General features: G+C 46.5%; 188 protein-coding genes, 11 tRNA genes, 1 other RNA gene, 2 pseudogenes, 1 riboswitch and 1 other annotated feature (2 of these 204 only partly in view). Of the genes and pseudogenes, 120 read left to right on the top strand and 82 right to left on the bottom strand.

The features are described from left to right. The 8 genes from AOT11_RS02500 to AOT11_RS02465 all read right to left on the bottom strand — a co-directional run. On the bottom strand, positions 1-1,127 hold the 5' portion of the coding sequence (locus AOT11_RS02500; RefSeq protein WP_017420975.1) for a glycosyltransferase family 2 protein. The gene continues 583 nt to the left of window position 1, outside the view; 1,127 of the gene's 1,710 nt are visible here — the first part of the coding sequence; the start codon lies at positions 1,125-1,127; its stop codon lies off the left edge, out of view. Next, a complete protein-coding gene (locus AOT11_RS02495; RefSeq protein ID WP_017420974.1) occupies positions 1,120-1,491 on the bottom strand; it encodes an ApeI family dehydratase in 372 nt (123 codons plus the stop codon). The genes AOT11_RS02500 and AOT11_RS02495 overlap by 8 nt, the downstream gene beginning before the upstream one ends. A 12-nt stretch (positions 1,492-1,503) precedes the next feature. After that, on the bottom strand, positions 1,504-2,871 hold the full coding sequence (locus AOT11_RS02490; protein ID WP_017420973.1) for an AMP-binding protein: 1,368 nt from the start codon (positions 2,869-2,871) through the stop codon (positions 1,504-1,506). 7 nt (positions 2,872-2,878) lie between these two features. Continuing rightward, the gene (locus AOT11_RS02485) at positions 2,879-3,436 is read right to left on the bottom strand and encodes a COG4648 family protein (RefSeq protein WP_017420972.1); all 558 of its coding nucleotides are present in this window, start codon (positions 3,434-3,436) and stop codon (positions 2,879-2,881) included. Positions 3,437-3,439: 3 nt separating this feature from the next. Then, positions 3,440-3,694 carry an acyl carrier protein gene (locus AOT11_RS02480; protein ID WP_011078172.1) on the bottom strand — a complete coding sequence of 85 codons (255 nt, stop codon included), beginning with the start codon at positions 3,692-3,694 and terminating at the stop codon, positions 3,440-3,442. 16 nt (positions 3,695-3,710) lie between these two features. Further along, positions 3,711-3,971, bottom strand: a complete 261-nt coding sequence (locus AOT11_RS02475; RefSeq protein ID WP_011078171.1) for a phosphopantetheine-binding protein — start codon at positions 3,969-3,971, stop codon at positions 3,711-3,713. A gap of 94 nt (positions 3,972-4,065) precedes the next feature. Continuing rightward, positions 4,066-4,824, bottom strand: coding sequence for a lysophospholipid acyltransferase family protein (locus AOT11_RS02470; RefSeq protein ID WP_017420971.1), 759 nt, complete (start codon positions 4,822-4,824; stop codon positions 4,066-4,068). Beyond that, on the bottom strand, positions 4,821-5,552 hold the full coding sequence (locus tag AOT11_RS02465; RefSeq protein ID WP_026050449.1) for a beta-ketoacyl synthase chain length factor: 732 nt from the start codon (positions 5,550-5,552) through the stop codon (positions 4,821-4,823). The genes AOT11_RS02470 and AOT11_RS02465 overlap by 4 nt, the downstream gene beginning before the upstream one ends. 65 nt (positions 5,553-5,617) lie before the next feature. On the opposite strand from AOT11_RS02465, the gene AOT11_RS02460 reads away from it, so the two are divergent. The 16 genes from AOT11_RS02460 to AOT11_RS02375 all read left to right on the top strand — a co-directional run bounded on the left by AOT11_RS02460 (position 5,618) and on the right by AOT11_RS02375 (position 27,645). After that, complete coding sequence (locus tag AOT11_RS02460; RefSeq protein ID WP_017420969.1) at positions 5,618-6,007, top strand: hypothetical protein; 390 nt, start codon at positions 5,618-5,620, stop codon at positions 6,005-6,007. A 30-nt stretch (positions 6,008-6,037) separates the two neighbouring features. Next, positions 6,038-7,108 carry a methyltransferase gene (locus AOT11_RS02455; protein WP_017420968.1) on the top strand — a complete coding sequence of 357 codons (1,071 nt, stop codon included), beginning with the start codon at positions 6,038-6,040 and terminating at the stop codon, positions 7,106-7,108. A gap of 24 nt (positions 7,109-7,132) precedes the next feature. After that, positions 7,133-8,389, top strand: coding sequence for an NAD(P)/FAD-dependent oxidoreductase (locus AOT11_RS02450; RefSeq protein WP_017420967.1), 1,257 nt, complete (start codon positions 7,133-7,135; stop codon positions 8,387-8,389). 280 nt (positions 8,390-8,669) lie between these two features. Then, positions 8,670-11,687 carry a M6 family metalloprotease domain-containing protein gene (locus AOT11_RS02445; RefSeq protein WP_017420966.1) on the top strand — a complete coding sequence of 1,006 codons (3,018 nt, stop codon included), beginning with the start codon at positions 8,670-8,672 and terminating at the stop codon, positions 11,685-11,687. A 292-nt stretch (positions 11,688-11,979) separates the two neighbouring features. Then, positions 11,980-13,614 carry a methyl-accepting chemotaxis protein gene (locus tag AOT11_RS02435; RefSeq protein WP_017420965.1) on the top strand — a complete coding sequence of 545 codons (1,635 nt, stop codon included), beginning with the start codon at positions 11,980-11,982 and terminating at the stop codon, positions 13,612-13,614. A 77-nt stretch (positions 13,615-13,691) separates the two neighbouring features. Continuing rightward, entirely contained in the window at positions 13,692-15,164 is a 1,473-nt protein-coding gene (locus AOT11_RS02430; RefSeq protein WP_017420964.1) for a protein adenylyltransferase SelO, read from the top strand. 127 nt (positions 15,165-15,291) lie between these two features. After that, positions 15,292-16,020, top strand: coding sequence for a response regulator (locus AOT11_RS02425; RefSeq protein ID WP_017420963.1), 729 nt, complete (start codon positions 15,292-15,294; stop codon positions 16,018-16,020). An 11-nt stretch (positions 16,021-16,031) separates the two neighbouring features. After that, a complete protein-coding gene (locus tag AOT11_RS02420; RefSeq protein ID WP_026050448.1) occupies positions 16,032-17,468 on the top strand; it encodes an ATP-binding protein in 1,437 nt (478 codons plus the stop codon). Positions 17,469-17,587: 119 nt separating this feature from the next. After that, positions 17,588-18,835, top strand: coding sequence for an ABC transporter substrate-binding protein (locus AOT11_RS02415; RefSeq protein ID WP_017420961.1), 1,248 nt, complete (start codon positions 17,588-17,590; stop codon positions 18,833-18,835). A 105-nt stretch (positions 18,836-18,940) separates the two neighbouring features. Further along, the gene (locus AOT11_RS02410; protein ID WP_011078159.1) at positions 18,941-19,864 is read left to right on the top strand and encodes a carbohydrate ABC transporter permease; all 924 of its coding nucleotides are present in this window, start codon (positions 18,941-18,943) and stop codon (positions 19,862-19,864) included. Further along, positions 19,861-20,718: a carbohydrate ABC transporter permease gene (locus AOT11_RS02405; protein ID WP_017420960.1), complete on the top strand. Its 858-nt coding sequence runs from the start codon at positions 19,861-19,863 to the stop codon at positions 20,716-20,718. The genes AOT11_RS02410 and AOT11_RS02405 overlap by 4 nt, the downstream gene beginning before the upstream one ends. A gap of 5 nt (positions 20,719-20,723) precedes the next feature. After that, the gene (locus AOT11_RS02400; protein ID WP_017420959.1) at positions 20,724-21,839 is read left to right on the top strand and encodes an ABC transporter ATP-binding protein; all 1,116 of its coding nucleotides are present in this window, start codon (positions 20,724-20,726) and stop codon (positions 21,837-21,839) included. A gap of 558 nt (positions 21,840-22,397) precedes the next feature. Then, positions 22,398-23,396, top strand: coding sequence for a TRAP transporter substrate-binding protein (locus AOT11_RS02390; protein WP_017420957.1), 999 nt, complete (start codon positions 22,398-22,400; stop codon positions 23,394-23,396). Positions 23,397-23,461: 65 nt separating this feature from the next. Then, a complete protein-coding gene (locus tag AOT11_RS02385) occupies positions 23,462-24,127 on the top strand; it encodes a TRAP transporter small permease (RefSeq protein ID WP_026050447.1) in 666 nt (221 codons plus the stop codon). A 3-nt stretch (positions 24,128-24,130) separates the two neighbouring features. Continuing rightward, positions 24,131-25,492 (top strand): TRAP transporter large permease, encoded by a 1,362-nt coding sequence (locus AOT11_RS02380; RefSeq protein ID WP_017420955.1) that lies wholly within the window; start codon positions 24,131-24,133, stop codon positions 25,490-25,492. A gap of 194 nt (positions 25,493-25,686) precedes the next feature. After that, the gene (locus AOT11_RS02375) at positions 25,687-27,645 is read left to right on the top strand and encodes a DUF3857 domain-containing protein (RefSeq protein WP_017420954.1); all 1,959 of its coding nucleotides are present in this window, start codon (positions 25,687-25,689) and stop codon (positions 27,643-27,645) included. 93 nt (positions 27,646-27,738) lie between these two features. On the opposite strand, the gene AOT11_RS02370 is transcribed toward AOT11_RS02375, so the two are convergent. Further along, positions 27,739-29,079 carry a sigma-54-dependent transcriptional regulator gene (locus AOT11_RS02370; RefSeq protein ID WP_017420953.1) on the bottom strand — a complete coding sequence of 447 codons (1,341 nt, stop codon included), beginning with the start codon at positions 29,077-29,079 and terminating at the stop codon, positions 27,739-27,741. 1 nt (position 29,080) lies between these two features. After that, complete coding sequence (locus AOT11_RS02365; RefSeq protein ID WP_026050446.1) at positions 29,081-30,868, bottom strand: sensor histidine kinase; 1,788 nt, start codon at positions 30,866-30,868, stop codon at positions 29,081-29,083. A 560-nt stretch (positions 30,869-31,428) separates the two neighbouring features. On the opposite strand from AOT11_RS02365, the gene tig reads away from it, so the two are divergent. The 7 genes from tig (at position 31,429) to AOT11_RS02330 (ending at position 40,217) form a co-directional block, all read left to right on the top strand. Then, positions 31,429-32,727 carry a trigger factor gene (gene tig, locus AOT11_RS02360; protein ID WP_011149844.1) on the top strand — a complete coding sequence of 433 codons (1,299 nt, stop codon included), beginning with the start codon at positions 31,429-31,431 and terminating at the stop codon, positions 32,725-32,727. 105 nt (positions 32,728-32,832) lie between these two features. Further along, positions 32,833-33,459, top strand: coding sequence for an ATP-dependent Clp endopeptidase proteolytic subunit ClpP (clpP, locus tag AOT11_RS02355; RefSeq protein ID WP_011078149.1), 627 nt, complete (start codon positions 32,833-32,835; stop codon positions 33,457-33,459). Between the two features lie 70 nt (positions 33,460-33,529). Beyond that, positions 33,530-34,810: an ATP-dependent protease ATP-binding subunit ClpX gene (clpX, locus tag AOT11_RS02350; protein ID WP_017420950.1), complete on the top strand. Its 1,281-nt coding sequence runs from the start codon at positions 33,530-33,532 to the stop codon at positions 34,808-34,810. Between the two features lie 118 nt (positions 34,811-34,928). After that, positions 34,929-37,280, top strand: coding sequence for an endopeptidase La (lon, locus tag AOT11_RS02345; RefSeq protein ID WP_017420949.1), 2,352 nt, complete (start codon positions 34,929-34,931; stop codon positions 37,278-37,280). A gap of 193 nt (positions 37,281-37,473) precedes the next feature. Then, positions 37,474-37,746 (top strand): HU family DNA-binding protein, encoded by a 273-nt coding sequence (locus AOT11_RS02340; RefSeq protein ID WP_013572181.1) that lies wholly within the window; start codon positions 37,474-37,476, stop codon positions 37,744-37,746. A gap of 176 nt (positions 37,747-37,922) precedes the next feature. Beyond that, entirely contained in the window at positions 37,923-39,782 is a 1,860-nt protein-coding gene (gene ppiD, locus AOT11_RS02335) for a peptidylprolyl isomerase (RefSeq protein ID WP_026050445.1), read from the top strand. A gap of 132 nt (positions 39,783-39,914) precedes the next feature. Further along, positions 39,915-40,217 carry a ComEA family DNA-binding protein gene (locus tag AOT11_RS02330; protein WP_017420947.1) on the top strand — a complete coding sequence of 101 codons (303 nt, stop codon included), beginning with the start codon at positions 39,915-39,917 and terminating at the stop codon, positions 40,215-40,217. 46 nt (positions 40,218-40,263) lie between these two features. Here AOT11_RS02330 and rrtA read toward each other — a convergent pair whose 3' ends face one another. Further along, entirely contained in the window at positions 40,264-40,824 is a 561-nt protein-coding gene (rrtA, locus tag AOT11_RS02325; protein ID WP_277986152.1) for a rhombosortase, read from the bottom strand. 3 nt (positions 40,825-40,827) lie between these two features. Between rrtA and AOT11_RS02320 the strand changes: the two genes are divergently transcribed. Next, positions 40,828-41,436, top strand: coding sequence for a tRNA-uridine aminocarboxypropyltransferase (locus tag AOT11_RS02320; protein ID WP_017420945.1), 609 nt, complete (start codon positions 40,828-40,830; stop codon positions 41,434-41,436). A gap of 21 nt (positions 41,437-41,457) precedes the next feature. On the opposite strand, the gene AOT11_RS02315 is transcribed toward AOT11_RS02320, so the two are convergent. The 3 genes from AOT11_RS02315 to AOT11_RS02305 all read right to left on the bottom strand — a co-directional run bounded on the left by AOT11_RS02315 (position 41,458) and on the right by AOT11_RS02305 (position 44,674). After that, positions 41,458-42,789, bottom strand: coding sequence for an anti-phage deoxyguanosine triphosphatase (locus tag AOT11_RS02315; protein WP_017420944.1), 1,332 nt, complete (start codon positions 42,787-42,789; stop codon positions 41,458-41,460). Between the two features lie 5 nt (positions 42,790-42,794). Next, complete coding sequence (gene yfbR, locus AOT11_RS02310) at positions 42,795-43,379, bottom strand: 5'-deoxynucleotidase (protein WP_017420943.1); 585 nt, start codon at positions 43,377-43,379, stop codon at positions 42,795-42,797. Between the two features lie 80 nt (positions 43,380-43,459). Beyond that, a complete protein-coding gene (locus AOT11_RS02305) occupies positions 43,460-44,674 on the bottom strand; it encodes a pyridoxal phosphate-dependent aminotransferase (RefSeq protein ID WP_017420942.1) in 1,215 nt (404 codons plus the stop codon). 231 nt (positions 44,675-44,905) lie between these two features. Here AOT11_RS02305 and AOT11_RS02300 point away from each other — a divergent pair, with 231 nt between their 5' ends. The 7 genes from AOT11_RS02300 to AOT11_RS23260 all read left to right on the top strand — a co-directional run bounded on the left by AOT11_RS02300 (position 44,906) and on the right by AOT11_RS23260 (position 52,415). Then, positions 44,906-46,228, top strand: coding sequence for an isochorismate synthase (locus tag AOT11_RS02300; protein ID WP_017420941.1), 1,323 nt, complete (start codon positions 44,906-44,908; stop codon positions 46,226-46,228). Further along, positions 46,225-47,919 carry a 2-succinyl-5-enolpyruvyl-6-hydroxy-3-cyclohexene-1-carboxylic-acid synthase gene (gene menD, locus AOT11_RS02295; RefSeq protein ID WP_017420940.1) on the top strand — a complete coding sequence of 565 codons (1,695 nt, stop codon included), beginning with the start codon at positions 46,225-46,227 and terminating at the stop codon, positions 47,917-47,919. The genes AOT11_RS02300 and menD overlap by 4 nt, the downstream gene beginning before the upstream one ends. After that, positions 47,900-48,691, top strand: a complete 792-nt coding sequence (gene menH, locus AOT11_RS02290) for a 2-succinyl-6-hydroxy-2,4-cyclohexadiene-1-carboxylate synthase (protein WP_017420939.1) — start codon at positions 47,900-47,902, stop codon at positions 48,689-48,691. The genes menD and menH overlap by 20 nt, the downstream gene beginning before the upstream one ends. Before the next feature lie 25 nt (positions 48,692-48,716). Further along, the gene (menB, locus tag AOT11_RS02285) at positions 48,717-49,583 is read left to right on the top strand and encodes a 1,4-dihydroxy-2-naphthoyl-CoA synthase (protein ID WP_017420938.1); all 867 of its coding nucleotides are present in this window, start codon (positions 48,717-48,719) and stop codon (positions 49,581-49,583) included. A gap of 139 nt (positions 49,584-49,722) precedes the next feature. Next, a complete protein-coding gene (gene menC, locus AOT11_RS02280; RefSeq protein WP_017420937.1) occupies positions 49,723-50,712 on the top strand; it encodes an o-succinylbenzoate synthase in 990 nt (329 codons plus the stop codon). After that, on the top strand, positions 50,649-52,142 hold the full coding sequence (menE, locus tag AOT11_RS02275; RefSeq protein WP_017420936.1) for an o-succinylbenzoate--CoA ligase: 1,494 nt from the start codon (positions 50,649-50,651) through the stop codon (positions 52,140-52,142). Before menC ends, menE begins: the two co-directional genes overlap by 64 nt. A gap of 96 nt (positions 52,143-52,238) precedes the next feature. After that, positions 52,239-52,415, top strand: a complete 177-nt coding sequence (locus AOT11_RS23260) for a hypothetical protein (RefSeq protein ID WP_017420935.1) — start codon at positions 52,239-52,241, stop codon at positions 52,413-52,415. 10 nt (positions 52,416-52,425) lie between these two features. Here AOT11_RS23260 and AOT11_RS02270 read toward each other — a convergent pair whose 3' ends face one another. From AOT11_RS02270 to AOT11_RS02260, 3 genes are all read right to left on the bottom strand, one after another. Continuing rightward, the gene (locus AOT11_RS02270) at positions 52,426-53,361 is read right to left on the bottom strand and encodes a YeiH family protein (protein WP_017420934.1); all 936 of its coding nucleotides are present in this window, start codon (positions 53,359-53,361) and stop codon (positions 52,426-52,428) included. 98 nt (positions 53,362-53,459) lie between these two features. After that, positions 53,460-55,334 carry an MFS transporter gene (locus AOT11_RS02265; RefSeq protein ID WP_017420933.1) on the bottom strand — a complete coding sequence of 625 codons (1,875 nt, stop codon included), beginning with the start codon at positions 55,332-55,334 and terminating at the stop codon, positions 53,460-53,462. Between the two features lie 14 nt (positions 55,335-55,348). After that, the gene (locus AOT11_RS02260; RefSeq protein ID WP_017420932.1) at positions 55,349-55,939 is read right to left on the bottom strand and encodes a TetR/AcrR family transcriptional regulator; all 591 of its coding nucleotides are present in this window, start codon (positions 55,937-55,939) and stop codon (positions 55,349-55,351) included. 241 nt (positions 55,940-56,180) lie between these two features. Between AOT11_RS02260 and AOT11_RS02255 the strand changes: the two genes are divergently transcribed. Both AOT11_RS02255 and AOT11_RS02245 read left to right on the top strand, forming a co-directional pair. Continuing rightward, a complete protein-coding gene (locus AOT11_RS02255; RefSeq protein WP_011080956.1) occupies positions 56,181-57,050 on the top strand; it encodes a Tim44 domain-containing protein in 870 nt (289 codons plus the stop codon). A 377-nt stretch (positions 57,051-57,427) separates the two neighbouring features. Beyond that, positions 57,428-58,765, top strand: a complete 1,338-nt coding sequence (locus AOT11_RS02245) for an IS4-like element ISVvu3 family transposase (protein ID WP_061778578.1) — start codon at positions 57,428-57,430, stop codon at positions 58,763-58,765. Between the two features lie 46 nt (positions 58,766-58,811). Here AOT11_RS02245 and AOT11_RS02240 read toward each other — a convergent pair. The 5 genes from AOT11_RS02240 to AOT11_RS02220 form a co-directional block, all read right to left on the bottom strand. Beyond that, a tRNA-Tyr gene (locus AOT11_RS02240) sits at positions 58,812-58,896 on the bottom strand. Positions 58,897-58,986: 90 nt separating this feature from the next. Continuing rightward, positions 58,987-59,071, bottom strand: a tRNA-Tyr gene (locus AOT11_RS02235). 90 nt (positions 59,072-59,161) lie between these two features. After that, positions 59,162-59,246: transfer RNA gene (locus tag AOT11_RS02230), tRNA-Tyr, on the bottom strand. 90 nt (positions 59,247-59,336) lie between these two features. Continuing rightward, positions 59,337-59,421, bottom strand: a tRNA-Tyr gene (locus AOT11_RS02225). Between the two features lie 90 nt (positions 59,422-59,511). Next, positions 59,512-59,596, bottom strand: a tRNA-Tyr gene (locus AOT11_RS02220). A gap of 332 nt (positions 59,597-59,928) precedes the next feature. Between AOT11_RS02220 and AOT11_RS02215 the strand changes: the two genes are divergently transcribed. Beyond that, positions 59,929-60,954, top strand: a complete 1,026-nt coding sequence (locus AOT11_RS02215) for an efflux RND transporter periplasmic adaptor subunit (protein WP_399463556.1) — start codon at positions 59,929-59,931, stop codon at positions 60,952-60,954. Then, on the top strand, positions 60,954-64,067 hold the full coding sequence (gene vexH, locus AOT11_RS02210) for a vibriobactin export RND transporter permease subunit VexH (RefSeq protein ID WP_017420312.1): 3,114 nt from the start codon (positions 60,954-60,956) through the stop codon (positions 64,065-64,067). Before AOT11_RS02215 ends, vexH begins: the two co-directional genes overlap by 1 nt. A gap of 60 nt (positions 64,068-64,127) precedes the next feature. Here vexH and AOT11_RS02205 read toward each other — a convergent pair whose 3' ends face one another. After that, on the bottom strand, positions 64,128-64,709 hold the full coding sequence (locus AOT11_RS02205) for a porin family protein (protein ID WP_017420311.1): 582 nt from the start codon (positions 64,707-64,709) through the stop codon (positions 64,128-64,130). 164 nt (positions 64,710-64,873) lie between these two features. Here AOT11_RS02205 and AOT11_RS02200 point away from each other — a divergent pair, with 164 nt between their 5' ends. Further along, the gene (locus AOT11_RS02200) at positions 64,874-65,191 is read left to right on the top strand and encodes a DUF1244 domain-containing protein (protein WP_026050255.1); all 318 of its coding nucleotides are present in this window, start codon (positions 64,874-64,876) and stop codon (positions 65,189-65,191) included. 102 nt (positions 65,192-65,293) lie between these two features. On the opposite strand, the gene AOT11_RS02195 is transcribed toward AOT11_RS02200, so the two are convergent. Continuing rightward, complete coding sequence (locus AOT11_RS02195; protein ID WP_017420309.1) at positions 65,294-66,379, bottom strand: PLP-dependent cysteine synthase family protein; 1,086 nt, start codon at positions 66,377-66,379, stop codon at positions 65,294-65,296. 129 nt (positions 66,380-66,508) lie between these two features. Between AOT11_RS02195 and AOT11_RS02190 the strand changes: the two genes are divergently transcribed. Next, complete coding sequence (locus AOT11_RS02190; protein ID WP_011080950.1) at positions 66,509-66,970, top strand: Lrp/AsnC family transcriptional regulator; 462 nt, start codon at positions 66,509-66,511, stop codon at positions 66,968-66,970. 330 nt (positions 66,971-67,300) lie between these two features. Then, a complete protein-coding gene (locus AOT11_RS02185; protein ID WP_017420308.1) occupies positions 67,301-70,348 on the top strand; it encodes a hypothetical protein in 3,048 nt (1,015 codons plus the stop codon). Between the two features lie 56 nt (positions 70,349-70,404). Here AOT11_RS02185 and tesB read toward each other — a convergent pair whose 3' ends face one another. Continuing rightward, a complete protein-coding gene (tesB, locus tag AOT11_RS02180; protein ID WP_017420307.1) occupies positions 70,405-71,271 on the bottom strand; it encodes an acyl-CoA thioesterase II in 867 nt (288 codons plus the stop codon). 190 nt (positions 71,272-71,461) lie between these two features. Between tesB and AOT11_RS02175 the strand changes: the two genes are divergently transcribed. Further along, positions 71,462-71,887 (top strand): YbaY family lipoprotein, encoded by a 426-nt coding sequence (locus AOT11_RS02175; RefSeq protein ID WP_011080947.1) that lies wholly within the window; start codon positions 71,462-71,464, stop codon positions 71,885-71,887. 66 nt (positions 71,888-71,953) lie between these two features. Here the strand turns inward: AOT11_RS02175 and AOT11_RS02170 are convergent, their stop codons facing one another. Further along, positions 71,954-72,256: an MGMT family protein gene (locus AOT11_RS02170; protein WP_017420306.1), complete on the bottom strand. Its 303-nt coding sequence runs from the start codon at positions 72,254-72,256 to the stop codon at positions 71,954-71,956. Between the two features lie 150 nt (positions 72,257-72,406). Here AOT11_RS02170 and AOT11_RS02165 point away from each other — a divergent pair, with 150 nt between their 5' ends. From AOT11_RS02165 to AOT11_RS02140, 6 genes are all read left to right on the top strand, one after another. Further along, positions 72,407-73,150, top strand: coding sequence for a VP0952 family biofilm-associated protein (locus AOT11_RS02165; RefSeq protein ID WP_017420305.1), 744 nt, complete (start codon positions 72,407-72,409; stop codon positions 73,148-73,150). A gap of 124 nt (positions 73,151-73,274) precedes the next feature. Beyond that, positions 73,275-75,248, top strand: a complete 1,974-nt coding sequence (locus AOT11_RS02160; RefSeq protein ID WP_017420304.1) for a GGDEF domain-containing protein — start codon at positions 73,275-73,277, stop codon at positions 75,246-75,248. A 153-nt stretch (positions 75,249-75,401) separates the two neighbouring features. After that, an RNA gene (ffs, locus tag AOT11_RS02155) (signal recognition particle sRNA small type) lies at positions 75,402-75,498 on the top strand. 119 nt (positions 75,499-75,617) lie between these two features. Continuing rightward, on the top strand, positions 75,618-76,241 hold the full coding sequence (locus AOT11_RS02150) for a TnsA endonuclease N-terminal domain-containing protein (protein ID WP_017420303.1): 624 nt from the start codon (positions 75,618-75,620) through the stop codon (positions 76,239-76,241). A gap of 2 nt (positions 76,242-76,243) precedes the next feature. Next, positions 76,244-78,109, top strand: a complete 1,866-nt coding sequence (locus tag AOT11_RS02145; protein ID WP_017420302.1) for a Mu transposase C-terminal domain-containing protein — start codon at positions 76,244-76,246, stop codon at positions 78,107-78,109. Next, complete coding sequence (locus AOT11_RS02140; protein WP_017420301.1) at positions 78,075-79,172, top strand: TniB family NTP-binding protein; 1,098 nt, start codon at positions 78,075-78,077, stop codon at positions 79,170-79,172. Before AOT11_RS02145 ends, AOT11_RS02140 begins: the two co-directional genes overlap by 35 nt. 3 nt (positions 79,173-79,175) lie before the next feature. On the opposite strand, the gene AOT11_RS02135 is transcribed toward AOT11_RS02140, so the two are convergent. Further along, positions 79,176-79,484: a helix-turn-helix domain-containing protein gene (locus AOT11_RS02135; protein ID WP_017420300.1), complete on the bottom strand. Its 309-nt coding sequence runs from the start codon at positions 79,482-79,484 to the stop codon at positions 79,176-79,178. Positions 79,485-79,585: 101 nt separating this feature from the next. On the opposite strand from AOT11_RS02135, the gene AOT11_RS02130 reads away from it, so the two are divergent. The 13 genes from AOT11_RS02130 to AOT11_RS02070 all read left to right on the top strand — a co-directional run bounded on the left by AOT11_RS02130 (position 79,586) and on the right by AOT11_RS02070 (position 96,637). Continuing rightward, positions 79,586-80,122, top strand: coding sequence for a hypothetical protein (locus tag AOT11_RS02130; RefSeq protein ID WP_020480147.1), 537 nt, complete (start codon positions 79,586-79,588; stop codon positions 80,120-80,122). Between the two features lie 2 nt (positions 80,123-80,124). Then, a complete protein-coding gene (locus AOT11_RS02125; protein ID WP_017420298.1) occupies positions 80,125-81,510 on the top strand; it encodes a DEAD/DEAH box helicase in 1,386 nt (461 codons plus the stop codon). Between the two features lie 123 nt (positions 81,511-81,633). Continuing rightward, positions 81,634-84,090: an EcoAI/FtnUII family type I restriction enzme subunit R gene (gene hsdR, locus AOT11_RS02120; RefSeq protein ID WP_017420297.1), complete on the top strand. Its 2,457-nt coding sequence runs from the start codon at positions 81,634-81,636 to the stop codon at positions 84,088-84,090. A gap of 75 nt (positions 84,091-84,165) precedes the next feature. Then, on the top strand, positions 84,166-85,497 hold the full coding sequence (locus AOT11_RS02115; protein ID WP_017420296.1) for an MATE family Na+-driven efflux transporter: 1,332 nt from the start codon (positions 84,166-84,168) through the stop codon (positions 85,495-85,497). Positions 85,498-85,650: 153 nt separating this feature from the next. Continuing rightward, a complete protein-coding gene (locus tag AOT11_RS02110) occupies positions 85,651-87,141 on the top strand; it encodes an N-6 DNA methylase (protein ID WP_017420295.1) in 1,491 nt (496 codons plus the stop codon). Beyond that, the gene (locus AOT11_RS02105) at positions 87,141-88,886 is read left to right on the top strand and encodes a restriction endonuclease subunit S (RefSeq protein WP_017420294.1); all 1,746 of its coding nucleotides are present in this window, start codon (positions 87,141-87,143) and stop codon (positions 88,884-88,886) included. Before AOT11_RS02110 ends, AOT11_RS02105 begins: the two co-directional genes overlap by 1 nt. A gap of 167 nt (positions 88,887-89,053) precedes the next feature. Continuing rightward, on the top strand, positions 89,054-89,764 hold the full coding sequence (locus tag AOT11_RS02100) for a DUF3800 domain-containing protein (protein WP_001290352.1): 711 nt from the start codon (positions 89,054-89,056) through the stop codon (positions 89,762-89,764). Beyond that, complete coding sequence (locus AOT11_RS02095; RefSeq protein ID WP_000205487.1) at positions 89,761-90,240, top strand: hypothetical protein; 480 nt, start codon at positions 89,761-89,763, stop codon at positions 90,238-90,240. The genes AOT11_RS02100 and AOT11_RS02095 overlap by 4 nt, the downstream gene beginning before the upstream one ends. Before the next feature lie 165 nt (positions 90,241-90,405). Then, the gene (locus AOT11_RS02090) at positions 90,406-91,398 is read left to right on the top strand and encodes a PDDEXK family nuclease (protein ID WP_017420293.1); all 993 of its coding nucleotides are present in this window, start codon (positions 90,406-90,408) and stop codon (positions 91,396-91,398) included. Positions 91,399-91,523: 125 nt separating this feature from the next. Then, a complete protein-coding gene (locus tag AOT11_RS02085) occupies positions 91,524-93,380 on the top strand; it encodes a hypothetical protein (RefSeq protein WP_223848416.1) in 1,857 nt (618 codons plus the stop codon). 15 nt (positions 93,381-93,395) lie between these two features. Further along, a complete protein-coding gene (locus AOT11_RS02080) occupies positions 93,396-93,623 on the top strand; it encodes a hypothetical protein (protein WP_017420291.1) in 228 nt (75 codons plus the stop codon). Positions 93,624-93,707: 84 nt separating this feature from the next. Next, entirely contained in the window at positions 93,708-94,919 is a 1,212-nt protein-coding gene (locus AOT11_RS02075; RefSeq protein ID WP_017420290.1) for a TniQ family protein, read from the top strand. A 2-nt stretch (positions 94,920-94,921) separates the two neighbouring features. After that, positions 94,922-96,637 carry a type I-F CRISPR-associated protein Csy2 gene (locus tag AOT11_RS02070; RefSeq protein ID WP_017420289.1) on the top strand — a complete coding sequence of 572 codons (1,716 nt, stop codon included), beginning with the start codon at positions 94,922-94,924 and terminating at the stop codon, positions 96,635-96,637. Positions 96,638-96,640: 3 nt separating this feature from the next. On the opposite strand, the gene AOT11_RS02065 is transcribed toward AOT11_RS02070, so the two are convergent. The 3 genes from AOT11_RS02065 to AOT11_RS23660 all read right to left on the bottom strand — a co-directional run bounded on the left by AOT11_RS02065 (position 96,641) and on the right by AOT11_RS23660 (position 99,046). Continuing rightward, a protein-coding gene (locus AOT11_RS02065; RefSeq protein WP_086016732.1) for an IS3 family transposase occupies positions 96,641-97,818 on the bottom strand; the annotation gives its coding sequence in 2 pieces (ribosomal slippage) (positions 96,641-97,560 and positions 97,560-97,818; 1,179 coding nt in all). Positions 97,819-97,877: 59 nt separating this feature from the next. Then, positions 97,878-98,384, bottom strand: coding sequence for a DDE-type integrase/transposase/recombinase (locus AOT11_RS02060; RefSeq protein ID WP_017420286.1), 507 nt, complete (start codon positions 98,382-98,384; stop codon positions 97,878-97,880). A 149-nt stretch (positions 98,385-98,533) separates the two neighbouring features. Next, entirely contained in the window at positions 98,534-99,046 is a 513-nt protein-coding gene (locus tag AOT11_RS23660; RefSeq protein WP_017420285.1) for a helix-turn-helix domain-containing protein, read from the bottom strand. A gap of 273 nt (positions 99,047-99,319) precedes the next feature. Here AOT11_RS23660 and AOT11_RS02050 point away from each other — a divergent pair, with 273 nt between their 5' ends. The 11 genes and pseudogenes from AOT11_RS02050 to nhaA all read left to right on the top strand — a co-directional run bounded on the left by AOT11_RS02050 (position 99,320) and on the right by nhaA (position 122,174). After that, the gene (locus AOT11_RS02050; RefSeq protein WP_049797964.1) at positions 99,320-101,434 is read left to right on the top strand and encodes a peptidase domain-containing ABC transporter; all 2,115 of its coding nucleotides are present in this window, start codon (positions 99,320-99,322) and stop codon (positions 101,432-101,434) included. A 2-nt stretch (positions 101,435-101,436) separates the two neighbouring features. Beyond that, positions 101,437-102,801 carry an HlyD family type I secretion periplasmic adaptor subunit gene (locus tag AOT11_RS02045; protein WP_017420283.1) on the top strand — a complete coding sequence of 455 codons (1,365 nt, stop codon included), beginning with the start codon at positions 101,437-101,439 and terminating at the stop codon, positions 102,799-102,801. Between the two features lie 4 nt (positions 102,802-102,805). After that, positions 102,806-104,914 (top strand): type I secretion system permease/ATPase, encoded by a 2,109-nt coding sequence (locus AOT11_RS02040; RefSeq protein ID WP_017420282.1) that lies wholly within the window; start codon positions 102,806-102,808, stop codon positions 104,912-104,914. Positions 104,915-105,125: 211 nt separating this feature from the next. Further along, complete coding sequence (locus AOT11_RS02035) at positions 105,126-105,653, top strand: hypothetical protein (RefSeq protein WP_017420281.1); 528 nt, start codon at positions 105,126-105,128, stop codon at positions 105,651-105,653. An 11-nt stretch (positions 105,654-105,664) separates the two neighbouring features. Beyond that, a pseudogene (locus tag AOT11_RS02030) lies at positions 105,665-115,654 on the top strand (calcium-binding protein); the annotation flags it as partial. 62 nt (positions 115,655-115,716) lie between these two features. Continuing rightward, complete coding sequence (locus AOT11_RS23255; protein WP_172840593.1) at positions 115,717-116,022, top strand: hypothetical protein; 306 nt, start codon at positions 115,717-115,719, stop codon at positions 116,020-116,022. Then, complete coding sequence (locus AOT11_RS02025) at positions 115,959-116,330, top strand: calcium-binding protein (RefSeq protein WP_089529790.1); 372 nt, start codon at positions 115,959-115,961, stop codon at positions 116,328-116,330. The genes AOT11_RS23255 and AOT11_RS02025 overlap by 64 nt, the downstream gene beginning before the upstream one ends. An 836-nt stretch (positions 116,331-117,166) precedes the next feature. Further along, entirely contained in the window at positions 117,167-118,351 is a 1,185-nt protein-coding gene (locus AOT11_RS02015) for an N-acetyltransferase DgcN family protein (protein ID WP_017428825.1), read from the top strand. 439 nt (positions 118,352-118,790) lie between these two features. After that, a complete protein-coding gene (gene hflK / locus AOT11_RS02010; protein WP_223848418.1) occupies positions 118,791-119,849 on the top strand; it encodes an FtsH protease activity modulator HflK in 1,059 nt (352 codons plus the stop codon). Next, entirely contained in the window at positions 119,846-120,838 is a 993-nt protein-coding gene (hflC, locus tag AOT11_RS02005; RefSeq protein WP_017428827.1) for a protease modulator HflC, read from the top strand. The genes hflK and hflC overlap by 4 nt, the downstream gene beginning before the upstream one ends. Then, positions 120,831-122,174, top strand: coding sequence for a Na+/H+ antiporter NhaA (gene nhaA, locus AOT11_RS02000; protein ID WP_026050783.1), 1,344 nt, complete (start codon positions 120,831-120,833; stop codon positions 122,172-122,174). The genes hflC and nhaA overlap by 8 nt, the downstream gene beginning before the upstream one ends. A 272-nt stretch (positions 122,175-122,446) precedes the next feature. Here the strand turns inward: nhaA and AOT11_RS01995 are convergent, their stop codons facing one another. After that, the gene (locus AOT11_RS01995) at positions 122,447-124,198 is read right to left on the bottom strand and encodes an amidohydrolase (protein ID WP_017428829.1); all 1,752 of its coding nucleotides are present in this window, start codon (positions 124,196-124,198) and stop codon (positions 122,447-122,449) included. A 365-nt stretch (positions 124,199-124,563) separates the two neighbouring features. Between AOT11_RS01995 and AOT11_RS01990 the strand changes: the two genes are divergently transcribed. Both AOT11_RS01990 and AOT11_RS01985 read left to right on the top strand, forming a co-directional pair. Then, entirely contained in the window at positions 124,564-125,040 is a 477-nt protein-coding gene (locus tag AOT11_RS01990) for a hypothetical protein (protein ID WP_017428830.1), read from the top strand. Positions 125,041-125,050: 10 nt separating this feature from the next. Continuing rightward, positions 125,051-126,739, top strand: a complete 1,689-nt coding sequence (locus tag AOT11_RS01985) for an LruC domain-containing protein (RefSeq protein WP_017428831.1) — start codon at positions 125,051-125,053, stop codon at positions 126,737-126,739. A 62-nt stretch (positions 126,740-126,801) separates the two neighbouring features. Here AOT11_RS01985 and AOT11_RS01980 read toward each other — a convergent pair whose 3' ends face one another. The 3 genes from AOT11_RS01980 to gap all read right to left on the bottom strand — a co-directional run bounded on the left by AOT11_RS01980 (position 126,802) and on the right by gap (position 131,109). Continuing rightward, entirely contained in the window at positions 126,802-128,838 is a 2,037-nt protein-coding gene (locus AOT11_RS01980) for a methyl-accepting chemotaxis protein (protein WP_017428832.1), read from the bottom strand. Between the two features lie 208 nt (positions 128,839-129,046). Continuing rightward, a complete protein-coding gene (locus AOT11_RS01975) occupies positions 129,047-129,931 on the bottom strand; it encodes a D-hexose-6-phosphate mutarotase (RefSeq protein ID WP_026050784.1) in 885 nt (294 codons plus the stop codon). A 182-nt stretch (positions 129,932-130,113) separates the two neighbouring features. Then, on the bottom strand, positions 130,114-131,109 hold the full coding sequence (gap, locus tag AOT11_RS01970; RefSeq protein WP_011080938.1) for a type I glyceraldehyde-3-phosphate dehydrogenase: 996 nt from the start codon (positions 131,107-131,109) through the stop codon (positions 130,114-130,116). Positions 131,110-131,445: 336 nt separating this feature from the next. Here gap and msrB point away from each other — a divergent pair, with 336 nt between their 5' ends. Further along, positions 131,446-131,862, top strand: a complete 417-nt coding sequence (gene msrB, locus AOT11_RS01965; protein ID WP_026050785.1) for a peptide-methionine (R)-S-oxide reductase MsrB — start codon at positions 131,446-131,448, stop codon at positions 131,860-131,862. Between the two features lie 197 nt (positions 131,863-132,059). On the opposite strand, the gene AOT11_RS01960 is transcribed toward msrB, so the two are convergent. Next, the gene (locus AOT11_RS01960; RefSeq protein WP_026050786.1) at positions 132,060-132,878 is read right to left on the bottom strand and encodes a DUF2989 domain-containing protein; all 819 of its coding nucleotides are present in this window, start codon (positions 132,876-132,878) and stop codon (positions 132,060-132,062) included. Positions 132,879-132,982: 104 nt separating this feature from the next. On the opposite strand from AOT11_RS01960, the gene AOT11_RS01955 reads away from it, so the two are divergent. Beyond that, positions 132,983-133,267: a YeaC family protein gene (locus AOT11_RS01955; RefSeq protein ID WP_011080935.1), complete on the top strand. Its 285-nt coding sequence runs from the start codon at positions 132,983-132,985 to the stop codon at positions 133,265-133,267. 57 nt (positions 133,268-133,324) lie between these two features. On the opposite strand, the gene ansA is transcribed toward AOT11_RS01955, so the two are convergent. Together ansA and sppA are read right to left on the bottom strand one after the other, a co-directional pair. Next, positions 133,325-134,338: an asparaginase gene (ansA, locus tag AOT11_RS01950; RefSeq protein WP_017428836.1), complete on the bottom strand. Its 1,014-nt coding sequence runs from the start codon at positions 134,336-134,338 to the stop codon at positions 133,325-133,327. Between the two features lie 104 nt (positions 134,339-134,442). After that, entirely contained in the window at positions 134,443-136,293 is a 1,851-nt protein-coding gene (gene sppA, locus AOT11_RS01945; protein WP_026050787.1) for a signal peptide peptidase SppA, read from the bottom strand. A gap of 245 nt (positions 136,294-136,538) precedes the next feature. Between sppA and AOT11_RS01940 the strand changes: the two genes are divergently transcribed. The 6 genes from AOT11_RS01940 (at position 136,539) to AOT11_RS01915 (ending at position 145,628) form a co-directional block, all read left to right on the top strand. Further along, positions 136,539-138,551 carry an NADPH-dependent 2,4-dienoyl-CoA reductase gene (locus AOT11_RS01940; protein ID WP_017428838.1) on the top strand — a complete coding sequence of 671 codons (2,013 nt, stop codon included), beginning with the start codon at positions 136,539-136,541 and terminating at the stop codon, positions 138,549-138,551. 173 nt (positions 138,552-138,724) lie between these two features. After that, positions 138,725-139,273 (top strand): NAD(P)H nitroreductase, encoded by a 549-nt coding sequence (locus AOT11_RS01935; protein WP_017428839.1) that lies wholly within the window; start codon positions 138,725-138,727, stop codon positions 139,271-139,273. 85 nt (positions 139,274-139,358) lie between these two features. Further along, the gene (locus AOT11_RS01930; protein ID WP_026050788.1) at positions 139,359-141,329 is read left to right on the top strand and encodes a DNA topoisomerase III; all 1,971 of its coding nucleotides are present in this window, start codon (positions 139,359-139,361) and stop codon (positions 141,327-141,329) included. A gap of 5 nt (positions 141,330-141,334) precedes the next feature. Then, complete coding sequence (locus AOT11_RS01925; protein ID WP_017428841.1) at positions 141,335-142,273, top strand: histone deacetylase family protein; 939 nt, start codon at positions 141,335-141,337, stop codon at positions 142,271-142,273. Positions 142,274-142,524: 251 nt separating this feature from the next. Next, entirely contained in the window at positions 142,525-144,675 is a 2,151-nt protein-coding gene (locus tag AOT11_RS01920; RefSeq protein ID WP_223848419.1) for a hybrid sensor histidine kinase/response regulator, read from the top strand. A 38-nt stretch (positions 144,676-144,713) separates the two neighbouring features. Beyond that, on the top strand, positions 144,714-145,628 hold the full coding sequence (locus tag AOT11_RS01915) for a diguanylate cyclase (protein ID WP_017428843.1): 915 nt from the start codon (positions 144,714-144,716) through the stop codon (positions 145,626-145,628). 23 nt (positions 145,629-145,651) lie between these two features. Here AOT11_RS01915 and AOT11_RS01910 read toward each other — a convergent pair whose 3' ends face one another. The 7 genes from AOT11_RS01910 to AOT11_RS01880 all read right to left on the bottom strand — a co-directional run bounded on the left by AOT11_RS01910 (position 145,652) and on the right by AOT11_RS01880 (position 152,511). After that, a complete protein-coding gene (locus tag AOT11_RS01910) occupies positions 145,652-147,127 on the bottom strand; it encodes a phospholipase D family protein (protein ID WP_049798014.1) in 1,476 nt (491 codons plus the stop codon). 205 nt (positions 147,128-147,332) lie between these two features. Next, on the bottom strand, positions 147,333-147,800 hold the full coding sequence (locus tag AOT11_RS01905) for a NanQ anomerase/TabA/YiaL family protein (protein WP_026050790.1): 468 nt from the start codon (positions 147,798-147,800) through the stop codon (positions 147,333-147,335). Positions 147,801-147,936: 136 nt separating this feature from the next. Continuing rightward, positions 147,937-149,307, bottom strand: coding sequence for a TrkH family potassium uptake protein (locus AOT11_RS01900; RefSeq protein ID WP_017428845.1), 1,371 nt, complete (start codon positions 149,305-149,307; stop codon positions 147,937-147,939). Next, positions 149,304-149,966 carry a potassium channel family protein gene (locus AOT11_RS01895; RefSeq protein ID WP_017428846.1) on the bottom strand — a complete coding sequence of 221 codons (663 nt, stop codon included), beginning with the start codon at positions 149,964-149,966 and terminating at the stop codon, positions 149,304-149,306. The genes AOT11_RS01900 and AOT11_RS01895 overlap by 4 nt, the downstream gene beginning before the upstream one ends. A gap of 299 nt (positions 149,967-150,265) precedes the next feature. Further along, positions 150,266-150,356 (bottom strand) — tRNA-Ser (locus AOT11_RS01890). Positions 150,357-150,441: 85 nt separating this feature from the next. Then, on the bottom strand, positions 150,442-152,262 hold the full coding sequence (locus AOT11_RS01885) for a DUF3413 domain-containing protein (protein WP_017428847.1): 1,821 nt from the start codon (positions 152,260-152,262) through the stop codon (positions 150,442-150,444). Positions 152,263-152,283: 21 nt separating this feature from the next. Next, positions 152,284-152,511, bottom strand: coding sequence for a YejL family protein (locus tag AOT11_RS01880; protein WP_011149891.1), 228 nt, complete (start codon positions 152,509-152,511; stop codon positions 152,284-152,286). Positions 152,512-152,595: 84 nt separating this feature from the next. Here AOT11_RS01880 and yejK point away from each other — a divergent pair, with 84 nt between their 5' ends. From yejK to AOT11_RS01865, 3 genes are all read left to right on the top strand, one after another. Then, on the top strand, positions 152,596-153,597 hold the full coding sequence (gene yejK / locus AOT11_RS01875) for a nucleoid-associated protein YejK (RefSeq protein ID WP_017428848.1): 1,002 nt from the start codon (positions 152,596-152,598) through the stop codon (positions 153,595-153,597). Positions 153,598-153,711: 114 nt separating this feature from the next. Beyond that, entirely contained in the window at positions 153,712-155,046 is a 1,335-nt protein-coding gene (locus AOT11_RS01870) for an Hpt domain-containing protein (protein WP_017428849.1), read from the top strand. Positions 155,047-155,103: 57 nt separating this feature from the next. After that, positions 155,104-156,315, top strand: a complete 1,212-nt coding sequence (locus AOT11_RS01865) for a hypothetical protein (protein ID WP_017428850.1) — start codon at positions 155,104-155,106, stop codon at positions 156,313-156,315. Positions 156,316-156,404: 89 nt separating this feature from the next. On the opposite strand, the gene nhaC is transcribed toward AOT11_RS01865, so the two are convergent. After that, positions 156,405-157,841, bottom strand: a complete 1,437-nt coding sequence (gene nhaC / locus AOT11_RS01860) for a Na+/H+ antiporter NhaC (RefSeq protein ID WP_013572127.1) — start codon at positions 157,839-157,841, stop codon at positions 156,405-156,407. 411 nt (positions 157,842-158,252) lie between these two features. On the opposite strand from nhaC, the gene asd reads away from it, so the two are divergent. Both asd and AOT11_RS01850 read left to right on the top strand, forming a co-directional pair. Beyond that, positions 158,253-159,368: an aspartate-semialdehyde dehydrogenase gene (gene asd, locus AOT11_RS01855; RefSeq protein ID WP_026050792.1), complete on the top strand. Its 1,116-nt coding sequence runs from the start codon at positions 158,253-158,255 to the stop codon at positions 159,366-159,368. 118 nt (positions 159,369-159,486) lie between these two features. Then, complete coding sequence (locus AOT11_RS01850) at positions 159,487-160,008, top strand: prepilin-type N-terminal cleavage/methylation domain-containing protein (protein ID WP_026050793.1); 522 nt, start codon at positions 159,487-159,489, stop codon at positions 160,006-160,008. A gap of 48 nt (positions 160,009-160,056) precedes the next feature. Here the strand turns inward: AOT11_RS01850 and AOT11_RS01845 are convergent, their stop codons facing one another. Continuing rightward, the gene (locus AOT11_RS01845) at positions 160,057-160,917 is read right to left on the bottom strand and encodes an ion transporter (RefSeq protein ID WP_017428853.1); all 861 of its coding nucleotides are present in this window, start codon (positions 160,915-160,917) and stop codon (positions 160,057-160,059) included. 51 nt (positions 160,918-160,968) lie between these two features. Next, positions 160,969-161,607 carry a YchE family NAAT transporter gene (locus AOT11_RS01840; RefSeq protein ID WP_011080913.1) on the bottom strand — a complete coding sequence of 213 codons (639 nt, stop codon included), beginning with the start codon at positions 161,605-161,607 and terminating at the stop codon, positions 160,969-160,971. 647 nt (positions 161,608-162,254) lie between these two features. Between AOT11_RS01840 and adhE the strand changes: the two genes are divergently transcribed. After that, on the top strand, positions 162,255-164,930 hold the full coding sequence (adhE, locus tag AOT11_RS01835) for a bifunctional acetaldehyde-CoA/alcohol dehydrogenase (RefSeq protein WP_017428854.1): 2,676 nt from the start codon (positions 162,255-162,257) through the stop codon (positions 164,928-164,930). 226 nt (positions 164,931-165,156) lie between these two features. Further along, the gene (locus AOT11_RS01830) at positions 165,157-165,540 is read left to right on the top strand and encodes a glycine zipper family protein (RefSeq protein ID WP_017428855.1); all 384 of its coding nucleotides are present in this window, start codon (positions 165,157-165,159) and stop codon (positions 165,538-165,540) included. Positions 165,541-165,562: 22 nt separating this feature from the next. Here the strand turns inward: AOT11_RS01830 and AOT11_RS01825 are convergent, their stop codons facing one another. The 3 genes from AOT11_RS01825 to sodB form a co-directional block, all read right to left on the bottom strand. Beyond that, the gene (locus AOT11_RS01825) at positions 165,563-166,246 is read right to left on the bottom strand and encodes an SDR family oxidoreductase (RefSeq protein ID WP_026050794.1); all 684 of its coding nucleotides are present in this window, start codon (positions 166,244-166,246) and stop codon (positions 165,563-165,565) included. A 220-nt stretch (positions 166,247-166,466) separates the two neighbouring features. Further along, entirely contained in the window at positions 166,467-166,970 is a 504-nt protein-coding gene (locus tag AOT11_RS01820; RefSeq protein WP_026050795.1) for a VC2046/SO_2500 family protein, read from the bottom strand. A gap of 121 nt (positions 166,971-167,091) precedes the next feature. Beyond that, positions 167,092-167,676: a superoxide dismutase [Fe] gene (gene sodB / locus AOT11_RS01815; RefSeq protein ID WP_013572124.1), complete on the bottom strand. Its 585-nt coding sequence runs from the start codon at positions 167,674-167,676 to the stop codon at positions 167,092-167,094. A gap of 300 nt (positions 167,677-167,976) precedes the next feature. Between sodB and AOT11_RS01810 the strand changes: the two genes are divergently transcribed. Next, the gene (locus AOT11_RS01810; RefSeq protein WP_049798015.1) at positions 167,977-168,315 is read left to right on the top strand and encodes a Grx4 family monothiol glutaredoxin; all 339 of its coding nucleotides are present in this window, start codon (positions 167,977-167,979) and stop codon (positions 168,313-168,315) included. Between the two features lie 108 nt (positions 168,316-168,423). Then, positions 168,424-169,053 (top strand): DsbA family protein, encoded by a 630-nt coding sequence (locus tag AOT11_RS01805; protein ID WP_017428859.1) that lies wholly within the window; start codon positions 168,424-168,426, stop codon positions 169,051-169,053. Positions 169,054-169,182: 129 nt separating this feature from the next. Here the strand turns inward: AOT11_RS01805 and AOT11_RS01800 are convergent, their stop codons facing one another. Next, positions 169,183-170,508, bottom strand: a complete 1,326-nt coding sequence (locus tag AOT11_RS01800) for a Na+/H+ antiporter family protein (protein WP_017428860.1) — start codon at positions 170,506-170,508, stop codon at positions 169,183-169,185. A 28-nt stretch (positions 170,509-170,536) separates the two neighbouring features. Further along, positions 170,537-171,190 carry a ribonuclease T gene (rnt, locus tag AOT11_RS01795; protein WP_011149902.1) on the bottom strand — a complete coding sequence of 218 codons (654 nt, stop codon included), beginning with the start codon at positions 171,188-171,190 and terminating at the stop codon, positions 170,537-170,539. Positions 171,191-171,388: 198 nt separating this feature from the next. On the opposite strand from rnt, the gene motY reads away from it, so the two are divergent. After that, positions 171,389-172,270: a flagellar protein MotY gene (gene motY / locus AOT11_RS01790; RefSeq protein WP_026050796.1), complete on the top strand. Its 882-nt coding sequence runs from the start codon at positions 171,389-171,391 to the stop codon at positions 172,268-172,270. Here the strand turns inward: motY and AOT11_RS01785 are convergent. The 10 genes from AOT11_RS01785 to AOT11_RS01740 all read right to left on the bottom strand — a co-directional run bounded on the left by AOT11_RS01785 (position 172,267) and on the right by AOT11_RS01740 (position 180,373). After that, complete coding sequence (locus AOT11_RS01785; protein ID WP_011080903.1) at positions 172,267-172,701, bottom strand: DUF2753 domain-containing protein; 435 nt, start codon at positions 172,699-172,701, stop codon at positions 172,267-172,269. The genes motY and AOT11_RS01785 overlap by 4 nt on opposite strands. Before the next feature lie 129 nt (positions 172,702-172,830). Next, positions 172,831-173,247, bottom strand: coding sequence for a lactoylglutathione lyase (gloA, locus tag AOT11_RS01780; RefSeq protein ID WP_017428863.1), 417 nt, complete (start codon positions 173,245-173,247; stop codon positions 172,831-172,833). Positions 173,248-173,271: 24 nt separating this feature from the next. Then, positions 173,272-173,913: an endonuclease III gene (gene nth, locus AOT11_RS01775; protein ID WP_017428864.1), complete on the bottom strand. Its 642-nt coding sequence runs from the start codon at positions 173,911-173,913 to the stop codon at positions 173,272-173,274. Positions 173,914-173,984: 71 nt separating this feature from the next. Continuing rightward, the gene (locus AOT11_RS01770) at positions 173,985-174,677 is read right to left on the bottom strand and encodes an electron transport complex subunit E (RefSeq protein WP_011080900.1); all 693 of its coding nucleotides are present in this window, start codon (positions 174,675-174,677) and stop codon (positions 173,985-173,987) included. Further along, positions 174,670-175,305, bottom strand: a complete 636-nt coding sequence (gene rsxG, locus AOT11_RS01765) for an electron transport complex subunit RsxG (RefSeq protein ID WP_017428866.1) — start codon at positions 175,303-175,305, stop codon at positions 174,670-174,672. The genes AOT11_RS01770 and rsxG overlap by 8 nt, the downstream gene beginning before the upstream one ends. A gap of 15 nt (positions 175,306-175,320) precedes the next feature. Next, positions 175,321-176,388, bottom strand: coding sequence for an electron transport complex subunit RsxD (gene rsxD, locus AOT11_RS01760; protein WP_017428867.1), 1,068 nt, complete (start codon positions 176,386-176,388; stop codon positions 175,321-175,323). Next, complete coding sequence (gene rsxC / locus AOT11_RS01755) at positions 176,388-178,913, bottom strand: electron transport complex subunit RsxC (protein WP_017428868.1); 2,526 nt, start codon at positions 178,911-178,913, stop codon at positions 176,388-176,390. Before rsxC ends, rsxD begins: the two co-directional genes overlap by 1 nt. Before the next feature lie 12 nt (positions 178,914-178,925). Beyond that, positions 178,926-179,522, bottom strand: coding sequence for an electron transport complex subunit RsxB (gene rsxB, locus AOT11_RS01750; protein ID WP_011080896.1), 597 nt, complete (start codon positions 179,520-179,522; stop codon positions 178,926-178,928). A gap of 1 nt (position 179,523) precedes the next feature. Further along, complete coding sequence (rsxA, locus tag AOT11_RS01745) at positions 179,524-180,102, bottom strand: electron transport complex subunit RsxA (RefSeq protein WP_017428869.1); 579 nt, start codon at positions 180,100-180,102, stop codon at positions 179,524-179,526. Between the two features lie 195 nt (positions 180,103-180,297). After that, a tRNA-Asn gene (locus AOT11_RS01740) sits at positions 180,298-180,373 on the bottom strand. A gap of 326 nt (positions 180,374-180,699) precedes the next feature. Here AOT11_RS01740 and AOT11_RS01735 point away from each other — a divergent pair. From AOT11_RS01735 to luxU, 4 genes are all read left to right on the top strand, one after another. Continuing rightward, positions 180,700-180,888 (top strand): hypothetical protein, encoded by a 189-nt coding sequence (locus AOT11_RS01735; protein ID WP_017428870.1) that lies wholly within the window; start codon positions 180,700-180,702, stop codon positions 180,886-180,888. A gap of 94 nt (positions 180,889-180,982) precedes the next feature. Continuing rightward, positions 180,983-183,013 (top strand): excinuclease ABC subunit UvrB, encoded by a 2,031-nt coding sequence (gene uvrB / locus AOT11_RS01730; RefSeq protein WP_026050797.1) that lies wholly within the window; start codon positions 180,983-180,985, stop codon positions 183,011-183,013. Positions 183,014-183,320: 307 nt separating this feature from the next. Next, complete coding sequence (gene luxO, locus AOT11_RS01725) at positions 183,321-184,721, top strand: quorum-sensing sigma-54 dependent transcriptional regulator LuxO (protein WP_017428872.1); 1,401 nt, start codon at positions 183,321-183,323, stop codon at positions 184,719-184,721. Then, positions 184,721-185,068 (top strand): quorum-sensing phosphorelay protein LuxU, encoded by a 348-nt coding sequence (gene luxU, locus AOT11_RS01720; RefSeq protein ID WP_017428873.1) that lies wholly within the window; start codon positions 184,721-184,723, stop codon positions 185,066-185,068. Before luxO ends, luxU begins: the two co-directional genes overlap by 1 nt. Positions 185,069-185,154: 86 nt before the next feature. Here luxU and AOT11_RS01715 read toward each other — a convergent pair whose 3' ends face one another. Further along, positions 185,155-186,045, bottom strand: coding sequence for a YvcK family protein (locus tag AOT11_RS01715; RefSeq protein WP_017428874.1), 891 nt, complete (start codon positions 186,043-186,045; stop codon positions 185,155-185,157). Between the two features lie 175 nt (positions 186,046-186,220). Beyond that, a riboswitch (molybdenum cofactor riboswitch) is annotated at positions 186,221-186,371 on the top strand. Between AOT11_RS01715 and moaA the strand changes: the two genes are divergently transcribed. The 11 genes and pseudogenes from moaA to AOT11_RS01660 all read left to right on the top strand — a co-directional run bounded on the left by moaA (position 186,360) and on the right by AOT11_RS01660 (position 196,371). Further along, entirely contained in the window at positions 186,360-187,349 is a 990-nt protein-coding gene (gene moaA, locus AOT11_RS01710) for a GTP 3',8-cyclase MoaA (protein WP_017428875.1), read from the top strand. (Overlaps the previous riboswitch by 12 nt.) A gap of 78 nt (positions 187,350-187,427) precedes the next feature. Next, positions 187,428-187,923: pseudogene (moaB, locus tag AOT11_RS01705) on the top strand (molybdenum cofactor biosynthesis protein B). Between the two features lie 10 nt (positions 187,924-187,933). Continuing rightward, positions 187,934-188,413, top strand: coding sequence for a cyclic pyranopterin monophosphate synthase MoaC (moaC, locus tag AOT11_RS01700; protein ID WP_017428877.1), 480 nt, complete (start codon positions 187,934-187,936; stop codon positions 188,411-188,413). Further along, a complete protein-coding gene (gene moaD / locus AOT11_RS01695; protein WP_011080886.1) occupies positions 188,410-188,655 on the top strand; it encodes a molybdopterin synthase sulfur carrier subunit in 246 nt (81 codons plus the stop codon). Before moaC ends, moaD begins: the two co-directional genes overlap by 4 nt. A gap of 1 nt (position 188,656) precedes the next feature. After that, on the top strand, positions 188,657-189,112 hold the full coding sequence (moaE, locus tag AOT11_RS01690; protein ID WP_011080885.1) for a molybdopterin synthase catalytic subunit MoaE: 456 nt from the start codon (positions 188,657-188,659) through the stop codon (positions 189,110-189,112). A gap of 556 nt (positions 189,113-189,668) precedes the next feature. Further along, entirely contained in the window at positions 189,669-191,300 is a 1,632-nt protein-coding gene (locus AOT11_RS01685) for an ABC transporter substrate-binding protein (RefSeq protein WP_011080884.1), read from the top strand. Between the two features lie 102 nt (positions 191,301-191,402). Continuing rightward, positions 191,403-192,323, top strand: coding sequence for an oligopeptide ABC transporter permease OppB (oppB, locus tag AOT11_RS01680; protein WP_017428878.1), 921 nt, complete (start codon positions 191,403-191,405; stop codon positions 192,321-192,323). A gap of 17 nt (positions 192,324-192,340) precedes the next feature. Beyond that, entirely contained in the window at positions 192,341-193,243 is a 903-nt protein-coding gene (gene oppC, locus AOT11_RS01675) for an oligopeptide ABC transporter permease OppC (RefSeq protein ID WP_013572108.1), read from the top strand. A 28-nt stretch (positions 193,244-193,271) separates the two neighbouring features. Further along, positions 193,272-194,243 carry an ABC transporter ATP-binding protein gene (oppD, locus tag AOT11_RS01670; RefSeq protein WP_172840592.1) on the top strand — a complete coding sequence of 324 codons (972 nt, stop codon included), beginning with the start codon at positions 193,272-193,274 and terminating at the stop codon, positions 194,241-194,243. Then, on the top strand, positions 194,240-195,235 hold the full coding sequence (oppF, locus tag AOT11_RS01665) for a murein tripeptide/oligopeptide ABC transporter ATP binding protein OppF (RefSeq protein WP_011080880.1): 996 nt from the start codon (positions 194,240-194,242) through the stop codon (positions 195,233-195,235). Before oppD ends, oppF begins: the two co-directional genes overlap by 4 nt. A 185-nt stretch (positions 195,236-195,420) precedes the next feature. Continuing rightward, positions 195,421-196,371, top strand: a complete 951-nt coding sequence (locus AOT11_RS01660; RefSeq protein WP_026050799.1) for a glutathione S-transferase family protein — start codon at positions 195,421-195,423, stop codon at positions 196,369-196,371. A 97-nt stretch (positions 196,372-196,468) separates the two neighbouring features. Here AOT11_RS01660 and AOT11_RS01655 read toward each other — a convergent pair whose 3' ends face one another. From AOT11_RS01655 to trpL2, 13 genes are all read right to left on the bottom strand, one after another. Further along, entirely contained in the window at positions 196,469-196,861 is a 393-nt protein-coding gene (locus AOT11_RS01655; RefSeq protein WP_011080878.1) for a GspS/AspS pilotin family protein, read from the bottom strand. Continuing rightward, on the bottom strand, positions 196,861-197,157 hold the full coding sequence (locus tag AOT11_RS01650) for a YciI family protein (protein WP_017428879.1): 297 nt from the start codon (positions 197,155-197,157) through the stop codon (positions 196,861-196,863). The genes AOT11_RS01655 and AOT11_RS01650 overlap by 1 nt, the downstream gene beginning before the upstream one ends. A 101-nt stretch (positions 197,158-197,258) precedes the next feature. Further along, positions 197,259-197,657 (bottom strand): acyl-CoA thioester hydrolase YciA, encoded by a 399-nt coding sequence (yciA, locus tag AOT11_RS01645; RefSeq protein ID WP_011080876.1) that lies wholly within the window; start codon positions 197,655-197,657, stop codon positions 197,259-197,261. A gap of 80 nt (positions 197,658-197,737) precedes the next feature. Next, on the bottom strand, positions 197,738-198,301 hold the full coding sequence (locus AOT11_RS01640) for a septation protein A (RefSeq protein WP_011080875.1): 564 nt from the start codon (positions 198,299-198,301) through the stop codon (positions 197,738-197,740). Between the two features lie 131 nt (positions 198,302-198,432). Further along, positions 198,433-198,675, bottom strand: a complete 243-nt coding sequence (locus AOT11_RS23565) for a hypothetical protein (RefSeq protein ID WP_026050800.1) — start codon at positions 198,673-198,675, stop codon at positions 198,433-198,435. Between the two features lie 184 nt (positions 198,676-198,859). Beyond that, positions 198,860-200,122, bottom strand: coding sequence for a dicarboxylate/amino acid:cation symporter (locus tag AOT11_RS01630; RefSeq protein WP_026050801.1), 1,263 nt, complete (start codon positions 200,120-200,122; stop codon positions 198,860-198,862). Positions 200,123-200,461: 339 nt separating this feature from the next. After that, positions 200,462-201,268 (bottom strand): tryptophan synthase subunit alpha, encoded by an 807-nt coding sequence (trpA, locus tag AOT11_RS01625; RefSeq protein WP_017428880.1) that lies wholly within the window; start codon positions 201,266-201,268, stop codon positions 200,462-200,464. Next, positions 201,268-202,458 (bottom strand): tryptophan synthase subunit beta, encoded by a 1,191-nt coding sequence (gene trpB, locus AOT11_RS01620; RefSeq protein WP_011080871.1) that lies wholly within the window; start codon positions 202,456-202,458, stop codon positions 201,268-201,270. Before trpB ends, trpA begins: the two co-directional genes overlap by 1 nt. Before the next feature lie 75 nt (positions 202,459-202,533). Further along, positions 202,534-203,964, bottom strand: a complete 1,431-nt coding sequence (gene trpCF / locus AOT11_RS01615) for a bifunctional indole-3-glycerol-phosphate synthase TrpC/phosphoribosylanthranilate isomerase TrpF (RefSeq protein WP_017422351.1) — start codon at positions 203,962-203,964, stop codon at positions 202,534-202,536. A gap of 5 nt (positions 203,965-203,969) precedes the next feature. After that, positions 203,970-204,968: an anthranilate phosphoribosyltransferase gene (trpD, locus tag AOT11_RS01610; protein WP_017422350.1), complete on the bottom strand. Its 999-nt coding sequence runs from the start codon at positions 204,966-204,968 to the stop codon at positions 203,970-203,972. A gap of 18 nt (positions 204,969-204,986) precedes the next feature. Then, entirely contained in the window at positions 204,987-205,565 is a 579-nt protein-coding gene (locus tag AOT11_RS01605; protein ID WP_011080868.1) for an aminodeoxychorismate/anthranilate synthase component II, read from the bottom strand. A gap of 2 nt (positions 205,566-205,567) precedes the next feature. Further along, positions 205,568-207,133, bottom strand: coding sequence for an anthranilate synthase component 1 (locus tag AOT11_RS01600; RefSeq protein ID WP_017422349.1), 1,566 nt, complete (start codon positions 207,131-207,133; stop codon positions 205,568-205,570). Positions 207,134-207,261: 128 nt separating this feature from the next. Further along, positions 207,262-207,364, bottom strand: a sequence feature (Trp leader region). Then, a complete protein-coding gene (trpL2, locus tag AOT11_RS01595) occupies positions 207,311-207,436 on the bottom strand; it encodes a tryptophan operon leader peptide (RefSeq protein WP_017422348.1) in 126 nt (41 codons plus the stop codon). (Overlaps the previous feature by 54 nt.) Positions 207,437-207,521: 85 nt before the next feature. On the opposite strand from trpL2, the gene rnm reads away from it, so the two are divergent. Further along, positions 207,522-208,403, top strand: coding sequence for an RNase RNM (rnm, locus tag AOT11_RS01590; RefSeq protein WP_017422347.1), 882 nt, complete (start codon positions 207,522-207,524; stop codon positions 208,401-208,403). 30 nt (positions 208,404-208,433) lie between these two features. Next, positions 208,434-209,054, top strand: coding sequence for an L-threonylcarbamoyladenylate synthase (locus tag AOT11_RS01585; protein WP_011080865.1), 621 nt, complete (start codon positions 208,434-208,436; stop codon positions 209,052-209,054). Between the two features lie 74 nt (positions 209,055-209,128). On the opposite strand, the gene AOT11_RS01580 is transcribed toward AOT11_RS01585, so the two are convergent. Then, positions 209,129-209,839, bottom strand: a complete 711-nt coding sequence (locus AOT11_RS01580) for a calcium-binding protein (protein ID WP_017422346.1) — start codon at positions 209,837-209,839, stop codon at positions 209,129-209,131. Between the two features lie 335 nt (positions 209,840-210,174). Here AOT11_RS01580 and rluB point away from each other — a divergent pair, with 335 nt between their 5' ends. Beyond that, complete coding sequence (gene rluB / locus AOT11_RS01575; protein WP_011080863.1) at positions 210,175-211,137, top strand: 23S rRNA pseudouridine(2605) synthase RluB; 963 nt, start codon at positions 210,175-210,177, stop codon at positions 211,135-211,137. Positions 211,138-211,188: 51 nt separating this feature from the next. Here rluB and AOT11_RS01570 read toward each other — a convergent pair whose 3' ends face one another. Both AOT11_RS01570 and efpL read right to left on the bottom strand, forming a co-directional pair. After that, on the bottom strand, positions 211,189-211,509 hold the full coding sequence (locus AOT11_RS01570) for an HI1450 family dsDNA-mimic protein (protein WP_017422345.1): 321 nt from the start codon (positions 211,507-211,509) through the stop codon (positions 211,189-211,191). A 2-nt stretch (positions 211,510-211,511) separates the two neighbouring features. After that, a complete protein-coding gene (gene efpL, locus AOT11_RS01565) occupies positions 211,512-212,078 on the bottom strand; it encodes an elongation factor P-like protein EfpL (RefSeq protein WP_017422344.1) in 567 nt (188 codons plus the stop codon). Between the two features lie 232 nt (positions 212,079-212,310). Here efpL and AOT11_RS01560 point away from each other — a divergent pair, with 232 nt between their 5' ends. Both AOT11_RS01560 and AOT11_RS01555 read left to right on the top strand, forming a co-directional pair. Then, entirely contained in the window at positions 212,311-213,078 is a 768-nt protein-coding gene (locus tag AOT11_RS01560; RefSeq protein WP_017422343.1) for a nucleotidyltransferase domain-containing protein, read from the top strand. 98 nt (positions 213,079-213,176) lie between these two features. Continuing rightward, on the top strand, positions 213,177-215,279 hold the full coding sequence (locus AOT11_RS01555; RefSeq protein ID WP_017422342.1) for a PTS sugar transporter subunit IIC/EAL domain-containing protein: 2,103 nt from the start codon (positions 213,177-213,179) through the stop codon (positions 215,277-215,279). A gap of 24 nt (positions 215,280-215,303) precedes the next feature. Here the strand turns inward: AOT11_RS01555 and AOT11_RS01550 are convergent, their stop codons facing one another. Beyond that, entirely contained in the window at positions 215,304-217,673 is a 2,370-nt protein-coding gene (locus AOT11_RS01550; RefSeq protein WP_017422341.1) for a DNA polymerase II, read from the bottom strand. A gap of 356 nt (positions 217,674-218,029) precedes the next feature. On the opposite strand from AOT11_RS01550, the gene uvrY reads away from it, so the two are divergent. The 10 genes from uvrY (at position 218,030) to nspC (ending at position 227,719) form a co-directional block, all read left to right on the top strand. After that, a complete protein-coding gene (gene uvrY / locus AOT11_RS01545; RefSeq protein WP_011080857.1) occupies positions 218,030-218,674 on the top strand; it encodes a UvrY/SirA/GacA family response regulator transcription factor in 645 nt (214 codons plus the stop codon). A gap of 1 nt (position 218,675) precedes the next feature. After that, a complete protein-coding gene (gene uvrC / locus AOT11_RS01540) occupies positions 218,676-220,508 on the top strand; it encodes an excinuclease ABC subunit UvrC (protein WP_017422340.1) in 1,833 nt (610 codons plus the stop codon). Between the two features lie 46 nt (positions 220,509-220,554). Then, the gene (gene pgsA / locus AOT11_RS01535; RefSeq protein ID WP_017422339.1) at positions 220,555-221,112 is read left to right on the top strand and encodes a CDP-diacylglycerol--glycerol-3-phosphate 3-phosphatidyltransferase; all 558 of its coding nucleotides are present in this window, start codon (positions 220,555-220,557) and stop codon (positions 221,110-221,112) included. A gap of 266 nt (positions 221,113-221,378) precedes the next feature. Next, positions 221,379-221,452: transfer RNA gene (locus AOT11_RS01530), tRNA-Cys, on the top strand. 3 nt (positions 221,453-221,455) lie between these two features. Next, a tRNA-Gly gene (locus AOT11_RS01525) sits at positions 221,456-221,531 on the top strand. A 59-nt stretch (positions 221,532-221,590) separates the two neighbouring features. Further along, a tRNA-Leu gene (locus AOT11_RS01520) sits at positions 221,591-221,677 on the top strand. 25 nt (positions 221,678-221,702) lie between these two features. Then, positions 221,703-221,778: transfer RNA gene (locus AOT11_RS01515), tRNA-Gly, on the top strand. Between the two features lie 589 nt (positions 221,779-222,367). After that, positions 222,368-225,247, top strand: coding sequence for a pyridoxal phosphate-dependent class III aminotransferase (locus AOT11_RS01505; RefSeq protein ID WP_026060847.1), 2,880 nt, complete (start codon positions 222,368-222,370; stop codon positions 225,245-225,247). A 15-nt stretch (positions 225,248-225,262) separates the two neighbouring features. Beyond that, positions 225,263-226,507: a carboxynorspermidine synthase gene (locus tag AOT11_RS01500; RefSeq protein WP_017422337.1), complete on the top strand. Its 1,245-nt coding sequence runs from the start codon at positions 225,263-225,265 to the stop codon at positions 226,505-226,507. Positions 226,508-226,585: 78 nt separating this feature from the next. Further along, the gene (gene nspC, locus AOT11_RS01495) at positions 226,586-227,719 is read left to right on the top strand and encodes a carboxynorspermidine decarboxylase (protein WP_026060846.1); all 1,134 of its coding nucleotides are present in this window, start codon (positions 226,586-226,588) and stop codon (positions 227,717-227,719) included. A 62-nt stretch (positions 227,720-227,781) separates the two neighbouring features. On the opposite strand, the gene AOT11_RS01490 is transcribed toward nspC, so the two are convergent. Then, on the bottom strand, positions 227,782-228,294 hold the full coding sequence (locus AOT11_RS01490) for a glycine cleavage system transcriptional repressor (protein ID WP_026060845.1): 513 nt from the start codon (positions 228,292-228,294) through the stop codon (positions 227,782-227,784). A gap of 197 nt (positions 228,295-228,491) precedes the next feature. Beyond that, the gene (locus tag AOT11_RS01485) at positions 228,492-229,388 is read right to left on the bottom strand and encodes a DUF3943 domain-containing protein (RefSeq protein WP_170861605.1); all 897 of its coding nucleotides are present in this window, start codon (positions 229,386-229,388) and stop codon (positions 228,492-228,494) included. Positions 229,389-229,572: 184 nt separating this feature from the next. On the opposite strand from AOT11_RS01485, the gene AOT11_RS01480 reads away from it, so the two are divergent. Further along, on the top strand, positions 229,573-230,686 hold the 5' portion of the coding sequence (locus tag AOT11_RS01480) for a CinA family nicotinamide mononucleotide deamidase-related protein (protein ID WP_017422334.1). It continues 122 nt past the right edge of the window; the window shows 1,114 of its 1,236 coding nt (coding positions 1-1,114); it begins with the start codon at positions 229,573-229,575; its stop codon lies beyond the right edge, outside the window.

Genomic DNA, 230,686 nt, shown 5'->3' with positions numbered 1-230,686 from the left:
GAACCGAGAATAACCACACCTTGCTGGTTCTCAATCATTTTATCGAACTGATTTTGCCCGTGGATAGTCAAATTCTGCGCTGAAAAATCGCCTTTCCAAGCCGCCAGTTTATCCAGCATGGTATGACCAAAAGAGAGCAAATGGTTGTAACTGGTGAGATTGTCTGGGAGCTCAATACGCTTTTCTCTGGCGTATTGCTCCAGTTGGTCGAGATAGCGTTGCGACGCTTGCTTGGCTTGTTTGCCCGTCGCATGATAATAAGCCATCACAAGACGTAAGATCAGATTGAAGGTCGCTCGCCCTAGCAACGAGTAGACCGCTAGCAGCAGTTTAATGCCCAGTACCGTGCCTCGTTCTTGCTGTTTGGACCAATGCACATTGTTTTTCGCATCAGGATGTTTGCGCATTATCAGCTTAGGAGCTCTTGGCAGCATGCCAAAAAAGAGTTTAGTGTGCATCCAACTGATTTTAACGTTGTCCCAAAGCGCATCAAAATGCGAAATGCCGCCTTCAGGGTAGATCACGCGAGTTTCAATGAAATCAATATCCACCCCTTCCCAGTACATGCGAACGAGGATTTCGATGTCAAAATCCATGCGTGTACCAAGGCGATATTTGTCTAAAACCGCGACGGTTTTATCCACTGGGTAGGCGCGAAAGCCGCACATGCTGTCTCGGATGGTCATGGAGAGTGTCTCAATCCACACCCAAACATGAGTCACGTAACGGCCATACAAGCGAGATTTCGGGACGCTCTCGTCATAAATGGGCTGCCCTGATATCAATCGCTGAGGATGCATTTTTGAGGCGTTCAGCAATTTGGGAAGCGCTTGCAGATCATGTTGGCCATCCGAGTCGATTTGAATGGTGTGCGTAAAGCCAAGTTGTTGTGCATAGCGGATACCCGCCATGACAGCGCCGCCTTTGCCTTGGTTTTCTGCTAAGCGGATCAGGTACACCTTGTCGCGTGTTGCTTGCTGCTCGAGTTGCGTTTGCGTGGCGAAATTGCTGCCATCATCAACGATGATCACTGGCAGCGCAAACTCTTGCAGCGAGTCGATTACCTGACCAATGGTTTCACCATGGTTGTAACAAGGGATGAGAAAACAAGCTTGATAGTCAGTCACCGCTCGCCCCTAGTTTCATCTTGCCTGATGAGTGAGATACACGTTCGCCATCTCGGGAGGATGTATAGCTAAATTGCAGTTTCTCTTTGCTCTCATCCCAAACGAGCGAGAGCGTCACTTGTGCATCGGGCAGAATGGGTTCTTGGAACTTGATGACTTCCATTCCTTTAAATGCGGCTGGGCACTGCAACAGCGTGTGACCATAGAACATCGCCCAGTCGATTTGTGTGACACCCGGTAGCAAGGGAAAGTGAGTGAAATGACCAGAAAAATCCAGCAGGTCATGATCAACGCGCAGCTGTAATGTGGCACTGTGTCCGTCGACCTGACTGGCAAGAACGGTTGGCTTTCTTTTTGTACTCATAGTGTTTTCGTTCTAATGAAAAAGTTGTTCTATTTGGTTGGTCAGTCTTTTCCCTTGGCTGTTCAAAGGAATTTCACTGACAACTCGGTAGCGACGTGGAATGGCGATCGGCTCTAACCACTGTCGCAATTCGCCTCTCAGCAGAAGCCAAAACTTGCCTTTACCAAGCTCATTGAGTTTCGCTGTACCTGCTGAGGTTAATACTATCGCAGCCACCAAGGTTAATCTGTCAGATTCTGTCATGGGGATGACCACGCTTTCGTTAATCCAGTCGAGATGGTCAAGGCGCTTTTCTACTTCGACCAGAGAAATTCGCTTCTCTTCCAGTTTGATCACGCGATCGGTACGCCCTTTCAACAAGAACTGACGTTCGCTGACCATTTCACATTCGTCGGCAGTTTGATACCAATTCTCCCCATCAATGTGCGGAGAGCGCAGACGCAAACAGTTCTCTTGATTGAGCTCGACATCAATGCCAGGAAAGAGTTGCCATGGTGTGTTGGCTTGATGCTGCTGGCGGCAAGCAATGCCCCCCGTTTCTGTGCTGCCGAACACCTCCCAAGGTGTCTGTGAAAACAGCGTTTGAGCGTGCATCGTCGCTTTGTAACTTAATGGACCGCCAGATGAAAAAACACACGCAAATGGAGAAGAGTGATGCTCGGAGGTTAATCGTTTAAGCAGAGCAGGGCTGCTGATGAGCGCGGTTTGGTCACTGGCGTGTGCGACAAGCTGCTCGGGATACTCTAAGTTGGTTTGAGCGAAGGCACGGCCTGCACAAAGAGGCCAAAGTACACGGAAAAGCAAACCGTAAATATGTTGATGAGAGACGGTGCTTTCAATGCGGCAGTCTTGTAACTGCTGACCAAACAATTGCTCTAGCACAGCGATTTCACTATCTAGCTGTTGCAGAGTTTTACGAATCGCCTTTGGTGTTCCACTGGAGCCCGAGGTAAATAAGGTGAGCACCACTTGTTCAAGTAACAAGTGCGGAAACGAGGCGGGCTTGCAGGTGCTGAGCGTGCCCGATATTAATTGGTACGCTTGGCGTAAGTTGCTCCCCACTTCCTCATCACACAGTAAAAGATCAAACTCGCAGCTGAGCTCATCCAACGCCGCTGGTTGATAATTTCCAGGTAACACAATGGCTTTGCCACTAAAGCACAACGCAAAAAAACCAATGGCAAATTGGTAGCTGTTGGCGGCGCACAGGGCAACTCGTTGTGCTTCTGTTTGCTTCATTTGTTCGCAAAGTGAATGCACTTGGCACGAGAACGATGACCAATCATGGTGTTCATTTAGGGAAAACGCGACTTGGTGTCGTGGGGCTCTGCCGTGATGAAACAGCGTAGCGAGTGAATGAAATGGTAGAGGGTGACTCATCTAATGCTCAGTCCTTGCGAACAAACTGGCGAACGATCCATTCTCCAGCAAATAAACTTCCGGCGGCTAAATAGCTAATAAAGCCGTTATACAGTGTCCACACCTGTAGTGGTTGAAAACAGGTGTATAAAGCGATACTTGCATTGATGAGAAAAAACCAACACCACACTTTCGTGACTTTGCGAGTATAACGAACGCCACTTTCGGGTAACTCGGGCTCTTGCAGACGAGCCAATCGCTCTATAATCGTTTGAGGCTGAGTTAAACTCGAGGCAAAAAGCGTCAACATGGCGAGGTTAACGATCACGGGATAAAACGTCAGCCAACCTTGCTGTTTGAATATCGCGCCCAGCGTAACCAGCACCACACCGATCACTCCGCTTATCACCGCAAGTTGTTTGAATTCTTTAAGCTTGGCTTGATGGCCGGAAAGGATTCTGAGCAGAAACACAATGCCTAAAAGGAGTGCGACCACTTCTAAGCCAAGCTTATCGATACCGAAATAGACGGCAAAAGGGTAGGTAAGCAATACAATTGCAGACAAAACTGTCAGCAATGTGCGCATCTCTTATTCCTTTACAAGTTCAACGACAGCGTCAACGACGTCTTGAACCGTGCGTACCGCTTTAAACTCTTCGGGTTGGATTTTCTTGCCTGTCACTTTCTGCAGATGAACAACCAGATCAACGGCATCAATGCTATCCAGGTCTAGGTCCTGATAAAGATGAGCATCCGGTTGGATGTCGTCTTCTTCTAGTTCAAATAGTTCAATCAGAGCGGCTTTCACCTGCTCAAATACGGCTTGTTGATTAACTTCTGACATATCAGGGCCTGCTTAATTAATTTCCGGTTTGTGAAGAAATGTAGTTTGCCAAATTTGCCACAGAAGCAAAGTGCTGACGAGTATTATTGTCATCTGCATCAATAACAATGTTGTATTTCTTCTTAATAGCCAAACCAAGTTCTAATGCATCGATAGAATCGAGACCTAAGCCATCACCAAACAGTGGTGCTTCAGTGTCGATATCATCAATCGAGATGTCCTCTAGATTGAGTGCATCGATGATCAGTTGTTTAATTTCATTTTGTAGTACTTCCACTGGGACCTACTTATATTTACTGATTTTGGAAAATGAAACCTGAAATAAGCAAAAACAATATTGCTTGGGCAAAATCGGAGAGACATCTTTTGGCTTACTCAGGGAAGATTGCCTCAGCCAAATGTGTGTTCAGTCTTCTGGCTGCTGACGTTGGGTTATTAGTTTGCTCTATAAATGGTTTTACCTCAACCTTATGTTTCACCTCAACGTGAAAGAACGGTTTAGTTTCAGGCACTTGGTACCACATTTTTTCTTTGGTTAAGAAACTAGGGGTAACGGTGATATGCACGATACGTAAATCTCGTTCGGTCCTAATCGCGATTTGAGAAGCACCGCGTTGTAATGGTGACTTCACACCTGGGGTCGTTCGTGTCCCTTCGGGAAATACCAATAATACATTGCCGCGTTCAAATCGTTGTTCGCATTGGTTGAGAAGATCATCCGGTGATTTATTAGGTATGTAGCCTGCTCCTTGTACAACATATTTCATAAAAGGATTTTGCCAAATAGAGGCTTTAACTAAGCAATCGCATTGGCGTAACTGCGAGGCAATTAACACATAATCGATCAGGCTTGGGTGATTGGCGACGATGAGGCAATTTTTATCGGCGGCAAGAATCTCACCACCAGTAATTTTATAGTCGATTGCGCCAGTGTATTTCATCAGTTTGCAGAACAACGTAAACGTGAATTTAATTGTATGTTGTACTTTATATTCTCTTGCGGTCTGCTCACGTACGAACAAATGAATCAATGGAATAATGACCAAGCCGAGAATAAGGCCACCAATGCCAAAGGTCGCAAAGCAAAATCCTGTTGTAAACACCCGCCAATATTGATTCAGTTTTTTCACTTTTTATGCCATGTCCACGTTTGGCGAGAGCCAGTGATTGACCATTGTGTGACCGAGTCTTGGAGGAAGCCGCGGAAAAATTGCAGCGCTTGCGGTAACTCATGCTCTGGTGGCTGCTGAGCGGAATGAGCCTCGGCAGCAAATTGTTGTCCCGCGCTTACGAGCATGGCGAGTGCATAACCGCGATACGTTTGTGTTTCAAATTCCGCATAGTCTTGTGGCAATGGTTCGTCGAAGTCTACTAATAACACTTTGGCATCTGGGTGAATAGACAAAAATAGGTAAGCCTCTGTAAGCGCGCTCTGGAATGTATTTTTCCCCGCGGCAATCGACGTCAGTGGAACAGGCTTTTTGGTTGCAATGGTGGTTAATCCCGCCGCCGTGTTATGTACCGATTGAGAAAAAGCCATTGGTGAGGCTTCTTCACCCAGTAATATATCTTTGACTAAGGCGATGCTGCGGTGTAATTCACCGTGACGGCTTGAAAAAACCATATAGTCAACGTCGTTTTGGTTAAGCAACTCAATGGCAGCATGCACCGCCAGTTTGCTTAACGAACTCATTCGGCGTCGCATCATCGCCGGTATATTGCTTGCCGTAATATCGAAGGACTCAGGATAGCTTCCGGTATTTGCCCACTCTAGCCAATGCTCTTTATTATCCAATCCAGGAGAGTTCGCATACCATTTTTCAATATTTACACAAAGAGATAGTGATGAATTTGACATAGATTGTTGATTTGTTTCCATTGGCGTTCATACTAAAGCCCTTATCAAAAAATAGGGACAATCTAATGAAAACCTTTAAAATTTTTATTTCTATATGTTTGACGTTGTTATTAGTTGGCTGTGGTCGAGTACAACCAATTTTGGAGATACAGGATACTCCAGTCAGTTATGATCTTCAAAGTAAACAAGTGAAAAGCGCGATCGTCTTGGCAGCAACGAAAAGGGGTTGGGCGATTACAGAAGTGGAACCTGGCGTTTTAAGCGCAAAATTGAATCTTCGCTCGCATTTTGCAGAAATAATGATCCCTTACGACAACAAATATTACTCAATTCTTTACGTTAAATCAGAGAATCTGAATGCAAGTGATGGCAATATCCATCGTAATTACAATCGTTGGATCAACAACTTAAATGTTGATATTCAACGTCAATTTGCATTAGCCGCAGCGCAATAATTTCTTTTTAACAGTTAGTTAGGTTTTTTCGTGTTAAATCATAATTTTGATCCGTATAACGCTTTCGAAGCGAAAACAGAAGCTCAGAAGCTTTCATTTGCTCCTATTCTTTTTCATACCGCTCGCACTCTCAGAGATCTTGGAATCCTGGCAGCCTTAGATAAAGCCGGGGAAGAAGGACTTTCAGCAGAACAAATTGCTGAGCAAACTCAAGTCTCCGAATATGGAGTAAAAGTGTTGCTTGATATGGCACTGAGTGCTCATGTTGTGATGTGGAAAAAACCTAACTATATCTTGGCAAACTTGGGCCATTTCCTCCTTCATGATGGCATGACTCAAGCCAACATGGATTTCACCGCTGACGTATGTTACGCCGCGATGATGCATTTGACGGAAGCGATTCAAGAAGGCAAGCCGGCAGGCCTCAAAGAACTTGGTGACTGGGTCACCATTTACGAAGGTTTGTCTCGTCTGCCTGAAAAAGCAAAAGAGAGCTGGTTTAAGTTTGATCACTACTATTCTGATCGCTCATTCCCGATTTTGCTGGAGACGGTGTTTGCGGAAAAACCACAACACATCGTCGATATTGGTGGCAATACCGGAAAATGGGCACTGCAGTGCTGTAACTATGATCCTGATGTCAAAGTGACGATTGTGGACTTGCCTCGTCAGCTTGAATTAGCGATGGCCAATGCCGATAAACAAGGTTTCGCGGAGCGTATTGCACCTTTCCCTGCGAATATGCTTGATAAAAGCGAATCCCTCCCGCAAAACGCGGACGTGTGGTGGATGAGCCAGTTCTTAGACTGTTTTTCGCCGATGGAAATATTGAGCATACTCAAGCGTGTAAAGGAGAACCTTCAACAGAACTCTGTCGTGTATATTCTTGAACTGTTTTGCGATGCACAGAAATATGATGCGGCTTCATATAGCCTAAACGCGACCTCGCTTTACTTTACCTGTTTAGCGAATGGTAACAGTCGTTTCTATCGAAGCGAAGATTTCTTGCAAATCGTTGAAGAAGCCGGACTTGAGGTTGTGGAGCGTACCGACAATATCGGATTAGGCCACACTTTGCTCAAATTGGTTGCAAAACAATAAAGAAAATCAGGAATTACACTGAGTATGGAAAAGCAATCCACCCAGGTTGTCATTATTGGTGCGGGCCCATCGGGCTCGACTGCCTCTGCGCTGTTACACCAGCGTGGCATTAAAGTCATTGTGTTAGAAAAAGCGCAATTTCCCCGTTTTTCGATTGGGGAGAGTTTGCTGCCAGCTTGTATGGAAGTGGTTGAACAGGCTGGCATGTTAGACGCCGTCAATCAGCATGGCTTTCAATTTAAAAATGGTGCTGCGTTTCGCAAGCAAGGTGTCTATACCGAATTCGACTTTACCGATAAGTTTACGCCAGGCCCTGGCACGACCTTTCAAGTACAAAGAGCGACGTTCGACAAAGTGCTGGCAGATGATGCTCAGCGCCAAGGGGTAGAGATTCGTTACCAGCATGAAGTAACGGAAGTGACCTTTGAAGGCAGCAAGTCGCGGCTTGTGGTAACGGACGAACACGGTCAAGCCTATCAAATTGAAGCCGATTATTTACTCGATGCCAGTGGGTTTGGGCGAGTATTGCCAAAACTATTGGCCTTGGAAGAGCCGTCTTGCTTACCACCGAGGAAAGCCATTTTTACTCACATCGTCGATAATATCGATGGCGATGGCATCGCTTATACCCGCGATAAGATCTTGATTTCGGTTCATCCCGAAAATGCCGATGTTTGGTATTGGTTGATACCGTTTTCCAACGGTGTCTGCTCTTTTGGCGTGGTGGGTACTCCAGAATTTTTCCAACGTTATCCAGACGACAAGTTAGCTGCGCTCCAACAACTGGCGTCAGAAGAGCCGGGGCTTGCTCAACTGCTGAATAAGGCGCAATACCCGAATCCTGCTGGCGAATTAGGTGGCTACTCCGCCAACGTTAAGCATTTAGCAACACCACATTATGCGTTGCTCGGCAATGCGGGTGAGTTTCTTGATCCCGTATTCTCTTCCGGTGTCACGATTGCGATGAAATCGGCGCAGTTTGCCGTAGAGTGCGTTGAGAAACAGTTGGCCGGCGAAGTGGTCGATTGGCAAAAAGCGTATGCCGAACCTTTGATGGTCGGGGTGAATACCTTCCGTACCTATGTTGAAGGCTGGTATGACGGCACTTTGCAAGAGGTGATTTTCTTTGACGATCCTAACCCACGCATCAAGCAGATGATCTCTTCGATTCTTGCCGGCTACGCGTGGGATGAGAGTAACCCTTATGTCAAAGAATCGAGACGCCGACTGGCAAGCCTAGCGGAGTTTGTTCGCGAGCTGCGCACTGAAACAGCGCTTTGAGCGGAATGTTCTGCACGTCAAGAAGAAAGAGATCGTCTTTTAAGCCCAAATAGCGAGTAAATGGAAAAGGCCCGTCTTGGGCCTTTTTCTTTATCTTTCAAAGCGATTGTCATCAAGATTACACTTTATTACGTTTTTACTTATTCATGAGGGATTATTTTGCCAAACGATTCGCGTATTTTATAAAACCTCATTGATTTATCGGCTTGAGTTACTACATTGGTGTGTCTTGGATTGACCACAGAGCCGAGCGATATCTTAAAGGGAGTTAGGGTTAAGAATGAACAAATGGCTGATTTTTACGCTTGCTTTGGCATTGTCTGCCTCTGCAACGGCCACGGTGCCACCAGCACCGATTTGGCATGATGTCGAATTAAGTGACGGCTCTTCAACGAAAGTGCGCTTAACGGGTAATGCGGATTTCCATTGGTATGAAGACGAGCAAGGCAATGCGCTGATTGAGCAGCAAGATACATGGTTTTTCGCAGAAATAAAAAACGACGGTGCTAAGCCTTATCTGATTTCGAGTGGCGATGCAAAATTGGCCGACTCGCAGCCTCCTCTTTCAGCTCAAGATCGCTCGGCGTTACAAGTGACGCCATCTCACGCCAGTCTGCCGGAACGCCCCGTCATTCAACGCTCTCGTTCGCTGCAGCAAACTCCTTTTTCAACACGTTCCGCTTTCGCTTCCCGAGCGCAGCCGTTTGAGCAACCGTTGTTGGTTGTGCAGGTGTCGTTTAGCAACATTTCGATGGTTCATGATTTTACTGAGTTGGTGTTCAGTGACGTCAACCAAAGTGTGGTGGATTACTACGACAAAAACTCTTTTGGCCAGTATCGCGTTGTGCCAGCTCAAGAAACCTATGGTACGGCAAATGACGGTGTCATTAGCATACGGGTCTCACAGCAGCATCCAAATTGTCACGACAGTCAAATTTGTACCAATCGTTTGAACAGCATTTTTAGTGAAGCATACCGACTGATCGACCAATATGTGGATTTTTCGACCTACGATCTCAACCGCGACGGCTCTATCGACCCAACTGAGCTGTCGGTGATGTTTGTTTTTGCTGGTGGAGACCGCTCAACCGGTGTGCTCACGAAGCCTGCAATTTGGCCGCACATGTATTTCCACAACACGGTTTATGTCGATGGTAAGTACATTTCTGCCTACTGTTTATTTGCCGATTATCAAGTCAACCATCAATCCACCTTGGGGGTGATTGTGCATGAGCTTGGTCATCTCATGTTAGATCTGCCAGACCTTTATTCTTATAACCACAAAGGTTCAGTGGGATCTTGGGGGGTAATGGGTGCAGGTTCTTGGGCAATGAAAGAGGGCGATCTGTATGCAGGAGAGACTCCTGTGAATATGAGCGCTTGGAGCCGACATGCGGCTGGCTTCATCAATCCACAGATCCTGACCAGCTCAGACAACGACGTACAAATCGTCAATCAGCAAGCGGCCATCGTCAATCTTGACCCTTATCTGCAAGAATTTGGTCCGCGTTTGTATGTCGAGAACCGCCGCAAGCAGGATTACGATCGAGCGCTGACAGCGGAGGGGGTATTGGTCACCTCCGTTAACATCAATCATGCTTTTAACCATACAGGCCCGATGCAAGTTCAGATCATGCAAGCTGATGGCTTAGCTGAGCTTGAGAATGGTGGTTGGACTGACGGCGCGGATGTGTATCCTGGTGATAGCCAAAATAGCCTGATTAGTGATAACTCCCACCCCTCGTTAACGTCGATCACTGGCTTTGCCACTGGAGTGAGCCTAAACAATATTGCGAGTTCAGATGCGTTTGCTTCGTTTCTCTTTCGTCGCCCTGTTGAAGGGTATGATTTCGCTTGGATGACCAGCCTTCGTCGTAGCTATGTTGTCAGTGAAGCGGAGAAGAACAGTGCCGCATTTGCTGTCACGCTCAGTTCAGACTCGGTGTTGGAAGGGGTACAGCTTTATTACCAAGTACTCAATGCACTTCAGCCCGTTGAGTATGTGGTGGCACGTTACCCGGTATCAAATGCCAATTTTGGTTCTTTGGTGCTTAACCCAGCCGAGCGTATCGTGCTTGCCCAAGGTTCGACGTTTGGTAACGGTCGCCTCTTATTTGATACCCCCGCGAAACTGGCTTTGGGTTCGCATACATTAGTCATTGAGCTGACGAACGCGCAACTGGAGCAAAACTATCAGTTTAGTGAACTGCAAAATATGGAACCGGAAGGAAGTAAAACCATCTGGTTAGGAAATGCGCAAACCAGCAGCAGTGACGGCATGAGTAAATTACTGCCATATCATCTCATTCCTTTTGCCGCGCTGCTGGACAGAGACATCAGCGAACTATTGCTACCGGTGAATGATCGCGTTGAAGTCAGCAAAAATGGCTCACTGCAACTCATGCTGACCAGCAACGATCGCATTGACGCCACCCTGGCAGGGCAAGTGGAAGTACACGTTGTTACTCAGCCACAACATGGCCGTTTGAGTGGCTTAACGTACACGGCCCCCTCTTATTTTGTAGGTTCAGATCGCTTTACCTACCGATTGCAAACCGTGGATGGGCGAATGATCTCTGATGTCGCAAGTGTCGAGGTTGTCGTTGTCGGTAATAATGTTGCTCCAGTGGTGAACGTCGATGTGCAAGCAAGTCAGTTGGTTGCTGGTGAGCGTGTGCAGCTAAACGGAACGACGACGCAAGATCCGGATGGAGACCCTCTGAACTATCAATGGCGACAGACGTTTGGTCCTTCGGTTTCCCTGAGTGGAACCGAGAGTGACACCGCGCAGTTTACGATTCCAGCTTTGGCTCGTATGGGAGATGTGTTTGCGTTTACGTTAGAAGCGAGCGATCCAAGTGGGTTGAGTCACAGCGATCATGTGCAGATTGTTATCGTGAATACGCCACCAGTGGCGCAAGATGATCATGTGTCGGTTAAGGTCGGAGAGCGTATTGATATTACGCCACTGGCCAACGACAGCGATCACGATGGACAAACGTTGCAAATAACCCATGTTTCACCACCGACCTTCGGCAGTGTGTCGCTTATAGACAATCAGATTCGCTATCAAGCACCTGAAGAGAGTGCATCCACTAGTGAGGTGGCTTTGCATTACACCGTCTCGGATTCTGAAGGCGCTACAGCGCAAGGACGAGTTACGATCACCGTGTTATCAACAACGGCAGTGGTGGCAAGCGCCAGTTCCAGCGGCTCCTCTGGCGGCGGTATGGGGGGAGTAATGGTTGTTATTCTTGGGTTACTAGGTGTATGGCGAGCCCGTTATCAAGGCCACTAGCTATCACAGCCACTAAATGGTGGCGAACGACCTTGTTATCCAAAGCGCACATTGAGTGCGCTTTTTAGTCGCCATTCCACTATGTAGAGAATGTGGCTGAGAAGATCAGTGTCTGCCTAAGCAAGCTGAGGTGGGCAATGGGAGCGCTTTTTAGTCGTCGCCAAGCAACAGGCTGATTTTGCTCTATAGTTAATTCATACCCCAAACGTCAGCCTTGTTCTCACAACCTCCAGCCAAGGCGCTAGAGTGCTATTGAGAATGGGCGATCAATCAGCGAGGAATAAGGCCATTTATGTTCAATCGACTCTCAATTAAACAGAAGCTGATGCTGCCCATTGGCTTACTGACGTTGGTGATCGTTGCGACGACACTGATCAATGTGCTGCAAGCCAATAAACAAGCTGAACTGAACTCAATGCTCAATACTCAAGTGCAGCCGGTGATGGATAGCTTAGAAGATGGTTATCGAGACATTTACCAAGTGATCACTGCGGCTCAAGGAATATTACTGGCGCAGTCACAAAGTGAGGTGGATTATCACATCGGTGAGTTTAAAGATAATGCCTACAACGTCGAACCCAGAGTTGGCAAAGTTCGCGAGCTGTTTAATGCCGGTTTGTTGCCAGAATCGGAGCGTCAGCAACTGACGAATCTAACGAGTGCCGCAAAAGCGTGGTTAGCGCTTTATGAGCCGATGTTTGCCCAGCCCAATAATGCGAAAAGTTACGACCAAGATAACCGTCGCCAGTTTGAGCAGCAATTTTCCGTATTGCGCCAGCAACTGGTTTCTACTCGCAGCTTAATCGAGCAAGTGCAAGGGCAGCTAAAAGAAGAGGTTGAACGTTCGATTGATTACAGTGTGTATGTGATCGAAGCTGGGGCGGTTATCTCTATTGCATTGGTGCTGCTCTCTTTCGTTATGGCCAAGCAATTGATTCTTAAACCCATAGAAGGTATTAGTCACGCCATGGCGGAAATCGCTTCTGGGGATGGCGATCTCTCAAAACGCATGGCGGCGACCAGCGACGACGAACTCGGACAATTGGCAGGCGCATTTAATCAATTTGTTTCTCGGATTCACTCCACCGTTGAGCAGGTGATTATTTCCTCCAACGCGGTTCGAGCTGAGATGGAAAACATCAAAACGCTGACGCAAACCGTTGCAGAATTTTCAGGCCAGCAGCAACAGGAGAGTGAGATGGTAGCCACTGCAGTGAACGAAATGCAGATGACCAGTCAGTCGGTTGCCGAGAATGCCAATGAAGCGGCGTCGGCCAGTCATAAAGCCAACCGCGAAGCAGACAACACCAACGCCATTTTGAAGACCACCGTCAGCTCGATTCAAAGTCTCGCAGGGGAAGTGGATAATGCCAGCCAAGTCATTCACAACCTGGATCTCGATGTGGCGAACATTGCTTCTATTCTTGATGTGATTCGAGGCATCGCCGATCAAACCAATCTACTGGCGCTAAACGCAGCGATCGAAGCGGCTCGCGCCGGTGAGCAAGGCCGTGGCTTTGCCGTGGTGGCCGATGAAGTGCGTTCGCTAGCCAGCCGTACTCAAGAAAGCACGGGTGAAATTCAATCGATGATCGAAAAGCTGCAACACGGTGCGCGAGAAGCGGTTGCGGTGATGCAAGCGAGTAAAGAGCGTGGCCACGATACGATTGATAATGCAGGCAAAGCCAGTGATTCTCTGGCAGAAATCATCGCTTCGATTTCGTTGATGAGTCAAATGAACTCGCAAATTGCGACCGCCGCCAGCGAGCAAACCAGTGTCAGCGATGAGGTCAACAACAATGTAATGCACATTTTGGAAAACAGTCATCACATGGTGGAAATGGTCAGCAGTGCAGAAAATGCGTGTCTATCGTTGGCAGGGCAGTGCGAAACATTGGACGACTTGGTCGCGCAGTTCAAAGTTTAGAGCCCCTGATTTCTCTCGGTGTTTGTTGAGAGAAGTCTGTGGTAGCGTAGCGAAAAACTCATCAGGAAGGATGCGCTATGTCTCTTTGGTCGTCGGTGAAATTTGCTCAACGTTACGCTCAACTCCCCACGGTATTTTATCGTTTGGTGACCCCTCAACCGCTCGACAATAGCCGTTGGGTTATCTGGAATGGTGAGCTCGCCCAAGGGTTTGCCTTACCCGAACACGCTGACGATCCTCAACTGCTCGCTGTTTTCTCCGGTGCGGAGCCGTTTTCTGCCTTCAAGCCCTTAGCGATGAAATACGCTGGCCATCAGTTTGGGGTTTACAACCCAGACTTAGGCGATGGAAGAGGCTTACTGCTGGCAGAAATGCAAAACCAGCAGGGGCAGTGGTTCGATATTCATCTTAAAGGCGCAGGGCTGACGCCATTTTCTCGCATGGGAGATGGCCGAGCGGTGCTGCGCTCCACCCTTCGTGAATACCTCTGCAGCGAAGCGATGGCTGCTCTTGGCATTGAGACAACACGCGCGTTGGGAATGATGGTGAGCGACACGCCTGTGTACCGTGAACAAGTTGAGCAAGGGGCTTGTTTGATTCGGCTTGCCCAAACGCATATCCGCTTTGGTCATTTCGAGCATTTTTTCTATACCGAACAATATGATGAGTTGCGCCTTCTCGCTGACAATGTCATCGAATGGTATCTACCGGATTGTCTTCACCAACCTAAGCCTTACCTCGCGATGTTTGAGCAAGTAGTGGCGAAAACGGCGACCATGATTGCTCAGTGGCAGGCGGTGGGGTTTGCTCATGGAGTGATGAACACCGACAACATGTCGATTTTGGGTCAAACCTTCGATTACGGTCCGTTCGGTTTCCTCGATGATTACGAGCCAGGCTACATCTGTAACCACTCCGATTATCAAGGCCGTTACGCGTTTGACCAACAGCCTCGCGTGGCACTGTGGAATCTCTCTACACTGGCGCACGCCTTATCACCCTTAATTGAACGTGACGACTTGGAACTGGCCTTGGCTCAATACGAACCGATACTCGGTAAGGTGTTTAGTCAATTGATGAGGCAAAAACTCGGTTTGCTTAGCCAGCAAGAGGGCGACAGCGAGCTATTTAATGCCATGTTTACGTTGTTGGCAGAGAATCACACCGACTACACGCGCTTCTTTCGTACCCTCTCTCAACTCGATAGGGAGGATGAACAAACGGTGATCGATCTGTTTGTTGACCGAGACGCCGCGCATGGTTGGCTAAGCCGTTACCTTGAGCGGGTGGCGCTCGAGCAAACCGCCTCTGGAGAGGTGAAATCTGCCCCGCAACGTTGTGAACAAATGCGCGCCGTCAATCCTAAGTACATTTTGCGCAATTATCTGGCGCAACAGGCGATCGACAAAGCGCAGCAGGGCGATTTTTCGGAGGTGCATACCTTAGCCAAGCTACTGAAAAATCCTTATGACGATCAACCCGAAATGGAAGCGTATGCTCGCCTTCCTCCAGAGTGGGGGAAGAAGATGGTCATCAGTTGTTCTTCTTAAGTTATGCCTGCTAAGTTGTGAACTAGCTCCAGATCAGCTTCAAAAATTATTAAAACTTTCGTCAGTGGTTCGCGTTGAAATCGATACACTATGTAAATAAGTTGTAATTTTTTTTGGATGAGCTCAGATGCAGGATGTAACTCGAATTTTAGTGGTGGACGACGATAGCGAAATTCGCGAACTGCTGGATGAGTATTTGAGTCGCAACGGATACCACGTGGCCACGGTGGCAGATGGGCATCAGTTAAAGCACTACCTCGCAGAAAACGGCTATCCAGAATTAGTCCTGCTCGACATCATGCTTCCCGGTGAAGACGGTTTCAGCCTGTGCCAATTTATGCGCCGTGAATCGAGTGTGCCAATCATCATGCTCACCGCGGTCTCGGAAGAGACAGACCAAATCATCGGTTTGGAGATCGGTGCCGATGATTACATTGCCAAGCCCTTTAACCCACGCCATTTGGTGGCGCGTATCAAAGCGGTTTTACGCCGTGTGCACGTCACACAGGAGAAGCCAAGTGATACGCTGCCAAAGCAGATTGTTTTTGGTGATTGGCGCTTAGATACGTTAGCACACCGCATTGTTCATCAAGAAAACGGCCAGCAACACGAACTGTCAGGCAGTGATTTCGCTTTGCTGATGCTGTTTTTGACCCATCCCGATGAAATCCTCGATCGTGACACCATTTCTTATGCCACTAAGGGGCGTGAGTCGTTGCCTTTTGAGCGCGGTATTGATGTTCAACTGTCACGTTTGCGTCAACGCTTGGGCGACAGTGCACGCTACCCACACTACATCAAAACCATGCGCGGTAATGGCTATATTTTATCGGTGCCCGTTAGCTACGAACATTGAGGTGATTGGAGATGAAGTGGTTTCGCCCCAACTCCTTGGTTGCCAGAACGCTGTTGCTCACCTTGCTCGCAGTGGTGATTGCTCAAGGGATCGCTACCGCGATCTGGTATAGCGAGTCCAAACAGAAAGAGCTGCAAGGCATTCGCTCGGCGTCGGAAAGCATGGCGGGCATGTTTGCCTCGACGGTGACCTTTTTCCAATCCTTACCCGTGCGTTATCGCCATATCGTGCTGGATCAGATCCGCAATATGGGCGGCACACGCTTTTTCGTCTCTTTCAATAAACAGAAGCTGACCGTTGAGCCGATTGCCGACACTCCGTTGAAATTGGCTTCGGTGCTGGCCGTCGAAAGCGTGCTGCAGCAAAAACTCACCAAGGTTGCCTCAATCTCCGTTGACTTCTCGCATCCGCAAAATTTACGTTTGCTGAAAGACGATATCTATCTGCATGACTTACCTAAATCGTGGGCGCACCATACGCTCACTTTGGAGCCGATCAATCCCCCCGTGTTGGTGGTGCAGATTGAGTTAGAAAGTCACGAATGGGTCTACATTGCCGCGCTGCTTCCCGCGCCTTATTTGACCTTAGATGACACCATTTTAGGACGTGAACAGATCTTGTTCCTCTTCTTCTCAACCACGCTATTGTTAGTGTTGACTTACACCATGATCCGCCGTCAGGTGAAGCCGCTCAAGCGCTTAGCCAAAGCGGCCAATGAAATGAGCATCAATATCGAGCAGCCACCGCTGAAAGAGGAAGGGGCGAGTGAGCTGGTGACAGCCACGCGCGCGTTTAATCGCATGCAGCAGCGTATTCGCCGTTATGTGGCAGACCGAGAGCATCTTTTTTCCGCCATTTCTCACGATCTCAAAACGCCGATCACCCGTTTGCGCATCCGAGCCGAGTTGCTCGAAGATGACACCAAACGCAGCAAGTTCAATCGCGATCTCGATGATTTAGAGATGATGGTCAAAGGGGCGCTGCAGTGTGTGCGCGATACCGATTTGCATGAGAACAACGACTACATCGATCTCAATGCGATGATCGAGCATGTGATTGATACCTATAATCAGCACCACACTCAGGTCCATTTTCGTCCCATCATCATGGAGCCTATGGTGGCCAAGCCTCTAGCGATAAAGCGAGTGCTCACCAATTTGATCGACAACGCGGTGAAATATGGTGAACAAGCGGTGGTGACACTCGCGCACAGTGAGGAGTGGATTTACATCACCATTGATGACCAAGGCCCGGGAATTGCGGAAGCGCAATTAGAGGCCGTGTTTGAACCCTATTTCCGCTTAGCAAAGGACAGCGAGGGGCATGGATTAGGCTTAGGTATCTGCCGCAACATTTTGCACGGACATGGTGGAGATCTCATTATTAGCAATCTGCCGCAGGGTGGTTTACGTGCGCAAGTGCTGATTCCTAAAGGGCTGGAAGTGTAATGTAACAATGGTGTTACTTTATGGTTACGGTTTGTTGCAGTGCTTATTTCCAGTTATGGATAGACTGCTCAATATCAGGCATGACCTGATCTGTCTAATCCGATACATGGAAGATAACAATGAAAATGAAGAAAACCCTACTTACCCTCTCTCTTATTTCTGCTGCCTCTTTTGCACAAGCTGGCGAAGTAGAAGTGCTGCACTGGTGGACGGCTGGTGGCGAGGCGAAATCCGCTGCCGTGCTCAAACAAATGCTTGAACAGCAAGGTCACACTTGGAAGGATTTTGCGGTTGCCGGCGGTGGTGGCGAATCAGCCATGACGGTACTGAAAACCCGTGCGGTTTCAGGCAACCCTCCGTCTGCGGCTCAAATTAAAGGACACGATATTCAGGAATGGGGTGGGTTAGGTTTCCTCACTTCTCTCGATGCGACAGCGAAACAAGAAAACTGGGATGGCATCTTGCCTTCCGTTGTCACTAAGGTGATGAAATTTGATGGTGAATACGTGGCGGTGCCTGTCAACGTTCACCGTGTTAACTGGCTATGGGCAAACCCAGATGTATTGAAAAAATCGGGCGTGAGCTTACCAACCACCTTGGATGAGTTCTTTGTCGCAGCGGATAAAATCAAAGCGGCGGGCTTTGTTCCGCTTGCCCATGGTGGCCAACCTTGGCAAGACGCGACCGTGTTTGAAGCGGTCGCGCTGGATGTGTTAGGCAGCGATGACTACAACAAAGCGTTTGTCGATCTGGACATGAACGTCTTGTCTGGTGACAAGATGGTGGAAGTGTTCACTAAGTTCAAAAAAATGCGTGATTACATCGACAGCAATGCGCCGGGACGTGATTGGAACGTGGCGACCTCCATGGTCATCAATGGCGAAGCGGCGATGCAAATCATGGGTGACTGGGCAAAAGGTGAGTTTAGCGCTGCGGGCAAAGTACCGGGCAAAGACTACATCTGTGCGCCAGCGCCGGGGACAGCTGGCCAGTTTACCTTCAACATCGACAGCTTTGCTTTCTTTGAACTGAGTGACAAAGCCAATCAAAAAGCCCAACAAGATTTGGCTCGTACCATCTTGACCAAAGAGTTCCAAGAGGTATTCAACCTCAACAAAGGCTCGATTCCAGTTCGCTTGGACATGGATATGAGTAAGTTTGATCAATGTGCGCTTGACTCGATGGCGACCTTCAAAGCCAGCGCGAAGTCGGGTGATCTCGTGCCAAGTATGGCGCATGGCCTCTCTACCACCAGTTACGCACAAGGTGCGATCTACGATGTGGTGACCAACTTCTTTAACGACAGCAAGGCTGATCCAAAAGAAGCTGCACAGAAACTGGCGAAAGCCGTGAAAGCAGCGATCTAACCCCCTAGGCGGGCAGGTGCTCTTTGCCTGTCTGCCTATCTCAGCTGATCTTCTCAATCTGAGCGTTTGCTCGGTAGGAAGTGTTTTTCGCTACAAGGAATCGTTATGGAGCATATTTTGAGTGGGCCAACGAGCAAAATCGCACCGAAACCTTCGCTAGCTGATCGCTTGCAACACTGGTTACCGAAACTGGTGTTAGCGCCGACCATGCTAGTGACGGTGGTGTGTATCTACGGATTTATTTTTTGGACAGCGGCGCTTTCCATGACTAACTCCCGTTTTCTACCCAGTTTTAAGTTTGTTGGTTTCGACCAATATGCCAAATTGATGGAAAACGACCGCTGGGTAACGTCGATTACTAACCTAGGTATTTTTGGCGTTCTTTTCATTGCGATTGCCATCGTCTTGGGTGTCGGTCTGGCCATTTTGTTGGATCAAAACATCCGTCAGGAAGGGGCAATTCGCACCATTTACCTTTATCCCATGGCGCTGTCCTTCATTGTGACTGGTACGGCGTGGAAGTGGATTTTGAACCCAGGATTGGGGATAGAAAAACTGTTGAACGATTGGGGATGGACCACCTTTAAATTTGACTGGTTGGTGAACTCGGAGATGTCGGTTTACACCTTAGTGATTGCCGCGGTGTGGCAATCGTCCGGTTTTGTCATGGCGATGTTTCTCGCGGGTTTGCGTGGTATTGATTCCTCGATCATCAAAGCGGCGCAAATTGATGGCGCGAGCCTACCGACCATCTATTGGAAAATCATACTGCCGTGTTTGCGTCCGGTGTTCTTTAGCGCGGTGATCATCACCTCGCACATCGCGATTAAGAGCTTCGACTTGGTTACCGCTATGACTGCTGGTGGACCGGGCTATTCATCGGATTTACCTGCACTCTTTATGTACGCTCACTCGTTCACTCGCGGGCAAATCGGCTTAGGTGCCGCCAGTGCGATGATGATGTTGGGAGGCATTCTGGCCATCTTGGTGCCGTATCTTTATTCCGAGCTTAGGGAGAAGCGCGCATGAACTCTTCAGTGAACATGGCTCGATGGTTTATTTACAGCGCATTGGTCTTTTTCTGCCTAGTCTATTTGATGCCACTGTTTGTCATGGTGATCACCTCGTTTAAAACCTTGCCGGACATTAAGGCCGGTAACTTAATGAGCTTGCCACAAGAGTGGGTGTTTGATGCTTGGTACAAAGCGTGGAATGGCGCTTGTACTGGGGTGAAATGTGAGGGGGTAAAGGGCTACTTTTGGAACTCGTTTCAAATGGTGATCCCTGCCGTGGCCATTTCGACTCTGCTTGGGGCGTTTAACGGTTACGTGGTGACCAAATGGCAATTTCGTGGCTCTAATCTGTTTTTCAGCTTGTTGCTGTTTGGCTGCTTCATTCCTTTCCAAGTGATCTTGCTGCCGATGGCCGCGGTGCTTGGCAAGCTGGGTTTGGCCAATACCACCACCGGGTTGGTACTGGTGCATGTTATCTACGGCATGGCGTTTACCACACTGTTTTTCCGTAACTTTTACATCAGCGTACCGGATGAGCTAATCAAAGCCGCCAAGCTCGATGGCGCAGGATTTTTTACCATCTTCTTCAAAATCCTTCTGCCTATTTCAACGCCCATCATTATGGTCACGGTGATTTGGCAGTTTACTGCGATTTGGAATGACTTCCTGTTTGGTGTGGTGTATTCCGGCTCAGAAACCCAACCGATTACGGTGGCGCTGAATAACTTGGTCAACACCAGTACTGGAGTGAAAGAGTACAACGTGGACATGGCGGCGGCGATCATCGCGGCGCTACCCACGCTGCTGGTGTATGTGTTGGCGGGTAAATATTTTGTACGCGGGTTAACTGCGGGATCAGTAAAAGGATAAGTAACATGGCAACTCTAGAACTCAAACAGATCCGCAAAACCTACCCAAAAGCGGACCAAGAAACCTTAAAAGGCATTGATATCAGTATCGACTCTGGTGAGTTTCTCATCTTGGTTGGCCCGTCAGGGTGTGGTAAATCCACCTTGATGAACACCATAGCGGGGTTAGAAAACATTTCTTCCGGCGAAATTGTGATTGATGGTGTCGATGTGGCGCAAGTGGAACCGAAAGATCGCGACATCGCGATGGTGTTTCAGTCTTACGCGCTGTATCCCAATATGACGGTGCGCGGCAACATCGAATTTGGTTTGAAGATCCGCAAAATGGCGCAAAGCGAGATCGATGCGGAAGTGCAACGTGTGGCCGAAATGCTGCAAATTGACCACCTTTTGGATCGCAAACCGTCTCAGCTATCTGGCGGGCAGCGCCAGCGTGTGGCGATGGGGCGTGCGTTAGCGCGTCGTCCTAAGCTCTATCTGTTTGATGAGCCGCTTTCAAACCTGGATGCCAAACTGCGTGTGGAAATGCGCCACCAAATCAAACGGTTGCATCAAAAGCTCAATACCACCATCGTTTACGTGACCCACGATCAGATCGAGGCGATGACGCTGGCAGACCGCATCGCAGTGATGAAAGACGGCATCCTACAACAGCTCGGGACACCACAGGAGATCTACAACCAACCGGCGAATATGTTTGTGGCGGGCTTCATGGGTTCACCGTCGATGAACTTTATTTCCACCATGGTCGATCTCAACAATGAAGATCACCCAGTGATTAAAGTGACCGGAGAGTGTGGCCAGGAGCATCACATCAAATTGCCTGCTTCCATGCGTGAGCAAGATGGCAAACGCGTGGTGATTGGTTTGCGTCCTGAGCACATTTCCGACAAGCCGAGCGATGATCAGAGTGCGTCGACGTGCTTAGATCTGAAACTGGAAGTGTTGGAGCCGACAGGGCCAGATACGATTGCGATGATTAAAGTGAACCAGCAGGAAGTGGCGTGTCGTCTTTCGCCGGAGCTACAAGCAAAAGCCGGGGAGAGTGCCTCGCTCTATTTTGATCTCTCCAAAGCGGTCTATTTTGATGCCGAATCACAACAACGAATAGAGTTTCACTGATGAGGTTGGGTGAAACTCACAAGGGCGAAGCGTGTAGGGCGCGTTAGCCTATTATTTGCGTGTCCTCTATCGTGGCGATGCACATTATCACGGTGTCGCTATGGCATGATCGGGGGAGAATGATCAAACTAAGCTTGCGGTTTGATGTGAGGACACGCCTTCCTTTCTGCACTCATCGGTCTTGAAGCTCCTATCCTTCTGTCAGATACGCTTTCTTGTAATTGGTGTTTCTACTATCGGTTGTCCTACTATCAGCTTTCCAGTATTCCGTTTTTCGACAATCCATTTTTCGACAATCCGTTTATCTTGCCTGCCATTCGAGCTCTAAAGACAAGGAACATACCCATAGCGTTTAGTCCCCATGTGTCACTTTCCACCCTTTTGTTCTTGATTGATGTGTCATTTCCCACCCATTTTAAACGCTGCAACGGGGTGGTCTTCATGGGTTTTTATCTTATCTATCTGAATTTTAGTTGTTTTTATTTTTGGTCTGGTTATTGCTCTAACAGAAGTATCGCACCCAAAGATGGGGCGGTTCGATTAACAAGGAGAAGAATAATGTTAAAGCCTCTAACCCTACTTGCTGCTTCCGTACTTGCTGTCACCAGTTTCAATGCGGCGGCCAACTGTGACCCAGGCGAGATCGTCATCAAGTTCAGCCACGTTACCAATACCGATAAGCACCCGAAAGGGATCGCTGCATCACTACTGGAAAAACGCGTGAACGAAGAGATGAACGGCAAAGCGTGTATGCAGGTTTACCCAAACTCAACACTGTACGATGACGACAAAGTGTTAGAAGCCATGCTAAACGGCGATGTGCAATTGGCCGCCCCTTCTCTTTCCAAGTTTGAAAAATTCACCAAGAAATATCGCATCTTTGACCTGCCATTCCTGTTTGAAGACGTCGACGCTGTTGACCGTTTCCAAAACTCAGACGCGGGCGTGAAGTTGAAAAATGCCATGAATCGTCGTGGTGTACGCGGGCTAGAGTTCTGGCACAACGGCATGAAGCAAATTTCAGCCAGCAAGCCACTGATTTCGCCTGAGGACGCCAAAGGATTGAAATTCCGCGTGCAAGCCTCTGACGTGTTAGTAGCTCAGTTTGAACAACTGGGTGCGAACCCACAAAAAATGTCGTTTGCTGAAGTGTACGGCGGCCTGCAAACCAAGGTTATTGATGGTCAGGAAAACACTTGGTCTAACATCTACGGTAAGAAATTCTTTGAAGTGCAGGATGGTATTACTGAAACCAACCACGGCATTTTGGATTACTTAGTTGTGACCTCAAGCAAGTGGTGGGATGGCCTGCCTGCGGATGTACGTGATCAGTTCGCGACCATCCTAAAAGAAGTGACAGAGCAACGTAACGCTGAGTCCAACAAGGTTGAGTTAGCCAACAAGCAGTACGTGATTGAAGCAGGTGGTGTGGTGCGCACCTTGACGCCAGAGCAGCGTGAAGCGTGGGTAAGCGCGTTGAAACCTGTTTGGAAGAAATTTGAGAAAGACATCGGTTCAGATCTGATTGATGCGGCATTGGCGTCAAACAAGCAATAAATAAGAACGGGCTCTGACGGTCGAGTCAGAGCCCAGTTTTTAGCACAATAATGAGCGAATCGATTATGGAACAATCACTTTTGGCAAAAATTGGTCACTTCACCGATCGGGTAGAAGAAGGGCTGATTGCATTTTTCCTTGGTGCCATGACACTGCTGACTTTCGTCAATGTTGTGATGCGCTATCTCTTTAACGACAACATTCTCTGGGCCCTTGAACTGACGGTATTTATGTTTGCATGGATGGTGTTGGTCGGCGCGTCTTATGGTGTGAAGAAACACTTCCACATCGGTGTGGATGTGGTGATTGATAAAGCCCCACCACCGTTACGTAAAGTGCTGGCCTTGGTGGCCGTCAGTTGTTGCCTCACCTTTTCTATCTTACTTTTGATTGGCTCTTGGAATTACTGGTACCCCTTTGCGACTGAGCGTGCTTGGTATGAAACCGACGACATCCCGATGCCTGAGATGTTTCAGTTTATGTCGGATTGGTTCAATGAAGGCGAAGCGTACGAGAAGATCCCCCGCTTTATTCCCTATATGGCACTTCCCGTTGGAATGGCGTTGCTGACGTTTCGTTTTTTGCAGGTCGCATGGCGAATTCTGACCGATCAACAAGATCGCATGATCGCGGGCCATGAGGCAGAAGAAGATCTCGAAGCATTGAAAGCGGAGATGGGTGATGCCGCCGATTTGATGGGTGGTTCACGTCGCGATGGTAAGGAGCAGTAAGCGATGGATATTCTATTTTTATTTTTGTTCGTCATCGGCTTTATGCTGATTGGCGTGCCTATCGCGGTTTCTCTCGGCTTATCGAGCATTCTGTTTTTGATGTGGCACTCCGATGCGTCTTTGGCGTCGGTGGCGCAGACCTTATTTAACGCCTTTGAAGGTCACTACACCTTGTTGGCGATTCCGTTCTTTATCTTGGCATCCAGTTTTATGTCGACGGGTGGGGTGGCTAAGCGCATCATCCGCTTTGCGATTGCCATGGTGGGTTGGTTTCGCGGTGGCCTAGCCATGGCCTCGGTGGTGGCATGTATGATGTTTGCCGCGCTGTCCGGTTCTTCTCCGGCTACCGTGGTGGCGATTGGTAGCATCGTTATCGCTGGGATGATCAAAAACGGTTACTCGAAAGAGTTCGCCGCTGGGGTGATTTGTAATGCTGGGACACTGGGTATTTTGATCCCACCTTCGATCGTGATGGTCGTTTACTCTGCGGCAACCGATGTTTCGGTCGGTCGTATGTTCCTAGGCGGCGTGATCCCGGGGCTACTTGCAGGCTTGATGTTGATTGTGGCGATCTACATTGCGGCGCGCATAAAAAATCTGCCAAAACAGCCTTTTGTCGGCTGGTCAGAAGCCATCAACTCAGCCAAAGAAGCGAGTTGGGGTTTACTGCTGGTGGTGATCATCCTTGGTGGTATCTATGGGGGCATTTTTACCCCAACCGAAGCGGCGGCGGTAGCTGCAGTCTACTCGTTTTTGATTGCCAACTTCGTTTATAAAGACATGGGACCGTTTGCCGATAAGCAAAACCAACGTTCTGCGCTCGTGAAAGTGTTTGAAGCCTTCTTCCATAAAGATACCCAGCATACGCTTTTTGAAGCGGGTAAGCTGACCATCATGTTGTTGTTTATCATTGCCAACGCATTGATTCTTAAGCACGTATTGACGGAAGAACGCATTCCACAAATGATCACGGAATCAATGTTGTCAGCGGGTCTTGGCCCTATCACCTTCTTGATTGTGGTTAACGTATTGCTGCTGATTGGTGGTCAGTTTATGGAACCGTCAGGTCTATTGATCATCGTCGCTCCGTTAGTTTTTCCCATCGCCATTGCGTTAGGTATCGACCCAATTCATCTAGGCATCATCATGGTGGTGAACATGGAGATAGGCATGATCACTCCGCCTGTCGGGCTCAACTTGTTCGTCACCGCAGGGGTGGCAAAAATGTCGATGATGAACGTGGTCAAAGCCGCATTACCATGGGTGGCGGTGATGTTCCTCTTCCTCATTATTGTCACGTACGTTCCTTGGGTATCGACTTGGCTACCAACCACACTGATGGGGCCGGAGATCATTACCAAGTAACAGCGTCGCCTTACCGCAGATTCAATGCGATAAGCTCAAGTGGTAAGTCTCTGTAATAAGTACGAAATTCGTTAAACGTAACCCGCCAAAGCCCATTTGGCGGGTTTCTTTGTAAAGGGCTTACTATTTGCCTCTCAACTCGTTAGTATTCATTCGATTAATTAAATGAAATTAAAATATAGCGTTGGATGAATATGAAATTTGTATGGTCAGTGTGGCTTTTACTTACCGCGAGCTTTTCTCTGTTTGCGGGTGAATCGCTTGTGTTAACCCCCACACCAGAATGGGTTGTGAAGCAAACTTTTGACAAAGAGAATCGACGGGATCGAGTGGATGGCAGCATTTTCCTGTTAGTGGACAAACAGTACAACTTTACGTTGCCTAAGCCGACGATGTACACCCACTATGCAACCAAATCCGTTAATTCTAAAGGGGTTGAAGACAACTCTCAGATCTCCATTTCGTTTGATCCTCATTATGAAAAAGTGCTATTTCACCACGTTGATGTATGGCGCGATGGCCAGCGTATTGATAAGTCGCAAGAGGTGGAGTTAAAGCGTTTTAAGCAAGAATCCGACTTAGAAAAACTGTTGTATAACGGCACTGAAACGTATTACTTGGTTTTGAAGAATGTCCAAGTTGGCGACATTATTGACTACAGCTTTAGCATTGAAGGCGCTAACCCCGTTTTTGGTGATAAGTTTGATACATGGATTAGATTGGGTTGGTCAGTGCCAGTGGCTAAAGTGTACGCACGCAGCTTGGTTCCTGTAGACAAAGGTTTTACCATCACACGCGTTGGGAACTCAGAGTTTGGCTCATTGACGCATCGCCAAGTTGGCGCGATGGAAGAGTATGTTTTTGAAGATGGTAGAAGAACGTACGATTTTGATGAAAAGGATCAGCCAAGCTGGTTTATCCCGTACCCTTATATCAATGTGTCGAACTACGATAACTGGCAAGAGGTGGCTCAGTGGGCGCTTCCTCTTTACCCAAATTCTACCTCTGGCCGTTTGTTCGCTAAAGCGCTAGAGCAGTTGAAAGCTTTGCCTTCAAAAGAAGAGCAGATCATGGCGGCGATTAAACTTTCGCAGCAAAAAATCCGTTATTTGGGCATTGAGAATGGTATCGGCTCACACGCTCCTCGTTTGCCTGAGCAAATCTTGGAGCAAGGTTATGGTGATTGCAAAGACAAATCTTTGCTTCTGGCGACCTTGTTAAACCAACTTGGCGTTGAAGCTTATCCTGCATTAGTGAGTACCGTTCATCGCGAGAAACTCAACGAACAACTGCCGGGTCATAGTGCATTCGACCATGTTATTGTGAATTTCTTTCATCAAGGTCTTGAGTATTGGATTGATCCAACAGTAACAGAACAGGGTGATGCTTTAGATTCGATTGTACAGTCTGAGCTTGGTTACGCGCTGGTGATTAAGCCCGAATCTATTTGGTTGAGTGAGATGAATGCCAACAATACCAATCAGATCACCTCAAGTGTTGAATACCACTTCAAGCACCAAAAAGAGGGTGACAGCACGATGAAGATCACGACCCTTTACGAAGGGCACCAAGCTGAGCGTATGCGTCGCTACCTAACGGCAAACTCGATGGAAACGGTGATGGGTGAGTATGAAGACTACTATAGTCGCTTCTATCAAAGCGTTTATGCGGCGGAAGAGTTTGAGTATCAAGACGACCCTCAGAGCAATGTTGTGACCATGGTGGAAACTTACGTTCTCGAGAACCCGTGGACGGAAGGTGAAGAGAATACTGTGAGAGTGGAAGTGACGGCGGATATCATCAACAACTCGCTCTATGCGCCAGAAACTCAAAATCGTAAAACGCCGTACTACGTTGGTGCGCCTTTGACGATAGAGCAGAATATCGTGGTGAATTTGCCAGATAGACTGCAGCTCGAAGAGGAAGAGTTTTCAGTTGAGAGTGACACCTACTCGCTGGATGTTTCGATTAAGGGGGATGAAGAAGGGCTGTTACAGGTATTGGCGCAAGTTTATAAAAAAATCAACATGAACTACCGTTACCAAAGAAAAGCCTCCTCGGTCTCGGTGGATGAGCTACCGAAGTACATCAAAGAGACAAAACAAGCGAATGAGTACATGACCTACTACTTCAGCTATGCCAAAGGAAAATAAAAATAACTAAGCTCCCTCATGCTTGCCTGTTGAGTGCATGTGAGAGGAGAGCAAGGGACAAACGACATAAGGCCACCAATCATTTTGTGGCCTTTATTGTTTGTAGTTTTCTTTATCTAAACCATAGCGCTGCATTTTGTCATACAGGGTTTTTCTCGCCACTTGCAGTTTGTCCATGGTCTCTTTGATGCTGCCACCACATTCCATCAGCGTTTGCTCGATGACGCTTTTTTCAAACTCGGCCACTTGATCGGAGAGTGCATAATGCACGGTCGTGCTTGCAGGTGTCTCGCCGAGCTGCGCTAACTTGCCAAGCAAGATGTATCGCTCTGCCGCATTGCGCAGTTCTCGCACATTGCCTGGCCAATTGTGAGCTAACAGCTGCTGTAAATCGCTGGCAGAGAGCGCTGGGACGGTTTTTGCGTAACGAGCGGCAGCCACCAGTAAAAAGTGGTGAAAGAGGGCTGCAATGTCTTCTTTTCGTTCTCTTAGGGGCGGTAGGTTGAGAGTCACCACATTAAGACGATAGTAGAGATCCTGACGAAACTCGCTGCTGGCTGCCGCTTGTTTGAGGTCAACCTTAGTGGCGGCAATAATGCGCACATCCAAAGGCAGCAACTGGTTTGACCCGACGCGTTCAATCACGCGCTCTTGCAACACTCGCAACAAGCGGATTTGAGCTTGCATTGGCATCGATTCAATTTCATCGAGAAACAGCGTTCCCCCCTGAGCAAATTCGAATTTCCCAATGCGTTGACTGTCTGCGCCAGTGAACGCGCCTTTTTCGTGGCCATAGAGTTCACTTTCGATTAGGTTCTCAGGGATCGCCCCGCAATTGAGGGCGACAAAATTTTTCTCACGACGAGGACTTTGCTCATGAATAGAACGGGCAATCAACTCTTTGCCAGTGCCAGTTTCGCCAAACAGCAGAATATCGGCTTGGGTGTCAGCGATGTGACTGATGGTTTCTCTTAATTCTTGGATGGACGGCGTTTCACCAATGATTCTAGGCCCAAGGGTTTTGCTTGCTTTAAGCGATTGTCTCAGAAGCTGGTTTTCATTGGTTAACTGACGTTTTTCAATCGCTCGTTTAACGGTTTCCACCAGATGTTCAGAGGCAAAGGGCTTCTCGATAAAATCATAAGCACCGTTGTGAAGGGCTTTCACCGCCATTGAGATGTCCCCGTGACCGGTGATCATAATGACGGGCAGATCGGGGTCACGATGAATTAAGGTGTTGAGCAAGTCCATACCCGAGATGCCGGGTAGGCAAATATCGGTGATGACCACCGCAGGTTGTGTTTGCGCTTTCATGGCCAACAAGGCACTTTCTGCATCGGCGAAAAAGTTTGCTTCAATCTCGGCCAGCTCAAAACTCTGTTCCACGGCGAGTCTGAGATCGGATTCGTCATCAATAAAATAAACCAAGCTCATATTAAACCTCTGTATTGATAGTGGGGAGTGTAATGGTGAAGCGAGCTCCGCCGAGCGGGCTGTGTGACACTTGAAGCTTGCCGTTCATACCCGCCAATATCTGTTGTGAAATCGATAGGCCGAGGCCTAAGCCGTTTTTCTTTGTGGTATGGAAAGGTTCGCAAAGTTGAGCGAACTTCGCAGGATCGATGCCTGGGCCGTTATCATCGATATGGACACGGATTTGCTGCTCAAGCGCCCTGTCCACGGTGATACGCAGTTGCTTCTCCTCTGTGTTCTCCATCGCTTCAATCGCATTGGTAATAAGATTGATCAGAACTTGCTCCAGTTGAATGGTATTGATCACCAAGTGGATATCGTGTTCTGGGAAATCGGTTTCGAGTTGCACACGCGCGGATTTGAGGGAGGGTTTCATTAGCTCGTTAGCTGAGAGTAGTACGGGCATCAAGCGCGCTTCGACAAGCTCATCACCCGCGGATTTTCGTGCGAAAGAACGCAATTGTTGGCTGATTTTGGCCATCCGCTCCGTCAATGCGGAAATGCGACTGAGATTCTCATCGACACGAGGATACTTCTCTTTTTCTAAAAAGAGTCTGCCGTTATCGGCAAAACTGCGAATAGCGGCCAATGGGTTGTTGAGTTCGTGGCTAATACTGGCGGACATCTGTCCAATAACTGCGAGTTTGGCGGCTTGAATGAGTTCGTCTTGAGTAAGTCGCAAGGCTTGTTCGGTCTTAGTGCGCTGTGCGATTTCTGCTTGCAACTCGGCGGTGCGTTCCATCAAAAGGAACTCCAGCTTTTGTTTCGCTTCTTGTTGCACCCTTTCGATCTGGCGATGCTTCTGCTGTCGGTGGTAGTAGAGTTGACCAAGTAAGAAAAGAATCGCAAATACCAAGGTTTCGACCAAAAGCAAGCCAAAGGTGGTTATTACCAAGTTATGTTTTGAAGAGAGTACCCGAATCGTCAGTGCTAAGTCAGGTAAAGGCAGTGAAGAGACAATCATGGTGCCTGAACTGTAAGGCTCGCCTTGCTTGATTTCACTTTGCTTAGCGTTTAAATCACCGACGAAATCCAGTGATTCAATGCTTTTATCCAAATATTGTCGTGAATCACGAATACGTTGAAGTTCGCTCTCTGTCTTCGGTGTCAGGCTTTTAAATAACCAAGCAGGGTCACTGGACATAAACACGATCTGGTTTTCATCGTCTGCAACAAACACGCTGCGCTTTTCTCGCCAATTGTCCTCTATGGAAAGAAGTTCCATCTTCACCACCACAACCCCGATGATCGACCCTGCATAGGTGACAGGGTAGGAGTAATAGTAGCCCCGTTGGCCCGAGGTGGAACCGAGCGCGAAATATTGGCTTCGTTGACCTACGATAGCCTGTTTAAAATAAGGGCGGAATGCAAAGTTACGTCCCACAAAAGAGCGGTCAATATTCCAGTTACTTGCGGCAATAGTATTGCCGTATTCGTCAATTAAATAGGTATCCGCCGCTTGAATCACCGCGTTCACTTCTTCGAGATAGCGGTTGGTCAGATCAATCTGAGCACTGTTGTTTGGCTGTTGCAGAGCATCGATGAGAGGTTCATCTTTAGCGAGCAATTGTGGAATGTGTGCGAATTTGTCCAGTTTGTTTTGGATGTGTCCGGCGAATCGCTCTAATTGAGAATGATGCTGCTGCGTTAACGCTTGGTAGCTAGTTAGCCAAATGTAGCGGCCGCTGATCAACATGCAGAGCAGATAAATGACGAAGAACATAAGCACGATAGGTGTGCGTTGAGACATCCTGATTCTCCGAAAACAAAATCGCAGCAAGCAATGACAGCTAAGACAGGTAACGCATTCTGTTTAACTTGCCACAAAACAGTCCAATTGGGGTGGATAGTCAGATGTTATCGGTTTGTAGAAAATAGTGGCGAAAAAGATCTCAACTCTGTGGAGCAAAACAAGAGCAAGATCTCTTTTTACGCTTTTCGATAAAAAAAGCAGTCGATTCTCTTGAAAAACTCGTTATTGTCCCAATCTTAGTTGCTAACCGCCAAATTGCGACATGAATTCGAGATTTTAGGACAGACATTGCGCACATAGTGGCGATTGGCTCGACAGGGTTAGATCAGATCGTTAGAATGTCGCGTCTGAAATTTTGTCCTGAGACTAATGGGAGATACCTTTGGTGCAGCCGAAGATATCACTGATTAGTTTGGTTTCATGGCGAAACCGATACTCGATTTTAAAATAGGTGTTCGTAAAGAACACAGACAAGGATGCAGCCGTATTCGTTTGCTCTGGCATTCGTTAGGCTCATATGCTCAGTCAAACTGAGCCATTTTTGAGGTTTATATATAATGCAAGTTACTGTTGAAACGCTAGAGGGCCTAGAGCGCCGTCTGAATATTACTGTTCCTGCTGCTAACATCGAAGATGCAGTTACAGCTGAACTACGCAACATCGCTAAAAACCGTCGTTTCGATGGTTTCCGTAAAGGCAAAGTGCCAATGAAGATGGTTGCGAAAATGTACGGCAAAGCAGTACGTCAAGACATCCTAGGTGAAGTAATGCAACGCCACTTCATCGAAGCGATCATCAAAGAAAAGATCAACCCAGCGGGTGCACCAACTTTCGCTCCAGTTGAAAACAAAGAAGGCTCAGATCTCGTATTCAACGCAACTTTTGAAGTTTACCCAGAAGTTGAGCTTAAAGGTCTAGAAAACATCACTGTTGAAAAACCAGCAGTTGAAGTGAAAGACGCTGACGTTGAAGAGATGATCGAAACTCTACGTAAGCAACAAGCGACTTGGACTGAAGTTGAAGAAGCAGCTGAAGCGGGTAAGCGCGTAAGCATCGATTTCGTTGGCTCTATCGACGGTGAAGAGTTTGAAGGCGGTAAAGCTGAGAACTTCCCACTAGAAATGGGCGCAGGCCGTATGATCCCTGGCTTCGAAGATGGTATCGAAGGCAAAACTAAGGGCATGGAATTCGAAATCGACGTAACCTTCCCAGAAGATTACCACGCTGAAAACCTAAAAGGTAAAGCAGCGAAATTCGCTATCAAAGTGAACAAAGTTGAAGCACGTCAACTACCAGAACTAAACGACGAGTTCGTTGCTAAGTTTGGCGTAGCAGAAGGCGGCATCGACGCACTGAAAGCAGAAGTTCGCAAGAACATGGAGCGTGAGCTTAAGCAAGCGGTTAAAAACCGTATCAAAGAGCAAGCGATTGACGGTCTTGTAAAAGAGAACGAAATCGACGTGCCAGCTGCGCTTATCGACCAAGAAATCAATGTTCTACGCCAGCAAGCAGCACAACGCTTTGGCGGTAACGTTGAAGCAGCAATGCAGCTTCCTCGTGAACTGTTTGAAGAGCAAGCGAAACGTCGTGTTGTCGTGGGTCTACTTCTAGGTGAAGTGATCAAAGCTCACGAGCTAAAAGTTGATGAAGAGAAAGTGAAAGCTATCATCACTGAAATGGCGACTGCTTACGAAGATCCAACTGAAGTTGTGACTTACTACGAGCAAAACGAACAGATGATGAACAACATGCGTAACGTTGCTCTAGAAGAACAAGCTATCGACGCGATCATTGCTAAAGCTCAGGTTTCTGAAAAAGAAGTTAGCTTCAACGAGCTAATGAACCAACCAGCTTAATAAGCAATATCTTGCGTAGAAGGTTGACTAAACGTTAACTATTCTGCTAACAATGGTCCGTATGATAATTATCATCCGGGCCATTTATTTTAGGGACATAAGAATATGAGCTACCAAGAAAAAAATGCAATGTCGCCAATCATCGACGCACTAGTACCAATGGTGGTTGAACAAACTTCCCGTGGTGAACGTTCTTACGATATTTATTCGCGTTTGCTAAAAGAGCGAGTGATTTTCCTCACTGGACAAGTTGAAGACCACATGGCAAACCTTGTCGTGGCTCAGCTACTTTTCCTAGAGTCTGAGAACCCAGACAAAGATATCTTCCTTTACATTAACTCTCCAGGTGGCAGCGTGACAGCAGGTATGTCGATTTACGACACAATGCAGTTCATCAAGCCAAATGTGAGCACAGTATGTATGGGTCAAGCATGTTCAATGGGTGCATTTTTGCTTGCTGGTGGTGCACCAGGTAAGCGTTATGTGCTACCTAACTCACGTGTGATGATTCACCAGCCACTCGGTGGTTTCCAAGGTCAAGCGTCAGACATCCAAATTCATGCTCAGGAAATTCTTACAATTAAGACTAAACTGAACAAGCTGTTGGCAGAACACACTGGCCAACCTTTGGAAGTGATTGAGCGTGATACTGATCGAGATAATTTTATGTCGGCAGATCAGGCAGTAGAATACGGTTTGGTGGACGCAGTATTGACTCATCGTAGTGCATAATTTGCCTGCGCAAACTGATTCAAATTGTTATACACTCAAACATAAAGAGTAAAGGCTAAGAGGTTAGCGAATGACAGACAAAAGCAAAGAGAGTGGTAGTGGTAAGTTGCTTTACTGCTCTTTCTGCGGCAAAAGCCAGCACGAAGTTCGCAAGCTAATCGCTGGTCCATCCGTTTACATCTGTGACGAATGTGTCGATTTATGTAACGACATCATCCGTGAAGAGATCAAAGATGTGCTTCCAAAACGTGAATCTGAAGCGTTACCAACGCCTCGTGAAATCCGTGCACACCTTGATGACTATGTAATCGGTCAGGACCATGCGAAAAAAGTGCTCGCGGTTGCGGTATATAACCACTACAAGCGTTTACGTAATGGTGACACAACGAGTGATGGCGTGGAGCTAGGTAAGAGTAACATCTTGCTGATTGGCCCAACAGGTAGCGGTAAGACGTTGCTTGCTGAGACGCTTGCGCGTTTCCTCGATGTACCGTTCACTATGGCAGATGCCACGACGCTAACAGAAGCGGGTTACGTGGGCGAAGATGTTGAAAACATCATTCAAAAGTTGCTTCAGAAATGTGATTACGACGTAGCGAAAGCAGAGCGTGGTATTGTGTATATTGACGAGATCGACAAGATTTCTCGTAAAGCAGAAAACCCATCGATTACTCGTGACGTTTCTGGTGAAGGCGTTCAACAAGCGCTGCTTAAACTGGTTGAAGGTACGATTGCTTCTGTACCACCTCAAGGTGGTCGTAAGCATCCTCAGCAAGAGTTTTTGCAAGTGGATACGTCAAAGATCCTCTTTATCTGTGGTGGTGCATTTGCCGGTCTAGATAAAGTGATCGAACAACGAGTTGCAACAGGTACCGGCATTGGTTTTGGTGCGGAAGTCCGCTCTAAAGACGAAAGCAAAACAGTGGGCGAATTGTTCACTCAGGTAGAGCCAGAAGATCTTGTGAAATATGGTTTGATTCCTGAGTTTATTGGTCGTCTTCCAGTGACCGCTTCGTTGACCGAGTTGGACGAAGAAGCATTAATTCAGATTCTTTGCCAACCAAAAAATGCGCTAACAAAGCAATATGCAGCACTGTTTGAACTGGAAGGTGCGGATCTTGAGTTCAGAGAAGATGCGCTAAAAGCGATCGCGAAAAAAGCGATGGAGCGTAAAACAGGCGCTCGTGGTTTGCGTTCAATTTTGGAAGGCGTGTTGCTAGAAACCATGTATGAACTGCCATCGATGGACGACGTGAGCAAAGTTGTTATTGATGAATCGGTGATTAATGGTGAATCAGAGCCGCTTTTGATTTACACCAACAGTGAGAGCCAAGCCGCTGGCGCTGAGTAAATTTAATCGATGTAGAAAAAGGAGGTAAGGAATTACCTCCTTTTTTATTTTCTTTTATTGAATCCAAATAATTAGCCCCCATATACTGCTCATAATAGTAAGTGGAAGAGAGAATTATATGAACTTGGAACGTTCCGAGCGTATCGAGATCCCTGTACTACCTCTACGAGATGTGGTGGTTTATCCACACATGGTTATCCCTTTGTTTGTTGGCCGTGAAAAGTCGATCAGTTGCTTAGAATCGGCAATGGAAGCCAATAAACAAGTTTTGCTTGTCGCACAAAAGCAAGCAGACACAGATGAACCAACCGTTGATGACTTGTTCGAGGTGGGCACGGTAGCCACGATCCTGCAACTGCTTAAACTGCCAGACGGTACGGTAAAAGTACTGGTTGAAGGCCAGCAGCGCGCTAAAATCAATCAGTTCAAGGAAAGTGATTTCTTCTTAGCAGAAGCGGAATTTATCATCACTCCTGAATTGGATGAGCGTGAGCAAGAAGTGATTGTTCGCAGCGCCATTAGCCAATTTGAAGGCTTCATTAAACTGAATAAGAAGATTCCACCAGAAGTCCTGACTTCCCTTGGTGGCATTGATGAAGCTGCCCGCCTTGCAGATACCATTGCTGCCCATATGCCACTGAAATTAGCGGATAAGCAGCAAGTACTAGAAACCGTAGATATCACCGAGCGTCTTGAGTTCCTGATGGGGCAAATGGAATCGGAAATCGACATTCTGCAAGTTGAAAAGCGCATCCGTAACCGCGTCAAGAAACAGATGGAGAAATCCCAGCGCGAGTACTATCTGAATGAGCAAATGAAAGCCATTCAGAAAGAGCTTGGCGAATCTGAAGATGGCGTTGATGAGTTTGAAGCGCTCCAGCAAAAGATTGATTCGGCTAAAATGCCGAAAGAAGCACGCGAAAAGACCGAACAAGAACTGCAAAAGCTTAAGATGATGTCGCCGATGTCAGCGGAAGCGACGGTTGTGCGCAGCTACATTGATTGGATGGTCAACGTTCCTTGGAACAAACGTTCTAAAGTGAAGAAAGACTTGGCGAAAGCGGAAGAAGTGCTCAATGAGGACCATTACGGACTTGAGCGCGTAAAAGACCGCATTCTAGAGTATTTGGCGGTTCAAAACCGTATCAATAAGCTCAAAGGCCCGATTCTTTGCCTTGTGGGGCCTCCTGGTGTGGGTAAGACTTCGTTAGGTCGTTCAATTGCCGCAGCAACAGGTCGTCAATACGTTCGTATGGCGCTCGGTGGCGTTCGAGATGAAGCAGAGATCCGTGGCCATCGCCGTACGTATATTGGTTCGCTTCCGGGCAAACTGATTCAAAAAATGGCCAAAGTTGGCGTGAAGAATCCACTCTTCTTGTTGGATGAGATCGACAAAATGTCATCTGACATGCGTGGTGATCCTGCGTCTGCATTACTTGAAGTGCTGGACCCAGAACAGAACAACTCGTTCAACGATCACTACTTAGAAGTGGATTACGATCTGTCTGACGTGATGTTTGTTGCAACCTCGAACTCAATGAATATTCCAGGTCCTTTGCTTGACCGTATGGAAGTGATTCGCTTGTCTGGTTACACAGAAGATGAAAAACTCAACATTGCGAAGCGCCACTTGGTTGCGAAGCAGGTCGAGCGCAATGGCTTGAAGCCTCATGAAATCAATATCGAGGACTCTGCCATTATTGGTATTATCCGCTTCTATACGCGTGAAGCGGGTGTGCGTAGTTTAGAGCGTGAGATTTCGAAAATCTGTCGTAAAGCAGTGAAGAACATTCTGCTGAAGCCAGAGTTGAAGTCAGTAACGGTCAATATCGATAACTTGAAAGAGTACTTGGGTGTTCAACGCTTTGACTATGGTAAAGCGGATGACAGCAACAGAGTGGGTCAAGTGACAGGGCTTGCGTGGACGGAAGTCGGTGGCGATTTGCTGACGATTGAAACTGAGGCGATGCCGGGCAAAGGTAAACTGACCCAAACTGGCTCACTGGGTGATGTGATGCAGGAGTCGATTCAAGCGGCCATGACTGTTGTGCGCTCTCGTGCGGAGAAATTGGGTATTAACTCCGATTTTTACGAGAAGAAAGACATCCATGTGCACGTTCCAGAAGGCGCAACACCAAAAGATGGCCCAAGTGCCGGTATTGCGATGTGCACGGCGTTAGTCTCTAGCCTAACGGGTAACCCTGTTAAAGCAGAAGTCGCCATGACAGGGGAAATTACTCTGCGTGGTGAAGTGTTACCAATCGGTGGTCTAAAAGAGAAGTTGTTGGCTGCACATCGTGGTGGCATCACAACGGTACTTATTCCGAAGGACAATGAGCGTGATTTGGAAGAAATTCCAGACAACGTTATCGCTGATTTGAAAGTCATTCCAGTTCAATGGATTGATGAAGTTCTTAAAGTTGCACTTGAGCGAGACCCAACTGGGGTGGAGTTCGACGCTAAAAAATAGTGATGTGCAGCAAAAATAAGTAAAAGTTTACGCTGATAGGCTCGAAAAGGCTTGTCAGCGTTTTTTTTGGGAGCTAAGTTAGAGCTCGATGGCTGCCAGCCCTTTTAAGATAAGGCTTGGCGCTAATTTTTAGTATTAATGGAACGAAAGTCATCTAAAAAAATAATCACAGATGGCACAAAGGGGAATCACAGTGAACAAAACTCAACTAGTAGAATCAATCGCTGCAAACGCAGATATCTCTAAAGCGTCAGCAGGTCGTGCTCTAGATGCATTCATTGAAGCAGTAAGCGGTACTCTTCAGTCTGGTGATCAAGTAGCTCTAGTTGGTTTCGGTACTTTCAGCGTGCGTACTCGCGCAGCTCGTACAGGCCGTAACCCTAAGACTGGTGAAGAGATCCAAATCGCAGAAGCGAAAGTACCATCTTTCAAAGCAGGTAAAGCTCTTAAAGACGCTTGTAACTAATCGCGATAGTGTGAATTTTGTTCAATCAAACCCGTTTGAACACGATTTTGCGATGTGAAAGCCGAACTTTTTTAAATTATGCGCATCCTACTGATGCGCATTTCTTTTTTCTGGTATTATCGCGTGATTACATTTCAAGAGAAGCGTTGGCTTCGTGAGTGGAGAGCAGTTTAGTTATGATGGATCGATTGCGCGAAGGCGTGAATAGCATCGCGGTTAAAATTATCCTAGGATTGATCATCCTATCGTTTGTCTTTGCAGGTGTCGGTAGCTACCTTGTGAGTGGTAGTAGTAACTCTGCAGCAAAAGTTGGCAATGTCGAAATCGGTCGTGGTGAGTTTGAAATGGCTTACCAAAATGAGCGTAATCGTATGCAGTCGCAACTAGGAGATTACTTTTCTCAACTCCTTGCTGACCCTGCTTACGTAGAGTCTTTCCGTAAATCGGTATTAGACCGCATGATTAACGACGTTTTGCTTGATCAGCATGCAGAATCATTAGGTTTACGCATCAGTGATGCTCAAGTAAGAAGCATGATTCTAGCAATGCCAGAATTCCAGCAAGACGGTAAGTTCAACCAAGACGTCTACCAAGCGACTCTGCGTCGCGCGGGCTATTCAGCAGATTCTTTTGCAGAGTACATGCGTCGTGAGTTGATTCGTTCTCAATTGCTTGATGCACTACAAACCAGTGAATTTACCCTACCAGGTGAAGTGGATGCAGAAGGTAAATTGTTTACTCAAACACGTGATGTTCGCACGGTGACGCTAAATATTCGCGACTTTGCGGATAAAGTGACGCTGACAGAAGAAGATATCCAAAAGTACTACGATGAAAACAAATCACGCTTTACTCGCCCTGAGCAGGTGAAGGTGTCTTACATCGAGTTAGCGGCGGATTCACTCAAGCAGCAAATCACCATTTCTGATGACGAAGTGAAACAGTACTATCAAGAGCACCTTGATAAGTATTCCTCTGAGGAGCAGCGTCGAGTGGCTCATATCCTCATTGAGGGTGATGACCAAGCTAAAGCACAAGCAATTTTAGACGAATTGAACGCTGGCGCGGATTTTGCGGCACTAGCTCAAGAGAAATCAGACGATTTTGGCAGTGCTGATAATGGCGGTGAACTGGGTTGGATTGAACGTGATGTGATGGATCCAGCGTTTGAAGAAGCGGCGTTTGCGCTAAAAAATGTGGGTGATGTCACTGGCTTGGTGAAGTCTGACTTCGGCTACCACATCATCAAACTCGAAGAGCTAAAAGAACCTGTTGTGAAGCCATTTAGCGATGTAGCTGCGCAAATCAAACAAGAAATGATCGACCAGAAAGCCGTCGACCAATTCTATGAGTTGCAAAGTGAGCTAGAGAAAGTGGCATTCGAATACCCAGATTCTTTAGAAGAAGCATCAAAAGCGGTGGGTCAAGAAGTGAAACACACTGACTTTATCTCTCAAGTTGATGCACCTGAAATTCTTCGTACACCTGCGGTGACTCAAGCGATTACCAGTCCAGAAGTTAAGCTGGATGGTTTGAACTCAGAAGCGATTGAAATTGCTCCTGAACACATCATCGTTGTTCGTGTTGATGATGCTCGCGATGAGACGGTACTACCTTTGACTGAGGTGCAAGACCAAGTAGCAGCAGAGCTTTCTCAAGTGAAAGGTGAGCAACAAGCACTTGAGCTAGGAAGCGAAGTCGTGACGGCGCTGAAAGCAGGCAATACCGCTATTTTGCAAGAGAAAGACTTATCATTTGGTGAGTTAGAGAAGATTGATCGTCGTTCTCCTTTAGCACAGACCGTGTTTGCTATGACAAAACCAGCAGCAGGTAATGCGGTATACGGCCAAAGTAAAGATATGGAAGGCAATGTTGTCGTCGTGGCGCTTGAAAAAGTAGAAGAGAGCTTAGAGCCTGTACTAGCACAGCAAATTTCAGTGCAACTACAACGCGTCTCTGCACAGCGTGACTTGAGCTCTATCGTCGCGATTCTTCGTGCGAACACTGATATTGAATACTTTGTTGTGAGCAACTAATCGTTCGGTGTGCAACTGATATGTAACTAAAAACAGGTCGCTTTCGCGGCCTGTTTCATTTTTGTCTCTTGTCTGTTTTTTGCTCTCGCTGGGTTAGGTATAACACCTTTCACCCAATATGAGGACACGACAATGAAACAGGTATTTACCCTTTTAGCCATGCTAATGGCATTTTCTTTTCCTTCCGTTTCTTTTGCAGACTCTGCAACGAAAGCGGCCGATAAATATGAAGGCATTGAGATTTCCGTCAACATCAACACGGCGACAGCAGAAGAAATTGCCATGATGTTAAAAGGCGTTGGCATTAAAAAAGCTCAGCAAATTGTTGACTTTAGAGAAGCTCATGGACCGTTTAAAACGGTTGATGAGTTAGCTCAAGTGAAAGGAATCGGTAAATCAACGATTGAGAAAAATCAGTCACGGATTAAGTTGTAATTGGATGACAAAGCAAGTTGACGTTCTGTCAGCTTGCTTTGTCTCTTTATTGCGCTTTGGCGTTAAGGTAACGCTGGTAAAAGGGTTGTAGCGAGGCTAAGAGGAAACCGCTGCTCATACCAGCAAGATGCGCCTCAATGGCGACCCTAGCACCAATGAGCTCGCTTGTGCTTGCAGATGCGCCCATCCAATGCTCCCAAGCGACTTTCACCACGACACCAAGCACCAGCAGCCAACTGCTTTTTCTTCCCTCCAAGCTTTCTCTTAGCGCAAAATAGGCAAACAGGCCGTGCAACGTTCCAGAAAGACCAACGTATATTTGCATTGAGGTTAAGAGGTTAGCGAGTCCGACCATGACGCTGATCATCACTAGCAGCAAAGCCAACGTTTTCCAATTGGGTTTGAAAAGGTGAGCAATTACCCAAAGTCCAGCCAGATTCATCACAAGGTGAGGGTAGTTGGTGTGAGTGAAATTTCCTGATAGGATTCGCCACCATTCACCATGATTTATCGCTTGGCGATGCCACTCCGTCCAATCAGACAAGAGTGGCTGCTGCAGCAATAGACAAAGCACGCTGGTTATCGTCAGAAAAATAGTAAGGTTCACAGTATGTCTCGGTATTGTTCTCAATGTGGTAAAGCGAAAAAAGCGTGTATTTGCCAGTGGATAGAATCTCTTGCCTCAGATGTGGAACTTATCATTCTACAGCATCCGAGTGAAGAGCACCGCCCACTTGGCACGGCTCGAATTCTCGATTTGTCTTTGGCTAGCTGTCGTTTGTTCATTGGAGAAGACTTTTCACAACACGCTGAACTTAATCAGTTGCTAGGCGATGAATCCTATCTCCATTGGGTGTTGTTTCCGAATGAACAAGCCGTCACGGTGGAACAAGTCAGTCAATCTGATGGCAGTAAAATGCGTCGTCTGCGCTTTATTCTACTCGATGGTACGTGGAAGAAAGCGTTTAAAATCTGGCAGCTTTCAAGCAACTTGCAAGCGCTGCCGTGTGTACAATTACCCGACAATCTCACTGGAAACTACCGTATCCGAAAATCACCTAGTGATAATGCGCTTTCCACTGTCGAGGCCGGTTTTCACATTCTTAGTTATTTTCAGCCTGAAAACGATTTTACACCCTTAATAACGGCATTTGACAAAATGATTGAGTTTCAAATTGCGCAAATGCCGCCGGGTGTGTTTGAACGAAACTATCGTTAGCGACAGCCAGATAGAGCGTTGTTAATGATGTGATGAAAACAACTGCTGGTGCAGTCGCCGCGCATGGCCATCGGTCATCGAAGAAATGTAGTCCGCTATCACTCGCATTTTGCTGGTGTCTGTTTCTGCCAGCTCCCAACGATGTCGAGTGGGCAAAGGCAGCAAGCGTTGAGGATCGGCACTAAGCGCTTCAAATAAATCCATGATGATCTGTTGTCCTTTATACTCGACAATTTGAACCTGAGGAATTTGAATTACATACTGGCTGACAAAGTGCTTCAAAATCGACAGTGCTTTCTCCATGCCGATATCAAGATAGGCATTAAAGGCCAACAGTGGACTTTCAAATTCACCGTCGACGGGCTTCACCTCGATGCTGGTGAGCAGTGCGTTAACCATGCCGCCAATGGCATCTTTGCGTTGATGATGCTGGCCACTAAATAACATCTCGCCAATGGAACTAATGTGTTTTTCAAACCATGGGTCACCACAATCTGCCAACTGACTCGCCGCACCTTCTTGCCATTGGCTACGTGTGACGAGTCCAAGCACGATGGCATCTTCAAGGTCATGCACGCCATAAGCAATATCATCGGCCAGCTCCATAATCGAACAATCGATCGATTTATAACGCGTTTTCCGATGAGATAAGACGTCGTGGGAGCAATCCCGCATTGCGTTCAGCTGTTGTTTATCGGTTTCACTTAATGGAGCGAGTACCCAGTCAAACAGGGGTTTATCGCAATCATAAATGCCTTTTGCTGGACTCCACTGCTTGGCTTTGATTTGACGTTGGTGGTTCACAGGTGCAGGCTGTGAAGCCGCGCGAGTCTGGCTGATAAAAGCTGGGTATTTAATTAACCCGAGCAGTGTGCGCCGAGACAAATTCATGCCGAAGTGTTCGGTGTAGGGCTCGAGTTGGGTGACGATACGGAAAGTTTGCGCGTTACCTTCAAAGCCGCCATGATCTCGCATCATATAGTTCAGAGCCACCTCACCGCCGTGTCCATACGGTGGGTGTCCGATGTCGTGTGCTAAGCACAAGGCATCAATTAAGCTGTCTGTGGGCAGCAGATCTCGATACTCAGGTTGTTTCTTCTTAATTTGTGCGACAATTCCGGTACCCAATTGCGCCGCTTCGAGCGAATGAGTTAATCGGGTGCGATGAAAATCTTCGAGGCTGTTGCCATGCACTTGGGTTTTGGCCTGCAGGCGACGAAAAGCGGCCGAATGAAGAATTCGTGCTCGATCGCGTTGAAAAGGGCTGCGATGATCATCACGACGAATTTTATGTTCATCATCATGGCGTTCCAGCCATTGTGAGCGAATAGTCAATGACAAAGTGGACTCCATATTTGTTAACTGATTTCGTCTAGGGATAGCTCAAAGCTTGGCGCAAACGTATTGAGGAAATAATCCATTTCAGGTGTTTTTCTTTCCGCTAACGTGATGTCTAAGCGCTTTTTCGCCAAAGCAAACTCGTGATTACCTGCACTGAGTTCTTCTAGACATTTGAGATAGGCACAAATGGAATCAGCCTGTTTGACGATTTGAGCTTCTTCTTCTGAAGTTTGTTGTGAGATGACAAATGGACGAAAGTCTTCCTGAAATTCTTCTGGCAGCATGGAGAGCAGTTTTTGCTCTGCAGCCGCTTCGATTTTCTTATACTCCTTCGCGATGTCAGGATTGTAGTATTTTACGGGTGTGGGCAAATCCCCCGTCAAAACCTCACTACTATCGTGATACATGGCCAGCACGGCCACCCGCTCTGCATTGATGTGACCACCAAACTTTTTGTTTTTGATCAGCGCTAAAGCATGGGCAACAAAGGCGACCTGCAAACTGTGCTCAGAGACATTCTCACTGGAGACAGAGCGCATTAATGGCCAGCGTTGAATTAGCTTCATACGAGCCAAATGAGCGAAAAAATGGCTTTCTTGCACGATAGTTACCTCAAAACGCAGTTATAAAAAAGGTGTTCCTATGGAACACCTTTAAGCATATGAAAGTTTAACAATAAATACTACTGGCTATAGCCATGTAAGAAACGTTCAAAGCGGCCAATGGCGGTTTCGAGATCTTCGATGTGCGGTAGAGTGACAATGCGGAAGTGGTCTGGTTTTGGCCAGTTGAAACCAGAACCCTGCACTAACAACACTTTTTCTTGAACGAGAAAATCAAAAACCATCTTTTGGTCATCTTTGATGCTGTATTTTTTTGTATCAATCTTAGGGAATAGATACATTGCGCCTTTCGGTTTCACACATGAAACACCAGGGATTTGGTTGATTAACTCCCATGCGCGATCACGTTGCTCCAATAAACGACCGCCAGGTAAGATCAATTCATTGATGCTCTGATAGCCCCCCAACGCAGTTTGAATCGCGTGTTGCATTGGCACGTTGGCGCACAGGCGCATCGAGGCTAGCATGTCCAAACCGTTCACATAGCCTTGCGCTAAATGCTTTGGCCCGGTCATAAACATCCAACCACCACGGAAACCACATACACGATAGGCTTTTGATAGGCCGTTAAACGTCATCACCAGCACATCGTCAGTTAAGGTCGCGACTGAGGTGTGAACCGCGCCGTCATACAACACCTTGTCGTAGATTTCATCGGCGAAAATCATCAGCTTGTGTTGACGTGCGATTTCGATCACTTCCAGTAGAAAATCGCGACTGTAGACGGCACCCGTCGGGTTATTGGGGTTGATGAGTACAATACCACGAGTCTTAGGCGTGATTTTTTTGCGCATATCATCCAGATCAGGGTACCAGTCTGCTTGCTCATCACAGAGGTAATGCACCGCTTTACCGCCCGAAAGTGCCACGGCTGCGGTCCATAATGGGTAGTCAGGTGCAGGCACCAGCATTTCGTCCCCATTATTGAGTAGCGCTTGCATGGCCATTACGATCAGTTCGGAAACGCCGTTACCAATGTAAACATCTTCCACATCGAGAGAGCGAATGCCTTTGCGTTGATAATGCTGAACAACGGCCTTACGCGCTGAGTAAATGCCTTTTGAATCACAGTAACCTTGCGACGTAGGCAAGTTACGAATCACATCGACCAGAATTTCATCAGGGGCGTCAAAGCCAAATGGGGCGGGGTTTCCAATATTTAGCTTAAGGATTTTATGCCCTTCTTCTTCCATGCGCTTAGCATGTTTGAGCACAGGACCCCTGATGTCATAGCAGACATTGTCGAGTTTTGACGACATCCCGATATTTTGCATTGTGTAATTCCTGAAAATTCGTAAAATTCTTTATTAAAGGATACTAAACTGACATTTTTTAGAATAAAAATCTATAGAAAAGTCGAATTTTGATCAGTGTCGCTATCTCGATGAAGGACTCCTCTTCGTTGGGAGGCGTCAGTTATCACAGGATTCTGCAAAAGATCGCACACAACCTTGATTTGATCAGGGTCTATCAATAGAGTAGCGACAGTAATTCTTTATCCTCTAATGTACGAGGTTGTTTTGTCACATTTTCATCAAGCCATTACTAATCTCATTGAACGTGTCAAAAATGCCAAGGATGACGAGACTCGTCTGGTCGAGCTTTTAATAACAAAACCTACATTAACGTTCATTGACTGGCTTGAAGCCCAGCCGGTTTTTCCGAAATTTTATTGGCAGTCACGAGATACTCGTGAAGAGGTGGTTGCGTTAGGACAATTGCACACCTTTGTCGAACCAGGCCCGGCCTATACCATACTGTCTCCCGGACAACGTGTTTGGGGAGGACGATCATTCGATGGCAGCAGCGAGAAAAATCGTCGTTGCATGCCTTCTTTTTTCTTTCTACCTCAGATTGAACTGATCCGTTTGGACGACAAGTGGTCGTTGGCGGTCAATCTAAATGGTGATAAGAGCCGAATTCTGCACACGTTGAGCAAACTCACGACTGAGGCGAAACCGTTAGCACCTCTCACTGCGCACATCCAGAGCGTGGAACACTTACCTGAGCGCGAGGGGTGGTGTGACTTGGTGAGTAAAGTACTGAAAGGCATACAAGCTAAGGCGTTTAAGAAGGTAGTTCTGGCACGCAAAACCACGGTGCATTTAGATTCAGCATTGTGCGCTGCGCAGTTGCTTAAAGCGAGTTACCTGCAGAATCACCACAGTTTTCACTTTATGCTGAGTCTCGACAGTAAACACAGTTTCATCGGTTCAACACCAGAGAGACTTTACTTGCGCCAAAGGCAAGAGCTGTATACCGAAGCATTGGCGGGCACTATTGGTCGTGGCCACAACGCCACGCAAGATATGGAACTGGCCAGTTGGCTTTCTCAGGATGTCAAAAATCTGAATGAAAACCAGTATGTGGTTGACGATATCGTTGATCGCCTTACACCTCATGCTGAGAGTGTAGAGGTCGAGTCGGAAGCGCGTTTAGTGCGCCTGCGTAAAGTTCAGCATCTGAAGCGCAATATCCATGTGCAATTGAAGGCGGGAGTCAATGGAGTACAATTGCTCTCGGCTTTACAGCCAACTGCGGCGGTTGCAGGGTTGCCTCGTCAAGAGTCTATGCAGTTTATTGTTGAAAATGAACCTTTCGCCCGTGGCTGGTATGCGGGCTCTGTCGGCTACATTAGTCATGAACAAGCGGAGTTTTGTGTTGCAATACGCAGCGCGTTGATTGTGGATGATTCACTGCATTTGTTCGCAGGAGCCGGCATTGTTCCTGGTTCAATCGCAGAGCATGAATGGAGTGAACTGGATAAAAAAATGTCGACCTTATTGTCACTGATCTCTGAGCATCCACCGCTTGGAGTGGCATCATGAACCACGATCAAGCCGTATTGAATCGGATTTGGTGTGAAACGCTGTTTGAAGAATTGTACCGCTTTGGGGTTCGAGATGTTTGTGTTGCACCTGGCTCACGTTCAACCCCGCTCGCCCTCGAAGCGAATGCCCATACCCGTTTGAAGTTGCATACACACTTTGATGAGCGTGGGTTGGGTTTTCTCGCCCTTGGTTTAGCCAAAGCCAGCCAACGTCCGGTGGCGGTGGTGGTGACATCGGGCACTGCGGTGGCCAATCTTTTGCCTGCAGTGGCAGAGGCAGGCTTAACCGGAGAGAAACTGGTACTACTCACGGCAGATCGACCGATTGAGCTGGTGGGGTGCGGGGCCAATCAAGCGATCGCACAGCAAGGCATCTTCTCAAATCATGTTTGTGCTTCATTAAATTTGCCCAGTCCAAACACACAGACATCATTAAACTGGTTACTGACATCTGTGGATCAAGTGCTTCATCAACAGGCAGTCAGTGGCCATGCGGTGCACATCAACTGTCCCTTTCCTGAACCGCTGTATTCCAATACACCAAAGTCAATTTACCAGAGTTATTTAGACACGGTGGCTGTGTGGCGATCAGAGGGTGGCATCTACAGCAACAAGCAAATACCGCTCCCCATGCCGCCTTCTATTGCAGAAATGGAACAACGTAAAGGGGTGGTGGTGATCGGCAATATAACGCTGCAAGAAGCCAAACAGGCCCATCAATTTGCGGCGCAGATGGGATGGCCAGTGTTGTGTGACCCACAATCCGGAACCACTTCTGATTGGAGTGGCTATGATATCTGGTTGCAAAATCCCGCAGCTCGTGCGCAGTTGTCTCAATGTGATTTGATCATCCAGTTTGGCCGTCGTTTGGTCTCGAAGCGTTTACAACAATGGTTAGAGCAGCAAGTGCAAGTTGGTTGCGATTATTGGTACGTTTCACCGGATTTTGAGCGAGATAACCAAAGCCACCTGCCTCAACATCATTTTGTCTGCTCAATCGCAGCGTGGTTGAACGTGGTGACCAGCCGCGAAGTGCAGCCCGTCGCGTGGGCGAATGAACTGCCGCGTTATAGTGCGGAGGTGAACAAGCAAGCCAGAGCGATCGCCCAAAGCAGCCTGTGTGAAATGATGATTGCTCTGCAATTATCCTCGCTCGTGGGCAGTGCCGATCTGTTTTTGGGCAATAGCTTGTTTGTGCGTATGGTCGATATGGTTGGTCAATTGCATGGTGTCGAAACATTTACCAATCGTGGCGCATCGGGGATTGATGGCCTCTTTGCCACGGCAAGTGGCGTGCAAAGAGCAAGAGCCAACCCAATGTTATTGATGATTGGTGACACGTCCGCGTTGTATGACTTGAATTCGCTGGCGCTGTATAGCCATCAAGAAACTCCGGTGGTGATCGTGGTGACCAACAACGACGGCGGCGCGATTTTTGATTTATTACCGGTACCACCGCAGCAAAAACAAGCGTTATACCAAATGCCTCATGGCTACCGTTTCGAATTTGCCGCCAAACAATTTGGCCTCGATTACGTGTGTCCAACATCGTTGGCGGAACTCACAGAACGAATTGTTGACCATTTGGCACACGGGTGTGGCGCCTTGGTGGTGGAAGTCAACACGCCGCCAAACCAAGCGTCACAGCACATTAAGCAATTGGCTGATCATGTCCGGGCTCTCGTTTAATTATCAGCAAGGCAATGGTGATGGCCGTTCGCCCGTGTTGGTGTTTCTGCACGGTTTATTGGGTAGTGCAGAAGATTGGCGTGCCACGCAATGTTCACTCAAAGAATATCCAACTCTAACGATTGACCTTGCAGGGCACGGCCAAAGTGTTGGCATTGCCACAAGTAGTGCTGCGGAGAGTGCACAGCAAGTGGCGACGGTGATCGAGCTGCAATTGGCCCAACGCCCATGTATTCTGATTGGTTATTCAATGGGAGGCCGAATTGCCATGCAGGGGCTTGTTGAGCACGCCTTTGCCGCACTGAATCTGCGTGGAGCTTTGATTGAAGGCGGCAATTTTGGTTTAGTCAGCGAGCAAGAAAAGCAGCAACGCTGGATCAGTGATAGCCATTGGGCGAAGCGATTTCGTGAAGAACCCATTGAACAGGTATTAGCCGATTGGTATCAGCAAGGGGTATTTTCTTCACTAAACCATGCGCAAAAACAAACCTTGATAGCAAAACGAAGTGCTAATCTTGGTGCGTCAGTCGCGGAGATGTTATTAGCAACCTCTTTGGCGAAGCAACCGAATCTATTGCCTCAGTTGCAACGCTCTAGCGTACCTTTGCACTATGTATGCGGCGAAAAAGACACAAAATTTCAAGAACTAGCGAGACAGAGTGGCTTGTCCTGCTCGATAGTTGACAATGCGGGCCACAATGTTCATCAAGAGCAACCTAGCGCTTTTGCTGACATCGTCCGTGCTTTTATTCATTCCGTTTATCAACGATAAACACATTAGAACAATGGGAATCACCATGGCTAAAACAGTAGGCATCACTGAAGCAGAACTTTACGCACCAGTTAATTGGAATGACTGTAGTGCGCCCTATGAAGATATTCAGTACCACAAGTCGGAAGACGGCATTGCAAAAATCACCATTGCACGCCCTCAAGTGCGTAATGCATTTCGCCCGCAAACCGTCAAAGAAATGATCCAAGCTCTGGCGGATGCTCGCTATGACTCTAACGTTGGCGTGATCATTTTGACCGGTCTCGGTGAAGATGCGTTCTGCTCTGGTGGGGACCAAAAGATCCGCGGCGATTACGGCGGCTATAAAGATGATTCTGGTGTTCACCATCTGAATGTTCTTGATTTCCAACGTGATATTCGTACCTGTCCAAAACCGGTCATCGCTTCTGTAGCAGGCTGGGCGGTTGGTGGTGGTCACGTTTTACACATGATGTGTGATTTGACCATTGCGGCCGAAAATGCGCAATTTGGCCAAACTGGACCAAAAGTGGGCTCGTTTGATGGTGGCTGGGGTGCTTCTTACATGGCACGCATCGTAGGCCAAAAGAAAGCGCGCGAGATCTGGTTCCTCTGCCGTTTCTATAATGCACAAGAAGCGTTGGATATGGGGCTAGTGAACACGGTCGTCCCTGTAGAAGAATTAGAGAAAGAAACCGTACGTTGGTGCCGTGAAGTACTTCAGCACAGCCCGATGGCACTGCGTTGCCTTAAAGCAGCATTGAACGCCGATTGCGATGGTCAAGCGGGTCTTCAAGAGTTGGCGGGCAACGCCACAATGATGTTCTATATGACCGATGAAGGACAAGAAGGGCGTAATGCGTTCAACGAGAAACGTCGTCCAGATTTCAATAAGTTTCCACGTAACCCTTAATTTTCTTCCCAATGTGAGAGCGATGCAGAGGCACAGAATCTGCATCGTTTAGGGACTTTTCTTTGCGATTGACGGTCTCATTCATAAAGAGCCTGACTTTCAGTAAAGCAATTTGTCGATGAAGTATTAAGGGACAGCTATGAAATCAGCCAAACTGTACCGCTACACCTTGCCAATGGACAGCGGTGTTGTGCTAAGAGAAGAGAAACTGACGGAGCGTGTTGGCTATATTATTGAGCTGAACGTGAACGGTCAAAAAGGGTATGGCGAAGTTGCACCATTACCAGGATTTAGCTTAGAGACCATAGAAGAAGCGGGTATTGAAGCGCAAGCACAGCTTGAGTTGTGGATGAACACCGATCATCCCATCGATTACGACGCCTTGCTGCCTTCCGTTGCGTTTGGTCTTTCCACCGCGATGTATGAGTTGGAAGGGAAGTTACCTCGCGATGGGAACTATTTGCCCGCGCCACTTTGTACCGGCGATCCCGATGAACTCATTCCGGTATTGAATGCGATGCAAGGTGAGAAAGTCGCCAAAGTCAAAGTAGGTTTGTACGAACCCATTCGCGATGGCATGTTGGTCAACTTATTCTTGGAAAGCATTCCAGATCTCACACTGCGATTAGATGCCAATCGTGCTTGGACGCCAGAAAAGGCGCAGCAATTTGCCAAGTACATCAGTCCATCTTTGCGCCAGCGGATCGTGTTTATCGAAGAACCTTGTCAAAAGCCCGGAGACAGCCTCTCTTTTGCTATCAACACTGGGATTGCGATTGCATGGGATGAAACCTTACAGAATGCTCTGCAACAACCTGACTTTGCGCTTGACGATCTCACGGGCGTGAAAGCGATCGTCATCAAACCAACGCTGATCGGTTCATTGCCTCGATGTATTGCGCTGATCAAAAAAGCGCATTCTTTGGGCATCAAAGCGGTCATCAGTTCGAGCATTGAATCAAGTTTGGGGCTTACCCAGCTAGCGCGTTTTGCCAAATGGCAATTGCCTGATGTGACGCCGGGCTTGGACACCATAAGTTTGTTCCAATCTCAGTTAATGGTGGGATGGCCGAAATGCGCACTGCCGATCGCCTCGTTAGAAGAACAGCAATTGGTGTGGCATTCATAATGGTTGAAACGGCATTCGTCAGTGAACAGCCATTGTGGAAATATTGGGCTCAGCAGAGCCCATTTTCTATGGCGCTGACCTCATCACGTTATCAATTCAATTGGCAACAATTGAACGACGAGATTGAACGTTTAGCGGCGGTTCTTGGTGCGCAAGGGGTGGCTCTTGGAGATGTCATCACTCTGCTGGGTAAAAACCATGTTGATATGGTGCTTATCTTGCTGGCAGCGCATCAACTGGGCGCTGTGGTGGCCATCACCATGCCACAATCGGTCCCGATGTTCTCAGCAAAGCTTGAGACGCTTTACCGTGAGCAGCAAACGCGTTTTATTTGGCTTGATCCTAATGTTGATGGGCAGACCCGCTCGGCTTGCTCTCACGATCATCGTAATGTGCTGCTAGAAATCTCACTCGCCTCGAATCATCTCAACTCGCTGCCTGACAAGCACGTTTGCGATTATCGCGCTGATCAACTTGCTACTATTATTTTTACCTCTGGTTCCACGGGCAATCCCAAAGCCGTGGCCCATACCCATCGGCAGCATTTCGCGTCAGCACAAGGATTGTTGGAAGAATTCTTTTTTACTCAGCAGGATACATGGTTGCTCTCCCTACCGCTGTATCATGTTTCTGGCATGGCTATTGTTTATCGCTGGTTGTTCGCTGGCGCATGTTTGAAAGTGGGGCATGGCGCTCTGGCTGAAGAGATTCAAGGAGTGACACACGTGTCTCTCGTTGCGACTCAATTGAAGCGCCTACTTGATGACAATACGCCTTTGCAACTGAGCCATGTTTTGCTCGGAGGGAGCCATGTGGAGCATACCTTGGCTCAAGCGGCGCAGCGTAAAGGGATAGAGACCTGGCTAGGCTACGGCATGACAGAAGCCGCTTCAACGGTGACCGCCAAGCAGATCGACAGTGTGAGCAACGCAGGGCATCTATTAAAACATCGGGCACTGCAACTGATTGGTCAGCGCATCTATATTGGTGGTGAAACCTTGGCAGAAGGCTATTTTTTTCAGGGAAACCTAACGACGCTGGTGGATGAACAGGGGTGGTTTGACAGTAAAGATTTAGGCGTGTGGCAAGGTGAGGAGCTTAAGATCATCGGCCGTGCGGACAATCAGTTTATCTCTGGCGGGGAAAACATCCATTGTGAAGAGATTGAAGCGGTGCTAAACGAGATTGACGGCGTGGAACAGAGTATCGTGGTTCCCATGCCCGATGCGGAATTTGGCTATCGACCCGTTGCTGTCATCCAATCGCCATCGCTAGCAAACAGAGCGAGTTATGAGCAACACTTAAAAGAGAAACTGCAAAAGTTTAAGTGGCCAGTCGCCTATTACTTAATGCCTGAGACGTTACTGAAGGAAGGGATTAAAGTCTCGCGGCAAGCCGTTAAAGTGTGGCTGGGAAATCAACTTAGTTGATTTCGGCATGATTTAGTCAAAAAGGGAATTTCTCAACCTTATAACCCTCAATCATAATTGTGCATCATATGACAAAGAAAAGGCATAAGGTTGAAGATGGTAAGAGGGATCTTAATAGCAACGGCAGTTTTGCAGCTCGGCATTGCTTTGCTGAGTGATGGCCTCTATCGCTCTTTGGCGGAATTGACGGCCTTTTTGATTGTTGTCGCCATCGTTTTTGACTATCGACGTCAATCAACCACCACCTTGCCTCATTCCCATCACTCAGCTTAATTGAGTAAGTTTAACGTGTGAGCAACAACCAACTGAGCGAAGTGGTTGAGATAACCACCCATAGGCTCAAACCAAAGATCAGAGGTTTTGCACCCGCACTTTTCAGCTTCTCAACAGAAATACTGCAACCAATCAAAAATAAACACACCACTAGTGCCTGCTTCGCGACCGAGAAAATGCCCTGATAGGCGGTCTCAAATTGAGGGAAGAGATCGCTAAAGGCGATGGCACCGCAATACCAAAAAATGAAGTATGGAAGCACTAACTTGCGCTTACCTTCCGCGCCATTTCCGCGAGCAAAGAGCATTGCACTGAGCAGAGCAACGGGAATAATCCATAATGCTCGGGCGAGTTTTAATGTCGTCGCGGTGGTAAGTGCTTGCTTACCGTACGCGGATGCAGCTCCAACGACAGAGGAGGTGTCGTGAATGGCGATTGCTGCCCAAGTCCCAAAAGTTTGTTGATCCAATGCTAATGCATGTCCAATCACCGGAAAAATAAACAATGCAAGGGAGTTAAGAACGAAGACGGTCGCCAGTGCGAGGGCAATCTGCTGATCTTTGGCTTTGATCGCTGGCGCAACTGCCGCAATCGCACTCCCCCCACAAATCGCAGTGCCTGCTGAAATAAGGTATGCGGTCGTGGTTTCGAGCTTAATCACTTTAGCCACTAAATAACCGAGCAGCAGGGTACCGACAATGGTGACCACAATTAGGCCGATACCATCAGAGGTTACGGCAATGGCTTGCTGAAATTGGATACCAAACCCCAAGCCAACAATGGAGTAAGACAAAAGCTTTTTGGTGTAGGTCGAAATGGGCAGTTGGGATGGAACCAAACCCGTGCTTGCGAGCAGAAAACCTAGCACCAATGCTGTAGGCGAAGAGACCCAAGGACTCAAGCAGAGTAGCAACGAGAAAATAAAAGGAAGATGCTTACGATTCAAAGTGATTGCGTTTTATTAAGTGAAAGCGCGAGTATAGCTGAGTCGATGAGATCAGAAAGTCTTAATGATTTGAACAAGCGTTCAGATAAACTGAACGCTTAGCGCCAATCGCCTCGTAACTCTGCCACTTTTTGCTGCATAACTTCCGCAGAGGCGGCTTTAGGCTCAATAGGCAACCCTGCTTCAATTTCTAGTCGAGACCAGAAACGGCTAGGGAGCCCTTTACAGGCTCGGCCCTTGTGGCGGCTGAAATAGCTACCCCACAAGCCTTTTAACGCCATTGGGATAACGGGCACAGGGCTGCGACGAAGGATGATGTCAATGCCACGCATAAATGGATTCATGTCGCCATTTTCCGTTAATCTGCCCTCTGGGAAAATACAGACAATATGCCCTTCACTCAAAGCTTGTTCGACATCGTTAAATGCACGTCGAATAGAGGTTCTGTTGCTGGCGGAGATAGGAATTACCCCGGCAGTGCGTAAGAAGCGACGCAAAATCGGCAGCCTTGCGTATTCTTCTTCCATGACAAAACGAATCAATCGAGGGCAGACGGCACTCAGCAGCAAAGCGTCCATGTAACTCACGTGATTGCAAACAATAAGCGCGCCACCGTCTTTCGGTAAGTGGTGTAGATTCTTATGTGTCACGCGATAGAGTGTGTGAGTAAGCACCCACACGAGGAAACGCACCACAAACATTGGTGCTTGCAAAAAGAGATACGCAGCCACTAAAAAGTTGAGTAACGAAAGTAGCACAAAAAATTGTGGAATCGATATGCCGATCGCGGCAAGACACACGATGCCTAATACTGCACTGGCCACCATAAATAGTGAGTTGTAAATATTGAGGCCCGCAATGACCTGCGCACGTTCACTTTCCTTGGCACGATGTTGCATCAGGGCATAGAGTGGGACGATGAACAATCCACCAGAAACGCCGATCATGAGCAAGTAGCTAAACAGTGACCAAAATGGCTGATACTGCACAAACTGTGCGAAGGTATGAAATCGAGGTAGCTCGCTGGGTATCGACGTGGCCATCAAGTAGCCAAATACCGTAATACCAAAAGCACCAATCGGGACGATGCCGACATCAATGCGGCCTTTAGACAGTTTGTTGCACGCGAGTGAACCTAGCGCGATGCCCACAGAAAAGAGCGCCAACAAGAAAGAGACCGCACTTTCTGTGCCATTGAGATAAATCTTGGTGAAGTTAGGAAATTGAGTGAGGTACGCGGCACCAAGGAACCAAAACCAACTGATCGCCATAATACATTGATATACAACACGATCCGATTTTGCGATGGCAATTGTGTGTCTCGTTTGACGATAAGGCTGCCAGCGAAATTTCAACTCTGGCGCGCATGCGTGTGCAACGGGAATTGCTCTGCTGGCGAGATAGCCGAATACAGCAAAGATAACGACACAAAAAGCGGCAACGTATTTTGCTTGCTCGTGTGAGGCAATAATACCCGCGCCTAATGTACCGACGAGAATAGCAATAAAAGTACCCGCTTCAACCAAAGCGTTACCGGGGACGAGCTCTTCTTGTTTTAGTTGCTGTGGCAGTAGCGCATATTTGACCGGGCCAAAAAATGCCGACTGTGTGCCCATCAAAAACAACAGCAGCAATAAGATGGCGTAGCTCTCGGTAATAAAACCGATAGCGCCGAGCAACATAATGGCGATTTCAAACAATTTGACTTTGCGAATAAACCAAGACTTTTCGTATTTGTCTGCCAGCACACCTGCTGACGCTGAAAAAAGGAAAAACGGCAGAATGAATAAACCAGCGGCAAGGTTGATGAAAAGATCACTGGAGATGGACAGTGCGCCAGTACCTGCAAACGCGACAAGCAACAACAACACATTTTTGAATATGTTGTCGTTAAAGGCACCGAAAAATTGAGTAATGAAGTACGGCAGAAACTTACGCTGTGTTAACAGCGAGCTTTGGCTATTCGCGGCCATGAAAGTTCCTTGTATTACCAGTTGGTTAGATAGTTGGTCAAAAGACTGTCTATCAACTCTTTACCATCAATTGGCTCACTGGAGAAAAATTTGTCATCCACACTCAGTAGCGTAATACCATGAACGCCAGACCACAACACGCGGCTCGCTTGCAACACTTCGGTTGGTGTGCGAGATGGGGCAAGTTGTTGCAATAGCGCCTCTAGCATACCGGTCATATTATCAATGCGCTTAGCTTGCCACTCAGGCAATTCAGCGCCATTCATGTTGTGCTCAAAAATTAAGCGCCAGCGATGAGGGTGTTGCAAGGCAAAGTCATGGTAGCAATAGGCAAGCTCGGCAAGAGCCTGTTTTTTGTCATTGGAGTCTTGAACAACTTTCATTGCTTCCACTGATAGCTCATCTAGAGTTTGCGCTACAGCATGCAGCAGCAGCAAATTGTAGCTACCAAACACATTAACCAAGGTGCTAGGAACGTAGCCGATCATATTGGCCAACTTTCGCAAACTCAGTTCATGATACGAGTGTTCAGCAAGAAACTCTTTCACTGTTTCAAGCGTTAATGCGATAAGTTCTTCTCTGGTGTGATCGTTTCTACGGGCCATTTCTATATACTACAAATTGAACAACGTTCGATATTCTAAATTTGTCGGATATATCCGTCAACTAAACATCCTAAAATAGAATAGAACAGCGGCAATATTCTGATACATGTCTAACTATTGTTTCCGTTTCAATGCTCAGCGGATACTTGTATGATTCATGTTAGCTGGTTTTCTTCAAAGCGGTTTGTATCAAGAAGGGGACTAGTGCGTAAAGTTTCAATCAGACTACAAAAGGATAAAGATGAAACGTTTATTATCGATTGTTGCCCTGCTGATGGTTTCTGTGATTGCAACGCCAATTGCTGAAGCGAAAAAAATGGGTGGCGGTAAGTCGTTTGGCAAAAGCTATAAAACGGCTCCAGCTCCTAAACAACAGCAGCAAAATACGAACAATATTGGTAAAGAGCAGACGGCAAAACAGAGCTCCAAGAAAGGCCTGATGGGCGGTATTCTTGGTGGCTTGTTGGCGGGCGGTTTGCTTGCTGCGTTCTTTGGGGGCGCGTTTGAAGGTATTCAGTTTATGGATATCCTCATCATCGGCTTAATTGCTTTCGTGATCTTTAAATTAATGCGTGGTCTACTGGCTTCTAAGCAAGGCAGTATGAATCAGCATCGCCAGCAGCCAGCATTTGGCGGCCAAGCACCTAAGTTTGAACAATCAAATGTTCATAACTTCGAGCAGTCACCGAACACTCCAACAGGTGGTTTTGGTTTTGGCGCGCAATCTGATGTACCACACAACTATCCTCCAGGTTTCGACCAAGTTGCATTTGTCAATGGCGCACGTGAACACTACCGTATCCTGCAAGGCGCTTGGAACCATAATCAACTGGAAACGATTGAAGAGTATGTTTCTCCAAGCTTGTTTGAAGACCTAAAAGCGGAGCGAGCGAAACTCGATGGTGAGCAGCATACGGATGTCATGTATGTGGATGCACAAATCGTTCGTGCTGATTACGATGCGTCAACTGCGCACTTGAGCTTACAGTTCAGTGGTCGTTACCGTGACGCGGTGGAGGGCATTGAAGAAGATATCACAGATATCTGGCACCTTGAGCGAGATCTGACTGCGCCAAATGCGCCGTGGATGATCGTGGGTATCCAAGGCTAGGCCTAACCTCGTTCAACTTAGTCATCACAAGTCCCGTTCATTTCGATGAGCGGGATTTTTTTATCTCTTGGACTGGCAGAGTCATTGGATATTGCTGCTGTTCTATAGGTCAAGTCATTACTGATGGTTTGGAATGTTTTTTCATTGGAGCCAGTCCGTAAGAGGGATGCCTTTCGAGTCGCCATTGTCACGATGATCGGAGTGAAAAGCGTTATTTGCGCCATCATTATTCATACGCTGGGAGAGGCGAATCGATGAGCTAAATTCAATACGAAAAAAGCCAGCTCATTGAGCCAATGTAGATCAGATAAGGATCGGTTGACCGATCCTTCTGATGAGAGACAATCGGAAACCTGTTTATAGGTTTCCGATTTTTTATGTCTATCCAAAACTATTTTGCTGACTTTCTTGAAGAGAGTCCTGTTGATGTCGCTCAGCTAACCACCTTCTCCGAGCATATTCCTGATGAGTGGGTTGCTAAAGCAGCAACACTTTCCGATAAAGCGACAATTCGTCGACGTCGTTTACCTAGTGATATGGTTCTTTGGCTTATTGTTGGAATGGCGTTTTTCCGCAATGAGTCTATTGCAGAAGTCGCACGGCGAATGAATGTCTGTGCCGAGGGCTTAGCCGATGAGGAACTGCTAGCTAAAAGTGCTTTAACGCAAGCAAGGCAACGCCTTGGTAAAGCGGCTCCAGAATGGTTGTTTAGACAATGCAGTCACACATGGGGTCTAGAGCGTTACCCCGAGGATACTTGGCAAGGCTTACAAGTCTTCGCTATTGATGGGGCTCTTTTTCGAACCGCTGATACACCAGAGCTAAGAGAACATTTTGGGTCAGGTAATACATCCAGCGAGAGGCAGACGCCTCATCCAGTACTCAGGGTGGTGACCATGATGAATGTTCGCTCACATGTCATTGTAGACGCAGCTATAAGCCCCTATCGTCGTGGTGAAATACCGCTTGCAATGCCCTTTATTGACTCTCTACCTGATAACTCAGTGACTTTACTAGATAAGGGGTTTTATGGCGCAGACTTACTTCTTTCTCTCCAAAATAGTGGCTCCAACAGGCATTGGTTGTTACCAGCGAAGAAAGGGGTGAAATTCAGACTTGTGGACAATGAAGAGAGCGACGACATGTTGGTAGAAATGAAAGTCTCTCCACAGGCTCGCAAGAAAAATCCTAACCTACCTGAAAAATGGCAAGTCAGAGCCGTTACTTATCAAGTGCAAGGTAAGCACAAAACAGTGTTTACGTCTTTGCCTAGGGAAGAGTACGATGCGGAATCAGTAGCCGAGCTTTACCATGAGAGATGGGAAATTGAGTTAGGGTACAGAGATATAAAAAGTTCGATGCAGCACAACGCGTTAGTGCTGAGGAGTAAGACGGTCGAGCTTGTTTATCAAGAGTTATGGGGGCTATTGCTTGGCTATAACTTGGTAAGACGAGAAGCTAGTCAAGCGGCCGTAGAACATGGTCGAATGGCCAATGAAATCAGTTTTAAATACGCTTGTCAGTTCATCGCTAGTCAACTGAAAGTAATGAGCAAAGCGGTATCTCCAGGTAACACACCGAAGCGTCTAAAAAGTCTGCGCGGAGACTTATCCATCCTTTTTATAGACAAACGCCCTAAGCCAAATCGGCCTAGGGCGGTAAAAATATCAAAGACCCGATATCCTGTTAATCGCAAGGCAGCTCCTCTTAAGTGAACTACATTGAGCTCATTGAGCTGGCTTTCGATTCTTACGAAGAAAATGGTGGAGGGGGACGGATTCGAACCATCGAAGGCGGAGCCGGCAGATTTACAGTCTGCTCCCTTTGGCCACTCGGGAACCCCTCCAGGGTGTTTTTATACTTAGAACGCGTTTTCCCAACACACTATCCAAGTGTTTCTCACAATCAATCCAGAGGATAATCACAAGAAGAAATATGGTGGAGGGGGACGGATTCGAACCATCGAAGGCGGAGCCGGCAGATTTACAGTCTGCTCCCTTTGGCCACTCGGGAACCCCTCCAGGGTGTTTTTATACTTAGAACGTGTTTTCCCAACACACTATCCAAGTGTTTCTCACAATTAATCCAGAGGATAATCACAAGAAGAAATATGGTGGAGGGGGACGGATTCGAACCATCGAAGGCGGAGCCGGCAGATTTACAGTCTGCTCCCTTTGGCCACTCGGGAACCCCTCCAGGGTGTTTTTTATACTTAGAACGTGTTTTCCCAACACACTATCCAAGTGTTTCTCACAATTAATCCAGAGGATAATCACAAGAAGAATATGGTGGAGGGGGACGGATTCGAACCATCGAAGGCGGAGCCGGCAGATTTACAGTCTGCTCCCTTTGGCCACTCGGGAACCCCTCCAGGGTGTTTTTATACTTAGAACGTGTTTTCCCAACACACTATCCAAGTGTTTCTCACAATTAATCCAGAGGATAATCACAAGAAGAAATATGGTGGAGGGGGACGGATTCGAACCATCGAAGGCGGAGCCGGCAGATTTACAGTCTGCTCCCTTTGGCCACTCGGGAACCCCTCCAGGGTATTTTCCTAATCTCTTATGGATTAGGCTTAAGCGGTGTTTTCCCAACACATCGCTCAAGTGCGGAGCGCATCATAGCAAACCAGTTCAGTGTGTAAAGCCTTTTTCTGTGCTTTACATGTTGAATGCTGCCTTTTTGGGCAAAGATGCCAGAAAGTACACATTTTGGTGACAACTTAGGCCGCTAAATCCTTCACTTCTCACCATAATTTACACAACTTGACGTTACAGTACGCTAGAGCTGATACACTCATAATCTCAACTATGGCTTTATTGATTGACGGAACATGAAAAAACGCATTCTTATCTCATTTATTACTCTGGCTCTTATGGGGACTTCCTCTCTATCCCATGCTGCTCCAAGAGGGCCATCTGCTGTTACTGTGGTTGCAGAAAAAGTGCAAACACACCAAATTAGCCAATCTTTAGCGCTGGTCGGCAAATTGGAAGCGGTGCAGTCAGTGGTGATTGCGTCCGAAGTGTCCGGCAAAGTCGAAAGCATTCAAGTGAAAGCGAACCAGAATGTCACTAAAGGGCAATTGCTGGTCAAGCTTGAGGACGATAAAGCCTTAGCGGCCGTTTCTGAAGCAAAAGCTTATTTGAAAGATGAGCAGAGAAAACTTAAAGAATTTGAGCGATTGGTCAGTCGCAATGCGATTACGCAAACAGAAATTGACGCGCAAAAAGCGAGTGTCGAGATTGCACAAGCGCGTTTGACAGCGGCCAATGCCAACTTGAATGATCTTCATATCACCGCACCCTTTGCCGGAACGGTGGGTTTCGTCGATTTTAGTCGCGGCAAGTTGGTGAACTCAGGCACTGAGTTACTGACTCTCGACGATCTGTCATTAATGCAACTGGATCTGAGAATTCCGGAGCGTTATCTGTCTATGTTGTCGATAGGTATGCCTGTGACAGCCACATCCAGCGCTTGGGGTAAACAAGTGTTCACTGGCAAGGTGGTGGGCATTGACTCACGGATTAACGCCGAAACGTTGAACCTACGAGTGCGCATTCAGTTTGAAAATCCGGAAAATCAGTTGAAACCAGGGATGTTGCTCAATACCGCCTTAGCGTTCCCGGCGATTGAAGCGCCGATCATTCCGGTGCAGGCATTAGAGTATTCCGGGACCAAACGTTACGTCTATGTCATCGGCAGCGACAATAAAGCGAAACGCACAGAAGTTCTGCTTGGTGCGCGAGTCGAGAACCAAGTGGTGATCGAGTCGGGTGTCAGCATCGGCGATAAAATCGTCGTGCAAGGTATCGTGAACATGCGTGACGGTGTGTTAGTCAAAGAAATTGGCGGCGCAGCAGCAGGGCAAGAGACCGTAGCGAAGAAGGATGCGCAATAATGTTACTCTCTGATGTGTCAGTAAAAAGACCAGTTGCTGCGCTGGTATTGAGTTTGTTGTTGTGTGTGTTTGGTTTTGTCTCGTTCAGCAAATTGGCGGTACGTGAGATGCCGGATATAGAAAGCCCGGTTGTCTCCATTAGCACACGTTACGACGGAGCATCGGCGACGATCATCGAAAGCCAGATCACGTCAGTGCTTGAAGATCAACTCTCAGGCATCAGTGGTATTGATGAGATTTCGTCGACCACGCGTAACAGCATGTCTCGTATCACCATAACCTTTGAACTGGGTTATGACCTCAATACAGGGGTGAGTGATGTTCGTGATGCCGTGGCGCGCGCACAGCGTTCGCTACCCGAGGAAGCCGACGATCCAATCGTGTTTAAAAACAACGGTAGTGGTGAGGCGTCCCTTTACATCAACCTCAGCTCTTCAGAGATGGATCGTACTCAGCTCACCGATTACATCGAGCGTGTACTCATGGATCGCTTTAGCCTTATTACCGGAGTGAGTTCCGTTGATATCTCGGGTGGCTTGTACAAAGTTATGTACGTGAAGCTAAGTCCTGAGCTTATGGCTGGGCGAGGCGTGACCGCCACGGACATTACCGCGGCGCTACGCAGTGAGAACCTTGAAAGTCCTGGGGGTGAAGTGCGTAACGATCAAACGGTGATGTCTGTTCGTACCGCGCGCAGCTATAACTCAGTAGAAGACTTCCAGTATCTGGTGGTCAAGCGTGCCAGTGACAACACGCCGATTTATCTCAAAGACGTGGCGGATGTCTTTATCGGTGCTGAGAATGAGAACTCGACGTTTAAAAGTGACGGGGTAGTCAACGTCAGCATGGGGATTGTCCCTCAGTCGGACGCTAACCCGCTTGAGGTGGCAAAAAGAGTGCATGAAGAAGTCGATAAAGTGCAGAAGTTTTTGCCAGAAGGGACGCGTCTCGCTATCGACTACGATTCAACCGTGTTTATTGACCGCTCTATTTCGGAGGTGTACAGCACCTTGTTTATCACTGGCGGGCTGGTGATTCTCGTGCTGTATATCTTCATCGGTCAAGCTCGCGCCACCTTGATTCCCGCGGTGACCGTGCCTGTGTCGCTGATTTCCTCTTTTATTGCCGCGTACTACTTTGGTTTCTCGATTAACCTCATCACCTTAATGGCCTTGATTCTCTCTATCGGCTTGGTGGTCGACGATGCGATTGTGGTCGTTGAGAACATTTTCCATCATATCGAGAAAGGCGAATCGCCGTTGCTTGCAGCCTATAAAGGCACGCGAGAGGTGGGTTTTGCGGTCATTGCCACCACCTTAGTGTTGGTGATGGTGTTTTTACCGATCTCCTTCATGGACGGCATGGTGGGCCTACTCTTTACCGAGTTCTCGGTGTTGTTGGCAATGTCCGTGATTTTTTCATCATTGATAGCGCTCACGCTCACGCCAGTTCTGGGCAGCAAAATTCTTAAAGCCAATGTTAAGAAAAACCGTTTTAATGACGTAGTGGACCTGTTGTTTGGCAAGTTAGAGTCCGGTTATCGCGCGGTGCTAAAGCGAGCACTCGCGTGGCGATGGCTTGCGCCCCTGATCATCCTTGCTTGTATGGGTGGCAGCTACGCGCTAATGAATCAAGTGCCAGCACAATTAACACCACAAGAAGATCGAGGGGTGATTTTTGCCTTCGTCCGTGGTGCCGATGCCACCAGTTATAACCGCATGTCTGCCAATATGGACTTAGTGGAAGCGCGTTTAATGCCGTTGTTGGGGCAAGGGTTCCTTAAGTCATTCAGCATCCAGTCACCGGCGTTTGGCGGCCAAGCGGGTGACCAAACCGGATTCGTTATTATGATCTTGGATGATTGGAATGAACGTTCGGTGACAGCGCAGCAAGCGTTAGGTGAAGTGCGTAAAGCGCTGGCGGGTATTCCAGATGTCCGTGTTTTCCCGTTTATGCCCGGATTCCGTGGCGGTTCGAGCGAGCCTGTGCAGTTTGTGCTTGGCGGCTCGGATTACAACGAACTGCGCGATTGGGCCGAGGTGCTGAAGAACAAAGCAGAAGAATCCCCAATTATGGAAGGGGCGGAGATCAACTATTCAGAGAAAACGCCAGAATTGGTGGTGTCGGTGGATAAACGCCGTGCCGCGGAACTGGGCATCAGCATCAAAGAGATTTCCGATACCTTAGAAATCATGCTGGGTGGGCGTAAAGAAACCACCTTTGTAGAACGTGGTGAAGAGTACGATGTTTATCTTCGTGGTGATGAAAATCGCTTTAATAACGCAGCGGATCTGAGCCAAATTTATCTGCGCACGCAAAGTGGCGATCTGGTTACCTTAGATACCGTGACCAACGTTGAGGAAATTGCGTCGTCGATTCGCTTATCGCACTACAACAAGCAGAAAGCGATCACGATTACCGCCAACTTGTCGGATGGTTACACGCTGGGTGATGCTTTGGATTTTCTTGATCAGCAAGCGATCGAGACCTTGCCGGGCGATATTACCATCAGCTATTCCGGTGAATCGAAGGACTTCAAAGAAAACCAGTCGAGCGTTGCCATTGTGTTTGCTTTGGCTTTGCTGGTGGCCTACCTCGTTCTTGCTGCGCAATTTGAAAGCTTCATCAACCCTCTGGTGGTGATGTTTACCGTGCCTATGGGGGTGTTTGGTGGTTTCTTAGGTTTGCTCATCATGCAGCAAGGCATGAACATCTACAGTCAGATTGGTATGATCATGCTGATCGGCATGGTGACCAAAAACGGTATCTTGATTGTGGAGTTTGCTAACCAACTGCGTGACCGAGGTTTTGAGTTTGAACAAGCGATTATTGATGCCTCGGCACGACGGTTGCGACCGATTTTAATGACCGCCTTCACGACTCTAGCGGGCGCGATTCCACTTATTTTGTCGGATGGGGCGGGCTACGAAAGCCGCGTGGCGGTTGGGACCGTTATTTTCTTCGGTATGGGGTTTGCCACTCTAGTCACCTTGTTCGTTATCCCTGCGATGTATCGTTTGATATCTCGATACACAGAAGCACCAGGGCATGTAGAAACGGAACTAAATCAAGCCCTTAGCCATGATACGAAAGGCCGAGTAAGCCACGGTTAAACCAATCCTAAAACCCAAAGAGCCGAGGAACAAAACCTCGGCTCTTTTATCTCGGCTTGTCTAGAACTGCTTACCGATAGAGAGTTGGAAACCAGAATACTTATCGTAGAAATCGTTAAAGCCTGCGTCAGCAAAGCTATAGACATATTCGGCTTTCAGCCAGAAATTTTGCCCCATATCCCAGCCTAATCCGCCCCCGACGTTGAAAATCATCCCCGCTTCTTCCGAGATTTTCACGGCGTTGTTTGTCACGTCATACATGTTTGCTTGGGTGATCAAACCCGACAAGCGGCCGAAAAGTGAAATCGGGGAATCCCCCAAGTTGCCTGTGGAGAGCAGAGCGGAAACGCCTGCTTGATAATAGTCTAAGTTAAGGCTGGTTCCTGCCGTGCTGTTGGTGACTTCATTTTGCGTGTAGCGAAACAGACCTTCGACAGCAACATGTTCATTGAAGTTTTTACCAAAGCCGATCGTAAAGTTTGGGGTTGAAAGCTCACTGCCACTGTTGTCACCGTAAGCAGAAACATCAAAAGCGATCGTGCCTGCGCCAAGGTAAAAGTAGTTCGGCAACTCTCCCATTTTCTCCGCGAAAACCGGCTGGGAAAGTAATAATGTTGAACACGCCAGCATAATTTTTTTCATAATCGTTCGCCACCTAAGAGTGATTCAATAAGATGCATAAGAGAGTGTTGGCTGAGATAGTACACAATTCCTCGGCGAAGAGCTTGGTTTTATTAGTGGATTTTGTACTATGCTGGTCATCCGCCCGTGATTAAGACGGCAAAATGAGAAGAAAGGAAAGTAAAGTGACACAGTTTAAATACCAAGAGTTGACTCAAGAGCAGCAAGACAAACTCGATGCTGCCGCATTTCGCCGTCTGCTGGCTCACCTTGATGCCAACAAAGAGGTGCAAAATATTGATTTGATGATTTTGGCGGGTTTTTGTCGTAACTGCTTTAGCAAATGGTACAAAGCCGAAGCGGATGTTTTAGGGTTAGATCTTGATTTGGATGATGCTCGTGAGCGTGTTTACGGCATGACTTATGAAGAGTGGAAAACCAATCATCAACCTGAAGCCACGCCAGAGCAATTGGCGGCTTTTGAGGCAAAACAGAAGAAATAACGCACGCAGCGCCTCACTAAGCTCAATTCGCAGCACTGTTTAAAACAAAATGCCCACTGAATCACGTGGGCATTTTTTATCGCGAGTGGTTTTGTTTCTGCGTTACGCAGGGCAGCAGATGGGGGCCACGCAGCCATCGCGCTCAATGATTTCAAGCTGCTCTAAGTAGGGTTGAATGTCACCAATGTTGGTTTTTACCCACTCTTCATTAAAGTAGGTGTCTAAGTAGCGATCTCCGCTGTCACACAACAGAGTCACGATAGAGCCGCGCTCGCCACGCTGTTTCATTTCGCATGCCAATTGCAACACCCCATACAGGTTTGTGCCCGTTGAGGCACCAACGTTGCGGCCAATCAGCTTAGATACCCAGTGAGTACAAGCAACAGACGCGGCATCAGGGATTTTTCGCATTTCATCGACAACGCCAGCGATAAAGCTTGGTTCAACACGTGGACGACCGATGCCCTCGATCTTACTGCCAGTATTGCCCGTTATTGTGTTGTCACCGCTTTGGAAGTAGTCAAAGAACACCGAGTTTTCTGGGTCAACCACGCACAACTTGGTGTCCAGCTTTTGGTAACGGATAAAGCGACCGATGGTGGCCGACGTGCCGCCTGTTCCTGGGCTCATCACGATCCAGCTTGGTTCTGGGTGCTCTTCGAGTTTCATTTGGCTGAAGATAGAGTTCGCGATGTTGTTGTTGCCACGCCAGTCCGTTGCGCGCTCCGCGTACGTGAACTGATCCATATAGTGACCATTCAACTCTTTGGCTAAGCGGTGAGATTCTGCGTAAATTTGATCGGAGCGATCCACCAAATGGGCTTTACCGCCATAAAACTCAATTTGCTCGATTTTCTTTCTAGCGGTGCATTTTGGCATCACTGCGATAAAAGGTAAGCCTAGCAAGCGTGCGAAGTACGCCTCTGACACGGCAGTACTGCCTGAAGATGACTCAATGACGGTGGTTTCTGGGCCAATCCAGCCATTACAAATCGCGTAGAGAAACAACGAACGCGCTAAGCGATGCTTTAGCGAACCGGTTGGATGGGTGCTTTCGTCTTTGAGATAAATATCAATGCCATCGAGAGACGGAAGATCGAGCTTAAATAAATGGGTATCAGCAGAGCGTTGGAAGTCAGCTTCAATCTTGCGAATCGCGTTATTAATCCAGTTGTGGTCCGTACACATGGGGGCCTCTCTTAATTCTTATTTACAGTAACAAAGTACCTACCTTTGTAGAGAAAAGCTTTGCTTTTTATGTGGCGATGTCTCTATATTGTAGAAAAATTTTCTCTAATTGAGCGGATTGATAATTGTATGCTGGATAAAGTTGATCTGAAGCTACTTTCACTACTGCAGCAGGATGGCACCTTGTCCCTGAGCGATTTGGCTGAGCAAGTGAATCTCACCACGACACCGTGCTGGAAGCGCCTAAAGCGTTTAGAAGATGAAGGCTTTATTGAAAAGAAAGTGGCTTTGCTGAATGCAGAGAAATTGGATCTCTCATTTATTGCCTTTGTGCAAATTAAAACCTGTGATCACTCTTATGCGTGGTATGACCGTTTCGTTGCAACAGTGAACGATTTTCCTGAAGTGATGGAGTTCTATCGCATGGCGGGTGAGTACGACTACATGATGAAAGTGTTGGTTAAAGATATGAAAAACTTCGATACTTTTTATAAGAAGTTGGTCAATAGTGTTGAAGGGATATCCAACGTCACCTCAACGTTTGCGATGGAGCCTCTCAAATACACCACCGCGCTACCGCTTGGTCAGTGATGGAATAGATGCATAAGATTATTTGGTACACAAATGGGTGTTACCAATTGAATCTATCTGTATCAAAGATAAGAATCTTAAATGAACAATGTTCACAATATCAGCTTTCTCTAATTTCTTATAACAGTGTAAGCTAAATCTGAATTGATATAACTGTATGTTTTTTATTGTTTATTTTTGAGTTTAGTAACGCATTTTTTAGCAATGTGATTCATTCCTATTTGCATGTAATAAATCGCGCAAAATCTGCCGGTTTCTTTGCCTGATTTAATTTTCTGCCTTGTGATAAGGTCCGCGCCTGTTGAGTAAATATTCAGTTGAGGCGTAAGAATGCGAATAGAACATGGGTTAATTTTATTGCTCACTGCCAATGTGTTGGTGGGGTGTGGCGGCGGAGGTGGCGGCAGTTCGGCCCCTGCGGTTGTGAAACCAAGCAAGCAATATCGTGCGCCTCTTGAGTCTTTGGACCTGACCACCACCTATGTACAAATAGGCCAGATTGTTCAACCACAACTTTTCCAAGTGAAAGGTGACGTCGCGTTTGAGCTCATTGATGACGAAAGTGCACAAGTGGTGTTGCTCGATAGCCAAGGCCGCATCAAAGTATTAAAGCCAGGTGTTGCCCATGTGAAGGCGATTGACACCAGCGATACCTTTCAAACCTCGGAGTCGAATTTTACGATTACCATTCAAAAGGGTTGGAATGATGCGCTCTCCATCAGTCCGCTTTATTTAACCACCACGCAAACTACGCCAAGTTCGCTTACTGTCCGTGGCGCAAAAGGTGAGTTGCGTTATCGTGTTCTCTCCGATCCTGACGCTATTATTGATCTCTCTGCACAAGGAGAGGTGCAAAGTCGAGGTCGCCCTGGTATTGCGCGTATCCAAGTGAGCGATTTGGGTGATGAGTTCTATTCTGAACGAAGTATGGAAACCGACGTAATTGTCAGAGCGGTCGACGCGGAATCTCTTAGCTTTGCCGCACTTTCGCGATCATATCAGCCAGGGTTAGTGTTAGCGCCAAAACGCTTAGATACGACGCCAACAGAACGCATCGTATATCAGATCGTTAAAAGTGAACCGGATTGGGAAGTCGCGGAGTTTTCACAGCAAAGCCAAGGCATGCTGGCGATCAAAAACAGCGGTAAAGTAACGGTCCGAGCTACGGCATATTATCCAGAGACTTACAAAACGGCTCAGCAAACCAGCGAATACGACGTGACGATTGATAAGGCTGCTCGCCAGCCGCTGTCGGTCGCCAATATGGTGACGGAATATCAAGCTAATGCTCGTCTGCAACCTATTGTGAGCAATGCGAAAGGCGAGCTTCAGTATCGATTATTGAGTGGTGCGGATGTGCTCCACATTGATCCCCTTGCTAACTTGCCCGTTATTGATGGTGTAGGGCTGGCGGAAGTGGAAGTGACAGAGCAAAATCTGCGTAACTATCAAGTCTCCAGTGCGCGTTTTACCATCCAAATTGATAAAGCACCACACCAAGGCATCAAGCAAGATCCTATCTCTTTAACCTATCAAGAAGATCTGCGTATTCCGTTTGAATTCTCGGGCCAAAAAGGTCGTTTAACATTAGTGAGTGGTTCATCTTCTCAACTGGCCCTTGTGGATAAAACATTATTCATTAAGCAAGCAGGGCAATACGCGCTGCAAATTGAGGATGATGGCGGTGAGTTGTATCAATCAACGCAGTTTACTCTTTCTATTGATGTGGCCAAGGCGACGGCTGAACCCTATCAAACGCAAGATTATCAAGAAACCTATTACAAAGATCTTCAGATCAATCTTCAGCGAGACTTAAACCCTCGCACCAATGACTTGCTGGTTCTCGATAACAGTGATCCTAGTGTTGTCAAAGTGCTTGAAGGCGGTATTTTGCACGTCTTGAAAGCGGGTGAAACTCGTTTGACGATTCAAAGAGCAGAAACAAACAACTATTTGGCAGGTCCAGTACAGTACGTCAATGTTCGTATCAATAGCGCTGATAGTCAGTTAAGAGTGGAGCAATCGCTTGTTGAGGGCACTTGGACTTCTGTATTCGGCTCGATTGCAGCACCGGCAATCTCTGGTGCTGAGGGTAAACTGAACTACTATCTCGCCGAAGGGGAACCAACCGACGTTATCGAATTGGATAAAGACTCTGGTTTTATGAAGATGCTCAATGCGGGTTCTGTTCGAGTCATCGTTAAAGACACGGGCAGTAGTGGTGTGAATGCAGGTGAAACCAGTTTTACTGCTCGCGTTTTACCCGCCGATAACCCGGTTGAGATTCATTATCCAAATACGATCTTTGAAGAGAACCAAACGATTATGCCGTCTCTTTCGATCGCAATGGATAAGCACAGTTATCGCTTGATCAATCAAGCCGATCCAACAGTAAAACTCACTTCTGGTACTGAGGGGGCGTTAAGTATGCTTCACGCTGGGAGCTTTGAGATTGAAGCCACGGTTTCAGCTCGCAACTATCAAACAGTGACCAAGCGAGTAACGGGGACGATTAGCAAGGCCATGGCCAAAGCGCTTGATTACAAGCCGCAGAGCGTTGATTTTGTGCCCTTCAAGCAGGTTAGTTTGGCGATGCGCTCACCGATTGGTACGCGCAGCTACAAAACGATTCTGTCTGATAGCACCATCTCCGTTGATCCTATCAGCGGCGTGATAACGCTCAAGGACTATCGAGGTGATAACCAAGATCAAGCGGCCTCCATCGTCGTGAGTGAAGATGAGACAAGAGACTACCTTGCGCTGAGCCAAGCGTCTCTGAACTTTACGTTGAACGCACCGAAAGCGGAACAAGCGGATGCAAATCACACCCTGACAGAGAAGCAGACGGTCATTATCAGCAAACTGAGTGGTTCTGAATTTGCTAGCCTGCAAGAGTCTCAATTTGGGCTGATGGGTGTTGATCGTGTGTTGCGACCAACCGATGAACAGTTCAAAGAGTACGGTGAAGGTATGATTGCCATCGTGAGAGTGAAACCTATTGGCTCCGATGTGCTCACTGAACGACGTCAATTGATGCTGCATATTGCCCGTTTTGATGATTGCGCCACCAAGTTAGACCCCGACAATATTGAACCATTCAAAGCGATTGCATTTGATACACCAGGATACTGCGAAGATGGGTCTCGTACGTTGCGGATGACGCGAGTTACGGTGGTGGATGATTCCCCGCTGCTGGAAGGCCCGTATGAGTTTGTCCGTCCAATGATCTATTACCGTAAAGGCGAGCGCCGATTTTTACCAGAGCGCGATGGTGGCCGTTACCCAAGAGAGGGAGAGGTGGTATCTAGCCTCACCTATGGTGACCCAAGAACCTTGTATGAGTGGGGAATATTGCAGTTAAACTACCAACGACAATAATTAGAAGGAGCGCCGATGCGCTCCTTCTTTGTTCAAGGGGAAAATAACCTGCGCTGTTACTTTTTATCAATAAAGCGCATCACCCCTTCTTGCACCGCTGTAGCCACTAAGTGGCCTTGCTGATTGTAGATCTCGCCACGAACCAGTCCTCGGGTATTAGAGGCTGTTGGGCTTTCGATGACATAGAGCAGCCATTCATCCATCTTAAATGGTCGGTGGAACCAGATGGAGTGATCGATGGTCGCTACTTGGAACTTCGGCGTCATGAGCGAAACTTCGTGTGGATGTAATGCCGTGACTAAAAATCCCCAATCAGAGGCGTAGGCTAACAGATACTGGTGGATCAATTGACTGTCGGGCATCTCACCGTTGGCGCGTATCCAGAGATACTGTTTTGGCTCGGCCTTTTTAGGATTAAGCGGGTTGATGACGGTGACAGGTCTGGTCTCGATCGGTTTCTCTCCACAAAAGGTTTGTCTCAGCTTAGCGGGAAGAAACTCAGCAATATGACTGGCGAGCTCCGATTCAGACATGAAATTTTCCGGCCCTGGAATATCGGGCATGGTATTTTGGTGTTCAAACCCCGGTGCTTCACCATGGTAGGAAGCGGTGAGATAGAATATTGGGCGTCCATTTTGGATTGCTTTAACACGGCGAGTGCTGAAACTTTTACCGTCTCTTAAATTCTCGACATCGTAGATGATGGCTTTTTCTGGATCGCCAGGATAGAGAAAATAGCTGTGAAACGAATGCACCGTGCGGTCGTCAGAGACCGTATAGCGAGCTGCCGATAAGGCCTGCCCCAACACTTGGCCTCCATACACTTGTGGTAAACCAAGATTCTCACTTTGACCCCTGAACAGTCCTTCTTCCAGCTTTTCAAGTTGCAGTAAACTTAGTAACTCGTTTAAGGGTTTACTCATGTTGGTTGATTCCTCTCTTTAACACATGGGTTTGTCACTTTGATTCAAGCAACTGCGTTGAGTATAACGCAATTAACAACGGTGAATATTTTTAACTTAGTCAAACTATTGTCAATAAACATTTGATCCACAAGACAGAGTGACGTGCTCAAACTATAATCTTCGCGAATTTATTAATGAGTGAGGCTCTATGAAAAAAATAATCTTAGTGATGATGTCAGTGTTCTTTGGTGCTTTGTTAGCGGGTTGCCAGACTTCGGAGCCATTAGTGAAAGACCAAGGTATCCAAACCATCAGTGGGACGGTTTTTTATCGTGAGCGTATTGCCTTACCAGAAGACGCGGCTGTCACCCTAGTTTTGGAAGATGTCTCACTGGCTGATGCGCCTGCCAAAGTGATCGCGAAGCACAAATTTATTACCAATGGTAAGCAAGTTCCACTGTCGTTCGATCTTGCTTATGACAGCAAAAAGATCATTGCCAATCACCGTTACAACGTACGTGCACGTATCGAAGTGAATGGTCGCTTACGTTTTATCAGTGACACCATTGTTCCTGTCATCACTGACGAGGCGAACACGCATAATGTTGAGATCATGGTTGTGGGCGTTCGTTAATCACGCCAAGGCGCTCAACGCCACAACAATTGATTGTTGATACCCCAATGTTGATACCGATGGTGACTAAGGTTGCCATCGGTATTTTTTTAAACTTATTTTTCCTATCTCACTCACTTCAATCTGTTCAGCCTGCAACAATTGGCGTTGACGATTGAGGTTCGAACCTTGCAACGAAATTCTGCCCTGGCTGTTGATCACTCGATGCCAAGGTAGTTTTGTGCCTTCTGGCAAGTTCCCTAATGCTTTACCGACATGCCTTGCATAACCAGGAAATCCAGCCATACGTGCAATTTCTCCGTACGTGGTCACTTTACCAAAGGGAATTTGTTGAATTACAGCAAAGATTTGGGGCAAAAAATGGTCCATACTCAAATTGTCCTAGTTCGTCGTTTACCAAGGATTGGTAAGCCAGGTGTGCTGGAAATGAACCCACTTAGCGTACAACCTTTTGTGTTTTAAGTTTCTGCGTTGCGCTGAGTCTGATTAAAAACAGAATCGGGTCTTAAAGGAGGCGCTATGATATTTTCAATTCTTCAATTCACAATCACAAGCCTTTTAGCGGTGGTCTGTGCCAAAGCAATCAGCATGAGCGCTGGTGATATCCCCGTCCTTGCCTTAGTGATTCCTGCTTTGTGGATTCTACCTCAAGGTGGTATTGCTGGTCTCGTCTTGCTCGCTGCGATGACGGTGTATGGCCTCACGTTACCCATGCAGCCGATAGCTCTCTCTGTGTGCGTGTGGATTTTGTTTCCACTCCTTATGGTGGTGTTTTCCAAGAAAAGCAGCCTGGGCGTATTGCTCACGGCAGGGATGATCGTCTTGGCTCTGATGGTCGGCATTATGGTGACGCAAATGGCCGGTAAGTTGACCGGTTCTCCATGGGTAACCGTGGTACAAGTGCTATCGGTAATGGTCATTTGGTGGGCGGCAAATCACTGGCGACCTTCGAGCAAACATAGCTGGTGGCCATTGCTACTATTGATCCCACTATGGATGGCAGGTTTGCCTTACGCGGTATTAGTGGCGCTCTCAATTACCGGCATTATGGCGTGTATGGAAAGTCTTAACTCACTTAAAACTTTTTCATGGAACAAACTGCTGTGTTGGACATTACCGACCGTGGGGTTCGCCGCATTAGTGGTGACGCCGAATGTCGATGTGCCCAATTCCGTGTTTGTGGTGTGGATCTGCTTGTTGGGTACCGCTTGGATGACAGACTACATCTTAAATGCGGAAGAAGAGATGAAAGAGCAGGATTGAGTTGCCTAGAACAGTGACCGGTATTGCATATCAATAAAAATATTTATGCACGTGACAATGAGTTGATATAAGGTTTCTGCTTCATATTTTGACGCTTGTGTGAAACCTAGATTAAGTCAGTGACATGATAAAAAAATTTGGTTGGCTGCTTTCCTGCGTATTCGTTTGGGTATCGTTCAACTGTTGGGCAAAGAGTAAAGAGATCACAGTGGCAACGGAAGCGGATGATGTGGTGACGCGGGTTCTGTTTGATGCCATTGCCGAGCAGTTTGCGCTGGATGTCACCTATGTGAATATGCCGAGTTTTGATGCTATTCTCGATTCAGTTGCGCGTGGTGAAACAGATTTCGCAGCGAACATTACGTTTACACATGAACGTGAAAAAAGATTCAGTTATTCACACCCAACCAATATTGAATATACCTATCTCTATTCTAATACGACCAATTCGTTGCGCGATGCGACACGTATTGGTGTGCCTCAAGACACCATTTATGGGGAGCTGATTGCGGTAAATCATCCAGACATTCAGCTTGTTTCGTACCAAGGCCACGAAGAAGCATATGTGTTGATCAGTCACGGTCGAGTGGATGGCATTGTGGATGCTATCAATCAACTTAAGCCTATGTTGCTTAAAGGGACCAATGCCCATCTTCTCAACGATGAAATTTCGATAAAACCCGTCTCTATCGTCAGTCAAAAAGGGCAACACTTAGAAGAGTTGACTCAATTTGCTCAGTTCATTCACAGCGAGCAGATGCAAAAAAGGCTTCGTGAAGAAATTACGCAATACCAATTTGCCATTCGAAAACAGGCGCTACAGCAGGCTATTGCTCAGGCCCCCCTCGATCTAGATGAACCATTGACCATCAAACTTGAGCCGATTTACCCTTATGTGATTTACCATCCTGATGGCCACGTGAGTGGTATTACTGCCGAAGTTCTGCAGCAAAGTTGCGATATTCTCACTCTTAACTGTCAACTGGTGAGCCGTTCAGATGAACGTTGGGGAGAAATGCTACAAGGCTTCATTCAGCAAGAGTTTGATCTACTGGCTCCGTTGGCTATGACCAAAGCGAGAGAGCAGTTTACTTATTACACAAGCCCACACTATGCGCCTCAGTCGGTTATCGTAAAACGTTTGGGGTATAAGCCCAATGTCTATTCTCATGTCTCCCAGTTAATTGCAGAGAGAGTAGGAGTGGTTGAGGATGACTACTTTGATGCGTTGTTGACGCAAATGTTGCCATTGAAAGAGCTGAGCCGTTTTTCCGATCACGATGCGATGGTCAGTGCTTTACTCGCCAACCGAGTGGATTACATCACGATGGACACGGCAACACTCAACTATTTACTACGAAATGAGTTGAAGCTGGCTATTGAGCAAGATGACGCGATTGGCGTATTTGATGCGTCGAAAATTTCTATCGGTTTGGCTAACACGGAAAAAGGCAGAGTGCTGGCTCCGTATTTTAGTCGGGCGATAGAAATGCTCGATCTCAATAGCATTATCGAACGTTACGATGTTCGTCCTGACTGGCGAAGCTCGTTAGACATGGAGCAAAAGTTTGCTGCAAAAACACAAACGCTATTTGCGGCGATGTTATTGCTCGCGTTTGCACTCTCATATTATCTGCATCGTTTATCGAATACAGATAATTTAACTGGGTTAGGCAATCGACGCCAACTACAGAGAAAATACGGTAATGGCATCGCAGGTGATCTTGCGATTTTGTATATCGACGTTAACAATTTTAAGCCGATTAACGACACATATGGTCATCACTGTGGCGACATGGTGCTCAAGGCCATCGCCCAAGAAATCAAAAGCCATTGGCGTGGCAAAGGTTTCCGCGTGGGTGGCGATGAGTTTATTTTAATTGGCAAAGCGTCTCAGCAAGAGGTTGAAGAAGCGTTTGAACGCTTTAGCCGAATTCGACTTGAGCAGCATATTGCCGGAAAACCATTGATCATCAGTTCTTCGATTGGCTTGTCCGCGAGACGGGAGCGGGCCATGAGCTTGCAAAAAGCGCTGCATCTGGCTGATGTCGACATGTACCAGAGCAAGAATGAACAACGTGAGATGGGTTATTCTTAACCTCTCCCATTTGAAAAGTGGTGTTTTGCACAAGAGTTAAGCAGTCACTCGCCTCATCATGGATTATTGCCGAATTGGGGTTGCAATCTTGGGGGGGATGCTTAATAATCGTGCCCACATTGAGCGAAATGCTTGATAAACGAATCTATGGGGCTCTGGTCCTCTCGCAACAATAGTTCGTGAACTCGGTCAGGTCCGGAAGGAAGCAGCCGCAGCGAATGACTTGTGTGCCGGGATGTGGCTGGGGTCCCACCCATTATGAAGCCTGCAATATATGTTCGCATAAATTGCAGGCTTTCTTCATATTTGCACCATAAGTTTTCATAGTCTATTTTTTTGTTGTAGGTTTACAACAAAAGTGACTTGGCTATGTTTGACCAAACTAAGAAATCATCTCACGTACACAACATCTGTAAGTTCATGAGCTTGAAGAACGATGCTGTTGTTCGCACTCTCTCTATTCTGGAATTCGATTTCTGTTTTCACCTCGAATACAACCCAAACATCAAAAGTTTTACCTCTCAACCTTTTGGCTTCCACTATCAGTTCAATAATCGCAAGTGCCGATATACTCCAGACTTTTTAGCAATAGATCATAATGAGCAATCAACATTCTTCGAGGTCAAACACTCTAGCCAGATTCTTAAACCTGATTTTAGGGAGCGCTTTGAAGAGAAGCAGAGAGTAGCGTTGAGTGAGTTCAACAGACGGTTAGTTCTCGTTACTGAAAAGCAAATTAGGATGGGACCAACGCTAGATAACTTTAAGTTGTTACACCGCTACTCTGGATTGCGCACAGTGACCGAGTTTCAAAAGCGAGTTTTGGCTTTTATTCAACGCAAGCAAATGGTCAAGTTGCAAGAGGTGTCTTTGTATTTTGGTCTATCAGAGCAAGACACACTTATCTCTACTCTACCTTGGATCTCTTCGGGGCACGTTAAAACAGACCTCAACACGATTGGCTTTGGTCTAGAAACCTGCGTTTGGTGCTAACTATGCCACCTGACTCTGATAACATATTTGGGTTCTTTGATGAGTTTGAAGCGTCAGAAGAAGAATCACAGTTGCTCCCAAAAGAACTAATTCTAGAACCCGTTGAAATATCATCGACCATAGATAGTTTGCCAGCAAAAATTCAGGAAGAGGTTCTTCGCCGCATAAAAGTGATTACCTTTGTGGAGAAGCGCTTGAAAGGTGGGTGGACTGAGAAAAACTTGAACCCCATCTTAAGTCTCGTTGAGTCAGAATTACAGCTGACTCCCCCTAGTTGGCGGACTGTAGCAACTTGGAAAAAATCCTACTCTGAAGCAGGTAGAGAACCATGGGCACTTATTCCGAAGCATACGTTTAAGGGCAATCGCCAGAAAGAAATGGATTCGCAATCCTTGATTGATGAGGCAATTCAGAACGTATACCTGACACGTGAACGACTTAGCGTTGCAGAAGCATACCGATATTATAAGAGTCGAGTGATTCAAATGAATCGAGGGATTGTTGAAGGAAAAATCAAGCCAATTGCCGAACGTTCTTTTTACAATCGAATAAATGAGTTACCCCCTTATGAAGTGGCGATTGCGAGATTTGGTAAGCGATATGCAGATCGGGAGTATCGCTCGGTTGGTCAGCAGGTCGCTGCAACTAAACCTATGGAGTTCGTTGAAATAGACCACACCCCAGTTCCAGTGATTTTGATTGACGATGAGCTAGATATTCCTTTAGGCCGCCCTTATTTGACGATGCTTTATGACCGTTTCAGTAAGTGCATTGTTGGTTGCAGTATCAACTTTAGAGAGCCAAGCTTTGACTCTGTTAGAAAGGCTCTGTTGAATTCACTTTTGGATAAAAGCTGGCTTAAAGCAAAGTATCCATCGATTGAGAATGAGTGGCCTTGCCACGGTAAGATTGATTGCTTGGTCGTCGATAACGGTGCCGAGTTTTGGAGTCAAAGCTTGGAAGATTCGTTACGGCCTTTGGTGTCCGATATTCAATATAGTCAAGCCGCGAAGCCTTGGCGAAAGTCAGGGATCGAAAAGCTGTTCGATCAAATGAATAAAGGGTTAGTTAACGCTCTGCCTGGAAAAACCTTCACCAATCCTACTCAACTACAAGATTACAATCCAAAGAAGGATGCCGTGGTCAGGGTATCGGTATTTCTTGAATTACTCCATAAATGGATTGTCGACTATTACCACATGGCACCAGATTCTAGAGAGCGTGAGATCCCATACCACAAGTGGCACCAATCGAAATGGACGCCTTCTTACTATGATGGTGCTGAGAAGGAGCAACTTAGAGTAGAGTTAGGATTGCTTAGACACAGGACGATTGGAGTGGCCGGGATCAGGCTGCATAATTTACGCTATCAGTCCGCCGAGCTTATTGAATACCGGAAATATTGCACACCTAATGATGGCAAAAAGCTCTTTGTTAAAACCAAAACAGATCCTTCTGATATCAGCTACATCCATGTTTATCTAGAATCAGAAAAGAAGTACATAAAAGTTCCAGCGGTAGACAACAGCGGATATACAAACGGCCTTTCACTTTTTGAACACCAGCGCATACAAAAAGTACGCAGACTGAACACCAAGGATCTTGCTGATGATGAGGCTCTTGCGGATACATTTCTATATATGAAAAAACGTATCCAGGAAGAAACCGATAGATTCCGCCGTGTTAAAAGTAGCAAGTCCAACCTTCCTAAAACAGGCAACACGTCGAAACTAGCAAAGTTTAATGATGTCGGATCTGAGGGACCAAGCTCAATCAACGTGATTCCTGTTAGGCACAAATCTGAGGTTGTTTCCGATGCCTCGGAGTACTTAGATGACGATGATTTTGAAGATATTGAAGGGTACTAATTTGAATTTAACGCCAAAGCAGCTTGAGCAGCTAAAGTCCTTTGAAACCAGCTTTATCGAGTATCCCGCGATAACTGAAATCTACTCTATCTTTGATCAACTTCGTTTCAATCACTCTTTAGGTGGTGAACCAGAGTCTTTCTTGTTAACTGGTGAGGCTGGAAGTGGAAAGACAGCTTTGATCAACAACTACTTGTCACGCTTTCAATCGGGTTCAACTTGGGGAAAGCAGCCAGTATTAAGCACTAGAGTGCCAAGTCGTATCAATGAACAGAATACGCTGACCCAATTTTTGGTTGATTTAGATTGTAAATCCGGAGGAAGAGGTATTCGGCGCCGTAATGAAATTGCGCTTGGCGAAGCGGTTGTAAAGCAACTTAAACGTAAATCTGTTGAGCTGATTATTGTTAATGAAATTCAAGAGCTGGTTGAGTTTTCAACCGCAGAACAGAGACAAGTTATTGCCAACACATTCAAATATATAAGTGAAGAAGCAAGAGTCTCGTTTGTGCTAGTGGGTATGCCTTATGCTGATGTGATAGCGACAGAACCACAGTGGAACTCGCGGCTAAGCTGGAGGAGAAAGATAGATTATTTCAAATTGTTGAAAGCGAAGAGTCATTCGAATAGAACGGTATCTTATGGGTTTGACTTAGAACAAAAAAAACATTTTGCCAGATTTGTCGCGGGTCTGAGTTCAAGGATGGGCTTTGATGAGCCACCAGTACTTACAAAGAATGAACTGCTATATCCCCTGTTTGCAATGTGCCGAGGAGAATGCCGAGCGTTAAAACACTTCTTGAAAGACGCGTTGCTTACGAGCTTCAAAGACGATGCGGATACGATAGACAGAGCAATATTGTCACGCACTTTTGCATTTAAGTTCCCCTACCTAGATAACCCGTTTGATCGTCCTTTAGAGCAGCTTAGTCTTCATCAAATTGACTCTGGTTCTGCTTACCACTTAAATGCAATTACCACTGAAGATAAAATAGTAGCCCCTCGTTTTACAGACGCCATTCCGTTGAGCATGCTATTGAGCAAAAATGGGCTTAAAGTTTAGAGACTACTTTTCACGGCTTAGATTATCCAACAGCGCTGCTTTCTCTTCGTCACTCATTTTGTCAATCACGCAAGCCAGTTCAGCACTTAACTCGTTTCTACAGAAAAAGTAGTTTAGTGGTACGTTTAACTCTTCAGCCATTCGTTCGAGCGTGCCAAGATCGGGTACATGTCTACCTTTCTCATAGTGGTTCATCCGCCCACTCGCCGAGCTGGGTTCCATGCCTATTTTCACCCCTAAATCTTTTTGGGTGATTTTGGCTTTTTTACGCGCAGCTTTGAGCCTTTCTGGGATTGGGTTGTTTTTTTGCACTTACACATTTCTTTTCAACCTCTAGGTAACTTAGATTGTCTAAGTTTTACTGATTTTTGTATACTTAGCAATCCTAAGTTTTAGCTGTTTGTACTAGTGATATGAATAAAGTGATCAGAATTAACCCTCACATGTTTAACCTATTGATTGAAAAAGGAATGGATGGCTTTTCAGTCATAGATGCTAGGGATACTCTACTAAACAGTGATGTGACCTTCCCGAGTAAGGATGACGCTCGAAAGTACATTTATAAGCAACTTCTATCATTCGAGGAGAAAGGTTGGCTTTCTGTTGTTGGGACTCACAGAGCGAAACGTTACCATCAAACTAGCGAGTTCAAAGCACTCACAGTCGAGCCCCGAGTGGCTAGAAAGAGTAAAGTTAACGTTGATCCAATAGCGATTCAAATTGCTGATACCTCTCTAACTGCATTGGAGCAGGAGAAAAAACAATATGAAGGAGAGCTTGCGATTACTCTTGGGGAGATAGAGGAATATCAGTCTTTGTTGACGCGCTTCCCCCATAGCAGACAAAAGATGCAACCTCTATTTAGCGCAGCGCGAGAACGATCAGCAAAGCTATTGGGCAAAATCAATGCACTAACCAATTGGATGAAAGTCGCACAAGGTAAGGTGTAACAATGCTAAGGGTATGGCAAGCCGACTGTACAGAGCTGGCTATCAATAAATTTGCATCCAATAGACGACCGCATTTCTTCTGCCAAGCGACTCCTGGTGCAGGTAAAACCGTTATGGCTGCCGAGGTAGCAAGGCGCTTATTTGAAGAAGGTATGATTGACTTAGTGCTCTGTTTTTCGCCATCTTTGTCTGTAGCAGAAGGGATGCAAAAAACGTTTGCATGGAAATTAGAGTGCTCATTCAACGGAGGGTTAGGTTCTTTGGGAGGATCTTATACTTACCAATCTATCCGTTTTTTTGACGATAACTTTTGGAACACTATCAGCAAACATCGAGTGTTAGTTGTGTTTGATGAAATTCATCACTGTTCGTTTGAAGAAGATGGTCGATCAAACTCTTGGGGTGTAGAGATAGTCTCAAAGATACAAGGGCTTGCACGATACACGCTGGCATTGTCAGGCACTCCTTGGCGTTCAGACAGACTGCCGATTGTGATGGCAGAATATTCTGACCCTGAAGGGATGCTAGTCTGCGATTACCAGTATGGCTTAAAGCAAGCGGTTGTAGACGGAGTTTGCCGCCAACCGAAAATTGTCTTAATCGATAATGAGCATTTGAGTATTACGTCTGGAGGCAATAGGCAACATTTTGCGTCCATTTTGGATTGCCTTAAACAATCTGATATTTCTTATCAAAGCGTCATCCACAATGAAGAAGCGATGCATTACATCTTGAACAGTGCCTGTAAAAAGCTAGCGCAGATCAGGGAACTTTCGCCAAACGCAGGCGGGTTAGTGGTCGCTGCTTCTATCAAGCACGCGAAAGATATTCAAAAACGCTTGGTCGAGCAGTTTAATCAATCAGCCAGCATTGTCACTTATCACCACGTAAACCCACTAAATGAAATTGAATCTTTTCGACACTCGAATGTTCAGTGGATAGTCAGTGTTGGGATGATAAGTGAAGGTACGGATATTCCTCGGTTGCAGGTTTGCTGTCATATGAGCTCAGTGAAAACAGAACTCTATTTCAGGCAGGTCCTTGGAAGAATATTGAGAGTTAACGACTCACTGAACCAAGAAGCATGGTTGTATACTTTTGCTGAAGAGAGCTTGGTCAAGTTTGCTGAGCGTGTAGAAGAAGACATTCCAGAATCTTGTATGTTCATTGGTGTTGAAAAGTCAGTAACTTCATGTTGTTCAGATTCTCCTTCAGACGATACTGGTTCTATTTCTGAATCACGAACAAACAATATTCTACCACTTGAATGGGCTACGGGCCCTTTTTTGGAAAGTGTGAATAGTGGTTTTTTATCTCACGAAGAATCCGACCGCATCAAACTTGGGTCTTTTCGAGAGCGAGTGATAGCGGCTTTTGACTATGTTTAATCTCCTAAGCCTGCAATTTGTGATCGGATTACCCATTAACCATACTATTGTTGCGTTCTTATTCTTCACCCATATGAACTTTGTTATATAATCCGTCGCAATTCAGTATGGAATCAAAGTCGTATGGTCGAAAAGTTCTCCAAGTCTCAGCTGTCTGAAGCCGACATCATCTCCAAGTTCATTCTTCCCGCTATTAAAGAAAACGGCTGGGATGACATGAACCAAATCCGTCAAGAAGTAAAACTGCGTGACGGTAAAGTTGTAGTTCGTGGTCAGATTGCCGCACGTAAGAAAGTGAAGTCTGCTGATATTGTGCTGTATCACAAACCGAGTATGCCGCTTGCAGTCGTGGAAGCGAAAGCGAACAAGCACGAAATTGGTAAGGGAATGCAGCAAGGCTTGGATTATGCGTCACTACTGGATGTTCCGTTTGTGTTTGCTAGTAATGGTGATGGGTTTATATTTCATGACAAAACGAACCCTGAGCAACTAGAAACAGAAATCAGACTCGAAGACTTCCCATCCCCTCAAATGTTGTGGGAAAAATACTGCCAATGGAAAGGTTACTCAGACGACCAACTGCCGCTGATCACCCAAGATTACTACGATGATGGTAGCGGTAAATCACCGCGTTACTACCAGCTCAACGCCATTAACAAAACCATTGAAGCGGTCTCCGAAGGGCAGGATCGCGTGCTGCTTGTGATGGCAACAGGTACAGGTAAAACCTACACCGCTTTTCAAATCATCTGGCGCTTATGGAAGTCGGGGGCCAAGAAACGCATCCTGTTTCTTGCTGACCGCAATATCCTTGTCGACCAAACCAAAAATAACGACTTCCAGCCTTTTGGTACCGCGATGACCAAAATCGGTAATCGCACTATCGATCCCGCTTTTGAAATCCATTTAGGTCTTTATCAGGCCATGACAGGGCAGGAAGAAGAAAAGAAAATCTTCAAAAATGTCCGTCCGGATTTCTTCGATTTAATCGTAGTGGACGAATGCCACCGAGGCAGCGCATCAGAAGACAGCGCATGGCGAGAAATACTGGAGTACTTCAGCTCAGCGACTCAGGTGGGGTTAACCGCAACGCCAAAAGAAACCGATGAAGTTTCCAACATCGAATACTTCGGTGAGCCTGTTTACACCTACTCGCTCAAGCAAGGCATTGAAGATGGCTTCCTTGCGCCTTATAAAGTCGTGCGCGTGGATATCGACGTTGATCTTCAAGGCTGGCGACCAACCAAAGGCCAGGTAGACAAACATGGCGAAGTCATCACAGATCGCATTTACAACCAGAGCGACTTTGACCGAACCATGGTGATTGATGAGCGCACCGAGCTTGTTGCCCAAACCATTACCAACTACCTGAAACGCACAGACCCGATGGCGAAAACCATTGTGTTCTGTAACGACATCGACCACGCAGAACGTATGCGCCGAGCCCTTGCCAACTGCAACCCAGAGCAAATGGCGAAGAACGAAAAATACGTCATGAAAATCACCGGCGATGATGAAATTGGCAAAGCGCAGCTGGATAACTTCATCAATCCGAAAAAAGCCTATCCGGTTATCGCAACGACCTCAGAGCTGATGACCACGGGCGTCGATGCCAAAACCTGCAAACTGGTGGTGCTGGATTCCACCATCAAATCCATGACAAAGTTCAAGCAGATCATCGGTCGCGGTACCCGTATTGATGATAAGTTCGGAAAGCTCTGGTTCTCTATCCTCGACTTTAAAAAGGCCACCGAGCTTTTCGCCGACGAGCGTTTTGATGGCACTCCCGAGCGGGTAAAAGTCACCAAGCCGGAAGATTTTGAAAACCCAGAAGACCTTGATGATATTGTCGATGGTATGCCGGAAGACGAAAACGGCGAGGCGGCTGTTGATGGGGAATCACCGTTTGGTGATGACATCGACCCAGATACGATTCTAGAGCCAACGCCACCCTACACAACTTCAGGCGAAGATACGTTTGGCCCTGGCCCAGATGAGCCTATTCAGGAAGAAGTCAGAAAATTCCATGTTTCTGGCGTCGAAGTGAAGAAGATTGCCGAGCGTGTGCAGTACTACGACAGTGACGGCAAACTGGTGACCGAATCGTTCAAGGACTACACCCGCAAAGCCATGGCGACGCAGTTTACCTCAATGGATGACTTCACCCGCAAGTGGAACGATGCTGACCGCAAACAGGCCATCATTGATGAGCTCGCGGAGATGGGGATTATCTGGGAAGCGCTGGAACAGGAAGTGGGCAAAGATATGGATCCCTTCGATATGATCTGCCATGTGGTGTATGACCAACCACCACTGACCCGAAAAGAACGTGCTGACAACGTGAAGAAGCGTAACTACTTCACTAAATATGGCGATGTAGCGCAGGAAGTATTGAGCAATCTTCTCGATAAGTACGCCGATGCGGGCGTCACTGAAATTGAAAACATGACGGTACTGAAAGTGGCGCCGTTCAATGAAATTGGGCGCCCGACAGAAATCATCAAAAAAGGCTTTGGTGACAAAGAAGCCTACCTGAAAGCCGTTAACGAACTGGAATCAGAAATTTACCAGACGGCTTAAACTCGCCCTTATCTCTCAAGGCTGCTCGAAAACGGGCAGCCTTTTTCGTATCAAAACATCGCTTACGGAGAATGCATGTTTTTCCCATCTTTGAAAGCAGTGAACTACAAGCTGCTGTTTATCCTTTTGTTGTCTGGGCTTATACCCGCGATTTACTCAACTTCCCGTGTTTATTTCCTTGGCAGCATTCCAGATACTTGGGCATTTAGCATTGCAGCCCAGGTCGCATGGCTAAATGTTGGTTATGAAGTTATCAATGAAGCCATGCTGATCCCACTGGCTTATATTCTGGGGCAGGTGATCACAAGCAATACAGAGGGATTTACAAAGCGTTTAAATGGGGCAATGGTGGCGTTTGTTGCAGTGTATGCAGCAGTGACACTCAGTGTACTTCTGCTTGCACCCGATATGACCCAAGCCATGCAGCAAAGCAGAGAGTTGATAGAACAGACCACCCATTACATACGGCTTGAGTCTGTCGCCATTTTTATCTCAAGCGTGGTGGAGCTTTGTCTTTTGGTCTTGGTGCTGAAAGATGAACAGAGAAAACTGTATGCGTTTATCGCTGTGAAATCATTGTTGATCATTGGTTTTGACAGCTTGTTCGTCAGCCAGCTTTCCCATTCGCTTCTATTGGGAGTAAACGGCGTCGCTTATACCAACATTGTTGTGAACAGTATTTTGCTCGTCTGTGCGCTGTGCTGGTTTCATCGAGAAGGGTTGTTCAACCCGAAAATGGCATTTAACTCAGTATCATGGATGAAAGAATGGGCGAAGATTGGCGCGAAGTCCGGACTGGAATCTTTCGTCCGCAATGCAGCCTTTATCATAATGATTTTACAGTTAGTGAATCAGGTTCAGCAAGCGGGTATTTTTTGGGTATCCAACCAATTTATCTGGGGATGGTTACTATTACCTGTCATGGCTCTGGGGCAGTTAATTAAGCGAGATGCCGCTTGCTCGAATGGTCTTTCAGTCGAGAGGGTTAATGTGTATTTCAAACTAACAGGACTCGTTGTCTTGTGCTGGCTGCTCTCCGTACCACTATGGGATGATTTTATCGCCCACATCATGGGTGTCAGTGACCATCAACAAGTGACGGATTTGGTTCTCTTGATGTTAGGTTTTTATGTAGTGTTTGCGTTTAATAACGTTATTGACAGCTACTTCTACGGAATTGGCCGCACAGACTTAATGCTTTATCAGTCTTTAGCCGTTAATACGCTCTTCTATGGTTCTGCCTTTGTGGCCTATCAGTTGGGGTGGTTCGAACCGACATTGGAGGGTATCGCTTTAATGTTCGGTGTGGGCATAACGTTCGATGCCATCATCACTATCGGCTTATACCGCTGGTTGAGGGCTAATCAAGGTTATGAAAGCGTCACCACCAAACCCGCACTCGGTTGATATATTCAGGTGATAAATTCAGGCGGCCCCGTACGTACGGGGTTGCTTGTATTCTCGCCACTTAACTCTCGTTAATGCTAACTTCTGCTCAATTAACGACAGTTAATGCGCTACAATACGCACAAATTTTCGTACTTCAAAAGCAGTTAAATCATGTCTATCAGTTCCGTAATCAAATCCATTCAAGACATCATGCGTAAAGACGCGGGTGTTGACGGCGATGCACAGCGCCTTGGGCAACTTTCCTGGTTGTTGTTCCTCAAAGTCTTCGATGCGCAGGAAGAAGAATTAGAGCTCGAGCTGGATGATTACAAAGCGCCAATCAATGAAAAATACCTGTGGCGCAACTGGGCGGCAGACGCACAAGGCATTACCGGTGACAAACTGCTGGAGTTTGTGAACGACGACCTGTTCCACAACCTGAAAAACATGGCAGCACTGGTGGACACCAACCCACGTGGTTATGTAGTGAAAGAAGCGTTCAGCGATGCCTACAACTACATGAAAAATGGCACCTTGCTGCGTCAGGTGATCAACAAGCTGAATGAAATCGACTTTACCGATACCAAAGAGCGCCACCTGTTTGGTGATATCTACGAGCAAATCCTGCGTGACCTGCAAAGCGCGGGTAATGCTGGTGAGTTCTATACCCCACGTGCGGTAACCCGCTTTATCGTCGACCGTCTTGATCCAAAATTGGGCGAGAACGTTTTTGACCCATCATGTGGTACGGGCGGCTTCTTAACCTGCTCCATCAACCACATTCAAGAGCGCGATAAACCTGAAACCAGCGAGCAGTACGCGACGTTCCAGAAGCAATTCCACGGCGTTGAGAAGAAGCAGCTGCCGCACCTGCTGTGTATCACCAACATGATGCTGCATGGCATTGAAGTGCCGTCGCAAATCAAACACGACAACACGCTGAATAAGCCGCTTTCTAACTGGGACAGCAATATTAACGTGATTGCGACTAACCCACCGTTTGGCGGTACCGAAGAAGACGGGATTGAAAAGAACTTCCCAGCCGAAATGCAAACCCGTGAAACGGCGGATTTGTTCCTACAACTGATTATTGAAGTGCTGGACCCTGCAAATGGCCGTGCGGGTGTGGTATTGCCAGATGGCACTTTGTTTGGGGAAGGCGTAAAAACCAAAATCAAAAAGCTGCTGACCGAAGAATGTAACCTGCACACCATTGTGCGACTGCCTAACGGCGTGTTTAACCCTTACACGGGCATTAAGACCAACATTCTGTTCTTCACCAAAGGCAAACCAACCAAAGAAGTGTGGTTCTACGAGCACCCATACCCAGAGGGCGTGAAGAACTACAGCAAAACCAAACCGATGAAGTTTGAAGAGTTTCAGGCTGAAATCGACTGGTGGGGCAAGGAAGAAGACGGCTTTGCCAGCCGCGTAGAAAACAACCACGCGTGGAAAGTCTCGATTGATGAGATCATCGCCCGTAACTTCAACCTAGATATTAAAAACCCGTATCAAGGGGAAGTGGTCAGCCATGACCCAGATGAACTGCTAGCAAGCTACCAAACGCAACAGCAGGAAATCACCGAGCTACGCAACCAACTGAAAGACATTCTGGGGAATGCTCTCTCTTCATCAGCTCAAGCTGCGGATGAGGTGAAGTAATGTCTGCGGAAAAACTGATCACAGACCATATCGACATCTGGACATCGGCAATACAGGCGAAATCGGCTTCGGGACGCGGTAGCAGCAAGAAGCGCGAGCTGTACGGCATTAAGAAATTGCGAGAGCTGATTTTAGAATTGGCGGTGCGCGGTAAGTTGGTGCCGCAAGATCCAAATGATGAGCCAGCTTCTGTGTTGCTTGAGCGAATTGCGGTTGAAAAAGCGCAGTTGGTGAAAGAAGGAAAAATCAAAAAGCAAAAAAAGCTGCCTTCAATTGATGACGATGATTACCTATTTGATATTCCATCCGGTTGGAGTTGGGAGAGATTGGGTAATGTTGGCGAAACAAATATTGGCTTAACTTATTCGCCCAAGGATGCGGGAGAAACTGGGATACCTGTACTTCGATCTGCAAATATCCAAAGGGGGAAAATTGACCTTTCAGATTTGGTGAGGGTCCAGAAAGAAGTAAAAGACTCAGTATTGGTTGAGATTGGTGATTTGCTAATCTGTGCTAGGAACGGAAGCAAGGCTCTTGTCGGGAAGACTGCACAAATTTGTGAGTTGAAAGAGCCGATGGCCTTTGGGGCATTTATGGCTATCTTTCGTAGCTGTATTAATGATTACATCGAAGTTTTTTTAAACTCTCCTGTTTATCGAAAAAATCTTGAAGGCGTATCGACAACGACTATCAACCAAATTACGCAGTCGAATTTGAGATCAACTATTTGCCCTATTCCTCCAGTTGAAGAACAACACCGCATCGTCGCCAAGGTCGACGAGCTGATGGCGCTCTGCGATCAACTGGAGCAGCAAACCGAAGCCAGCCTTGATGCCCATCAGGTATTGGTAGAAACCCTGCTCGCGACGCTCACCAACAGCCAAGACGCCACCGAACTGATGGCGAACTGGGCACGCATCAGTGAACACTTCGATACCCTGTTCACCACAGAGCAAAGTATCGACCAGTTAAAACAAACCATCCTGCAACTGGCTGTGATGGGCAAGCTCGTACCACAAGATCCGAATGACGAGCCTGCCGCGATACTACTAGAGCGTATTGCAGAAGAAAAAGCGCAGTTGGTGAAAGAGAAGAAAATTAAAAAGCAAAAAGCACTGCTGCCGATTGCTGAGGATGAAAAGCCGTTTGAACTACCGAAGGGGTGGGAGTGGTGTCGGGTTAATGACATTTCATTGTTCACAACATCGGGTTCCCGTGATTGGGCGAAATATTATTCTGAGTCAGGTGCTTTATTTGTAACGATGGGGAATCTCTCGAGAGGAAGTTACGATTTGCGAATGGATAATTTGCGATATGTTAAACCTCCAATTGATGGTGAAGGTTCTCGCACAAAACTTGAGCCTCACGACTTGCTTATTTCTATTACAGGGGATGTTGGTAATCTAGGGCGAATTCCAGAGGGCTTTGGAGAAGCGTATATAAATCAACATACTTGTCTACTTCGGTTCATGCCAGAATGCCGAGATAAGTTTTTCCCTGAGCTAATGAGATCACCATTTGCTAAGTTGCAATTTGATGCGCCTCAGCGAGGAATTAAAAATAGCTTTCGCTTGAGTGATGTTGGGGAAATGGTAATTCCATTGCCACCTAAAGAAGAACGTACAAGAATCACCCAGAAAGTTGATAATATGATGTCCCTTTGCGATCAATTAAAACAACGCCTTCGCGATAGCCAACAAACTCAGCTTCAGCTTACTGATGCGATTGTTGAGCAGGCGTTGTAACTTGTATCACCAAACGGCAGCCCAAAGGCTGCCGTTTTAGCTTCCGAATAAAAACATTTCAACGCTTTGATATTAAGAAAGTTAGGTACTTTTGATGAAGATGCATTGCCCATTTTGTGGTACCTTATATGCATTCAAAGGCACACATTTTATTCTCTGGAAAAACGATGAGCGAAATCTACAACGTCTACTGCGACGAATCATGTCATCTTGAAAATGACGGAATTGGTGTCATGGCATTGGGCGCACTTTGGTGCCCGCTTTCCAAACGCGCTGAAATCGCCAAGCGAATTCGGGAAATTAAAGTCCGGCATGGATTAAAAGCAGAGTTTGAGATCAAATGGACAAAAGTCAGCAACAGCAAGCTGGCTTTTTATCTGGATATCATCGACTACTTTTTCGACGACGATGATTGCCACTTCCGCGGATTAGTTGTGCCCGACAAAACGGTTTTAGATCACCCTCGATTCGGCCAAGATCATGATGACTGGTACTACAAGATGTACTTTTTCATGCTTAAAACCATCTTCGACCCCCAATCAAAATATCGCGTATACATTGATATAAAGGACACGCTAGGCCACGAGAAAATTGAAAGGCTTCATGATGTTATGTGTAACAGTCATTATGATTTTTCAAAGTCAATTATCGAGCGGATGCAACGAATTCACTCCCATGAGGCCGAGCAGCTTCAAATGGCGGACTTGCTGATTGGCGCGTTAGGTTACTTGCATCGTGGACTTGACGGCAACAAGGCTAAATTAGCACTTATTGAACGAATCAAGGATCGCAGCGGCTATAAGCTGACGCAAAACACCTTGTTAAGAGAGAACAAGTTCAACCTGTTTGTCTGGACTGGACAAGGAGGCTTTGCATGACAACAGCGTGGCTCCCAGATTTGGTCATGATGGAAGATTACAACCACAATTGGGAACAGTACTTAGCAGCCATATACGCTTTCTTCGAAGCTGATTTTGTTCACTCAAAACCCGAATTTCAGGGGCGACGATTGGGCCTGAAGAGGTACCCAGAATACGACGGGAAATCGGCAACATTCTGGCATATGACCAGTACTGGCGATGATGAAACAGAAAGGGTGCCAGATTTTAGGCGCTGTGAGCGCATTCGTTGGCCAAGACCCATCATAGAGAATGATCAACATGAAAGCCTGAAAGTATGGACAGAACCCAAAGGCAAGAATCAACGGGTACACATTTGGTGTGAGGAAGAAGGTTATCTGGTGGTATTGGACGATCGCGGAGAGTACATTTTACCTTGGACGGCATTCTATATAGAAAGAGAACATCAGCGTAAGAAATACAATAAGCGCTGGGAAAAGTATAAAGATAAGTAACGATTTGAGAGGCTGGCCTCGCCCTCTTATGAGGACGGAGCCGTAACTCCTTCTACTCTTACACTCGCAAAGAGTTGGTAGATGAGATACGCGAAGTATAGGTACCAGCCCCTCCACAGTCAATCATATTCGTGCTAATTGGTGCGAACTCTCGAAGAAAAAACGATGAGCCTCTATAACATCTCAAACAAAAACTTAACCGCTTTAACCCAAACCACCTTTGCAGCCGAAGGGCTGCAAGAGCGGCAGGATTTACAAGAAGCCCTTAAAGGTTGCATTGATGCAATCGCCCCAGATTGTCTAGTGATCTCTGAGGAGTTTTCCGACTGGGAAGACAGCCGTCGCCGTATTGACTTATTGGCAATTGACCGTAACGCCAACTTGGTGGTGATTGAGCTAAAGCGCGACGAAATAGGCGCACACATGGAGCTTCAAGCGCTTCGCTATGCGGCCATGATCTCTACCATGACGTTCGACAAAGCCTGCGAATATTTTGAGCGTTACATCGCCAAGGAAGGGCTGGAAATCAATGCACGCGAAACTATTCTTGAGTTCGTTGATTTAGATGAAAACAGCCTTGATGATTTCGGTAACGATGTGCGAATCGTGCTCGCATCTGCTGACTTTGGCAAAGAGCTGACAACATCTGTCCTTTGGCTGCGAGACAAAGGCATTGATATCAGTTGTGTTCGTCTTACGCCATATCGCTACAAAGACGATGTGTTGATTAATGCAGAGCAGATCATCCCTGTTCCAGAGGTTGAAGCTTATCAAGTCAAATTCCGCGAAAAACAGGCAGAGCAACGCACCAGTAAAAATGGGCAGCGCGATTACTCGAAATATCGATTTAATGGCCAAGTTTATAACAAACGTAAGTTGGCTCTGGCTGTTTTGACGCATTGGATTGAGCAAGAAAATCCTCAAAGCCTATCTGTCATCAAGGATGCGTTAAAAGACTATAACTTGCCTCGTGCCGTTGCTTTGTTTGAGGAAATCGCTGACAAGCATATGAGCCGTTATCATTCAGCAGAATGTGACTTAATTACTTTGACCTCTGGTGAGCTTATTGCCATTTCAAACCAGTGGGGTGACAACATTCCAAGGCTGTTAGATGCGATGAAAAGCTATGGTATAGCGACGGAAAGAATAGAAAATTGAATTTGTAGAGGGAGCGATTAGCTCCCTTTTTACTAGTATTAATTGATTAATAGCAATGTGCAATCTAATGCTTATTGATAGAGTGCTCTGATTTTAATGCTTTTTCTTCGAGGTTATTCGCTTCCATGAGTTCGTTACCAACACCATCTCGTTCAAAAAACCAGTTTATTTATGATTTTTCTGTTTATGAATATTCAAGCAAATCAGATGCCGAGCGCATGGTTGAGAAGATTCGCACAGTATTAGATGATGCTAGAACTAATGAACAGTTCAAAGAAATCCAATTGGAGTTGCTTTGGAGAGATTTGAAGCGTTCTAATAAATCGAAAACTGTTTCAACTAAACTCGTTAGTGAACAGAAAAAAACAAAGAAAGAGAAGAATCGTGAACGTAAAGAACGCTCACAGAGTATAGTTAAAAAAGCGCCGAAGATTGTCCCTACAAGCGTCGTTAAATCGCCTGATGTATCTCCCTCCCCCCAAAGAGTACACAAAATGGCTTTAAAGCCAGCTTCTAAAAAACAAGTGACTCCATGGCCTACATGGGCTCAGGTTAAGGCGAATAAAGTTGTAGCTGTGCCAAAAGAGACAGTCCCTGTAGAGACAGCCATACATGAACCAGAACTTGAAGCTGTTGTGTTAACTAATGTCTTAATTCAATCAACGGTTCAAAATCCTAAATTAGATGTAGAGGTTAAAGTACCGTCTAGTTTCGAAATATCAGAAAAGACTAAAGTAGAACCAGTAGTGTCATCTGCGGCGACTCCTAAGCTAGAAACGTTCCGATGGCCTTCGACCGTCGCTTATGAAGCAGATGAGAGCATGCCTGAATCTAACTGGCCTAAAGTAGGTATGTTATCTGCGGTAGGTTATTGCGTTGGAATTAATGGCTTGGGGCTTAAACAGAGGCAAGAGCTATTGAGTAACGTTTATTCAAAACGTTTACCGTTTGTCGATAGCCGCAAGTATGTCGCCGAGTGGGGTGCCCCCAAAAGCTCAGAAAGGCTGAAGAAATTAGCAGAGGCAATAGCTGCTTTTGTTCGAAATGCGAAGAGAAAGAAGAATAATATGTCTGTTGCCATTCGTGAATGGGAACAAGATTTAGCATGGCTGAAAGAGAAATACTATCTCCAACACAAATTTGTATGGGTTTGGCCTAAATCAGCGCTACCGAATGAAGAGATCGAAAAACTTCAGATAACAGAGGCGTTTGAAAATGAAAAAGTATATGCATCTTCACGAGAGTTTTTGGTCGAGCAGTATATAAATGATGCCAATGAACTCTGCTGTCAGATCTGCCAATCAGCTTTACCGTTTAAATTAGGTACTGGAGAGTATTATTTCGAAGAAATTTCGGTTCATAGCCACGCTAAGAAAAGTAGTTTTTCCGACCTGCTGTTTTGTCCAAACCATCGTGCGATGTATCAACATGCAAATGATAAAGAAGTTCAATTGTTAGAAGCTCTCGGTTCATCCTTTCAAAAAGATTTGAAAATCACGCTAGCTAATAAAAAACATAAAATTTTTGTTACTGAGAAACATCAAGTCGAACTAAGAAAGCTTCGCTCTGAACTCAGTGATATAACGTTTGAATTTGTAGATAAGTCGTTGTTAGGCGTTAGTAAAGTTCACCTTTACGAACTGGGTGGTAAGTGGATTTTGTCATCGAAGGCAGATGTAAAGCTGAGCGAGTTTTCATCTAGTCAGGAAGCAAAAGAGTGGCTAAAACGATTTGATGCATTTCGAAAGCGTGAGTCACCAACTCAAATTAAAGAGATAAGACCACAATCTAGAATGAAGAGAAAAACGGGAGCTGGCAAGGTTATTCACACATCGAAAAGTCCTATTTTAGGATTAGGGTCTATTAAGAAATCAGTAACTCAAAGCTCTTACAAAACGGGCTTTACCACTTGCAGTAATTGCCGTGGTGATGGTGGTATCAATGGCGGTTGCTGGAAATGTGGTGGCTCAGGATGGATGTAGTAGGAGTTAGTTTTGATGTTTAAAAGCGGTACAACAAAAACAACCGAAGTTGGTTTCATTAATCGTAATAATCAGAAAAACCATGGCACTAGAGGTGTTGCTGGTAATGACCATTGCCAAGTATCGTATAAGCTAGAATGTCTTGAAATTGGCTGTGGTGCAGTTTATGGTTCAAATGGTACCGACGTATTTCAACGAAAGTGCCCTAAATGCCAAGGTGGTAAACCTGGAATTGATTTCTAGTCACAATTTGGCTTCATAGAATTTGAATTATTGGGATTAACGGCAATACTAAAACTTAGAAATTCTAAGTTTTAGTGGTCGCATGTGAAAACGGACATTCAACATTACTCTGACGAATCGCTCGAAAGCTTCTTGTTGCGTTTATCGCAAGAGCAAGGTTACGAGCGATTTTCTCATTTCGCCGAAGACATTTGGTTCGACACTATGGAGCAGCATGAGGCGATTGCTGGTGCTTTCCCCTTAGAGCTCAACCGAATCAATATTTATCACGCCCAAACCACAAGCCAAATGCGGGTGCGAGTGCTTATCCATCTTGAGAACCAATTAAAACTCAATAACTTTGGAACACTTCGCCTTGCGTTGTCACATTCAAAAGCTCAATTTTCTCCCGAATACAAAGCCGTTCATCGGTTGGGTTCTGATTATCCTTTCGTTTTTCTTGGTAAACGCTTCACACCTATTTGTCCCTTATGCATTAGTGAGGCTCCATACATTCGCCAGCAGTGGCAATTTATCTCTCACCAAGCCTGTGAACATCATGGCTGTAAACTGGTTCATCATTGCCCCGAGTGCCAATCGAGACTGGAATACCAAACCACCGAGAGTATTAGCCAATGCGAATGCGGTTTTGAACTCCGCAACTCACCGGTAGCAGATGCGCCAGTGGCTGCGCTACTGGTTGCAAGATGGTTGTCAGGAAATGACTCAAGACCTTTGGGATTACTGAAGGCAGAAATGACGCTCTCTGAGCGCTATGGTTTTTTACTATGGTACGTTAATCGTTACGGTGATATTGAGAATATCAGTTTTGAATCATTTGTTGAGTATTGCTCTTGTTGGCCAAGAGTGCTGAGGGAAGAACTTGATGAGTTGGTAAACAAAGCCGATCTCATTCGAATCAAAGATTGGAAAAAGACGTTTTTCAATGAAGTTTTTGGCGCTTTGCTTAAAGATTGTCGCCAGTTACCAAGTAGGCAGTTAGAGCGTAATAGCGTGCTCACGCAAGTGTTAGCCTACTTTACAAAGTTAATGGCAACACTAACTTCAAGCAGCAAAGGGAATGTAGGCGATGTGCTGTTGAGCCCCTTAGAAGTGTCTACATTGCTTTCTTGCACAACGGATGAGGTGTATCGGTTGTATGAGTTTGGTGAGATTAAAGCAGCGATTAGGCCGCGGATGCATACCAAAATTGCCAGTCATGAATCGGCGTTCACCCTAAGAAGTGTCATCGAAACAAAGCTGACTCGCATGTGCTCTGAAAATGACGGTTTAAGCGTGTATCTACCTGAGTGGTAATTATGACGAAATTAAGTGATCTACTAGCAATTGAAGACGAAGCAATAAAACAAACGGCTCTAAAAAAGATGTTCATGCCCTATACAGAAGACGTTTGTGTTGATGGGTATGAACAAGAAACGTTGACGATTTTGCTTAATCTCAGTTCAAGCCATCAAGCGGATAGATGCTTGGATTGGTTGGATGTAGCCCGAGCTCAAAGGTATTTAAAAGATTCTGAAAACTTAGATGCCTCTCTTGCTGAAATCCAGTGGTTCCACACACATAACCTAAAGTTTCCAGACTGTCGTGTTAAGGACCAACGGATAATTGCGCGACCTCTTTCTACAGCCGAGGAGTTTATTTCAAGTGCAGTATTGGCTCAGCGATTGGGGTGGGCTCATAACTCTGCTGTCTATCGTCACACATTGTGGTTACTGAATCCTTTTAAATGGCAATCACAGCCAGTGTGTGTTCTTTCGCTTATTCAGCAGAAAAATCCAGTTTGGCTTGATCTGCTTACAGAATTTGGCTTGGATGTGAAGTCACTTGCTCGCTTACAACGTGCAATTGAAGAACAGCTTCCTGAGAATAGTTTTCCCGACAGTGTTAGTACTTACAGTAAGCAATTACGGTTTCCATGGGGTGATGATTATGTTTCGATCACCCCCGTTGTGAGTCATGCTCTTCAGTGCAAACTAGAAATAAGAGCGCGAAGTCCAGAAAACAAGTTCAGTTTTGTCTCTTCGTCACTGCCTAACTCTGCCAGTATTGGGAACCTGTGTGGCAGTTTGGGTGGGCATATGAGAGTCCTAAATTACCCGCTAGGCGTTAAACAGACCAAGGGTGGGACGTTAACGGAAAACCGTCAAAAGAGTGGTCATTACTTTGATGACTATCAGGTAACTAACGCCAAAATTTGTCAGGTACTAAATCGCCTAATTGGGTCTGAGCCATCTAAAACACAGCGGCAAAGAGAAAGAGCTCGTCAGGTTAGGAGTAAGATTTTACGAAAGCAAATAGCCTTATGGATGCTTCCACTCATTGAGTTAAGAGATATCGCTGAATCTGAACCCAATCAGCAACAACTAGAGCATGACGACACCTTAGCTCAAGCCTTTTTGTCGTTACCAGAATTGGAGCTTGGCTCTTTGGCTAGTGAGTTTAACCGACGCTTACATCTCACGTTTCAAAATAATATGTATTCAGCCAAGTTTGCTTATCATCCCAAACTGATGCAGGTAGCTAAAGCACAAGTGACATGGGTGCTTGAGCAACTTAGTAAGCCAATTAACAATCAAGATACGCATACGGGGGAGCAATATATCTACCTGTCGTCAATGAGAGTGCAAGATGCGGCAGCGATGAGTAACCCTTGTTTGTGTGGTGTGCCGTCTTTGACGGCCATTTGGGGATTCATGCACGATTATCAAAGGCAATTTAATCAATTGGTTAACAATGATTCCCCAGTTGAGTTTTTGAGTTTCGCTTTTTATGTTCGAAACGAGAATATTCAATCAACAGCGAAGCTGACAGAACCAAACTCAGTCGCCAAAGCTAGAACGGTTTCTAATGCGAAACGACCAACCATTCGCAGTGAACGATTGTCGGACCTAGAAATAGACTTAGTTATCAGAGTTCATAGTGAAAGCCGAATTTCAGATTTTAGATCGGCGCTTAAAACGGCGCTTCCCGTTGCTTTCGCCGGAGGGGCATTATACCAACCACAGCTATTGTAGTGGTCAACTAAAATTGGCCACGGTTTTAGAGTTTTCCCAATATAATCGTTCTGACTCATTGGGAGTTAGACCACCGTTATACTGATGTGGCCTGAGTTGGCAGTAATATCCAATGATGTAGCGAGTGATCTCTTGTTGAGCCTCAGCGAAGCTACGATAACCCACAGTTGGCACCCATTCCGTTTTCAGACTTCTAAAGAAGCGCTCCATCGGTGCATTATCCCAACAGTTTCCTCTGCGAGATAAACTCTGTTTTATTTGAAAACGCCACAGTAATTGGCGGTATTTACGACTGGTATAGTGACTACCTTGATCGCTGTGGAACATGACACCTTTAGGCTTACCACGAGACTCATAAGCCATCGAAAGAGCTTTGCCTGTTAGCCTAGAATCAGGTGATAACGACATCGACCAGCCAATCACTTTGCGGGCAAAAAGATCGATAACAACCGCTAAATACATCCACCGATTACCTGTCCAAATATACGTAACATCGCCAGCCCAGACTTCATTTGGCGCAGTAATCGCAAACTGACGACCTAAGTGATTTGGAACTTCAATATGTTCTTGTGAAGCTTTTCGGTAACGATGTCTTGGTACTTGGCAACTCACTAACCCAAGCGTTCTCATAAGCTTTGTCGCTCGGTATCGGCTCAGATTTACCCCCTGATTTGTGACTATATCTGCAATGGTTCTCGCTCCCGCAGAGCCATTGCTTGCGGCATGAGCCTCACTGACCAAGCTGCGCAATTTTACTGTTTCAGCATTAATTACCGTTGGGCGTTTAAGCCAATAGTGATAACTACTTCGATGAACATTGAAGACTTCGCATAAGGTTTTTATGCTGTAGCTCTGCTTGAGTTTCTTGATTATCAAGAATTGTTCAGTGAGTCCGACATCAACAGAGCCGTGGCTTTTTTTAATATATCATTATGCTCTTCAAGGCGAGCCAACTTCTTTTTTAATTCCCGAATTTCTATTTGTTCAGGGGTCATCGGTGAAGCTTTAGGTGTTTTTCCTTGGCGCTCTTCTCTGAGCTGGCGAACCCATTTATCCATCGTGGACTTGCCCACATTCATAGCTTGGGCTGCTTCAGTCACTGAGTAGTTTTGGTCTAGGACTAACTGCGCTGCTTCTAACTTAAATTCTGCGCTAAATAGTCGTCTTGTACGTTTTGTCATAGTGTCACCTGTTAACTTATGAGGTGATGATATCACCTCTAACTAAGTGACCAAATTCACTATGCCACTACGCTCATAGGAGCACCGTTGTCAGAGTGCAAAGTAATGTTGCCTTGCACACACTTTTCCCGCCATGTTGTTCTTTGGAGTAACTCCGCTGCATATTCGCCTAGCTCCTGAGCATACACTTCTGCACCTACTACTTTTCTACTGAAGATATCCATTATCAAATAGAGGTAATAGTGCTTCCCTCGTATTTTCGATGGCAGATAACTGATATCCCAGCTCCATACCTGATTTGGTTTGCAGGCTTTTTGAACCTTTGGTCGAGAAGGACTTGTGCCAGCTTGGTTACGAGTTCGCTTACCTAGCTGGTTGTTTGCTTTTAATACACGATAAAATGTGGACTCTGAGGCAATGTAAATGCCTTCATCAGCCAACATTGGAACGATGATATTCGGAGGTAAATCGGCATACTCTGGTGTATTGCAGATATCTAATATCTGCTGCCTTTCGGCTTCTGATAGCTTATTATGAGGCTCGTGCTGCCGAGGATGCTGACGCATATCACTTGTGATTTCGGCAGAGTTCCGTGTCCAACGCTGGAACGTTCGTATTGATAACCCAACGGTGGAACAAGCCTTTGTCTTTGTTGCCCCTTTACGTACAGCTTCATCAACAAGTGTGACTATTTTAAGCCGCTCTGAGATAGGAATCAGTCTTCCTCGTTGATTTCCCAGAGGGCATTGAACTTTTCCCGCAAAACCAGTAGCGCAGCCATTTCAGCAAGTGCTTTATCTTTACGTGCCAACTCCTTCTCCAACGCTTTTACCTTTCTGCGTTCATCACGTAGTAGCTTATTTTCTTTGTGTGACATTGAAGCCGATGTTGTACTCTGCGCCTTGATAGACAGTGCTCGCCAGGTTTTAACGTCATCGACAAATAACCCTTTAGACCTACAGTATTCAGCTAACTCGCGTTCAGACATTGTTGCAGTTTCAATCACTATGAAAAATCTCTGCTCCGCTGAATAATCAGTAGTAGTATTTTCTAACGGCGGCTCTGTAGACAATAGGCCGCTTTCAACAAGTTCATTTCTCCACTTAGATACCACGGAAGGACTCACATCTAATTCTTTAGCAATTCTTCGATGAGACCAATTATATGGTGGTAACAGCCAAGTTTGGCCTTTCGTTTTCACATCAATTGGAACTGGATTGGCTGGCATAGTTATCTCCTTAAAAATCTAGGCGACAACTATGCTGACACAGGGGGGAAACGAGCGATCGCAATCACCGAAATACGCAGATCGATGTTGAAGGGTCTGTGTAAAATAGTATTTTGAAAACAATCCGATACATAAGTGACTTTCTTATATGTGAGGATTTTGATGGAATAAGTAGCACTCGATCTTGTTTTAGTTATTTGTTGGTTGAATGTATTGTGGTGGGTATGTAATCTCGCGGAAATATAAAAAATAGCAGTAGATTTATAAATCGTTATGGTTAGGGCTTATCCGAAACGGGTGGCACTGTCACGCAGTGCTGTTGTAAGTTCTCAGGTTTTGCTCAAGCTTACGGGCGTCTCTTATCAAGTGCCAAAAGAGCATACAGGAGATGATCTAAAAAGCTGGCTTAAGAACGCATCAGGTCAAACTGATGGTCAACTGAGATTAAAGCGTCTAAAAGAAAAAAAACTTGCAGCTTCACATCTTCCTCTTGCTTATCAACAGCACGATGGCGAATTTGTAGTGCTTGCTCGTCTGTCTGATGAGCAAGCGTTGATCCAACGCCATCACGAGCATGTACCCCAAGTCATTTCAAGAACCACACTTCAAGAAGTGTGGGCAGGTCAAGTGATTCAATATCATGAAAGCGGGCGCCAGTTTGATATTCGCTGGTTTATCCCCGAGTTTCTTCGATACAAAAAATTGCTGTCAAGCGTACTCTTCTTTTCGTTTCTCTTGCAATTACTAGCGTTGATTAGCCCTCTCTTTTTTCAGGTTGTGATGGATAAGGTGCTTGTTCACGCCAACATTTCAACACTGGATGTGCTTGCGATTGTACTGGTAATTGTGGGCGTTTATGAAGTGCTACTGAAAGGGCTTAGAGAGTACTTATTCGCACATACGACTAACAGAATTGATATTCAGCTCGGCGGTAAGCTCTTTGGCCATCTGCTGTCTCTGCCGCTCATCTATTTTAAAACACGGCAAGTAGGCTCAATTGTTGCCCGCGTTAGGGAGTTGAGTAGCATTCGTGATTTTTTGACCAGCTCTGCGATGACGCTCAGTGTAGATGTTGCGTTTAGCGTGGTCTTTTTCGCTGTAATGGGCTGGCTCTCTTTTCCTTTAATGGTGATGGTTGTCTCAACCATTCCCGTTTACTTCATTCTCGCTTGGGTAACTGGTGCACACCTGCATAAAGCCGTTGAGAGGCAGTTCTCATGCGGGGCGAAAAATACGTCTTTTGTTACGGAATCTGTCTCTGGCATCCAAACAATGAAAAGCCTTGCCATAGAGCCTGCTATGCGGCGGAAGTGGCAAGGACAAGTAGAAGACTTTGCTCACGCGAACTTTGATACGCAGAAAATTACAGCGGTCACGAACCAAATTGTACAACTTGTTCAAAAGTTAACAGCGGTACTTGTCATTTGGGCTGGCGCGATGCAAGTGATGGCACTGGAAATGACAATAGGTCAGCTTATAGCTTTCAACATGTTGTTAAGCCATGTACACCAACCCTTGGGTAAGCTGGTAGACCTTTGGCAGCAATTTATCCAAACGCGAGTCGGTATTGATGCATTGGGAGATATGCTTAACCTCCCGCCAGAAACCGAGCATTCCTCAGTTCAGGTTGATGGTGTCTCAGGCAACATTCAGCTGAGAAATGTTGTCTTTAGTTACCAACCGAAATCGCCTGCCGTGCTTAAAAGTATCGATTTGAGCATTCGTGCAGGAGAAACCATTGGGATTGTTGGCCCTTCAGGTTCTGGAAAAAGTACAATTACTCGTCTTATCCAAAAACTCTATCTTCCTGTTTCTGGGTCAATTCATATTGATGGCATTGATCTCGCTACGATTTCATCTTCATCGCTAAGACAGCACATTGGTGTTGTTCTTCAGGAAAACTATCTTTTCAATAAAACGGTTAGGGAGAACATTTGTTTAAAAAAGCCGACCGCTGATTTAGAAGAGATCATCAAAGCTGCGAAGTTGGCAGGCGCTCACGATTTTATTCTAAAACTCCCCATGGGATATGACACCGTTTTGGCTGAAGGAGGCGTTAGTTTATCTGGTGGTCAAAGGCAACGTGTTGCCATTGCCCGTGCTTTGCTGGGCGATCCTAAAGTCCTGATATTTGATGAGGCCACGAGTGCGCTTGATGACGAAAGTCAGGAAGTTATTCAGAACAATATGTCTGCCATCAGTCAGGGAAGAACCGTGGTCATTATCGCACATCGGCTTTCTACAGTGAGAAGTTGTGATCGCATAATTACGGTTGAAGCCGGCCAAGTGACCAGTCAGGGCTCTCATGAGGAACTGGTGGCACAAAACGGTATTTACCGACGGTTATGGCAACTCCAACAGGCAAAGCAGCAAGAAGAAAGGGAGTAAACATGGCGGGCATAATTGAGAAAATCCAGCCTCTGAAAAAAAAACGACAGGCACCCTTAGATGAACAGTATGAGTTTTTACCTTCGTATTTAGAAGTGGTTGAGAAGCCTGCTAGCCCGCTGGCTAAAACGAGTGCATGGGCTATTTCCAGTTTGCTCATAGCTGCACTTGTATGGTCGATAGTCGGCAAACTGGATATTTTTGCCAGTGCATCAGGACAAGTGATTGTATCTAGTCGCTCCAAAGTCATTGAACCTTTCGTCCAAGGTGAAGTGGAGGAGATTCTTGTTAAAGAGGGTGATCGAGTGCATCAAGGTGATGTATTGATCAAGCTAAACCCAATTGGCGCTGAAGCAGAACGTGCTCGAATAGCCAGTCAGATAGATTTCACCTTGCTAGAGATTAGTCGCTATCAAGCTCTTTTGGGCGATGAACTGCCCACGTTGTGGCTTGACCCAAATGTTGGATCTGAGGAATTGCTTAATGCATCACGAATGGCTATTCAGTCTGACTGGCAAGAAAGACAGGCACAATTGGAGGGGATTTCAGCGGAGCTTGATGTCAATTTGGCGAACCAACTGGCTGTGCGCAATGAGTTGAGCTCGCTGGCATTGCTCCGGAATAATGTCGAAGAGAGGTTGGATGCGCGCAAGATTTTAATGGAAAGCAAATCTATTGCTCGAATGGAAGTATTGGACTTGGAGAAAGAACTGCTTGATACGCAAAGAGCTGTGTTTCAGCAGCAATCCCAATTAAAGGTACTTCAGGCAGAAGAAAAAAAACTCAAAGACAGCCGGACGACCTATCTAGCGGGCTTGAAAAAAGACTATCACCATCGATTAAATGAACTTCAAGGTCAATATGAAGGGTTGGCGCAAGAGTTAGTGAAAGCTAACAATGCGATTCGTCAGCAAGTCCTTCTTGCGCCAGTGAATGGCACAGTACAGCAACTGCAAGTGAATACGTTGGGAGGGGTTGTTCAACCTGCGGAAGAACTGATGGTAATTGTGCCCGAAGACGCCTTGCTTGAAGTCGAAGCCAAACTGTTAAACAAGGATGTTGGTTTCGTCATTCCGGGACAAACCGTTGAAGTTAAAATTGATACTTTCCCCTATACCAAGTACGGCACCGTACCCGCGGATGTAGTTCATGTATCCCGCGACGCAGTTAAAGACGAACAGTTTGGTATGGTCTTTCCCGTCAGGATCCGATTGCAAAAGGACAACATTAAAGTTGAAGAGAACCTTGTGCCGCTTCAACCGGGAATGACTGTTGTCGCAGAGATAAAAACTGGTCAGCGGCGTGTGATTGAGTATCTGTTAAGCCCTCTCCAACAGTACCAATCTGAAGCAATGAGGGAGCGATAAGAAAATGATCGTGACAGATTTGCACCCGACACTGGATGTGTTATGCGAACTAGCGAATGACTATGAACTCGCACCAGATAGCTCGCAACTGGTGCATCGTCTAGGGAAAAACGATAACAGCATTGATGAGATTGATTTGTGTCGTGCGGCGCTATGGTCTGGCCTTCAAGCTCGGGTGGTTGAAGCCAATATTGATGAACTTCAGGCGTTGCCGCTGCCCGCGTTAGTGTTGATGGACGAACAGTGGCGACTTGTTAAGCGTATTAGCCCAAAAACTGTGGAGATCGTTGATCAGCATAGGCGATTAAACTTGGAAGTAGAGGCTTTCAAGCTTACATATCAAGGGAAGGTCCTAGTTGCGAGGGCTAACTTCCAAGCTAAAGAGAAAATTGCGTTTGGATTTGGCTGGTTTATTCCGGCAATAAAGAAGCATAAGCGACAGTTTTCTTGGGTCATCGGTGTGTCGTTAATGATTCAACTGATTGCATTGGTTTCTCCGCTATTGTTTCAAAATGTTATCGATAAAGTGCTTGTAAGCCGGAGCCTATCGAGCCTAGAGGTATTGGGCGTTGCCATGCTGGGACTTGCAGTGATGGGGCCGCTCTATGGATTACTTCGTAGTTGGTTATTCTCCAACCTGTCCAGCAAAATTGGTGCTGAACTTTCATCTAAACTCTATGATCATTTAACCGCATTGCCGCTTTCATACTTTAATGAGCGTCAAACGGGTCAGATCATCGCAAGAATGAAGGAAATGGATAGCATCCGACAGTTTCTGACAGGCTCCGGGCTGACACTGATTCTAGACCTTGCGTTTATCGGCTTGTTTATCGGTGTAATGCTGATGTATTCCTCTCTACTGACCTCGGTCGTTGTAATAAGTCTTGTGCTGTATTTCCTGTTTTGGATCCTCGTCGGTAAAGGGTTACGAACGCGAGTAAATCACGCCTTTGAAGCAGAAGCCGATGCAACAGCCATGCTGACAGAGTCGGTAATGGGGATAGAAACCGTTAAAACAACAGCAACAGAGTGGCGTTTCAACAAGCATTGGCAAGAGCAATTGGCGCATTTTACTAAGGCATCATTTGCCGCAACAAACTATGGTAACTGGGCTGGGCAAGGTATTTGCTTAATTCAGAAGCTCACAGCGGCATTACTCTTGTGGTTAGGTGTGAAACTTGTATTGGATGGAGCGCTTACTTCTGGTGAGTTAGTCGCATTCAATATGTTTGCGGGACATGTTACTCAACCTATTTTACGCCTCGCCCAAATTTGGCAGGATTTTCAGCATACGCTGATATCGTTGCGAAGAGTGGGTGACATTTTAGATGTAGAGACGGAATCCGGGTCTGAAGGGCTGGCTTCCGTGGCACCCCTAAAAGGAAAAGTAGCATTCGATAACGTGCGCTTTCGTTATTGCGAGCAGTCTCCTGACGTTTTGCGCGGATTGAGCATCACCATTGAGCCGGGAGAGTTCGTTGGGATTACTGGCCCCTCTGGTTCAGGTAAAAGCACACTGACCAAGTTGCTTCAGAGACTTTATAGCCCCACACAAGGCCAAGTCTTGATTGATGGATTGGATTTGGCCATCGCCGACCCGGTCCAGTTGCGTCGCCAAATGAGCGTTGTGTTGCAAGAAAGCCACCTGTTTTCAGGCACAGTCGCTGAAAACATTCGATTGAACTGTCCTGAAGCATCAGATGAAGATGTGAGAAACGCCGCGGAACTTGCGGGCGTCATCGATTTTATCGGCGATTTGCCGCAAGGTTTCAATTCTCCCGTCGGAGAAAAAGGGGCGTTACTTTCTGGCGGCCAAAGACAGCGAATAGCGCTTGCTCGTGCTCTTATCTCTAACCCTAGCGTGTTGATTTTAGATGAAGCAACTTCTGCGCTCGATTATGAGTCTGAGGCAGCCATTATGAGTAATATGACAAAAATATGTGAAGGTAGAACGGTAATAAGTATTGCTCACCGACTCGGCACGATTAAAAACGCCGATCGGATATTGGTTATAAATGATGGTCGAATTTCGGAAGAGGGAGAGCACAATGTCCTAATTCAAGAGCAAGGCTTATATAAGCATCTTTGGGAACTTCAATCTGGTTTTTCATAAGACTACAAGGGAAAAAGATTGTTAAATTCTTTAATAAAAAATTTTTAAGTCCTAAAGTGTAAGTGATCTTCGTGGCCTTATTATTTTTATAAGGTTAGTTATAACGCCTAAGAAGCACCATATAAATAGGCAAGTTTCGGAATGGACCAAGGTATGATATTTGAAAACCTTTGGTTAATTAAAAATAATCAATAATTAAATAAGGTTTTTTATGTTTTCTTTTTTTTATGCTCTTAGGGTAAAAAAGTCAGACCTAATACTAGCGACAGTAATTTCTACATTTACTTTAATATTTAGTATTGTCAGTAATAGAGTGTTCTTAGACCCTTATAAAGAAGGGGAAGTATATTATTCAAGCTACTCACATGATGGAAGGCACGGTTCTGATGGACGGGGTTTGAGTTATAGCATAATTCATAACGAAATAGATGGTTCTGATTATAAAGTACAAGGTTTTGATTTTGGGCGCCTTAGTAATAAATTAAATAATTATGGAACGCAAAGGTTTGATGAAGGGGAAATAGAAGGCATAAAGGTTGGCTTGGTTTCGACATCAAATGAAAATATATATTATGTGGTTTACGTAGAGTTTAATCAACAGGTTATGCTCGAAAGTAGACCCACAATAAAAACTATAAATGAAAATAATTTCAATAATTTTATATTTGGAGTTGTTTCTTCAATTTTTATATTTTTCTTTATCATAATAATTAATTCTTTAATAAATTTAAGTAAATAAAGGTATACGTGATGCAAGATATAGTCCGAAAAATTTTCAATAACAGAACTTTGGGAATCGCTGAACTAGAAACAAATGTTTTAGTGTTAGATTCGCAATTACAAGGGCAAAGGACGACAAGTAAATTACTTGCTGCCGCTGATGTTGTTGTCTCAGTAGCGGGCTTTTTAAACAAATGGCCAGGGCTAGGAATCGGAGTTAGTGTTGGTGCTGTCGTAGACGCTATGGATGTATACCGAAAGGAAATGCAACAAAACGATGGTCTCGTTGGAGAGAATACTATCGCTTCTCTAGTAGCTGCAAGCTCTGACCTTATTGCTGGTATTAGCGGAGCAGTTGCTGGAAAGTCAAAGTTGTGGCCTCTGGCTGCGGTATCCGCAGGCTTCTCGATGCTGAGCGTCGCAGCTAAGCACCTTTCAATACATGGAAGTAACGTTAATCAGGTAAAAAATAATTTAAAAAATGAACAAAAAAGTCTGCTCGATAGTTTGAGGTATCAGACAGAGTCAAGGCGTGATGCAGTTATTAAAGACTATGAATCTTTGATTCGACAAGAAGCTGAAAAAGCTGGCATCGATTTTTCTACGGTAATTGATAGCGGATTTTCTTCTGAGGTTGATGGACTTATTGAACTACTTAATAACGAGATTAATGCTGATATTGAGAAAAGCTTGTCGCTTCGTATCGATCTTAGTGTAGATCGAATAGAAGAGATAAAAGATGAATATATTGGGGACTTCAATACGATACTTGGCGGATATGGTGACGGTGGTAGAGTCACCAGCCTGTTAAATACCTCCCTCGGTATAGCGGTTAAAAAATCAAGAACTAAAATTTTAGATGCTGCCCACAATGATTTTATAGAAGAAGTCGAGGATGCGGATCTAAATCGTGCTCAAGTACTAGATTTTTCTGCAGGACTAAAAGATGCCCTTCGACAAGCTAATCTAAAGTCAGGCAGTGTTGGAGGATTTGTTGATAAATGGATTGGGAGATATCAACAAGCATTGTCTAGTACACGATCTAATCTGATAGCTGACTCACTGAGTTATAAAAACGGTGTATTGAACGGCGGGATGGTTTTAGTCGAGGAGGTCAATAAAGATCTCGTCCAAGATTATTTAAATAAACGTAATGAATTAAATGAACAATACCAAATATTTGAGAAGCTCGAAAAAAATAGACAAATAGACCTTGCTCATCGAGATGTCGCATCCTTAGTTATTGAGAATAAGAAAGTATTCATGGAAGATGTTCGCAATATGCATCAAACATCTGCGGAGTATTTACGTCAAAAAGCAATTAGACTAGCAGCGAAAGCAAACAGTAAAGAAGGAAAAGTACCGAATTCAATTTTTAATAAGTTGGGCGAACTTCACCAAGAAATAAACAATCAGATAGATAATTCTAGGGCTGCTACCAGTAACGTCCTCGATTCTTATTTGAGTAATTTTACTGACCTCACTCACTTTCTAAACATCTCAGATGTATATATAAAAGAAGAGCATCATCGATTAAATGATGGTTTTAGTAGTATTATTTCTTTATTAGAAAGCATTATCGACCAGTTGGAGGAGCTTCTAGATGAAGAGCCAGATGATGAAGAACAAGACAGCGATAACGATGGTATACCTGATGATATAGACCCTGATCAAGATGGTGATAACGACCCTAATAATCATGATGATGACAGCGGCTCTACTGGTGGTGAAGGCGGCACGCAAGGCGATGCTGTTCATGAGGGTAGTAATAACTCCGATCGCCAGCGCAGGATTGATCCACTCGTTCTCGATTTAGATGGGGATGGATTAGATTTTTTAAGTCTTGATAACAGCCAAGCCAAATTTGATTTAACGGGTAATAGCTTTGCTACCCATACGTCTTGGCTAAGTGGTGATGATGGGTTTCTTGCAATCGACAAAAACAATGATGGTTCGATAAACAATATCGACGAACTGTTTGGCCGTGAAGATATAACGGGTTTTGAGGAACTCGAGCTACTAGATAGTAATGGTGACGGTAAGATCTCAACGGAAGATGCCGCGTTTGAACAGTTACTAATCTGGCAAGATAAAAATGGCGATGGTGCATCTACACAAGAAGAGCTCAAGAAACTCTCAGACTATAACATCACAGAAATTAGCCTCGACAGGAGTGCATCTGGTGCAGAAAAAAATGATGTTTTACTCGAGGAAGTTGGCCACTATGTTACCGTTGACGCGAACGGTAACAGACAAGAATATCTACTGGGTGATGTGTTGTTCAGCACTCGACCAACCTATTCAGAATTCGTTGGAGAAGTCACGCTGACAGATGCGGCCAAAGCCATTGCAAACATTCAAGGCTACGGCATGATGCCCGACCTTAACGCAGCAATGAGCTTGAATAAAGAGTTTGAAGCTCAGATTCTCCAGTTTACCCGAGATTTAAGTAGCCAAACACTCACCAGTGGCTTTGATGACATTTTGTATGGTTGGGCCGGTTCTAAAAGGCTTACGCTTGCTGATATCGACAGCACCCCAAACTTGTCGGCTGACGAAAATGGTTTGGTTCGATTCCCTAATGCCAATATTACTCTTAGCATTGAACAGCTCGGTGTTCTAAAAGCTTACACAGGCATTAACACCCTAGAGATAGGTGACGGTATTTGGAACGCCAATGGACAGACGCATACTACGGGTCAACTTTATCTTGAAGCATGGAACAGTATTCGCGCCAATTTAGTGGCTAAGTTTGCAGTAAGTCAAGGACTCTTAGATCACTTAATCCCTTCTGTTACCTACGATGCTGCATCTGATACGTTACAAAGTACCTTCGATTTTAAGAGCCGTGCTGATGCAACATTTCAAAAAGTCACAAGCAAGTTAGGTAACCTAAAAACAGCTAATGATGCAGCAGAACTACTTCTTGTCTTAGATGTGTTCGAACAGTTTGAATCTGGCTTCTCCAAAACGCAAAAAGAATGTGTTATCGACCTTATTAAATCAGCAGAGCCAGCAGCTTATGATTGGTTAGCCAATAATATTGACCTTGTTAAGAAAATTGATAATAGCATTCTTTTGGGGACGAATACGCAAGGTGGCAGCGCTGCGGACTTTGCGATTGGTTCAAAAGGCAATGACATAATCAACGCGGGAGGCGGCAACGACATTGTTGAAGGCGGTCTTGGTGACGACACTTTGCATGGCCAAGACGGTGATGACCAACTTTTTGGTGGTGTGGGCAACGATACCTTGACAGTCAATGGTAGTGGCTCAAACACGCTGGAAGGAGGAGAGGGTGATGACCTTCTCAAGGTGAATCGCAGCGTGGATGCATACTATCAACGTGATCATGTGCGCAAGGCCGTCAACACGTTCAATGGTGGTCAAGGTAATGATCGTCTAGAAGGCAGTGCGGGTGCTGAGACGTATGTATTTAATCGAGGGGACGGGCAGGACACCATCAACGACTATGACCATAACAATTGGAGCTCCGTGGACGGTTGGAATCAAGTCGACCGGATTGTCTTGGGTGAAGGGATTAGCCGAGACGAGTTAACGTTGCGTCGAAACGGTAATCATATGGTGCTCATGATTGGAGGTCTTGATTCTGGGGATTCGATTACGATAGAGAATGCGTATACCGACAAACGGTACCGCATTGAAGAAGTGGTGTTGAGTGATGGTACGACACTGGCTCCGCAAGATATCCCTCTATACACCATCGACGGCGATAACGATATTCGAGGTGGTGGTTTTGCTGAGACGGTAACCGTAGGCGATGGCAATGACACTATTAGCCTTGAAGGCGGTAATGACACGATCCGTAGTGGTGGAGGGGTTGATACCGTTGATGCTGGAAGCGGTGATGATGAGGTTTATGCGGGTCTCGGAGACGATACGGTCTTGGCCGGCTCTGGTAATGACCTCGTTTATGGTGAAGAAGGTAATGATACGCTTCATGGCCAAGACGGTGATGACCAACTTTTTGGTGGTGTGGGCAACGATACCTTGACAGTCAATGGTAGTGGCTCAAACACGCTGGAAGGAGGAGAGGGTGATGACCTTCTCAAGGTGAATCGCAGCGTGGATGCATACTATCAACGTGATCATGTGCGCAAGGCCGTCAACACGTTCAATGGTGGTCAAGGTAATGATCGTCTAGAAGGCAGTGCGGGTGCTGAGACGTATGTATTTAATCGAGGGGACGGGCAAGACACCATCAACGACTATGACCATAACAATTGGAGCTCCGTGGACGGTTGGAATCAAGTCGACCGGATTGTCTTGGGTGAAGGGATTAGCCGAGACGAGTTAACGTTGCGTCGAAACGGTAATCATATGGTGCTCATGATTGGAGGTCTTGATTCTGGGGATTCGATTACGATAGAGAATGCGTATACCGACAAACGGTACCGCATTGAAGAAGTGGTGTTGAGTGATGGTACGACACTGGCTCCGCAAGATATCCCTCTATACACCATCGACGGCGATAACGATATTCGAGGTGGTGGTTTTGCTGAGACGGTAACCGTAGGCGATGGCAATGACACTATTAGCCTTGAAGGCGGTAATGACACGATCCGTAGTGGTGGAGGGGTTGATACCGTTGATGCTGGAAGCGGTGATGATGAGGTTTATGCGGGTCTCGGAGACGATACGGTCTTGGCCGGCTCTGGTAATGACCTCGTTTATGGTGAAGAAGGTAATGATACGCTTCATGGCCAAGACGGTGATGACCAACTTTTTGGTGGTGTGGGCAACGATACCTTGACAGTCAATGGTAGTGGCTCAAACACGCTGGAAGGAGGAGAGGGTGATGACCTTCTCAAGGTGAATCGCAGCGTGGATGCATACTATCAACGTGATCATGTGCGCAAGGCCGTCAACACGTTCAATGGTGGTCAAGGTAATGATCGTCTAGAAGGCAGTGCGGGTGCTGAGACGTATGTATTTAATCGAGGGGACGGGCAAGACACCATCAACGACTATGACCATAACAATTGGAGCTCCGTGGACGGTTGGAATCAAGTCGACCGGATTGTCTTGGGTGAAGGGATTAGCCGAGACGAGTTAACGTTGCGTCGAAACGGTAATCATATGGTGCTCATGATTGGAGGTCTTGATTCTGGGGATTCGATTACGATAGAGAATGCGTATACCGACAAACGGTACCGCATTGAAGAAGTGGTGTTGAGTGATGGTACGACACTGGCTCCGCAAGATATCCCTCTATACACCATCGACGGCGATAACGATATTCGAGGTGGTGGTTTTGCTGAGACGGTAACCGTAGGCGATGGCAATGACACTATTAGCCTTGAAGGCGGTAATGACACGATCCGTAGTGGTGGAGGGGTTGATACCGTTGATGCTGGAAGCGGTGATGATGAGGTTTATGCGGGTCTCGGAGACGATACGGTCTTGGCCGGCTCTGGTAATGACCTCGTTTATGGTGAAGAAGGTAATGATACGCTTCATGGCCAAGACGGTGATGACCAACTTTTTGGTGGTGTGGGCAACGATACCTTGACAGTCAATGGTAGTGGCTCAAACACGCTGGAAGGAGGAGAGGGTGATGACCTTCTCAAGGTGAATCGCAGCGTGGATGCATACTATCAACGTGATCATGTGCGCAAGGCCGTCAACACGTTCAATGGTGGTCAAGGTAATGATCGTCTAGAAGGCAGTGCGGGTGCTGAGACGTATGTATTTAATCGAGGGGACGGGCAAGACACCATCAACGACTATGACCATAACAATTGGAGCTCCGTGGACGGTTGGAATCAAGTCGACCGGATTGTCTTGGGTGAAGGGATTAGCCGAGACGAGTTAACGTTGCGTCGAAACGGTAATCATATGGTGCTCATGATTGGAGGTCTTGATTCTGGGGATTCGATTACGATAGAGAATGCGTATACCGACAAACGGTACCGCATTGAAGAAGTGGTGTTGAGTGATGGTACGACACTGGCTCCGCAAGATATCCCTCTATACACCATCGACGGCGATAACGATATTCGAGGTGGTGGTTTTGCTGAGACGGTAACCGTAGGCGATGGCAATGACACTATTAGCCTTGAAGGCGGTAATGACACGATCCGTAGTGGTGGAGGGGTTGATACCGTTGATGCTGGAAGCGGTGATGATGAGGTTTATGCGGGTCTCGGAGACGATACGGTCTTGGCCGGCTCTGGTAATGACCTCGTTTATGGTGAAGAAGGTAATGATACGCTTCATGGCCAAGACGGTGATGACCAACTTTTTGGTGGTGTGGGCAACGATACCTTGACAGTCAATGGTAGTGGCTCAAACACGCTGGAAGGAGGAGAGGGTGATGACCTTCTCAAGGTGAATCGCAGCGTGGATGCATACTATCAACGTGATCATGTGCGCAAGGCCGTCAACACGTTCAATGGTGGTCAAGGTAATGATCGTCTAGAAGGCAGTGCGGGTGCTGAGACGTATGTATTTAATCGAGGGGACGGGCAGGACACCATCAACGACTATGACCATAACAATTGGAGCTCCGTGGACGGTTGGAATCAAGTCGACCGGATTGTCTTGGGTGAAGGGATTAGCCGAGACGAGTTAACGTTGCGTCGAAACGGTAATCATATGGTGCTCATGATTGGAGGTCTTGATTCTGGGGATTCGATTACGATAGAGAATGCGTATACCGACAAACGGTACCGCATTGAAGAAGTGGTGTTGAGTGATGGTACGACACTGGCTCCGCAAGATATCCCTCTATACACCATCGACGGCGATAACGATATTCGAGGTGGTGGTTTTGCTGAGACGGTAACCGTAGGCGATGGCAATGACACTATTAGCCTTGAAGGCGGTAATGACACGATCCGTAGTGGTGGAGGGGTTGATACCGTTGATGCTGGAAGCGGTGATGATGAGGTTTATGCGGGTCTCGGAGACGATACGGTCTTGGCCGGCTCTGGTAATGACCTCGTTTATGGTGAAGAAGGTAATGATACGCTTCATGGCCAAGACGGTGATGACCAACTTTTTGGTGGTGTGGGCAACGATACCTTGACAGTCAATGGTAGTGGCTCAAACACGCTGGAAGGAGGAGAGGGTGATGACCTTCTCAAGGTGAATCGCAGCGTGGATGCATACTATCAACGTGATCATGTGCGCAAGGCCGTCAACACGTTCAATGGTGGTCAAGGTAATGATCGTCTAGAAGGCAGTGCGGGTGCTGAGACGTATGTATTTAATCGAGGGGACGGGCAAGACACCATCAACGACTATGACCATAACAATTGGAGCTCCGTGGACGGTTGGAATCAAGTCGACCGGATTGTCTTGGGTGAAGGGATTAGCCGAGACGAGTTAACGTTGCGTCGAAACGGTAATCATATGGTGCTCATGATTGGAGGTCTTGATTCTGGGGATTCGATTACGATAGAGAATGCGTATACCGACAAACGGTACCGCATTGAAGAAGTGGTGTTGAGTGATGGTACGACACTGGCTCCGCAAGATATCCCTCTATACACCATCGACGGCGATAACGATATTCGAGGTGGTGGTTTTGCTGAGACGGTAACCGTAGGCGATGGCAATGACACTATTAGCCTTGAAGGCGGTAATGACACGATCCGTAGTGGTGGAGGGGTTGATACCGTTGATGCTGGAAGCGGTGATGATGAGGTTTATGCGGGTCTCGGAGACGATACGGTCTTGGCCGGCTCTGGTAATGACCTCGTTTATGGTGAAGAAGGTAATGATACGCTTCATGGCCAAGACGGTGATGACCAACTTTTTGGTGGTGTGGGCAACGATACCTTGACAGTCAATGGTAGTGGCTCAAACACGCTGGAAGGAGGAGAGGGTGATGACCTTCTCAAGGTGAATCGCAGCGTGGATGCATACTATCAACGTGATCATGTGCGCAAGGCCGTCAACACGTTCAATGGTGGTCAAGGTAATGATCGTCTAGAAGGCAGTGCGGGTGCTGAGACGTATGTATTTAATCGAGGGGACGGGCAGGACACCATCAACGACTATGACCATAACAATTGGAGCTCCGTGGACGGTTGGAATCAAGTCGACCGGATTGTCTTGGGTGAAGGGATTAGCCGAGACGAGTTAACGTTGCGTCGAAACGGTAATCATATGGTGCTCATGATTGGAGGTCTTGATTCTGGGGATTCGATTACGATAGAGAATGCGTATACCGACAAACGGTACCGCATTGAAGAAGTGGTGTTGAGTGATGGTACGACACTGGCTCCGCAAGATATCCCTCTATACACCATCGACGGCGATAACGATATTCGAGGTGGTGGTTTTGCTGAGACGGTAACCGTAGGCGATGGCAATGACACTATTAGCCTTGAAGGCGGTAATGACACGATCCGTAGTGGTGGAGGGGTTGATACCGTTGATGCTGGAAGCGGTGATGATGAGGTTTATGCGGGTCTCGGAGACGATACGGTCTTGGCCGGCTCTGGTAATGACCTCGTTTATGGTGAAGAAGGTAATGATACGCTTCATGGCCAAGACGGTGATGACCAACTTTTTGGTGGTGTGGGCAACGATACCTTGACAGTCAATGGTAGTGGCTCAAACACGCTGGAAGGAGGAGAGGGTGATGACCTTCTCAAGGTGAATCGCAGCGTGGATGCATACTATCAACGTGATCATGTGCGCAAGGCCGTCAACACGTTCAATGGTGGTCAAGGTAATGATCGTCTAGAAGGCAGTGCGGGTGCTGAGACGTATGTATTTAATCGAGGGGACGGGCAGGACACCATCAACGACTATGACCATAACAATTGGAGCTCCGTGGACGGTTGGAATCAAGTCGACCGGATTGTCTTGGGTGAAGGGATTAGCCGAGACGAGTTAACGTTGCGTCGAAACGGTAATCATATGGTGCTCATGATTGGAGGTCTTGATTCTGGGGATTCGATTACGATAGAGAATGCGTATACCGACAAACGGTACCGCATTGAAGAAGTGGTGTTGAGTGATGGTACGACACTGGCTCCGCAAGATATCCCTCTATACACCATCGACGGCGATAACGATATTCGAGGTGGTGGTTTTGCTGAGACGGTAACCGTAGGCGATGGCAATGACACTATTAGCCTTGAAGGCGGTAATGACACGATCCGTAGTGGTGGAGGGGTTGATACCGTTGATGCTGGAAGCGGTGATGATGAGGTTTATGCGGGTCTCGGAGACGATACGGTCTTGGCCGGCTCTGGTAATGACCTCGTTTATGGTGAAGAAGGTAATGATACGCTTCATGGCCAAGACGGTGATGACCAACTTTTTGGTGGTGTGGGCAACGATACCTTGACAGTCAATGGTAGTGGCTCAAACACGCTGGAAGGAGGAGAGGGTGATGACCTTCTCAAGGTGAATCGCAGCGTGGATGCATACTATCAACGTGATCATGTGCGCAAGGCCGTCAACACGTTCAATGGTGGTCAAGGTAATGATCGTCTAGAAGGCAGTGCGGGTGCTGAGACGTATGTATTTAATCGAGGGGACGGGCAAGACACCATCAACGACTATGACCATAACAATTGGAGCTCCGTGGACGGTTGGAATCAAGTCGACCGGATTGTCTTGGGTGAAGGGATTAGCCGAGACGAGTTAACGTTGCGTCGAAACGGTAATCATATGGTGCTCATGATTGGAGGTCTTGATTCTGGGGATTCGATTACGATAGAGAATGCGTATACCGACAAACGGTACCGCATTGAAGAAGTGGTGTTGAGTGATGGTACGACACTGGCTCCGCAAGATATCCCTCTATACACCATCGACGGCGATAACGATATTCGAGGTGGTGGTTTTGCTGAGACGGTAACCGTAGGCGATGGCAATGACACTATTAGCCTTGAAGGCGGTAATGACACGATCCGTAGTGGTGGAGGGGTTGATACCGTTGATGCTGGAAGCGGTGATGATGAGGTTTATGCGGGTCTCGGAGACGATACGGTCTTGGCCGGCTCTGGTAATGACCTCGTTTATGGTGAAGAAGGTAATGATACGCTTCATGGCAAGACGGTGATGACCAACTTTTTGGTGGTGTGGGCAACGATACCTTGACAGTCAATGGTAGTGGCTCAAACACGCTGGAAGGAGGAGAGGGTGATGACCTTCTCAAGGTGAATCGCAGCGTGGATGCATACTATCAACGTGATCATGTGCGCAAGGCCGTCAACACGTTCAATGGTGGTCAAGGTAATGATCGTCTAGAAGGCAGTGCGGGTGCTGAGACGTATGTATTTAATCGAGGGACGGGCAGGACACCATCAACGACTATGACCATAACAATTGGAGCTCCGTGGACGGTTGGAATCAAGTCGACCGGATTGTCTTGGGTGAAGGGATTAGCCGAGACGAGTTAACGTTGCGTCGAAACGGTAATCATATGGTGCTCATGATTGGAGGTCTTGATTCTGGGGATTCGATTACGATAGAGAATGCGTATACCGACAAACGGTACCGCATTGAAGAAGTGGTGTTGAGTGATGGTAGTAAGGTATCGCCGTTTGAACTCCCAGACTATGTGGAACCAGTCATAAATACGGACTTACTCGTCCAAGCGATGGGTGCTTTTGATACGCGAGAAAGCGTGACAAATAACGCTGTTATTGACAGTGTTACATCTTCATTCTCACCCAACTTAGTTGTCAGCGCACAGATCCAGCTCTAAAGGTAATCATCTATCGATGATGAAATACGATACTCTGCGTGCGCGGCATGCAGAGTATCGATCGAATTCACTCTCTATAAGTCATCTAAGAAAGTGGTAAATTTACTACGCTCAATTTGAGTGGTTATCTAAATTTGTAATCTTTTGATGCAATCTTATGTGAACTTATTCTGCAAATATCTTTGTAACTATTTGAAAGCTCGTTCTGGCTATGCAGACTTATGCTGCAAGCATCACATTATGAAGCCTGCAATATATGTTCGCATAAATTGCAGGCTTTCTTCATATTTGCACCATAAGTTTTCATAGTCTATTTTTTTGTTGTCGGTTTACAACAAAGTGACTTGGCTATGTTTGACCAAACTAAGAAATCATCTCACATACACAACATCTGTAAGTTCATGAGCTTGAAGAACGATGCTGTTGTTCGCACTCTTTCCATTTTGGAATTCGATTTCTGTTTTCACCTCGAATACAACCCAAACATCAAGAGTTTTACCTCTCAACCTTTTGGCTTCCACTATCAGTTCAATAACCGAAATTGCCGATATACACACCAGATTTTTTTGTGACGGTTCACAAAGGCACTTATTCCGAAGCATACGTTTAAGGGCAACCACCAAACAATGAAGTTTGGTGTGCCTCCACGCATTGAAAATGGTCGGAAGTTCTTAAACAACAAGTTTGGTTAAAAAGTGTACAAATTAAGTATTAAATATCGAAAACTATGGTAGGCTAGTTCGTGACCCCCCACAGCTTAGTGGGACATTTTGTTGATTCTGGATTGATTATCCTCCCCATAGTGCCCTTCTAAGCCTAACGAAGTTAGGTAAATCATGTTACACCCAACACGTAAAATGAGCTCAAAACTGAGCAACGTAGAAAACTTGTACTCTTTACCAAGAAGTAGAGCGTTACCTAAACCCAATTTATTGAGGCAACAAAGGGAGACTGCGGTTGTTTACTGCGAGGGCTTCTTTGGTGAGTCTAAAGGCAAAACAACTAACGGGTTGGTACGCGAGTCGAATCGGTTCAAGATCGTATCTGTTATCGACAGCACCAAAGCAGGTCAAGATAGTGGAGCTTATCTTTATGGGCATGACAATGGCGTTCCTATTTGTTCTAGTTTAAGTCAAGCGATCGCGGTTTCTGATTGGATTCCGGAATACTTTATTTACGGTCTTTCTCCTGAGAGTGGGCGTTTATCTCTTGAAGAAAGACAGCTAATCCTCACCGCAATGAGATTGGGGATGAACATTGTGATTGGCCTACATGAATTTTTAACGGACGACCCAGAATTTATGGAAGCGGCCAAAAAGAATCATGTTCGGATTATTGATGTCATCAAACCAAGGCCAATTGATGAACTTGAGCTGTTTGCGAACCGTCTCCAAACCGTTCTTTGCCCAAGGATTTTAGTCATGGGTACGGATTGTGCTATTGGCAAACGCACCACTGCATTGGCGTTGACGAAAGTCCTCGAAAGATACGGTTTAAATGTCGTCATGATTGCTACAGGGCAAACGGGGTTGATCCAAGGAGCACGCCATGGGATCGCACTTGAAGCCATACCTTCACAGTATTGTGTTGGAGAGTTAGAAGCCGTTGTTGTTGAAGCATACGAAGAAGAAGGACCTGATGTCATTGTGATTGAAGGGCAAGGTGCATTAAGCCACCCCTGTTTTTGTACTAGTGCATCGATTATCCGTGGCTCGCAACCACATGCGGTAATCCTTCAACACTCTCCAACGAGGGTCTACTTGAGTGGTAGTGAGCAATATTTTATGCCTGATTTGGATACAGAAATAGAGTTAATAGAGCTGTTTGCTGGTGTACCCGTTATAGGCATTACATTAAACAGTCAAGGTTTGGATGAGCAATCTACCGCGGAAGTGATTTCTCACTATGCCGACAAGTATCATCGTCCAGTGGCAGAGCTGTTTACTGTTTCAGATGAAGTTCTAGTTGAAATGGTGATGGAGATGTTCCCAGAGTTAGATCTTGATTCTATCACTATCTAGTTAACTGAATTTTAGCCAAGTATATTGAATTTATTCAGTATACTTGTGCTTAACAGGCATATTTTTCGCTTGCTTAGTGACCTTATATTGAAGGGTTATTTTGTATTTCTTCCGATTTTTCTTGAAAAAACGTTCAGCGCTACTACTAAAAGTCGCTTTTTCACATTTATCCTATTGGATACCATTTTTATTTTATCTTGGTAGGTAAGAGTAGGCCTTTAAAGCGGATGAATTGATGAAAAATAGGCGTTTAAAAGCAATTGTTCCTCTCTTTTAAACGTGTCGTTCTTTGTTAAAGCATCTAGTTGCACTCCTGGACACAACGTTTAGAGAAGCTTTGGAATATGACACGAAATATGGCCTTGTTACTTCGGGCTATCCCTCAATGCATAAACCGAGTGGGTTAAAAATGTTCCCCCTAAAGCCGGAGGGCATGCTCATGAGCCAACGTATTCATCTTTCGCGAAACCCCTGGGGGGGAGGAAAACAAGATCCTCCTAATTTTGGTGAAGCTTTCTACACTCTCTTTCACCATTTTAAGAAAAGGCTTCCAAACGGTAGGTATTCAAGTTTATTTATTCCTCTTATCGTCTTCCTTCTAACGTCCATTTCCTGGAGCGTCTTTTACACAGTGCCGAGCGATTCTGTTGCGGTGATACAGCGGTTTGGGAAATATGTTCATAGTGTTCCTGCTGGGCTTCATTTAAAGATGCCACTTGGTATCGATGCCGTAAAAATAGTGCCGGTGAAGCGACAGCTCAAACAAGAATTTGGGTTTATTACTCCAGGGGCAAGTGATCCGCACCAAAATCCTCGAATCAACTCTCGGCATCAAGAAATGCAAATGGTGACTGGTGATTTAAATGCCGCGCTTGTCGAGTGGGTGGTGCAGTATAGAATCTCTGAACCCATCCATTTTCTATTCGAAGTCCGTGAGCCTAGCGAGACCCTTCGATATGTTTCTGAATCTGTGATGCGCGAAGTGGTAGGTGATAGGACTGTGGATGAAGTGATCACCATAGGTCGGCAAGAAATTGAGTCCGAAGCTCTATCAAAAATGCAAGCGCTCTCTACGAAATATGTCTTAGGGATAAGAATTGACCAAGTTCAGTTGAAAAACATCAACCCACCTCAACCTGTCCAAGCGTCGTTCAATGAAGTAAATCAAGCTCAACAAGAAAAAGAGAAACTGATTAACGAAGCTCGTAGAGATTACAACAAAGTGATCCCTTTAGCGCTAGGAGAAAAAGATCAGCGAATCAGAGAAGCTGATGGTTATCGCTTAAAACGCATTAATGAGGCAGAGGGGGATACGGCTCGTTTCAATGCTTTACTGCTTGAGTACGTTAAAGCACCTGAAGTGACTTTGCGAAGAATCTATCTTGAAACAATGCAGGTCGTCTTACCGAATATTCGCACCAAGATTATCATTGATGAGCGAAGCAACAGTATTTTGCCCCTGCTTGATCTCAATAAAATACAAGGAGATGCAAAATGAAACCGATTAACGTAGGGCTTGTAATCGCATTGATTTTGGGTGTGTCTCTTAGCCTATACAATGCATTGTATACGGTTAATGAAGTTCAACAGGTCGTTATCACTCAGTTTGGCAAGCCTATCGGGACGCCTATTGTGAATGCGGGATTGAAGATAAAAATACCCTACATTCAAGAAATAAACATGATCGATAAACGTGTCTTGGAGTGGGATGGACGACCTTCTGATATGCCAACAAAAGACAAACTGTATATTTCTGTAGACCTATTTGCTCGGTGGCGAATTATCGATCCGCTTCAATACTTCTTACGTCTCAAAGATGAGCGCAGTGCACAATCACGGCTGGACGATATTTTGGGTAGTGAAACACGAAATGCAGTGGCAAAACATGAACTGATAGAAATAATCCGAACAAACAAAAATCGAAAACCGTTGCGAGACCCCTTACTGAGCGAGGCTGAAAGAGCGTTAAAAATTGGCGCTCTCGTGCCTATTCAAAAAGGTCGTCAACTAGTAGAACAAGAAATATTCTTAGCCGCGGCAGAAAAAATAAAAATTTTTGGTATTGAACTGCTCGATATTCGTTTCAAACGTATTAACTACAATGAGAGTGTTCGTCCCAAAATTTACGAGCGAATGGTCAGTGAACGTCGTCAAATTGCAGAACGTTTTTTGTCGGAAGGCAATGGGGAAGCAGCAAGGATCCGAGGTGACCGGATCAGAGATTTGAATATGATCCAGTCTGAGGCCTATCGAGAGGTAGAAGAGATTCGAGGGCAAGCCGATGCGAAAGCTGCTGAAATTTATGCGTCAGCTTACAATAAAAACCCTGAAGCAACACGTCTGTATGAGTTCACACGAACGATGCAGTCTTACTCAACTGTCCTGGCAGAAAACACAACACTGGTTTTGTCTACTAATAGTGAATTATTCAAGTTTCTTAATGGTGTTGAAGGTAGCTTAAATGGCACGGCTGAAAGCAATGACTAAAAGAAAGAAGAGAGCAGCCATTAATCTGACCCGGCTACCAAGAGAGTACATTGATTGGTTATCTCGTCCTATATACCGTTTTATTCATATTGAATCTGCCGCTGGAATTGTACTGTTTATTTCAACGCTCTTAGCTGTTTTATTGGCTAACTCACATTTAAGTGAGGAGTTTGCTCGTTTTTGGCAGATTTCGCTAGGGATGACGGTTGGTGATTTGGTTTTTGAGCGTTCATTACACAAATGGGTCAATGATGCCGGAATGACCCTATTTTTCTTTCTTATTGCCTTGGAGCTTAAGCGTGAGTTAGCGCTAGGTGAACTTCGCAATCCCCAATTAGCTCTCCTTTCCATTGCTGCTGCTCTTGGAGGCATGTCGATCCCGCCTCTTTTTTACTTACTTCTACAGTACGGTGAATCCGGTCAGCATGGTTGGGGGACGGTCATGGCAACAGATACCGCCTTTGTGATCGGATGTCTTGCACTCTTAGGGCGAAGCATTCCAAGCAGTTTGCGGATATTCATGTTATCAATGGCCGTGGTGGATGATATCGGTGCGATCTTTGTTGTCGCTATTGGTTACGGAGAAGCGGTTGACTGGCAGGTGTTATCCTATGCGTTGTTGGGCTTTATGCTTGTTCGTGCGATGGCTTTCTTAGGGGTCCGTAGTCTTGTACTCTTTTCTATTGTCGGCGGAGCAATATGGTTGGTTATCGATATGTCTGGTGTTCATCCAACGATTACAGGAGTGATTCTCGGCTTACTAACCCCCACGAATAAATGGATGAGTAGGCAGCATCTTTTTATCATTATGGAGGCTTTAGTGCCATCTTCACCTAGTCAACAATGGAGTGGGGACAAGAGAGAAGGAGAGATTTTAAAAACCGCAGCGGCGGCTGCACGAGAAACGCTTTCACCTGTAGAGCGGCTGGAAATGTTGCTTCATCCTTGGGTCGGGTTTGTTGTTTTACCGTTGTTTGCTCTTGCTAACGCGGGAGTTTCATTAACCAGTGTAAACCTAACGTCTCCTATTACGCTGGCTGTTTTTGTGGGTTTTGTTTTTGGTAAACCTATCGGTATTGTCTTGTTTAGTTGGATTGCTGTCTGGCTAGGGATCGCGAAATTGCCTGAAAATTTGAATTGGGGAATGGTATTTGGGGGAGGTATGTTGGCTGGTATTGGTTTTACTATGGCACTATTCATCGCGGAACTAGCGTATAACCCAGACCAAATCAATGCTGCGAAATTGGGTATCTTCATCGCGTCCATTACTTCGGCTTTAATTGGTTTCCTCTGTTTAAGGTATTTCGCGGCTAGAGAAAAACAAAAGGGGACTTAAGCTCTATCGTGACGAAATACACACACAACCGAGTTACTGTCCTGTAGTGATAGGCATGAGCCTTTAGGGCGGCTTTTTGCTTTTTAGCCTCATTCGATTTCTGGAAAGCTTTGGCTAGTTTGCTAGTTTGCTAGTTTGCTAGGTTTCTAGGTTTCTGGCTTGCTAGTCCCTAGTCCCTAGTCCCTAGTCCCTAGTCCCTAGTCCCTAGTCCCTCGCTTTTACTCTCAGCCCCCTAACTTCCCGCAATAGAGAAATTAGAGGGCGAAATTGCCTTAGCGGGCCGTATTGGTAAAGACCACTTTCCCACGGCTGATGGTTTGTTGGACTTGTAAGTCTTTTAACGTCGCGCTCTCCACTTTGAGAGGATTCTTATCTAGCAGAATGAAATCGGCGTTTTTCCCCACTTCGATACTGCCTTTCATTGCTTCTTCAAAATGTTGGTAAGCGGGCCAAATGGTCATCGCTCTCAATGCGGTGTAGGCATCAACGCGCTGATCGGGACCGAGCACTTTGTTTGTGCGGGTGGTGCGGTTGACCGTTGCATCAAGCACCCGAAACGCGTCGGGCAGGGCAACCGGAGCGTCATGATGCGTACTAAACATCAATCCAGCATCACGTACGGCTTTGGTCGGTGAAATAAAATCAGCTCGAGGATGGCCAAGCACTGAGTCACGATGCCAATCTCCCCAATAAAACGTATGCATTGGGAAGAGGGAAGGGAAAATGCCTTGCTCTGCGAGGCGCTGGATTTGGTCTTCGCGGATGGTTTGGCCGTGAATCAAGACAGGGCGTCGGTCTTGTTTTCCGAGTTTATTATTGGCCGCGGTCACCGCGTCGATAAATTGTTCAATCGCGGCGTCACCATTGCTGTGGGTTAGTACTTGCCAACCATTTTTGAACGCAGTTTCAACGTACTCAAATGCTTGTGTGTCAGTAAAGGTTGGGTAGCCTGCGTAATCTTTCTTTTGTCCATGAGGCGGATGAAAGTACGGTTGGGTTAACCAAGCCGTTTTCCCTTGAGGTGAGCCATCGAAGTTCAGTTTTACACCTCCAATTCGGAAGTGACTGGTGTATTGAGGTGAGTGGTATTCTGACGTCATGAAATCACTGCTGGTGGCCATATCGGCATACGCCACCACATCAATCAACAAATCTCCTTGTTTCGCAGCGCGTTTCAGTGCTTCATAGCCTTCTTTTGTTGCTCGTCCCTCTTGTGCGGTGGTGTAGCCATATTGTGCGTACATGTTCTGTGATGCGGCCAGCATCATATCTTGCAGTTCTTGGTCGATGAGCATGGTTAAGCGGAAGAGCGTGGCAAAGTGTGCATTTTCTTCCAGTACGCCATTAGGTTCTTGGCTATCGGGCATGCGACGGATTACCCCACCTTCGGGATTTTTACTTTTGGCGGTGATGCCAACCATCTCAAGCGCTTTACTGTTGGCGACGCTAAGGTGTCCGGAGGTGTGAATGATCAAAACGGGTTTATCAGTACTTACCTTGTCCAAATCGGCTTTGGTTGGATAGTAATCGAGCAGTGAATCATCATAACCAAAGCCAAGAATCCATCCGGTTTTCTCGATGAAAAGCTTCTTGGTTTCATCTTGCTCAGAGGCCTTTAGGATCTCAATAATCTTGGCGACCGTGTTTGCACCACCATCGGGTGGCGGAAGGACATTAGCAACCATGGCTTGTAAGCCAACACCATAAACGTGGCTGTGTGGGTCAACAAAACCTGGCAACATGGTTTTGCCTTTGAGGTCGATAAGTTGGGTTTGTCCAAACTTATGTTCCATGGCGCCCTCTTTTGTTCCGACGTAAATGATTTTTTCATCCAACGTGGCGACAGCTTCAGCGTATTCCGGACCATCACCCGCCATTGTTAGGATCTCTCCACCATAGTAGATGGCATCCGCCGCGGTTACTTTTAGTGGCTGAGCTGTGGCTAAGGTTGTGTCATCTTTATCAGAAAAACAGCCCGTTAAGGCAAGCCCAGAAAGGGCGACAGGTATCCAAGGTGCTTTCATTTTTTACTCCCGTTGGAGGAAAGGTAATCATTCAGGTTCATATTACTGAGTCGAAGACGGTTTGCAATTATGGCTATCAAAGGATGTTGGTTCAGTATCAAAAATGATGATGGGTATATCTATCTTATTGTTTAAAAAGGTTGGTTAGGTGTTCTTCTTATCCCGTTGTTTGGCTGTGACGCCAAAGGTTAATCCGCTTGGTTAGCGCTGTTTTCCTTGTCTTTGCGGTCTTCCTAATTTGAGAATCATTCAAAGAAATCTCAGTAACTCTCACTGAGGAAAGTAATATTTTTATTAAAAATCAGTTGGATGCGGATTGGCACACCTTTCGCTAAGTGTTCTAAAAACACGAAGGGAGAGCGACGATGAACGATTTCACGAAAGCAGTGGTTTGGGGGACCGTCAGTTTAGGGCTTTTGACGGGTTGCGGTGGTGGAGACGGAGGCGGATCTGGTTCTGCCCCTACGCCCGAAGTTCAAACCCAGTTTAGCGATATTACCGCACCGACTGGCTTCGAATGGAAAGGGAGCGAACATCGGCAGGTCACGATTAAGCTGGTGAGCAATTTTAGTCAGCAGGGCGGGGAGTCAATGCCCATCCGCGGCCAACATGTGGTGCATTTGTTTAGCGTGGTTGGCGACGCAGAAGATTCAGTCGCCATGTTTACTGGCCTCACCGATGTCTCGGGGGAACTGACCTATCAAATTGAGTTGGCTGGGCATTGGCAAGCCATCAAAGCGATGTCGAGCGTGCGTGGCATTGAATGCGTATCTCATACTGATATCGCTGTGATTGTCGATGAAATTACGGTTGGCTGCGATATCGCGCTGGACTCGGATTAGGAGAACGACCATGACATCAACTAAGCATTTTAGCCCATTTGCCGTTTCTCTCTGTTTGCTGAGCCCAGTGGCTTGGGCGGCCGCAACGAACAACACCCAAGTCGTCAACGCTGATGGTTCTGTCACGATTACTCAAACGGTTGATGAAAGCAGTAGTGCGCCACACTATGTCTCGCCAGGTGCCTATGGTTTTGGCATCTATAGCAATGCCAATCAAGATTATGGCTGGCAGCACACAATAGCGATCCCTGATGGCGCTCAGGTTCTTGAAGCGAAATTGACCATCTATGCATACGATGTCGATTCAGAAGCCTTTCGTGGTGAAAACGGTGAATACGACGGCGTTTCTGTCGATGGTGTTCAACTGAATCCTGGATTTTTACAAGGGACCAACAATACATGGTCGATTACTGAGTTTGCTCTGCCGATAGCGTCGCTTAATGATGGTTTAGTGAATGTCTTTTTGGATATTGATATGAATAATGGCGGCTGGCTAACGACGTTAGACTACAGCTTAATGACGGTGACCTATTTGGTCACGAGCAATACACCGCCTTCTGTTCCTGAGCTAAGCCGAAGTCAAGGGCTATCGACCAATGATGACTTGGTCGTGTCGATTATTGGCCCGACTCCCGCCGATCCCGATGGTGATTCCGTCAGTTACAACTATCGTTGGTTTGTTGATGTTGGGCAGGGATTCTTTGTCGATGATGAGTTTGCGGGGAAAAATAATCATACCGGCGCAAGTGTATCAGCTTCTCAAACCAACAATGGTGAGCGCTGGAAAGTGCAAGTGCAAGCCGAAGATGCCAATGGTTTAATCAGCGATATCACCGAAATAGAATGGCCTGAAATAGGGGATTCAGATGGAGATGGTGTGGCGGATGCCAACGATTATGCACCTAACGACCCGACCATTGCCTTTTACGCACGTACCCCTACTTCCGGTTGGTATACGCTAACTTATGAAGACATGTGGCCATTTGCTGGCGATTACGATCTCAACGATTTTGTCTCACATTACGCGTACGAGGTGTACACCAACGCGAACAATCAGATTACTCGTCTAGATTTTACTGGTCAGGCGGTAGCAAGAGGGGCGTCTGTGGATAATCGTTTTGCCTTGTCGATCGCGGGCATAGAATCTGCCGATGTGAGCAGTTTGACACGTGTCGTCGATGGCGTCAGTGCCAGCGTGGCGGCTGAAAATGGACACAGTGGCGAGTTGGTCTTCGTGGTTTTAGAAAGCATCAGTGCTTTGTTACCTGGCGATGCCAACAGTGATTTTTATAACACAGAGATGGGTGATGACAGACCTGTCGTCGATTACAGTGTCTCTCTCATACTCAAGAGCTCGATGCCACCACTTGCCAGCCATACGCTGAATCCCTTTATCTACCGAGCAGCACAAAGAGGCCGGGAAGTGCACTTGATGAACTACCCAAGCAGTGATCTCGCCAATAGCAACTCGTTTGGCCAAGGGGTAGACGTCACAGACGCACAGGCAGGCGAGTTTTATTTAACGGCTGAAGGATTACCTTGGGCACTTTCGATTCCAACCGCTTGGAAACACCCTTATGAAAACATTGATAGCACCTTGGCTTATCCGCAGGTAGTGGATTGGGCTGAGTCTGGAGGTGTGAGTTCTACAACTTGGTTTAACACTCGGGTTAAAGGGAAGTGCTGGAAGTGTAATTAACACTCAACGTAAAAGACAACAAAGGGCGAAAACTCGCCCTTTGTTTTTGGTCGCTCTACAAATTAATGGAAAAAGTCGACTTGCGATTTAAGTGAATTCGCCTGTTTTTGCAGCTCTTCAGCACTTTCAGACGTTTGCGCGCTAGTGGCTCGGCTCTGTCGGTTAAGATCGCTGATCGAGTGCGCATTGGCCGCGATTTCTTGCGACACTTGAGCTTGTTGCTCTGAGGTGGCGGCAATGGTTTCCGCTTGCGCCGCGATGGCGTGAACTTGGCTCGCAATGGCTTCTAGGGAGCTACCTGCTTCTTGTGCCTTATCAAGCACTTGATTAGCACTTTGCTGGCTTTGGCTCATCAGCCCCACCGCATTACCCGTGGATGCTTTAAGTTTCTCGATAATCTGAACCACATCCTTGACTGAAGTTTGGGTACGGTGAGCAAGCGTTCTTACTTCATCAGCAACCACAGCAAAGCCACGGCCTTGTTCGCCGGCTCGCGCAGCTTCGATGGCGGCATTCAGTGCCAGTAAATTGGTTTGCTCCGCAATTTCATCGATCATTTTCGTCACGGTTTGAATGCTTTCGCTGTCGGTGTTGACTTGTTTGATGGCATGGGCAGAGCGATCAAGTTGATCATTCAGTTCTGCTACATCAATGCAGACACCTTCTACTAGGCTCAATCCAGATTGACTATCCTCATTCGCACTGCGAACGTTATCCGCAATGCTCTCCACTTGTTGAGCGACCGACTGAGCGGAGGTGGCCATCTCTTCAATGGCCGTCACCACTTGCTCCACCTGTTCCTGTTGGCGATCTGCCTGAGATAGGTTATTGCCCGCATCTTCAGAAACACTGTGTGACGCGATATACACGGTTTCAGCCGTTTGACGAATTTCGCCTACCAGCATGTTGAGCTGATTTGCCATGTTGGCAACGCCGTTGGTTAGGTTGGTGATCTCATTTTTTGAAGGCTGACCCGTGCTCGCAATTTGAATGCTCACTTCACCTTTAGCAAGCCTTGCCATCAGAGCATTTAAGGTCGTCAAAGGGTGAAGATTGCGATTGATGGCAAACGTCAAGATCGCAAATGTAGCAACGGCTACGGCTGTGGCAATGGCGATAATCAATTTAAGCAGCGTTTGACTTCCTTTCGTCACTTCTGAAATGAAGGTGCCGCCAAGAAGCTTCCAGTTCCAGCCAGGAATTTCAGTATAGACGAGGTATTTCTCCCCAACAGTACCTTGATATTCATGGCGGTAGCGAATCAAACCGCTTTTGTTTTCAAAAATCGCGACATAGGGTTTGTTGCCGTCGTAATCTGCGGTATCGATAATAGAAGGGTCATGTTGGGTTCGGGTTGGATGCAGCAAGTACTTACCAAGGTTGCTTTGCTCGTTATCAACGACGATGGTGTAACCTGTGTCACCCCATTTCACCTGATTCAACGCACTAAAGAGATCTTCTGTTGCTTTTTGCACGGGTAAGCCAATGAAAGAAACACCAGTGACTTTGTTCTGTGCGTCAAGAATGGGCGAGTAATAGGTAATGTAGCTTTCACCAAACAACTTCACTTGCGCGTAATAGGCCTGTCCCGCGCGGAGCTTCTGATAGGCTGGGTGGTTGTAGCCTAAAGTGGTACCAACAACTCGTTGTCCTGAAGGATTTTTTAGCGAGGTTGAAACGCGAATAAAATCATCGCCAAACGGAGCAAAAATAGTCGCTACTGCGCCAGTATCTCGCGTGAAACTGTCGACAAGTTTGGTGTCATTAATCAGGCTTTCACCGTATTGCGTGATATTACGCAGCGATTTGCCATTAAAATCCACTTGGTAATCTTCCACATAAATACCGGCCAAGTAGCCGTTGCGGAAAGTGGATTCAAGTACCTTCGCGGTTTGTAAATAGGCATCAAACTGGCCCGCAATGGTTGCGGCCATTGATTCCACTTTTGATTGGTGTTCCCGAAGCGTGTTTTCGAGTAGCACGTCAGATGCATTACGATAGACAAGAGTGGCGGTTCCGCCAAAGGCGATGATAAGGCATAGCGTAATCACCAGTTTTAACTGAAAACCGACGCTTTGATTTTTATATTTTTCTAGCACTGTTATTCCTGCTGAAATCAGCAGCCTCTACACGATGTATGTTTGAAAGAATAGATTGTAATAATGGAAGGGATAATAGCCGAAGATTGATAGAATTAATTGATATTTATTAAGTAATTGCTCATTTGTGGTGATGGAATGACCAGAGAACGGATGGGATAAATAACGCAGTGAACATTTGCCCACTGCGTTTGAACGATGGTCAGCTTTAACGTGCAGAAAGCACAGTAGTTAACTGGTGACTTTCGCCTGGGTTGAGCGTTTTGCCCTGAATAATACTGTCTGCATGCAGAGTGGATTCTACACACAGCATGGTTTTGTAACCGTCATCGCTCATGTCCGCCATGCCAGCGGCACCTTGAGCCCAAGGGTTCCAAAGCACGGCGCTGTTGTGACCTTGGTTTTCAATGCACAGAGTACGTTCAATGACTGGGTCTTTAACCACAATCTCTTTCTCAGGTTGCGTGTAGACGCGATCGATCGTGTCGGTCAATTGTAAAACTTCACCACCATGGCATAGTTCGCCCGCTTTCAAACTGTCAATGTACTCAGAGCCCATGCCCATAGTTTGAGTCTGCTCAATATCACCGACGTTCAAATAGGTATGCAGCGCACTCGAGAAAGTGAATGCCTCATCATCAATATTAAGAATGTTGAGTGACACTTTCAGTTCGTCACCGATCTCGACGACTAGGCGGACATCAAACATATGAGGCCAGAGATTGTGCAACTCTTCTGTCGGGAATAAGGCGAGTTCAACGATCACACCGTTGTTGTTTTCGCGGTGTTCAACTAGTTCCCATTCTGAAGTGCGAGCAAAGCCGTGTGCAGGTGCGGCAATGCGGCCAAACCAAGGCCAACACACCGGAATACCGCCACGCAGCGCAGTTTTACCATCAAATACAGCCTTGTCACTCATCCAAATGATGTCAGCTTGACCCGCTGGCTGGTAGGAGACGACATGGCCGCCAAACAAAGAGATACCTGCGGTTGCTTTCTCGTGAATCACACGAACAATTTTGACATTGTCTTTTTCAACAATGGTGACGCAATCAGACAGGACAGTCAGCGCCGGAAGTGAATTAAGATCCATCTGAATTTCCTTAACAATCAGTTTCAAAAGATTCGTTTTAGAAACGGACCGTGAAGTCAGACACTGCTGAGAGTCTAAAGCTCCATTGCTAACCTCAAATCCGTGATACTAAAAAGGCGACCTAAGGTCGCCTTTTTGTCTAACGAAATTCTTCGCTAAGTGCTTATTTTACTAAGTAGAAATTACTTAGAGATGTGAGCAATTAGGTCTAGAACTTTGTTTGAGTAACCGATTTCGTTGTCGTACCAAGATACAACTTTAACGAAGTTATCAGTTAGAGCGATACCAGCTTTAGCATCGAATACAGAAGTTTGAACTTCACCGATGAAGTCTTGAGAAACTACTGCATCTTCAGTGTAACCTAGAACGCCTTTTAGTTCGCCTTCAGAAGCTTCTTTCATTGCTGCACAGATAGCTTCGTAAGATGCGCCGTTCTTAAGGTTAACAGTTAGGTCAACTACAGAAACGTTAGCAGTTGGTACGCGGAAAGCCATACCAGTTAGTTTGCCGTTTAGTTCTGGAAGAACAACGCCTACTGCTTTAGCTGCACCAGTTGAAGATGGGATGATGTTCTGAGAAGCACCACGACCACCGCGCCAGTCTTTAGCAGAAGGACCGTCTACAGTTTTTTGAGTTGCTGTAGTAGCGTGAACTGTAGTCATAAGACCAGATTCGATACCGAACTTGTCGTTAAGAACTTTAGCGATAGGAGCTAGACAGTTAGTAGTACAAGAAGCGTTAGAAACGATGTCTTGACCAGCGTAAGAAGTGTGGTTAACACCCATTACGAACATTGGAGTCGCATCTTTAGAAGGACCAGTTAGAACAACTTTCTTAGCACCAGCTGTGATGTGTTTACGAGCTGTTGCGTCGTCTAGGAATAGACCAGTTGCTTCAGCTACTACGTCAACACCGATTGCATCCCATTTTAGATCTTCTGGGTTACGCTCAGCAGTTACACGTACAGTTTTACCGTTAACGATTAGGTTACCGCCTTCAACTTCAACAGTACCGTTGAAACGGCCGTGAGTTGAGTCGTATTTCAACATGTAAGCCATGTAATCTACGTCGATAAGGTCGTTGATACCTACAACTTCGATGTCAGCACGCTCTTGCGCTGCACGGAAAACGAAACGACCGATACGGCCAAAACCGTTAATACCTACTTTGATAGTCATTATAGTTGCTCCACAACTTAATTTCTGATTAAAGATAACTGGTAGTAAAATTACAGAATCCAGTAAACATCTGCAAGTGATAATCGGACTTAACTTGTTTAAAGTCAAAAAAAAGCGACGCTTTTTTTAACAATTCTTTGCAAATGCTCGTTTTTTAAACTTTGAACCGGTTATTCTACTCACCAATTGGCGTAAAATAACTCAAGAGCAGGTGCTCTAAGCAATTTTAAAACATAGGACATGATGGTGAGAAAGTATGTGCTACAACCATGATGCTTCGCAAGTTTTTTGCACAAAAAGTCGTCAACATTAATAAGAAAAAGGGAAATTAGTGACGTGACAAAAGAAAGTAAAGTTGTGCTCAAGTCAGACCAGCAATGGCGTGAGCAATTGTCTGAACAGGAATACCATGTGTGTCGTGAGCAAGGAACCGAACCTCCTTTTAGTGGCAAACTACTGCACAATAAAGACAGCGGAGAATATGCATGCACTTGCTGTAATGCGCCGCTGTTTTCTTCTGTTAACAAATACGATTCAGGTTGTGGTTGGCCAAGCTTTGATGCGCCGATTAATGAGATGGCTGTCCTGTATTTAGATGATTTTAGTCACGGAATGAAGCGAGTAGAGATCCGCTGTGCACGATGCGATAGCCACTTAGGGCACGTTTTTCCTGATGGACCTAAAACAACCGGAGAACGTTTTTGTGTCAACTCAGTGTCGTTAATTTTCAACAAAATTGAAACTAATGAGTGATTTTTCACCGAACGCTGTTCTCCGCTTTCAGTCATATCGTGTCTAGCAATCATACTGAAAGAGTCAAAATGGCGTGAGTAGCCAAGAGACAAAAACCTTCCATGTGGAAGGTTTTTTAGTTTGAGTGCGTCGTTCTTTAAAATAAGCGCCGAACTAAAGCAGCATTGCGATATGCATGTGGCTACGAGCGTATAAGACTACAAGTCACTCGGGATCATCATAGAGCGGTATTGCCCTTTTTCGAGCGCAGATGCCACTTGCTCAGCTAAAGCATCCAGCTGTTTGTACTCCTGTGCACTAAAGCCAAACATCAGTTGCATTTCTCGTTCTGTGGCTAAGGGCACATCAAACTCTTTTGCTACCATTGCCCAAACGTAAGCTTGCTTCATTTGACGTAACCCTTGATGGGTACTTGCCAATGACTTTAACGCTTCGGTATTCACTTTGCCGTCTTTGGTCAACTCGAGAGAATGATTAAGCAGTTGGATGGTTTTCGTTTGATCACGTGTAGTATAAAACGTTGCCAAGGCGTATTGCATTTCAGCGGTTTCTAGCGCGGGTGTGCCTTCCATCTGTAAAAACTGACGACGTGCATTGGTATTGCCTGTCTGGCTCCAAAGGAAATAGAGGCTTTCAGGTTCACTTGAAGAGCTAAGTTCTTGCACTATACGTTCAAGTTCAGAAATACTATGCACCAGCGCGTTAAAACGTTTTTGTTTTAACGCAGTTTGATCGATGGGTGTAATTTGCGAAGCCAACTCCAGGCACTTGCGATACTCTGCGGTTAGCTTGTATTCCTTAATCTTGTTGTTGTCGGATGGGCTTTTCAGTACCTCAAAGCGGTGCCAAATAAGGTCGGTACGTGCAACACGGCACTGCCCGTCATCCATATTCAGTTTTTCACAGCGTAGTCCTGGTTGAGATTGACACAGTTCTTCCGTGGTTTTGTTGCCTTCTAAGCAGCCACTGAGTAGCAGCGGTATGCTAAGGGCGAGTAGCCAAATTTTATTACTCATAGTGATTTGCTTGTGATCCATTACAACAATTTATTTACTGTTTCTTGACTCAGTTTAGTATCCAGATATGTTCTGTGAACAAAATGTTAGTGTAAAGGTATGTTATGAACACAGAGCAGCTACTCAGCGCAATGACACCAGAAGTTTACCAACGTCTGACGTATGCAGTAGAAACAGGACGTTGGCCAGAGGGTACACCACTTTCACAAACGCAGCGAGATTCCTGTATGCAAGCTGTGATGTTGTATCAATCTAAGCACAATATTGATGCTGAGCATATGTCAGTGGCAGCGGGTGGCGAAATCTGTTTTAAGTCGAAAGCGGAGCTGAAAAAACAGTTTCAATCGGGTCAGGAAGATATTGTCCGCGTTAATCCAAATCGAGATTAGTCGTTAAAGAACCTAGAACCTAGAACCTAGAATAGATCCAGGTTCTAGGTTTTTAGTTTATAAGCTCATTTCACCACGCAGCACTTGCTGCATTTGTGCTTTCACTTCTTCATAAGACAGATTCTGACTCAATAGGTAGTGAAGTTTTGCTAAGGCTGCTTCAGGGGTCATATCGTAACCACTGATCACGCCTGCTTCTGCGAGGGCGCAGCCAGTTGCATAGCCACCCATATTCACTTTGCCTGCTAAACATTGAGTTAAGTTAACAACAATCACTCCGCGCTCAGACGCTTCTTTGAGATGGGCCAATAGCTCAGGGTTTTGTGGCGCGTTACCCACACCAAAGGTCAACAGAATCATCGCATTCACCGGCTGAAGTAAAGTGTTGCGAATCACTTCGTGTGAGATGCCTGGGTACATGGTGATCACACCGATAGGTTGTGGCGTGATGTTATGAACTTTGAATTCGCCTTCTGGTTGCGCGCCCACTTTGATGCTGTTGCTGATCTGGATGTTGATCCCTGCTTCAAGCAGAGGCGGTAAGTTTGGCGATGTAAACGCATTAAAGCCATCCGCATGCGATTTCACACTGCGGTTGCCACGCATTAACTGATTGTTGAAGAACAAAGTGACTTCGTTAACCGGGTAATTGGCCGCAATATGCAGCGCGTTAAGCAGATTTGCTTGGCCGTCAGAGCGCAGTTCCGCCAAGGGAATTTGAGAGCCTGTGACAATGACTGGCTTACCAAGGTTTTCCAGCATGAAGGAGAGCGCAGATGCGGTATACGCCATGGTATCGGTGCCGTGTAGGATCACGAAACCATCGTATTTGTCATAGTTGTCACGAATGTCGTTGGCAATGTGTTGCCAATCTTCAGGGGTCATATCTGAAGAGTCCATCAATGGTTCGTATTCGTGAATGGTGTATTGCGGCATTTCTGGGCGATGGAATTCCGGCATGTTTGCTAACTGCTTTTCCATGAAACCAGCGACAGGAATGTAGCCATGATCAGACTTCTTCATGCCGATAGTACCGCCAGTGTAGGCAATATAGATGTGTTTTCTTGTCATAGTGAGTGATCACTTAGGTGTAGGGGAACAGAGCGGCGATTATAGCGAAAACTTGGCTAAGAAAAAGAGGCATCTGCTACACAGATGCCTCTCACTTCTTACTTCTACTGCACTTCGCAGTTCAAACAGAAGGCGTAGTAGCCTTTCGGATCGTTAAAATTTTGCAACAGCGAAGCGTGCTGCTCCATTTGTTGGGCGACAGGCTGTAAGCTCGGTGGCAGTATGCTTTGAATATCGACGCCCATAGAGATTTTCACTTGCTTCATAAACTCTTGGATAAACTGCTCAGTCGGTGAGAGCGGTTCTTCGACCCAGTAAAGGTTGTAGTTTTCTAGTTGAGCCATTTTTGCTGCTTCTGCAACGGCGTCATCGAAATCGCCGATTTGGTCAACCAACCTGTGTTGCAGCGCGTCGTAGCCCGTCCACACTCGGCCTTGGGCCACTTTATCCACCGCATCCAATGACAGATCGCGATTGTTACCGACTAGGCTGATAAAACGTTGGTAACCGTGTTCAATGCCCATTTGGAACGCTTGTGATGCCCCTTTTGAAAGGCCTGTCGAGATGCCTTCACCAGAGAATGGCGATGTACCAACACCATCGGTGTAGATACCGAGTTTATTGAAGCCTTTTTCAAAGGTAGTAATGACGCTAAAAATACCAATCGAGCCAGTGAGCGTTGTCGGTTGAGCAATAATCTTATCCGCGCTCATTGAGATCCAATATCCGCCGGATGCAGCTAGGCTAGACATGGACACCACAATTGGCTTGCCAGCGTCTTTTAGTGCCTGGACTTCGTTACGAATCACTTCTGAAGCGAATGCGCTGCCTCCGGGGCTATCCACACGCAATACCACCGCTTTCACTTTGTCATCGTTACGAGCTTGACGCAGTAATCCGGCAACGGTATCGCCACCCACTGTACCACGCGGTTGTTGACCATCCATGATGGTGCCGCTGGCGACGACAATGGCAATATCATCGGCATTCACATCAAAGTTATCGCGCATGGTTGCTCGGTAGTCGTAGTAGCTGATGGCTTTGTAGCTGTCATCCCCGCTTGCGCCAAATTTCTCAGCCAGTTGCGTTCTTAATTGTTGGCGAGTTGCGAGTTCATCGACCAAACCAAGTTTGATGGAAAGAGCCGCGAGATCACCGTTGACGGATTTCAACTGAGACAAAAACTCTTCCATCGAAGGATTGAGTGTTTTTGGGTCAATCTGGCGATTATTTGCCACATCGTCCACGAAAGCGCCCCACAGTTGAGTCAACCAACGTGTCGCAGATTCCTTAGCAGCAGGTGACATATCATCACGTACAAACGGCTCAATCGCTGATTTATAAGTGCCAACACGGAAAACATGCGTTGTCACATCGAGCTTTTCGAGAAGCGTTTTGTAATAGAGATTAAAAGCGCTATAGCCTTTCAGCATAACCCCGCCATCGGGGGCAAGGTAGATCTTATCTGCGTAGCTAGCGAGATAATATTGGCTTTGGTTATAAAAGGCGCCAACCGCATAAATAGGCTTGCCAGAAGCCTTAAATTCATTGAGTGCTTTGGCAATGTAACGCAGCTTGGTGAGATTGGTCTCCGGCATATCGCGTAATGACAATACCAAACCGGTGATCTTTTCGTCGTCTTTGGCATAGCGAATGGTGTCCACCACATCAAACAATACGTTCTCTTTAGGAATCTCTTCCCCAAACAGCGAACCTGCAAAGGAATCCATCGGATTGATGTAAAGGCTTTGTTCGACGATAGGGCCGGATAGGTTCAGCACCAATGCGGAAGGCTGCTCAACCTGAGGCTGCGTGTCATGGCCGTAGAAATAGATAAAGTAAACGAGCGCAATAGACAGTAGAAAAATCAGGTTGGTGAGTGCGAGACGCACAAAGGTAATGGCTTTCCATATTCCTTTAAAAACCAAACCGATGAGTTTGAATAATGATTTCATTGTTTCTCCGTAACGAGATGTCTCAGCCATTCACATGAAAGATCGAAATGATCGCCAAACTGGCGCCAACGCCATCAATAAGTCATGCAAAAGATAACAGTTATCAAAGCTTAACACGCAAATAATCCAAATGGCATAGCTCACTTAAGATTGATCGGTGTTACAAAAATGTAAACGCACGTTTGATTTTTTAGATAAGAGCTCATACTCTGGTCTGACCACGATAATAAAAATGGAAGTTTGTCATGTCTGCCATGTACCCACATTTGTTACAGCCTTTGGATCTCGGATTCACTCAACTGCGAAATCGAGTGCTCATGGGTTCGATGCATACAGGCCTTGAGGAGCATAAGGAAGGCTTACAAAAACTCGCTGCGTTTTACGAAGAGCGTGCCAAAGGTGGCGTCGGTCTGATTGTGACGGGCGGTTTTTCACCGAATTTACGCGGTCGTCTGCACCCGCTGAGTGCGGAATTTAGTAAACCCAAACACGCTCAAGCGCATAAAGTGGTGACGGAAGCCGTGCACAAACATGGTGGAAAAATTGCGTTGCAGATCCTGCATGCTGGCCGCTACGCGATGCATCCTTTTGCGCAAAGTGCCTCTGGCATCAAAGCGCCTATCGCGAAGTTTGCACCCAGCGAAATGAGCCCAAGACAGATTCGCAAAACCATCGAAGCGTTCGCCAACAGCGCAGGTCTCGCACAACTGGCGGGATACGATGGGGTAGAGATCATGGGTTCCGAAGGTTACCTGATCAACCAATTCCTGTGTAAGCGTACTAATATGCGTTATGACGAGTGGGGCGGTACCTACAAAAAACGCATGCGTTTTGCTGTAGAAATCGTTAAAGCGGTGCGCAAAGCTGTAGGCAGTGACTTCATCATTATTTTCCGACTATCAATGCTAGATTTGGTGGAGCAAGGCAGCACGTTTGAAGATGTGATTATGCTCGCCAAAGCGCTCGAAGACGCAGGGGTGACGATCATTAACACCGGCATCGGCTGGCATGAAGCTCGAGTACCTACCATCGCAACGCAAGTGCCTCGTGGCGCCTTCACATGGGTGACTGAGAAAGTGAAGCCGCATGTCTCTGTGCCGATCGTGACCTGCAACCGCATCAACACTCCAGAAGAAGCCGAGCGCATTCTTGCTTCTGGTCAAGCGGACATGGTGTCGATGGCGCGACCTTTCCTCGCAGATCCGCATTTCATTGCCAAAGCGGAGCAAGCGAAATCTCACCTCATCAATACCTGTATTGGCTGCAATCAAGCGTGTTTGGACAACGTATTCAAGGGCAAGCGGGCCAGTTGTTTGGTTAACCCACTGGCATGTCATGAAACCGAGTTGGTGGTGAAGCCTGCGAGTGAGAAAAAACGCATCGCGGTGGTGGGCGCAGGCCCTGCTGGGTTAGCGTGTTCAACCACCTTAGCGCAACGTGGTCATAGTGTTGATTTGATTGAACGAAATGATCGCATTGGTGGTCAGTTCCGCCTCGCGATGCAGATCCCTGGCAAAGAAGAATTTCGTGAAACCATTCGCTACTTCGCCAATATGATTGACGAAACAGGAGTGAACTTACGCCTCGATACCGATGCTACGTTAGAACTGCTCAAAGAGTACGATGAAGTGGTGCTCGCCACTGGGGTTGAACCGCGCAAAGTGAAAATTGACGGCCTAACTGAAAGCAGTAAAGTGATCGATTATCAAACATTGATCCGTGAGAAAACCCCAGTCGGCAACAAGATAGCGATTGTCGGTGCAGGGGGGATTGGTGTTGATGTCGCGAGCATGGTCACAGAACCCGCTCAGCACAATCTAGACGACTGGCTACAAGAATGGGGCATTGATAAAGAGATGACGCAACCGGGCGGCTTGTATCCATTCCCGGATGCGATGAGTGACAAAACGGTGTGGTTGCTGCAACGTCGTAAAGGCGCGGTAGGCAAAGGACCGGGAAAAACCACGGGTTGGATTCATAAGCGCACATTGGAAAAACGTGGTGTGAATTTGCTCGGGGGCGTGAGTTACGACGGTATCAAGCCTGAGGGATTGGAAATTACCCTCAATGGTAAGAAGCAGTTGCTCGATGCCGACACCATCATCATTTGTGCAGGCCAAGAATCGGTTCGCCCATTTGAAGACAAATGGCACGAGCTTGGCGATAAGCTGCATGTAATTGGTGGAGCCGATTACGCCGGAGAGCTGGATGCGGTTCGCGCGATTAAGCAAGGGGTCACGCTTGCGACAAAACTTTAGCCGGTGAAGGTTGATGGTTTGAACATAAAAAATGCCGCGAAGTGATTCGCGGTATTTTTGTTTGACCAGTTGTTGCGTAAATCGTGAATTTCCACAATAAACAGGCGGTTATATGGTGTAGTGAACTATGCTAAAGTGTAAACGCAAATCGATACCACTATAAGGATTCTTGGATGGACGCTCTCGATCTTCTACTTAATCGTCGTTCTATTGGCAAATTGGCCGCTCCAGCCCCAGAAGGCAAAGCACTTGAAAATATCATTCGTGCAGGATTAAGAGCACCAGATCACGGTGCGCTGACGCCTTGGCGCTTTGTCATCGCGCAAGGCTCTGGCCTGCATAAGCTGTCCGACGTTCTAGTAAAAGCGGCACAGGCCAAAGGCAGTGAAGAGTCGGTGGTGGAAAAAGTGAAAAATGCCCCATTTCGTGCGCCGATGGTGATCACCGTGATTGCGAAAGTCACTGAGAGTGAAAAAGTCCCTGCATTTGAACAGCATCTTTCCGCGGGTTGTGCGGTGCAAGCAATGCAAATGGCCGCAGTGGCTCAAGGATTCCAAGGTTTTTGGCGCTCAGGTGAATGGATGTTCGATACGGAAGTGAAACAAGCGTTTGGCTTACAGGGAGACGATGCCATTGTGGGCTTCCTCTACTTGGGCAGCGCAGAATGTTCCGCGATGAAAGTACCAGAGCGTGATCTGGCTAAATTTGTTGAGTATCTATAACTGTCTATACATACAGTTTTTGTTGATTTTTAAGGGCCACATCCGCTAATGTGGCCCTTTGTTTGTTGAGCTCGAAAAATTTGTTATGACCCGTCTGTTTATTGCTGAAAAACCCAGCTTAGGCCGCGCTATTGCAGCGGCATTGCCCAATCCGCAAAAGAAAGAACAAGGCTTTATTCGCTGTGGCAATGGTGACATCGTGACGTGGTGTATTGGACATTTGCTTGAGCAAGTTGAGCCCGATGCTTACGACGAACGCTATAAAAAATGGAATATGGCGGATTTGCCCATCATCCCTGAGCAATGGCAACTGCGCCCACGTCCATCGGCCAGTAAACAATTGACCGTGATTCGCAAGCTACTAAAAGACGCAAGTGAAGTGATCCACGCGGGTGACCCTGACAGAGAAGGGCAATTGCTGGTGGATGAAGTACTGGATTACTGCAAACTGAGCCAAACCAAAAAAGCACAAACCCAGCGATTGTTGATCAGCGATCTCAACCTGCCTGCGGTTAAGCGCGCGTTGAGTAGTCTACGCAGCAATCGTGACTTTGTTCCTCTGTCGGTTTCCGCACTGGCACGTTCTCGGGCTGATTGGCTGTATGGCATGAACATGTCACGTGCTTACACTTTGTTGGGGCAAAAAGCAGGCTATCAAGGTGTGCTGTCTGTCGGACGAGTGCAAACACCGGTATTGGGGCTGGTGGTGCGCCGTGATGAGGAAATCGAAAATTTCGTACCGCGTGATTTCTTCACTCTTCACGCGCTGATCCCTTATCAGAATGACAGTGAGCGGTTTGACATCAAAGCACGTTGGAAACCGAGCGAAGCTTGCCAACCTTGGCAAGACGAAGAAGGGCGAGTCTTGAGTCGTAAACTGGTGGAAAACGTCGCCAGTCGTATTGCCAATCAACCCGCTACCGTGACGGAATCAGAACATAAACAGACCAAGCAAGCCCCGCCTTTGCCTTATTCACTGTCAGCGTTGCAAATTGATGCGGCTAAACGCTATGGCATGAGTGCACAACAGGTGCTGGATACGTGTCAGTCACTGTATGAAAAGCACAAACTGATCACCTATCCACGCTCGGATAACCGCTATCTGCCTAAAGAGCACTATGCGCAGGCCGCCAGTGTCAGCCAAGCCATTGCCAATAATGCGAAAGAGCTGGCCGATGCGGTGAGTGGCGCTGACCTTTCTTTAAAATCGAAAGCGTGGAACGATAGCAAAGTTGAAGCCCACCATGCGATTATCCCCACGCCGAAACAAGCCAGTGTTAACGCGCTGTCTGGCTACGAAATGAAGATCTATCAATTGATCGCCAGACAGTATTTGATGCAGTTCTATCCCGCAGCCACATACGCTGAAGCAAAATTGGTGTTTGAGATTGCCGGTGGTGTCTTTATTGCGAAAGGTCGCCAATTGACGTTCGCTGGTTGGAAAGCACTCACGGGAGCAACAGAAAAAGAAGAGGATGGTGCAGATACCGTACCACCACTTGCGAAAGGCACGGTACTTACCTGTCGAGAAGGGGTAATCAAAGACTGCAAAACCGAGCCGCCAAAGCACTTTACCGAAGCGACCTTATTGCAGGCGATGACGGGAATTGCACGTTACGTCAGTGATAAAGAACTGAAAAAAATCTTAAGAGAGACCGACGGATTAGGTACAGAAGCGACCAGAGCGGGCATACTTGATACTCTGTTTAAACGTCAGTTACTCTCTCGGCAAGGCAAAGCCATTCTTAGTACCCCGGCAGGGAGAGGGTTAATCCATGCGTTGCCACAAGAATCAACCTATCCGGACATGACGGCCCACTGGGAGCACCAATTGCAGGGCATGGCTGAACGCAATCAAGCCTACCAGCCTTTTATGGCAGCCTTGCAACAGCGTATTTCGGAATTAATGCAGCAGGTCAAGACATCGCCCGTGCCGAGTTCGCTGCGTCAACTACCACCAGTGGAGCGCCCAGCGTTTAAGCGCAAGAGACGCGCCAGTACCAGCAAGAAAACGGCATCAACCGCGACCAAAAACAGAACCAACAAGTCGGCTTAAACCCCATGATGAGCATTCCTCTGATTTATCACCCAATCTACTCTCAGTTGCCACTGCCAGAGGGGCATCGTTACCCGATCATGAAATATCACCATCTCTATCAAGCGGTGTGTAGATATCAGCAACAGCATCTCGAGTGGCAGCGGGCATTTGCTTTTTATCAGCCTGAAGCGTTGTCGATTGAAGCCATCAAACAAGTTCACCAACAAGAATACGTGGATCTGCTGACGACTGGCTTATTGCCTGCAGCGAAAATGCGCAGAATCGGTTTTCCTTGGAGCGAACAACTGATTGAACGTACGTTAACCTCGACCGCCGGAACCGTGCTGACAGCGGAAAAAGCCTTACAACATGGCGTTGCGATTCATCTTAGTGGCGGGTATCACCATGCCCATTTCGACTATGGCAGCGGTTTTTGCTTGTTCAACGATCTTGTGATGGCTGCACACAAAGCATTGGAACATGTTTCCGTCGACAAAGTGTTGATCATCGATAGTGATGTACATCATGGCGATGGGACGGCCACTTTATGCCAACGGCGCGACGACATTGTGACGCTTTCTTTCCATTGCGATAAGAACTTCCCTGCCCGCAAGCCGGATTCTGATCTCGATATTGGTTTACCAAGAGAGTGTGGTGATGACGCGTTTCTTGCGGCGTTTAAAGAGGTGGTTCCGATGGCGATACGTCTCCATCAACCGGATCTCATTATCTACGATGCCGGTGTCGACATTCATGTCGACGATGAGTTGGGCTATCTCAATGTATCCACAGACGCTTTGTATCAACGTGATGTCTTTCTCTTTGGGCAGGCGAAAGCCAATGCTATCCCGGTTGCAGCGGTGGTGGGTGGTGGATATCGAACGGATCATGAATCGCTGGTGCCGCTGCATTTGCAACTGCTCCACGCGGCGTACGATGTGTATCGTTCGACACGAGATTGATGCATATTCGTGCCAAGATTTTTGCTCGAAAACGTTGTTTTGACAAAGTGTGCTATGCATCAACTTTCACTATGAATTTGAATTAATTAAATAAGCGTACGCTCATATGTTTAGTATGATGATGTTTTGCACAATAACGAGTGGAGATGGCCTTACTTCGAAGATGGGCGTTAGGTTTTCTTAGTCCTCGTTAACAAGAGCAAGCAATCAAAGGACAATGTCCTCGAAGGGCATTGAGCAAGGGAATGGCAATGGTAACGATTTGTCCCGAAACGCTGCCCATTGGTTGGCTTTCAATCACCCACGAGGGATGGATTGAAGCGTATAACCAGCAAGCACAGTCTTGCGAGCTTTGGCTTCAACCCTTGATGGTAGGGGAAGCACTCACGTGCGCTCACTCCAGTCGAACCTTTCATGAATGGGTAAAGCAGCTTTCTGCTCAATCCCCGCCACTCAGCATCATGTCTTCCCGCGCGACGCATTGGACGCTTTCTGCAAGCCCAAGAACGCAAGGTGGCTTCGATTTATGGTTACAAGAAGCCGTTTGTGATGATGCGCTCAGAGACGAAAATGCGCGCTTACGTCGTGATATTGAACGGCTCGACTTCGCTGCCCAGGGCGCGAATTTGGGCATTTGGGATTTTAATCCGTCAACGGGCTGTATCATTGGCAATAAAACGTGGGCGATACAGAAAAAACTCGATCCCGATCATTTGTTTTCTGACGATGCTTTGTTTTCTGAGATCATCAATGGCATCGAAAAATGGTCTGAAATCGTTCATCCCGATGACGTGGCTGAAACCACAGATAAGATTCAAGCCCATTTAGACGGTGAGACGGAACTCTACCATGCCGAATTTCGTGTACGTTGCGGTGATGGTCAGTGGAAATGGATTTTAGATCTTGGGCGAGTGTTCGAGCGCGATCAAGATGGTGTCCCTGTGCGCATGAACGGCATCCATGTTGATATCGATAAACTCAAGCGCCTGCAACAGAGCCTTTCTGAAACCAAAGACAAAGCGGAAGTGGCAAACCGTGCAAAATCGATCTTTTTGGCTAACATGAGTCATGAGCTTCGCACACCGTTGAATGCCGTGTTGGGCTATACGCAGTTGATGAAGTGCGACCAACGCTTAACTGCAAAACATCACGAATATCTCGATATCATTAACCGTTCTGGTGAGCACCTGTTATCGCTGATCAATGATGTGTTGGACATGTCAAAGATCGACGCTGGCCATAGTGTAGTAGAGCGCAAGTGGTTTAACTTCCGAGAAGTTTCTGAAGAGATTAATGACCTCATGCAGATGAAGGCAATGCAAAAGCAACTGACATTGCACTGCCGCGTTGAAGATTCAGTGCCGCATTTTGTATTAGGTGATGTCGTGAAAACGCGACAAGTGCTGATCAACTTGCTGGGAAATGCGATTAAATTTACATATCGAGGCAATGTCCGTTTAAACATAGCCAGCGAAGCTTTGCAAAATGGCCAGCACAAAGTAACGTTTGAAGTGAGTGATACGGGCATTGGTATTAGTGAAGAAAACCAAGGACGCGTCTTCCAACCTTTTGAGCAATTGGACTCTGATATTACGCAAAATGGCACAGGGCTTGGATTGAGCATCAGTAAGCAGTTTGTCGAACTGATGGGAGGCCAGTTGGTGCTCAAAAGTGAGCTTCATCGAGGCTCTACTTTCTCATTCAGTCTTGTGATGGAAACCAGTGAGCATTTGGTCGAGAACAAGCCTGCGAATTTGCCCCGAGTCTTAGGGTTAAAAAGTGGCTCATTCAGTCCTAAGATTTTGATCGCAGAAGATCAGCTGGACAACCAGACGCTGCTTGCCACGCTTTTGCAGCAAGCGGGCTTTACCGTCAAACTGGCCAGAGACGGCGAAGAAGCGGTTGCTCTGCATAAGAGCTGGAGCCCGGATTTTATTTGGATGGATCGCCGCATGCCGAAAAAAGATGGCTTGCAAGCAACCAAAGAAATCCGCGCCGCCTCAGAGAACAGCCAGGTAAAAATTGTTGCCCTGACCGCCAGTGTCTTTAATGACGAGATAGAAGAGATGTTAGCATCAGGTATGGATGATTTTGCGCGTAAGCCGTTTATGCCGCAAGATTTGTTTTACATGATGAAGAAGCATCTCGATCTCGATTATGACTATGAGCAGGGGCAAGACGAGGCAGAGAACATATCATTCGATGACTTGGATCTGAGCTTTTTGGATGATTTAACCAACGAGTCGACTCAAGATATTGTTGAAGCGATAGAGCAAGGGCAACAGCAGGAGCTCTATTACTTGTTCGAACAAACGATAGCGAACAGTGAGGTTCGCACTCGTCTAAACAGCTTGGTAGAGAACTATCAATTTGATGAGCTTTACGAGTTATTTCAAGAATAAAAAAGGGCATTGCGGGAAAAGCGTCGCAATGAAAGCAGATGAAAGTAGAACCATCGAATACGGAAATTCTGGTTGTCGATGATACCGTTGATAACGTCAAGCTTTTAAGTCAGTTGCTGCAAAACGAAGGCTATTTGGTGAAAGGTGCTTTGAGTGCCAAGAGTGCATTACGCATGTGCCAAAAAAAGAAACCTGACTTGATATTACTCGATATCATGATGCCAGAGGTGGATGGCTATGAGCTGTGTCGACAGCTAAAAAAGGATCCCTCGACACAAGATATCCCGGTGATCTTTCTCAGCGCCTTAGATCATGTTCAAGATAAAGTGCGCGCATTTCAGATCGGTGGCGTCGATTATATTCAAAAGCCTTTCGAAGTGATGGAAGTGTTGGCCAGAGTTCGTACTCATGCGGGATTGGTGACATTGCAGCGCGCATTGATCGAACAAAATGAACAACTTAAAAGAATGGCGACCACCGATGCACTGACGGGGTTGGTCAACCGTCGCTATCTTGCCGATATGGCGGGGAAAGTGTCAGGAAACTTTGCCCTGATTTTGTTTGATATCGATAATTTCAAGACCATCAATGATCAATATGGGCATCACGTCGGAGACGAAGTTTTAGTGAGAATTGCTGAGATTACTCGCAGAGTCATTGGGCAGCATGGTTATTGCGCAAGGTGGGGAGGGGAGGAGTTCCTGATCTTACTGCCGAACTTTGATGTCAAACGCGCCTACGATCTGGCTGCTGGTATTCAATATGAGTTCAATGAATCGAAGGGCGCGCTGGGTGCTTACCACTTCACCGCAAGTTTCGGAGTCGCGTGCAATCTTGGTGCACTCTCGTTTCATCAGGTTATTCGCCAAGCCGATGCTGCAATGTATCAAGGCAAAAAGAGTGGCAAAAATCGCGTTGTATCAAGCCGCGCCATGGAGAGCCGCGAACTGTAAAGGGGCAGCATTGCTTGTTAGGTCTAAAGTTGCTCTTCAATAGGTAAAATGCCAGCAAACCAAGCGCCGATTTTCCGCCATACCGTGGCTTCCGGTTCTGAATCAAACCAGGCTTGAGATTGGTGATCAAACCAAGCCACTTGACCTTTTTTCATTCGCACCTGATAGGCATTGGTTTTTAAACCCATGGGCAATTTGGCTTCTGATGCTTGAACATAATCAGGATGTTCGATCACTGCTGCCATTTCGGTGTTGAGCAAAGCCGAACGAGGATCCCAGTTCATGGAGCCGGCAAACAGCAATCGGTGGTCGATTAACAGCACTTTGGCATGCAGGCTTGAGCGACTGCTTCCGGTGAAACTCCATTTGCTGTCGATTCTTGCGCTGGCTTTGGTTTCCCATAACTGAATGCCCGCTTCAACAAGGTCTTGTCGATACTTGGCGTACCAACCGTGCACGGCAAAGACGTCATTTGAGGCCAAGCTGTTGGTGACAATGGTGATGTCGACGCCGCGTTGAGCCGCTTCTACCAAGGCTTGTGTACCTCGTTCCGTTGGAACGAAATAGGGCGAGATAAGGACGAGGGAATCCTTCACGGTTCTTAACAGCGAAGCGAGGTTGTCTGCCAATTGTGGTGCTTGCGTGTCTACTTTGTCAGGCAGATCATACCAAACCTGCCCTTTACCCCAATACCAAACTAAACTCTTGTCGGTAAACTGTTCGTACAGTTGCAACTGAGTAAAGTCGTATTGTCCTTGAGTAAACTTTTGTTCTAGCTGTGCTTCCTTTAGCCAAGTTTGCAGTTCCGCTTCGGTAACCGAGATGGGGTTGTCGGTGAGCCACTCAATTGGCACGGCATGGAGACTGTTCCAATACAAATCAAATTGCTCGGCAGTCTGTTCAACACTGTTGCCATAAAGCATCAAATCAAAATCCCCAAATTCGACAGGGGAGTTAACCGAAAAATACTCGTTACCGATGTTACGGCCCCCAACAATGGCCACCACGCTGTCTGCGGTGAGGGACTTATTGTGCATGCGCCGATTTAGTCGTGAAAAATTGCTGGCCATTGCAAGCGTGCGTGCCGTTCGATATTGATGCGGGTTAAACAAGCGAATCTGAATGTTGGGATGAGCACTTAATCGAGCCAATCCGTTATCGTTTCTTTTCTGCATATCATCGAGGAGAATTCTAACTCGAACCCCTCGTTGGGCGGCTTCAAATAAACGCCATGTCAGTAATTGTCCGGTTTCGTCATCGCGGAAGATGTAGTATTGCAAATCGAGCGTTTTATCGGCCGCCTCGATCAACGCCAATCTCGCGAGGAGCGCATCATGTCCTTTGTCCAGGGGGAAAAAAGCGGTTAAGTTTTCTCTGTCTTGAGGGTGATGGTTAAGATAGGCCGATAGGCGAGAGTCTGCTTGGTAGCCCAGTTGGTAGCTTGGTTGCTTGTCGAATGGCGTGTGATTTTCGAGTGATGTACACGCGCAGAGCAACATCACAGAACAATACGTCAATGCTTTATGGATAAATGTTCGCAACGGACCAAGCCCCAAAATGGATTCTTCAGATAGTTTGGAAGTGGCACGGCAGGCATGCAAGTTGTGTGAGGTTTAAATCCAGTAAAGCTCACGATATTCGAGGGAGAAACGATGCGGCCCAAGCGAGTGGCGCATCGTTTTATCATACTGATCTTAAGTGAGGTTAAAGCGTTGCGCCATCCACTTTAATCACCACTTTACGCACGGGTGAGCCTTCGCCTTCTGGCGCGATAAGAGGACGATGAGGCTGCCCTGGTGGGAAAATAATGAACTCGTTTTCGCCGAGTGTCACAAACTTTTCATCCACAACATGGTGACTAAATGCCAAGTCTCGCTCTGCGAGATAATCTTCATCCAACGCTTCAAAAGGTTGCAAGCTGTAGCCGAACGTCTCTTTCCCGCTTAACAGAATTTGTACGTCGAGGTAGCGCTGGTGGCATTCTGATTTTCTTAACGCGAGCGGCTGAGTATGGTCACTCATGACCAGAAAGAACGCATTGTCGCCGTCCAACTCATGACGCCCATCTTCAATTGGCTCAGCCAGTTTAGCTAACACCTGCGCAATGATTTGCTTGAGATTTGAAGAGAGACAAGATGTAAAGGCGAGCTCTGTTGTTTTACCGACAAACACGGTGATTACCCCCAAAAAGAAAATAAAAGTCGCAAACCAGTTTTTACTGGCTTGCAACGATTTTACTGCTCGCGAAAGCGAACACCAGTCATTTTTCAAAACACTGTTTCTAAAATGAGATATTGTGCGTGCTTTGTTAGCCCGTCAATACGGTGTCTTCAGGGTATTTGATCAGGGTGGGTTCCGGCCTTGCCAGCATGTAAGCCAGCGTTAGTGGCCCAATTCGTCCGATGATCATCACCACGATCATGATGTATTTGCCCGGTTCCGAAAGCTCAGCGGTTAAGCCTGCCGTTAAACCGACCGTGGCAAATGCAGAGATGGTTTCAAACATCACTTTGTCAAACTGAGCTTGCTCGGTGATCATGAGTAAGAACATCGCCGTGGTAAGAATTGCGCCGCTGACCACAATGATTGCGAGAGATTTGGTCACAGTTGGCCAGTTCACGGTGCGCTGAAACATCACCACATGTTTCTTTTGACGCAAAAATGCCCAGGTCGCCATAAACGCAACGGCGAAGGTAGAGACTTTGATCCCGCCACCTGTAGAGGTTGAACCTGCACCAATTAGCATCAACACGATCATCACCAGTAGGGCTGGTTGCGTGAACTGGGCGAGGTCGACACTGTTGAATCCCGCAGTTCGCGCGCTGGCGGATTGGAAAAAGGCGGCAAGCCACTGCCCAGAAGTGCTTAACTCGCCCATCGTACTGGCATTGTGCTGCTCTAAGACGAAGAACAAGAGCGTACCAATAATGAGCAGTGCAGGAGTGGCGACTAACATGATTTTGGTGTGCAAATGCAGGAAGTGAAAACCGCGTCGCCAGTTCATCCACACATCCCCAACCACAGTGAACCCCAAGCCACCGAAAATAAACAGTGCAGCGAGGGTGAAGATGACCAGAGGATCGTCAACGAAGCTCATCATGCTGTCAGAAAAGAGTGCAAAGCCAGCATTGTTAAATGCAGAAATCGCGTGGAAAAGGGCATAAAACAGCCCGCTTTGCCAGCCCATCTCCGGCACCCAACGAAACGCCAATAACACAAAACCGATCAACTCTGCGACAAAAGCGAAGACGACGATTTTTTTAACCAATCGCCGCAGATTCACTTGTCGATCTTGCCCAAGTGCCTCCTTGGCCAAAGCTTGCTGGCGAAGACTCAGTTTCACACCAAACATATAAAGTAGCACGGCAGAAAGTGTCATTTGCCCCAAACCACCGATTTGCATCAGCAGCATCAGCAAGATTTTTCCCGCTAAGGTGAAGTGTTGACCGGTATCCACCACACCAAGTCCAGTCACACTAATGGCGGAAGTTGCGGTAAAAAGCGCATCGGTTATCGACAAGCCCGAGACAGAAAAAACGGGCAATGTCAGCAGGATTGCGGAGGGTAATAGTACCGCCAAAAAGCTAAGCAGAATGATGCGAGGCTCATTCCCTTTGCTCTGTTTCGATGCTTTATCGGCGAGGTAAAACAAGCCGTTGTTAGAAGAAAATGGATTCATAGTGAACTGAGTTTGTTTGCCAATGCGTCTTGTGGGCCAACCAAAATGATCATGTCACCAATTTCGAGTTCGACATCTAACTCTGGAGCTTTGACCAGTTCTGGGCCGCGTTTAAACCCAAGTACCTGCACGCCGGGGACTTTGCACAATGCCAGTTCACCGAGGGTTTTACCCATTAAGCGTGACCCCACCACAAATTCAGTCATGGCCAAGCCACTGCCAAGTGGATGAAATTCAAGAACGCGTTTGTCGAGCATCTTCCTTGCCACGCGGATCCCCATATCGCGCTCTGGCATGATGATGTGGTCTGCGCCGATTTTTTGCAAAACTCGAGCTTGGAACTTGTCGTTGGCTTTAACCCAAACTGATTTGACCCCCGCTTCTTTGGCAATCAGAGTGGCTAAAATGCTGGAGTTCATATCCGCACCAATGGCGACCATCACCATGTCGTAGTCATCCAATTTCAGCTCTGCCATGGTCTCTTCATGTGTACAGTTGGCCACTAGAGCTTGAGTGACAAAACTTGCAGCTAACTTGACGCGTTCTTCATTAACGTCGATGGCCAGCACTTGAGCACCGGAATCGGTCAACTCCTGACACACCGCCAGACCAAAACGACCTAAGCCAATCACCGCAAATTGTTTTTCAGCTCGTCTCATGAGCGCCTCTTAATCTATGGATTTCGGCAGAAAAGTCTGCGCCTAATTTCACTTCGGTGCAAATTTATTGATGAGAATTTGACAGAAGATTAACGGAAGTTGTGCATAAAAACAGCGATGTTTCATGATGGCGAGTGTGATGCGTGAAGCGACACACTCAAGATTGAGCAGAACAAATCCCTTTGCTGATTTGCACGAGAAACAGTGTATGGAATTACTTGGGAAGCGGAGAGATAACGAATCTGGATACGATAGAAACGAAAAGGGCCACTAATATCTTAGTGGCCCTTTTACTAAAGTGGCGGAGAGATAGGGATTTGAACCCTAGGTACGCTATTAACGTACGCCGGTTTTCAAGACCGGTGCTTTCAACCACTCAGCCATCTCTCCAGTGCGGGTAAATATATAAGCCCGTAATTCGTTTGTAAAGCCCTATGAATACTAAGTGAATAGAAAATCACCAACAAATAGCGGCTTAGTTGCTTTTAGCGTAAAAGCGCTGTAACTCAGTGAGCCCTTGCATCAATACTGGCAGTTTCGGGCTGTCGTCGCGAACTCTCTGATAGTGGTTATCGTACAGTTTGAAATTACCGAATTTATCGATAACCGTGGTTTGATTTGGTGTGATCAGCGCGATTTCTCTCGTATCACCTGCGAGGATCCAGCGGCGTTTACTTTCATCAAACAGATTTCGCCCAGAGCTGAAATCAGCCGGATTCGACGCCACACCCATCAGGTCTTGAAGTAGGGTAACGGAGAGATCCAAATGACTGGTACTTTGGCCAAATTGCGCAGGCAGCTTTCCTGGCCAATGAATCACCATAGGTACCTGTAACTGGTAACGACTGTAGTTACTGTTTGCGCCCCAGCTGTTGGTTTGGGTTTCGTTAAACTCGCTGCCGTGATTTGAGGTGATGATCACCACGGTGTTATCGCTTAACTGCTGTTCATCTAGGGTCGCAAAAATACGTTGTAGCGTGCTGTCGGCTTGTCGCACTGCGACATCATAAGCTTGCTTGAATTTATCGCTCGCGTTGGCGGTGGTTGGCAGCGAAGCGGTTTCAATATTATCGAGTTCAGTGACTTCGATGTAGCTGAACCAAGGCGATTTTGCTTGGTTTACTACCCATTCGTTCCACGCATCGACCGCGTTTGCATCGGAATGAGTCACCGCTTGTTGCGCGTTTTTCTCTGCTTCGATCTGCGTCGCTAAATGCTGATTACGGAAGATAACTTCACTATACAAAGGCTCGTTAAAGCCATTTCCGCTAAACAAACCAAATTGATAGCCGTGATCTTGGAGGACTTTCAAGAAAATGGGCGCGGTGCCTTGTGCTTTAATGCTGCTGGCGTAGCTGGTCGGCAGGCCATAGAAAAGGCCAAAAATGCCATAGCCATCGTTACTTGAGCTGTAGTGGTTGGTAAACCATTGGTTGTTAGAGGCAAACTCAAACATATTTGGCATTTGTTCTGCCGAAAGACGATCGCTGCGTAAATTGTTTACGCTGATCATCAGTACATTGAGGTTGTTACCACGACGGTTAAACGTTAGCTGGTCTAATGGGTAACGCACCAACTCGACGTTGTTTTCGTTCGCTTCCAAACGTTTTAAGTATTCATCACGATCCAGTAGACCATGTTTTTCCATAAAGCTTTTCGCTGTCATTGGGTAAGACAACGGGAAGTTGGCTCTTTGGCTAGTCACGGGATTATAGAAATAAGCATCGGACCACATGTAGATCAGATGACTAACAATAAAGCAGACAAAGAAGACGGCGGCTAATGGGCGGCCAATATGTTTGTGTGCGAGTTTACGTTGTTTCTTCCACACCCATTCCGACAAACCAAGTTGCAGGAAAAAGATCAGCGGAAGCACAATAAACAGATGCTGGAGATCGGCGCTGAGAGCGGATTTGTCATCGCTAAACAGCAACTCCCAAACCACGGGGGTTAGGTGCAGGTTGATGCTTTGATACGCTTGTGTATCGATCAGCAGCACCGTCAATCCTGTGGTCGCAAAAACCACAGAAGTTAAACGGAATAACCGCTGCGATGGCAATAAAAAAGTTAAAGGAAACAGAATCAGCAGGTATAAGGCAAACACCAAAAAGCCAAAATGACCAACCCAAGAGACAACCAGATAAAATTGCCCGAGTAGCGTTTCTGGCCAAGGGGACTGGGTGATATAACGCGTACCAATCAACATCGCAGCAATGATATTGAAAAATGCGAACCAGTGACCCCATCCAACTAATCTGGATACGCGCTCGCCGTATGAGTTTCCGCTGTCAACCATGTCTGATTCTGTTATCCGTTATTAGTGAGTTTTTGGTTCTTGTAAAGAAGAGATCAGTGCCTGTGCAAACTTTTCAGCAATTAGCTTACGTTGAGAAGCAGCAACTTGTTGATTAAGAACGTTTGTTGCGATGTTTCCGGCAATCATCAGTGATAATTCTGGTGTTGCACCGTGCTTATCAAGCACCGCTCCAATCTCAGTAAGAATGGATTCTACTTGTTCGTCTGTGTATTTCGATGTAATCGGCATAAAAACTCTAATAATGATAGTAAAAGCGGCCTATGATAACCTACAATGCCTCGCAACTAAAACCTTGAAGCAAGATAAAATACTATGAGTCTGCATCTTTCAAACGTTATTCTGCATCAGCTTAGTAAAAATGATCAGGATGAGCTAATGGTAAACTACCGTTCTGAGTCCCTGGTCAATGATTCTTCTACAGAAAATCTGGTCGCTGAGCTGCATCGCGTGTTTCATTCCAAAGCAGGAAAAGGCTTTGGGTGTTTCCAATCTGACAGCGAATTTCAGATTTGGCTCAATGAATTACAACGTGGCGAACTGGATTTCTATGATTTCTCACAAAAATGCGCCGTAAGACTGAAAGAAGAGTTAGCAAAATACCCGTTTGCGGACGAAGGTATTCTTGTGTTTGCGGAGTACCAAAGCCTAGCGACCGATTATTTGTTCGTGGGTATATTGCCGCTTAATCAAAGTTTGAAAGTGACAGAAGGGTTGGACATCAGCGCGACCGATTATTTGGACATCAATAAGATGGACATCGCTGCGCGTATTGATTTATCGGTGTACGAAGCAGATAAAGATTCCAACCGTTATCTCTCTTACATTAAGGGACGAGTTGGCCGTAAAGTGGCGGATTTCTTCCTCGATTTCTTGCAAGCGGAAGTGGGCCTAGACAGCAAGCAGCAAAACCAAGTGTTGATGCAAGCGCTCGATGATTTCTGTACCGATGCAAAGTTGGAAAAACAAGAAGTCAACGAGTACAAGAAGCAAGTCTATGAATACTGTAATGGCCAAATCAAAGCAGGCGAAGAAGTGGAAATTCGCGAGCTTTCTGGCGAGTTACCACCAAGCCCATCTGGCGCGAGCTTCTTAGAATTTACGCAAGAACAAGGCTATGGCTTGGAAGAGAGTTTTCCTGCCGATCGTGGTTTAGTACGCAAGTTAACGAAGTATGTAGGGGCAGGTGGTGGTCTCAACGTGAGCTTCGATAGTTTGCTGCTGGGAGAGCGCATTTTCTACGATCCAGAGACCGATACGCTGACGATCAAAGGCACGCCGCCAAATCTGCGTGACCAACTGACGCGAAATCGATAATACAAATGAAGAAAGAGAGCGAGATGCTCTCTTTTTTTGTGACTTCACATTACCCTAGCGGATTGTGTTATAAGCTTATGAAAGCAACTTGGAATCTCTGTGCAAGGATGGAGCATGGTTCGATTGAGTAATAAATGGGTATTTCGCTATTCTTTGGGTCTTGCCTTGGTGTGGTTGTGCTCTGTCGCGTTTGTTTGGATGCAAATCACCAACATGCGTGCTGCGGTCGATGCCGTAGAGGAAGTTGGGAACAAAATTGAAGAAGTGCACGCGGCATTTTCTTACAAGCGTGAACAAAGAATCCAAAAGTTAGATGAAATTTCGCTGAATGTGCAATTGATTTATGCGTTGCGTATTCAGCTCGAAGCAACCTATGTACACTCGTTTTTTGCCCCGGATATTACTCAGTTTTTGCACGTCACCGATCGCTACATAGATAGTGTAAAAACCATTTTGCAAATCGACACCCGCTTGTCAGACTTGGTCGCTGAGGTGCGTCGCCAACGTCTTCAACAAACGCATGCGGATTCCATTCTCTCCTTTGCTTTACTCGGCTCGTATATTTCCGAGGCTACGTTAAGCAACAGCACGCGCTTAAGCCCAGTATTCAAAGATATCGATAACTTAGTGTTGTTATCGAATGAACTTGAAGAAGCGCAACGTGTGCCGCTACAAAAGTTGTTGGCCCAATCGGCGGTGGTACTTGGGCAAAATGCCGAAGTGAATCATCTGGTCAATCAAGTCAGTACCCACGAAGTCTACGCCCAGCAATCTTGGTTAGAAGAGCAGTATCACCATATTGTTTTGCAATCCATCGTGATTGTGATTGCGGTGAGTGGGCTCTGTTTTCTCGGTTTGTTGTGGTTACTGTACTGGGGCAATACGTTAGTGAAGTCGCCACAACAATCGGCAGAAAATGAGGTGTTGCACGTACCGACAGAAACCTTGAGAGAACGCTTGTCATCCGAAGCAGTGCAAACCGAGGAGAGGCAGGAGCAATCAAGCCGTCAAAGTGACACCGCTCTGCTTGAGCAGAGAACAGAGATAGACAGAAACCGTTCCATGTCCACCACGGCAGTACCGCAAGGGAGTGAAGAACTGCCGCCGATTAAAATCGATCTGATGATGGACTCTTTATCTGGCGATGAAGAATCGGTGCAGATGTTATTGAGCGTGTTTGTCCAAGATCATGCGGATGAGCACAGCAATTTTGTTGCAACCTATCGCGATGATCCCGAAACTGCACAGCGCATCGTTCACAGCCTGAAAGGGGTTGCCGCCAGCCTTGGTGCAGATGCTTTACGTAAAGTGGCGATGGAGATTGAATCCAGCATGAAGCATGGTCATGAACCGACAGAGCAACAATTGCAGCAATTGAAAGAGTGCATTGATAAAACGGTGGCTTACGCGCACCGCATTCTCAATCGCGAGATTATCATCTCATCATAAGACGCTGATATTTCTCTGACTTATACTGGTTATATTCGTCGTCCTTTTCTTTTTGTCGTGGTTATAGCAATGACTCGCTCAACGATGGTCGCTTTTTACAAAAGTTTTTGTTTGCCTATTTTGGCGCTAATGAGTTTGTCGGGATGCTCGTTATTAGAGGTGAAGCTGGATAGTCAAGTCACCCCATTGACTCAGCAAGAGCTGAATACTCGTTTACATACGCGTGAATACGCATTGCAATTTTTTACCCAAGTCGAGCAAACGGCGGATACGCTTAAAAGCCGCTATCCTGCGACGGATACGCTGCACCAGTCCTATATTTTGTTGTGGAAAATCAATGCAGAGGAAGGTCTAGCACGGGCTGCGTATCAGGTTTCACCCACTGCGGCGCTGATCGACAGTTGGGTTTTTACTCAGCAGATGGCAGACTATTTTTCTCAAGGGCCGGGTCGCGAGCAGTTTGAATTGGCTCTCGCCTCAGATGCATCACAGGCCTTACTGACACAAGTGGAAGAGTTGGCGAGTGATCTATTGAAGAACAGTTCGTACAAGAGCAGCGAGCAATTTGTTCGCGAGTTTGCCACACAACATCCATTTACCGATCTCAAATTCAATCCCACGCCGGCTTACCGCGCTTGGCTAAAAGCCAATGATATTAATGAAGATGAGGCGATAGCCACGCTAGGCACTATGCCGGAAGCTTTAGGCGATGTCTCTGATCGCCTCAGTTTGATTTCAGAGCAAACGCCGAAGATCATGAGTTGGAAAGCGGAGCTTATTGCACTTAACAGCCACATCAGTGGCGAAGATTTGTCACAAACCTTGGCCTCCATGAAGGCCACTTCTGAGGCCTTTCAAGATTTCGTGAAGAATAACCCAGAATACATGAAGAACTTGGCGGAGCAGATGGCCATAGAGTTGCAGCCGCTGGTGGTTGATATTGACCAAAAAACCTCGCGTCAGATGAGTAAACTCGATGAACAAAGGGCGGCATTGGAAGCCATGGTTGCACGCGAGAGGGTTGAGCTGTTTGCGATGATAGAGCGTGAAAGAGAAGCGCTAAATAAGATGGTGACGCAAGAGCGAGTGAGCTTTACTCAAGATATGGATAAGCTCTCACAAGATGTGGTCGCGCTGGCGATGGATAAGTTGGTTGAGCTGATCAAAAGCGTGATTATTTACTTTGTTCTGTTTATCGCTGTGATTTTCTTTGCCCCGCTTGGCTTAGGTTACGCACTCGGAAAGAGAGCACAAAGAAAGATCAGTTAGCCAAAGGGCAGAATGTTGGCACAACGAGTGCCGCTGAGAAACAAAAAAGCGTAGCTCGAGGGCTACGCTTTTTTATTGAGTGGTGAAGATCAAGCGGTTTGTTGTCTTGTCTCTGCCAGTGTTTCGTCTTCGCTCGCCTGCGCGGTTGGCTCGCACTTGTCGACAAACCAACCCATGTAGGAGGTGAAAATCGTCACTGCGATACAAACAAAGCTCAACCACATGAACGGTGCATACGACAGGGTAGCGACACCAAGAATACTCGCCATGTAAATACCGTTGTCACTCCAAGGCACCATACCGGATGTTAGCGTGCCGCCGAACTCGGCATTTCGTGACAGGTTCTTACGTTTGTAACCTAGGCGGTCGTAGTTTTTCGCACAAATCTTTGGCGTTAGGATAAGAGAAACGTACATCGCTGAACCGAACACGTTACCCATAAACGCTGTACCAATCGTGCTGGTTGCGAGAGAACCGGCATTTTGCACACGACGTTCAAACAGTTTCGCGATGGTTTCTAGCACGCCAACTTTATCCAGTAGACCACCAAAACCAAGACCAAACACGATAACAGCCACTGAGCCCAACATGGAGGACATGCCACCACGGTTTAGGATGGAATCAATGAAATCGACGCCTGAAGAAATCGCAAACGGTGCCCAAGCAGTATTGAACGCGGTTAGGAAATCCACATCTTGGATCATGACTGCCCAAATAATGCCCAGTAGAGAGCCAAAGCTGATGACAGGGAATGAAGGCATACGCATGGCAAGCAGCGCCAATACGATGATCACGGGAACAAACGAGTAAGGCGTGATGTAGAACTGCTGATCCATCGCTTTAATCACAGATTCTACTTGGCTCATGTCAACATTACCTGCGTAATGGAAGCCAAATGCCGTGAACATAATGCCAGTAATGATGTAGCTGATCAGAGCGATTGGCAGCATGCCTTTGATGTGCTCCATGACTTCCACGTTCGACATTGAAGAAGCAAGGATCACTGAATCTGAAAGCGGAGACATTTTGTCACCGAAGTAACAGCCTGATAGTACCGCACCTGCTGTGATCGGTGCTGGTACGCCAAGACCTTGGCCAATCCCCATCATTGCGATACCTGCGGTACCTGCTGCGCCCCAAGAGGTGCCTGTTGCAAGTGCTGTTAGGGAGCAAATGATCATAGTGGCTAAAAGGAAGATAGAAGGATGTATTGCCTTCAGACCATAGTAAATAATAGTGGGTACGATACCGCCGGAGATCCAGGTACCAACCAATGCGCCAACGGCTAATAGAATAAGAACAGCACCCAAACCATTCGAAATTCCGTTTAATGCCGCTTTTTCCAGGTCTTTATACTGATGACCTAGACGTAAGCCCAACACCATAATAATGAACCAGCCGATATAAAGTGCTAGCTGAATAGGTAGATCTAATTTCGCGGTAAACGAAAAAGCCAAAAGTAAAAACAATCCCAGTGAAATAAGCACTTGGGGAAGACTTGGTAAGCGAGTAATTTCCTGCTTCATATATTCCTCTGCTAAATGTCGGAGCGTTAGAGGGATTACGCCCCCGTATGTTTAGGATGCTTACATTACATTAACGTAGTGGATAATTCGATTTATTTAGTCATTTGTTTTGATGTAGATCGGTGTAATGCGTATTTTGTGAAATAATAAACTACTAAAGTTTAAAATAATTAGTTTTAAGTGTTGTGTGATGTGAAATAAATGTGCTTCATGTGTGAATATGGAGGATGGGTAGGAAATCCAGCTCGGTCAGAGCTCTTACCAAAGCTAAATCATAAAGTTTTGCGACCTTGACAAATCAAAACGAAAAAGTTGGACGTTTTCGTCAATTAGTGCTTGAGATTTTGCCTAGAAAATAGAACTATTAATGCAACTTTATTTTGTTATTTGAATACACGGAGAGTTAATGTGATGAGAGTGGGTTTAGTTGGTTGGCGTGGCATGGTTGGCTCGGTGCTGATGCAGCGCATGGTTGAAGAAAAAGACTTTGATCTGATTGAACCAGTCTTTTTCAGTACCTCTCAAATTGGTATTCCAGCGCCAAATTTTGGTAAAGATGCTGGTTTACTACAAGATGCATTCAATATTGATGCGTTGAAACAGCTCGACGCAGTCATCACTTGTCAAGGTGGTGGTTATACAGAAAAGGTATACCCAGCACTGCGCGAAGCGGGTTGGAAAGGCTACTGGATCGATGCGGCATCTACGCTGCGTATGGCTCCAGATTCGATTATCACTCTTGACCCAGTTAACCTAGCTCAAATTCAGCAAGGCATCCATAGTGGCACAAACACCTTTGTTGGTGGTAACTGTACCGTTTCTCTAATGTTGATGGCGTTAGGTGGACTATACAAACAAGGTATGGTTGAGTGGATGAGCGCGATGACTTACCAAGCGGCTTCTGGTGCGGGCGCGCAGAACATGCGTGAACTGATTTCTCAGATGGGTGTAATCAATGATGCAGTAAGCTCAGAATTGGCAAACCCATCAAGCTCTATTCTTGATATCGATCGTAAGGTTGCGGAAACGATGCGCAGCAGCTCGTTCCCAGTTGACAACTTTGGTGCGCCTCTGGCTGGCTCATTGATTCCATGGATCGACGTGAAACGTGAAAACGGTCAAAGCAAAGAAGAATGGAAAGGTGGCGTAGAAGCGAACAAGATCCTTGGTTTACAAAACTCTCCAATTCCAATCGATGGAACTTGTGTTCGTATCGGTGCAATGCGTTGTCATTCACAAGCGCTGACTATCAAGCTTAAGCAAAATGTACCTCTTGATGAAATTGAAGAGATCATTGCGAGTGACAATGAGTGGGTGAAAGTGATTCCAAACGAGCGTGACATTACCGCGCAAGAGCTAACGCCAGCTAAAGTAACAGGAACGCTTTCAATTCCTGTTGGCCGTTTACGCAAAATGTCGATGGGTGATGATTTCCTTAACGCATTCACCGTGGGTGACCAGCTTCTTTGGGGGGCGGCAGAACCTTTGCGTCGTACGCTAAGAATCATCCTTGCTGAGAAGCAATAACTCAAATATGAGACATCATTCTAAAAAGCGCCTTGTTGGCGCTTTTTTTGTTTGTTCAATGACAGTTCGTTGACATTGATGACCTAATTTAGCGTGGGTTTTGAGAGTGGTGTTCTGTATGTATAAGAAATTTCGAGGTTTTACGCTAATAGAATTAATCGTGGTGATTGTGCTTGTCGCCGTGTTAGCGGTGATCGCTGCGCCAAGATTCCTGAACTTACAATCTGATGCACGGCGTTCCGTCGTTGAAGGTTTAGCTGGCGCCGTGACGAATGCCGCTGAGATGGCGTATGGAAAAACCGCTGTGGAAGGGATGGAAGAGCTTGAATCCTATCACGTGCCGAATTACGGGATTGTGCAATATGGTTATCCGAGTGTCTCGCGTGGTGGAATGGAAAGCTTCTTACAAATTGACACTGGGTACCATGATTTAGAACGTGAATGGGTTTGGGCTGCACACAATAATGGCTCAGTCTCAGATCCCGATTGGTGGATCATCACGCAGTCACAATGGTTGGCAGATGGCAACATTGTGGATTTCAATAAAGCCATCGAAGAGAGCCGTTGCTACGTCAAATACACCGCAGCGATGGAACCGGGCGCGGACTTCGCCGTGGAAACCATCACAGACGGATGTTGAACCCGCTACGGCTCATTCAACAAGGCAATCAAGCGCTCACACGAGCGCTTATTTTTTGTCGGATTCTGTGCTTTGTACGGCAACCACACGTTTATCGGGATCCGCCAGTTCACTGCCGCAGTGTTTGCAAAATAGTGCATCGGATTCATGTCCAGCACGTGAGCAGTTGGGGCACTTGACCAATTGTCGGTGTGAGTTCATCTCTTGGTTGAGTTCGGCGGTAATGATCCCCGTTGGCACCGCCAAAATAGAGTAACCGAGTAACATTGTCAGTGACGCGATGGCTTTACCTATATTGGTTTGTGGCACGAGGTCACCATAGCCCACGGTCGTAATGGTCACAATGGCCCAGTAGATACTTTTGGGAATACTGGTAAAGCCATTGTGCGGACCTTCAATCACGTAGATCAGAGAGCCAAATATGGTCACCAAAATGGCTACGGCACTGAAAAATATCAGTATTTTTCTTCGAGCCATCAGCAAGGAGCGCATCAGCAAGTTTGAGTCTTGCAAATAACGAACGAGTTTCAGAATACGGAAGATACGCATCACACGCAGCAGTCGAATTACGCCCATAAAAGCCGCTGAAGGGAACAAGAAGGCAAGATAGGTCGGCAGTATCGCCAGTAAGTCCACCACACCATAAAAACTGCGTGCGTAGGCGGCAGGTTTTGGCGAGCAATATAAACGCAGCAAATACTCGAGCGTAAATAGAGCGGTAAAACCATACTCAAGATATTTGAGTTCGCTGGCCCACTGAGCGCGAATCGATGGGATAGATTCAAGTAAAAGCACCAGCAGCGAGGTCAAAATCGCGACAATCAAGCCAATATCAAAGGCTCTGCCTGCAGGCGTGTGCGTACCGAAAATTATAACGTATAGATGATGCTTGAGTGACTGGCGTGACATGATGTTGCGACATAGTGGAAACGTTGCAACATCATACCTTTATTTCGGGAATCAGGCTAATCCGGGGAAGAGATTACGCAGGCCATTGGCGATGAACTCGATGCCGAGTGCACCCAAGATAAGACCCATAATACGGGTGATCACGTTGATGCCTGTTTGTCCTAAGAAGCGAACGATAATTGGCGCTGAGCGAAATAGCAGCCATGAGCAAAAGCTAAAGGCAACAATGGTGATCACAATACCCATGGTATCGAACATGCTTGGGTAGCGAGAACCATAAACGATGGTCGAGCTAATCGCACCAGGACCCGCCATTAAAGGCATTGCCAAAGGCACAACACCAATTTGTTCGCGACTCACGTATTCCGATTGCTCTTGTTTGTTTTGTTTATCTTCACCCAACTTACCGCTCATCATCGAAAAGGCGATGCTAAGTAGTAGCAAACCACCGGCAACGCGGAAAGAATCGAGAGAAATGCTAAACATGTCGAGTAGCATCTGACCCGCTAGCAATGAAACGGTCAGAATAATCGCAACTGCGACATTGGCCGTTAGTGCGGTTTTGTATTTTTCTTCCGGTGTCATGTGGCCTGTAAGCGACACAAATACCGGCATGATGCCCACAGGGTTTACTGCGGCCACTAAGCCTAAGAAAAACTGCAAAAAGATAGCGACTTCGAACGTTTGCATTAGAGAAACCACACGAAAGATAGGAGAACAGATTGTTGGCGAAATATAGTCGATATTGCGCGACTTCACGAATGAAAAAAACTAACGTGTGAGCTGTTTGATTGCTGAGAAAAACTAATCATTGAAAGAGTTGTAAAATAATTTGTCACACTTTGTTGTGTATAATTCTTCGCAAGCATCCAATTAATTTACATAAACGTTAACATTCGCACATTTTTGATAAAAACCCAGCGCTCTTCTTTAGCGAGTTAACCATTTGGATATACTCTCAGTAGCACAGAATTTCTCGTCTACATGTAATTTTATGTAATTTTGTAGATTTATGATGAAACTTTTTTACAAGGTTTTGTTGCTAATTTGACCTTTTGGTTCGTTTGCTTCTTTTTTGCTCAACCAAATGTGGCTTTTAATTTATTTGTTTATCAATGAATTAGCGGTTTTTGTTGTACTGAAGCACCACTTTCGGGGTATTTAAAGTGTGGGATCTGATCCAAGTCAATTTTTTTCATACTCTGAAATATTATACTCAGCCCTGAAAGCAATTTACTAAGTCGGTTGTTAAGTAACTTACTGATAAACAGTAAAAACGATAGACAAGTAGCCTTACTAAAAAGTTTTTAATATTTGTTAATTTTAGGAGATTCCCTATGCCTGTAACTAACTTGGCTGAACTAGATGCTCTAGTAGAACGCGTAAAAGCGGCTCAAGCTGAATTTGCTACTTACTCTCAAGAGCAAGTAGATAAAATTTTCCGCGCAGCATCTTTAGCAGCTAACCAAGCTCGTATCCCGCTAGCACAACAAGCGGTTGCTGAGTCTGGTATGGGTATTGTTGAAGATAAAGTAATCAAGAACCACTTCGCATCTGAGTTCATTTACAACAAATACAAAGATGAGAAAACTTGTGGTGTTCTTGAAGAAGACGACAACCTAGGCACAATGACTATTGCTGAGCCTGTAGGTATCATCTGCGGTATCGTTCCAACTACTAACCCAACATCAACAGCGATCTTCAAGTCTCTAATCTCTCTGAAGACTCGTAATGGTATTATCTTCTCACCACACCCACGTGCGAAAAACTCAACTAACGACGCAGCGAAACTAGTACTAGACGCAGCAGTTGCAGCAGGCGCACCAAAAGACATCATCGGTTGGATCGACCAACCTTCAGTTGAGCTTTCTAACGCTCTTATGAAGCACGATGGTATCGCTCTTATCCTTGCAACTGGTGGTCCAGGCATGGTTAAAGCAGCTTACTCTTCAGGTAAACCAGCAATCGGTGTAGGTGCAGGTAACGTTCCAGTTGTTATCGATGAAACAGCAGACATCAAACGTGCTGTAGCGTCTATCCTAATGTCTAAAACATTCGATAACGGCGTAGTATGTGCTTCTGAGCAGGCTGCAATCGTTGTTGACTCTGTATACGACGAAGTGAAAGAGCGTTTTGCTTCTCACAAAGCTTACGTTCTAAACAAAGCTGAAGCGGACAAAGTTCGTAAAGTTCTGCTAATCGACGGTAACCTAAACGCGAAAATCGTAGGTCAGCCAGCGCCAGCAATCGCTGAAATGGCAGGCGTTAAAGTTCCAGCTGACACTAAAGTTCTTGTTGGTGAAGGTCTTGGTAAAGTGTCATACGATGACGCATTTGCTCACGAGAAACTATCTCCAACTCTAGGTCTATTCCGCGCAGACAACTTCGAAGACGCAGTTGCTCAAGCGGTAACTATGGTTGAAATCGGTGGTATCGGTCACACATCTGGCCTATACACTAACCAAGACGTAAACGCAGACCGTATCCGTTACTTCGGTGACAAGATGAAGACGGCTCGTATCCTTGTAAACATCCCAACTACTCACGGTGGTATCGGTGACCTTTACAACTTTAACGTTGCACCATCTCTAACTCTTGGTTGTGGTTCATGGGGTGGTAACTCTATCTCTGAGAACGTAGGTCCTAAGCACCTAATCAACAAGAAAACTGTTGCGAAGCGAGCTGAAAACATGTTGTGGCACAAACTACCTAAGTCAATCTACTTCCGTCGTGGTAGCCTTCCAATCGCACTAAGCGACCTAGAAGGTAAGAAACGCGCATTCCTAGTTACTGACCGTTTCCTATTCAACAACGGTTACGCAGATGACGTAGTACAATTGCTTAAAGCACAAGGCATGGAAGTTCAAACATTCTTTGATGTTGAAGCTGACCCAACGCTATCTGTTGTAGAGAAAGGCGCAGCAGCAATGCAAAGCTTCCAACCTGATGTGATTCTAGCGCTAGGTGGTGGTTCACCAATGGATGCTGCGAAGATCATGTGGGTAATGTACGAGCACCCAGAAACTCACTTCGAAGAACTTGCAATGCGCTTTATGGATATCCGTAAACGTATCTACAAGTTCCCTAAAATGGGTCAAAAAGCTGAGCTTGTATGTATCACTACCACTTCAGGTACAGGTTCAGAAGTAACCCCATTCGCGGTTGTTACTGACGACAAGACTGGTGCTAAGTACCCACTAGCAGACTACGAATTGACTCCTCAAATGGCAATCGTAGATGCAAACCTAGTGATGAACATGCCTAAGTCTCTAACCGCATTCGGTGGTTACGATGCAGTGACTCACGCTCTAGAAGCTTACGTATCTGTTCTTGCGAACGAATACTCAGACGGTCAAGCTCTACAAGCTCTTAAGATGCTAAAAGAGTACCTACCATCAAGCTACGCGAACGGTGCAAAAGACCCAATCGCTCGTGAGAAAGTACACAACGCAGCGACCATCGCTGGTATCGCATTCGCGAACGCTTTCCTAGGTGTATGTCACTCTATGGCGCACAAGATCGGTGCAGAGTTCCACCTACCACACGGTTTGGCGAACGCTCTACTTATCTCTAACGTGGTACGTTACAACGCGAACGATAACCCAACTAAGCAAACTGCGTTCTCTCAATACGACCGTCCACAAGCACGTCGTCGTTACGCTGAAGTTGCTGACCACCTAGGCCTAAGCCAAGCTGGTGACCGCACTGCTCAGAAGATTGAACGTCTACTAGCATGGTTGGATGAGCTAAAAGGCAACCTAGACATTCCACTGTCTATCCAATCGGCAGGTGTTGCTGAAGCTGACTTCCTAGCGAAAGTTGATGAACTAGCAGTAGAAGCGTTCGATGACCAATGTACTGGTGCGAACCCACGCTACCCACTAATCGCTGAGCTAAAAGAAGTTCTACTGGCTTCTTACTACGGTAAAGCTTTCGTTGAAGGTGAAACTTTCGAAGGTACGACTGTAATCAAGAAGAAAGCAGACCAAGTAGCGCCAAAAGCGAAAAAATAAGTCTGATACTTAGTCACTAAGTGTCAGCAAGAAGTAAGACTCAGGAATGAGGTAGGTTTTCGCTAGCACGAAACCTAAAAAAATCGGGAAAAAGATCAAAGCCCCAGTCGAAAGACCGGGGCTTTTTTTGGATCAAACGGATAAATGGAATATCTAATATTCCTCGAATCGACAAACAGGCCTTCATACAATTCCTCCCTAACCAAAAACGTAATGGGAATAGAGTATGAAAAGTAAATTATTGGTGGTGTTGCTCTTCTCGAGCAGCACACAAGCGTCACTCATCATCGACAAGAATGGTATAGATGAAAAAGAGTATATTTACGACTTGCACCAGTGTGAAGCACTTTCTGAGCAAGTAGAGAAGGAAACACAGAGTCGAGGTGCAGTCGGTGGAGCACTGAAAGGCGCTGCAATTGGTTCTGCGGGGACGGCTATCGCTGGAGGCTCCGGTAGCGAAGGCGCAAAGAAAGGTGCTGCTGTTGGTTTAGCCGCTGGTGTTATTGGTGGTAGTCGAGACAGACGCGAAAACAGTAAAAACTATCAAGAGCAAAAGCACCAAGTACTGCGTAATTGCATGACCAACCGTGGGTATGTGATACTCAATTGAGAGGCAATTTAGAACGTATTCGTTATACCTCAGTCGTGACGACTCGACCACTAAAGTACTCATTCGCCACGATGTACTCAGCGTTGCGAATGAGTTCATCCTGCACTTGAGCCCAATGTGTCGCGTCTATCTGTCCGTGATGGTGTGATACCGATGGAATCACACCACCAACGCGAATATTAAAAGGGGTGAGCTCTTTTGCCCAACTGTGAGTAAAACCTGAAACGAGGGAAGTAACACTTTCAACTCCGGTAAAATTTAGATGATCATCGTGCGAAATAACATTGACGATCACGCCTTTCGTTTCAGTGCGTCGCATTCGTTCCGCGCACACTTGCACATAGCCGTATAGTGCGCCAGCGGTACTTGATAGCTTTTCTATGAAGCCTTCTGAGGTTGCTTCAGTATTCAAAAGTGGCAGAGGAGAGCTGGTCCAACAGTTCACGAGTACATTGGGGACGCGGTTAAACTGTGCCTGAATGTGGTCAAACAAGGATTGAATGGAAGATTGGCTATAGTCTTGCAAAGTGATCGGATAAACATCTTGAGTGATGGCATAGAGCTCTTTGTGTGTCTCACTCAATGAAGTTTGGTCTTGGTCGCAGAGAATAACAATGGCACCGAGACGCGCAAAGTGCGCTGCCACTGTTCTGCCCAATAATGAGCCCGCACTCGTCACTAAAATCAAAGCGTTCTTGATATCCATCTCGTTGCTCTCCCTCAAGCATTCAGACCGTACTTTCATCTTGGGTGAGAAATTGGGTACGCTGTGTGAATAACTTCAAACAACGGTTAATCGTGCAAAAGAGATGATGAGATATTTGTAAACAGTCACAGTTTGGTGTTCTGAGGGATGAAAAATTGTCGCATAGCGTCTAGCAAAGTTGATCCGTGCCATGCCAGTAAATACAACGATAAACAGCGTGTTACGCGTAGGCGGCAAATTTTGCTTTGACCAGTGCAGTGGATAGGTGGTTGTACAACCCAGCTTCTGGTAGCAATTTAACTTCAGGGGTTGCGAGTTTTGCTCGCTCGTGCCCAGAAAGGTTTTGATAAACCTCTTCTGGTAGATCAAACGTCTCTTCTGGCATATAAGCCAATGGCTCTGCACTGAGATAGTGGCTCAGTTTGGCTGAAGGAAGCCCTGCATTGTGGAACTGTTTCGCTTGTTCTGCAGAAATCGCGTAGCTCGATTGATCGCTTCTTAATTTTTGAGGTTCGGACAAACCAAATTGCTTACGCAACACGGCATCCGTCATTTCCTGCGTTTCAATTTGTTCTACGGGAGTGATGTGACGAGCGTCTTCAGAAAACATCGAAAGCAGCAGCGCAAAGTCGGCACGACGTCCTTGCTGAACGGCTTGGCTAATGCCATTGCCGAAGCTCAGCTCGTTAATGATGCTTGCTTTGTCTAATGTGTGTATCTGCATGCGGCTCTCCGTGTGATGCTTTATTAGCGGCACGTCGGCAGATAACTTTAGAGAAAATAAACAAAAAGCCCGCGAATGCGGGCTTTCAAGTATGACTAAATTGGAACTTAAGGGGCGAAAATTATTTCGCTAGGTTCTCTGCAACGAAATCCCAGTTAACCAGTGCCCAGAAACCGTTCATGTAGTCTGGACGTAGGTTGCGGTAATCGATGTAGTAAGCGTGTTCCCATAGGTCTACAGTCAGTAGTGGTGTTACGCCTTCTTCAGTGATTGGTGTTGCCGCATTTGAAGTATTAACGATTGCTAGAGAACCGTCAGCTTTCTTCACCAACCAAGTCCAAGATGAACCAAAGTTGTTGATTGCTGAATCTGTGAATTTTGCTTTGAATTCTTCGAATGAACCGAACGCTGCGTTGATCGCTTCTGCAACTGCACCTGTTGGTTCGCCGCCTGCATTTGGAGCAAGGCAGTGCCAGTAGAAAGTGTGGTTCCATACTTGTGCTGCGTTGTTGAAGATACCGCCAGTAGAAGTCTTGATGATCTCTTCTAGAGTTTTACCTTCGAATTCAGTACCAGGAATTAGGCCGTTTAGTTTCACAACGTAAGTGTTGTGGTGTTTGCCGTGGTGGAACTCAAGAGTTTCTGCAGAGATGTGTGGCTCAAGCGCGTCTTTTGCGTAAGGAAGAGCTGGTAGTTCAAATGCCATTGCTCGATTCTCCATTTATATGAAGGGATTACCTTCGGTTGCTTCCAGTGAATTTATAATTAAATCAACCCGTTTGATGACTCACCAACGAATCGACTGTCAATATGACTGACTTGCGCTATAGTTTAGCAAGTTTTTACTTTATTAAAAGGAAAAATCCGCTTTTTGATATGAAATTTCTTTGTCATTCTAATGCGGATCTAGTGCGGGTAATAGCCCTTAATTTTATGTGCTTTTTATTCTGCACTAATAAGGTAGAATGTGCGAAAAATTTGCAGTCATTCCGTGAACGAGGAAGCAATGGAAACTATCGACAAAATCAAACAACAAATCGCAGAAAACCCAATCCTTCTCTACATGAAAGGTTCTCCAAAGCTACCAAGCTGTGGTTTTTCTTCTCAAGCAGCTCAGGCATTGATGGCGTGTGGCGAAAAATTTGCTTATGTAGACATTCTACAAAACCCAGATATTCGCGCAGAATTGCCAAAATACGCGGAGTGGCCAACTTTCCCACAACTATGGGTTGAAGGTGAGTTGATTGGCGGTTGTGATATCGTGATTGAGATGTTCCAAAAAGGCGAACTTCAACCATTGATCAAAGAAGCGACAGCACGCGCAGCGGGCAACGACGCGGAATAATTTGGCCAACCACTATGGCGCTTGAAAGAGTTTCGGTAGTGGTTATCGTCAAACGAAGATAGAATACGAAGGAGCTGTTTGGCTCCTTTTTGTTTTTGAGTTACTACCATGAAAATCAAACTATATTACGTCCATGATCCTATGTGCAGCTGGTGCTGGGGATACAAACCTACCTTGGAAAAATTGAAGCAACAGTTACCTGGAGTCATTCAGTTTGAGTATGTGGTTGGCGGCCTCGCGTCAGATTCAACATTGCCGATGTCACCTGAAATGCAGCAAAAAATTGAAAGCATTTGGCATCAAATTGAACAGCGTCTAGGCACTCAATTTAATTATGAGTTTTGGACTCGTTGTACTCCGGTTCGTAGTACCTATCAGGCGTGTCGTGCGGTGATCGCGGCAGGTTTTCAAGATTCTTATGAGCAAATGCTAGAAGCGATTCAGCACGCGTATTATTTGCGCGCCATGCCGCCACATGATGAAGCGACACATCGCCAGCTTGCGCAAGAAATTGGACTCAATGTTCAACAGTTTGAAAACGATGTGACAGGGCGTTTATTGGAAGGCGTCTTTGAAGACCAGCTGAGTTTGGCTCGAAGCTTAGGCGTCAACGCTTACCCAAGTTTGGTGTTGCAAATTAACGATGCGTATTTTCCAATCGAGATCGATTACCTCTCCACGGAGCCGACGTTGAAGTTGATCCGTGAGCGCATTGTCGAGAATATGCCCGCTCAATAGTGTGAAAAAATAGCGTGATGGAATAGGTCAGCGAGACACGCTGAAAAAGATCGCCCTGTTTATTGAAAGAGAAAGCCGCTCCATGGAGCGGCTTTTTTTTGATTGTCGATCATGCAATGTTTTAGGCGCTTACAGCACCATGGCCGCGATCCAACCAAAAATAATGAGTGGGATATTGTAGTGGATAAAGGTTGGAACCACAGTTTCCCAAATGTGCTCGTGTTGTCCGTCGGCATTCAGACCGGAAGTTGGGCCTAACGTTGAATCAGAAGCAGGTGAACCTGCGTCACCAAGAGCCGCAGCTGTACCCACAAGAGCAATGGTTGCCATCGGTGAAAAACCAAAAGCAATGGAAAGCGGAACGTAAATAGTTGCTAAGATTGGAATGGTTGAGAAAGAAGAACCAATCCCCATCGTGACAAGCAGACCGACCACAAGCATAAGAAGAGCGGCAAGGCCTTTGTTGTCGCCGATGCTGGTTGAAAGCGATTGTACCAGTGTTTCAACGCCACCCGTTTGTTTCATTACCGCAGCAAAGCCAGCGGCGGCGATCATGATGAAGCCGATCATTGCCATCATGTGAACACCTTTAGTGAACACATCATGAGTTTCTTTCCAAGCAATGACACCACCAAAGGTGAAGACCATAAAGCCGGCCAGTGCACCAATGATCATTGAACCCGTGTATAGCTGAACACTGAGAGCTGCGATGATACCTAGGGCGGCTACCAGAATGTGTTTCTTGTTGATGCCTTTGCTTTCTTCATGCACGACGGTCAGCTCGGTTTCACGGTATTCGCGAGGTTTACGGTAGCTAAAGAAAATAGCAGTCAAAAGACCAAACACCATTCCTGCGCCGGGTAGGAGCATTGCGGTCGGTACTTGGCTGGCGACAACGCTCTCTAAACCGTTATCGTGCAGGTTTTTCAATAGGATGTTATTAAGGAAAATACCGCCAAAGCCGACAGGTAAGACCATGTATGGCGTAATCAGGCCAAATGTCAGCACACACGCGACCAATCGACGATCGAGTTTGAGTTTTGCAAATACGCCCAATAGAGGTGGAATTAAAATGGGAATAAAGGCGATATGGACAGGAATGACGTTTTGCGATGACATGGTCACCAGTACGAGCGCTACCAAAACCGCGTATTTTAAGCCGGTGGTTGAAGCGTCACTTTCTTTGCCGTTAAGGTGCTTAATAACGCTTCTGGCAAGCAGGTCAGTAATGCCCGATTTCGAAATAGCAACTGCGAAGGTGCCCAACATGGCGTAACTCAGAGCGATGGTTGCACCGCCACCAAGGCCACTTTCAAACGCAGCGATGGTATCGCCTAGGCCCATTCCAGCAACAAGGCCACCAACGATGGCACTGAACGTGAGGGCGACCACCACGTTCACTCGCATCAAAGCTAAAACTAGCATGACGCAAACAGATATAACGACAGGATTCATAGTTTTCTCAGGTAGTTGTGTTTACTTATTATTTTTCGTTTTCATCTTCAATTAATGGCCAGCCTCCAAGCGCTTTCCATTTATTGACGATGCCACAGAACAGCTCTGCGGTTTTTTCGGTATCGTAAAGCGCCGAATGGGCCTCTCGATTGTCAAATTCCATCCCTGCGGTTTTGCACGCTTTCGCCAGTACAGTTTGACCATAAGCCAACCCACTGAGCGTTGCGGTATCGAAAGTGGCAAAAGGATGAAACGGAACTCGTTTAAGTTTGCAGCGCTCATTCGCTGCGTTAACGAAACTTAAGTCAAACGCTGCGTTGTGCGCCACCATAATGGCACGGCTACAATCAGCGGCTTTTTGTTCTCTACGGATGAGTTTATAGATCTCTTTTAGCGCCTCTTGTTCGGTCACGGCGCCACGTAATGGGCTAAACGGGTCACGAATGCCGTTGAACTCAAGAGCTTCTTTTTCGAGATTTGCCCCCTCAAAGGGCTCAACATGAAAGTGAATGGTCGATGCAGGGTGAAGATCACCGTTTTCATCCATGGACAAGGTAACAGCACAAATTTCGAGTAGTGCATCGGTTTGTGCATTGAACCCAGCAGTTTCTACGTCAACAACTACGGGAAAATAGCCGCGAAAGCGTTTTTTCAGGGTCAGAGCTGTGTTTTCTACAGTCATGTTTCTATATTTTTGTGTGACAAAGGCTGCATTATTACAGATTATCCTTATGAAAAAAACGTTACAAAAGGAGAAAACCGCAAAAGTTTTGCTCCTATTTGGCGAGGTTTTTGCATAAATGTGTAAGTCAGATAGAATTCATCCGGTAGTGGCAAATGTCTGCCATGCAACTGTGAGCGAGTAAGAGAAGTAGTGATAATGAAAAAGTGGCTAATAACCAGTGGTTTAGTACTAACTACCTTTGCATCATTGCCTTCGGCAGCGATGACGAAGCGTTATATTGCCACCCCGCAGCAATCACAATGGGAAATGGTGATGAATTCACCGCTGGAATGCCGTTTGGTGCATCCGATCCCTAACTACGGTGATGCGGAATTCTCTTCACGCGCAAGTAAAAAAATTGTGCTGGATTTTGAGCTAAAAATGCGTCGACCTATGGGCGAAACGCGCAATGTGAGTTTGATTTCGATGCCGCCTCCTTGGCGACCAGGAGAAAACGCCGACCGTATTACTAATATTAAGTTCTTTCAACAGTTTAATGGTTATGTTGGTGGGCAAACGGCGTGGGGCATTCTGTCTGAGTTAGAGAAAGGGCGCTATCCGACCTTTAGTTATCAAGATTGGCAAAGCCGTGACCAAAGAATTGAAGTCGCGCTGTCTGCCGTTTTGTTCCAACAGAAATACAATGTATTCAGTGACTGTGTCGCTAATCTTTTGCCTTACAGCTTTGAAGATATTTCGTTCACGATTCTGCATTATGAACGCAATGGCGATAAACTCACCAAGGCATCGCAAAAGCGCTTGTCGCAGATTGCTGAATACGTGCGCTACAACTCTGATATTGATTTGGTGTTGGTGTCGACTTACACCGATTCCACTGATGGTACTAGTGTGAGCCAAAACTTATCGGAGCGTAGAGCGGAGTCGTTGAGAGATTACTTCAAAGCACTAGGATTGCCGGAAGATCGCATCCAAGTTCAAGGTTATGGTAAACGCCGCCCAATTGCAGACAACGCAACGCCTATAGGTAAAGATAAAAACCGCCGCGTTGTCATTTCACTGGGGCGAAGTGAAGTTTAGTTGAGTTTGAACTTTGCGATGATTTCGCAATGGGTCGCAGTGTCGATCTTTTCCACCAGTTGCGCGATCTTTGGGTTTGGGTGGCGCTTTAAAAAATCGAACAACGCTTTTTTGCAGCAACCGATAGACTCGATAAAACTTTCACATTGGTGGTGAGGGCACTGAGGAATTAAGGTCAGCACTTTTTCCGAGGCCAATTGCAGATATTTTAGTTCATAGTCGGTGTCACCCGCCCAACGCCAAAATTGTGCCAAGTTGTGGCACGAGATCACGGATATCAGTAATTTGTCGTCGGCTTCTACCGTTGAGGAAGCGATGATGTCTTCGCTCAAATTGTAGGCTTGTTGATAGTGCAAAATACTACGAATTGGATCGTCAAGTTGTAGCGCGGTATCTGCGAGCAACGTGTGTTTTTCCCATTCACTGATCATGTGCTTATCCCAGTTAGCAAAATTGGGATTAATCTAAATGAAAATTATTATCATGTAAAGTTTCATGATTAAGATCAAAAGAGGAGGCTTTTGCCTCCTCGTTTCTATTACGCCATATTGATGTGGTGATTAGCCTTCTAAACCTGCAGATGCTTGTTTGTTTTGGATCAACTCAATCATATAGCCATCAGGATCTTTCACAAAAGCGATGTGGGTCGTGCCGCCTTTTACCGGGCCAGGTTCGCGAGTGACATTACCGCCAGCAGCTTTAATGGCATCGCATGTCACATAAATGTCGTCGACGCCAATTGCAATGTGACCAAATGCACTGCCGAGGTCGTATTCCGTTTTACCCCAGTTGTAAGTTAATTCGATGACTGCGCCTTGTGATTCGTCGCCGTAACCTAGAAACGCCAAAGTATACTCATATTCTTTGTTTTCATTGGTACGCAGCAATTGCATGCCCATAACTTCGGTGTAGAACTGAATTGATTTTTCTAAGTTACCAACACGTAACATAGTATGAAGAATACGACCGTTTGACATTGTTATGCTCCTTACAGATAGAGATTAATTCTCTGGGTAGACTTTTTCTTTAAATTCGCACAGGTCTTCAATGATGCAACTGCCACAGCGAGGCTTACGTGCAATACAGGTGTAGCGTCCATGCAAAATCAACCAGTGGTGGACATCGAGTTTAAACTCTTTTGGTACGACTTTGAGAAGTTTTTGTTCGACTTCATCCACGTTTTTGCCTGGGGCAAACTTGGTGCGATTGGAAACGCGGTAAATATGGGTATCGACAGCGATGGTTGGCCAGCCAAAGGCGGTGTTGAGCACCACATTGGCGGTTTTGCGCCCAACCCCGGGCAGTGCTTCAAGCGCTGCTCGATCTTCAGGTACTTCACCGTTGTGTTTTTCGAGCAGAATGCGACATGTTTTGATGGTGTTTTCCGCTTTGGAATTAAACAAGCCAATGGTCTTAATGTACTCTTTGAGACCTTCCACCCCAAGATCCAACATCGCTTGAGGGGTGTTGGCGACTGGGAACAGTTTGTCGGTGGCTTTATTGACACTGACATCCGTTGCTTGTGCTGATAACAAAACCGCTATCAGTAGCTCAAAAGGGGAGTTCCAATTGAGTTCGGTTTGCGGGTTGGGGTTGTTTTCTCGTAATCGTTCGAGAATTTGTATGCGTTTGTCTTTATTCATTGCTGACTTCCAGTTGTTCTAGGCTCATGGGCACTCTAGCGGTGCGTATTTTGATGAGCCTAGACAGTAACTTACGCGTTAGTTACGCGAGCGCGTTCAATCGCGGGTTTTTCTTGTTTAGGTTGGCGAGCTTTTAACTGTGTATCGATGACATTTTTCAACGCGATGAGCAGGCCGACACCAATAAATGCCCCAGGCGGTAGCAGTGCCAGTAGGAAGCTACTGTCAAATTGGAATACCTGAATTCGCAGCGCGCTCGCCCATTCACCAAGTAGAAGATCTGCGCCATCGAAAAGGGTGCCGTTACCGATGATTTCACGCATTGCGCCAAGAACGACAAGCACGGTGGTCATACCCATGCCCATCCAAAAACCATCTAATGCCGCAGGCAAAGGATCGTTTTTTGACGCGTACGCTTCAGCACGACCGATGATGATGCAGTTGGTCACAATCAAAGGAATGAAAATGCCTAATGATAGGTATAAGCCATAGGCGTAGGCGTTCATCAGTAATTGAACGCACGTTACCAGTGAAGCAATGATCATAACGAATACCGGAATACGAATTTCTTTTGGTACGTAGTTACGAATCAGTGAAACAGTGACGTTGGAGCCAACTAGCACTAATAATGTTGCTATTCCGAGACCAAGTGCGTTGGTGACGGTTGACGATACCGCCAGTAGCGGACACAGACCAAGTAACTGGACCAGTGCAGGGTTGTTGTCCCACATGCCATTTTTAAGTAATTTTTTATGCTCACTCATAGCGGCCTCCACAGTTAAGTGGTTGATTCAAAATCTGTTCACGATGGCTGTTGACGAACTCAACGGTGTTGCGCACCGCTTTAACAACCGCACGAGGTGTAATGGTCGCGCCGGTAAACTGGTCAAATTCTCCACCATCTTTACGCACCTTCCAACTGTTATAGTTGTCATCGTTTAACTGTTTTCCAGTGAAACTGGTGATCCAATCTGTCACTCTAAGGTCGATCTTATCGCCTAACCCCGGTGTCTCTTGGTGGCTAAGTACGCGCGTGCCAAGCACGGTACCGCTGGCATCGATACCCGTAATGATCTTAATGGCACCGTTGTAGCCATCTGGTGCTACGGATTCAATCGCAATGGCGGTGGCTTGGCCATTACGTGTGGCAATATAGGCTGGCATCGCCTTATCGGAGCCCAGCGCGGAATCGCTCACCAAAGTACAAGATTCAAACAATAAATTGTCATGTGCGCTTTGCGGGATAACCTGATTAAGGACCGAAGAGAGCTGTTTTTGCTCCTGAAGCGTGATTTGGTCCTTAGTTAAATACTGGGTCATGGCCACTAGCCCTGTGGTAGCACAGGCAAATATTGCTAGTGTTAAACCGTTTTTACGTATTGCGTTTAACATTTCATTTCCTGCCTTTTAGTGCCCGTAAGTTCTTGGTTTGGTGTAGTAATCGATCAAAGGTACACACATGTTGGCCAATAACACTGCAAACGCCACACCGTCTGGGAAGCCTCCCCAACTACGTATGATAAAGACGAGAGAACCGATGATCGCCCCAAAGAGGATACGCCCCTTGATTGTTGTGGAAGCGGATACGGGATCCGTTGCAATAAAGAATGCGCCTAGCATCGTCGCTCCGGAAAGGAGATGAAACAGGGGGGACGCCGTTTCGCCAGGGAAGAATAGGGAGAAAAAGCTGCTCATCACAAGCAACGCACCTAAAAATCCGACAGGAATATGCCATTGGATAACGCGTTGCTTGAGCAAAATCAGACCACCCGCCAAATAGGCAAGGTTAACCCATTGCCAGCCCACACCTGCAAAACCTTCAAAAATAGGTTGGCTGAGAATTTCTGACGATGTCGCTCCGCTGTGCAGACCCGTTTTGAAAGCATCAAGCGGCGTTGCCGTGGTAATGCCATCGATACCTGCACGAACTTGTTGCAGAGAAGAACCATCGATAGTGAGCCCGGTAAAGATCAGGGAAAGCAGATCCCCGAATGTCACCGGATCTTTGGCCACTTCGTGTCCGGCTTCAATCAGAGGTAGCGGAGCGCTCCAACTGGTCATTTGCACTGGGAAGGAAATCAGCAGTACCACATAAGCAATCATGGCAGGGTTGAACGGGTTTTGCCCTAGGCCGCCGTAGAGATGCTTTGCAATGACGATCGCAAACAAAAGGCCAATCGTGATGATCCACCAAGGTGCCATTGGGGGGATGGCAACCGCCAGTAACCAAGCGGTGACCAGAGCACTATGATCACGTAGCGCTCGCATTGGGGGGCGCTTTCTTAATAGCATCACGAGCGCTTCTAAAGATAACGCGATGGTGATCGCCAAAATGAGTTGAACGAATGTACCCCATCCAAAAAAGTAGGTTTGTGCCAACAATCCGGGTAATGCACATAGTGCTACCCATTTCATTAAATCTGGGGTGCTTTTGCGACTGTGGGCGTGTGGTGAGCTCGCAATAAAAAACGACATTACTCGTTCTCCTCAGTATTTTGTTTTTGTTCTGCTTGTTGAGCTTTACGCGCTTTGGCACGAGCAATCGCCGCGGCGACGGCCGCTTTCTTCGGATCGTCTTCTGCTGGTTGCAATTCTTCGCGATTTTGCTCAGGTGCAGGCTTGTCAGTTTGCTGCGCTTTTCGTGCTTTGGCACGCGCAATCGCTGCAGTGACGGCCGCTTTTTTAGGATCGTCATCTGCTGGTTGCGATTCTTCGCGGTTTTGCTCAGGTGCTGGCTCGCCTGCTTGCTGCGCTTTTCGTGCTTTGGCACGAGCAATTGCTGCAGCGACGGCCGCTTTTTTAGGATCGTCTTCTGCTGGTTGCAATTCTTCGCGGTTTTGCTCAGGTGCTGGCTCGCCTGCTTGCTGCGATTTTCGTGCTTTGGCACGAGCAATTGCAGCAGCGACGGCCGCTTTCTTAGGATCGTCATCTGCGACTTGCGATTCTTCGCGGTTTTGCTCAGGTGCAGGCTCGTCCGTTTGCTGCGCTTTTCGCGCTTTGGCGCGAGCAATTGCCGCAGCGACGGCCGTTTTCTTAGGATCGTCATCTGCGACTTGCGATTCTTCGCGATTTTGCTCAGGTGCAGGCTCGCCTGTTTGCTGCGCTTTTCGTGCTTTGGCGCGAGCAATTGCCGCAGCTACAGCCGCTTTCTTATCTTCAGGTTCCTCTGCCGATGATTCGGATGAAGCAAGTGGTGGTTGCTGCGCTCTTTTCTCTTTTGCTCTTGCAATGGCGGCGGCGACCGCAGATTTCTTATCCCCTTGCTCTTGAGAGTCTGGGATTGTAGATTGCTCTTTCTCTGCTTTTCGCTCGCGAGCAAGACGCTTACGTTCTTCGCGTAACTTCACCATTTCTGAATTGTCTGGTTCAGACGAACCGGAGTCAGCAGCGGCGGCTTGTTTGGCTTTTGCTTTGGCAATAGCAGCAGCCACTGCCGGTTTAACGCTTGGTGTTTGCTCGCTATCTTGAGTTTTTTGCGCTTTAACACGAGCGATAGCGGCGGCAATGGCGTCGTCGCCTCCGGTGGATTTCATTTCCTTACGGCGATCTTCCGCGGCTTTCTTAAAGCGATTCTCGCGTTCTTCTTTCTCACGCTCCATGCGCGCCTTTTTCTCTTCAAAGCGAAGCTTGGCACGTTCTGCTGCGTCAGCTTCTTGCGCGCGCGTTCGAATTTCGGCTTTGGCTTGACGATAATAGCTGACAAGCGGGATTTCACTTGGACACACAAAGGCACAAGCGCCACATTCGATACAATCTTTTAAGTTTAGCTCTTCACACTTGTCGAACTCTTCGGCTTTCGCGTGCCATTGTAGCTGCTGAGGAAGCAGTGAAGCAGGACAAGCTTCAGCGCATGCGCCGCAGCGAATGCATTCCATTTCGTAACCCGCTGGAGAAATCTCTTTGCGAGTTGGAGCCAAAATACAGTTGGACGTTTTGGTGATCGGAACGTTTGCATGAGGAAGGCTAAAGCCCATCATCGGCCCGCCCATAATCAAGCGTGGCAGTTTTTTGTCTGCTTGATAGCCAAATTGCTCTAATAAAGCATGGACTGGCGTGCCCAGCGGTACCCAAACGTTACGTGGTGTCTCGAAGGTGTTACCCGTTAAGGTAACGACTCGATTGACCATTGGTTCGCCATCGATCACCGCGCGTTTGATCGCGTACAGCGATCCCACATTTTGCACAAGGATACCAATATCGGCAGGAATACCGCCCGCGGGAACTTCTTTATTTGTTAGAACCTTAATCAGCTGCTTTTCACCACCGGAGGGGTACTTGGTGGGGATAACGCGAATAACGATGTCTTTATTTTGTGCGGCGGATTCAAGGGCTTTAATTGCTTCGGGCTTGTTATCTTCAATTCCGATGATGGTCAGTTTAGGCTGCAAAATGTGTTCTACAATTTCGATACCTTGTAGAACCTCTTCCGCGTGTTCTTGCAAAAGCTTGTCGTCTGCGGTGATGTACGGTTCACATTCTGCTGCGTTGACAATCAAAATTTCTGTTCGGCCTAAGCCAGATTGGATTTTTTTCGCGGTCGGAAAGCCTGCGCCTCCCATTCCGGAAATGCCCGCCATGCGAATCACATCCAAAAGATAGTCACTGTTTTGTTGTGAATAATCGACGACAGGTTGTTTTTCACACCATGTATCTTGGCCATCTGGCGTGATCACCACGCACATTTCGCTCAAACCAGAAGGGTGCGCCACTGTGCGTGTTTCAATGGCCGTTATGGTTCCGGAAGTCGAGGCGTGAATTGGAAGTGTAAAACCGGCATTCGATTGGGTGAGTAATTGCCCTTTTAAGACGTGATCGCCTACGTTGACCAAGATGTTTCCCGGTTTGCCGATGTGTTGTTTGAGCGGCAACACAATCTCATTGGCTAGCGCTGCGTGCACCAAAGGCTGCTGGTTTGACTGGCGTTTGTTTTCCGCAGGATGAACACCACCTGGAAAATCCCAAAGCGCGCCTGTACGAATTTGTTCAATTAAAGACAACATCTTCTTTGCCCTTTAGTTATTCTGATCTCTGCTGGTGGCAGAGTTAGGGTTAGCTTCGGAAATATTGACCACAGGTATAGCATTAAGCTGCCACTTCCATGTTTCCGTGGTTGTCTCCAGAGGGATCATTTCAATACAGTCTGTCGGGCAAGGCGCCACGCATAAGTCACAGCCAGTACATTCATCTTTAATGACCGTATGTAGGGCTTTGGTTCCACCAACAATAGCATCGACCGGACAGGCTTGGATGCACTTAGTGCAACCAATACACATGTCTTCGTGGATAAACGCGACTTTTTTGACTTTTCCTTCGAGATCATGGGCGGATTCTTCCGCTTCAACGCCCATAAGATCGGCCAGTTTTTCAATGGTCGCTTGGCCTCCGGGTGGGCATTTATTGATGCTGTCTCCATTCGCGATGGCTTCTGCGTAAGGACGGCAACCAGGATAGCCACACTGGCCACATTGCGTTTGTGGCAATATGGCATCGATTTGATCCACGATTGGATCCGCTTCGACTTTAAAGCGAATCGAGGCAAAACCAAGGATAGCGCCAAAGAGCGTAGCCAGCAGTGCAATTGCTAGCACGGCAATCATGATGGTTGTCATCTTATTTCACCAACCCCGTAAAGCCCATAAACGCTAGCGACATTAATCCTGCAGTAATCATCGCAATGGAAGCCCCTTTAAAAGGCACGGGCACATCCGCTGCAGAAATGCGCTCACGCATCGAAGCAAACAGAATCAGTACCAAAGAAAAACCAACCGCCGCACCAAAACCATAGATGATGGATTCTACAAACGAGTGGTTTTCATTGATATTCAGTAGAGCAACCCCTAACACGGCACAGTTGGTGGTAATCAAAGGTAGAAAAATACCCAGCAGGCGATAGAGGGTTGGGCTGGTCTTGTGAACCACCATTTCCGTAAACTGGACCACCACTGCAATCACCAAAATAAAGCTCATGGTTCGTAGGTATTCGATGTGCAATGGCTCAAGAATGTAGCTTTCAACAAGATAAGCGCACACGGAGGCCATAGTAAGGACAAAGGTCGTTGCCAAGCCCATACCAATTGCGGTTTCCAATTTTTTTGACACGCCCATGAAGGGACACAATCCGAGAAACTTCACCAGTACAAAGTTGTTTACGAGGACGGTGCCAATCAACAACAAAATATATTCGGTCATAATTATTACGTTCTGCAAATCCGATCCCGATATTATCGTGCTTTGTCCCGGTAATAACAACCAATGAAAGGTAAGGTTTTGAGTAGCTGACGGAATTTTATACGTGGTAAACGATTGACTTAAGGCCGTGCGAGATGTTTAGGCTGGGAAATATAAAAAAACGCCACATCCGAAGATGTGGCGTTTTTTAGAATTTGGCTCCTCCTGCTGGGCTCGAACCAGCGACCTGCGGATTAACAGTCCGTCGCTCTACCGACTGAGCTAAGGAGGAATTGCTTCGCTTAAAAGCGGGACGCATCTTACTCAGCAGGTTTGGGTGTGTCAATAATAATAATGAGACAAAATGCCAAGAAACTGTAAAAAAAGTGCTTTACTTTTCTGCATCCCTTTTCTTTATTGGCCTGCCTTTACTTATCCACCAATTTTGTGGATAAGTGTGTTAGTGAAACTTGAGCAAAATAAAAACAGACACGAACTAGAGTAAGTGCTCAATTATTTTAAAGTATGGTATTTCTTTTTAAATATTGAATTTGAAAGGTTTTTATTAGGAATTGGCATTTATAGAGCTTGTGGATAATTTTTCTGATTTAGGCTGGAATGAACGAAAAAAACAAAAAATGGGGAAAAGATGTGGATGACAAAAACGTCTTTTTTGCTGATAGAGCAATGATTGGGCGGAGGAGGATATCAGAGTTGAAATTGATAAGCCAGAAAAATGTCATGAAATGGTTAACTCTCTTCAACAATAAAAGTGGTCACTGTCGCCTGATTCGTTTGGCTGACTAAAAGTTGTGTTGTATGCCTAAATTGCAACTGTTCTTATGAGGGGTGGGAGTGTATATTTATACAGTTTTTACGTTGTGCTGTAGTGAGAGGAAAAATGAGCAAACTTTACGATCTGGTTTCTGACTATGCGCCATCGGGAGATCAACCAACGGCGATCAAACAACTGACAGAAGGGTTGGATGCTGGTTTGGCTCACCAAACCTTACTCGGAGTGACGGGATCCGGTAAAACATTTACCTTGGCGAATGTGATTGCTCAAGCGCAACGTCCTGCAATTCTACTTGCGCCAAACAAAACCCTTGCCGCCCAACTTTACGGTGAGATGAAAGCGTTTTTTCCAAATAACGCGGTCGAATATTTTGTCTCTTACTACGATTATTACCAACCTGAAGCCTATGTGCCAACCACTGACACTTTTATAGAGAAGGACTCATCGGTCAACGCACATATCGAGCAAATGCGTTTATCTGCCACCAAAGCGTTATTGGAGCGAAAAGACGCCATTATCGTCGCCTCTGTTTCGGCTATTTATGGTTTGGGTGATCCCGAAGCTTACCTGCAAATGATGCTGCATATACGCCGTGGTGATGTGATGGATCAACGCGACATACTGCGCCGTTTGGCTGAGTTGCAATACAGTCGTAACGATATTGCTTTTGAGCGAGGCCAATTTCGCGTGCGCGGAGAGGTCATCGACGTTTTTCCGGCTGAGTCGGACCAAGATGCGGTACGCATCGAGATGTTTGATGATGAGATCGACTGCATCAGTGTGTTTGACCCACTGACCGGAGTGGTCAAACAACGCGATTTACCCCGCTTCACCATTTACCCTAAGACTCACTACGTCACGCCACGAGAGCGTATTCTGCAGGCGATTGAAAACATCAAGCAAGAGCTGCGTGAGCGACAAACTTACTTGCGTGACAATAATAAATTGTTGGAAGAGCAACGTATTAGTCAACGTACCCAGTTCGATATTGAAATGATGAATGAGCTGGGATTCTGCTCTGGCATTGAAAACTACTCGCGTTACCTCAGTGGTCGAGCAGAAGGTGAGCCGCCTCCAACATTATTTGACTACTTACCACACGATGGTTTGTTGATCATCGATGAATCTCACGTGACCGTGCCACAAATTGGCGCAATGTATAAAGGTGACCGCTCGCGGAAAGAGACCTTGGTTGAATATGGTTTCCGTTTGCCTTCAGCATTGGACAATCGACCATTGAAATTTGAAGAGTTCGAAGCTCTTGCGCCACAAACTATTTTCGTTTCAGCCACCCCGGGCAATTACGAGCTAGAGAAAAGTGCGGGCGAAATTGCTGACCAAGTGGTGCGTCCGACTGGTCTGCTCGATCCTGTACTGGAAGTGCGACCAGTGGCGACTCAAGTGGATGATCTGCTTTCTGAGATCCGCATTCGCGCAGTGAAAGATGAACGAGTGTTAGTGACAACACTGACCAAACGTATGGCGGAAGACCTAACTGAATACTTGCACGAGCACGATGTGAAAGTGCGTTACTTACACTCTGATATCGACACGGTTGAACGAGTGGAGATCATTCGTGACTTGAGGCTAGGGGAGTTCGATGTGTTGGTGGGGATTAACTTGTTACGCGAGGGTCTCGACATGCCTGAAGTGTCTTTGGTTGCGATTCTCGATGCCGACAAAGAAGGCTTTTTACGTTCAGAGCGCTCATTGATTCAGACCATTGGCCGTGCAGCCCGTAACCTCCATGGTAAAGCGATCTTGTATGCAGATTCCATCACCAAATCGATGAAGAAAGCGATGGATGAAACGGAACGACGCCGTGAGAAACAGCAAGCGTACAATGAAAAAATAGGCATTCAGCCTCAAGCCTTGAAGCGTAATATCAAAGATATTATGGAGCTGGGCGATATTACTAAATCCCGCAAGCAGAAAGTGAGCAAAACGGTGCCATTGTCGAAAGTGGCTGAACCATCGCTGTCCTATAATGTGTTGACACCACAGCAATTGGAAAAAGAAATCACAAAACTGGAAGCGCAAATGTACAAACACGCTCAGAATTTGGAATTTGAGTTGGCCGCGCAGAAGCGTGATGAAATTGAAAAGTTGCGTCAGCAGTTTATCGCTAACAGCTAACATCCGAGTTTAATGGCTACTATTAACAAGTCATTTTTGAAGAACATTGACTGTCATTATTGCAGACAAAAAAAAGCCAACAGTCATTTCACTATTGGCTATCAATTGTGAACACTAGGTTCACTAACAACGTCAGTTGGCTAGGTGACCCGAGGGGTCACTTTAGTTTGTGCATTGTTTGTGCCAATTTTAACGCCGCTAAGTGATGATTATTTACCGCTAAAAGTGAATATTTGCCATTGTCATTTGCAAAATGCATCGCGCAATGCGATTATTATTCAAAACACAAATAACAATTGGCTAGACTATGCAACAAATAACGACAACGAAACAGCGTTACTTGCTGATGGTAGAAGACACCGCTTCTGTCGCAGCCCTCTATCGCTCCTATCTCATGCCATTGGGTATCGATATCAATATCGTGGGTACTGGGCGTGACGCGATAGACAGTTTAAAACATCGCATTCCAGATCTTATTCTGCTGGACTTACGCCTACCGGACATGACGGGAATGGACGTATTGCATGCAGTGAAAGCAAGCCACCCTGATGTTCCTATCATTTTCATGACCGCACACGGCTCGATCGATACTGCTGTTGAAGCAATGCGACACGGCTCGCAAGATTTCTTGATCAAACCCTGTGAAGCTGACCGACTCAGGGTCACGGTGAACAACGCTATCCGCAAGGCGAGCAAGCTAAAAAATGATTCAGACAGCGCCGGAAGTCAGAATTATCAAGGCTTTATCGGCAGTAGTCAAAAAATGCAGCAGGTCTACCGAACCATTGACTCGGCGGCCAGTAGTAAAGCGAGTATTTTTATCACTGGTGAAAGTGGTACGGGTAAAGAGGTGTGCGCAGAAGCCATTCATGCAGCCAGTCGACGCGGAGACAAGCCATTTATCGCGATTAACTGTGCAGCGATCCCCAAGGATTTGATTGAAAGCGAGCTATTTGGGCATGTCAAAGGTGCGTTTACTGGCGCAGCGACCGATCGCCAAGGGGCAGCAGAGCTCGCCGATGGAGGCACACTGTTCCTTGATGAGCTGTGTGAAATGGACCTAGATCTGCAAACAAAATTGCTGCGTTTTATCCAAACGGGTACTTTCCAAAAAGTGGGCTCTTCAAAAATGAAGAGTGTTGACGTGCGTTTTGTGTGCGCGACAAACCGAGACCCTTGGAAAGAAGTACAAGAAGGGCGCTTTCGTGAAGATTTGTACTACCGACTTTATGTGATTCCACTGCACTTGCCACCACTTCGTGAGCGTGGAGAGGATGTCATTGAGATCGCTTACTCGTTACTGGGTTATATGTCACATGAGGAAGGGAAAAACTTTGTTCGTTTCTCTCAATCTGTGATAGATAGATTTAATGAATATGAGTGGCCAGGCAATGTGCGTCAGTTACAAAATGTGCTGCGTAACGTGGTGGTACTTAACAACGGTAAAGAGATTACCATGGAGATGTTGCCGCCTCCTTTGAATCAGCCCTTTGAACGCAAAGAAAGTGCGCAACCTGATCTGAGTGAGTTGATTTCCGTCAGGGATATTTGTCCATTGTGGTTGACCGAGAAACTGGCGATTGAACAAGCGATTAAAGCGTGTGATGGTAACATTCCGAGAGCCGCAGGCTATCTTGATGTCAGCCCGTCGACGATTTATCGCAAGTTACAGGCGTGGAATGAAAAAGAAGAAAAACAGAAAGCATAATGGAATTACTAAACCAGAAGAAAATTGCCTCGTTGACTGAGGAAATAGGTGCCGATAATGTCCCCGTGTTGTTGGAGATATTTTTGAACGAACTTGAGAGTTATTTGAAGGTTCTGTGTGATGCCACCTACAGTGACAAGCTCGTCTATCTTAAAGACATCAGCCATGCCTTAAAAAGCAGTGCCGCCAGTTTTGGCGCGGATGCACTATGTCATTTTGCCGTCGAGATAGATACTCGAGCAAAAGAAGGGGACGCTTTAGATGAAACGCAAGACGTGGTCACAATGATTGACCGTCTGCATCAAACCCAGCAGGCCTACCTCAACTGGCAGGCAAACGGCTTTTGAAATAACGGCTCGTAGATACGAGCCGTTTTACTGTCAAAATACAAGCGATTTACCAAGCCCTAAGTCTGGCTTCGTATGTTTAATCGCTATTCGGTGAGTTGCTGCTCTATAGCGAGGCGTAATTTTTTACGGTCATGACGCCAATCACGATTCGCGGAAGCAAGAGATTGGGTCACAAAGTGCCATCGATCTTTCAACTCAGGATGCTCGGTATCCCCCAAGACTACGTCAATCTTTCGCCCTTGGCATGCACGCTCACACCATTCGAGTTTATCTTTAAAGCTCATTCGACCAGCAGGGCCGAATTCTGGACTTAAATTCGCAACAAAAATCAACTTGGCTTTTTTGTTGTGTGCTATAGCCTTGCCAAGTTCCGGTAATAATAGTGGTGGCATGATACTGGTCAGAAAACTACCTGGGCCAAGGATGATGGCGTCGGCCTCTTCAAGGGCGGTAACAGCTTCTTTGGTGGCTGGTACTTCTGGGGAGAGATCTAAGCGGCGCAAATCCGTGTCCATTTCATCCACATTTGTCTCACCAGTGACCCAGCGTCCATCGGTTGATAGCGCGGTCAGATCGGAAGGATGCTCAGACATCGGTAAAATATTCACTTGCACTTTCAGCATGTCGCGAACCAGATTAATGGCATCGAGAGGGCGGACCGATAAGTTGTCGAGCGCCGTCAACATTAGGTTACCGAGGTTGTGACCATCAAGCTCTCCACTGCCTTTGAAGCGATATTCGAACATCATCGAGCTGATGGAAGGTTCTGTGATCAACTGATTGATGCAGTTGCGTGTGTCTCCCCACGCAATGCCCCCTTGGCAATGGCGAATTCGTCCTGTTGAGCCGCCATTATCTGTGGTCGCGACAATACCCGTTGCATTGCCACTAAACTCTTTGAGAGCCGCAAGCATTCTTCCCAAGCCATGACCGCCGCCAACAGCGACGACCTTTTTGGAAGCGTATATGTTCATTCTGTTCTTCTTATTTTTTCATAACCAACTACAATTTAGAGTATCCCGTTAATAACAGGTACTCACAAGGTGGTAAATTGTGGGTTTAGTGAGATTTTTCTAGATTAGAGCTAGATTCCACTACAAATATTAAGTATTTTAACGGGCAAAGCTACCATTTGACCAATAGGGTCAAGGGTTGCCATAACTCCGAGCTTAACTTGCTAAGTTATTCGACATCAAGTGTTGAATAATACGCGGCTTAAGCCAGTGGCAAAAGGTCACAAGGGCGTATTTGGAAATGACTACGCCTCCCGTGTTTGGAAAGGTGTTCCGTGGCGCAACAATTCGAAGATAGATTCCACCGCAAATTCTATTACTTGCGTCTGTCCGTGACGGACGTGTGTAATTTCAAATGTACTTACTGTTTACCTGATGGCTACCAACCTTCGGGGCAGAAAAACTCGTCTTTTTTAAACCTCGCTGAAATCCGCCGAGTCGTTAAGGCTTTTGCTGACTGTGGCACAAGTAAAGTGCGCATTACGGGCGGAGAGCCAAGTCTGCGCAAAGATTTTACTGACATTATCCATACGGTCGCTTCAACTCAAGGCATTAAACGAGTTGCCACTACCACCAATGGCTATCGAATGGAAAAGCACATTGGAGAATGGAAAGAAGCCGGTTTAAACCAAGTTAATGTCAGCGTGGATAGCCTTGACCCACGTATGTTCCATCAAATCACCGGCGAGAATAAATTTCACCAAGTGATGTCGGGTATTGATCGTGCGTTCGAAGTGGGTTTTGAACAAGTGAAAGTCAACGTTGTGTTGATGAAAGATCTCAACCACAACGAGTTACCTGCTTTTCTGCACTGGATTAAGCATCGTCCCATCCAATTGCGCTTCATCGAACTGATGCAAACGGGTGAGATGGATACATTATTCCAACAACATCATGTCTCTGGTGTGGCGATTCGCAATCATCTGATCGCAAATGGCTGGTTACTGAAAGTGAAGGCGGCTAATGATGGCCCTGCGCAAGTGTTCGTTCACCCTGACTATCAAGGTGAGATTGGTTTGATCATGCCTTACGAAAAAGACTTTTGTGCGAGCTGTAACCGCTTACGAGTTTCTGCGAAAGGCAAACTGCACTTATGCCTATTTGGTGACCGAGGTGTTGAGCTTAGAGATTTGCTCCAACAGGACTCTCAGGAGTCAGCACTTATTGAACGAATTCAAGCGGAACTGCAAACCAAATCTGTCAGCCATTTCTTAAACGATGGCAACACCGGCATGACGCCACATTTGGCTTCAATAGGCGGATGATCCGCAAAATTAAATTATTCAGCTGGCAATCCCGAATTGCTGGCAACGCAACCAATTTAACTGAGAGAAGGTGAACACATGGGTCACGCAGAAAGTAAATTCCAACCAGCCAACATCGCGGTTCTCACTGTTTCTGATACACGTACAGAAGAAAATGATACTTCTGGTGCGTACCTCGTTGAAAATGCAAAAGAAGCAGGCCACAACGTGGTCGACAAACAAATTGTCATCGATGACATGTACAAGATTCGCGCGATCGTCTCTCAATGGATCGCAGATGAAAACGTGCAAGCGATTATGATCACTGGTGGTACCGGATTCACTTCTCGCGACAGTACTCCTGAAGCACTAAAACCGCTTTTCGACAAAGAGGTTGAAGGTTTCGGTGAGTTATTCCGTCAGGTTTCTTATGAAGAAATTGGCACTTCGACGATTCAATCTCGTGCGATTGCCGGTTTTGCAAATCATACTGTGATTTTTGCTATGCCAGGTTCAACGGGGGCTTGTCGTACAGGTTGGACTAATGGATGCGAGCCATCGTCCTTGCAACTTTATGCCTCACCTGAGCGTATAAAGGAGGGTCCATGAGCCAGTTTACTCACATCAACGCCTCTGGCGAAGCAAACATGGTGGATGTGTCTGCCAAAGCTGAGACGGTACGCGAAGCACGTGCGGAAGCGTTTGTGCATATGGCACCAGAGACGTTACAGCTTATTGTTTCTGGTCAGCATCACAAAGGAGATGTTTTCGCGACGGCCCGCATTGCGGGTATTCAAGCCGCCAAGAAAACATGGGACTTAATCCCGCTATGTCACCCTTTATTATTGTCAAAAGTCGAAGTACAGCTAGAAGCGATCGAAGCGGAAAATAAAGTTCGTATTGAATCGGTTTGTAAACTAGCGGGTAAAACCGGCGTTGAGATGGAAGCGCTGACCGCCGCGTCTGTCGCGGCACTGACAATTTACGATATGTGTAAAGCGGTGCAGAAAGACATGGTGATTGGCTCTGTGCGTTTGCTAGAGAAAACGGGTGGCAAGTCTGGACACTTTAAGGTGGAAGCATGATTAAGGTTTTATTCTTTGCTCAAACCCGTGAGCTGGTGGGTGTGGATTCAGTCGACGTTGAGGCAAACTTCGACACCGTTGAATCGCTTCGAGCGCATTTAGCTGAGCAAGAAGGTAAGTGGTCGCTTGCTTTAGAGGCGGGAAAATTACTTGCTGCAGTCAATCAGTCGATCGTTCCACTGGAAACAACACTGCAAGATGGTGACGAAGTGGCCTTTTTCCCTCCCGTGACAGGGGGGTAGCGTGGATAATCGTATCTCAGTTCAAGTCGAAGATTTCGACATCGCAGCAGAATATGCGTGGTTGTCACAAGGGAGCGCGGCGGGCGCTGTGGTGACTTTTGTTGGCAAGGTGAGAGACATGAACTTGGGCGACAATGTCACGGGCCTAAGTTTGGAGCATTACCCAGGGATGACGGAAAAAGCGCTGGGTGAGATTTGTGATCAAGCCGAGCAGAGATGGCCGCTGCTGAATGTCCGTGTTATTCATCGAGTTGGCGACCTCAATATCGGTGATCAAATCGTGTATGTTGGGGTGTCTAGTGCACATCGCGGTGCGGCGTTTGAGGCTTGTGAGTTCATTATGGATTATCTCAAGACCAAAGCGCCTTTCTGGAAAAAAGAACGCACAACCGAAACGACTCGATGGGTTGAGTCTAGAGAGTCTGATGCTCAAGCGGCTGAGCGCTGGCAATCATAGCCGTTTCCGCTATATGCTAAATTTGTGATTCAAAGCGATGGTTCTGTCCATCGCTTTTGTTATTTTGCTGTGACAGAGCAGTTTGTTGTGACAGAACAAACGCTCTAACAATTTTTCCTACTTCAATTTCCGTTCGGTGAGTCTCTTCACACTCTTCAATTTTCTGACAATACAAATCCCACAATTCGTTAGACGTCATGTGTCGTAAATGTTAATTTTTGGCTAATTATCTAGCACAAGATGCTGGTATGTGGTTATTTTTTAGATTTATTGGCACTTATAGCTATCGCTGATTGGTCTGGTAAATGGAAATAACCATGAGAAATTAATATACTGGCATAAGGTGCTATTTTCGTGGCGTTCAGTCAGGATTATTGAGTTTTTTGCTACATTTTTATGGCAAATTACTTCAATGATTGCTAATGTGTGCCGCAATCTTTGCAATACTTTTAGTTGTTTTGTTTTCTAAAACGCAGCTAAAAAGTTCTAAAACACTGCCGTTCTGGTGTTTTGGCAAAGAAGTCATGGATGCAAATATAAAACTTGGAGTTTATGCATGTATAAGAACAAAATCACCCAAGCACTTCTTCTTGGTGCTGGTCTAACACTCGCAACTACCTCTCTTTCTGCTCTTGCCGCAGACGTACCAGCTGGAACTAAATTAGCAGCAAAACAAGAACTCGTTCGTGGTAACGGTACTGAAGTTGCTACTATCGACCCGCACAAATCTCAAGGTGTGCCAGAGTCACATGTGATTCGTGACCTATTGGAAGGTCTAGTAAACCAAGATGCAGACGGCAACACCATTCCTGGTGTCGCAACGAGCTGGGAAACGACGGACAACAAGACATTTACTTTCCACCTACGTAAAGATGCAAAATGGTCTAACGGCGACCCTGTTACCGCGCAAGATTTCGTATACAGCTGGCAACGTGCTGTCGATCCAGCAACAGCATCGCCATACTCTTGGTACATGGAATACACCAAGATGAAAAACGCGAAAGACATTGTTGCAGGTAAGAAAGACAAATCTGAGTTGGGTGTAAAAGCGGCTGACGATTACACGCTCGTTATCGAGCTTGAAACGGCGGTTCCTTACTTTGTGATGATGACTGGTCACACCACCATGAAACCAGTACACAAAGCAACGGTAGAGAAGTTTGGTGATCAGTGGACTAAGCCAGAAAACTTCGTCGGTAACGGTGCATTTGTTGTAGACAAATGGGTTGTTAACGAACGTTTAGAAATGGTTCGTAACACCAAGTACTGGGATGACTCTAAGACAGTGATCAACAAAGTCACTTTCCTACCAATCGAAAACGCGGTTGCAGAAATGAACCGTTTCCTTTCGGGTGAAATTGACTTTACATCAACGCTACCAACTGAACACTTCAAGCGTCTGAAAAAAGAGCACCCAGAATCGGTTTCTGTTGAAGGCAGCCTATGTACTTACTACTACTCTTTCAACACGAAGAAAAAACCGTTTGATGACGTGCGTGTACGTAAAGCAATCTCTTACGCGATTGACCGTGACATCGTAGCAAACGCGATCTTAGGTCAGGGCCAGAAGCCTGCCTATTTCCTAACGCCAGAGATCACTGCAAACTTCAACCCAGAACTTCCTGAGTACGGCAAAATGTCTCAGAAAGAGCGTAACGCAGAAGCGGCTCGCCTACTTGAAGAAGCGGGTTACGGCAAAGGCAATCCACTGAAGTTTACTTTGCTTTACAACACCAACGAAAACCACAAGAAGATCGCCGTTGCGCTCGGTTCTATGTGGAAGAAAACACTTGGTCTAGATGTTAATCTTGAAAACCAAGAGTGGAAAACTTACCTATCTACTAAAGATCAAGGTGATTTCGAAGTGGCACGCGCTGGTTGGTGTGGTGACTACAACGAAGCATCTTCGTTCCTAACTCTGATGGTGAGCGCGAATACAACGGGTGGTCAGCACTGGGGTAATGCAGAGTATGACGCTCTGATCGACAAAGCGCTGAAGTCAACATCTGAAGCAGAGCGTACTGCGCTGTACTTGGATGCTGAAAATCTGATGGCAAAAGATATGCCTATCGCACCAATCTACCAATATGTACGTTCGCGTCTACTAAATCCACGTGTTGGTGGTTTCCCATCAAACAACGCGGAAGAGAAGATCTACTCAAAAGATCTCTACATCATCGCGAAGTAATCACCTAAGCTGATAACTATAAAAATAGAGACACTGCATGTGGCATAGCCGCGTGCAGCGTCTAATTTCATTTAAACTGTCACAGACTGAAAGAGTGAGTTTATGCTTAAATTCATCATTAAAAGGATCTTTGAGGCGATTCCAACCATGTTGGTTTTGATCACCGTATCTTTCTTTCTTATGCGTTTCGCACCAGGTAACCCATTTTCAAGTGAGAAGCCACTTCCGCCTGAAGTTATGGCCAATATCGAAGCCAAATATGGCCTAGATAAGCCGGTGCTCGAACAATACACCACTTACTTATTTAACGTTATCCAGGGCGATTTTGGCCCGTCGTTTAAATACCTTGACTATTCCGTAAACGAATTGATTTCCGTTGCGTTGCCGGTATCGGCGAAAGTTGGTTTCATTGCGTTTATCTTTACCGTTATTCTCGGGGTCACGGTCGGCACCATTGCCGCACTCAAACACAATACTTGGGTGGATTACACCATTATGTCTACGGCCATGATTGGTGTGGTTATGCCATCGTTTGTGTTAGCCCCCGCGCTGATCTACCTCTTTGCGCTGCATTGGGATTTGTTCCCTGCAGGCGGTTGGCATGATGGCGGTCTGAAATACCTTGTCCTACCGGTTATCGGTATGTCGCTGCTTTATGTCGCGACCTTCGCTCGTATCACTCGTGGTTCGATGATCGAAACGCTCAACAGTAACTTTATTCGTACTGCTCGAGCGAAAGGGTTGAGCTACCCTTACATCATTGTAAAGCACGCACTCAAGCCAGCTATGTTACCTGTGGTTTCTTACATGGGGCCTGCGTTTGTCGGCATTATTACCGGCTCTGTTGTTATCGAAACCATCTTTGGTTTACCAGGTATTGGTAAGCTATTTGTTAACGCCGCATTTAACCGTGACTATTCACTGGTTATGGGCGTAACGATTCTGATCGGTTTCTTGTTTATTCTGTTCAACGCCATTGTAGATATTCTGTTGGCGATGATTGATCCGAAAATTCGCTACTAACAGGGACGTATATGGTTATGTTGACGAAAAAAGAGAATCTGGAAGCGCTTGAGAAGTTTTCAGAAAACCTAGAAATTGAAGGCCGCAGCTTATGGCAAGATGCCCGCATTCGCTTTATGCGCAACAAAGCTGCGATGGTGAGTTTGTTTATCCTTATGGTGATGACACTTGCTGTCATTTTCCTACCAATGCTAGCACCTTTCACGTTTGATGATACTGACTGGTATGCCATGCACGTTGGACCAAATGCTGAGCATTGGTTTGGTACGGATAGTTTAGGCCGAGATTTGTACGTCCGTACCTTGATTGGTGGTCGTATCTCGCTAATGGTGGGTGTACTTGGTGCATTGGTCGCGGTTACGATTGGTACGCTCTACGGCGCGGCCTCAGGTTTTATTGGTGGCCGTACTGACCGTATTATGATGCGTATTCTTGAAATCCTTTACGCAGTGCCTTTCATGTTCCTTGTTATCGTACTGGTGACATTCTTCGGCCGTAACATTGTGCTTATCTTCGTGGCTATCGGTGCGATTGCTTGGTTGGATATGGCGCGTATTGTACGTGGTCAAACACTGAGCTTACGTAGCAAAGAGTTTATCGAAGCCGCCCACGTTTGTGGTGTGAGCAAGTGGAAGATCATCACTCGCCACATTGTGCCAAACGTACTTGGCATTGTTGCGGTTTACTCAACACTATTGATTCCGAGCATGATTCTGACTGAATCTTTCCTTTCATTCCTTGGTCTTGGGGTTCAAGAGCCAATGACAAGTTGGGGCGCACTTCTACAAGAAGGTTCTCAAACAATGGAAGTGGCTATTTGGCAGTTGGCTTTCCCAGCCCTGTTCATGGTTGTCACTCTATTCTGTTTCAACTACGTCGGTGATGGCTTGCGCGATGCGCTGGATCCAAAAGACAGATAATTAGAACGATAAGATTAAGGAAGCAATGATGAGCTTATTAGATGTCAAAGATCTGCGCGTCGAATTTACCACGCAAGATGGTATCGTGACCGCAGTAAACGATTTAAATTTCTCACTCAATCAGGGTGAAACACTCGGTATCGTAGGTGAGTCAGGTTCAGGCAAATCGCAAACCGTATTTGCGATCATGGGTCTGCTGGCCAAAAACGGTATTATCTCAGGCAGCGCAAAGTTCGAAGGTAAAGAAATTCTGAACTTGCCAGAGAAAGAACTGAATAAAGTTCGTGCTGAACAGATTGCGATGATCTTCCAAGATCCGATGACCTCTCTGAACCCCTACATGAAGGTGAGCGATCAGCTCATGGAAGTGTTGATGCTGCACAAAGGCATGGGCAAAGCAGAGGCGTTTGAAGAGTCTGTGCGCATGTTAGAAGCGGTTAAGATTCCAGAAGCTCGCAAGCGTATTACCATGTATCCACACGAATTTTCGGGTGGTATGCGTCAGCGCGTGATGATTGCGATGGCGCTATTGTTCCGTCCTAAATTGTTGATTGCCGACGAGCCGACGACCGCACTTGACGTAACGGTTCAAGCACAGATTATGGATCTGCTCAACGAGCTGAAACAAGAGTTCAACACTGCCATCATCATGATCACTCATGACCTTGGTGTCGTGGCTGGCTCTTGTGACAAAGTGCTGGTTATGTACGCCGGTCGTACCATGGAATATGGCACTGTTGACGAAATTTTCTACAACCCAAGCCACCCATATGCGGAAGGTCTGCTTAAGGCGATCCCACGTTTGGATACCGAAGGTGAGATTCTGCCAACCATTCCTGGTAACCCACCAAACCTACTGCGCCTACCACCTGGCTGCCCTTACCAAGAGCGTTGCCATCGCGTAATAGATCGTTGTAAACGTGAAGCGCCAATCTTGACCCCATTTGCCGATGGTCGTCAGCGTGCGTGTTTTTCTGAATGGGAGGCTTGGACAAAATGAGTGCACAAGAGAAAAAAATCCTACTGGATGTAAAAGACCTTAAAGTTCACTTTAGCATTGCATCCAAGTCGGCATGGCCATGGAGCAAACCGTCGAGTCTTAAAGCGGTTGACGGTGTGAATATTCGTCTTTATGAAGGTGAAACCCTTGGCGTAGTGGGCGAGTCCGGTTGTGGTAAGTCTACTTTCGCGCGTGCCATCATTGGTCTGGTGAATGCGACTGAAGGTGAAGTGGTATGGCTAGGTCAAGACCTCACTAAGATGAAAGAAGTGCAACGTCGCGAAACACGCAAAGACATGCAGATGATTTTCCAAGATCCGCTTGCCTCGCTTAACCCGCGTATGACCATCGGTGACATCATCGCTGAGCCACTAGAAACCTTCTACCCTGAACTTGGTAAGCAGGAAGTGAAGTCTCGCGTGAAAGAGATGATGGCCAAAGTGGGTCTGCTACCCAACGTGATTAACCGCTACCCACACGAGTTTTCTGGTGGTCAGTGTCAGCGTATTGGTATTGCACGTGCGCTGATCCTCAATCCGAAAATGATCATCTGTGATGAACCGGTTTCAGCACTTGACGTATCTATTCAAGCTCAGGTAGTTAACCTTTTGAAAGAACTGCAAAAAGAGCTAGGCCTTTCTTTGGTGTTCATTGCGCATGACCTTTCGGTGGTAAAACACATTTCTGATCGTGTTTTGGTGATGTACTTGGGTAATGCGGTTGAACTCGGCACCTCTGAAGCCTTGTTTGCGGACCCTAAACACCCGTACACACGCGCATTGATGTCGGCTGTGCCCATTCCAGATCCAAAGTTGGAGCGCGCGAAAACCATTCAAATGCTTGAAGGCGACCTGCCTTCACCGATGAATCCGCCGTCTGGTTGTGTGTTCCGCACTCGTTGCCCACAGGCAACAGAGGCGTGTGCGCAAACCAAACCAACGATTCAAGGTAATGACACACACGCAGTGTCTTGTTTACATGTAGAGATGTAACGTAATTCAGCCTGTGACGGGCTTAAGCGCGGTTTCTTTATGAGCCGCGGTTTTTTATCTCTATTATTTGAGTTCAATCTTGCCTTGTCGGTGATACGTTCAAATTTTTCGAATATCACTTGCAAATATTAGCGCTTAATAAATCACGTCCTTTTCCTATACTGAGAAAAAAGTGAGGAGGGTTCATGGGCAAATTAATTGAAGGGGTATGGCACGACGTTTGGTACGATACAAAGCAGACCAAAGGAAAGTTCGTGCGTGAAGATGCAGGATTTCGTGACTGGATTGAAAATAAACCACAAGCCCCCTTTCAGCCGGAATCGGGTCGCTATCACCTTTATGTTTCGTTAGCTTGCCCTTGGGCACACCGAACGCTGATTTTTCGCAAATTAAAAGGACTGGAAGAGCATATTGATGTCACCGTGGTTTGCCCTGATATGCTCAGTGATGGATGGAAGATGGGGTTGCCAGAGCCCTTGTTTGGTCATACCAAATTGCATCAAATCTATACCCAAGCAAAACCTGATTATACTGGGCGAGTGACGGTTCCCGTTCTTTGGGATAAGAAAACTAATACAATCGTGAGCAACGAATCATCGGAAATCATTCGCATGTTTAACTCGGAGTTTAATCAACTGACGGGGAATCAAGATGATTACTATCCAGATTCATTACGTGAGGTGATCGAAGAGTGGAACGCCTTCATTTACCCCAATATCAACAACGGCGTTTATCGTTGTGGGTTTGCCACGACGCAAGAGGCTTATGAAGAAGCGTATTACGCTCTTTTTTCTGCACTCGATCGTGTGGATCATCATCTTGCGACGCATCGTTACTTAGCGGGCAGTCAAATGACGGAAGCCGATTGGCGCCTGTTCACCACACTGATCCGCTTTGATGCGGTGTACGTTGGTCATTTTAAGTGTAATCAAAAGCGTATTGCGGATTACCCCCATCTTAATGGCTACATGAAAGAGCTGTATCAGATCGAAGGGATTGCTGAAACGACAGATTTCTACCACATTAAACGCCATTACTATTTTAGTCACATTGGGATTAATCCAACGCAAGTCGTGCCATTAGGCCCCAATTTGGATTTGGACAGTGACCACGGTCGTGAGGGCATTGGACGTTAGGGAGTTTGCGATCAGATGTCGTGAAGTGAACTTAAATAAAACGGAGGTCATGACCTCCGTTTTTGCTGTTATTGAGCGTTGCTTTCGAAGCAAGCCGCTATTGTGGCTGACAACTCGCCGCCGTCACCATCTCATCGATGATCAGTTGCCCACGAGAGTTGCGAATTTTGATGCGGTACATCAGCCCCATATCGAGTTGGTTTCGCACGGTTGCGTCTTCACAGTATTTACTTACGCTGGTGGAAAGCAGCTCTTGTGTCGGTTTTGCACCAGTCGCGTCGGTGTTGTAGATCATCATGATCTCAACAATGTTTTTCGATGATGAAATACGCATGACTTTAAGTGGACCGTATTCAATCGGTAATCCCGCCGAGAGTACACCAGCGCGGTTAGACGCCATGAGCTCTAATTGGCGCTCTTTCTCACCATTTGAAGAACAGCCCGCTAATGCCAACAACACTAACGATGCAGAGAGTACTTTTTTAAACATTAGAACACTTTCTTGAAAGGTTTAACGATCACATTGGCATAAACACCCGCTGCGATATAAGGATCGGCATCCGCCCAGGCTTGAGCTTCTTGCAAAGAAGGAAACTCCGCAATGACGGTTGAACCTGTGAAACCCGCGTCACCAGGGTTGTCAGAGTCGATGGCTGGCATCGGGCCTGCAGTTAATAGACGTCCTTCGTCTTGCAATGCTTGCAATCTCTCTAGGTGTTGTGGGCGCACACTAAGGCGTTTTTCCAACGAATTCTCAACGTCCTGAGAAAAAATGACATACCACATTCTCTTTTCCTTTCTAATGGTGATACTAACTTGGCCTAATCTATCTCAATTACAGGGAGTTAGAACAGCTAAATTCGAGAAACTGTGAAACTCTACGGAATTTATGCCGTAACGATAGGCCGTGGTTTGCCGTCTGCATCAATGGCGACATAGTTAAACGTGGCATCGCAAACCATAAAGCGATCTTCGATCCCGTGATCGCGTACGGGCTTCACCCAAACCTCGAGATTAATCGACATTGAAGTGCGACCAATTTTGGTGCATTCACCGTACACACAAACGACATCACCCACACTGACTGGCTTTTTAAAGGTAATGCCGGATACGGATACAGTGACGATTCGTCCGTGCGAGATCTCTTTCGCCAAAATACCACCGGCGAGATCGAGCTGAGACATGATCCAACCACCAAATACATCCCCATTGGCATTGGTATCGGCTGGCATGGCGAGGGTTCTTAACAGTAACTGACCCTTTGGAGAGTGAAATTCCTGACTCATTTTGACATCCACAACAAACAAAACAGCGACCAAAGGGTCGCTGCGAAAAATAAGAACAGGATTATAGCAAAAAATGCAGTTTATTCATCCGTTGGCACGTCCGATGACTGGCCATTTTGTTCTTTAGGGAGATGTTTATAAATATAGCCGCCAGTGAGGACGGTAAAAACCAACGTCGCCGCTAATAAACCAAAGACTTTAAAATTCACCCAAACATCTAAAGGAAGCTGGTAGGCCACATAGATATTCAGCCCTGCACAAAAGGTGAAAAAGCCAACCCATGCCCAGTTAATGTTTGCCCATACTGACTCAGGCAAGGTGATCTCTTTGCCCAACATGCCTTTGATGGCCGATTTGCCCATAACATGGCTGACCGTCAAACCAATGGCAAACACGGCGTAGACGATGGTCACTTTCCACTTAATAAAGTTGTCGTCATGCAGGAAAATGGTCATGCCACCAAAAATGGCCACCATTAAGAAGGTAATTAACTGCATCTTCTCAACTTTCTTGTACAAGGCGTAGGTGACAACGATCTGAATGGCTGTTGCTGCAATCAAAGCGCCTGTTGCAACATAGATATCATACATCTTGTAGAGGGCGAAAAAGATAATTAGAGGAATAAAATCAAGTATTTGCTTCATGTGGCAAAAATGTTCCTGTCGATTGAATTGCCCACAGTCTAAACAAAACTGGCTCAATGTGAAGCCTTGAAAGTAAATGATGGGTTATTGGAGGCTTAGGAAGCCCGGCGGCTTCCCAAGATTCGCCGCGCTTAAGCAGCCCCCTGAAATTGGGCGATGACACGTTTCATGTCTTCCAAATAGCCTTCGGTGCGAAGATTCTCAACGGTCACCTCAAGTTCGTCGTCGGTCATTGAAAAGCACGTCGTTTTGCCGGTGGTTATGCCAAGGTAGTGGTGATACTCATCTTCGGTAAAATGGCCAATGCGGTCTAACAGTAGTGCCTTCATGCCATGATGGATAAGGCCATAATAGGTGCGTCGATGTAACGTCATAATGCTGTCCTCATTCTGCGTCGAAGCACAAACTGCGTGATGAATTTGACGCTTCTGATGGTTATGAGCAAGAAGCAATATGAGTGCCACTTTCAGTTTGCCGCCTTTGGCGCTTTCTGCAGGCATAAAAAAGGGGTAACGCATTGGTCACCCCGTTTTGAGAATCAATTTGCAAAAACTGCGATTACGCTTCTTGCTTATTCATCTCAGCTTGTTTTTCATTTTCTTCATCAAGCAGTGCATCGACAATGACGGCACACGCTGCATCACCAGTGATGTTGAGCGCGGTACGAATCATATCGAAGATACGGTCAAGAGCGAACAACAGTGGTAGACCTTCGATTGGAATGCCCGCTGCGAGCAAGACGGCAACAACGAGGAAAGAAGGACCAGGAACACCTGCTTGACCTACTGCGCCGAGCGTTGCGGTCACAATGATGGCAATGTAAGCACCCATGCTCAAATCGATGTTGAATAGCTGAGCAAAGAAGATCGCGACTAGGCCGTAGTAAATGGCGTTACCAGACATGTTGATCGTTGCGCCTAGAGGCAAAACGAAAGATGCGGTCGAGTTGCGAACACCCAGTTCTTTCTCAACGGTATCCATGGTGACTGGCAGGGTTGCCATTGAAGAAGCGGTTGACAGAGCAACAGCTTGTGGCTTTTTCATCGCACTGATGAATTTCTTCGCAGAGGTTTTAGTAAACAACTGGATCATCAGTGGATAAGCAACGAAGCCAAAAATAAGAATCGCCGCAACGTAAACCACAAACAGTTTAAACACCACCATCAGGGCGCCAAAACCAAACGTACCTACGGCTTCTGCCATCAGGCCAAATACACCGAGAGGCGCGATGACCATCACTTTGTTGATCATCCAAACCATGGAATCAACAATGCAGTTTACGCCATTCATGATTGGCTCACGCTTCTCTTTCTCTTGTTTAGAGATGGCGATACCTAAGAATAGACAGAAGACGAGGATCTGTAGGATGTTGGCTTCATTAAGTGACTGGAAAACGTTGGTTGGGATCATACCTGTGATGGTAGCCCAAAAAGTAGGAAGTTCACCTTTAGAAGCGTACTCAGCAGAGAACATGCCTTCGACACCGGAAACATCGATACCCATGCCCGGCTTGAAGACTTCACCCATGAACAGGGCAAGTGCAACGGCAAGTGCAGATGTTAGACCGAAGTAACCTAGTGTCACGAAACCTACCTTGCCAGCAGATTGACTATTGCCTAGGCCCGCTGCGCCAGAAATTAGGGCAACAGCAACAAGAGGGATAACCAGCATCTTGATCAAGTTGATGAAGATGGCCCCCAGTGGAGCAAACATAGAGGCGCTATCACCCATCAAGGCACCAACGGCAGTACCCACGATCATGGCGATGACAACCTGCACACCAATGTTGCGTAACAAACTCTTTTCTTTTAACACTTCCATAACCTCTGTGCTAATAAATATTAAAAATCCAGAATTACCCACTGAACGAAAAGTGTTCTTTGGATAAATATTCGATCAGATTTTTACACGTTTATTTCACATTTAGCAATACGGGATAAGAAGCGAGGGTGTGAATATCAGGCGTTTTATTGACGATTGACAATTTTTTAAGCAGAAAGCAAACGTTTGCTATAGCTTGGCCTTATATAATGGTGGCGTTTTATTGAGTGATGGCTCGTTTATAAGCCGAGATGGAAGTGAGTTGGAATGTTAAAAAAAAGATCGATTTCTAGTGGTAAATAAGAAATCGATCTCATAGATGTTTAGATGTCTACCACGTTACTTTTGTGTTGCAGACTTCATGTTGGAAACAAAGTTTGCCAGTGCCGTTAACATCGCGTCAGGTTCATTGAGGTGACTTTCGATGATTTTGACCACAGCAGAACCTGAAATGGCACCTGCCGCACCCGCATCGATAGCCTGTTTGACTTGTTCAGGCTCTGATATACCAAAGCCCAACAGTGCAGGTGGCGCATTAAATTGTTCTAGCTTCGCAAGCATATCACCCACAGGCATGTTGGCTTTTGTTTCAGCTCCTGTGACCCCCGCTCGAGAGAGAAGATAGGTATAACCGCCACCCAGTTGTGAAACCTGTTTTAGTGTTTCATCACTGGCCGTTGGTGGTGCGATAAAGATTGGATGTACACCAAACTTTTCGGCTGCCGCGACAAACTCTGCACTCTCGTTCGTTGGGACATCGGCGATCAACACAGAATCAATGCCGGCTTGAGCGCAACGTTGGTAGAAATTCTCGATACCACGTGAATAGACCAAGTTGGCGTACATCAACAGGCCAATCGGTAGATCTGGGTATTTAGCTCGGATTTGTCCGACCAAATCAAAACAGATATCAGGTGTTGCGCCTGAATCCAGCGCGCGAATATTTGCGCCTTGGATCGTTGGGCCGTCGGCCAATGGATCAGAAAATGGAATGCCAAGTTCAAGAGCATCGGCACCCGCTTGAACTAAGGTATCCATGATCTTGAGTGAGAGTTCAGGGTTAGGGTCACACACGGTAACAAAAGGAACAAAGGCACCTTGTTTTTGCGCGGCGAGGCGCTCAAATGTCGCTTGATAACGGTCCATTAGATTGCTCCTTTTTCTTCTAAAATGGCATGAACGGTAAAGATGTCTTTGTCACCTCGACCAGATAGGTTAACGACCAACAACTGCTCTTTCTCTGGGTTGTTGCGGGCCATTTTCAGCGCATGTGCTAAAGCGTGAGACGATTCTAACGCAGGTATAATACCCTCACTTCTTGCCAACTCTTGGAAAGCATCAAGTGCTTCATCATCGGTGATGCTGTCGTATTCAGCGCGACCAATGGCATTAAGGTGAGCGTGTTGAGGACCCACTGATGGGAAATCGAGACCTGCGGAAACGGAGTACGATTCTTCGACTTGGCCGTTTTCATCTTGCATGAGTGGCGCTTTCATACCAAAGAAAATGCCAGTTTTGCCATGTTTTAAGGGCGCGCCATGTTGGTCGGTATCAATGCCTTTGCCCGCAGGCTCAACACCAATTAGGCGAACCGTTTCTTCTTCGATAAAATCGGCGAACATACCGATGGCGTTTGAGCCGCCACCCACACAAGCAATCACTGCATCAGGCAGGCGACCTTCACGTGCGAGGATCTGATTCTTCGTTTCTTCACCAATCATTCGTTGGAACTCACGTACGATGGTTGGGAAAGGGTGGGGACCCGCGGCAGTGCCCAATAAGTAGTGGGCGGTTTCATAGCTACCCGACCAATCACGCAATGCTTCGTTACACGCGTCTTTTAGTGTGGCAGAACCTGAGTGCACCGGAATCACCGTCGCGCCCATCAACTTCATACGAAACACGTTTGGACTTTGGCGCTCAACGTCTTTTGCTCCCATGTACACACGGCATTTCAAGCCCAGTAGTGCACAGGCAAGTGCGGTGGCAACACCATGTTGGCCTGCGCCCGTTTCAGCAATGATCTCGTTTTTGCCCATGCGCTTAGCCAGCAGTGCTTGGCCAAGTACTTGGTTGGTTTTGTGCGCGCCACCGTGCAGCAAATCTTCACGTTTTAGGTACAGTTTGGTTTTGGTGCCTTTGGTCAGATTGCGCGTCAGCGTCAGTGCGGTTGGGCGGCCTGCGTATTCTTGGAGTAACCCCATAAACTCACTGCGGAAGTCAGGGTCTTCTTGGGCGTCAATGAACGCTTGCTCGAGCTGTTCTAATGCGGGTACCAGAATCTGAGGTACGTACTGACCGCCGTATTCGCCAAAGTAGGCATTTAACTTAGTCATGTTTGCTTCCTTAATTGTGTTTGGCTATGTGCCAGAATTTGTTCTTCACTGAACCTCAGGTTCAGATCATCAATATCAATAATTTCGTATGGCTGCAAACGCTTGCTGCAGCTTCGTCAGATCTTTTTTCCCTGGGCTTTCTTCAACACCAGAGTTTAAATCCAGCCCTAAACATCCAAGGCTTGCTGCCTTTTGCGCGTTGTCTGGATTGAGACCGCCTGCCAACATGATATGGCTTGGATCATCCAATAGAGCCCAATCAAACGTGGTCCCTGTTCCACCGCTTTGTTGGCCGACTTGCGCATCGAAAAGGTGACGATCAACGTCTTGAGTAATTAGGGTCGGTGCTTGGTCGGTCACGCCATAGGCTTTCCAAATCTCAATCGATTCGTTGAGTTGCTTGCGCAGTTGTGCGATGTAATCGGCGTCTTCGTTGCCATGTAATTGCACCGCGTGCAGTTGGAGCTGGTTTGCGGTTTCGGCCACCAAGGTAACGGGGTGATTTTGGAACACGCCAACATAATTGAGCGGAGCGCCACTCATCGTCAGTCTTGCCTGCTCTATATTTACAGCACGTTTGGATTGCTCTACAAAAATCAAACCACCAAAGACAGCGCCAGCTTGATAGGCTTTGGCGGCTTCCTCCGGATGAGTGAGACCACAGACTTTGTTTTCACCCAGTGTCACTTTGCGTACCGCGAGCTCGAGGTTTTTTTCTGCCATCAACGAGCTGCCAATCAAAAAGCCATCAGCGTATTGGGCGAGATCGCGCACTTGCTGGTGGGTGTAAATGCCCGATTCCGAGATCACAGTCGCTTCTGGTGCTAAGCGACGCAAAGTTGGTGCGAGTACTTTGGTGCGATTCAAATCGGTGGTGAGGTCTCGTAAGTTGCGGTTGTTAATACCAATCACTTTCGCCCCCAGCTTCACAGCACGCTCAAGCTCTTCGTCATTACTGATTTCTGTCAGCACACCCATTTGCAACTGGTGGGCAACATCCGCCAGTGTTTGATATTGCTCGTCATTGAGGACTGACAACATCAATAAAATGGCGTCGGCTTGATAGTGACGAGCGAGATAAACTTGATAGCTATCGACCATAAAATCTTTACACAACACAGGCTGGCGCACTTGTTGACGAACTTGGGGTAGAAAATCGAAGCTGCCTTGGAAGTATTTCTCATCGGTGAGTACCGAAATCGCATCTGCGTGGTGGTTGTACACCGACGCGATGTAATCCAAGTCGAAATCTTCACGGATCAATCCTTTCGATGGAGAGGCTTTCTTACATTCAGTAATAAATACCGTGCGTTGGCCCTGCAAGGCTTGGTAAAAGCTGCGATCCGATGGTGTCAACGTGGCTTGGAAACTGGCCAATGGTTGCGCCTGTTTACGCTCTGCTACCCACTGGTATTTATCGCGAACTATCTTGGCTAGGACTTCCGCCATTTGTGCTTCCTGCAGAGAAACGTGTTCTGACAGTTTTTCGTTGTTGTTTGTCATCATAAACCTCAGGCGTGTTGAGCCAATTTTTCGACCAGTTGATACGCTTTACCAGAGTTCATTGCGTCGATCGCTTGTTGCGTATTGGCTTTGAGATCTTCGTGACCAAAAAGACGCATGAGTAGCGCGACGTTGACGGCAACGGCACTCAATTGAGCTTCCGTTCCTTTTCCGGTGAGTAAGTGCGTGATGATGGCTTTGTTTTCCTCAGGATCGCCCCCCTTAATCGCTTCCAATGGATGCGTATTAACGCCAAAGTCGGCTGGGGTGAGAGTGTATTCGTGAATTACGCCATCTTTGATTTCTGCGACCAAGGTGTCGCCATGAATAGCGACTTCATCCAAGCCGCTGCCATGTACGACCGCGGCACGTTTCATGCCCATTTTCAGCATGGTTTCTGCGATTGGGCGAACCAGTTCTTGGCTATATACACCCATCAGTTCGATGTTAGGACGCGCAGGGTTAATCAAGGGGCCTAAGATATTGAAGATAGTACGCGTTTTCATGGTTTGGCGCACAGGCATCGCGTGCTTCACACCGCTATGGTATTGAGGTGCAAACAAAAAGGCGACGCCAATGCTATCGACGGCTGAGCGAGTATCTTCTGCGCTCATCGCGAGGTTGATGCCAAATGAATCAAGTAGATCGGAAGAACCTGATTTACTTGAAACGCTGCGATTACCATGTTTAGCGACTTTCAACCCACAGGCCGCGGCCACAAAGGCAGCGGTAGTCGAGATATTGATGGTGTTGTGGCCATCACCACCCGTGCCCACAATGTCGGCAAAATCGTAATCAGGACGCGGAAAAGGTTGAGCATTAGCAAGCAACGCTTTGGCTGCACCGGCAATTTCATCGGGTGTTTCCCCTTTGATTTTCAGCGCGGTTAGGGCCGAAGCCATGAGAATAGGGTCTAGCTCGCCGCGAATAATGGTGTCGAAAAGCTGCTGGCTTTCTTGCTCTGTCAGAGATTCTTGCTGATACAGTTTGTTGATGATGGCTTCCATAATCTTTTCTCCCAATCCTTATGCTAATGCCCAGTTAATCGCGTTGGCTAACAACGTCGCACCTTGTGTCGTCATGATGGACTCGGGGTGAAATTGAAAACCGCACACCTTGTCTTCTTCGTTAACCACTGACATAACAAGGCCATTCACTTCGGCGGTTACGGTCAGCGTTTGCGGTACGTGTGTTGCCACCAAAGAGTGGTAGCGCGCAATCGCCAGTGGGGATGGCAACCCTTGATAAATCGCATGGCTTTGGTGCTCCATCATCGAGACTTTTCCATGGATGATTTCACCTGCGCCTGCCACGGTGCCGCCGTAGGCTTCCACAATTGCCTGATGGCCGAGACAAATGCCAATCACTGGGACTTTGCCTTTGACGCGAGCAATTAACTCTGGCATACAGCCCGCCTCTGATGGCGCGCCTGGCCCTGGAGAGAGCAGCACCACTGGGCGCTCGAGTTGCTCAATCGCGTCGACAATAGTGTCTGTGGCAATACTATTGCGGTAAATCTTTACTTGGTGGCCTAAAGAGCGGAACTGATCAACCAAGTTGTAAGTAAATGAATCGAAGTTATCGATAAATACAATGTCCGCCATCTTTACGACTCCTTGTGGGCTTTCTGAATGGCAGAGATGACTGCCTGAGCTTTGCCGCGCGTCTCATCGGCTTCGGCTTGGGGGGAGGAATCAAAGACCACTCCGGCACCGGCTTGCACCTGTGCAATGCCGTTTTCAACGTAAGCCGAACGAATCACGATACAGGTATCTAGTGTCCCTTCGCCAGTGAGGTAACCGACAGCCCCACCGTAACTGCCACGGCGAGCCCCTTCAACATCACGAATCAATTGCATGGCACGAATTTTCGGAGCGCCCGTTAATGTGCCCATATTCATACACGCTTGGTAGGCATGTAGTGCGTCAAGATCGTCACGTAATTGTCCAACAACGCGCGAGACTAGGTGCATGACATGGCTATAGCGGTCTACTTTAAGTAAATCGGCGACGTGGCGCGTCCCCGCGCGAGAAATGCGTGCGACATCATTTCGAGCGAGATCCACCAACATCATGTGCTCGGCGTTTTCTTTCTTGTCGGTGCGAAGTTCGAGTTCAATTCGGCTATCGAGGTCGAAATCGATCTCACCATTGGCTCGCTTGCCACGGCGTCGAGTTCCTGCAATGGGGTAGATTTCCACTTGATTGGTGTGCGTTTCATATTTCAACGCGCTTTCCGGTGATGCGCCAAACAACGTAAAGAGTTCATCTTGCATGTAAAACATGTAAGGACTCGGGTTGCTGACTTTGAGCTCTTTATAAGCCGCCAACGGTGACGGGCAGGGCAGAGTAAAGCGGCGTGATGGTACGACTTGGAAAATGTCGCCTTTGACAACGTATTGCTTTAGATCGCGTACCACTTGGCAAAAGGCGTCATCGCTGATGTTGGTATCGACCTCAACCTCATCGAGATGAATGGCTTTAGGTAGCGCTTTCGGGGTAGCACACAGAGTGCGGATTTGTTCAATACGCTGATTTAGCGCTTCTTTTTGTGAGTCGTCTGCAAAAAGCGTTGCTTGTAAATGGCAACTCTCGGTCTGGTGATCGACCACCATCAGCGTTTCTGCCACGTAGAAGACGTAGTCAGGACATTGATTTATCGCGCGGGCCTCACCCAGTGGTTCAAAGTTGGCCACTAAGTCATAGGCAAACAGACCACCGATAAAGATCGCGTGCTTGTCTTTTTCCGTCAAATCAAAGCTGTGTTGAACCAGTCTCAACGCGTCGAAACTAGAGGCTTCACGCAAGCGTGAGTCTTCATCGAGGCGGTCATCTGGGCTTGAGAAGGTGAGAGTAAGTTGTTGTCCATCAAACTGATGTTCAACCTCTTTCGCGACATTCTTGGTCAAATGGGTTAACAGATTTTTGCCGTTGTCACTGAGTGCAGTCATGGTGACCACATGGCCATGGCAAACCATACGTACCGCGGAATCGACAATCAGTAAGCTTTTAAGATCTTGTTTTGAATCGATTTCAGCCGATTCGAGCAGTAAGCTATCGCGTTTGTTTTCACACAAAGTATGAAAAAGGCGCGTAGGATCCGAATGGTAAGGAACCGTCGTTGACAAAAGCTCTAGCTGCCCTAGTGTGGTGATGTTAATGGCCTTGTTCACAAGACCTCCTTATTATTCAATTCTTTGTCTTCCTGCTGTACATACTCGCACAAAGCAAACGTTCACCCAACGCAGAATTTGTTCGTTTTGATGAATGTTTAATCAGTTGATTGTGAGATGTGCAACAAAATAAAAAGCCCGCATGATTAGCGGGCTTTGTGTGATTCGTTTTCTTTATTAAAAGTACACGTTAGCCCACCAAGAACTTGTCCAAGTGCGCCACCAAGCGAGCTCTGCTGCATTAACATTCTCGTTATGCAGAACAAGTTTCGCTTTCTGGTTGTGGTTAAATTCTTGTAACATGGTCGGCCCTATAGTCAGGTACTTTGTATTTGTGTACTAGTTAACTGGTGCAAGGGTAAAAAGTCAACCCCCTAGAAGCAAATATATGAGAATAGATTTACATAGCCACACGACGGCCTCGGACGGTCGTTTTTCACCCCAAGATCTCATCGAGCGAGCCCTAGCGTTTGACTTGGATGTGCTCGCGGTGACCGATCACGATACGGTAGAAGCGTTGGCGGAAATGCATCGTTATGTCGATGAGAAGCAATTGCCAATTAAAATCATAAATGGCATTGAGATATCCACGGTTTGGCAGAATAAAGACATCCATGTCGTGGGCTTAAATGTTGATCCTAACAACATGACACTGAATCAACTGATTGAGCAGCAACAAGAACATCGTGTTAGCCGCGCTGAGTTGATTGCTCAACGTTTGCAAAAAGCGACACGGGAAGGTGTGCTCGAAGAGGTGCGACAAATCGCTGATGGCGCACCGATTACCCGGGCTCATTTTGCCAAATGGCTGGTGGATAATGGTTATGCCAAAACGATGCAGCAGGTGTTTAAAAAATACTTAACGCGCAATAATCCGGGTTACGTTCCGCCAAACTGGTGTTCAATCGAAGACGCAGTGAAAGCCATTCATGCCGCAGGGGGCCAAGCGGTGCTTGCACACCCAGCGCGATACAACTTGACGGCGAAATGGTTGAAACGATTGTTGCAAGCGTTTGCCGAGGCTGGTGGCGATGCGATGGAAGTGGCGCAGCCTCAACAATCGCAGCAAGAAAGGCGCAATTTGGCTGATTATGCAATACAATACAAACTATTAGCTTCCCAAGGCAGTGATTTTCATTATCCGTCTCCGTGGATGGAGTTGGGAAGAAACCTCTGGTTACCCGCGGGGGTTGAACCAGTGTGGAAAGATTGGGGTTTAGAACCGGTAGACAAAGTGCAAACCGTGTCTACGAATGCCCCTGAGCTATAGAGCCGAGAGGTTCGATAATGAGGAATTACCATGAGCCAGTTTTTTTACGTTCATCCAGAAAACCCACAGGCTCGCTTGATTAATCAAGCCGTAGCAATCATTCGAAATGGCGGAGTGGTGGTGTATCCAACCGATTCAGGATACGCGTTGGGCTGTCAATTAGAAAACAAGCAAGCATTAGACAGAATTTGCCAGATCCGTCGCTTAGACGAAAAACACAACTTCACACTGTTGTGCCGTGACCTTTCAGAATTGTCCATCTACGCACGTGTGGATAACACAGCGTTTCGTTTGTTAAAGAACAACACTCCAGGTCCTTACACCTTTATTTTTAAAGGGACCAAAGAAGTGCCGCGTCGTTTGATGAACGCTAAGCGTAAGACCATAGGTATTCGTGTACCCGATAACCGTATTGCCCTAGATCTGCTTGATGCGTTGGGTGAGCCACTGATGTCTACCTCACTGATTTTGCCAGGCAAAGAGGTAACGGAAGCCGATCCAGAAGAGATCCGCGATAAACTTGAACACGCGGTTGATGTGATTCTCAACGGAGGTTACTTAGGTGAGCAACCAACGACGGTGATTGACTTTAGCGAAGGTGATGCGGTTGTTGCGCGTATTGGTTCTGGTGACCCAGCACCATTTGAGTAATGATGTTAGCGATGACGTATAGTTCAAAGGGAAGCTTAGCTTCCCTTTGTTTTAAGCGACGATACTCGCACGTATCAAGCAAAATCAAACAGCTCAATACCGTAATGGTCAATCCAATTCATATCGTATTGAGAAACGCCTGTGAGAGTGAGTTCGACTCCCCATTCTTCGCTGGAGAATACAGCGTCTCCCCATTGATTGAACGAGAGATCAAGATCATCTCGTGACTGAAGGAAGGTGTCACGAATACCATCTCCATCGGTATCTTTGCCGATATTGAACGAAATTTTGTCGTAGCACAGATTAAAGTCGAGGATCTCGGCTTTGACTTCAATGTCATTCACTGGCACTTGTTGATCGTGTACGTTGATCGGCAAATGGTTGGTGAGAACAAAGGTATCCTTTCCGCAACCACCGCTGAGCATTGAATCGCCGTGTCCTACGACCAGCGTGTCATTACCCCAGCCGCCGCTGAGAAAGTTATTCCCTTCGTAGTCATAAATGATGTCGTCACCGCTTCCACCAAAGAGGGTATCATTACCTAAACCACCGGAGAGAAAGTCATTTCCTGAGCCGCCGGAAATGAAATCATTGCCACGACCGCCTAGCAGGGTATCGTTACCCCATCCGCCAAAAATATAGTCGTTTCCCCCGAAGCCGACGAACTTATCGTCGCCTCCAAAGCCAAAGAATATATCAGTGGTTTCCGATCCTACGGTGCCTTTCAGATCGTCGTCTTGTGCGGTACCAAATATCCAGTTCAAATCAACCGTTGTTCCAGACATAGATTATTCCTTTTGTTTTGTGATGATATTGACTGCAAGCGTTACATAAAATTGCTTGATAATTTTATCAGTGTCCGAAAAGTAGACCCATGAACCAAAGTAGGAAATTGGTGGTGGTGGAGTATGGTATTTCTAATACTCTTAGATGGTTAACTGACTCGATATCACGGATGGATATGCGCAGTTTTCCACAGCTCGTCGAAGGGGAGATCTTACATTGAATGAAATTTTCCCGTATAATCGGCGCCCCGATTCCGAGCATCGGGTAGACATTGTAAACGGGTCTAGCTTGGTAAGACTAAGACGTCTGAGAAGACGACAATTTAGGTAGATAAATGAACGAAAAATTACAGAAAGTTTTGGCACGAGCTGGTCATGGCTCACGTCGTGAATTGGAAGCATTAATCAAATCAGGACGTGTGAGTGTGAACGGTATCGTCGCGAAACTGGGCGAACGACTAGAAGATGAGCAAGCAGTAGTGCGCATCGATGGTCACGTTGTGTCCGTGAAAGCTCAGGAAGAGGTGATTTGCCGAGTGTTGGCATACTACAAACCTGAAGGTGAGCTCTGTACGCGTCACGACCCAGAAGGTCGCCGTACTGTTTTTGATCGTCTACCAAAAATCCGTGGCTCTCGCTGGATCTCTGTTGGTCGTCTTGATGCGAATACCTCTGGTTTGTTGCTTTTTACCACTGATGGTGAGTTGGCAAACCGACTAATGCACCCAAGTCGTCAAGTTGAACGTGAGTACCTAGTTCGCGTGTTTGGCGAAGTGAATGAGCACAAGGTACGTAACCTCGTTAACGGCGTTGAGCTCGATGATGGTTTAGCTCGCTTTGAAGACGTGGTTTATACTGGCGGTGAAGGTATGAACCATACGTTTTATGTTGTGATCAATGAAGGTCGTAACCGTGAGGTTCGTCGTCTTTGGGAATCTCAGGATTGCACAGTAAGCCGTTTAAAACGTGTACGTTATGGTGACATTTATCTTGATAAGAAACTGCCACGTGGTGGTTGGATGGAGCTTGAGCTGAAAGATGTGAACTACCTACGCGAGTTGGTAGAGCTTCGTCCAGAGAAAGAGACCATGATTGAGTTGAATAACTCATCACGTAAGCGTGACCGTGCCCGTAGTCAGAAGATTCGCCGCGCGGTAAAACGTCATGAAGAGCGCGTGAGTACGCCAAAAGGTCGCAGCAACAATGCGGCACGACGCAAGCCAAGTAAGGCCGATGGTCAAACAAACAAAACCAATAGCCGCAACCAAGCGGGTAGCCGCTCTAAGCCACAGCGCTAAGAGAACGAGCAGAAATGAAAAGGCTTGCCATTGGCAAGCCTTTTTTGTTTCTTAATCTCGTTTCCAGAGAATGTGACAGAACTTTTGGTCTGGATCGCGGCTAATCAGCATGCGAGCAAACACATCGTCTAGGACATCATTTTCTTCATTAACGAGACCAATGCGAACTTCTGCGTAGATCTCTTTGTCAACGTCAAAGCCAACGTGACCAGCCCAATCATCGTTGATATCAACCAGCTCAGCAGCGCCACGATCATCAAATTGTGCAGTAAACAGAATGACATCGACTGGCTCTAGATTATCAGGCGCCATTTCGAGAAAAATGTCGTAAGCCGCGTCTATCGCATCATCGTAAGAGATTAAATCAGCCATGCTTACGCTCGGCTCATGTACTTACGTTCTGCCGTATTGATGATCACGCGATCACCTGTTGCAATGTACTCAGGTACTTGTACTACTAAGCCAGTTGATAGGCGAGCAGGTTTAGTACGAGCAGATGCAGAAGCGCCTTTGATTGATGGATCGGTCTCTTCAATCACAAGTTCAACAGATGAAGGAAGCTCTAGGCCTACTGATTCACCGTTAACTAGGATAACGTGGATACCTTGAGTATCTTCGTTGATGAACAGCAGATCATCTTCAACGTCAGCGTGTTTGAAAACGTATTGAGAGTAGTCTGCGTTATCCATGAAGATGTAGTCATCGCCATCGATGTAAGAGAATGAAACGGCTTTCTTGTTCATTTCTACAGTTTCTAGAACGTCGTCTGATTTGTAACGTTCTTCGACGCGAGCGCCAGTTGCTAGATCGGTACAACGCATTTTGTAGATCTTAGAACCACCACGGCCACCTGGAGTTGTTACTTCGATATCTTTAACCAGAAGGGTTTTGCCGTTAGATTCAATTGCAAAACCTTTTTTAATTTCACTTGCCTTTGGCATATCAGTTCCTATCGCGTTTTAGGGTTGATCAAAATCGCCGAATTATATACTCAACTCTGCGTAACTTGCGAGTACTGGAATCGAATAACTTGTCTATTTGCGTACCAAAGTCTTACTCTTGTATCTGAATGTCGCGACGACCGAGATCAGTTGCGCACTCAAGGCTTGATTCCTCGTGTAAGCTAAGCGAAGATTGGGCGTTTCTTAGAATTATCAACTTCGTATCCGATTAATGACTCTACCTGTTATCGATCCCAAACAACCTTTCCAAGCGAAATTTGAGCCAGTTATCAAAGATGTATTGATGTGCCTAAAAAGTGGCTTGGGAGACAACCTCCACAGTGTCTATGTTTATGGCAGTGTCGCTAGGAAGACGGCGCAGGAAGGCAAGTCGAATCTCGATATTGTTGTGGTTACCCATCGTCCATTTACCGAGCAAAGAGCCACGGTATTTAACACCTTGAAATGGCGTGTGCAAAAAAGTTTTCCCCAAGTGATCGGAGTGGCGGTAAAAACGGCGGAAGTACGAGATATAGCTTCTTTAGACAGTCTTTTTACTTGGGGCTTCATGCTCAAACACTGCTGTGTCTGTGTGTATGGCAGTGATCTTGCGGAGTGTTTTGGTGAATATGTTCCTAGTTGGGAAATCGCTAAGCATTGGAATATGGATGTCGAGGATTGGCTTGCCGTATATCGTAACAAAATTGCTCGCGCGACTTCCGTTGAGCAACAAATTGAACCGCAAAAGGTCATCGCTAAAAAACTTTTGCGGGCAAGCTATTCATTGGTGATGTACAAAGATCAGCATTGGTACGACGACCCAATAGAGTGTGGCCGCCAGTTCCTTCAATACCATCCAGAAAAAGAAGTCGAGATTCGTCGTCTAACGATATTGTTGACGGGTCAAGCCATTCCCAAGCGTTCGGTTGTAGGGCTATTGGATGGGTTTGGTGAGTGGCTAGTGAAGCAATATCAAAAAACGGAATTTAAAATCGGGTAATCATACCGTTCTCAATCTTTAATTTAGCGAGTGCTAATGTAGTCTATCCGCTGTTCTGTGCTAACTTTAAAAGGTGAAGGCGATTACAGGATCAGCACATGGAAAAGCAGGCAAGCTTGTCGTGGACGGTCGTTGGCATCAATTTGAAGAAGGTGAGCAAACGACTTGCCCCATCATTACAGGCAATTCGCGAAGGGATGATTTGGCTGATTCCCTGTTTGATGTTATCGGCTTTTGCGCTGTTCTTCGCCAGTATGGGGGAGTTTGTTGGCGGTGGTCGCAGTGGCTGGATCAATGCCCTTTACGATGTGCATAACGCGATTGCGGCGTTTTTCCCCTATCTTATGACGGCTACCATCTCTTATGTGCTGGCGATGCAATGGAAATTGGCTCGCCCACCGATGGCCCTGCTTTCCATTATTTTTCTCCTTATTGTGGGTCACGTGGTACCCGCTGATGACACGTTGAAAATGTTTCACATCGTCATTGCGATTGTGACGCCGCTGTACGCTATTCCTATCTTGGCGCATTTGCTGCACGTACCTCAATTGCGCATTACTAACTCCGACAGTGGGGGGAAGCTGGTCAAAGAGTCGTTGAACCTTGTTTTACCAGCACTGCTTACCGCGTTTATTGTCGTCGCTATTAATTACTTAATATTCAGCATGTTCAGCTTTGGTGATGGGTTGAAATTAGTACAACTCGATTATGCCAATGAGCCGTATGAGTTTGGTATCGCCTTCGCCGCGATGAACTCGCTGCTGTGGTTCCTTGGTGTTCACGGTTACTACGCACTGTTGCCACTGGTTGAGCTGTTACAGCAAGCAAGTTCGTTGAACTATTCCACCTTTGTCGCCGGAGGTGAAGGGCATTATGCGATGAACCTTTCCATGATGGGGACTTTTGTCTTCATTGGAGGAAGCGGAGCAACACTGTCATTAGTCGTCGCCATGTTATTATTTGCGAAGCAGAAAAGTCTCAAATTAATAGCGATCGCCTCTATCCCTATTGGCTTAATTAACGTCAATGAAATTTTGCTGTTTGGTCTGCCCATTATCTTGAATCCTCGTATGTTTTTACCGTTTTTTTTAACACCGGCGGTGCACGTGGTGACGACCTTGCTTGCGATTGAAATCGGCGTTATCGACGTGCCAAGCGCGAGTGTGCCTTTTAATGCGCCAATTATTATTAACGCGTGGTTAGCAACATCTGGTGACTGGGGTGGGGTGCTACTGCAACTCTTTAACATTGCCGTTGGTGTAGTGATTTACTATCCATCGGTGAGAAACCTCAATCGGTTGTACAGCAATCGCGAAATCAAAATTGATTTCCTTGATACGGTGTACGTGAGACGCAGAGAAGAAGCGGACACCTTGAAAGATGACCCCATTGCGACTGCAAATGATCGCGCTCGCCGTGCTCAGGAAGTTGAACAACGATTAGAACACATTGGCCGCAAAGAGTTTTGCCTGGAATATCAACCGCAAGTTTCCCATCAAACAGGTCGTGTGGTTGGTTGTGAAGCGTTAATTCGAGCTATCGAACCTGATGGTACGCTGGTGTATCCCGGTACGTTCTTGCCATGGCTCGAAGAAGCGGGCTTGATGAAAGATGTGGATCTTTGGGTGCTGAAAACGGTTGCAAAAGACATTCAAGAGTGGAATCGCATTGGCCTGTATGTGCCTGTTAGTATCAATCTTACCCCTGCTTTTCTTGCTGACAAAGAGTATATGGATAAGCTGGAATACATTTTGGCTCCTGTCGCGTCGCAAGTACACATTGAAATCACCGAAGAGACGTTGCTGGTGGATGAGCAGGTACTGGCGCGTTCTTTTAATCTGCTGCATCAATTAGGTGTGGCGGTGTATATTGATGACTTTGGGACGGGTTTCTCCTCGTTGTCTTACCTCAATCGATTTGAAGTCGACGCGATTAAAGTCGATCGATCCTTTGTTTTGGCACTTGATAACGAAAAAGGAAAAAAAGTGTTCATGAGCCTTCTTTCTGTGGCCGAGCAACTGGGGCTAGAAGTGGTTATTGAAGGCGTTGAGTCGCAACAGCAATTGAACCATATTCCTGCCAAAGAGCACATCTCGATACAGGGCTGGTATTACAGCCGTTCACTGCAACACAACTCATTTATCCAATACTGCATCAACGCCAATCATATCAAGCCGATAGTGGAGATAGAGAAAATCTAGCTCTTCTTTGTGCTGGAAAACAGATCAAAAGAGGCCCAATTGTGAATCCGACAGTTGAGAGAAGTCTTTACCAATAAAAGGTAGAATGGCATCGGCAACTGGTTTGAGCTGTTTATCGACATAATGTTGGTAGTCGATCGCGCTCGATTGGTATTCCTTGGGTTCTGGCCCATTGAGCGTAATGAGATACTCAATACGTGCTCGATTTTGATATTGAAGTGGGCGCCCTAAGCGCTCATTGATTTCGTCTGCCATTCTTGCCGCTCGAACTTGAGGCGGGACGTTTTTCTGATAGTCGCTGAGTTTTCTGCGTAAGCGTTTTTGATAGACCAGCTCATCATCAAATGCACCCACGCGAGTTTGTTCAACCATCTCACGCACATAGTCCGTTGGATCTTGGTCGTGAAAGATCATCATATAGAGTTGGTGCTGGAAACGTTGTGCCAATGGCGTCCAGTCCGTTCTCGCACTTTCTAAGCCTTTAAACACGATTCGCTCCTCGCGGCCTTTCTGAATCAGCCCTGCATAACGCTTCTTCGAGCCGGTTTCGGAACCACGGATGGTTGGCATCAAAAATTTGCGATAGTGGGTTTCGTACTCAAGTTCAAGGATGGAGTTTAAATTGAACTCTTGCTCAAGATGATGCTTCCACCATTGGTTAATCAGGCTAACCAATTGGCGACCAATTGCATCGGCTTCTGGCTGCTCGAAACGACCATTGAGCGAAACAAAGGTTGAGTCCGTGTCACCATAAATGACTTGATAGCCCTGCTGTTCAATCAACAATTTTGTCTGCTTCATGATCTCATGCCCGCGCATCGTGATGCTTGAGGCTAAACGCGTATCAAAAAAACGGCAGCCGGATGAGCCAAGTACCCCATAAAAAGAGTTCATGATGATCTTAATTGCTTGAGAGAAGGCCTTGTCGTTGTTGCGTTTCGCGACATCTCGAGCTTGCCACAATGTCTCGATCATCTCGGGCAGAAAGTGCTTAGTGCGATGAAATTGGCCACCACGAAAGCCTGGAACGGCTTGGTGTGGCGCTTTGCCACTTTCTAATTTAAGCCCTTCAACTAACCCAAGTGGGTCGATCAGAAACGATCGAATAATCGATGGATAAAGACTCTTAAAATCGAGCACTAAAACAGAATCGTAAAGTCCGGGCAGCGAGTCCATAACGTAACCACCAGGGCTCGCAACCCAATTCTCAGGCTGTAAATTGGGCGCAATGTAACCTGCGCGATGCAATTGCGGTAGGTAGAGGTTGGTAAAGGCCGCCACAGAGCCCCCGACACGATCCAGTTCGACGCCCGTTAATTTAGACCGTTCAATCACGTACTCGAGCAGATGAGTGTGAGCGAAAATACGATTGACCAAGACGCAATCTTGTAAGTTGTATTTCGCGAGGGAAGGCTTGTCGTGGCGAAACATGTGATTAATTTCGGCCATGCGATCGTGCACATTGTGAATCGCTTTACCCTCTCCCAATAGCTCTCTTGAGACCGATTCGAGTGACCAAGAGCGGAAGTGATACGTTGCCGTTTTAAGCGTATCAATGCCATCTAGGACGACGCGGCCGGGAATGGTAATAAATGCCTGTTGGCTTTGGCTCGATGAGCGGAAATAGCTAGTTTGGTTGCCTCGGCCGAGAGTCAGTTTCAACTGATGCCACTCTGCGCGCTTTTGCAGTAATCGAAAGTCAAAATCAATGACGTTCCAGCCGACGATAACATCTGGGTCAAATTGCTCAAACCAAGCAATTAAAGCAAGCAGTAATTGTTTTTCATCTTGGACCCACTGAATGGGTGTGTCGGCCGCTTCGGGCTCACCAATCATGATCACTCGGCTATCCATCGGGCTATCTAAACCGATGGAATAAAGAATCCCTTTTTCTGAGCACTCTAAATCGAGTGAAACCACTTTAAGCGTTGGCGTGTAATCCCCTTGCCGACACTTGGCATTGGTGACTTGAACATGGGCATTTTGCGTTTTAAAAGTACCAGTAAACGCCAAAGAGCCGCGGATAAAGCGTTCCATTAAGTAGCGATCGGCTAGGCGAATGTCTGACTCCAACACCGTAATGTCGTGTTGAGTAAATAATGATGAGAGGGTATAAGCATCTCGATTGGTTTGACAGTAACACGCTGCCATAGGGGTGTGTGAGAAGTCTTTTAATGGAAGAGGCTTGAATTCCACTTGAACATCGGGATGATACTCGTTTGCTAAGCGTTGGGCATCTTCGCACTGATTATCATCGATGAAAAACACTGGTTTTTCACCATCAATAAGCAATTGGTGCGGCCCATCTTCTGTTGAGAGCCACAGTTCAATTTGAGTGCCTGAAAAGCGATCGCGTGCATGTCGAGTCAAGACAAAACCGTGAGTGATGGTCAAATCCGAATTCCAATTAAGAACAACTGCCCTGATGTTAGCAAATTGTCACTCAAGCGCGCGAAATTAAGTGTTGTTTCTTGCACGTTTGCTTAAAGTTTGAACGCCTAGGCCGTGATAAATATGATGGAGATAAAATTCCTGACGATTGCCCCGAAGTAAGTGTCTCCTTTTAAAAACAAAATTGTTAAAGTGGCTTCCGATATTTGCCACCGTATCCAATAAGTCCTTGCTAAAGTTTGCGTTTCGGCACATATTCATAGAAGGCATTTTCAGAGTAAATGCAGTAATATAGGCAACTGTACTGATATCCACACTTGATGTGGAACAGAGCCAATTAATAGTGTGGAGATACAAGTTTGATCAATGTTTTCCTTGTAGATGATCACGAGCTGGTTCGCACAGGGATACGACGTATTATTGAAGACGTCCGTGGAATGAACGTAGCAGGAGAAGCTGATAGCGGTGAGAATGCGGTAAAATGGTGTCGTAGCAATCATGCAGACGTCGTTTTAATGGATATGAACATGCCTGGTATTGGCGGCTTGGAAGCTACCAAGAAAATTTTGCGTGTTAATCCTGACGTAAAAATCATCGTCTTAACTGTTCATACGGAAAATCCGTTTCCAACTAAAGTGATGCAAGCGGGGGCTTCTGGTTATTTAACCAAAGGCGCTGGCCCAGATGAAATGGTGAATGCAATTCGTATTGTCCACAGTGGACAACGTTATATTTCACCAGAAATTGCGCAGCAAATGGCGTTAAGCCAGTTTTCGCCTGCGTCCGAAAACCCTTTCAAGGATCTCTCTGAGCGCGAGCTTCAGATCATGATGATGATCACGAAAGGTCAGAAGGTGACAGATATTTCTGAGCAGTTAAATCTCAGTCCTAAAACTGTCAACAGCTATCGTTATCGTTTGTTTAGCAAACTATCGATTAATGGTGATGTAGAGTTGACCCATTTGGCGATTCGCCACGGAATGTTAGATACCGAGACTCTCTAGTGTGACTCAAATTTTTGATTCGGTATCTTTTCTCAAGACAGTAACTCATCAGCCTGGCGTTTATCGAATGTATAACGCCGAGGCTGTTGTTATTTATGTCGGTAAAGCCAAAGATCTCAAAAAACGCCTCTCAAGCTACTTCCGCAAAAAAGTCGACAGCGAAAAAACCAAAGCGTTGGTGAGTAATATTGCCAAAATTGATGTGACCGTGACGCACACAGAAACGGAAGCGCTGATTCTTGAGCACAATTACATTAAGCAATATTTGCCGAAGTATAACGTCCTGCTGCGAGACGATAAGTCTTATCCCTATATTTTCCTTAGTGCTCATCGCCATCCTAGGGTATCTCTGCATCGTGGTGCTAAGAAGAAAAAAGGCGAGTATTTCGGACCTTATCCGGACTCTGGTGCAGTACGTGAAACCTTGCACTTGATCCAGAAGATTTTCCCGGTGAGACAGTGTGAAGACACCGTCTATGCGAATCGAACACGTCCTTGTTTGATGTACCAGATTGGTCGCTGTGCAGGCCCATGTGTCAGCAGTGTCATTTCTGATGTCGATTATGCCGAGCTAGTGGGTTACTTACGTCTATTTTTACAAGGTAAAGATAACCAAGTTCTAGAGCTTTTAGTGCAGAAGATGGAACTGGCAAGCCAGCAGCTTAAATTTGAAGATGCGGCAAAATTTCGTGATCAGATCCAAGCGATTCGTCGCGTTCAGGAACAACAATACGTTTCGGAAGATAGCCAAGAAGATATGGATGTGCTCGGTTTTGCACAAGAAAACGGCATTGCATGCATCCATATCTTGATGATTCGCCAAGGTAAGGTTCTGGGAAGTCGCAGTCATTTTCCTAAGATTCCTCAAAACACCAATGCGCAAGAAGTGTTTGACAGCTTCTTGACGCAATACTATTTGAGCCACAACGAAGCTCGGACGATTCCATCGCGCATCATTCTCAATCAGGAACTGGCTGCGGATGTCGAGGCGATTCAGCTGGCGCTCAGTGATGTCGCTGGGCGGAAAGTACAGTTTCATACCTCGCCATCTGGGTCTCGTGGTCGTTACCTCAAATTGTCGAATACCAACGCGTTGACGGCAATGACGACCAAAATCAATCACAAGATGACGATCAATCAACGCTTTAAGGCATTGCGTGACGTCCTTGCGATGGACTCGATTGCTCGTATGGAGTGCTTTGATATTTCTCATACCATGGGCGAAAGTACGATTGCCTCTTGTGTGGTGTTCAACAGTGAAGGTCCGGTTAAGCAAGAGTATCGTCGCTACAATATTACCGGAATCACAGGTGGTGACGACTATGCAGCCATGGGACAAGCTTTAGAGCGTCGTTACGCCAAACAACTGGATGTCGAGAAAATTCCAGACGTTATTTTTATTGATGGTGGTAAAGGACAACTTAATCGAGCACACGAAATCATCGCGCAATACTGGGGAGATTGGCCGAAGCGACCCGTCATGATCGGTATCGCAAAAGGGGTCACTCGTAAACCAGGTTTGGAAACTTTGATTACGGTTGATGGCGATGAGTTTCATTTGCCAAGTGATGCTCCGGCTCTACATTTAATCCAGCACATCCGTGATGAAAGCCACAATCATGCAATCGCTGGGCACAGAGCGAAGCGCGGAAAAACGCGCAAAACGAGTGCGTTAGAGGGCATTGAAGGCGTAGGGCCCAAACGCCGTCAGGCGCTGTTGAAATACACGGGAGGCTTACAAGAGCTCAAGCGCGCAAGTGTTGAAGAAATCGCCAAAGTGCCGGGCATCAGTCACTCTTTGGCAGAAATTATCTATCAAGCATTGAAACAATAGTGAAAATCCAGCACCATTAGCGCGCAAAGTGTAAGAGAATAATAATATGCGTTTGAACATCCCCAACATATTGTCACTAATGAGATTATTTCTCATCCCAGTGTTTGTCGTTGCGTTTTATCTTCCCTATTCATGGGCTCCTTTTGCTGCGGCAATGGTGTTTTGGGTTGCCGGTTTTACCGATTGGCTCGATGGGATGTTAGCGAGAAAACTGGGTCAAACGTCTCGTTTCGGTGCGTTTATCGATCCAGTGGCGGATAAAGTACTAGTGGCAACCGCTTTGATTTTGATTACAGAGCACTATCATTCCATCTGGGTAACGATTCCAGCCGTGACCATGATTGCAAGAGAAATCATCATTTCAGCACTGCGTGAGTGGATGGCAGAAATTGGTAAGCGTGCCAGCGTTGCGGTTTCTTGGGTGGGCAAGGTAAAAACCGTGAGTCAAATGTTTGCGCTTTGGGTATTGATCTGGCGTTATGACGATTGGATGGTTTGGTTAGGTTTCGGTGCATTGTACATTGCCACATTCCTAACTTACTGGTCGATGGTGCAGTATTTGATGGCCGCGAAAGATGACTTGTTGAATGAAGAACATCACTAATATAGAGAAAACGGGCGCAAGCCCGTTTTTTTATGCGTGAAGTTCACGATCAAGGCGTAAGTATAAGTTGTGTAAGACAAGGATTATTCTAGATAATCTTGACTCTATGTGGGAAAAGTCTGCCTTTAAAATGAGCAATTTGTGGCTTTTAGCATATTTTGTGCTCAAACGATTTAAAAAACAAAAAAATAGTGTTGACTCGTTTTAATGAATGGGTAGAATGCATCCCGTACCCAAGAGAGAGCAACCTCTTAAGGGTGATGTAAGGCGCGTTGGCAGAGGGGCTATGCAGCGGATTGCAAATCCGTGGACCTCGGTTCGACTCCGGGACGCGCCTCCATTTGCGACACTAGCTCAGTTGGTAGAGCGCAACCTTGCCAAGGTTGAGGTCACGAGTTCGAACCTCGTGTGTCGCTCCAAATTTTAAGATATGGCGAAAGCGATATCGAAATGGTGCAAGCCATAACAAGTTTTGTGTGCCCTGGTGGTGAAATTGGTAGACACAAGGGATTTAAAATCCCTCGACTTTCGAGTCGTGCCGGTTCAAGTCCGGCCCGGGGCACCATTTAATATCGTTCGAAAGAACAGATGCGACACTAGCTCAGTTGGTAGAGCGCAACCTTGCCAAGGTTGAGGTCACGAGTTCGAACCTCGTGTGTCGCTCCAAACACAAAAGCTCAGCAGAAATGCTGGGCTTTTTTGTTTTCAGCGATTCTTCAAGTCGATGTTGCCCGTGTGGTGTCGTTTCGTCCCGTTTTCTTCTTGTTATTCTCTATTCTTGCATTTTATAGTGCGAGCTAATCAGCAAAATTATTATTAAAACTTGTTGCCAGTCTATTTCTAATTGTGCTAAATTCGCGCGCAATCTCGGACAGTAGTTCTGGGGGACACGCGTAGTGACCATTCAAGCTGATTGTGACACTACGTAGGGTAGGTATCGACAGAGCCTTTTGTCGATAGACGGGATACTAATGTTGCTTAAGCAGCGGCATGTAAATGGGAAACCCAACGTTGAACTTTTTTAATAATCACACATTAATCAGCTTCATACTTCCTGAATGCCCTGTTTTGCAAAACAGAAGCATTACCGAGCCTTGATTTTAAGACCGATACTTTACCATTCGATGTAATGGTCGCTATTCCGTACCCGTTATTTAACGCCAATCGGAAGGCTTGGTCATGTCCCAATTACGTACTAAGAGTTACTGAGTGCGCCGGGGGCGAGAATCATTTTTTTTATTTCAAGGGAAAATGTATGAGCACCGCCTTTGAAGTCGATACTAACACTATCGCGACTATCTTTTCTTCTCAAGTTCCTGTTGTTGAAGGAATTTATGATTTAACGCCAGATCAAGTGTTACTTGATCAGGCTGAGCACGAGTCAGAAGTACGTTCTTACCCACGCCGTTTGCCTATCGCAATTAAGCAGGCTTATGGCTGTCTAGTGGAAGATACTCGTGGTCAGATCTTTTTGGACTGTCTTGCTGGTGCGGGTACTTTGGCACTGGGTTACAACCACCCGGAAATCAATCAAGCGCTAAAAGAGCAGCTCGATTCTGGTCTTCCATATCAAACACTTGATATTGCGACGACAGCAAAAACCAATTTCATCAAATCGGTAAAAGCCTTCCTACCTGAAGAGCTTGGCAGCAACTGTGTGATCCAGTTTTGTGGCCCATCTGGCGCGGATGCTGTGGAAGCGGCCATCAAACTGGCGAAACAAACCACTGGTCGCAACACCATGTTTGCTTTCCGCGGTGCATACCACGGTATGACGAACGGTACCATGGGTATGATGGGTAACTTGAATACCAAAGCTCGTCGTACTGGTTTGATGTCGGATGTGCATTTTATGCCTTTCCCATACAGCCTACGCTGTCCGTTTGGACTGGGTGGTGACGAAGGTGCAAAAGCGAGTATCCGCTACATCGAACGTCTTCTTAACGATGACGAGGCGGGTATCATGAAACCTGCAGCAATCATTGTTGAGCCTGTTCAAGGTGAAGGCGGTGTTATTCCTGCTCCAGCTTTTTGGTTACGTGAACTTCGTCGTATCTGTGACGAACACGGTATGCTATTGATTTTCGACGAAATCCAATGTGGTGTTGGCAAATCAGGTTATCACTTCGCGTTTGAAGAAGCGGGCATTGTGCCTGACGTATTGTGTCTATCTAAAGCCATTGGTGGTGGTCTACCAATGTCGCTACTAGTGATTAACAAAAAGCATGACACATGGCGTCCGGGTGAACACACGGGTACCTTCCGTGGTAACCAGCTCGCGATGGTTTCTGGTGCAAAAGCGCTTGAAATTATCACGCGTGATAAGCTTGTTGAACACGCAAATGTGGCAGGTCAGTACCTACGTCACGGCTTGGAAAAAATCCAACAACGCGTCGATTGTATTGCGGAAGTTCGTGGCAAAGGCTTGATGCTGGGCGTTGAAATCCGTAAGCCAGGCTCAGAGTTGAATAAGTTTGGTGAGCCTGTTTCTGATGGTCAGCTGACTCTTGCCATTCAACGTGCTGCGCTAGAGCGCGGTTTGATGGTCGAGAAAGGCGGTCGTGACGGTTCGGTTATCCGTTTCCTTCCTCCTCTGATCATCTCTTTTGAGCAGCTTGATTTTGCCCTACGCATTTTGGAAGAAGCGATTCTCGCGGCGGGTGGCAATCTAAAAGCGGTTGAAGAAAATGCCGAGTGGAAAAAACACTTTATCCACACCGGCGTAAACGGTAGCAAAGAGTTCGCATCGGTGATGAACCACACGACTGCGGCACTGAAGAATGCGTTTGAAGAAGTGGATGCACCTTACTCAGGTATGGATCCGAAAGCGTTAGAATCTGCGATTTACGCGGTTGATCTAGACAACAAAAACGCACCACTTAAAGCGATCATCGACGAAACAACAGAGCTCGTTGTTAAGAACTCTATCTTTACTCAGCACCCTGACTGTATCGCGCATTTGCACACGCCTCCACTGATGCCAGCGGTGGCTGCAGAAGCAATGATCGCAGCATTGAATCAATCTATGGATTCATGGGATCAATCTTCATCTGCTACTTACGTTGAACAGAAAGTGATTAACTGGCTGTGCGACAAGTATGAGCTGGGTGCGAAAGCAGACGGTATCTTCACCAGTGGCGGTACTCAAAGCAACCAAATGGGCCTAATGCTGGCTCGTGATTGGATTGCAGACAAACTGAGTGGCCACTCAATCCAGAAGCTTGGTCTTCCAGATTACGCTGACAAACTGCGCATTATCTGTTCTAAGAAGTCGCACTTCACAGTGCAAAAATCCGCTTCTTGGATGGGCTTGGGCGAAAAAGCGGTTTTGACCATCGATGCACACGCCAATGGCACAATGGATGTGACTAAGCTGGAAGCTGCGGTAGAGCAGGCGAAAGCCGAAGGTTTGATTCCATTTGCTGTTGTGGGTACAGCCGGTACGACAGACCACGGTGCGATTGACGATTTGAACACCATTGCTGACGTGGCAGAAAAACACGACCTGTGGATGCACGTTGATGGTGCGTACGGTGGTGCTCTGATTCTGAGCAGTCAGAAAGCGCGCTTAAAAGGGGTTGAGCGTGCGCAATCAGTGAGTGTTGATTTCCACAAACTGTTCTATCAAACAATCAGTTGTGGTGCTGTGCTTGTTAACGACAAGCAGAACTTCAAGTTCTTGTTGCACCATGCCGATTACTTAAACCGCGAACACGATGAACTGCCGAACTTGGTGGACAAATCGATCGCGACTACTAAACGTTTTGACGCTTTGAAAGTGTTCATGACGATGCAAAACGTGGGTCCGAAAGCGCTAGGCGCGATGTACGACCACATTCTAGGTCAAACACTTGAGGTGGCTGACTTAGTGCGTAATACAGAAGGCTTCGAATTATTGGCTGAGCCTTCACTATCCACTGTCTTGTTCCGTTCTACTCTAGGTTCGGATCTGGATGAGTTGAATAAAACGCTGAGACTGGAGGCACTGACTCGCGGTGTGGCAGTCCTGGGTGAAACAATCGTTGATGGCAAAACAGCGCTGAAATTCACGATTCTTAACCCATGTCTGAAGATGTCAGATTTTGAATCTTTACTATCTAAAATCAACACTCTAGCGGCTGAGCTAGCGCAATAAAGGTAACGGAAAACTATGGCAATTTTACAAATTGGTGCAGGCGGCGTAGGCTGGGTAATTGCACACAAAGCAGCACAAAACAACGATGTTCTAGGTGACATTACTATCGCTTCTCGCACTTTAGACAAGTGTGAAAAGATCATTGAATCGATTCATGGTCGTAACAACCTGAAAGATTCAAGTAAGAAACTTGAAGCTCGTGCTGTGAATGCTGACGATGTGGACTCGCTGGTTGCACTGATCAAGGAAGTAAAACCTGACTTGGTTATCAATGCAGGCCCTCCTTGGGTAAACCTGACCATTATGGAAGCGTGTTACCAAGCGAAAGTGTCTTACCTAGATACATCGGTAGCGGTTGACCTATGTAGTGAAGGTCAGCAAGTACCAGAAGCTTACGACGAGCAGTGGAAATACCGTGCTAAGTTCGAAGAAGCGGGCATCACGGGCATCCTTGGTGCGGGCTTCGATCCTGGCGTTGTTTCTGTTTTCGCTGCGTATGCAGTGAAGCACCTATTTGATGAGATCGATACCATTGACGTGATGGACATCAACGCAGGCGATCACGGTAAGAAATTTGCAACCAACTTTGACCCAGAAACGAACCTATTGGAAATCCAAGGGGATTCTTTCTACTGGGAAAACGAAGAGTGGAAGCGCGTTCCTTGTCATACTCGTATGCTAGAGTTTGATTTCCCGAAATGTGGTAACTTCAAAGTGTACTCAATGGCGCACGATGAAGTTCGCTCGCTGAAAGAGTTCATCCCTGCTAAGCGCATTGAATTCTGGATGGGTTTTGGTGATCGTTACCTAAACTACTTCAACTGCATGCGTGACATCGGTTTGTTGAGCCCAGAGCCACTAACACTCCATGACGGTACTGTGGTTCAGCCTCTGCAAGTGTTGAAAGCGATGTTGCCAGATCCAACGTCTTTGGCTCCAGGTTACACCGGTTTGACGTGTATCGGTACTTGGGTTCAAGGTAAGAAAGACGGCAAAGCGCGTAGTGTGTTCATCTACAATAACGCAGACCACGAAGTTGCTTACAAAGACGTCGAGCACCAAGCCATTGCCTACACCACAGGTGTTCCAGCGATTACTGCTGCACTGCAATATTTCCGCGGTGCTTGGGCAGAGGCTGGCGTATTCAACATGGAGCAGTTGGATCCAGATCCGTTCCTAGAAACCATGCCAGCCATTGGTTTGGACTGGGATGTGCTAGAGCTAACACCGGGTCAACCAACGATTCATACACTGAAGTAAGCCTTTCGCTGTATTATTCAGTCCTATCTTCAAGCCGGTGCGTTGCACCGGCTTTGTTCAGTTAAAGTGATGATAAAGATGAACAAAGAGCAATTGAAAACTCCATTTTTCATGATTGACGAAGCAAAGTTGATCCAAAACCTAGAGATTGCTAAGCAGTTAAAAGAAATTTCTGGGGTTAAATTGGTATTGGCACTGAAGTGCTTCTCGACTTGGGGTGTATTCGACATCATCAAACCTTACCTAGACGGTACGACGAGCTCAGGCCCGTTCGAAGTGAAGCTAGGTTATGAAAAGTTTGGTGGCGAAACACACGCTTACAGTGTGGGGTATAGTGAAGATGATGTTCGTGAAGTTGCGGAACTGTGCGATAAAATCATTTTCAACTCACAGTCTCAGCTGGCAGCACACCGTCATATCGTTGAAGGCAAAGCGTCTATCGGTTTGCGCTTGAATCCTGGTGTGAGTTACGCAAGCCAAGATTTGGCAAATCCCGCTCGCCAATTCTCACGTTTAGGTGTACAGGCTGATCATATTGATCCGGCAGTATTTGATAGCATCAACGGCGTGATGTTCCACATGAATTGTGAAAACAAAGATGTGGACGCCTTCATCGCGCTACTGGATTCCATCTCTGAGCGTTTTGGTGCTTACCTCAACAAACTTGATTGGGTCAGCATGGGCGGAGGCGTGTTCTTCACGTGGCCAGGTTACGATGTAGAAAAACTGGGTCTAGCGCTGAAAGCGTTCTCTGAGAAGCACGGCGTACAGATGTATCTAGAGCCAGGTGAAGCGATCATCACTAAAACCACCGATTTGGTTGTGACCGTGGTGGATTTGGTTGAAAACGGCATGAAAACGGCAATCGTAGATTCTGCAACAGAAGCACACCGCCTTGATACGCTGATCTACAAAGAACCTGCATCAGTGCTTGAAGCATCAGAAAATGGTGAACATGAGTACGTAATTGGTTCTTGTTCTTGTCTGGCTGGTGACCAATTCTGTGTGGCTAAGTTTGACCAGCCTCTGCAAGTTGGCCAGCGTCTGCACATTCTTGATAGTGCAGGTTACACTATGGTGAAACTGAACTGGTTCAACGGTCTGAAGATGCCTTCCGTATACTGTGAGCGCACCAATGGTGAAATTCAGAAACTCAACGAGTTTGGCTACGAAGACTTTAAACGTACATTATCACTTTGGTCGGTACAGTAAGTCCGGTTATGGTTATATAGAGTAAGAAAGGAGAGCAGCCAGTTGGCTGCTCTTTTTGTTTGTTAAGACTCGATAATCACGCGAGTGTCTTCACTCAAGGATTCTAGCTCGTTGGCGACGTCTTCTATATCGAGCTCGACAGGCAATTTAATCGCCATATTAGCGGTAAATAAACTGGAGCTTACACCACCACCGCCAGCAATAAATACGCGTTGGCAATCCATGTCAAGAATGCTGATGCCTTGATTGTCGAGCACGTGAGTGATCTCATTGACAATACCGGCACGATCATTCGAATCGAGACGAAGTTGGAAGATGGTTTCTTTGTCGTGAATCGTTGAGTCTGAATCTACAAACTGAACAATCAAGTCTGGGTGAGAGCTGAAGGCATCTTTAACGGTTTGAACGTGCTGTGACGGCATGTCAATTTTAATCACTGCGGCCACTTGGTCTTCAATGAAGTTAACCTTGCTGATTAGCCATTTACCCCCATTTTCATGAGTAATAGCCGCTAACTGTTTGATCGTTGTTGGAGAGGCTCTACCAACGAAATTAACGATGAATACACTGTTCATAACTTCCCCCTGACACATCAAGCAACTTGTTGATTAAAAGAAATAATCCTTGTCTGATTTCAGTGTAGAAGCTATCGATGTATGACAGGTTTGACTAAGGTCAAGTTTTTCACCTAATCCCCAAAGTGGATGGAGAAATTCAGTGGTAGGGCACAAAAAGGGCGACCGTTGAGGTCGCCCGATACAAAAATGGCTGGTTAGAATGTGACTTTGAAATCAAACCCATAGAACTGGTTGTCGTAAGCGTAGCCAGAGTCCAACGCATATTTGGCCGCATCCTGATTACCAAACCAAGGATTAGAAACAAAGTTGACTTCGGCACTGCCACCCCAAGCGTTACTGACCCAGTAATGGATATGACCAACAGGGTTAAGGAAAAACAGTGACACATCGCCCACTGTTTCGGATCCTAAAACTTCACCACCATTGGCGATAATGTTTTGCTCCGTTTCGAGCATGATTTCACCAACCACGGCACCGAAAAATGGCGTAATGAAGATATCTTGCCATGATGGTACTTCTGCAAACGCTTCTACGCCGTATTCCCAGAAGAACGTCGACATGACAGAAGAGTAAAGAAACGATTCAAATTCGTTGTATCCAGCGTGACGTGCTGCTGTGTAGTATACACCGCCAAAATATGGGTGCATGATGTAGTTTAAGAAGTGCTCGTCGCGGTCCCATACTGGACCCGAGGAAACGTTGTCTTTCCACTTGCTACCTAGATTACTGATGTCTCGAGCATCGTCATCCCACTTGGTAATGCTTTCTGGTAACAAAGTCATCAAGCCTACTGTCGCTACACTCAAACCAAGAATGGTGTAAGTTTGGCCCATCAGATAGTCCCAGTCTTTATCTTGCGGGACAATGTAGTGCTTAGGTTGCGTACCGGCGTCCAAATTCAGTTCATTGCTCGGCTCGTCTAAAGACAACGTAGTAGTAGGCTTGTAGCTATACAAGTTGTCGCTGACACAGTACTCTTGAAGGCAGTTTGTGCTGTATGAAAATTCTATATGCTTACTGAAGTCGTATTGTTCGGTAGCAGATGCAGAAGCGGTAAGAATGAGTCCACTCAAAGCTGTAGTTTTTAAGATTTGCTTTGACACAAAAGGTCTCCAAGTTGTGTTAGATGATCGAGTTCACAATTATCCCTTAAAGTGACCTTTATGGGAACAGCTGTCATCAATTTAGCCGAAACAATTGGCATAAGAGTTTGGTCTAACCAAAATATATCGCTTTAAGAGTGAATGACTCCAGATTATTTAAGGAATACGATTCGTGAAAATTGCCATGTTGAGTACAGGTGAAGAAGTCCTTCACGGTGACATTGTCGACACGAATGCCGCTTGGCTTTCAAGCGTCATGTATGAGCAAGGTTTTGCCCTGACTAAGCGTTCGACCGTTGGGGATCAAATGAATGCCTTGGTCGAAGAGCTACTCATGCTGAGCTTTAACAATGATGTCGTCATCGTCAATGGTGGTTTAGGACCAACCACAGATGATATGAGTTCGGCAGCGGCAGCCAAAGCCGCCGAATGTAAAATTGTGCTGTTTAAAGAGTGGTTGACTCGCATGGAAGAGATGTACCGTGAGCGCAATCGCCCTATGCCGGACAGCAACTTGAAACAAGCCATGTTGCCTGAAATAGCCGAGATTGTAGATAACCCGATTGGTACTGCGTGTGGTTTCAAAATGAATATCAATGAGGCGGTATTTTACTTTACGCCTGGTGTGCCACGTGAGTTCAAAGTGATGGTGGAAACGCAGATTTTGCCAGATTTGAAAAAACAATGGCCAGACAACGAAGCGTTTCAATGTAGCCGTTTGTATACGTTTGGCCTGTCTGAGTCTGGCATTTCAGATAAGCTTGATGCATTGAAGCTGCCTCAAGGCTACGAGTTAGGTTACCGCTCAAGTTTGCCATTTATTGAAGTGAAACTGTTTGGACCAAAAGATGCCCTTGATGAACGTGTCAAGGTAATGCAGCTGATTTACAAGTTGCTGGAAGGCAACGTGGTGAGTGTCGATGAGTCGATGACGCAGCACATAGGTCATATGTTGAAAGAGAAAGGACTCACCTTGGCAACCGCTGAACAGAGCAGTTTTGGCTATTTAGCGAGTTGGTTGCAATCGGATGACAACATTGCAGAGCAAAGTGGTCATGCTTGGGTGTTGTCGGCGAAAGGCAGTGAGAGCATTGATAACAGCAATCCGCTGGCTGCCGTCTTTGCCTTGGCAGGAGCGACGCGTGAAAAATGTTCGACGGATCTGGCATTGGTGACCGGTAAACTCAACGGAAAACAATTCTCTGTGGCGTTATCAGCCCATGGTGGTGAGTGGGGCATGGTGCTTGAGCTCAATCGAGTATATGGTAAAGAAGACGCGAGTCGAG

This window comes from Vibrio vulnificus NBRC 15645 = ATCC 27562, from assembly GCF_002224265.1.
Classification (GTDB): domain Bacteria; phylum Pseudomonadota; class Gammaproteobacteria; order Enterobacterales; family Vibrionaceae; genus Vibrio; species Vibrio vulnificus.
The sequence above is the reverse complement of the archived record's forward strand: the minus strand, read 5'-3'. Positions and strand labels throughout refer to the sequence as shown.

Bases quoted from the DNA above. Each gene is read 5' to 3' on its own strand.
- AOT11_RS02495 (WP_017420974.1), bottom strand. From the start codon at position 1,491: ATGAGTACAAAAAGAAAGCCAACCGTTCTTGCCAGTCAGGTCGACGGA.
- AOT11_RS02490 (WP_017420973.1), bottom strand. From the start codon at position 2,871: ATGAGTCACCCTCTACCATTTCATTCACTCGCTACGCTGTTTCATCAC.
- AOT11_RS02485 (WP_017420972.1), bottom strand. From the start codon at position 3,436: ATGCGCACATTGCTGACAGTTTTGTCTGCAATTGTATTGCTTACCTAC.
- AOT11_RS02480 (WP_011078172.1), bottom strand. From the start codon at position 3,694: ATGTCAGAAGTTAATCAACAAGCCGTATTTGAGCAGGTGAAAGCCGCT.
- AOT11_RS02465 (WP_026050449.1), bottom strand. From the start codon at position 5,552: ATGTCAAATTCATCACTATCTCTTTGTGTAAATATTGAAAAATGGTAT.
- AOT11_RS02460 (WP_017420969.1), top strand. From the start codon at position 5,618: ATGAAAACCTTTAAAATTTTTATTTCTATATGTTTGACGTTGTTATTA.
- AOT11_RS02450 (WP_017420967.1), top strand. From the start codon at position 7,133: ATGGAAAAGCAATCCACCCAGGTTGTCATTATTGGTGCGGGCCCATCG.
- AOT11_RS02445 (WP_017420966.1), top strand. From the start codon at position 8,670: ATGAACAAATGGCTGATTTTTACGCTTGCTTTGGCATTGTCTGCCTCT.
- AOT11_RS02435 (WP_017420965.1), top strand. From the start codon at position 11,980: ATGTTCAATCGACTCTCAATTAAACAGAAGCTGATGCTGCCCATTGGC.
- AOT11_RS02430 (WP_017420964.1), top strand. From the start codon at position 13,692: ATGTCTCTTTGGTCGTCGGTGAAATTTGCTCAACGTTACGCTCAACTC.
- AOT11_RS02425 (WP_017420963.1), top strand. From the start codon at position 15,292: ATGCAGGATGTAACTCGAATTTTAGTGGTGGACGACGATAGCGAAATT.
- AOT11_RS02420 (WP_026050448.1), top strand. From the start codon at position 16,032: ATGAAGTGGTTTCGCCCCAACTCCTTGGTTGCCAGAACGCTGTTGCTC.
- AOT11_RS02415 (WP_017420961.1), top strand. From the start codon at position 17,588: ATGAAAATGAAGAAAACCCTACTTACCCTCTCTCTTATTTCTGCTGCC.
- AOT11_RS02410 (WP_011078159.1), top strand. From the start codon at position 18,941: ATGGAGCATATTTTGAGTGGGCCAACGAGCAAAATCGCACCGAAACCT.
- AOT11_RS02405 (WP_017420960.1), top strand. From the start codon at position 19,861: ATGAACTCTTCAGTGAACATGGCTCGATGGTTTATTTACAGCGCATTG.
- AOT11_RS02400 (WP_017420959.1), top strand. From the start codon at position 20,724: ATGGCAACTCTAGAACTCAAACAGATCCGCAAAACCTACCCAAAAGCG.
- AOT11_RS02390 (WP_017420957.1), top strand. From the start codon at position 22,398: ATGTTAAAGCCTCTAACCCTACTTGCTGCTTCCGTACTTGCTGTCACC.
- AOT11_RS02385 (WP_026050447.1), top strand. From the start codon at position 23,462: ATGGAACAATCACTTTTGGCAAAAATTGGTCACTTCACCGATCGGGTA.
- AOT11_RS02380 (WP_017420955.1), top strand. From the start codon at position 24,131: ATGGATATTCTATTTTTATTTTTGTTCGTCATCGGCTTTATGCTGATT.
- AOT11_RS02375 (WP_017420954.1), top strand. From the start codon at position 25,687: ATGAAATTTGTATGGTCAGTGTGGCTTTTACTTACCGCGAGCTTTTCT.
- AOT11_RS02370 (WP_017420953.1), bottom strand. From the start codon at position 29,079: ATGAGCTTGGTTTATTTTATTGATGACGAATCCGATCTCAGACTCGCC.
- AOT11_RS02365 (WP_026050446.1), bottom strand. From the start codon at position 30,868: ATGTCTCAACGCACACCTATCGTGCTTATGTTCTTCGTCATTTATCTG.
- tig (WP_011149844.1), top strand. From the start codon at position 31,429: ATGCAAGTTACTGTTGAAACGCTAGAGGGCCTAGAGCGCCGTCTGAAT.
- clpP (WP_011078149.1), top strand. From the start codon at position 32,833: ATGAGCTACCAAGAAAAAAATGCAATGTCGCCAATCATCGACGCACTA.
- clpX (WP_017420950.1), top strand. From the start codon at position 33,530: ATGACAGACAAAAGCAAAGAGAGTGGTAGTGGTAAGTTGCTTTACTGC.
- lon (WP_017420949.1), top strand. From the start codon at position 34,929: ATGAACTTGGAACGTTCCGAGCGTATCGAGATCCCTGTACTACCTCTA.
- ppiD (WP_026050445.1), top strand. From the start codon at position 37,923: ATGATGGATCGATTGCGCGAAGGCGTGAATAGCATCGCGGTTAAAATT.
- AOT11_RS02330 (WP_017420947.1), top strand. From the start codon at position 39,915: ATGAAACAGGTATTTACCCTTTTAGCCATGCTAATGGCATTTTCTTTT.
- AOT11_RS02320 (WP_017420945.1), top strand. From the start codon at position 40,828: ATGTCTCGGTATTGTTCTCAATGTGGTAAAGCGAAAAAAGCGTGTATT.
- AOT11_RS02315 (WP_017420944.1), bottom strand. From the start codon at position 42,789: ATGGAGTCCACTTTGTCATTGACTATTCGCTCACAATGGCTGGAACGC.
- AOT11_RS02305 (WP_017420942.1), bottom strand. From the start codon at position 44,674: ATGCAAAATATCGGGATGTCGTCAAAACTCGACAATGTCTGCTATGAC.
- AOT11_RS02300 (WP_017420941.1), top strand. From the start codon at position 44,906: ATGTACGAGGTTGTTTTGTCACATTTTCATCAAGCCATTACTAATCTC.
- menD (WP_017420940.1), top strand. From the start codon at position 46,225: ATGAACCACGATCAAGCCGTATTGAATCGGATTTGGTGTGAAACGCTG.
- menH (WP_017420939.1), top strand. From the start codon at position 47,900: ATGTCCGGGCTCTCGTTTAATTATCAGCAAGGCAATGGTGATGGCCGT.
- menB (WP_017420938.1), top strand. From the start codon at position 48,717: ATGGCTAAAACAGTAGGCATCACTGAAGCAGAACTTTACGCACCAGTT.
- menC (WP_017420937.1), top strand. From the start codon at position 49,723: ATGAAATCAGCCAAACTGTACCGCTACACCTTGCCAATGGACAGCGGT.
- menE (WP_017420936.1), top strand. From the start codon at position 50,649: ATGGCCGAAATGCGCACTGCCGATCGCCTCGTTAGAAGAACAGCAATT.
- AOT11_RS23260 (WP_017420935.1), top strand. From the start codon at position 52,239: ATGGTAAGAGGGATCTTAATAGCAACGGCAGTTTTGCAGCTCGGCATT.
- AOT11_RS02265 (WP_017420933.1), bottom strand. From the start codon at position 55,334: ATGGCCGCGAATAGCCAAAGCTCGCTGTTAACACAGCGTAAGTTTCTG.
- AOT11_RS02260 (WP_017420932.1), bottom strand. From the start codon at position 55,939: ATGGCCCGTAGAAACGATCACACCAGAGAAGAACTTATCGCATTAACG.
- AOT11_RS02255 (WP_011080956.1), top strand. From the start codon at position 56,181: ATGAAACGTTTATTATCGATTGTTGCCCTGCTGATGGTTTCTGTGATT.
- AOT11_RS02245 (WP_061778578.1), top strand. From the start codon at position 57,428: ATGTCTATCCAAAACTATTTTGCTGACTTTCTTGAAGAGAGTCCTGTT.
- AOT11_RS02215 (WP_399463556.1), top strand. From the start codon at position 59,929: ATGGGGACTTCCTCTCTATCCCATGCTGCTCCAAGAGGGCCATCTGCT.
- vexH (WP_017420312.1), top strand. From the start codon at position 60,954: ATGTTACTCTCTGATGTGTCAGTAAAAAGACCAGTTGCTGCGCTGGTA.
- AOT11_RS02205 (WP_017420311.1), bottom strand. From the start codon at position 64,709: ATGAAAAAAATTATGCTGGCGTGTTCAACATTATTACTTTCCCAGCCG.
- AOT11_RS02195 (WP_017420309.1), bottom strand. From the start codon at position 66,379: ATGTGTACGGACCACAACTGGATTAATAACGCGATTCGCAAGATTGAA.
- AOT11_RS02190 (WP_011080950.1), top strand. From the start codon at position 66,509: ATGCTGGATAAAGTTGATCTGAAGCTACTTTCACTACTGCAGCAGGAT.
- AOT11_RS02185 (WP_017420308.1), top strand. From the start codon at position 67,301: ATGCGAATAGAACATGGGTTAATTTTATTGCTCACTGCCAATGTGTTG.
- tesB (WP_017420307.1), bottom strand. From the start codon at position 71,271: ATGAGTAAACCCTTAAACGAGTTACTAAGTTTACTGCAACTTGAAAAG.
- AOT11_RS02175 (WP_011080947.1), top strand. From the start codon at position 71,462: ATGAAAAAAATAATCTTAGTGATGATGTCAGTGTTCTTTGGTGCTTTG.
- AOT11_RS02170 (WP_017420306.1), bottom strand. From the start codon at position 72,256: ATGGACCATTTTTTGCCCCAAATCTTTGCTGTAATTCAACAAATTCCC.
- AOT11_RS02165 (WP_017420305.1), top strand. From the start codon at position 72,407: ATGATATTTTCAATTCTTCAATTCACAATCACAAGCCTTTTAGCGGTG.
- AOT11_RS02160 (WP_017420304.1), top strand. From the start codon at position 73,275: ATGATAAAAAAATTTGGTTGGCTGCTTTCCTGCGTATTCGTTTGGGTA.
- AOT11_RS02150 (WP_017420303.1), top strand. From the start codon at position 75,618: ATGTTTGACCAAACTAAGAAATCATCTCACGTACACAACATCTGTAAG.
- AOT11_RS02145 (WP_017420302.1), top strand. From the start codon at position 76,244: ATGCCACCTGACTCTGATAACATATTTGGGTTCTTTGATGAGTTTGAA.
- AOT11_RS02140 (WP_017420301.1), top strand. From the start codon at position 78,075: ATGACGATGATTTTGAAGATATTGAAGGGTACTAATTTGAATTTAACG.
- AOT11_RS02130 (WP_020480147.1), top strand. From the start codon at position 79,586: ATGAATAAAGTGATCAGAATTAACCCTCACATGTTTAACCTATTGATT.
- AOT11_RS02125 (WP_017420298.1), top strand. From the start codon at position 80,125: ATGCTAAGGGTATGGCAAGCCGACTGTACAGAGCTGGCTATCAATAAA.
- hsdR (WP_017420297.1), top strand. From the start codon at position 81,634: ATGGTCGAAAAGTTCTCCAAGTCTCAGCTGTCTGAAGCCGACATCATC.
- AOT11_RS02115 (WP_017420296.1), top strand. From the start codon at position 84,166: ATGTTTTTCCCATCTTTGAAAGCAGTGAACTACAAGCTGCTGTTTATC.
- AOT11_RS02110 (WP_017420295.1), top strand. From the start codon at position 85,651: ATGTCTATCAGTTCCGTAATCAAATCCATTCAAGACATCATGCGTAAA.
- AOT11_RS02105 (WP_017420294.1), top strand. From the start codon at position 87,141: ATGTCTGCGGAAAAACTGATCACAGACCATATCGACATCTGGACATCG.
- AOT11_RS02100 (WP_001290352.1), top strand. From the start codon at position 89,054: ATGAGCGAAATCTACAACGTCTACTGCGACGAATCATGTCATCTTGAA.
- AOT11_RS02095 (WP_000205487.1), top strand. From the start codon at position 89,761: ATGACAACAGCGTGGCTCCCAGATTTGGTCATGATGGAAGATTACAAC.
- AOT11_RS02090 (WP_017420293.1), top strand. From the start codon at position 90,406: ATGAGCCTCTATAACATCTCAAACAAAAACTTAACCGCTTTAACCCAA.
- AOT11_RS02085 (WP_223848416.1), top strand. From the start codon at position 91,524: ATGAGTTCGTTACCAACACCATCTCGTTCAAAAAACCAGTTTATTTAT.
- AOT11_RS02080 (WP_017420291.1), top strand. From the start codon at position 93,396: ATGTTTAAAAGCGGTACAACAAAAACAACCGAAGTTGGTTTCATTAAT.
- AOT11_RS02070 (WP_017420289.1), top strand. From the start codon at position 94,922: ATGACGAAATTAAGTGATCTACTAGCAATTGAAGACGAAGCAATAAAA.
- AOT11_RS02060 (WP_017420286.1), bottom strand. From the start codon at position 98,384: ATGCGTCAGCATCCTCGGCAGCACGAGCCTCATAATAAGCTATCAGAA.
- AOT11_RS23660 (WP_017420285.1), bottom strand. From the start codon at position 99,046: ATGCCAGCCAATCCAGTTCCAATTGATGTGAAAACGAAAGGCCAAACT.
- AOT11_RS02050 (WP_049797964.1), top strand. From the start codon at position 99,320: ATGGTTAGGGCTTATCCGAAACGGGTGGCACTGTCACGCAGTGCTGTT.
- AOT11_RS02045 (WP_017420283.1), top strand. From the start codon at position 101,437: ATGGCGGGCATAATTGAGAAAATCCAGCCTCTGAAAAAAAAACGACAG.
- AOT11_RS02040 (WP_017420282.1), top strand. From the start codon at position 102,806: ATGATCGTGACAGATTTGCACCCGACACTGGATGTGTTATGCGAACTA.
- AOT11_RS02035 (WP_017420281.1), top strand. From the start codon at position 105,126: ATGTTTTCTTTTTTTTATGCTCTTAGGGTAAAAAAGTCAGACCTAATA.
- AOT11_RS02015 (WP_017428825.1), top strand. From the start codon at position 117,167: ATGTTACACCCAACACGTAAAATGAGCTCAAAACTGAGCAACGTAGAA.
- hflK (WP_223848418.1), top strand. From the start codon at position 118,791: ATGAGCCAACGTATTCATCTTTCGCGAAACCCCTGGGGGGGAGGAAAA.
- hflC (WP_017428827.1), top strand. From the start codon at position 119,846: ATGAAACCGATTAACGTAGGGCTTGTAATCGCATTGATTTTGGGTGTG.
- nhaA (WP_026050783.1), top strand. From the start codon at position 120,831: ATGACTAAAAGAAAGAAGAGAGCAGCCATTAATCTGACCCGGCTACCA.
- AOT11_RS01995 (WP_017428829.1), bottom strand. From the start codon at position 124,198: ATGAAAGCACCTTGGATACCTGTCGCCCTTTCTGGGCTTGCCTTAACG.
- AOT11_RS01990 (WP_017428830.1), top strand. From the start codon at position 124,564: ATGAACGATTTCACGAAAGCAGTGGTTTGGGGGACCGTCAGTTTAGGG.
- AOT11_RS01985 (WP_017428831.1), top strand. From the start codon at position 125,051: ATGACATCAACTAAGCATTTTAGCCCATTTGCCGTTTCTCTCTGTTTG.
- AOT11_RS01975 (WP_026050784.1), bottom strand. From the start codon at position 129,931: ATGGATCTTAATTCACTTCCGGCGCTGACTGTCCTGTCTGATTGCGTC.
- gap (WP_011080938.1), bottom strand. From the start codon at position 131,109: ATGACTATCAAAGTAGGTATTAACGGTTTTGGCCGTATCGGTCGTTTC.
- AOT11_RS01960 (WP_026050786.1), bottom strand. From the start codon at position 132,878: ATGAGTAATAAAATTTGGCTACTCGCCCTTAGCATACCGCTGCTACTC.
- AOT11_RS01955 (WP_011080935.1), top strand. From the start codon at position 132,983: ATGAACACAGAGCAGCTACTCAGCGCAATGACACCAGAAGTTTACCAA.
- ansA (WP_017428836.1), bottom strand. From the start codon at position 134,338: ATGACAAGAAAACACATCTATATTGCCTACACTGGCGGTACTATCGGC.
- sppA (WP_026050787.1), bottom strand. From the start codon at position 136,293: ATGAAATCATTATTCAAACTCATCGGTTTGGTTTTTAAAGGAATATGG.
- AOT11_RS01940 (WP_017428838.1), top strand. From the start codon at position 136,539: ATGTCTGCCATGTACCCACATTTGTTACAGCCTTTGGATCTCGGATTC.
- AOT11_RS01935 (WP_017428839.1), top strand. From the start codon at position 138,725: ATGGACGCTCTCGATCTTCTACTTAATCGTCGTTCTATTGGCAAATTG.
- AOT11_RS01930 (WP_026050788.1), top strand. From the start codon at position 139,359: ATGACCCGTCTGTTTATTGCTGAAAAACCCAGCTTAGGCCGCGCTATT.
- AOT11_RS01925 (WP_017428841.1), top strand. From the start codon at position 141,335: ATGATGAGCATTCCTCTGATTTATCACCCAATCTACTCTCAGTTGCCA.
- AOT11_RS01920 (WP_223848419.1), top strand. From the start codon at position 142,525: ATGGTAACGATTTGTCCCGAAACGCTGCCCATTGGTTGGCTTTCAATC.
- AOT11_RS01915 (WP_017428843.1), top strand. From the start codon at position 144,714: ATGAAAGTAGAACCATCGAATACGGAAATTCTGGTTGTCGATGATACC.
- AOT11_RS01910 (WP_049798014.1), bottom strand. From the start codon at position 147,127: ATGTTGCTCTGCGCGTGTACATCACTCGAAAATCACACGCCATTCGAC.
- AOT11_RS01900 (WP_017428845.1), bottom strand. From the start codon at position 149,307: ATGAATCCATTTTCTTCTAACAACGGCTTGTTTTACCTCGCCGATAAA.
- AOT11_RS01895 (WP_017428846.1), bottom strand. From the start codon at position 149,966: ATGAGACGAGCTGAAAAACAATTTGCGGTGATTGGCTTAGGTCGTTTT.
- AOT11_RS01885 (WP_017428847.1), bottom strand. From the start codon at position 152,262: ATGGTTGACAGCGGAAACTCATACGGCGAGCGCGTATCCAGATTAGTT.
- AOT11_RS01880 (WP_011149891.1), bottom strand. From the start codon at position 152,511: ATGCCGATTACATCGAAATACACAGACGAACAAGTAGAATCCATTCTT.
- yejK (WP_017428848.1), top strand. From the start codon at position 152,596: ATGAGTCTGCATCTTTCAAACGTTATTCTGCATCAGCTTAGTAAAAAT.
- AOT11_RS01870 (WP_017428849.1), top strand. From the start codon at position 153,712: ATGGTTCGATTGAGTAATAAATGGGTATTTCGCTATTCTTTGGGTCTT.
- nhaC (WP_013572127.1), bottom strand. From the start codon at position 157,841: ATGAAGCAGGAAATTACTCGCTTACCAAGTCTTCCCCAAGTGCTTATT.
- asd (WP_026050792.1), top strand. From the start codon at position 158,253: ATGAGAGTGGGTTTAGTTGGTTGGCGTGGCATGGTTGGCTCGGTGCTG.
- AOT11_RS01850 (WP_026050793.1), top strand. From the start codon at position 159,487: ATGTATAAGAAATTTCGAGGTTTTACGCTAATAGAATTAATCGTGGTG.
- AOT11_RS01845 (WP_017428853.1), bottom strand. From the start codon at position 160,917: ATGTCACGCCAGTCACTCAAGCATCATCTATACGTTATAATTTTCGGT.
- AOT11_RS01840 (WP_011080913.1), bottom strand. From the start codon at position 161,607: ATGCAAACGTTCGAAGTCGCTATCTTTTTGCAGTTTTTCTTAGGCTTA.
- adhE (WP_017428854.1), top strand. From the start codon at position 162,255: ATGCCTGTAACTAACTTGGCTGAACTAGATGCTCTAGTAGAACGCGTA.
- AOT11_RS01830 (WP_017428855.1), top strand. From the start codon at position 165,157: ATGAAAAGTAAATTATTGGTGGTGTTGCTCTTCTCGAGCAGCACACAA.
- AOT11_RS01825 (WP_026050794.1), bottom strand. From the start codon at position 166,246: ATGGATATCAAGAACGCTTTGATTTTAGTGACGAGTGCGGGCTCATTA.
- AOT11_RS01820 (WP_026050795.1), bottom strand. From the start codon at position 166,970: ATGCAGATACACACATTAGACAAAGCAAGCATCATTAACGAGCTGAGC.
- sodB (WP_013572124.1), bottom strand. From the start codon at position 167,676: ATGGCATTTGAACTACCAGCTCTTCCTTACGCAAAAGACGCGCTTGAG.
- AOT11_RS01810 (WP_049798015.1), top strand. From the start codon at position 167,977: ATGGAAACTATCGACAAAATCAAACAACAAATCGCAGAAAACCCAATC.
- AOT11_RS01805 (WP_017428859.1), top strand. From the start codon at position 168,424: ATGAAAATCAAACTATATTACGTCCATGATCCTATGTGCAGCTGGTGC.
- AOT11_RS01800 (WP_017428860.1), bottom strand. From the start codon at position 170,508: ATGAATCCTGTCGTTATATCTGTTTGCGTCATGCTAGTTTTAGCTTTG.
- rnt (WP_011149902.1), bottom strand. From the start codon at position 171,190: ATGACTGTAGAAAACACAGCTCTGACCCTGAAAAAACGCTTTCGCGGC.
- motY (WP_026050796.1), top strand. From the start codon at position 171,389: ATGAAAAAGTGGCTAATAACCAGTGGTTTAGTACTAACTACCTTTGCA.
- AOT11_RS01785 (WP_011080903.1), bottom strand. From the start codon at position 172,701: ATGATCAGTGAATGGGAAAAACACACGTTGCTCGCAGATACCGCGCTA.
- gloA (WP_017428863.1), bottom strand. From the start codon at position 173,247: ATGTCAAACGGTCGTATTCTTCATACTATGTTACGTGTTGGTAACTTA.
- nth (WP_017428864.1), bottom strand. From the start codon at position 173,913: ATGAATAAAGACAAACGCATACAAATTCTCGAACGATTACGAGAAAAC.
- AOT11_RS01770 (WP_011080900.1), bottom strand. From the start codon at position 174,677: ATGAGTGAGCATAAAAAATTACTTAAAAATGGCATGTGGGACAACAAC.
- rsxG (WP_017428866.1), bottom strand. From the start codon at position 175,305: ATGTTAAACGCAATACGTAAAAACGGTTTAACACTAGCAATATTTGCC.
- rsxD (WP_017428867.1), bottom strand. From the start codon at position 176,388: ATGTCGTTTTTTATTGCGAGCTCACCACACGCCCACAGTCGCAAAAGC.
- rsxC (WP_017428868.1), bottom strand. From the start codon at position 178,913: ATGTTGTCTTTAATTGAACAAATTCGTACAGGCGCGCTTTGGGATTTT.
- rsxB (WP_011080896.1), bottom strand. From the start codon at position 179,522: ATGACAACCATCATGATTGCCGTGCTAGCAATTGCACTGCTGGCTACG.
- rsxA (WP_017428869.1), bottom strand. From the start codon at position 180,102: ATGACCGAATATATTTTGTTGTTGATTGGCACCGTCCTCGTAAACAAC.
- AOT11_RS01735 (WP_017428870.1), top strand. From the start codon at position 180,700: ATGAACGAAAAAAACAAAAAATGGGGAAAAGATGTGGATGACAAAAAC.
- uvrB (WP_026050797.1), top strand. From the start codon at position 180,983: ATGAGCAAACTTTACGATCTGGTTTCTGACTATGCGCCATCGGGAGAT.
- luxO (WP_017428872.1), top strand. From the start codon at position 183,321: ATGCAACAAATAACGACAACGAAACAGCGTTACTTGCTGATGGTAGAA.
- luxU (WP_017428873.1), top strand. From the start codon at position 184,721: ATGGAATTACTAAACCAGAAGAAAATTGCCTCGTTGACTGAGGAAATA.
- AOT11_RS01715 (WP_017428874.1), bottom strand. From the start codon at position 186,045: ATGAACATATACGCTTCCAAAAAGGTCGTCGCTGTTGGCGGCGGTCAT.
- moaC (WP_017428877.1), top strand. From the start codon at position 187,934: ATGAGCCAGTTTACTCACATCAACGCCTCTGGCGAAGCAAACATGGTG.
- moaD (WP_011080886.1), top strand. From the start codon at position 188,410: ATGATTAAGGTTTTATTCTTTGCTCAAACCCGTGAGCTGGTGGGTGTG.
- AOT11_RS01685 (WP_011080884.1), top strand. From the start codon at position 189,669: ATGTATAAGAACAAAATCACCCAAGCACTTCTTCTTGGTGCTGGTCTA.
- oppB (WP_017428878.1), top strand. From the start codon at position 191,403: ATGCTTAAATTCATCATTAAAAGGATCTTTGAGGCGATTCCAACCATG.
- oppC (WP_013572108.1), top strand. From the start codon at position 192,341: ATGTTGACGAAAAAAGAGAATCTGGAAGCGCTTGAGAAGTTTTCAGAA.
- oppD (WP_172840592.1), top strand. From the start codon at position 193,272: ATGAGCTTATTAGATGTCAAAGATCTGCGCGTCGAATTTACCACGCAA.
- oppF (WP_011080880.1), top strand. From the start codon at position 194,240: ATGAGTGCACAAGAGAAAAAAATCCTACTGGATGTAAAAGACCTTAAA.
- AOT11_RS01660 (WP_026050799.1), top strand. From the start codon at position 195,421: ATGGGCAAATTAATTGAAGGGGTATGGCACGACGTTTGGTACGATACA.
- AOT11_RS01655 (WP_011080878.1), bottom strand. From the start codon at position 196,861: ATGTTTAAAAAAGTACTCTCTGCATCGTTAGTGTTGTTGGCATTAGCG.
- AOT11_RS01650 (WP_017428879.1), bottom strand. From the start codon at position 197,157: ATGTGGTATGTCATTTTTTCTCAGGACGTTGAGAATTCGTTGGAAAAA.
- yciA (WP_011080876.1), bottom strand. From the start codon at position 197,657: ATGAGTCAGGAATTTCACTCTCCAAAGGGTCAGTTACTGTTAAGAACC.
- AOT11_RS01640 (WP_011080875.1), bottom strand. From the start codon at position 198,301: ATGAAGCAAATACTTGATTTTATTCCTCTAATTATCTTTTTCGCCCTC.
- AOT11_RS23565 (WP_026050800.1), bottom strand. From the start codon at position 198,675: ATGACGTTACATCGACGCACCTATTATGGCCTTATCCATCATGGCATG.
- AOT11_RS01630 (WP_026050801.1), bottom strand. From the start codon at position 200,122: ATGGAAGTGTTAAAAGAAAAGAGTTTGTTACGCAACATTGGTGTGCAG.
- trpA (WP_017428880.1), bottom strand. From the start codon at position 201,268: ATGGACCGTTATCAAGCGACATTTGAGCGCCTCGCCGCGCAAAAACAA.
- trpB (WP_011080871.1), bottom strand. From the start codon at position 202,458: ATGACTAAGTTAAATGCCTACTTTGGCGAATACGGCGGTCAGTACGTA.
- trpCF (WP_017422351.1), bottom strand. From the start codon at position 203,964: ATGATGACAAACAACAACGAAAAACTGTCAGAACACGTTTCTCTGCAG.
- trpD (WP_017422350.1), bottom strand. From the start codon at position 204,968: ATGGAAGCCATCATCAACAAACTGTATCAGCAAGAATCTCTGACAGAG.
- AOT11_RS01605 (WP_011080868.1), bottom strand. From the start codon at position 205,565: ATGGCGGACATTGTATTTATCGATAACTTCGATTCATTTACTTACAAC.
- trpL2 (WP_017422348.1), bottom strand. From the start codon at position 207,436: ATGTTACAAGAATTTAACCACAACCAGAAAGCGAAACTTGTTCTGCAT.
- rnm (WP_017422347.1), top strand. From the start codon at position 207,522: ATGAGAATAGATTTACATAGCCACACGACGGCCTCGGACGGTCGTTTT.
- AOT11_RS01585 (WP_011080865.1), top strand. From the start codon at position 208,434: ATGAGCCAGTTTTTTTACGTTCATCCAGAAAACCCACAGGCTCGCTTG.
- AOT11_RS01580 (WP_017422346.1), bottom strand. From the start codon at position 209,839: ATGTCTGGAACAACGGTTGATTTGAACTGGATATTTGGTACCGCACAA.
- rluB (WP_011080863.1), top strand. From the start codon at position 210,175: ATGAACGAAAAATTACAGAAAGTTTTGGCACGAGCTGGTCATGGCTCA.
- AOT11_RS01570 (WP_017422345.1), bottom strand. From the start codon at position 211,509: ATGGCTGATTTAATCTCTTACGATGATGCGATAGACGCGGCTTACGAC.
- efpL (WP_017422344.1), bottom strand. From the start codon at position 212,078: ATGCCAAAGGCAAGTGAAATTAAAAAAGGTTTTGCAATTGAATCTAAC.
- AOT11_RS01560 (WP_017422343.1), top strand. From the start codon at position 212,311: ATGACTCTACCTGTTATCGATCCCAAACAACCTTTCCAAGCGAAATTT.
- AOT11_RS01555 (WP_017422342.1), top strand. From the start codon at position 213,177: ATGGAAAAGCAGGCAAGCTTGTCGTGGACGGTCGTTGGCATCAATTTG.
- pgsA (WP_017422339.1), top strand. From the start codon at position 220,555: ATGCGTTTGAACATCCCCAACATATTGTCACTAATGAGATTATTTCTC.
- AOT11_RS01505 (WP_026060847.1), top strand. From the start codon at position 222,368: ATGAGCACCGCCTTTGAAGTCGATACTAACACTATCGCGACTATCTTT.
- AOT11_RS01500 (WP_017422337.1), top strand. From the start codon at position 225,263: ATGGCAATTTTACAAATTGGTGCAGGCGGCGTAGGCTGGGTAATTGCA.
- nspC (WP_026060846.1), top strand. From the start codon at position 226,586: ATGAACAAAGAGCAATTGAAAACTCCATTTTTCATGATTGACGAAGCA.
- AOT11_RS01490 (WP_026060845.1), bottom strand. From the start codon at position 228,294: ATGAACAGTGTATTCATCGTTAATTTCGTTGGTAGAGCCTCTCCAACA.